The organism is Rufibacter roseus (genome assembly GCF_001647285.1).
GTDB lineage: Bacteria > Bacteroidota > Bacteroidia > Cytophagales > Hymenobacteraceae > Nibribacter > Nibribacter roseus.
On sequence record NZ_LRML01000003.1, the window covers coordinates 288,357 to 516,080 of the forward strand.

The window sequence follows — 227,724 nt, forward strand, 5'->3', positions numbered from 1 at the left end:
TACCTGCTATTGCCTCTGCACTTTCTGATGGGCCCGCTACACGGCGCTATCGTGAACTGGAGCGGCCACAAATACGGTTACCAAAACTTTGACAACAACGACAGGTCTAAAAATTCGCTGTTCTTCGACTTTTTAACCGGAGGCGAATTGTTCCAAAACAATCACCACAAGCTGCCTAACCGCGTGAATTTCGGGGTGAAGTGGTGGGAAGTAGACCCTACCTATCCTGTTATCTGGACATTGGATAAAATAGGCATTATTAAGCTGAAGAAAGCCAAAGTGCGCTCATAGCTTAAAATATCATATTTAGAAATAAAGAGAGGCGTTACACCAGAAGTAACGCCTCTCTTTATTTTTTACCGGCTATGGCTCTTAACAGTGCTTCCGCTGGGCCTAACCTGTACCGCCGTACCCACCATTGTGAAACAGCCCATTGCCCTGTTATAACAATTAAATATAGTACCAGCAGTTGCCAAGGGGCTAATTTTCCGTAAAGTCCAAATCCGTAGCCATACATGAGTAGGCTAAACAAAATATTCTGAGTGATATAATGTGTCAGAGTTAGCTGCCCTAACCATTTTAAAAACTTCAGAAGCCTCTTGAACAGAATAGGCAACAGAGAATAACAGGCTACAAAGCTGTAGAAATAAACGGCAAGCAAAACAGCTCTAGAACTTCCGGCTTCAGAAGAATTCCCCACTTGCCGCCATCCGGCCACTACAAACCATAAAGCTATGGCTACCGCTACTGCTAAATGAACGCTGAAAGCCTTGATAGTCTGATAAGTTACAGTCAACTTCTGGAGCAACTCTGCTTTTACCACAACATAACCCAATAACATGAAAGCAAAGATTCTGGCATAAAACAAAAGCGCCTGCCAAGAGGACAAACTTTGACCATATTCCCGCACCCTGACCTGAATTACATCCCAGAAACTTCCAGAGGTATAAACAACTGCCTCGGCCTCGCTTTGGCCGGCACCTAAAGGCCACCAGCTTTCGCCTACAAAACTGAAAAGAAGCAGCGCCGCACTACAGGCAATAAGACTCCAGGCGGGCATTGAGCGACAAAGCAACAAGAGCGCCCCCATAAGCGCGTATTGCATCAATACATCGCCTTGCCAGATGAACAGCACTTGCAGCAGGCCCAGCAGAAATAATCCGGCTAGCCTACGCACAAAATAAATGGTGCCGTATTTTGGCAAACTATAAGCGGCGGCCAAGCCGAAGACTAAAGAAAAGATGGGATAGAACTTACCTCTCACCAGCACCATGAGGCCCCAAATAAGCCAATGATTTAAACCGCCCGGGTATAGGGCTGCGTAATCAGCAAACGCAACGTTTGGGGTATGAATGGCAAAAATGTTTTCCACCGCAATTCCCAGAAGGGCAAAGCCCCGAAGCATGTCTATCTCCGGCAAACGGCTTTGGCTTATAGAAACCTGATTGGCAGATTGAAACAGTTCCATTACCTTCGTTAGCTAATTACGTGAGGCAAGTTACGGTAAATCTATGAGGCAGCACTTCCAAAAATATTTCCTCTGGTATGCATTTGCCGCACTTACCCTGTATGTCATCACGGTAGAAATGCGCCCCGGGCGGCTGTACTTTCTGCTCACCTACCTGCTTTTCCAAGACAGCCTCCTGAACCTGCTCCTGTACCTGACCTGCTTCGGGCTAAGTGTTATTGGCCTTCTGGCATTGCTGCTCAATAAAAATAAAGTGATTTTCTGGGCTACTGCAGGCCTGTTGGCACCCTGTCTGCTTATAAGCCTTACGTTCAGGTTTATCAGTGGCTATAATTTCATGTATTCAGATGCCGTTCTGGCCTGGAATAATTTAGCCTTAGCCGATGCCGTTTTCCCAAATTACGCCAAAGAAATAGCGCTGGCGACTGGCGCTACCCTTTTGCTGCTCGGCTGCCTTCTGCTCTTCCGGCGCAAGACGACATGGCGAACTTTCACCGCTTCCTCTGCTTTGTTTCCGTTGGCTGCCGTGGCGGCTTTTTCGCTAATAAAGTGGAGCTCCGGCGTGGTAGATGATTTCCCAGCCCTGTATCGTGTTCCTCTGGGCTTTGCGACTGCCATTTCAGACCGGGTTCCCCAGCCAGAGAGGGCACCGGCACCTATACTACCCACTGCCCAAGGCATTCCGCACCTGTTCCTGATTGTAGACGAAAGCATTACCGCCACAGAACTAACCCTGCACCAGCCAGAGCTACAAACCACCCCTTTTTTATTTTCGGTACGTGAACAGTTACATGACTTTGGAGTTGCCAGCTCTTTCACAAACCAAAGCGGAGGCTCCAATATTGCCCTAATGAGCGGCACCCGCTTGTCTGAAATACCAGATAACAGCTTTAAAACGTTCTCCCGCACCAACATTTTTCAGTTTGCCCAGAAAGCAGGCTATACTACTTATTATATAGATGCTCAGCAGGCTGGCCCTGTCTTACAGAACTTCATGTCACCCGAAGACCTGAAATACATAGACCAAGTAGAACGTCCCGCCGAAGGAAAACCCGATCTGCCCTACTACGAGCGCGACATGCTGGTAGCGCAGCGGCTGGCACAATTAGCCAAGGCTCCCGGCAAAGTGTTTGCCTACGTGGTGAAAGCCGGTGCCCACTGGCCCTACGCCCGTACCTATCCGCCAGATTCTGTTTTTTTTAGTCCTATTCTCTCGCCCAGAAGCATATATAAAGACAAGCAACGCACCCTCAACACCTACCACAACGCCCTCCGCTGGACGGTAGATGAGTTTTGGCGAAAGCTTATGTTGAACATCGCTCCAATAGACAGCACTGTCATCCTCTACACTTCAGACCACGGCCAAAACCTGAACCAGGCCGGCATTAGTCTCACCCACGCCTCAGTACACAACACTTCTCCTCAGGAAGCAGCGGTTCCCCTGTGGCTCTGGGATTCTGGCAATCTGGTGCAACTAGACGAAGTAAAAAAGCCTGGAAAATATAGCCACGCCCACATTTTCCCTACGCTATTACAGCTGCAAGGGTACTCTCCCATCTGGGTACGGCAACAGTATGGCTCATCCCTTTTAGAGACACCCTCCTCCAAAGCCCCTCAAAGAATTTTTCTGTCTGGTGACCTGTTTGGCCGAGGCCCGCATTCTGTGATTCCTTTTGAATGGAAAGACAAGGAGGAACAGTGCTTTTTTGAGCTGTTTTTAAAAAAAGAGGCTAAAATCAGGAGTATGAGGGAGGCAAGGCAGTGTCTGGTATATCCGGGTCCAACTGTCCGGCTATAGTTTCTCCTCTCATTTTTATATTCCCAAATTTTCTCATCTTCAAATCATTAGTGCATTCAAATAATTTGCAGTATCTTTGCACCCCAATGCCGGACGGGATCCGGCGCTTTAACAAATTTAGCTATGGCTGTTAAAATCAGACTGGCCCGCAGAGGCCGCAAAAAAGCTGCAATGTACGATATCGTAGTTGCAGATGCTCGTGCACCACGTGATGGTCGCTTCATCGAGAAATTGGGTACGTACAACCCATTAACCAACCCAGCTTCTATCAACTTCAACGAAGATAAAGCTCTGGATTGGGTACTAAAAGGCGCTCAGCCAACTGACACTGTGAAAGCTATGCTTTCTTACACCGGTGTTATGTTCAGAAAGCACCTGCAGATTGGTGTTTTGAAAGGCGCTATCACCCAAGAGCAGGCAGATGCCCGCTACGCTGAGTGGAAAGCTGCTAAAGAAGCTAAAATCACTGGTAAAGTAGAGAAATTAGGTTCAGACAAAGCTGCTAAGAGACAAGCTGCTCTTGATGCTGAAGCAAAAGTAAACGCTGCCCGTGCTGAAGCTATCCGTTTGAAAAACGCTCCAGCCCCAGAAGCTGCCGCTGAAGAAGCTCCTGCCGCTGAAGGCGAGGCTACTGAAGGTGCCGCTGATGCTCCAGCTGCTGACGCTACCGAAGAGACTCAATCTTAATATTACCGGCCATGACGTTAGACGCCTGCTTTCAGCTGGGGTACATTGTAAAGACGCATGGCACCAAAGGCCAGGTAGTCGCGTTTTTTGACGTTGACTTTCCGGAAGAGTACGATGAATTGGAATCAGTTTTCCTGTTGATAAACGGAAAGCTGGTTCCTTTTTTCATTGACGACCTTAACCCGCAGGACAAAGGCCGCAGCATCATCAAGTTTGAAGATGTAAAAACCGTGGCTGATGCCGAGAAGTTGAAAGGCGTTTCGCTTTACCTGCCCCTGAACCAGCTGCCCCAGTTAGAGGAAGACCAGTTTTACTTCCACGAAGTGATTGGCTATACCGTTATTGATGAGCAGTTGGGCGAGCTGGGCAAAGTAGAAACCTTCTATGATCTGCCTAACCAGGACCTGCTGGCCATGGAGTACCAAGGCCACGAAGTACTGATTCCGGTGCAGGATGAGATTATACTGCGCACTAACCGAGAGGAGAAAAAGCTATACGTAAGCTTGCCTGAAGGACTGCTGGAGGTGTATACTCAACCAAGTAACCGCAACGAGGAAGAACCGCCATTGGAGGGAGAAGAGGACGAAGATGAAGACAAGGTTTGACATTATCACTTGCCAGCCACACCTGCTCACCGGCCCCTTTGACCATTCTATCTTAAAGCGAGCCCAAGACAAAGGTTTGGTAGAAATTCATCTGCACGACCTGCGCCAATACGCCATCAACAAGCACGGCCAGATTGACGACTATGCTTTTGGCGGCGGCGCCGGAATGGTGCTTATGATTGAACCCATTGCCAAGTGTATTCGCGGACTTCAGGCGGAACGGCAGTATGACGCGGTCATTTACATGACCCCAGACGGCCAGACACTGAACCAGCCCATGGCCAATCGGTTGTCTTTGCTCCAAAACATCATCATACTGTGCGGGCATTATAAAGGCGTAGACCAGCGGGTACGTGATCTGTTTGTGACCCACGAAGTCAGCATTGGCGACTACGTATTGTCTGGTGGTGAACTAGCCGCAGCGGTGTTGGCAGATTCTATTATCCGGATTATTCCGGGCGTGTTGAACGACGAGAGCAGTGCCTTGTCAGACTCATTCCAGGACAATCTATTGGCGCCTCCGGTCTACTCCCGCCCCGCTGATTTTGAGGGTCATGCCGTGCCAGAAATTCTTCTGTCAGGGAATACACCCAAGGTAGAGGAGTGGCGGTTTGAGCAATCGGTGCAGCGAACTAAGGCCTTACGCCCTGATTTACTGACCGATAATAAAAATATTACTTCTTGATTTACATTTAAAAAAATAACGTCTATATTTGCAGTCCGAATTTTGCAGATAAAATAGACACTATACCATAGTCATGAGCGATTTAATTAACTTAATACAGCAGGAATATACTGAGAAGCGCGCGTCTATCCCTTCTTTCGCTGCTGGCGACACCGTTAACATTCACGTAAAAATCCGTGAAGGTAACAAAGAGCGTATTCAGCAGTTCCAGGGCGTGGTATTGCAACGCAGAAATTCTGGCACCAGTGAGACTTTCACTGTAAGAAAAGTGTCTAACCAAATTGGTACTGAGCGTATCTTCCCAGTTCTTTCTCCAAACATCGAGAAAATCGAGGTTATCCGCAGAGGTAAAGTAAGAAGAGCTCGTCTGTTCTACTTAAGAGGTCTTTCTGGTAAAGCAGCTCGTATCAAAGAGAAAAGAAATTTTACCGCATAAGGTATTTAGTTTTTCCATAGTTTTAGTTTAAAAAAAAGCCGGCCTCACCCCGGCTTTTTTTTATGCCCCTGTTTGATTGCTGATTGTTTGTTGTTGATTGTTTGAAAATATCTTGATGTTAGAGTCTAATCTCTGGCAACGACTTAAATAATAAGAACAGTTGAGAGCCAAGACAGGTGTGGATTTCATTTAGGCTACAGCTTTGGCGCAGACACTCGCAGGTTTGGTAGACACTGCGAGGGCATTGGAAGAAGCGATAAATCAATTCTTTAGAGACGCAACACTTTGTTTCTCCCACGCCAATCTGTTTTGGGCCTTCTTTCCTAAAAACAAGCCTAAAACAGAAAATTACCGCAGCCTCTGCTCTCTTTGCCAATTTCTGCGTAGACTTGCTTTAACATTGACGAATAGAACATGCAGAATAACCGCTGGAATTTAGAGGGCCGTTGCGCCCTGGTAACCGGAGGCACCAAAGGCATAGGCGCCGCCATAGCCGAAGAATTGCTCAACCTGGGCGCCGATGTACTGATTGTTGCCCGCAAAGAACTGGAAGTAAACCAAGCTGTGACTGAGTGGCGCGCGCGCGGACTGAATGCCTCGGGCATGGTAGCCGACGTAAGCCAACCCGCCGATAGACACAACCTCATACAGCTGATTGAAAACACTTGGGGCAAGCTGGACATTCTGGTGAACAACGTGGGCACCAACATCCGCAAGAAAATTGGCGAATATACTCCAGATGAATACAACTACCTGCTACAAACCAACCTCACCTCGGCCTTTGAGCTGTGCCGGCTGGCGCACCCGTTCCTGAAGAATTCTAAGCAAGGAAATGTGGTAAATGTGTCTTCGGTAGCCGGACTTGGTCATGTACGCACCGGTGCCATCTACGGTATGACCAAAGCAGCCATGGTGCAGCTTTCTAAGAATTTGGCTGCTGAATGGGCTTTGGACGGTATCAGGGTCAACTGCGTGGCACCTTGGTACATCCGCACTCCCCTGGCAGAACAAGTACTGCAAAACCAAGAATATGCTGACGCTGTTCTCAGCCGCACCCCTACCCGCACCATAGGAAACCCAGAAGACGTGGCCGGAGCCGTGGCTTTCCTTTGCATGCCCGCCGCTGCCTACATCACCGGACAATGCATTGCCGTTGACGGAGGCATGAGTATTAACTTGTTTGGGTAGTTCAATCTAATTCAAAGCAGCAGCGCCCCGCTTGTAGTAAGCGGGGCGCTGCTGCTTTAGGCCTGTTTTCAAGAAAAGAGGCTGGAAACGTGCTTCACTAAACCTAGTCCCTCTTAAGCTTATCTTGCAGACATACTTTCCTGTTGATACTTTCCTGCTAATGCTGCCTGATGATGCTGTCTGTTGATGCTGTTCGGGATTTACCAATCCCGAACCATTCTGTCGGGGATTTATAAATCCCCTTTCTAGCCTCTGCTGTAGCTGGAGGATTAGGAAATCCCCGACAGAGAACTTCCGAATTTACCAATCCCGAAGAGCGGTTAAACGAGGCGCTGCTGCTTTAAATCTGTTTTCAAGAAAAGAGGCTGGAAACGTATTTACCCGCACCTACGAGGTTAGCTTTTAAGTAGAGCCAACAATTTCTTCCCATGGAAAGCTAATCCTCCGTCACTGGCGGGGATGGGTAACACTTTTGCTACTTCAACAACTTCAACTACATCAAGTCCTTTAGCGCTTGATAATAATTCTCCAACCCTTGCTCATGGGTGTGAAGGAACAGGAACGGCTCTATCAGCTCCAACTCCATCAGTTGCAGTTCCCCGTTTACGTCTACGCCGTCTACGCGGGCATACAAACAGCCTTGGGCAAACTGATCAATATACTTTTGGGCTTGCGGCAACAGGTGCTCTGGTGCAGGCTGTGGATGGATGGTGCCACCAAAGAAATGTTGCACTCTAAAGTCTCCGGACTTTGCAGACTTTAAGACGGTGTGGCTGTAACGGCCGTTGAAAAACAGGAATGACCACTCCCCTTCTTCCTGCACCTGCGGCATGAACGGCTGCGCCAGGTAATCTTCAGAAATCAGCAGCTCCTGTAGCCGCGGCAGTACATTTTCTACCTCTTCCCGCTTTACAATAAAAGTGTTCTTGGCTCCGCCGCTTACGGTTGGTTTTATAATGATTTTATCTGTGCCGAAACGGGTAAAGATGTGCTCCAACTTGGCTTGCTGCCCCCGCTTCAGCAGCTCAGTAGGCACTACGGGCAATCCGGCTTTAGCCACGTCTAAAAGGTAATGCTTATCAGTGTTCCAGCGGATAGTTTTAAGAGGATTGAGCGTGCGCAGACCAAGCTCCTCTACCTTGTCTAACCACTCTCGGAATGCAGGGAACTTGTCGAAGTAATCCCAAGGTGATTTGAAAATAGCTAAATCGTACTGCTGCCAGTTCACCTCTGCATTGTCCCATACTTCTGGAGTAATGTCTACGCCTTTGGAGGCAAGAAAATCAAGAAGCTGTCCGTCTTCGCTTCCGCTTAATGAGCCATAACTCTGGATGGCGTCATAGGTAACTAATGCTAGTTTCAAGTTATGTAAAATTGATATTTTAAGTTGTGAATGTATTAGACCCACCCCCTCCGTGGAGGGGAGGGTTAGTGCGTTTTAGAGCTACTTTTCGGAAACCGGCCCTAAAACAGCTACTTCAGCGGGTTGTTCAGGTACTCTACCGCTAGTGTTGCTAAGGTCTTTACCCCTAGTTTCATTCCGCTTTCGTCAATGAAGAAGTCGGGAGTGTGGTGCGAGGGGGCGGTGGCGGGGTCTTGGCCTTTGGGCATGCCGCCCAGAAACAGGTAAAGCCCGGGCACCTTCTCCTGAAAATAGGCGAAGTCTTCGGCAATGGTTACAGGTTTGGTCAGTTTAACGGCGTTTACTCCGGCTACTCGCTGCAAAGAGGGCAACATGTGGGCAGTCAGGGCTTCGTGGTTGTATGTGACAGGCGTCATTTCTTGAATCTCTACCTCAGCCGTGGCACCGGCTCCGGTGGCAATGCTGGTGGCGGTCTGCTTTAAGCGCTCATGAATTTGTTTCTGCATTTGGGTATCTAAGGCCCTGATGGTGCCAATCATCTCCACTTGGCCCGGAACAATGTTCGCACGCACGCCTCCGTTGATAGCGCCTACGGTTACTATAGCAGGTGCGTTGGTTACATCTAACTGGCGACTCACAATGGTTTGCAGCGCCGTCACAATATGGGCCGAGGTCACAATAGGGTCTACGCTCATCCATGGGGTGCCGCCGTGGGCTTGTTGGCCTTTTACTGTGATTTTAAAGTTATCGGAGCTGGCCATCATGCCTAGAGGCCGGTAGGTGATGGTTCCTACTTCTACATCTGAGCGAATGTGTAATCCGAAAATGGCGTCTACTTTAGGGGAATTCAGCACGTCTTCCTGCACCATCAGTTTGGCCCCGCCTACCACTCCGGCCGGAGATCCTTCTTCAGCTGGCTGAAAAATAAACTTTACAGTGCCTTTCAGATCTTTTCTCATGGCGCTCAGCACCTCAGCCGCCCCCATGAGCATGGCAACGTGGGCATCGTGGCCGCAGGCGTGCATTACGCCCACTTGTTGGCCCTCAAAAGTGGTGGTTACTTTAGAGGCGAAGGGTAGATTATGGGAGTTATTCTCGGTCACAGGAAGAGCGTCCATATCAGCTCGCAGCGCTACCACTGGTCCTGGTTTTCCTCCTTTCAAAATACCCACCACACCGGTTCTGGCCACACCAGTTTTCACCTCCAGCCCCAATGATTTCAAGTGATTGGCAATTTTCTCGGCGGTCTTTACCTCCAGGTTCCCCAGCTCAGGGTTCTGGTGCAGGTCGCGGCGCCACTGAATAACCTTTGGTTCCACTTTTGTAGCCAATTGGTCAAGCTGCGCCTGCCATTTCACCAACTGAGCATGACCTACAGTAGGCTGAGCAAGAAGCGCACAAGCAAGCACACCGGTTAAAAGGATTTGTTTATATGATGGCATAGTAACACGTCTGTTTTCGGGCTTACTTACTAAAATCAGCCCGAAAACAAAGGTACGGCAAGTGAGCGGAAAAGGAATGGGTATCTGCTCCCTGATACTATAAGAAGCCTCTGTTTTTGACCAAATTTTGTAAAAACAGGTCGAAAACAGAGCTTCTTACAGCTAGATACCTTAATTACTACTTCCGCATTGGGTTGTTCAGATAATCAACCGCCAGGTAAGCCAAGGTGCGTACGCCCAGTTTCAGGCCGCTTTCATCTATAAAGAAGTCAGGCGTGTGGTGGGCAGGCACTTTAGAGGGATCTTGCCCTTTGGGCATGCCGCCTACGAACAGAAACACTCCCGGCACTTTCTCTTGGAAAAAGGCGAAATCTTCGGCACCGGTCACGGCTTTGGAAAGCACTACATTGGGTTTTCCGGCTACGCGTTCCAAGGTGGGCAGCATGTGAGCCGTGAGGGCTTCGTGGTTATAAGTCACGGGTGTGTTTTTGGTAATCTCTACCTCGGCGGTGGCTCCGGCGCTTTCGGCAATTAATGTGGCGGTGCGACGCAACTTTTCGTGCACCTGCCGCTGCATGGTTGTATCCAGGGTACGGATGGTGCCAATCATTTCTACTTCCTCCGGAATAATGTTTGAGCGTACGCCACCATGAATGGAACCTACTGTCACCACCGCCGCGTCTTTAGTCAACTCCAACTGCCGGCTCACAATGGTCTGTATGCTGTTTATAATCTGCGCCGACACCACAATAGGATCTACGCTGGCCCAAGGATATGCCCCGTGTGCCTGACGGCCCTTCACCCTTATCTTGAAATTATCAGAACTGGCCATGGTGCCCTGCGGGCGGTACTTCATAGTGCCTACTTCAGTGGCAGAGTTGATGTGTATACCGAAGATAGCATCTACATTAGGGTTACGAAGAACTCCCTCCTTTACCATTAGGTCAGCGCCTCCCTCTTCCCCGGCTGGGGCTCCTTCCTCGGCTGGCTGGAAAATAAATTTTACGGTGCCTTTTAATTCTTTGCGGTGCTGGGCCAGAATTTCCGCCGCGCCCATCAGCATGGCCACGTGGGTATCATGGCCGCAAGCATGCATCACGCCTACCTCCTGGTTGTTGTAGGTAGTCCGGACTTTGGAGGCAAAGGGCAAACTGTTCCGCTCCGTAACCGGCAGGGCATCCATATCCGCGCGCAACGCTACCACGGGTCCTGGCTGCCCACCCTTCAGAATACCCACTACTCCGGTTTTGGCCACGCCTGTCTGTACTTCTATGCCCAGACTTTTCAGGTGTTTGGCAATTTTCTCGGCGGTCTTTACTTCACGGTTGCTCAGTTCGGGGTTCTGGTGTATGTCACGGCGCCACTGAATGACTTTGGTTTCTATTTTATCGGCTTGCCGGTCAATGCGGGCATGTAAGTCAGAAGTTTGGGCTAGGGCGGTGTACGCAGAAGCCGACAGCAAAAGTACAGCGGCAAGTTTTCTGGTGAAGAGCATGTGTAGTTGTTCTTTAGATATAGTAAAGGGTGCAGGGTTTTATAGCGTTCTGTTTTGGGTTTCTTTTCTGAAAAATAAGCCCAAAACGCATCTAAAATAGCGGTTATACCCCACACTACATAATACAGATGAAGTGGCTAGCCTATATTAAGCCACGCCTGCAAGGAAAGTCAACTAAACCAGCTGAATCTTTTATATTCGAGCAAACAATAAACTCCATGAATAAAAGAATTTCACTCTGCATTTTATTCTTTATACCTGTTTCGGCCTTTTCACAGCAAAACTGGCAGCAGGAAGTAAACTACAAAATTGACGTGACGCTGAATGACGTAGACCACACCCTCAGCGCTACAGAAGAGATTGAATACATCAACAATTCGCCAGAGACACTTACCTTCTTGTACTTCCATCTGTGGCCAAATGCTTATAAAGACAGAAATACTGCTTTTGCCAAGCAACAACTGAGGAACAATGTCTCCCGCTTCCATTTTGCGCCGGAGCATGCCAGAGGATCTATTACTGGGTTAGATTTCAAGGTAAACGGACAACCTGTTAAATGGGAGTATGATGCCAAGAATCCAGACATAGCCAAACTGACCCTGAACCAACCGCTGGCGTCGGGGCAGCGCATTACCATCAGCACGCCTTTTAAAGTAAAATTACCCGACTCCTTCTCCAGATTAGGGCACGTGGGGCAGTCATACCAAATAACGCAATGGTACCCAAAGCCTGCGGTGTATGATCAAGATGGCTGGCACCCTATACCGTACCTGGACCAAGGCGAATTTTACTCAGAGTTCGGCTCTTTTGATGTGCGCATTACGCTACCGGCTAACTATACCGTGGGCGCCACTGGAGTTTTGCAAACAGCCAAAGAGATAGCCCGAATGGACAGTTTAGCCACTGCCACCGCCTCTATCACCAAGTTTGACAAGACTGATTTAGATTTTCCGCCTTCCGCTGCCCAAACAAAAACTCTGCACTACCGGCAAGACAAAATCCATGATTTCGCGTGGTTTGCGGACAAGCGTTTTCATGTGCTCAAAGGCGAAGTGATTCTGCCCCACTCCAAAAATGCCGTCACCACCTGGCTGTTATTCACCAACCGCCGGGCGGAAACCTGGATCACCAGTATGAAAGACATGAATGATGCGGTGTACTATTATTCCCAGTGGGTGGGTGACTACCCGTACGCACACGCCACGGCGGTAGACGGCGCGTTAAGTGCCGGTGCGGGCATGGAGTACCCCATGGTAACCGTCACTGACCCTGAGGCAATTATTCACGAAGTAGGCCATAACTGGTTCTACGGCATTTTAGGAAGCAACGAACGACAGCACCCTTGGCTAGACGAGGGCATTAACACCTATTATGAGACAAGGGTAAAAACTCAGCGCACCCAAAACGCAGGCATGTTGTCAAGTGCTTTTAAAAGCGAGCAACTAAGAAACTTTTTCGGCCTCGGGAACTTGCCCTCCACGGCAATAGACGCTCAAGTTTTCATGTCTGGGGCCAGCCGGGGTCTGGACCAACCGGTAACCGCTGCGTCAGAGCAATTCAGAAGCATGAATTATGGCACCGGTGTGTACGCCAAAACAGCTTTACTCTTTCATTACCTAGAGAATTACCTGGGCACCGCTCGTTTTGACAGCGCCATGCACCGTTATTACCAGCAGTGGAAGTTCCGGCACCCAGGCCCGCACGATTTACAGACCGCTCTGGAAAAATCTACCGGCGAGCCTTTAAACTGGTTTTTCCAGGACTTACTGGCTTCTACCAGCATTCCAGATGCCCACTTGGCAAATGTCACTAAAACTGAGAACGGGTTAACGGCAACGGTCACCCAAACCGGAAAACTTGCTTTGCCGGTGCAAGTAGCCACGCTAGATGCCGAAGGAAATATCCTTGAATCATACTGGACCAAACCTAACGAACGAAAGCAGACCGTAACTTTCAAAGAAACCGATGCCTTCGTTGATCGCGTGGTGGTAGATCCGCAGTATCTGTTCCCGGAGTTGGACCGCCGCGACAATCAGTATAACCTCCACAGTTTTCTGCCTAAAGTAGAGCCCCTGAAACTGCAGTTATTGGCGGGTATACCGCGCATTGACAAGCAGCAGCTCTTTTTCATGCCCACCATTGGCTACAATACTTATGATAAGTTTATGCTGGGCGGCGCCTTTTACAATCATTTGGTTACCGAGCATAAGTTGAATTACATTGTCATGCCCATGTACGCCTTCGGGAGCAAACGCCTCACTGGGTTGGCTGATGTTCATTTCAGGCTTCCGGCCCAAGGTTTTCTACGGAAAGTAGAGCTAGGTGTGCAGGGGCAACGGTTTTCAAACTACCAGATTATTAAACCAAGCCTTACGTTCTATAACAGACTGAAAAATTCGATAACCCCGTGGCAGCAACTGACATTGAGTTGGAGCGTTGTGAAAGAGGAGTTCATGCCGAACTTTCAGGCGCCGCAGATAGCTTACCAACTCAGTTCCAGCAATGCCATCAGTGGTTCTGAACTACGGCTTGATTTTACCACCTTCCGATATGATGTACCGTCCTACTCCTCCCCTTTTCCTGGACCTGACTCAAAGGAGGAAACTGGGCATGTCAGCCGGCTTAGGTTAGACCTCCATAATTGGTTTAAGTACAAAGCGAACAAGGAGATAAGGCTACGTACTTTTGTTGGGCTCATGTTCAAAAATGGCACCAATCATCCTTTCTACCTAGGCTTAGCCGGCAGCCCTGACTATCTGAAAGAGCACGTCTTTTTTAACCGCCAGGAGATGGCAACCTCTTTGGGTGGCCCGGCATCCATCAGGCAAACTGATAGAAAAGACGGTGGCTTCCGGAACCCAATAGCAATAGTTAGCCAAGATTGGCTGGCCGCCTTGAACCTGACCGCCGATGTGCCCGTGCTTCCCCTCACAGCTTACCTGGACCTTGGTCATGTGGGAGGAGAAACGAAAGAAGTTCTCTACGGCACTGGCTTCCAGCTTTCCTTCTTTAATAATATGCTGGAGATTTATCTTCCGGTGGCAGGCAGCAATTTTGAAGACACCTACCCCGGCAATTTCAAAAACTTCAGAGAAAGCATTCGGTACTCGCTTAACCTGAATCTCTGGAATCCTTACAAGTTGCTGGACAAAATGCAGTAGCAAAGGCTAATTCTGCGGTTAAAGAATTTTAAGTTGAAGAAGCACATGCAGAAGGATAGAGTTGAGTAATGCTCTGTTGAAAATCCCACTGTTTAGGGCTATTTTTCCGAAACTAGCCCCAAAACGCCCTCTGAGTTTAGAGCTGAAGCGCCTGTGGGTAAATCAATTTTCCTAAACACGCTGCTTTTCCTAACTTCGCTCCCTTACATTGAACCAAAAGCAAATACATGTTTCCTGCCATAAACCCCACTTCTACCCAAGCTTGGGAGAAACTTTTTCAGCATTACGCTGACATTGAAGCCAAACATTTAAAAGATCTTTTCCAGCAAGATCCGCAGCGGTTTGAGAAATTCTCTCTTACGTTTGAGAACATCTTGCTTGACTATTCTAAAAACAGAATAACCGAAGAAACCCGCTCCCTTCTGGTTTCCTTGGCCGAAGAGTGTGGCTTGAAAGATGCCATTGACGCTATGTTCAACGGGGAGAAGATCAACTTCACTGAAAACCGTTCTGTATTGCACGTAGCCCTGCGTAACCGCTCTAACACTCCGGTGCTGGTAGACGGCCAGGACGTAATGCCCGATGTAAACCGCGTGCTGGCGCAGGTAGAGCAGTTCTCTAACGCCGTCATCAACGGTGAATGGAAGGGCTACACCGGCAAAGCCATTAACACCATTGTGAACATTGGCATTGGCGGTTCTGACTTGGGCCCAGTAATGGTTACCGAGGCACTGAAGCCGTACAAAAAAGCGCACATAGAAACCTATTTTGTTTCTAACGTTGACGCTACGCACATTGCCGAGACGCTGAAGAAGATTGACCCAGAAACCACGCTGTTCATGATTGCCTCCAAAACGTTTACCACGCAGGAGACCATGACCAACGCGCACTCTGCCCGCAAGTGGTTCTTAGAGCAGGTGCAAGACGAGGCCCATATCAAAAAGCACTTCGTGGCGCTGTCTACCAACGCCCAGGCGGTGGCCGAGTTCGGAATTGATACGCAGAACATGTTCGAGTTCTGGGATTGGGTAGGCGGTCGTTACTCGTTGTGGTCGGCTATTGGTCTGTCTATTGCCTGCACCGTGGGCTATGACAACTTTAAGCAGTTGCTGGAGGGTGCCCACGCCATGGACAATCATTTTAAGTCGGCTCCTTTTGAAGAAAATGCACCCGTGTTGCTGGCTTTACTGGGCATTTGGTATAACAACTTCTTTGGCGCAGATTCACACGCGCTGTTGCCCTATGACCAGTACATGCACCGCTTTGCCGCGTATTTCCAGCAAGGCGACATGGAAAGCAATGGCAAATACGTAGACCGCAACGGTCAGCCGGTGAACTACCAGACCGGCCCTATCATTTGGGGAGAGCCCGGCACTAACGGACAGCACGCGTTCTACCAACTCATTCACCAGGGCACCAAACTAATCCCCTGCGATTTCCTGGCGCCTGCCAACAGCCACAATCCGCTGGGTGACCACCACCCGAAACTGATGGCCAACTTCTTTGCCCAAACGGAGGCTTTAATGAATGGCAAAAGTGAAGAGCAGGTCATTGACGAGATGCACCAATTGGGCTGCTCTGAAGAAGACATTCGTAATCTGAAAACTTACAAGGTTTTTGAAGGTAACCGCCCCACCAACTCTATCTTGTTCAAGCTGCTTGACCCTAGAACCTTGGGCAGCCTAATTGCCATGTACGAGCACAAAATCTTCGTGCAAGGCGTGATCTGGAACATCTACAGCTTCGACCAGTGGGGGGTGGAATTAGGCAAGCAACTAGCCAAGAAGATTCTGCCAGAGCTCACCTCAGCAGAAGATGTCAACAGCCACGACAGCTCTACCAACGGGTTGATCAACCAGTTTAAGGAGTTTAGGAAGTAAGGATTTGTTCGGCTTATCTGTAAAATATGACAGATAAGCCGAATAGACTTCTGTTTAGCTGGTAGTTAGGCGGCACTTTGTAATCATTGTTCATATTAACATTAAAATAGAGTACCAGAAACAATTTTATTAGAGCGGGTTATATCTCTTAGAAAATCATTTTACAATACTTACAGCATTAACTTAAACCTAAAATAAAGGAATTCGCATGGTAGAGTATAATAAAGCAATACTAGAAAAGGCGAACGAAGCTATTACTGAAGGTGACAATGAAGGATTTCTGTCTTTCTGCACCGACGACACAGATTGGACTTTTGTAGGTGACCAGACCCTACGAGGGAAGGAAGCTGTTCGACGGTACATGGCCACGGCGTACATAGAACCACCGAAGTTTATGGTTGAAAACTTAATCTCTGAAGGTGATTTTGTTACAGCCCTCGGCAAAATCAGATTAAAAGACAGTGACGGGAAAATGGCTGACTACTCATACTGTGACGTCTGGCGATTTCGCGACGGTAAGATGGCTGAATTAAAGGCTTTTGTTATCAAGACTGACTAAAAGTGCAAACCACCATCGTTACAATGATCATTGGGAGAAATCACCCCTAATAGTGACTAGCTACATATTAGAAAAGTAACGCCTAACAACACCTAAAAAGCACTAAAAACGCTTTTTAGCCAAGTACGTTTGCTGCAACAAAAAAAAGAACCCTTAAGCGAGAATGGAAAATATTGAATTAAGAAGAGTAGCGGTAAACGATCTAGACCAATTACAGAGAATCGGCAGACAGACATTTTCCGAAACATTTTCTTCTGGAAATAGCGAGGAGAATATGAAAAAGTATTTGGAAGAAGGGTTTTCAACAGAAAAGCTAGAAGCTGAATTGGCCAACAAGAACTCTGAGTTTTATTTTGCCCTTTTTGAGAATAAAGTAATTGGCTATTTGAAAGTCAATTTTGGACAATCTCAAACAGAAATAAAGGATGATAACACCCTTGAAATCGAACGGATTTATGTTTTAAAAGAATTCCACGGGAAAAAAGTCGGTCAAATACTTTATGAGAAGGCAATGGAAATATCCAAACACAAGGATGTGGATTATGTTTGGTTAGGGGTTTGGGAAGAAAACCCAAGAGCACTTCGATTTTATGAGAAAAATGGTTTCGTGGAATTTGATAGGCACATTTTTAAACTAGGAAATGACGAGCAGACGGACATAATGATGAAACTGCAATTAAAATAAAAATGGCAACAGCGGACATGTATAAGACAGATGAACTCTGGAGCGACGAAGCCTTTACGATGCGCCTAGCTGACTAGATTGGAGTCTTAGGTATTGGCACAGAATGCTATGGTCCAGTCAAAGGGGAAATAAATTTCCTACGTCAAAATCCTACGACAGTAGATTTTTCTGACTTTGACCATGTAGTTGAAGGAGACCTGGAAATAAGCTCGGGTAGCCTTTAAAATACAAGACTGCCCGAAAGGAGCAGTGGAGTTTGAAAAAGAACTCCCCCTTGGAAATTATAGAGTTAGAATTTACTCAATTAACTTGGGAAGTGTGGACGTAGATGAAGGTGATGATTACTACAGAATTGAGGTTTGGAGAGGACAACCACTAGGCAAAAAACTGTTAAAGGAGTATAAAAACCACTACCCAACCCACATAGGCACCTTTGTCAGCCAATTTTACTGTCCTGAAAACCACCTAGCATGTAGTACAACCTAACATCTACTTATGAAGAAACTCTACTTTCTTGCTGTCTTTATTTTGCTTTGCCTACAGGTAAGTGGCCAGACAACTGGTGTGCTGCAGGCAGACTCTGTAAAAGGCATTACCATCAGTAAACACATCTATGGTCATTTTGCTGAGCATTTGGGCCGGTGCATTTATGGTGGGTTTTACGTGGGCGAAGACAACACCAAAATATCGCATACCAACGGTATAAGAAATGACGTGGTGGCGGCATTGAAGAAATTGAAAATACCTAACCTACGGTGGCCCGGCGGCTGTTTTGCTGATACCTACCACTGGAAAGACGGCGTTGGCCCTAAAGAAAAGCGCCCCACCATTGTAAACACCTGGTGGGGAGGTGTAACAGAAAACAACAGCTTTGGCACCCATGATTTTCTAAACATGTGTGAGATGCTGGGCGCAGAGCCTTATTTGTCTGGCAATGTGGGCAGCGGCACGGTGCAGGAGCTTATTGATTGGGTGCAGTACGTCAACTTTGCCGGTAAGAGCCCCATGTCTGATTGGCGGCGCCAGAATGGGCGTGACCAGCCCTGGAACGTGAAATACTGGGGAATAGGCAATGAGGCCTGGGGCTGTGGCGGTAACATGACACCAGAGTATTACGCGAACCTTTACCGCCAGTACGCCACTTACATGACAGGCTTTGCCGATGCTAAGAACATGTTCCGGATTGCATCTGGCGCATCTTCTAATGATTATAATTGGACGGAGGTGCTCATGAAGAATATTCCGGCCAATCTGATTAGCGGTATGGCCTTACACCATTACTCTGTCATTGACTGGGACAAGAAAGGCCCTGCCGCCACGTTTACTGAACAACAATATTTCACTACCCTGCAGCGAGCCTGGCAAATGGAGGAACTGGTCACCAAACACTCCGCCATTATGGACAAATATGACCCCCAGAAGAATATTGCTTTGGTAGTGGATGAATGGGGTGGATGGTATGATGTGCAGCCCGGCACTAACCCTGGGTTTCTGTTCCAACAAAACACCATCAGAGATGCCATGATTGCCGGCATGACCCTTAACATCTTTAACAACCACGCTGAACGCGTGCGCATGGCAAATTTGGCACAGGCAATTAACGTGCTACAGGCAGTCATTTTAACCGATGAAGAAAAAATGATTTTGACCCCTACCTACCACGTCATGGAAATGTATAATGTGCACCAAGACGCTACTTTGATTCCCCTGAATCTCAAAACCACTGACTTCGTGCAGGGGCAGGAGAAACTGCCCGCCGTTACTGGTTCGGCCTCTAAAGATGCCTCTGGTCGTACCCATATCTCCTTCACCAACATTGATTCCCGCAAAAACCAAAAAGTCACGTTAGAACTAAAAGGCTCTAAATTATCTTCCGTAACGGGTCGTGTTTTGGCGTCTAAAGCTATTCAAGACCATAATACCTTTCAGGAGCCTGACAAAGTAAAGCCTGCCCCTTTCAAAGACGCAAAACTTAAAAAGAATACCTTAGAGGTTACTTTACCACCTGCCTCTGTAGTGGTGTTAGAGTTAAAATAAACTTACCCTTCCTCACATGAAAAATTCCGTGCTGTTCATCTGCCTGTTTTTGGCATTCTCCTCCTGCGCGCCGGACCCACAAACGGCTCAGGAGAAAATCAGAGTGAGTGGCGAAGGGAAAATCAGGGTAAAGCCCAACATGCTTACTCTGACCTTACAGGTGTCTTTCACGCAACCCAGAATGGCAGATGCCGTGCGGCTGACGCAGGAAACGGTAGATTCAGTCATAACTATTTTGGGGCAGTACGGCAATCTTGAAAAAGATTTGAAGACCAGCAGCATTTCAGCTGACAAGGAATACACTTACAACGGCAGAACAACTGTATTTGTAGGGTACCAAGCTGAGCAATCAATGGACTTTGTGCTGAATGATATTTCAAAATTCACAGAACTGACGGGCAGGTTACTGCAAACAAAAATCAACAGCATATCACAGCTTCAGTTCGGCCACACCCAAGCCGATAGCCTTTTTAGGGAAGCTGATTTACTGGCGTATGATGATGCTTATAAATCAGCGAGTAAGTTGAGCCAAAGAGCGAATGTCACCTTAGGCAGATTGCTTTTCTTATCCAACACTTCTGAAACCGGCGGCTCTAATCACTCATCACATGTAATGCGCCAAGAAATGAACACCTACGCCAAAGGAATGGGCGGTAACGGATTCAAGATTTCGCCGGAGGTGCTGGAATTTAAACGAACGGTGGTTTCTGAGTACGAGCTTAAGCCATAGCTCTGTGGCTACAACTACTTCTATAAACTTCCATTCAGGCACCAGATGTAGTTAAGTCAGGAAACCTTCACCGGGAAATCAGGTTAAGAAAAGAAACAAAGTCACCTTTTTATGAGAAACATCAAGAAAATACATACAGCAGAGTACCGCCCTATTGCCGATTTGATTACTTATTCTCCTCTGCCCACGCGCAGCCTGCAGATGATTGACCCGTTTCTGTTTTTGAACCACCACGGGCACCAGGTGTACAAGCCCAAAAACAACGGGTTACCTTTCGGGCCGCACCCGCACCGCGGCATGGAAACTGTTACCTTTATTCTGGAAGGCGACATCATGCACAAAGACAGCGGCGGACATGAAAGCGTGATTACGGCGGGCGGAGTGCAGTACATGACGGCTGGCCGCGGCTTAATACACGCCGAGGTTTCCTCAGATGATTTCAAGGCCACTGGCGGTCCGCTGGAGATTCTGCAGCTGTGGGTAAACTTACCGGCTAAGCTCAAAATGACCGAGCCGCGGTACGAAGGTCTACAGAAAGAAGACATTCCGTCTTTTACTATGGACGAAGACAAGGTAACTGTTAACTTAGTATCTGGCGAGTGGAACGGGCACAAAGGTGCTTTTGAAACTTCTTCGGAAATGGTGCTGAGCACAGTCTATTTTCAACCCGCAGGCAAGCTAACTGTTACCGTACCGGCCGAGCGAAACATCTTTTTCTACATCATCAAAGGTACACTCAAAGTCAACGGGCAGGAAGTGCCGTTCCGTAACCTGGTGGAATTTAACAACGAGGGCGAGGAACTAGAGATAACCGCCTCTGAAGACAGCATTCTTCTGTTCGGCCACGCCAAGCCATTTAATGAGCCAGTAGTGGCGCAGGGCCCGTTTGTCATGAACTCTGAAGCCGAAATTTACCAAGCCTACCAAGATTACCAGCAAGGCAAGTTCGGCTCTTGGACGCATTAAAAAAAACAATAACCGCCACCTGTTTTCGCCGCGTTTTCAGAAAAACAGGCTAAAAACAGCTAAACAGGAAGGCCTCGGATATATTTTATCCGGGGCCTTCCTGTTTATCAACCATTGTATTCTTCAATGCTTAATGATGCTTTTTACTCCAAAAATGGCGCCTGCAGGTGAGCTGAAATATGTGTAGCAACAGCGGACGCTTGCGCCATAAATATTTCCTTAGATAGGTATAGTGTACTATTTAGTAATATTAGTACATTAGCAGACAGCTTCTTACAAAAATTAATCCTCCCCCCATATGTCATAACCTATATTCTCAACAGCTATGAAGTTTAGATTCAAATTTCCGGAGTTAGTAGTGCTGCTACTTATCTTTTCTACAGTCGGCTTCACGGCAGGTTATCTGTTCACCATTGGTTTCAGCATCATAGAATATGAGCTGATCACGGAGAAAATGATTTTGTTTGCCTCTTTCGGAATACTGATTCCGCTGCTGTTTGGGTTGTTGATCATCAGCAAGGGAGCCTATTCTGTTTCCAGTTCTGACGCCAGCAAAAAAACCACCCGTAGACGGCGCATGCACAACGCCTAAATCAAAGTCCTCCCTTTTAGCTACAGCTCTAGATCAGGTGCTGTTTTAAGCTTCTTTTTCAGAAAACAGCTCTAAAACAGAAAGGCCCGGAACTTCACGCTCCGAGCCTTTCTGTCTTTAATTTAAAGAATCAGCTTAGTTTATTTTCTGCATTTTCGCCTTTACAATCTCCACGGCCTTGCGCATGTTCTCTACTTCCTGCTTGGCAGCTTCCTGCTGTTTTAGGTTGTTTTCTACGTCGCGGTTCAGTTGCTCCAACTCCTTGGCATTCGCTACCAATGCAGCTTCCAGCTCCTGCTTTTTCTGCTGGTTCTTCGCAATTTTATCTTGAATATCAGTAGCCTGCTTTACCACCCGCTCTGCCTCTGTTTGGCTGTTCTGCAATACCTTTTCAGCATCGGCTATTTGCTGCTGCACATCTTGAATATACACGCTGCGGGCAAATTGCTGCAGCATGGCTTCGCTCCGCTCCCATTCTTTGGTAGTGTTGGCTTTACTTAGGTAAGCATTTCCCATATCAAACGTCCACCACACCATGGTGCCTTCCTGCGTACCTTCCACCTTTGACATAATGCGCATCGGGTTTTTGGTGATAGTATCTATCTGCGCTTTTTCAACGGTGTACACGCCTTTCAAAGCCTGCGCTTTGGCAGTTGGTAGAATAGATGGTCCTTTCACACTCCCCCCAGATTTGTCTCTCAGGTAATTAGACCAGGCTTTCTCTACCAATTTACTGTCTAGCTGAATCAAAATGCGTTGCCCTTTGCGGGTAATTCCATTGATTTCTACCTCCGTTTCGTCTACTGTTGAGCGTTGCGCCCAACCAGTGGTGGCCATTCCCCAGAGCATTAAAAGCAGCGCGGCTGCCAATACATGCGTTCTTTTCCCTTTCATGTTCTACTATTCAAAAATTCAACATGAAATTAGACAAAAAAACAGAAAACCACGCAAGCCCTACCTTATTAAAATAAGCCGTCTGGTATAAATTCTGTTAATATAAAACTAATTTGCCGCCGAGCTTGTTTTTACCCCTATGAACGTAACTGTCTGCCGAAAAGAAAACTTTAACGCTGCGCACCGCCTCCACAACCCCAATTGGACCGATGAACAGAACCAAAATGTTTTCGGGCTGTGCAATAACCCCAACTACCATGGCCATAATTATGAGCTGGTGGTAAAGCTGACGGGGCCGGTTGACCCCGAGACAGGCTATGTCTATGACATGAAAAAGCTAAGTCTGCTGATAAAGGCAGAAATTTTAGATAAATTTGACCACCGAAACCTGAATCTGGACACCGAAGAGTTTAAGAACCTGAACCCCACTGCCGAAAACATTGCCGTGGTAATCTGGCAGCGCTTGCGACCCCACCTTGCCCCAAACCTTTCTTTGTCCGTTACTTTATTTGAAACCGATAGAAACTTTGTTGAATACCTTGGATAATAAAGAGCTGTTTCACGATGATCAGCTTCCGGAAGACGACCATATGGCCGGCTCTTTGGAAACCCCACTTCGGCCCGATGCCTTCGCGCTTTCTGATGAACAGAAAATTGACGGCATTGAAAAACACTTCCGCGAAATCATGCTTCTGCTGGGCCTTGACCTAGATGATGACAGCCTGAAAGGAACTCCGCGCCGCGTGGCCAAAATGTACGTGCAGGAGATTTTTGACGGCCTTAAGCCTGAGAATAAACCAGTTGCCCGTCTGTTTGAGAACCGCTACGGTTACCGCCAGATGCTGGTAGAGCGCAACATTACCCTTTACTCTAGCTGTGAGCACCATTTTGTGCCTATTATTGGCAAAGCCCACGTAGCCTACATTCCGGACGGACACGTGATTGGCCTTTCTAAGCTGAACCGCATTGTGCAGTATTACGGCCGCCGCCCTCAGGTGCAGGAGCGCCTTACCCGCCAAATTGCCCAGGAACTGCGTGATGTGCTGCATACCGAGAACGTGGCTGTACTGATTGAAGCTGACCACCTGTGCGTAATGAGCCGTGGCGTGAATGATGTGACCAGCAGCACCATTACTTCTGAATTTTCCGGCTTGTTCGAGCAAGATGCCTACCGTCTTGAATTCATGCAGGCCATTCGGCATAATCAATAGCCATGATGAAATTTTCAGGGGTAACCTACATTCCACTTTTCTCTTTTTCGTATACGTTACATTCCAGCCCTCTAACCAGAGGTATTGGCTCTGGCAGCCGCTGGAACAGACTGTAAAAACGGAACATGTCAGATAAGATACTGATTGCCGGCGGAACCGGTCTTTTGGGCACGCGCCTCTCTGAAATGCTGATTGACAGCGGCTACGAAGTAGCCCTCCTGAGTCGCACCCCAGACAAGTACGCCCGATACAAAACCTTTAAGTGGGATATTGCCGCTGGCCATATTGATGAAAATGCCATTCGGTACGCCGATTACATCATCAATCTGGCTGGCTCCAGCGTATCAGGAGATAAATGGACGGTTTCGCGCAAACGTGATATTCTGAACAGCCGCATTCAGAGCACCAACCTTCTCTGCAAATATCTGGAGAACACGCCTCACCACGTGAAGGGCTACCTTGCCTCTTCAGCAGTGGGTATTTACGGCAACTCCGGTGACAGGCTGATGATGGAAGAAAGCAGCTACGGCTCAGATTTTCTGGCTGAAGTCTGTAAGCAGTGGGAAAGTGCCTCCTGGCAGGTACATAACCAGAACATCCGCACTGTAATTTTCAGAATTGGCGTTGTGCTCAGCAACAAAGGTGGGGCTTTGCCCCAAATTGCTAAACCTATAAAGATGTTGGCCGGGTCTCCGCTGGGTTCTGGTAAGCAATTCATGTCCTGGATTCATATTGATGACATGTGCCGTTTGTTTATAAAGGCAATAGAAGACCGCCAGATGACTGGCGTGTATAATGCCGTGGCGCCCAACCCCGTCACGAACGAAGAGCTTACCCGCACCCTAGCCAAGGTCATGCACAAACCTATGGTTATGCCTAATGTCCCAACTTTTGGTTTAAAGCTGATGCTGGGCGAAATGAGTTCCATTGTATTAAACAGTTCCCGCGTTAGCGCCACTAAAATTTTGCAAACCGGCTTTACTTTTGAATACAATTACATTCAGGAGGCACTGGAAAGCTTATATAACAAAGACAGTTAGCCTGCGTCAACCTTTTTCTCTAAAAACAGAATGCCCCTTAGTTATCATTACTAAGGGGCATTCTGTTTTTAGGCTGTTTTTCAGAAAAGAGGCGTAAAACGCATATCAAAATCTAGATGAAATGCTATCGTTCAGTTCTTCCAGCATAGTGTCTATACTGGCAGAATCTGGCTCTACTTTACGTGGTAGCACTGTTACACAATGGTAAGGCTTTTTGATTTTAACGTTTGGTTTAGGGAACGGCCCAAGGGTGATCCCCAAATCAGGGTCTTTATACACCTTCTCCATAAATTTTCCAAAAATGGGCAACGCGGTTTTAGAGCCTTCACCAGTGGCAGAGGTCCGGAAGTGAATGCTTCTGTCTTCTCCACCTACCCATACGCCTGTCACTAAATCTTTGGTGACGCCCACGTACCAGCCGTCTGAGTGGTTAGAGGTGGTTCCGGTTTTACCGCCTATCTGGTTTCCTTTCTTCCAGAGGTCATACTCCCAAAGGGCTTGAGAAGTACCGCCGGGCTCTTCCATAGTGCCTTTGAGCATGTGCACCATCAAAAAGGCGGTTTCCTCACTGATCACCCGCTTCTGCTGTGGGTTGAACTGCTCAATAATATTACCGTTGCGGTCTTCTATGCGCATGACCAGCATGGGCTTGTTCAGAAAGCCATTATTCATGAAAGTGCTGTAGGCATTTACCATTTCATAAATACTTACATCAGAAGAACCTAAGCCAATAGACGGAACTGCCTCTATAGGGCTGGTGATGCCTAAGCGTTTGGCGAACTTCTGCACGGTATCCCAGCCAATGGACTCAGTCAACTGGGCCGTAACGGTGTTAATGGAGCGGCCCATGGCGTGGCGCAGGGTCATGTTTCGGCCTGAGATAGAGTAATCAGCGTTGTGCGGGCTCCACTCCATTGGCTTGCCATTTTCCACGTATTTAATGGTCACGCGCTTGTCCTGAATTTTATCACAGGGCGAATAACCGTTGTGAATGGCAGCGGCATACACAAATGGCTTAAAGGTTGAACCTGGCTGACGGCGGGCCTGCTTTACGTGATCATACTTAAAATTATCGTAGTCTATGCCGCCCACCCAAGCTTTAATGTGGCCTGTAAAGGGATCCATGGTCATCATGCCCGCGCGCAGGAACCGCTTGTAGTAGCGCAAAGAATCCATGGAACTCATGGTCATTTCCACAGGGCCTTTGTAAGAGAACACGGTCATCTTCTTCGGCTCATTCAGTGCTTTGTTAATGGCCGCAGTATCAGTACCATGCTGCCGCTTCAATGACTGATACACCTCAGTACGTTTGATGGCATTTTCAATAAAACCCGGAATCTCCCTGTCTTTGTCATCTACCCAAGGGTTGCGCCCTTTCCAATGCCCCTCAAAACGACGCTGAAGATTTTTCATGCGTTCCTGAAGAGCTTCTTCTGCTAATTGTTGCAGGCGGGAATCAATGGTAAGGTAGATCTTAAGACCATCAGAGTACATGTCCAGCTCTCGCTTCTCGGCCCAATTGCGCACAAATTCATTTACCGTTTGGCGGTAATATGCCGGAACCCCGTCCAGGTGGTGTTCCACGTGATATTTCAGGTCAATGGGCAACTGGCTCAGAGAATCTGCCTCAGAGGCAGAAATAACCTTGTTCCGCGCCATTTGCTGTAACACCACATTCCGGCGAACCAGTGCATTTTTAGGGTTGAAGCGTGGATTATACGTAGTGGGTGCCTTTAAAACACCTACCAACATAGCAGCCTCTTCAGCCTTAAGCTTAGCTGGTGTAGTACTAAAGAAAGTCTTGGCTGCCACTTTTATTCCGAAAGCGTTACTCCCAAAGTCTACGGTGTTCAGGTACATACCCAGAATTTCGTCTTTGGTATAGCGCTGCTCCAGCTTTATAGAGGTATTCCACTCTTTTGTTTTAGCTATGATAGTAGAGAGTACGGGTACATGCCCTAATACTCCCTTGGTATCTTTGGTACGAAGGCGGTACAGATTTTTGGCCAGCTGCTGAGTTAATGTAGAGGCGCCACGGGTATTTCCGCTCAAATTATCTTTAATGGCCGCCATTACCCCCACCGGGTCAATGCCCTGGTGTTCGTAAAAGCGTTCATCTTCGGTGGCCACCAATGCGTCTACCATTACCGGAGCAATGGAGTCAAAAGGAACGGGATCGCGGTTCTCACGGAAGTAACGCCCTACTAAAACACCATCAGCGGTGTAAATTTCAGAAGGCAGGTTATTGCGCGGGTTCTCCAGATCATCTAACCCTGGCGACTGGCCGAACAGGTAAAGCAGGTTGATATCTACGGCTACAAAATAAAACACCGTAAAAAGTAACCCGAAGCTGAAGACCATCCAAAGGGCACGAATCCACTTATTAAACTTGGTACGCTGCGTTTTTTTCTTCTTTTCTGGCATGCGGATAATTCACGGGTATTCACCCGTTCTCCAAAAACACACAAAGTTACTATAAAGTGCTAGCTTTAGAGAAGTTACTTACCTGTTTTAGCCTTGTTTTCTAAAAAACAGGGCTAAAACAGCAGAAAAGATGGCGCCAGACTAAGGTAAAATGTATAGTTATTTCTCTCTCAGCCCATTATATAACCACTAGAAAGAAGAGGCTAACCAAAATTTCCTGCTCTAACAGGCAAATTTATTCACAACTTATTGAGCAGGATTTACTACTTCAAAGGTGGTGGTACTGACTCCTACGGTTCCGTTTCGGGTAACGCCTTGTGTTACTATGATGTAGGTGCCCTGCAAATCTGATGTATAAAAGGAAGCCTGTCCGTGCCCATCTGTGTTAGTTGTGAGATCAGGCTCCCAATGTAGCAGGTGCCTGAAATCAGGCAGTGCACTCTGCTTCTGGCTTAACGTTTCATACACTGGAGAATAAAATTCTCTTTGTCGGTTTAGTCCCTCATAATCAAAAATGAACACGGTAGGGTCTAGCTGGTATTCACTTAAGTTTCCCTTGTAAGTGGTAATATTCATGATACCATCAAAGGCGAAAGATCCTAGGTAGTAGCGTTTAGTAATCAGGTCCAGCTTTTTTACTTGATCTGGGTTGTACGTCACCAACTTGTTGTTCTCAAACATAGGCACCCCGTCAAATAATACTAAAGGCTCATTTAAGAAGTAGGTTTGCCGGCGGTGGTCCATCATGTACAGGTGCGCATTTTTCTCACGACGCCGAACGATAACCTCGGGCACATATTCACGGAACACATCTTCTAAAGTTGGAAATTTAGTGTAATCAGCCAATATGTACTGTTTATCTGGTTTCCCGAAAAATACCTTACCCGAATTTATAGCACTTGCCATTGGCACTTCATACTGAGACCTAAAATGCTGCTGTACCTGTGTATGCAGGCTGTACTGCAGCAATGGCTCTTTCCAGCCCGTTGAGAAAACTAAATTGGGCAAACTTGAACTGGAAAATTCTTCTGAGAATGGATTCTGGATCAAAGCATTGTATACCGTGTCACCTTTTGAAATAGAACGCACTACAGCTTCTACCTGTCCGTAAAAAGGATTCAAATCAAACCTTACTGCTCCATCTTTGCCGCTTACGCCACCCGCAAACTGAAACGTGGTATCTGGCAGAGTAAGAAAGGTAACAATGCCACTTGCTGGTATATTTGATTTCTTGTGGGTTAGTTGTACTGTTACCGAAGGACCTTCAGTTTCTGGCAGATATCTGAACGCAAGTGTCTGGTTCTGCAATACATTCCTCCAGTTAAATCTTCTCCAGCCGTGGGTCAGCATTAAGTTATCCAAAGCTGTGTCTACTTCTGGCCCAGTGTTCTTCAGGTAATACCCGGCAGACTCTATTTCTCCCTTTAAATCTGAGGCCAACCATACGTAGCTAAGCATATCGGCCTGGTTCAACCCATGTAGTTGCATTGAATCTGCCAACAGCACCGCCAAAGACAGATTTGCCTGCTCTGGTTTATTTAGGTGATTTTGCGCAACTAAAGCAATATTCACTTTTTCACGGGTGGCAAACTGGGTCTTTGGAAGCTCTTGCAGCAGTTGCAACGTACCCTCTACCGGCTTTTTGAAGTACAGACGCTCACAAACGGGATGCCTGGCTTCATTGAAGACAGTAAAATGTGTAATGCCTTCCCCAAGTTTATTTTCATTGACAGTAAATACCACTTTGCCATTCTTTACTTCTCCCCGTACTGCCATTTTTGTTTGCTGACGGGTATGAGCAAACAGATAAACAGACTGCGGAATGGCTCCTGATACAACTGTAGTATGCACTGCTATCTGTAGCACACCTTCTCCTGCCTTAGAAAGCTGCATGCTATATCCAGCCTCCTCTATTTCAGGCAGCTCTATTACTATTGGCTTTCCAGAATACGGTCTTATAACGGCATTGTAACTTGTATTAGGCAAAGGTTTGAAGGTAAACTTACCAATGCCAAACTTTAGGGGCTGAAACCGTGCTACTGTGTCTTTATGTTGGTTTATTATAGCTCCTGAGAACGCTATACCTTTACCATCTGCCCCTACAGCTTTAAAAGCAACTGTATTCTGCAGGTCTCGCACCAAACTTCCGCCCTCTGGGAAAAACTGTACCTGCACTGCTTTTTTCTGGGTAACAGCAGGTACATTTTCCTGAACCAGCGTGTTGACAATGCTTACCTTCTTCTGGAAAAAGAACTCAGGTTCAAAGTTCTTCATCCAGTGGGTATAGGCTCTAAGCTGATATGTATCTGAGGTAACCGACTCTGGTATTTGCAATGAGCCTTTCCCCATTGCTTCCTCCATCAAAACTTTAGCCTGCAGTATCGGTTTCTGCTGGCGGTCTACCAGCTCCAGATACACCACCTTGCTAACCTCCAGCGGCTTATGGGTAGATCCCTCAAGACTGTATATCTTAAACCAAATAGTTTCTCCGGCCAGATAGAATTCTTTGTCTGTGTGCACAAACAATTTCTCCTGCAGCACCTTTGGCTGATAGGCTTGAAACTGATTCTGAACAAACTGCCCCGGCTCTGTTTGCCCCCATGCTATCATGGGCACAAACAAAAAAGCGAGGATAAGGCTAGACTTACCAAACCGCTTCTGGAGTTTTATATAAAATGCGTTCATGCTAATCTGATGTTAGTCTACTCCCAAAAACTTGGTTTCTCGCTGGAGCCCCGCAGTCTACAATCAACACAGTAGGCAGGTGCTCCTTTATATGAAACCAACACAGACACATTGTTTATTATCTCAAAATCAGCGGTAGTAGGAAGAATAGCACCATCACCAAAAATAGCTTCAAACACGTCTGGATCTAAGTCTGTTATAGTTTCTTCCTCACATCTATCTCCCCCCACAGCAGGTAATTCTTCTCTAGTGATAAAGATTCTACGGTTGTCAGTGGTATAGGCCCCTACATACCCCACTACTAATTTTTCAGGGTGGGTAACACCTTTTATATTTCCTACTATTTCAGAAGGTTGCGGATCAAAGAAAGAGCCCATGCCGGAAGAGTTTTTCTTCATTATCTCTAAAAACTGAAACTCTTCCTTACTTAAGGCGCGCTGTTTCACCAAAATGCTGTATTTGGTTCCTATTTTATCAGAAAGATGCCCTAAGGTAACCAAGGGAGCGCTGATAGTATCTTTTGAAAATTTGGCGCTGGACCCTATCAGTATATCTGTGAAAGAAGAAGACCTCCAACAATTTTTCATGGCATTGGTCTCCTGTTCATCTCTGAGAACCAATGTTCCATTTTCGTATTTGTAGATAGAATAAAACCTTGAAGTAATTTGCCAAGTCTCTTCATAGGTCCATTTATAGTAAGTGGTAGCATTCTGAGGATCGTGACTGCTCACATAAATTTTGATGCCGTCAGTATCCCATTTCCAAAATACCTTATCTATGGCTGGGGTTACTTTTACCGGAGTAAACTCAGAGGCATACTCTTCTCCGTTACCAGTTTTAATGCGGAGACGGTATTTCTGGTTTTGGGGCAAGGTTAGAGCCGCTGAAGTGTATACGCCGTTTCCAGTTTCAGACAGCGAGTAAGTCAGTTCATTCTCTCCTTCAATGCTAACTACGGCACCTGTTTCCTGCACATGGCTAACTGAGCCGGTAAGTTTGAATGTGCGCGACAAAATAATGGTAGTTACTGCCTCAGGGCCTGCATCTATGTAACCCTCTACTACTAACAAGCTGGACGCACCGCCTTCAATTACCGGCTCAAACGGATCACGGCAACCAGCCAAGGCAAATAACAGCCCTAACACCCAAAAATTGTTCTTCAATATTCTAGCCATTTTAGAACCTGATGTTAAAGTTTAAAAACGGAACAGCCGCCCCAAATACAGATAATTTGTAGCCCTTAATTTGACCGCCTTCAGTAGTAAAATACACGGAGTAAGGGTTCTTTCTACCTGTAAGGTTGTACACACCCAAGGTCCAGGAATTGTGGGTGAGCTGCTTTATTTTGTGGTTGCCCTCTAGATTGATAGATAAGTCGGCACGGAAGTAATCTGGTATGCGGTAGTCATTGCGGCCAGAGAAAAGTGTTTTTTGCGTGCCGCCATACATGAACCGGGCAACTGGTATAGTGACAGGTCTGCCAGTGCTATAGGTCACATTCATTGAAATACTGAACCTACGCGACAGCTGCTGGTTCCCTACAAAGGTGAAATCATGGGGTTTGTCATAGCTGGCAGGGTAATAATCTCCACCGTTTATGGTTTCACCAGCATTCGGGTCATCTTGCCGGAGAAGGATACGGGAATAGGTATAACTCATCCAGCCGTTGAATTTACCTTCTTTTTTACGCACCATCAGCTCTGCCCCATATGCTTTGCCTTGGGTGTTCAGTACATCGGTTTCTATGTGCGGGTTCATGACCAGCACAGCGGCACTTTTGTAATCTAAGTAGTTGGTGATTTTACGGTTATAAAACTCCGCCGACAGCTCAAGTTTATTCAGGAAAAGATTCTGGTACACACCCACCGACATTTGCTCGCTATGCTGTGGCCTGATGTTAGGATCACTAAGTTTCCAGATATCAGTGGGGGCTATTGCAGTAGTGTTAGACAACATATGGATGTACTGCCGCAGCGTGTTGTAACCTGCTTTTACCGATAAATTTTCTGTGATAGCAAACCGGGCTGACACACGGTACTCAGGCCCATGATACGTTTTAATAAAATCTCCCTTCTGGAAAGATCTTGTTTCTGTCTGGCTTTCTTCGGTACGAGGCTCCTCTGGCGCGTAATAGTTCACCTGATGCGGGCCCAAGTAATTGTAGATAGAGTACCGAATACCTGCATTAAGTGACAACCTGGGAGTAATGGCAAAGTTGTCTTCCAGAAAAATTGCGCTTTCAAGCGCCTGCTCCTCCTCTACCTTGGCGGGCGCTATCACAGATTCAGCTCCCAATGGCTCGTAAGAGCCGGGCTTCAGCTGGTAATAGATAGAGCTCACGCCAAAGCTAAGGGTGTGGTCTGACGACGGACGGTAGGTAAAATCCGTTTTTACATTACTTTGATCTAACTGAAAAGCCAGCCTATAAGCCGACATGGGATTCGCTTCAGAATAGTTGCTATACCTGTAATGATCATGCCCCACCACCATGGTTCCAGAAAGTTCTGGGGTAAAATCGTGCTGCCATTTCAATGACAAATTTCGGTTGCCATAGCTGAACAAGGTATCAGTGTTCAGGTTTGATTCATCATGGCTTAAATAACCGGTAAGGGTAAGAAAATTCTTATCGTTCACCTGGTGGTCCAGATTCAGGTTAATGTCATAAAAAGAGGCTTTTGCTCCCTTGAAATCAGAATCGTCTGGCAAGAGATTGAATAGCCAGTTAGAGTAGGTGGTACGTGCCCCAAACAAGAAAGAAGTCTTTCCCTTATTAATAGGCCCCTCCAGATGTATGCGGCTGGTAAGCAAACCGATTCCCGCAGACCCGGTAAACTTTTCTTTGTTACCCGTACGGGTGTTCACATTGAGTACAGAAGACAGCCTTCCACCATACTTAGCCGGAATACTGCTTTTGAAAAGCTCCACATCTTTAATGAGCTCAGGGTTGAACGCTGAGAAAAACCCGAAGAAATGCGAAGGGTTATAAACTGTGGCACCGTTGAAGAGTATCAGGTTTTGGTCAGTAGAACCGCCCCGTACGTTAAACCCGCCACTGGCTTCGCCCACTGATTTTACCCCTGGCAGCGTGAGCACCACCTTCAGTACATCGGCCTCCCCGAAAACGGTAGGCACTTGTTTGATGGTGTTAATCTCCAGCCGCTCCATTCCCATCTGCATTTTTTGCACATTAGAAGCAGCCTCAGCCTGTACTACCACTTCTTTCAGAGCTGTGTTCTGAGCAGGAGTTTCAATATTTAGCTTCCCGTCAGAATATAAGACCAGCTGTCTTCTGGCATCAGTTACCTCAATACTTTTCACCAGCATCTCATGTCTACCCCGGGGCAAGGTAATGGTATAAGCACCGTTTTGATCTGCTGTTACCCCGGTATTCAGTTCAGGAAAGAAAACAGAGGCTCCTGCTACTGGTTTGCCCGTGGTGGAATTATAAATAACCCCTGACAGCGTCACTCTTCCGGCACCAGGGGCAGTACGGCTGCCAATTTCATATATTTTGTTTTCCTGTGAGGCAACGGTGGCTTTTATGTCAGCTTTTGGGGTAGAAGAAAGGGGCTTTTTCTCTTGTGCCAGCTCCTTCTGTGGCTCTGTAGATGTATCTTGAAAAAGTGCTTTGGGCAAATCGGTCACCAGTGTTCCGCCTTTTAGCACAAACACGTTTTTTTGTGCATCAATGGCATAGGAAACCCCATAATTCTGCGAAAGACTATCTAGAACGGCTACTAATGGCTGCCCCTGAACAGGAACGGAAATGTTTACTCTTATACTATCTAGTTGCTCTTTACGGTAAAAGAAACGATACCCTGTTATTTGCTGTAGTTCATCTAGTACTTTAGGAAGTGGCGTGTTCTCAAACCCCTTGCTGATCGATTGGTACTCTCTTTCCTGGGCCTGCACAGGAGTCCTTACCACCACAAGTCCTAAAACCAGCAAGAAGACATAGATGGCCTTTTTCATAGCATTAAAGTTGTTCTGAGTAAAATTTTGCAACTTCAACCAAGGCATCTACTGGGTCTTTAGAGACTGACAGGTCAAGTCTGCCCATAAGTTCATTGACCTCTTTTTTCTTATCTGGGAAGACCTTTAATACATCTCGCTTATTCTTGATGAGGAAGATTTGTTCACCTTTTTGAATGTAAAACCGATTCCTTTCAGGGAAATAAGCCACTGATTTATCTTCTGGAATGATGCCATCAACTGTTTTCATGTACCGGCCCAACACCTTTATTTCATTTTTGGAGAACAGCAGATCATAGAACCCAGACTGGAAGCCAGTAGGAGTTGCGTAGGTTGGCTCCAGATATATGAATGTGTGCCCCAACAGCTGAAAGCTATCTACTTTTGCCTTTGTCAGGGCCAGACTGCTGGTTCTGTTTAAATGCTCAATCACCAATTCATCCTGCACCAGATCATACAGCAGCTTTATGTTTGAATATTTTATCCCGTCAAACTGCACCTCCCCCACACTCCAGGTACTGCTTTTAAAAAACGGGTGGCCCCGTTTTACATCGAACTTAAAACCCAAGTACTCATACCCATTGTAAAGCTTCTTTTTAGTAGGGCTGAGCTGGTTTAAGGCATGGTTAACCGCAGTGGCATAGAAAGCACTATCACCAGATACTTGCTGCCCCCAAGCCCTTACCCAGGTGCCGCTGCTGGCAAGAAGGTAGAATAAAAGCAGAAAAAAAGGACGATTCATGAGCAAAGGGGGAAGATATATTTTACAGTATACAGAAATATTGATTATCTATCTGATTATGAACAGAGTGGCTTTCATAAGGTGGGCTTCTTCTTCACTGAAAGGTAAAAAAGCTCTATGAATTATACTATAAACATAGAGCTTTTTATATTTTTTCTACCGTCAAATCTGTCTGTTTCTACTATTAAGAAACCTCCAGCACCTAATACCTAAAGCGCTTGCCTGTAAAGCAGGTACAGTATTTTAAGGTCACGGTCGGTCAAGGTGGCGTTTACTTCTTTCTGAATGTAGTGCAGTTTGAATGCTTTAATGGCTGCTTCCAGGTTTTTGACATCGTAGCCAATAATGCGAAGAGCGTCTTTTGGATTGAAAGAGGCTGGTATAATGTTTTCGGCAGGAATAGGGTCTTGCGCAAGTACCTCTAAGGTTAGCATGGGCGGAGCTACAGATACCGAATCAGATGAAACCGCGCTAGAGTCTTGGGCTGTTGCCGGTTTCAGCAGGTTTTTCTCCAGCACCAGTTGGTCTACCTTTCCCTCATCATACCACAAACCAAAGCCCGCCTCTGCCAGCTGCTTCCAGGGAAAAGTGGGGTTTGGGTCTACTTTGCGACTGGGAGCAATGTCTGAGTGGCCTATGAAATTAGCCGCCGGAATGCCGTAGTTCTTCTTGAGCAGAGCCAGCAATTGAATTAAACTTTCAATTTGAGCCTCCTGGAAAGGCTCGAACCCGTTGTTGTCTAACTCAATGCCAATGGATGTGGAATTTAAATCAGTGGTATTGCCCCATTTGGCGTTTCCGCCGTGCCATGCCCTGAGGTAATCACTGAGCATGTGGTAAACCTTGCCGTCGCGGCCTATGACATAGTGAGCGCTCACTTGTGTTTTGGGGGTGGTAAAAGTTTTTAGAGTTTGCTCTGTGGAATTCTGGGCTGTGTGGTGAATAACCACGTAGTTGGGCTTACGCAAATTGAAATTAGTGGAGCCTACCCAATAATCGCCCTGCAAGAGACTGTCTTCCCCAGCAATAATCACCGGAGTGGCTTTTATTTCTTTAGTAAGGGCTTTCACTTTTTTCTTGTACACCCTGTTGGTGGAGGCATACGGATTAGAAGTACAGGCAGAAAAAACGAGCAATAACGCCAGTAGCAGCAAAGAAGAAGTTTGGGAGATGTTCATTGTAATAAGCTGATAGAGGCTCAAAGATGCGTAATAATCTTTTCCCTGCTAAAAATAAGGCACTAAAATGGCCTTTGGCCAGCTGTTTTTGGCTTGTTTTCTGAAAATCAGGCTAAAAACAGATCTATTTGCTCCTAAACATCGCTTAAAAATGATAACTTAGGCAAACGTTTACCATTGCTTTTGATTTTTATGGAATCTTCACGCCTTCAGTTAGACCAGGAGCTACAGCCTATTCCGGCATTGTTACACTCCTACTCCTCAGGAGAACCATTCCATTCTTGCATTACCTGCGATTCAGCGCTGCTGGCCAACGGGAGCCAATATTTGGTGGAGAAAGCTATTCGCAACTACCCTGAGGCGGGCGTGCAGGATGTCATTTTTGAGTATGCCATGTGCCTTACTTGCGCCCAGCAGCTCCGCGAAGAATTGTCTGCTGATTCAAAAGTAAACATTGAAAACTATTTTGCTGAACATGTCAATTTAGAGGCACGCCGCAAAGCCTTGCTTTCGCTGCCTGACCCCATGAAACTGGACAATTGGCTATCGCACTGCCTGGTCACCGGAAAAGCACGGGAAGATTGCACCGAATACCAAATTTTTGGCCAGTGCTTCGGCCCTGATCTCCACTTCGGGTATATGCCATATATGCTTAGCGGAGAGGCTATGGATGAAATTCAGGAGCTCATCTCGCCCCACACCCGCGAAATTCTGGACGATTTTATGGATACTCACTTCGGACTTCCGCCGGAGCTAAGGGCACTGTTGCAGGACAGGCTGGTGCTGGTATAAAAATGTTATACTATTCTTTTGTTCTGTCATTTTGATAGGATCTTGTTGGCAAACTGAAAATCCTTTACTCACTGCTACTACAGCTTGCCACCAAGATCTTTCCAAGATGACAGGAGGTGTAGTTTAATTCTCAATTTACTCAGTAAGAACCTCATTGCTACAATGAAATATCTTATTTGGAGCATCTGCTCCCTCCTGCTGCTGACGGGCTTTATCTCCCCCACTCCAACTGACGCAGTGGACTATTTAAGCTTGCCTGGCCCGATTAAATTCAAAGATACTGAGTTTGCCTTAGCCTGGTCTTCTCACCCTAACGCTTCCTATTTTAAGCAAGAATATGTTCCGGCGGGGGAAACAGTGCAGGGTTTTAACCAAATGATTCTGGCCGAAGTGGTGGTTGGTGATTTTAGCGTGGAAGATGCCGTGCAGGCACAAATCAGAACCATTGCTGAGCGCAAGAAAACCGATGCCGTAGCCGATTACGAGGTGTTCGAAAACCCAAAAACCGGTGAGGTCATTCTAGACTTTCTTATGAGCGCCGGAAATGAATCTACTGTAAGTGTGGTAGAGTGGAACGCTTACAAGTACAGACCCTACCAAGACAAAGCCGGTCGCAGAGGTGTTGTTCTGTTTGGGTACAGCAGACGGGGCTATAACAAGAACGTAGAAGGCTTTTTATCATCATTGAAGTCGGTCAGAAGTGAATATTTAAAAGCACTAGGCAGCTACTCTATTCCTGACATCAGCATAAAAAATAAGTAATTCCTGCTCAGGTCAGCCAATCAATTAAGCGTAAAATCACCTGTACTAAACTTTTCAAACCATTCCACTCATGAAGTACTTCGCTCTTTTCCTGCTTTGCGCCGCTATTCAGTTTACTGCGCTGGCCCAGTCTAAAGCTAAAGCCACGGCTGCTTCAGCAGATGCCAAAGCCGTAGAAGCGGCGGTAGTAAAGTTTTTTGACGGTATGCGCGCCGGCGACAGCACCATGGCCAAATCAGTGTTGACGCCTAACGCGCGGCTGTTGAGTGTAGCTACCACTAAAGACGGGACTGCGGCCTTGCGTGAAACACCTATGCAGAAATTTGTGGAGATGATTGCCCAGCCTCACCCACAGGTGCTAGATGAAGTGATTTGGGACGTGAAAGTGCAAATTGATGGCAACTTAGCCACTCTCTGGTGCGAATATGCCTTTTATGTAGGCGACACCTTCAGCCATTGCGGGGTTGATGCCTTCCAACTGTACCGCAGCCCCGAAGGCTGGAAAATCTTCAGTATTGCCGATACCCGCCGAAAAGAAAACTGCGACCTTAAAGCCGCTCAGGCTGCCAAAGGAAAAACCAATCCTTAAGTTTAAAACATGTGTCTACGCCTGTTTCAGGCCAGTTCTTCAAAAAATAAGGCAAAAACCCCACGCCCTATCTTGTTCACTCAAGAGCAGGTAGGGTTTTGTATTTTGGGTTGTAAAGGGTAGTTTTAAATTTCACCATGCTGCTTATACCTTCCGTTCTGCTGAATTCTGACGGGGGAGTATACACCTAGCAGCAGATGCCCGTATATAGCAAAGGCCTTTGAGGGCTTATTCCCTCCTGTTTATTGGCAACTGATTTATTTTATTACATGACTACCTTTTTAGAAAGAGTTTACTACCACAACACCGTACTTGATTACTTCATTGCCATTGGCATTATTTTACTGGGGCTGCTCATTGCCAGATTATTTAAGCGGTTCTTCTTAAACCGTATTGCCACCTGGGTAAAAAACACCCGCACTAACATAGATGACTTTATTGTAGAGAATATTGACCGGTTTGTGCTGCCGGCAATTTACCTTTCTATTGTACATGCGGGAATCAATTACCTCACCTTATCAGAGAAAGTACAGGATGTTTTACGGGTAGCCACTACCGTGGTCATCACGTTTCTGTTCGTGCGCCTGGTTTCCTCTACTATTCTAATGCTATTGCGAACCTATGTGCGCAAACAAGAGCACGGTGAGGAGAAGGTGAAGCAGTTAGGTGGCCTAATGCTCATTATCAATGCCGTTATCTGGATATTGGGCTTGTTGTTCCTGTTCGACAACATGGGCTACAATGTCACTACCATTATCACCGGTTTAGGAATTGGCGGTATTGCTATTGCCCTGGCCGCTCAAAACATACTGGGTGACGTGTTCAACTACTTCGTCATTTTCTTTGACCGCCCCTTTGAAACCGGCGATTTCATTATTGTAGACGACAAGCTCGGAACTGTAGATTACATTGGCATTAAAACCACTCGGGTAAAAAGCCTTTCGGGCGAGCTGTTGGTTTTCTCTAACAGTGACCTCACCAACTCTCGCATACATAATTACAAACAGATGATGCGCCGTAGGGTGTTGTTCAACTTTGGGGTCATTTACCAGACACCGCTGGAGCAACTGAAGCTTATCCCCACAATAGTGGAAAACATCATCAAAGAACAACACCCAGTTATGTTTGACCGGGCACACTTCCAGAAATACGGTGACTCCAGCCTTGACTTTGAGGTGGTGTACAATGTCTTAGACTCTGACTACAACAAGTACATGGACATACAGCAGGCCATCAACTTCCGGATTTTTGAAGAGTTCCAAAAGCAGGGAATAGAATTTGCCTACCCAACCAGAACGTTATTCATGGTCAGCGACCAAACTCAGCCTGGCAACTCGGCTGCCTTACCCAATTAACATTTTAATCTGTCGTTTTAGGGCTATTTTCTCAAAATCAGCCCTAAAACGGCAGCTTGTAATTACTTCACCACGTTATTCTTTTTTTGACAGGCTTCCAGCCAGCTTAGTGCCTCCGTACGGCTGGTAAAAATCCCTACCTGCAACTCCTGCCCTATTTTACTTACTTTCATCACTTCTCCGGCTTCCTCGCCAAAAGAGTTTCTATGCGCCACATGTGCCAAGAATTTTAAACCGGCCTGCATAGCCCTAGGTAACCAGTCCTTTTCGAGCCAGGCAACAGCATCGGCCCAAGGACCAGTGAAAGTGGTGTTGTCGTTGAGTTTGTATAAGCAGTTGCTTTTCTCCAGAATCTCCAACCCAATGTCGCAGGCTTTTTTTAAATCCATCTGAGAGGCGTACCCATACCACAGCGTATCAATAATATCTAGATTTTGGTTGTATTCTACCTTGTAGAATGTTCTGCCGAATGAATTAGTGGCTTCTAGTTGCATTGGTGGTGGAAAACAGAAAAATGTTTAGCTTAGTAAGACAGAGTAACATATTTAGGCAAATCTTACTTGGCGGAAACTTGAACAAAATAATGAACTAATTGTTTTCGGACTCTGGTGAAATTACTCTTTATCTGAAAATCTGATCCTTTGCTTCTGCTTGAAGCTGAATTTGTGAAACAGCATTAAAACAGCGATGACTTTGGCTTTAGTTTTGAGGGGGAGGAAAAAAGAAAATGGATGCTACTCAAGAAATCAATCATTGCAGCAGGTTTCTTTCCTTGGTAATAATTATTTAACAGTATCACTCTATTCTGTCTCTTCTTAAGCGACTCCTTCTTTTTCTGAGTGATTCTATGGTAGCGGTCTCATTCAGTTTTTCTAGCTTTAGCTGATGTATTCATCCTTCTGTTGCTATGCCTCTGCCCATGAAACAACTATTAAGCTTTTCGCTCCTGCTCTATTTTTTTGTCAGCCATGCTATCAAGGCTCAAGACCTGCAGCAACCGTTCCGAGATTGCGGGCTACAGGGGAGCTTCACTTTGTATGACCTCAAAAACAACCGCTGGACATATTCTGACGCTGCCGATTCGAAACGCGCTTCTTTGCCTGCCTCTACCTTCAAAATACTAAATTCCCTTATTGCCTTAGAGGAGCAAACGGTGGCCAACGAGCATGAGGTTTTAAGGTGGGATGGCCAGAAACATGACATTGCCGCCTGGAATGCTGATACAGACATGGCACAGGCTTTCAAGAACTCCACCGTTTGGTTTTATGTGCGGCTAGCCGAGAAAATTGGCAAAGACCAGTACCGCGCTTACCTGAAGCGCAGCGGCTACGGCAACGGTAAATTAAACAAATCGCTGGGTGCCGATTTCTGGAACTACGGCGACTTTGCCGTCTCGCCCAAAGAACAAATAGAGTTCCTGAGAAAATTTCACGCCGAGCAGCTCCCCTTCTCCAAAGAAAACATCCGGAAGGTGAAGAAAATGATGGTGGAAGAGCAGATACCTGAATACACCCTTCGCGCCAAAACCGGCTGGACCATTTACGGCGGCACCGACAGCGGCTGGTGGGTAGGTTATGTTGAAACGAAAGACAACGTCTACTTTTTCGCTACCCGAGTGCATAAAGAGAGAAGCACCCAGAACGAAAACTTTGCCAGCTACCGCAAAACCATTACCAGAAATTTATTGCAACAGCTGGGTGTATTGCCGTTGTTGTAAAGCAGCAGTGCCTAACCCTTTTCTAATCAAGCCCTAACCTGTTTTCAGCCTATTTTTCATAAAACAGGCTGAAAACAGGTTTACTTTTAACTAAGAAGCGTACTTCATAAAAACAGCCGAGCCTGCACCAATTGGCACAGGCTCGGCTGCTTTATCTATCTTCTGTGTTTTAGCCCTGCTTTTCTGAAAACAGGGCTAAAACATGAATTGGTTTAAGACACCTGTGTTAACACTGGCCTTGCTCCCATCTGCTTTTTATTAGACTTCTTCTTCAGTTTATTCCACCAGATAAGGGTACCGGTAATGGGTAAGCTGGTGGCAATTAAACAAGCCAGGAAATACAGAATCTTAGAAAATGTCCCGAACACGTCGCCCAAATGCAGCGCCCTTACGGAAGAGGCTACTTTTTCATTGAACGGTTTATCAGAAAACTTCTCCACTTTCAGCACTTTACCGCTGTACTGGTCAATCTGCACTTTGTCAGCCGCTGATGGGGCAAAGAAACCAGCCTCCGTCTTTTGCACCACAATTGAACCGGTTGAGTCAGAGGGTAAGCTGATGCGGTAATTGCCTTGGTACGGAACGGCTTGGTCAGCAAGGTTGATCATAGAAGCCACGGTCATTGTTTGGCCGGTTGCTCCGGCAGGGTCAGACGGCAGAGGTTTCTCGCCGCGCTGCTTGAAGATTTTATCTCCTAACACGGCACTGGCTCCGTCGCGGTACCACTCAAAAGACCAGCACAAGCCCGTAAGCGACATCACTAGCAGGAAACCAAAAGAGTAAAAACCAAGGCTGTTGTGCAGGTCATGGTTAATGCGTTTCCAGTTGCCGCTGGTTTTTACCTTAAGCCCCTTCTTCCAGTTCTTCAATTTTTTAGGGAACCAGATCACCATACCCGAAAGTAAAATAAACACGAAGATAATGGTAGACACGCCCACAATAACTTTACCTGGATTAATAGTGCCTGGCTCTGCTTTCACCAACAGGAAGCGGTGCAACTGCTCAACGGTATGGAAGAACTCACTGGCTGCGCTTTCGGTGGTGCCGTTTATTTCACCGGTGTACTGGTTCACCAGATAAGTGGTTGGTCTTCCTCCGCCACCTGGCCCGCCAGGTCCGCCCTCTCCGGCTTGCTCTTTTTTGAGCATGAGGCGGTAAGGTTTTTCGGCATGGGCGGGAATTTGCAGGCCAGTTACTTTCCCTTTCTCTTGTCTCTCTAATTTGGTAATTAATTCATCTGCCGACAAGGCTGTGGCATTGGCCGGTACCTCCACCTGATACTTCTCTGGCTCCAGCGCCTCTTCAATTTCAGTGTGGAACGTGAAAATGGTGCCCGTAAGGCAGACCACAAACAAGACTAATCCACTGGCCAAACCTAGCCACAGGTGGATATCGTTGAACAATTTTCGCCAGGTGAACCCTTTCTTCATATGGTTAGCAACTTTAAGGTTTCTTTTTGCAGAAAAGCAGCCAACGCAATTACGCTGGCTGCATAGTTTTATTTTGTACTGGTGGTGCTTCTTTAGAAACGGTAAGTAACCATTCCGGAGAAGTTGCGGGGTTGGATTCTGTCTATAAAATTTGAACGATAAGCATCATAGCCCACTTTATCAAATAAGTTGTTCAGCATCACTCTCACGCCCCAATGCTGTTGGAACTCGTACCCAACTTGGGCATTGGCAATGGTGTAGGCTTTGTTAAACCAAGGTGCCGTGTTTGGGTCAATGTTGTGGTACTGCACGCCTTCTAAAGTCCAGTCGTTGTACGGCCGCGCACCCAGGTGATACACGCCCAACCCCAGGTTCAGCCCACGCAGCAGCCCTTCATTGAGGGAGTAGTTAGCCCAGGCATTGAACGTATGTTTAGGTGTATTATTCGGTGCCGAGCCGGTAACAAAAACAGTGTGCTCCTTGTATTGGGCATCAATATAGGCATAACCAGCCACAACCTCCAGATTCTCCAGCACACGTCCGGTCAACTCTACCTCTACCCCTTTGCGCTCGTCGTTACCGCCTTTAGTGTAATACCCCGCTGACACCACCGCACCAGATTCATCAACCCTGAATACCTCTAAGTTCATGTTGGTGTTGTTGATTTTGTAGAGCGTGAGGTTAAACCGCAGGCGGTCGTTCAGCCAGTCAGACTTAATGCCTACTTCCATCTGGTCTATGCGCTCAGCTCCCAAGGCGTTTCCGTTCACGTCTACCACCGAGGCACTTCTTGGGTTAGAGCTGTTGGTGTAAGACCCGAAAACATTCAGGCCTTCTTTCACCGTGAACATAACCCCAGCTAACGGATTCCAGTAGCTGGAACGTTGAATTTTTGATCCTTCCGGTGAATTGGTTTGGGTGGTGCTGTACCGTATTCCGCCGTACACTTTTGCCCAGGGGGTTACTTGAATTACATCTTGGAAGGTAAGGCCCAGGCGGGTGTCAAAAGAAGTAGTGCCGCCGGTTCTGGTAAAGTTTGGCGTGCCCTCAGGCAAGGTGTTGGAGATGTTGGTGTCAAATACATCAATTACATCAATAGCAATGGAGTTGAATACCGGTACTTCTAAATCAATGGTGCGATAGTCAAAACCAGCCTGGAAAGTATGCTTCAGAAAACCAGACTCTATATTAGCGCCCACTAAATCGGCTTGGAAAACGCTGCTTTTGTCAATGCGGGTGGTATTGTGAGAAATAGAACGGCGGTAGATGTTCACCTGGTCTACGTTAATTCCTTGACTGGCATCAGAACGTACTGCTGCTAAACTGGTCCGGATGCCGTCTGAGTCATAGTTAGAGCGGAAGTAAGCGGCACGCAGGTAAATTTGGTCTGTTAGATCACGCTTCACACGAGCCGCGAAGGTGGTGTGTTTTACCACGGCCAAATCAGAGTCAAACCCTAGGAAGCGGTTTACCGGAAGGTCATAAATCTGGTTTTCTTTGTTACCTACCGAGAGGTTAACGGTACCGGCATCAATGCTTTGGTTGTCGTTGTAGTAGTCCATTTCCAGCACTACTGAAGTTTTAGCATCGGGGCGCCAGGCTAATGACGGGTTGATGTAGAAAGATTCTTTTGACATGTGGTCACGGAATTTTCCGCCGGTTTGGTAAGAACCGTTTAATCTGAAAGCTACCGTATTCGCCTCGCCCAATACACCCTGCACATCAAAAGCCGGACGAATTAAGCCAAAGCTGCCCACTCGCAAAGAGGCTTGGCCGCGATCTTCAAACTTAGGGGTTTTAGTCACAATGTTCACCAACCCGCCTGGGCCGCCTAAATCGGTAGCTGCGCCCATGGTTACCGCCGATGCTCCTTTCAGCACCTGAATGCTTTCCACGCCTTCCATATCCGTTGAAAAGCCCTGACCCCGGAAATCGGTCATGACACGCACACCGTTTTTAAGGGTAGGAATTCCACGGAAACCACGTGAGGAAATACTTTCGCGCACACCACCGTAAGTAGCATAGGTGTACACCCCCGGCACGTTCCGCACTGCCTCCAACACCGTTAAAGCACCCTGCTTTTCAATTAAAACATCAGAAATAACTGAGATAGACTGTATCTGGTCGCGGGGTTTGAGGGGCAAGCGGGTAATGGCATCTAATTTCTCTGGCTGTTTCTCACGCTCACCGAACACTTCTACCTGATTTATTTGACTGCTGACCGGCTCTAGCACAAAAGAGAGCTCCAGGTCTTGGTTGCTGCTGATGCTTACTTTTTTGTCTATTGATTGATACCCAATCATAGAAACTCTCACCTGATAGACGCCCTGCTCTAAAGGTCTGATCCGGAAATGGCCAGATTCAGAGGTAGTGGTTCCATATGAAGTACCTACCAGCGCTACACTTGCATAGGCCAGCGGCTCACCGTTACCTAAGGTTACTTTACCACTAATAGAAGAAGTATGACGTTGCGCCCATACAAGCTGACTAAGCAAGAGCACTAGTGTGAACAGGGTAAATCTTTTATACATAGCTAAGCAGAAGAAATAAAGGGGATAGTTTGCCTTATTACTTTAGAGCCCGGTTCATGAACCAGCTCTTTATTTAGAAATCTTCTAAACAGCGGCAAAGTAAACCTCTATTTAGATTCAATCCAAATAAAAAATAATTCTTTCTTCAATTCTCCTACTGCCTGATTATATCTGCTCTTAATTCGCTTTTTTGCGCATTTAAGAAATATTCTGATACAACACTATGGATCCAAGAATTACCATTGTTACCCTTGGCGTAAATGATGTAGCGGCCGCTACGCAGTTTTATGAATCTGTTTTTGGCTGGGCAAGAACCTCTGCCAGTCAGGAAGGCATTACTTTCTTTCAGCTGAATGGCTTTCTATTGGCTTTGTTTAAAGAAGAGGAGTTAGCTAAAGACGCCCACGTTCCCGCTCAACGCGACGGGTTCAGAGGCGTAAGTTTGGCGCACAATCTCCGAAGCGAGCAGGAAGTAGATGGCTTGTTCAGAGATTTAGAAGCCAAAGGAGTGACCATTCTGAAAAAGCCAGAAAAAGTGTTCTGGGGAGGTTACAGCGGTTACTTTGCTGATATAGACAACCACCTCTGGGAAGTGGCTTACAATCCGTACCTGCCTTTAGACCAGGCAGGCAACGTGACAGGACAATAATAAAAATACGTTTCAGCCTGTTTTCTAAAAAACAGGCCTGAAACGTATTTTACGTGGAGTAGAATGAGGGCTGCTGTGGCAGATAGTTTCAATAAACTATCTTTTACAGTTGCCCCTGTTTCAGTTGGTCTATCATTTCATCTAAAACATCTTGGCTATAGCCAATGCGGCGGGCATAGTCTGCACACAGTTTATACTCACTTTCCTCTAATTCGCCGTCTTGCAGCATCATGAGCACCAGTGTCTGCAACTCTAAGGTTTTATGCAGGCCGTCTTCTGGAATAATAAAAGAGAGTACCGAAATGTTGTCGGCAATGGGTTGGGTTTCCTCTTCAGTAAGGCCTAGCTGGTCTCCTATGGTCACCAAAAAATTACTCTCTGACTCATCAAGGTAACCATCAGCCACGGCCACAAGTATTAGGTTCTGAAAAAATGCCAGCTTCTTCTGCTGGGTATTTAAAAGCTCTTCAAATGATTTATTTATTGCCATGGGTTTTGCATTCGTATGTAAGGACTATTGAATACTTGAATACGGCGGAAAAGTTGCCGGAGACAAACATCTGCGCTCCAGCTAAAATCCCCCTAGGGGAAATCTGTCTGTCATAGCCAAAAAATACCATTAAGTGCTTTACCTTTGAAAAATGAATGGCCTGTTTAGACATATCAGAATCTTTTGAGCCCTTTGGGGTCTGATGGCCCTCTATCTGTTCAATATAAGTATTGACAAATCAGACACCACCCTTGATCCTCTACCTGCGGAACTGGAAAATAATGACATAGAAAGCTTTGTTGAGCTTATTCTTGAAAACGTCTTGTGCCTGGAAGACATAATAGAAGAATACGACGACACCAAAACTGAAGAACATCTCAAGAAAAAGAGCAATAGAATAGACGTGTTCTACCCCTTTAAAGCTGAACCAGAATACATTACCAAATCTGAGCAAAACAGCCAGACAAATCTTCCATTCAAATTATACCAACTCACCAAAGGCTTTTCTAAGCTAGACATTCCCCCACCCAAAGTTTAATTTTGTTTTTCATAACCTTTTCCTCACAGATGGTTCTACGAAAGAGCCGCCTGCCCCCTCTTGCATTGCAAAAACAAATCAAAAATCAACATGAACATTAAGAGAATTTACATGCTATTGGCTGCCTTAGCCTATGCAAATTATAGCCTTGCCCAAACCGAAGACGCCCAAGCAGACAGCATCTACATACAAGAAGTACAAAAAGGCAGAGGGCCCAGTAAAGTTCTACATGCCGAACCTCTCTTTATTGACTTGATCAGAGATTTAGGGGCACGTAAAGGCGAAAAAGAATGGAACATTGGCATGGGCCTGACCGACAATTTACGGTTTGACAGCTATGAGGCACTGGTGGAATATGAATGGGCACCCATCAACCGGCTAGGCTTTGAAGTAGAGCTTCCGTTTACCTTTTATTCTCCTCTGCGGGGAACTTCAAAGGAAGAGGTACCCTCCAACAGGCTGGAAAGTATCAAATTGGCGACGCAATGGTCGTTCTTCGTCAATGAACGAATGGCCACGTCCATGGCTCTGGGCTACATAAATGAAATTGAGCTATCAGACTTCAGAAGCTTTGGTAATCCACTTATAAAGGGGAATGTCTACAACCCATTTTTTGTGATTGCTAAGCGCTGGGGCTATAACTTTCATTCACTTGTTTACACTGGGCCCAAGTTTGAACAGGACTTTGAGTCAAAACATGTGCATACCGTGTATAATATCAATACCAGCTTCCATTACATGATAACTGGTACAAGAAACTTTATTGGGGTAGAATTCAACAAAGCATTTGAAACGAATGATTTTGATATGACCATTAGGCCCCAAATGCGGTTAGGCATTGCAGAGGATCTGTTGGTAGGCATTGTAGCGGGTATACCCGTTCAAAGGGAAAACCAAAGGTTCAGTTCCTTTGTCAGGTTGATCTGGGAGCCTGGCCACAGAAAGGGCGGCCAAAAGCATTGATTCAGAATTAAATCTTAAAAAAAGATTTACCCTACTGCAATGGTATAGGCTGCCTCAAAGGTTTCTCCCTGCCCTATTGACTGCATTCCCTCTTTCTGGCTTAATTCTACCGGCTCGCCCACACTACCCGCCAAACCATACCACGGCTCAATGCAAAGGAACGGAGCACCCACACGTTTGGTCCAGATGCCCAGGTAAGGGAAGTTCTTGAATGTCATTTGCACGAAGTGCGGGTACTGGTCAGATTTAAGAGTGACGCGCTCAGACTTGAAGCCTTTAAAAACAATGGCATCTTTGGTGTAGTGCTCGTAACGGAGCGGCAGCAGGGCCATGTTGTCCAGCACGGGCTCGGTGAGGCCGTTGAAAAGGCCTTGTTCCTGATCCAGCAGGTGCCGCGCCAATATTTCGGGCTGTGAGAACTCCAGATAATAGTCTTCAAATCCTCCCCCAGGTGCCAAGGGCAAGTTGAATGCCGGGTGCGCACCTATGGAGAACAGCATCTCCCCTTCGCCGGTGTGTTTTACCTGCCACTTCACTTCAAGCGTCTGCTCGTGCAGGGTATACAATATGCGAAGCGAGAAATGGAACGGGTAATGCTGAAGCGTCTCCTCGTTCTGCGTCAGTTCATATACCAGCTGGTTTTGCGTTTGCTCCAGCAGTTCAAATTCCTGGTCTCGGGCAAAGCCGTGCTGGGGCAAGGAGTATGCCTGGCCTTGGTGCAGGTACTGGTTCTGGGGCAACTTGCCTACTATCGGGAATAAGACGGGGGCATGGCGGTTCCAGTACTCAGGGTCAGCCTGCCAAAGGTATTCGCGGTGGCCGTCTTTCTTGAAGAAGCTGCACAGTTCTGCCCCGTGACTTTTCACGCCTACGCGCACCAGTTCGTTCTCTAAATAAGCTGTTGCCATGTAGTCTGCTGTATTGAGGTGTTCTTGTGAATTACCGCTGCCGAAGTTTCTCCACGGCTTCAATAGCGTTCAGGAATCTGGTTTCCTGGGTTCCTGAAATCTCTACGAAGGGCACCTGCATCTGTTCCAGTTCTTTTCTGTAGAGGTTATAAAAGTAATCGCGCAGATGGGGGTGCTCCCGCTGAGGGTCTGGTTGCCAGGGTAGGTCTACGTTCAGGAGCAAGTACAAATCAACGTTTTGCCTGGCCAGTTGCTCCAGAATATAAGGGGCGCATACGCCGTACGCATGTTCTGACCACACTTTCATCACCAGCAGCTCCGTATCCAGAAAAAGCAAGCTGGGCGCACGTTGCATAGCCTCCTCCCAAGAAGCTAACTGCCCCCGCGCAATTGTTTCCAGATCCTGGGCCTCATAAGGCCGCCCTAGCTTTCCCAGATATTCGCGGGCATACTCTGGTACCCACGGCGCTCCATAATGCTGGGCCAGCTGGGCCGCTAAGGTAGACTTTCCGGTACTCTCAGGTCCGGTTATGGCTATTTTAAGCAAAATGAGTTGTCAGTTATGTTTTCGCCTGTTTTCTGAAAATCAGGCCGAAAATAAGAACTAAAATTGAAGGCAGGGAAATAGCCCTATACCTAACTAGGAAATATCAGCGAACAACTCAAACCAGAACTCTACTACTCAGCGGTTTTCTTCCGGAAATCTAGGTTGTAGTTAAGACCTACCTGCAAGGTGTGGTTGTCTTCAAACCAGATGCCGTTGCGTTGTGCTACGTGGTGGTGCAGATAACCAACTTCCAGGTTGGCGTCTTTGTGGAACCGAAAGCCTAAAGCGACATAAGCACGGTTCTGGTCAAAAATATTGTTCGTCACGTTCGGCCCGAAGTTCAGAAACACCTCGTCATACACGCCCAGGTAAAATTCTCTGTCTTCAATGCTGGGGCCCTGCAACGGTATGTTTACCCTGAATTGGTAACGGGCGCGGTTTAAATAAGTATAGTCTTGGGCTCCGGCGAATTTCAACCACCGCTGCTCTAATCTAAACCGGTGCTGCAAACCAAAAATGCCTTGCTGGTCTTTAAGTTGAAGTTGCTGGAAGATACGCTGCTCCGGAAAATCATCAGACGCAGGATTGTCGCCGTAAGGGTACGTGTGTACATACGCATAGCCCGCAGCCACCATGGCCCGGTCAGACAGGTTGTAGGTAAGCGCAAAACGGGGCATAATCTGCTGCTGCTCGGTAATAACCTTGTACTGCCGCACCTGCAACTCTGTGTGCAGACCTAGTTTGTCGGTGAGTTTATGGTTACCGAAATACATGTACCAGCCATTGTAATTGGTGTCATGTATGCGGTTGTTTTGGGCAGAGGCTGAAGAGAAAGCTAAGGCAAAAAGCAACAGAAAGGGCAGAAAGCGTTTATTCATCATTAGTTTGGTTTTAAAGGCAGATGCATCCATTTGATTGGTGACGCTACAAAAAAAGCCCATAAAACCGTACCATGCCAGAAGAAAAACCTGTTTTCACCCTCTTTTCTGGAAAACAGCCCAAAAACAGCCACCAACAACGCTAACCTCTAGCAGCTAGCTCCTGACCTTTCTTCATGCTTTTTTTCCAGTCTACATACCCCCACCAGGCCAAGCCCAGGTAGATAAAGTAAAGCCCCGCAGTAGGGTATAGTTCTTTGTATAAATAGATGGGCACATACACCGCATCTACTACAATCCAAACGAGCCAGTTCTCCAGTTTTTTCCGGCTCATGAGCCATTGGGCACCAAGGCTGACGGCGGTGGTGCCGGCATCCCAGAATGCCAAATCGGCATCGGTTTTGGTATGAAGAAAATACCCCAGCCCTACGGTAAACAGCGGCACCAGCACCGCCAGATACCCCCACTGCCGCTTAGTGGTCTGTGTGACCGGCCGCTCTACCCGCTGGTTGCCTTTGTGCAGCCACATGTACCAGCCATAGAAGTTCAGAATGGCAAACATGACCTGCAACCCCATATCGGCGTACAGCTTTGCTTCATAAAACACATAGATGTACAGCACCACGCTCACTAGCGCTACCGGAAAGGTCCAGATGTTTTGCCGCGCCGCCAGCGCTACGCACAGCAACCCAGTGATCACACCTACTACTTCAATAATAAAATCTTGGGTCCAGTAATCAGGAGAGAAAAAATCCATTGCGGTGCGTTTCAGGCGTTTCTTCCGGAAACCAAGCCAAAAACGGCTGATTAACCAGAAGGCACTTCTGCAAAAATAGGAGCAATTGGCCAGCCTATCTCCTTTAGCGCCATTATTTTGCTTTATCTTTGCGTCATGCTGCCAGAAATAACTCCCACCCAACTCAAACAACGCCTTGAGCAAGGCGAAGACCTTCAACTAATTGACGTGCGCGAGCCCGAGGAGTGGGAAATCTGCAATTTAGGCGGAACGCTTGTGCCCTTGGAAGAGTTGTCAAACCGCGTTGAAGAGTTTGATAAGCTCAAGACCTCGGTGCTTATTTGCCACCACGGCTTCAGAAGTGCGCAGGCATTGGCTTACTTGCAGCACCGGCACGGGTTCATGAACTTACTTAATTTAAAAGGAGGCGTTCATGCTTGGGCGCAGGAAGTGGACCCCACATTTCCAGTATATTAAGGTGTAGTAAAGTATACCATCCTTACCAAAGGAGCCACACAGCTACAGGAAGTTGAAGAATGGTGTTTTGGGGCTGTTTTCCTGAAATCTGCTTTAAAACAGAATTCCCCGCTCTAATATTATTTTTACTATTTGTTGACGCATATTCAACTTTTCCCCTAATTTTGCATGGCAAATACCTTTAACGCTATTTGCCATGCAATCCCACGCTCCTAATCTGTTGTTTGAGGCCCTGACCTACGACGACGTTCTTCTTTTGCCGGCTTATTCTGAAGTACTGCCGAAAGACACTAATACCTCCACCCAACTTACCCGCAACATTAGAGTGAACATTCCGCTGGTTTCGGCGGCCATGGACACCGTGACCGAGGCCGACATGGCTATTGCCATGGCACAGGAAGGCGGAATTGGCATCATCCATAAAAACATGAGCATTAAGCAGCAGGCCGAGCAGGTCCGCAAAGTGAAGCGCTCTGAAAGCGGTATGATTCTGGACCCTGTCACCCTGAATCAGAACGCCACTTTGGGTGAGGCTATCCAAATCATGAAAGAGCACAAGATTGGTGGTATTCCGGTGCTGGATGACACCAGGAAATTGGTGGGTATTATTACCAACCGTGACCTGCGTTTCGAGAAAAACTACTCGTTAAAAGTCTCGGAAGTGATGACCAAAGACCGTCTGGTGACTGCCCCCAAAGGCATTGAGCTAGACAAAGCAGAAGACATTCTGCAGGAATATAAAATAGAGAAGCTTCCGGTAGTAGACAGTGAAGGGCTGCTAGTTGGGCTTATTACCTACAAAGATATCCTGAAGAGAAAACACCGCCCCTACGCCTGCAAAGACGAGTTTGGCAGGTTGCGCGTTGGTGCTGCCGTAGGTGTGACACCTGATGTATTGGACCGTGTGGGTGCCCTGGTGGAAGCTGGCGTAGACGTCATTAGCGTAGACACTGCCCACGGCCACTCGAAAGGTGTAATGGAAGCGGTAAGAAGGATAAAAGACGCATTTCCGAACGTAGATTTAATGGCTGGCAACGTAGCCACCGCCGAAGGCGCCAGAGCCTTAGCCGATGCCGGAGCCGACGCTGTGAAAGTGGGCGTAGGCCCTGGCTCGATCTGTACCACCCGTATTATTGCCGGTATTGGCGTACCGCAGCTATCAGCGGTCATTGAAGCCGTGAAAGGCTTGGAAGGAACAGGCGTACCAGTCATAGCCGACGGTGGCATCAAGTTCTCCGGCGACATTGTGAAAGCCATTGCCGGCGGCGCCAGCACCATCATGATTGGTTCATTGCTGGCCGGTACCGAAGAAGCTCCCGGTGATATGCAGATCTACGAAGGCCGTAAGTTCAAAACCTACCGCGGCATGGGTTCTATTGAAGCCATGGGCGAAGGCTCTAAAGACCGCTACTTCCAGGATGCCGAAGATGACGTAAAGAAACTGGTGCCGGAAGGTATTGTGGGCCGTGTACCTTATAAAGGTCTGGCCGGCGAAGTGCTTTATCAATTAGTAGGCGGCCTGAAAGCTGGAATGGGTTACTGCGGAGCCCCAGACATTGAAGCTCTCAAAAAAGCCAAGATGGTGAAAATTACCGGAGCCGGCCTCCGTGAAAGCCATCCGCATGACGTGCAGATAACCAGAGAGGCTCCTAACTACAGCAGATAAGCCTCTCACCAGCAGTTTTAATTTGCAAAAACTACAATATATAAATGCTTTGCCTGAGTGTCTTAGGCAAAGCATTTTTGCTTCGGCGCCAGTGAAAATTCAGCCCGTCAAACTAAAAATTGCTGCATTTCTGGAACCTCCACCTTTTATTAGCGTTTTTGAATATAGTATTACGCTATTAATTTTAAGCCATGGTTGATCGGAACCAACTGCTTCTCATATGATTGGCAAAGGCTCATGTCACTGATAGGCATAATTACATTACTTTTTTTTAGTTACTTTTAAAGATTTCTCGTATTCACCCAAATCAAACACGTAAACCACACCAGCAGGCGCCATCCCAAATGCCCAAAAACAAAACATTCATGCGGTTGAGTTTTCTTACCGGAGCCGTAAGCTGGGTTTTGCTATTGGCGAATGTGCTGTTATTGGCCCGCCAGGCCCACGATGGTGAAACCAATATTGGAGAGCCGTACTTCAACAACCTGCTTTCTATTGTTTTCATTTTATCGGTTTTCATTTACCACCGCGCCAAAAGCCAAATCCAGAAAGGGTCTGATTTCACTACTCCACTCTGGGGGCTCTTCATAAAAGGAGGAATGGGAGCTTATGTCTGCCTTCTGCTTATAGTCGGTTATCCAAACATTAATTTCTACTGGGTCAACAGCCCTTACCTGCTAGATATTATCTATCAGGTCTTGTTTGGGTTTTTGGTGTATTTCCTAGGCAAGGCCTTCTACACCTGGCGCCAATTTATTCTGTACCAGAAAACGAAGGATTTACAGAGCCAATGGAAATGGTTTGAAATACTGATCTATCTGTCTCTGCTGGTTCCGCTACTCAATTTAGAGTACATGAACTACATCTTCCTCATTCTGGACTTGGGCCTGCTACTGGCATTCAGTCTTTATATGAGTGTACACCTGCATTGGGTGGCTTTTCTGAGCCTGGACCGGAAGTGGGCGAGTATTTTCTTGCTTACCGCTATTCTGGTCAGTGCTGTGCTCTTCGCCAATTTCCTGTTCAACTACTCTGACTCTCCTGAACTGATTGTAGATTACACAGACAATCCGTTCATTTTGCTTGCTCTGGCTTTTGTTGTCATCTACACCCTTACGTCATTGCTGGTAGCAATATTTAGCCTGCCCACCTCTAAAGTATTTGAGCAGAAGAACGCTGACTTAATGAGTTTTCAGCAGCTAAGCCAGACCATACAGCAGGGTAAAAGCGAGGAGGAAGTATATTCCATGTTGTTTGACAGTGCCATTAAAGCTTCTGGGGCAGACACAGCCTGGTTAGAAGTAGGCACCGAAACCCGTCTGGACTCTGACACCCACAATGAAAATGCTAGTGACCCCAAAGAAAGGGAGCTCATCAAGAAGATTGTGCACCTGGTGCATGAGCAGACAGACGCGGGCCAGGATGGCATTCTGGTACAAGACAATCTGCAGCTCATTCCAGATTTCAAAGAGCTGAACGTGCCATACAACTCACTACTTGTAATGCCGCTGACTTCTACCAAACGCAAATACGGCCACCTGTACCTGCTGCGCGAAGTAGAGAACGGTTTTGACCAAGATGCTGTGAATGTGGTGCAGTCATTTACAAACCAGACCGTACTCACCATTGAAAACCTCCACCTAATTCAGGAGTCGTTGCAAAACGAGCGGTATAAAGAAGAGCTGAAGATTGCCAGCTTGGTACAGGATCGCCTTATTCCTAAAACCTTCCCTACCGATACCTGGTTTGAGATCAGCACCTATTCAAAGGCTGCCAAAGAAGTGGGTGGCGACTTTTACGACTTTCTGCAGTTAAGTGAGTCACGCATTGCCATTATCATTGGCGACGTTTCAGGGAAAGGTATTTCAGCGGCCTTTCACATGGCGCAAATGAAAGGCATATTCCATGGCCTCATGCAGCAGGACTTACTACCCGATGAGTTTATGGTGCAGGCCAACAGCGCCCTGAGCCGCTGCTTGGAGCGTACCTCTTTTATTACTTCAGCACTTTATATCATAGACTATAAAATGCAGGGCGTTTCATTTGCCCGCGCCGGCCATTGCCACACGCTTTACTATAACTCTATGATGGAAGATACGTTTTACTTCCAGACCGAAGGATTAGGTCTGGGAATTATACGTGACCAGAGTTACGCAAAGCGTATTCACCGGCTACATTATGACTATAACCCTAATGATGTTATGGTAATTTATACCGATGGCATTGTAGAAGCCCGTGACGACGCCCAGAATGAATACGGGGAGGAGCGCCTGAAGTACATGCTTTCCCAAACCTATCATCTTGAGGCAGAAGACATAAAGAGCGCCATTATCAATGATGTAAATGACTTTACCAAAGATATTTTGCACGACGACCAAACCTTGTTGGTCATCAAGTTTAAACAGCCTCAACCTAACGTTTAGATGTTCCGTAAGTAAGGACGATGAAAATTAAACACACCATTTCCGATAATACCATCACCATCAGTTTAGATGGTGAATTGGATGCCAGTTCATCTGTTATGCTGGATGAAGAGCTTTCCAATCCTAGCATCATGATGTTCAGCAAGATTCTTGTTGATTGCAAGAATCTGAATTATATTTCTTCAGCCGGACTAGGCGTATTCATCTCGCACCTTCAACGTTTTGAAGATGCCCAGATCAAGCTCATATTCTTTAATATGCAGGAGAAAGTACGTAACGTATTTGAAATCCTGGGGCTTGACCTACTGATGACCATAGTCGGTTCGTATGAAGAAGCCGTGACCATAGCCAATGACTAACACACTAAGGGTCAGCTGTGACAGGAAAAACCTGAAAACGATCCGTCAGTTTGTGACGGATACTTTAGCTCCCGTGCCCTTAACTGAGATTACGCTCAACCAAATCATATTGGCGGTAGACGAAATATGCGCCAACATGATTATTCATGCCAACCAGGAAGACAGCAAACAGTTCCTGAACCTGACCATAAAATATGATGATCAGGTAATGGTGTTTGAACTGACAGACAATGGCAAGGCATTTGAGCAAGCCAACTACCGTGAGCCTAACATCAAAGAAAACATTAGGCAGGGTAAAAAAGGCGGTGTGGGCGTAGCATTGGTCAACCGCATTATGGATAAAGTAGAGTATAGCGTAAAAGGCTCTACCAATATTTGTGTGCTGCACAAATACATTAATTAACCTCCTATCATTTCTTTTTTAATCCGCTGCACAATAAAACCCGTTTTGAGGCTGTTTTCTCCAAAAGAGGCCCAAAACGGCAGCTGGTTATCAACACCTCTACCGTATATCAGCTTCTAATTTATCAGAAAAGCCATCTCTGCTACCGGCCTTGCGCAAAGGACGGTAGCAGATTTGTCTGATTTATAGGAATCTGTGCAGTCTCTTCACCAAATCTGTCCAAAAAAATGAGTAAAATTGCATAATGATAGGTAGAGACTACTGCCTCCCATTCTGTATTTTGCCAATCAATATGCGAGTAACATCCTTATGCCTGGGCCTCGGCGCCCTGCTTCTGTTCCAGTGTACTTCTCCAAAGAAGGCTTCAGAACCTGTTTTATTGACCATCGGCCCAGAGGCGGTTCCGGCTGCGGAGTTTGCCTATGTGTATGAAAAAAACAACGGCAACGCAGACAGCGCCTATTCCAGCGCCAGCGTAAAAGAGTACCTTGACTTGTACACCAACTTCAAGCTAAAGGTAGCAGAGGCAAAAAGCCGGGGGCTTGACACCACAGAGGCTTTCAAAAAAGAGTTGGGCGGCTATAAAGAACAACTGGCCCAGCCATACCTCACTGAGAAAAGCGTAACCGACCAACTGGTACGCGAGGCATACGAGCGCCTGAAAAAAGAAGTAAGCGCTTCTCATATTTTGGTTTCCGTAGACATGGAAGCTGACCCCAAAGACACCTTGGCGGCTTATCAGAAAGCCATGAATCTGCGGGAGCAAGCTGTGAACGGTACACCGTTTGAGCAACTCGCCGCTAAACACTCTGATGACCCTTCAGCGAGGGAGAACGATGGCCAGCTTGGCTATTTCACCGCTTTGCAAATGGTGTACCCATTTGAGAACGCCGCCTATAACACCCCAGTGGGGCAAATATCACAACCGATAAGAACCCGCTTTGGCTACCACCTGATCAAAGTAAACGATGTGCGCCCGGCCCAAGGCGAAATAAAAGTAGCCCACATCATGGTGCGCGCCCAGCAAGGTTTGCCAAAAGCAGACTCTTTGGTAGCCAAGAAAAAAATTGATGAAATTTATAAGCGTGTACAGCGCAATGAAAACTGGGACCAACTGGCATCGCAGTTTTCAGAAGATGCCGCTTCAGCTGACAACGGAGGCGAATTGCCTTGGTTTGGCACCGGCCGCATGATTCCTTCTTTTGAAGAAGCAGCCTTTGCCCTTGACAAACCAGGTGCCATTACAGAACCTATTCAAACAGCTTACGGCTGGCACATAATTAAGCTTTTAGAGCGGAAAGAGCTGCCTACTTATGAAGAGATGGAGACTTCATTGCGCAACCGTATTGCCAAAGATTCCCGCTCTGAGCTGAACAAAGCGGCTTTTATGCGCCGCATCAAGAAAGAAAATAATTTAGTAGAGATACCAGCTACGAAAGAAACGGTGCTAAAGCTAGCCGATTCTACCCTGCTGGCTGGTACCTGGAAGTTACAATTGCCGGCAGAGCCTAAAAATTTGGCCTCTGCCCCACTATTCACCATCAACTCAAAACCCTACACCGTCACCGATTTCGCCTCTTACGTAGAAAAAAACCAGCGCCGCAGACAGAACGTGTCACCTTCGCATGCCATGAACCTGCTGTACGACAAATATCTGGAGACAAGCCTTCTGGACTACGAGAAAGAGCACCTGGAAGAAAAACACCAGGACTACCGCATGCTGGTAAACGAGTACCATGACGGTATTCTGCTGTTCCAGCTGATGGAGGAAAAAGTTTGGGCCAAAGCTGTGGAAGACACGGTAGGCCTTCAAGCCTTCTTTGAGCAGAACCGAGATAAATATACCTGGGGCACACGCGCCAAAGCTACCATTCTGAGCGCCGCCACTCCTGAAATTCTGGCCCAGGCTCAGAAACTGATGCAGAACGGCCGCTACGAGTCTATCAGATACAAACAACCAGATATATCTTTTGAATTTGGCAACGACAAACTTTCACAGGCTGCTACCGGCCAATTAGATGTACTAGCCGCTGCCATGCAAGCAGACTCTACCCTTACGGTTGACCTTACCGGCTTTGTAGATACCCGTGAAGCCACTAACAGAGCTAATTCTTCACTGGCTTCCCGTAGGGCAAACGCGGTGAAGAACTATTTAACCCAGAAAGAGGTTCAGGAAGACAGAATAAATGTGACAGCTTCCGCTAACCGCACGGCGGCTGCCCGTAATGGCCGTAAAGTGACTTTGCAAGTTTTCTCTACTGACTTACAGACCCTGGCCGATCAGTTAAACCAAAATAGTCCGCTTGCCCTGCAGGTAACTTCCCGTAAGTTCCAGAGAGGTGAGAACAAGGCTTTAGACCAGGTAAACTGGCAGCCTGGCACCAACACGGTTACCCAAGACGGCCGCACCGTTTGGATTAACATTGAGCAGGTAGAAGCGCCTAAGCCAAAAGAATTATCAGAAACCCGTGGGGTAGTTATTTCAGACTACCAGAATTACCTGGAGCAGGAGTGGTTGAAAGAACTTCGTCAGAAGTACCCTGTTACTGTAAATCAGACAGAAGTAGAGCGCATCATTAAAAAGTAAGTTTCTTTTAGTGCCTCCGTTTGTCTAGTTTTGTTTGTTTACGACTTTACTTATTTGCCATAAAAGCGGGAGCTCCTTTGCTTTTGCTTTAAACAACAACATGAAAACCCGAATTACTTTTTCTTCTTTCCTGCAGAGCCTCTTTGCTTTTTGCCTGGTCTGCACGTTGGCTTTTAGCGCCAACGCCCAGCAAACCACGCTCATTGATAACATTGTGGCTAAGGTAGGAAACCATATAGTATTGCGCTCTGAGCTTGAGTTCCAGCACGCTAACGCAGTTAGGCAGGGCTTCACGTCCCCAACCATACGTTGCGAGGTATTACGCTCATTAGTACAAAACAAGCTTTTATTAGCCCGCGCCGAGATGGACTCTGTTATTGTAGATGAAAGCTTAGTGAGTGCAGAAGTAGACCGTCGTCTAAGCACTTTCGTTGCCCAGATAGGCAGCCCGGAGCGGCTGGAGGAGTACTTTAACAAGCCTATGGGCGAAATTAGAAGCGATGTCAGACGCAGCATTAAAGAGCAAATGACCTTGCAGAAAATGGAACGCGAAATCTCTGGCGAAATCAAAGTAACGCCTAAGGAAGTGAAGCGCTATTTCAACACCATTCCAAAAGACAGCTTGCCTTATTTTTCTACGGAAGTAGAAGTAGGCCAGATCGTGAAGATAGCAACCATTGGCGCTGCCCAAAAGAATGCCGCCCGGGAAAAATTAGAAGCAATAAGGCAGCGGATTTTAGCTGGTGAAGATTTCTCTGAGTTAGCCATTCAATTTTCTCAAGACCCGGGTTCAGGACCTGCAGGCGGGGAATTAGGTTTCCATAGCAAACGAGAACTGGTACCAGAATATGAGGCGGCGGCTCTAAAGCTTCAGCCAGGCGAGATTTCACCGGTCATAGAATCTATGTTCGGTTTTCACCTGATTCAGCTCATTGCCCGTCGTGGTGAGGAATACAACTCGCGCCACATTCTCATTAAACCAGAAACCGCGCAGGTAGACATGGAAGCTACTGCTCAGCAGTTAGACAGCATCCGTACGCTTATCTTGAATGATAGCCTTTCATTTGCCAAGGCCTCCAAAGATTTTTCTGATGACATGGCTACTAAAGGCAACGGCGGCATGATCACGTTACCGAACTCCCCTACCACTTATATTCCGGTAGATCAGTTAGATCCTTCTATCTTCTTTGTGGTAGACACGTTAGACATAGGCGGCATCAGCAAACCGCTGCCCTACCGTACAAACGACGGTAAAGAAGCCATGCGCATTCTGTACCTGAAGTCTAAAACACCGCCGCACCAGGCTAACCTGAAAGATGACTATCAGAAAATAGCCGCCGCCGCCTTAAACGAAAAAAGGTCAAAAGCCATTAGCGACTGGTTTGAGAAAAACAAAGACACCGTTTTTGTAGACGTGGTGCCAGAATTCGAAGCCTGTAGACTAGACGAAAATTAATCCCTCCTATGCCATTTGCCTCTGACAAAGAAGCCGCTGACGCGCTCCATCACGCCTACGGGCGTCTTACCGCTGAAATCTCCAACACCGTTATTGGGCAGGAGGAAGTTGTAAAACTGGTGCTCACCGCTGTTTTTTGTCAGGGGCACTGCCTTTTGGTTGGTGTACCGGGCTTGGCGAAAACTTTGTTGATTCAGACCATTTCTAATTCGCTGGATCTGTCTTTCAACCGGGTACAGTTCACGCCAGACTTGATGCCTTCTGACATACTAGGCTCAGAAACGCTTGACCAGAACCGCCAGTTTCAGTTTGTGAAAGGACCCGTCTTCGCCAATATAGTTTTGGCAGATGAGATTAACCGTACTCCGCCTAAAACGCAGGCGGCTCTTCTAGAGGCCATGCAGGAGTATTCTGTAACGGTTGCAGGCCATCACTACAAACTGCCTCGCCCCTTCTTCGTACTGGCCACGCAAAACCCCATAGAACAGGAAGGAACCTATCCGCTACCCGAAGCGCAGCTAGACCGTTTTATGTTCCACGTGGCTCTGTCTTACCCTAGCTATGAGGCGGAGCTTCAAATTGTTAAAAACACCACCGGCGACCGTAAGTACGAGCCTAAGGTGGTTCTAACTGCCGAGGAGATTGTAGCCTTCCAGCAACTGGTACGCCGGGTGCCTGTCACCGACAACGTGGTGGAATATGCCGTGAAGCTGGTACATAAAACCCGCCCAAACACCGATTTGGCAGGCGCGCAAACAAACCAGTACCTGGAGTGGGGTGCCGGACCAAGAGCTTCGCAGCATTTGATCATGGGCGCTAAGTGCAATGCCCTCATCCGCGGAAAATATTCACCTGACATTGAAGATGTGCAGGCAGTAGCGGTGCCTATTCTTCGCCACCGCTTGGTGCGCAACTTTAAAGCCGAAGCAGAGGGAATTACAGTAGAGCAAATTATAAAAGGCCTGTTGTAGTTTCTTTTTTTGGCCTGTTTTCATGAAAACAAGTCAAAAACAAGAGCCGTACAGTAGCAATCATACCCTATATGGTAATGCAAAAGAAGTGTACATTCAGTACTTTTGCCGAATAAATTTTAACCAAGCCCATGGAAGCAGCCGCTTTATTTGAACGCTTTGAGAATAATCTGGAAACCATTTTCCGCTACATTAAAAAAGGGTTAGACGTACGCACCACCCCGTATGAAATTTCTATGCCCCTGGAGGTGAACCTGCTTTGCGATGTTCTGAACCAGAAAGGTTTCAACTATAAAGTAGACAAAGCAGGCTTTGACGCCTTAGTGCAGTTCCATGATTTTTACGTACACGATAAGGAGAGAATATTAGATACCTTCCATCAGATTTTAGAAGACAAGCGGGCTTATATCAAAACTGCAGACGGCACCGTTCTTCTAAAAGAGCAGCTTATTCGCCGGCTGGAATATTTTAATGAAATTGCTCACTCCATGGAGGTTATTGCGCGCCTACAGCAGTTGGGCAGTCCGCTACAGTACAACTACCCTTTCCTGAATAATTAACAGGCCTCTTCACCTGAAGCAACAGGTATCCATTTTTATAAAATCCTGCACTGGGGGCTCACTTGAGCAACTGATGCAGGATTTCTTTTTACAGACTATCCTACCATTGCACTCCCCTGCATATTTTTTTCTACCTTATAGGGGATTCCTGTTTCTTCTTGGTCTAATTACCAGTAATGGCCATTATCTGTAATGGCTGCGGTATTTACTGTTTTCTGTTTTAGGCTTAAATTCTTAAAAACAGAGCTAAAACACAACTGATTTTAATCACTCCAACAATACACTACCCGCTTCTATTCTTACACGACCACCTGACATACCCTTCAAATGAATAGAATTCTATTAGCAGTGGCGCTCTCATTACTTTTCGTTCAAGTACAAGGGCAGCAGTTAGCACATGAGACCAACCAAACCAATAGCACCGATTATTACCGAAGCCAAACCCTTCACTCAGGCTTCAAACCGGTGACAGCTAAAAGAGACAGCACCCAAACCATTGAATGGGAAGAACCAGGCAAAGCTATACCTTACTTACTATTAAAAGCATCTGTAAACGCTTCAGCCTTCAGTTCAAATGATCATAAGGTGCCTTTGGCCCGGATAGAAGCAGAAGTTCCGGTGTTTAAAGAAGTGGTGCACGTGGGGCTGATTGCTATGCCAACGGCTATTCAGCACTCACAAGAGGATAGTGAGTTAAAGGTCTTTGGCGGCCTTTCGGCTGGTATTCACTTTCCGTTCAACAAAGTAATTGACCCTGAAGAAAGATTTTCTTTTAGCGGCATCAAACCGTTTATGAGAGGCTACGCAACCGTAAATACTGGAAACTCCGAAGAAAGCGAGAATCCGGACGCAGGCAGCAACTGGATATTTTATGCCGCCTATGACCTGGGCTTAGATTGGACACTGGTAAAGATAGGGGAATCGAGACTGGGGATTTCCGCGTTCAGCACTAACATGAAATTCTGGAACTTTGGTTTGGTGCTAAAACTGCAGTAATTGTTACGGTTGGTTGTAACCTAGAATGTGCACCTCTGTTTTCTGCCCCTGCTGCCAAGGTTTTCTAAACGTAACCCAGGCTCTCTGCACGCTTTCTTTAGGAGCTAAGGGAAACAAGGTTTCGGCTTTGTCTACTTCTTTTCCGTTTTGCAGCAAGGTCACCTCTACAGAAACGTTTTCAGCGGTTTGCTCCCCTTTGTTCACTAACTCAATCCGGTAGATATTACGTTGCAGTTTGTCTTTTTCTTGGGTAAGTTCTACCCTTAAATCAGGCGGGGTGTCTTGAAAAGTAAAGGCTTTATAGCTAAGGTAGCCCAATAACGAGAGGATCAACAGAACACTGAAGCCAAACACAATCCATTCTAACGGGTTCTTTTTCATATTATTCCCCTTTATATTCCTGATCTAATAGGAACCTACCGGCAGAAGCACCCAGTGAGGTGACAATACCCAGTACTACCGTAGCTTCAATACAGATTTGTAAACTGGCTCCTTCAAACCGGCCAAAGAACCACAGCGCCCCCGCCGATACACAGAACGCAGTGGCATAGGTAAGACTCAGGCCCCAGAGCACTTCCAACACTTTGGGCGCCTCTTCGGCCGGTGTTTCATAGGCGCCTCTGAACCCTATATAATATAAAACGCCACCACTCAGCAGCAGCGAACACAAAAACATAAAAAGCAATTGCAGGGGTGTGGCACCAGTAGCCAGTACCATTACCTCATCTGTGGGGGCTATGTTGGCACCAAAGAGCATACCGGCACAGGTAGCCAGCAAAATCATTTCAGCGGTAGAGGCTTGTCCCTCTTTCTGGTTCAGGAGCTTTTCTTTAGGAGGTGTATCTTCTTCGTCTTCATCGGCACTGGCGGCCCCAAGTTGGGCTGTACCCACTGATACCCCAATAGCCACTGGCATGGCCTCTACCAAGACCATGTACACTATGCGCTCTAAAGACATCTCCTGCACATTCAGGCGGCCTAACAGCATCAAGAACAGGAAAGACAACACTACTCCCAGCCCCATCTCCTCTATTGAGTCTACCAATACCTCACGCCAAGAGGCACTTGGCCTAAGGCCGGCATAGGTATTATAAGCTAGTAAAAGGCAGAAAGTCATGCCCATGTACAGGAGCAAGTGCCACGGGTTCACATCATAGCTGGTCCACCAAACTTCCATGGTGTACAGCATAGGAAGGCTGAACAGCAGCCCCCCTATAATGCCCCGCCCATACTCTTGTAATGAATGACTAATGCTTTTTACCCGCATAAACCGGCTCTGCTGTTTTTCTAATAGGCCAAGATATACAGGCCCTTACTGGTGCACCTTTTGCTTTTCTGGCATAGGTCAAGTAAAGCTGATACGGGTCAAATGCACTTGGTGTTCCTTAGCCGCGCTGTTATAACCCATTTGGTGTACTGAGTCTTCTTCATGAAGCAAGCGCCTACATTAGTTACCACTCATATTGTAGTACCTGCTTTTTGCCACGGCAGTACTACTTGTAACAATATTCTTTCCTCCCAAAGAATGAAGAGCAGCATCTAAATCAATAATAAATGGCGAAAGAAGTACCACATTGCGAAAGAGCCTCGTACAACCAATCAGACCAGCTTTTTATTCTTGTATGCTGACTCACTCGCTTACATACTCCCAAACAACTGCTTTTTCTACTTCCAGACTTTGGCTGCGGCCTTACGACCAAGAAATGGCACTGCCGTTCTGGCAGTTGATTCATACCAACAGAGATCGCCTGCAGGCTGACTTTCCGGACCGTACTTCCGCTGTTATTACTCTTAGAGACGCCGAAAAAAGAATAAGAACCCTTAGGTACCAATGGAACACAGGAGACATGTACAGCTTTGGGCTTTGGAGCAAGGAAACTGGTAACTATATAGGAGACATTACCCTGCGCAGAATGACTCCCGGAAAACCTTTCGGTGAGGTAGGTTATTATTTAAGTGCTGAGGCAGAAGGCTCAGGCTTTGCCACCGAAGCCCTAAAAGGTCTTGTTAAGTTTGCTTTCCAGGAACTGAGAATGGAGTCTGTGAAATTGCGCTGCGCCCAAGACAACATCAAAAGCCAGAAGGTAGCGGAACGCTGCGGCTTCACCCGTTCACAAACTCTTACCATTGCCATTTCTAAAAATGCCGAAAAAGAAGACCGTCCCATCTATACCTACTGTTTAAGGCACAACGACACTGCTGCCCGCTTTTTATGGAATTCGGTTTAAGCCTATTTTCTGAAAAACAGCTCTTAAAGGCGCGCCTTTAAGCCCTATGACTTCTGCCAGCGGATAAAGTAACCAGTATCAAAAAGCCGGCAGCCTTACCTTATTTTAGGTTTGGCCAAGAAGAAATCAGTGTTGAAGTTGAGGTAAAGGCTGTTAGAAAACTCCAGAGCAGGAAAGTCAAGGTCATAGTAAGGCTCAAAGCGCATGGTCAGCACCAGCCCCTCCATCAGCTCAATGTCATGCATGAAACGGAGAATGAGCAGTTCTCTGTTCTTTTGCCGGTAGTCAGGTGTTTTGAAGTTGGAAGAAACCGACGGAAACAGCTTTCCACCCAACTCGGCCATGTAGCTGTTGCCCCGCCAGTAGCTGAGCATCACGTTCTGGTATTTTGTATCTATGCCTGCATTCAGGTACAGCCCTGCCCCCTGTTCATAAGCAAACTGCTTCACGTTTGAGAAATCTTTGAAACCAACCACGTACGGCTGAAAGTGCAGCGCTTTCAACACCTTGCGGTTAAAATTTTTTCTGACCACCACACCTGCTGCCACGTTAGCTAAAGTCACCAGCGGTAATTGTGTATCGTCTATCTGACCTCCGCGGTGCTGGGCGGTGAACTGCAAGGGCAAGCCAATGTAGGTTTCCGTTTCTGGCTCGTTTTCTGAAAAAGCGAGGGAAACCGGAGTTTTGTACAGCACCACCTCAGAAGAAATACCGCCGGCTACTTCCTCTAAAAACGGGTCACGCCGCCTAATGTAACGCTGCCAGTCAATCCAGGCGTCCATTTTAAAAGAGGGCTTGTTCAGCAGCAGCTGCAGGCCATTCTCTAGCCGGTTTGTCATTACCCGTTCAAAATCATAAAGCGGCTCAATGTACCCGTGATTCAGGTGCCCTTCTAACGTTCCGAAGAGCAAGGCCAAGTCGCCTTCTTCGTACCGAATGGTAAAAGTGGGCTGCACCAAAGAATAGTCATTCGTTCCGAAATCTTTCTGCACCTGTACGCCGGCATCAATGCGTACCGTGGGCGAGGCGAAATACACCAACCTTGGGTTCAGGTGATACCCAAACAGTGTGTAGCCTTCGGCAATGTCGTTAAAGTACTCGTTGTTCTTCTGGTAGCCCAGTACGTTCAGGCCTACCTGCAGTTCGCCGGCCTGCTCTGGCTTTATAGGCAACCTGTTTTCAAATGCTTGATTATTGAGCTGAGCAAGAGAAGCATGATAAGTAAAAACGGCTCCGATAGCCAATAAAAGCCATTTCTTTAACATAACATCAGATTTACCACGCATGGGGCATGAACGAGCTGCACAAAAAGGGGCAGGCGAAGAGTTTTCAGTTATCAATCTCCTACGCACTAATTCGAAATATAGATAAAAGCCGGTATAAACGAAATACTAAATAAAAGCTGTCGCTCCTCCGGCTTTCTTCAATTACTCTTTTTAGACCTGTTTTCTGCAAATCAGGCCTAAAACAGCACCATTCTTCTTTGCTCAGCTTCTACTAAAATACCTGCCCCTGTCTGTAACTAAAGTGTTACAAGAGTTGTTACAAAAATACCAGAATGAACACCACCCATAAGTACCTGCTTTTGAAACCGCCCTAAGGCTGTTTGAATTTTACTAATTTTAATAGCAAATCGGTTAAAAAAATAACTAAAAAAAATAGTAAATATTGGCACAAATCCAGTACTTTGGGTGTTTCAATAATAAGCCTCCGGAATGGGTCTGAAAAGCAGCTGAAGCGCCGCGGCAAGCGTTTGCAGATTGACTCAGGAAGTTGTAATTTCATCAAAACTTAAGCTAAGAAAAACACAGACATGAGTGTAAACACCGAAAAATTAAAAGCGCTCCAACTCACCATCGACAAGCTGGACAAAGCCTATGGAAAAGGTACTGTCATGAAGCTGAGCGATAACCAGGTGGTGGACATTCCGGCAATTTCTACCGGTTCCCTTGGCCTGGACATCGCGTTGGGCATAGGCGGGCTTCCGCGTGGCCGTGTGGTGGAGATCTATGGACCAGAGTCTTCCGGTAAAACCACGCTCACCATGCATGCTATTGCCGAGGCTCAGAAAAAAGGCGGTATTGCCGCTTTCATTGACGCTGAGCACGCTTTTGATAAAGTATACGCCGAGAAATTGGGCATTGACACTGAGAACCTGTTAATCGCGCAGCCTGACAACGGCGAGCAGGCTCTGGAGATTGCCGACCACCTGATCAGCTCCGGTGCAATTGATATTATTGTAATTGACTCTGTAGCCGCCCTGGTGCCTAAAGGCGAATTGGAAGGCGACATGGGAGACAGCAAAATGGGCCTTCAGGCCCGTTTGATGAGCCAGGCCCTGCGTAAGCTTACTGGTACCATCAACAAAACCAACTGCTTGTGTATCTTCATTAACCAGTTGCGCGAGAAAATTGGCGTGATGTTCGGTAACCCCGAGACCACTACCGGTGGTAACGCCCTTAAATTCTACGCTTCGGTACGTTTAGATATCCGCCGTATTGGCCAGATCAAAGAAGGCCCGGATAGCATTACCGGTAACCGCACCAAAGTGAAAGTGGTGAAAAACAAAGTGGCGCCTCCGTTCAAAGTGGTGGAGTTTGACATTATGTACGGCGAGGGTATTTCTAAAGTAGGCGAGATTCTTGACCTTGGCGTTGAGCTGGGCGTGGTACAGAAATCAGGTTCATGGTTCTCTTACAACGGCGACCGTTTAGGGCAAGGCCGTGACGCTGTAAAACAGCTGTTACTAGACAACGAAGAACTAATGGTCGAGATTGAAACCAAAATCAGAGCTATTGTGAAAGGTGAGCCAGAAAAAGTGGCCGCTGCCTTAGAAGACAACGAGGCATAAGCAATATCAAGTTTAAAATATACCCTTGAAACGGCACCTTTTTAGGTGCGTTTCTGTTTATAAGGAGTTCGTAACTGAAAAAAATTAAATTTGCCTTTTGCCGCCCGGCCATAATTGGTACGACATTTGAATAAACAAAGGCAAACAGGAAAGAATTAGCGTATGCGTCATAAATATAAACTTCTGCTTTTCATCCCTTTGCTAGGAATTCTCTTGAGTGCTTTTGCCCTTAAAGAATCTATCCGCACCGTTAAAAATGACAGCTTTGCCCCTGGCGAAGTGTTGCAGTACAAAGTGCATTACGGTATCATCACGGCTGGCGAAGCAACCATTCAGGTTTCCAACAAACTTCAGAACGTCAACGGCCGCTCCTGCTATCAAACAACAGTGACAGGTAAATCAACGGGCTCTTTTGACTTTTTTCACCGCATCAGAGACACCTGGACGTCTTACATTGACACTGAAACCATGTTGCCGCAGCGCTTTTACCGCAACATTGAAGAAGGTTCTTACCGGCGTAAAGAAACAACAGACTTTGACCACGCCCGCAACATAGTAGTGGTGAACGATAGCCGTGACAAAGAGAAGAACCAAGTGTATAAGGTGCCCAACAACGTGCAAGACATGGTGAGCGGTTTCTACTACATGCGTACCTTAGACTTAGACAATTTCAAGCAAGGGCAAACCTTCAAGATTCAAGGTTTCTTAGGTGACGAGGTGTTTGACATGAGCATGACGTACCACGGCAAAGAAACAGTTGACACCAAAGCGGGCAAAATCAGGGCGCACCGCATTGTGCCTAAAATGCCTAAAAACAAGTTATTTGCTGGTGAAGACGCCATTTCTGTGTACTTCTCAGATGATGAGAACAAGATTCCTGTTCTCTTCAAGGCCGAAATGTTTGTAGGCTCCATAAAGATAGACATGTACAAATACAGCGGCCTTAAGCATAAGTTAAATATGGTGCGGTAATTGTTCAGTAAGTGGTTAGGTAATATTCTCCAACCACTTACTGAACCACTATGATAAAAAAATACCTCTTCGCCCTAGCCTTTGCAGTCTCTTTGTTAGGTTACGCCCAAACCGCTGCTGCCCAAAATAACGTTACCGCAGTTGTTTCTAATGCGAACAACGTTGAATTCAAAATTGAGAGACCTCTTTATAAGATCATGCTCTCTCAACACGGTTTAATTACGGGCTATATCATTAAAGCTACCGGAAAGGTTTCTTTTGACACAAGGGGCAGGTTAGAGCAAATAGGAAAAGTAAAGGTTTCTTATGACCTCCAGAACCGCTTGAGTGAAATAGGCAATGACCCCATCATGTACAATTTGGATGGGAAAGTGACTAGTATAGGCCGCACCCAGATCACCTATACCATTCATCATGATAAGATTGACACCATTCAAGATTAAGAGCTTGTCTTAAAGAAAAACATGAAATGCTGTGTGAGCTATTGGCTGACACAGCATTTCATGTTTTCGGCCTGCTTTCAGAAAACAAAGCTTAAAACAGCCGCCGGTTTATATGAAACAATAAATTAAGAAATTGTTACTAATTCACCCAAAGCACCTAAAAAATTCACAACCAACAACTATTCATTATATTTGTCTTGGAATTCAGAGACGCGCCACTGTTTTCACTACCGCGCGGTTTTAGCCTGATATTTCAATAAGACTAGCTTCAAACCAGACACCTTTTGAACTAACCGCATATCTATGCAAACTCCGGCTAAATACAAGATTTTAGTAGTAGACGATGATCCCGATATTACAGAGCTGCTACAGTACAACCTGGAGAAAGAAGGCTACGAAGTAGCCCACGCTGAAAATGGCCAGAAAGCTCTGGATATAGCGCGCAAGTTTAAACCAGATATCATACTGCTGGACGTGATGATGCCTGTAATGGATGGCATTACCGCCTGCCGCCACTTACGGGAAGACGCCAAGTTCAAAGACACCCATATCCTCTTCCTGACCGCCCGCTCTGAAGAGTTTTCTGAAGTAGCCGCTTTTGAGGCCGGTGCCGATGACTTTATTGTAAAGCCCATTAAACCCCGGGCCCTCATCAGCCGATTGGGTGCTTACGTGCGCCGCGACAACCACCAGCCAGAGCAGGCCCAAATGATAGAGATTGGTGAACTTAAAATTGACCGCACCAGCTTTATTGTGCACCGCGGCGACCAAAAGATTTCTTTACCCAAGAAAGAATTTGAATTGCTGGCGTTTCTGGCCACCACACCCAACAAAGTGTTCAGCCGTGATGAACTGCTGAATAACGTATGGGGCAACGATGTATTTGTGGTTTCCAGAACGGTAGACGTACACATTAGAAAAGTGCGGGAGAAAATAGGCGAAGACCAGATAAAGACCATTAAAGGCGTTGGCTACAAATTTAACACCGACTAAACCTACCCGTAAAGGCTTAAAGCTCAGCAGCAGAAGCATTGCCATTCTTATTTCTATATTGGTGGCCATTATCTTGGCCGCCACCCTTGCTGTTTACCCGCACCTGACCTTCCGAGCTAAGGTACTTACCCTTGGCTTGTCTTTTTCGCTCTGCTTCTTGCTGGTGTACTTTTCTTACGAGGCCCTGATTTTCAAAGAAATCAATAACATTTATGCGGGCCTGGAGAAGTTCAAACGCAAAGAATTCAAGCGTATGAGCAACAAGTTTCTGTTCCGGCCAGACCCGCTCCAGCGCATAAAGGATGAAATATACCAGTTAGCTGAACGTAACCAACGCGAGATTGAGGAGCTGAAGCAGTTGCAGGCCATGCGCCGAGAATTTTTGGCAGACGTTTCACACGAGTTAAAGACCCCTATTTTCGCGGCTCAAGGCTTTATTCATACCCTGCTAGACGGAGCCGTTGACGATGAGCGCGTGCGCGATAAATTCCTGCAAAAAGCCGCCAAAAGCTTAGATGGCCTTGATATGCTGGTGCAAGACCTAATCACCATTTCACAGCTGGAGAAAGGGGTAGTTCAGATGAAGAAAGCACCTTTTGAGTTGTTTGAACTAGGCAAAGAAGTAACGGAACAACTGGAAGGAAAAGCCGCCACCAGAAGCATTGCCATTCACCTCATGAATGCTCCTACTGAAAAGTTTATGGTTGAAGCAGACCGCGGACGAATAAAGCAGGTGCTCATAAACCTGATTGACAATGCCATTAAATATGGTTTAGAGGGCGGCAACATCTGGCTCTCTTTTCAAGAGGGCAAAAAGAAAACCCTAGTGGTGGTAAAAGACGATGGGCCGGGCATTCCAGAAGAGCATATAAATCGAATTTTTGAGCGTTTCTACCGTATAGACAAAAGCCGCACCAGAGATAGCGCCGGCGGCGGCTCTGGTTTGGGATTGGCTATCTCCAAGCATATTGTAGAGGCGCACAGTTCTGTTATTGCTGTAACCAGCGAGGTGGACAAAGGCACCACCCTGCGCTTTAAATTGCCTAGGGTAAAGGCTTAACTTCTTATTGAGAGGTATTTTCAGAAGAAGGGCGCAAAGCCAGCCGCTCTGCCAACCCAAAAATAAATGGTAACTTGCGTCTTTTCAGGAGTTGCTGTCGTTTTAGTACAGTTTTCGTAAAAGAAGGCCAAAAACAAAGCTTTTACAGCTCCACCACCAATCTGCCTTTATGAAGTTACCCGCTTTCCGCGACCTTATCATATTTGAAAACGATGATTATATTGTCGTAAACAAACCACCGTTTCTGGCCACGCTGGAAGACCGCTCTTTCAACGCGTCTAACTTACTGACTTTAGCACGTCAGTACCACCCAGACGCCCAAGCCTGCCACCGCCTGGACAAAGAAACCTCTGGCTGCCTGGCCATTGCTAAAAACCCCGAAGCCTACCGTCACTTATCTATGCAGTTTGAAAACCGGCAGGTAAACAAAATCTACCATGCCGTGGCCTGGGGTAGCCACGAGTTCAAAGACTTACTAGTTGACCGAGCCATTCAGCCCGGTTTGAAGGGAATTGCCAAACTAGCCTACAAAGGTAAACCTGCCCAAACCTACTTCACCACCCTTGAGAAGTTTGGCAGGCACACATTAGTAGAATGTAAGCCTATCACAGGCCGTATGCACCAAATACGCTTGCACCTGGCCTATCTGAAAGCATCTATTGTACAAGACGAAATGTACGGCGGCGAACCTTTATACCTCTCTAGCCTCAAACGTAAGTTCAACCTGGCCAAGAATACTGAGGAGCAGCCCGTGATCAAGCGCTTCGCCCTTCACTCCTATCAGCTAGGCTTTACTCTGCTGAACGAAGAGCCCGTTTTGGTAACCGCTGAATACCCCAAAGATTTTGATGTGCTGGTGAAGCTGCTTCGGAAGAACGGATAATCTTTCGTTATTAGTTGTTCGTTATTCGTTGCTCGAATTCTGTTTTATGCTTGATTTTCAAAAAAACAAGGCTAAATCAGATTCCAAATAACTAATAACGAACAACTAATAACAACCCTACCTCCTGCCCTTCAACTATTTCCCCTGAAAATCAGGGGAATAAATGCAGCGTGTGTTGCATACCAAAAAGAGGCTTTGTATCTTTGTGACCATTTTCAAGAAAAAGCATACATTTTTCACTCGTTAACCATTTACAATGGACCATTTAAGTTATAAGACGCTATCAGTTAATAAGGCGGCCGCAAACAAAGGCTGGGTAGTGATAGACGCCGGAGACTCAACCCTTGGCCGCGTGGCCTCTCAAATCGCGATGATCCTTCGCGGTAAAAACAAACCTTCTTTCACACCTAATGCTGACTGCGGCGATAACGTGATTGTGATCAACGCTGACAAAGTTAGAATGACTGGTAAGAAGTGGGACAAGAAGACCTTCGTAACACACACTGGTTACCCAGGTGGTCAGAACAGCATCACTCCGCGTGAGTTGAGAGCTAAATCTTCTACTTTGTTAGTAGAGCGTGCGGTGAGAGGTATGTTGCCTAAGAACCGTTTGGGCCGTGAGCAGTTCCGTAACCTGTTTGTGTATGAGGGTGCTGAGCATCCGCACGCAGCGCAACAGCCCGTTCAAGTAAAAATCACAAAATAATCTAGACATATTTAATGGAAGTTCTCAATACATCTGGTAGAAGAAAAACCTCGGTGGCGCGCATTTACATGACGTCAGGGCAAGGGAATATCACTATTAACGATAGAGATATTAAGGAATACTTCCCTAGTGAAGTATTGCAAACCATTGTTCAGCAGCCTTTGGCGCTGATTGATGCGGTTGGCAAATACGACATTAAGGCCAATATCAAAGGTGGCGGTGTTGCCGGTCAAGCAGAAGCTCTGCGTTTGGCTATCACCAAAGCGTTGGTAGAAGAAAATGCTGAAACCCGTCCGGCCCTTAAAAAAGAAGGATTCTTAACACGTGATCCACGTATGGTGGAGCGTAAGAAATTCGGTAAGCGCAAAGCTCGTCGTTCCTTCCAGTTCTCTAAACGTTAATATTTTATCAGCTGTAAAAATATCATGGCTAATACCACTTATAAAGAATTACTGGACGCCGGTGTACACTTTGGTCACCTTACCAGAAAATGGGATCCTAAAATGGCTCCGTACATTTTCATGGAGAAAAACGGCATCCATATCATTGACCTGAACAAAACTTTAGTTTCTCTGGAAGAGGCGACCAACGCTATTAAGCAAATCGCTAAATCCGGACGTAAGATTATGTTCGTGGCCACCAAGAAACAAGCGCAGGACATAGTGGCTGAAGAGGCAAGACGCCTGAAAATGCCTTATGTAACTGACCGTTGGTTAGGTGGTATGTTGACTAACTTCCAGACTGTTCGTAAGTCTTTGAAGAAAATGTCAACCATTGACAAAATGGTGAAAGACAACACGGCTTATGCCGCCATGGCAAAGCGTGAGCGTTTAATGCTTTCTCGTGAGCGTGAGAAATTAGAGCGTGTATTGGGCGGTATTGCTGACCTTTCTCGCCTACCAGCAGCTCTGTTTGTAGTAGACGTGAAGCGTGAGTCTATCGCTATCAAAGAAGCTCAGAAACTGAACTTGCCAGTATTTGCGATTGTAGATACCAACTCTAACCCAGAGCTGGTAGACTTCCCAATCCCGGCAAATGATGATGCTTCTAAGTCAATCGCTTTGATCACTTCTTTAGTTGGTAAAGCTATTGAAGAAGGTCTGTCTGAGCGTAAAGTTGACAAAGACGAGACTGAGAAGAAACGTGCCGAGGAAGAAGGCATCCAGGAGAAAATTGACGCTGAATAAGCTTCTCTCTTTTCAATAACACTGCAAAGGAAACTGAACATTAGGAAGCATAGCCACTGGTGTTCAGTTTCTTTTTAGATATTACGGTGAGGTTTCAGCCCCATCACTTATAAAATACTTTTTATCCGTACTTCTTAACAAAAGAAAAATGGCTATTACAGCACAAGACGTAAACAGACTTCGTCAGGAGACTGGCGCAGGTATGATGGACTGCAAAAAAGCGTTGACCGAAGCTAACGGCGACTTTGAAGCAGCCAAAGATATTCTTCGTAAACAAGGTCAGAAAATTGCCAGCAAGCGTGCTGACAACACTACTTCTGAAGGAGCAGTGTTAACCCAAGTAAACGCTGATGCAACTGTAGGTAAAGTAATTGCCCTTGCCTGCGAAACTGAGCCTGTTTCTAAAGTAGAAGATTTCAAAAACCTGGCGCAAGCCGTTTTAGACGCTGCCGTTTCTACAAACGCCGCTACTAAAGAAGAATTACTGGCTACGCCTCAGGCCGATGGCCGCTCACTGCAAGATCACATCACTGACCTGATGGGTAAAATTGGTGAGAAAATTGACGTAGTTTCTTATGAGACTGTAACTGCTGAAAGAGTAGTTGCTTACAACCACTCTAACGGTAAATTAGGTGTGTTGGTAGGTTTAACTAACACCGGTGGTAAAGAAGTAACTGAGGTTGGGAAAGACGTGGCTATGCAAATTGCCGCTATGCGCCCTATCGCTGTTGACAAAGACGGTGTAGATGCCGCTACTATTGAGCGTGAAATCGAAATCGGAAAAGAGCAAGCCCGTGCCGAAGGTAAACCAGAAGAAATGCTGGAGAAAATTGCCCAAGGTAAACTGAACAAGTTCTATAAAGAAAGCACCTTATTGAACCAGGAGTTCGTGAAAGACTCTTCTTTGACTATCGCTAAATTGTTGGATAACACCAACAAAGGCATGACCGTTACTGAATTCAAGCGTGTAGCTATCGGTTAATTCCGCTTGTACATTCTACAGAAAAGCCCTGCTGTTTTCACAGCAGGGCTTTTTGTTTGGGAAATTCGATAATAACTAATCAGAACCGTCTGTTGGATTGTTGGTAATAACACCAATAATGGCAGGATGAGATTTCTTGTTCTATGGCGCGGAAGTTACTTCCGTGACTAAATGAGCAGTGTATGCAAGTCACGGAAGTAACTTCCGCGCCATATAAATTAGCTGCTATCTATTTTTGGCTTATTTTTAGGAAAACAGACTAAAAATAGACTTGTCAAAACATCATTTTCAAATCAGCACATCTTCAAATTTCCAAATCAAAAGCACATTAATCAAGATCTGCCTGCCTTCGCACAAACTCCTGTCCTGCAGTATCTTCTTTGCGCACAAACGGACGGATAATTAGACGGGTACTGTTTTCATAGGTAAAGAACTTGTAGATCCAGTTGGCTAGAACTACTAATTTGTTTCGGAAGCCAATGAGGTAGTAAATATGCACAAAGAGCCATGCCATCCAGGCAATAAACCCGCTCAGGTGCATGTTCTTCGGCAAATCGGCAACGGCTCGGTTACGGCCAATAATAGCCAGTGAGCCTTTGTCAAAATATTCAAAAGGCTTCAGCGGCTGCCTCCGCACAATATTAACCAAGTTCTTAGCCAAGTGCTTGCCCTGCTGAATAGCGGGTTGTGCTACCCCAGGGTGTCCTTTTGGCCACTTCTCGGTTCTCATGAGAGCAATGTCTCCAATGGCAAAAATGTCTGGGAAGCCATTGACTTGATTGAAGGTATTCACTAAATAACGGCCGCGCTCGCTGGCTTCAGGTGGTAAACCAGATACGGTGGCGCCTGAAACACCGGCAGCCCAAATAAGGGTTTGTGAATATATTTGCTCACCGCCCTTAAAGGTAACCACCTTCCCGTCATATGATTCTACCAGCGTGTTCAGCTTCACAATAATGCCTACTTCTTCTAAGTACCGTCTCGTTTTCTCACTACTTTCTGGAGACATAGGAGGCAATACTCTATCCATGCCCTCTACCAGGTATATGTTCATTTTGCTGAAATCCATACCGGGGTAATCACCAGGCAAGACGTGACGTCGCATCTCGGCTAAAGCACCAGCCAATTCAACGCCTGTAGGCCCACCGCCCACAATTACAATGTTCAGCAAACTCTGGCGTACCTCAGGGTCTTTGATCATGTTAGCCTGCTCAAAAGACTGCAGCAGCTGACTCCGTAAGTTTAGGGCATCTGGCACCTGCTTGAGCGGGAATGAATATTTTTTGATTTGTTCATTGCCAAAGTAATTAGACTTAGTACCTGTGGCAATTACCAAAAAATCATAGCGCAAGTCGCCTACTAAGGTGGTCACTGTTTTCTCGGCCGGGTTAATACCTGTCACTTTTACCTGCCGGAAATGGAAGTCCTCATAGTCTTCATCAAACATCTTGCGCAGGGGCTCAGCAATGGCATCGGGCTCAAGACCGGCGGTAGCTACCTGGTACAGCAATGGCCAGAAACCGTGATAATTATTCCGGTCAAACATTACAATCTGGAACTCTTTGCCTGGCAAATTTTTAACCAGGTTGGCTCCGCCAAATCCGCCGCCAATTATGACAACGCGGGGTTTGGTAGTGTCAGGTATATTTAAGGTAAGTTGTTCTATGTGCAGCATAGCTCTATGAATAAGAATCTTTAAACCCGTCCATGTATAGGGCAATTGGGTAGTTCATTTCTGTCTTATACTGTTTTTCCTGTATATAGGATGTTCTTTATGCAGAGGATTCGCAACTGACAGAAGAAAGGCCGCCATAGAATATAGTCAGACTGGCCACTATTGCTACAAATGGCAACAGGAGCTGCTGCTTTAAAACAGTAGCGGAGGCAGTATTTTATAAATAAAGCTGCTCAAACAGAGTCAGACACTAAATTGGCTGCTCCTGTACTAGATTAGAAGAAGTGTGTTTACCAGAAATTTACTGGCATGGTGTAAACTGTTTTAGTGTTGTTTTTGCTAAAACACGCCTAAAACAGAACGAAGTAGAAAGGCTTTAGTTCTACCGATGAAAAGACTGCCCAACAAACTGAAGTACCTCTGGGAGGGCTGTGCGCCAATAAGACCAGGTGTGGCCGCCGTCTCTTACCCTGAACTCATGCGGAATCTGCCGGTCAATCATGGCGGCATGGAGGGCCATGTTGCCTTTTATCAGGAAGTCGTCATCGCCGCAGTCAATGTAGTAACGCACTTTCTTTAAGTTATCTAAGGGTGCAGTTTCTGTTAACTTCAGAATTGAATTTTTGTTCCAGTGCTCATTAAGCCGGTCTTGCCCGTTCAGGTTCTGGCCATAAATGCTCCCGAAATATCTATTGTAATTCTCAGTAGGCATGTTACGGAAGTGTTCATCTGTCCAGACAGCGGCGCTGAGCGGAGCGGCGGCGGCAAAAAGATCAGGGTGCTTCATGGCCATGAGCAAAGTACCATAACCGCCCATAGACAAACCGGCAATGGCGCGGTATTCTCTAGCCGTGCGGGTGCGGTACAGTTTATCAATGTGCGGAATAAATTCTTGCACGAAAAAATCTTCGTACCGTACCTTTCCGTCAGATGTATTCATATACCAAGTCACACCGGCATCGGGCATGACAATGATCATTGGCGGAATTTGCCCGCTCTGCATGAGCCGGTCAGCAATCAGGTGGGCTTCGCCGAACTGAGTCCAACCGGTTTCGTCGTCTGAGTAGCCGTGGAGTAAGTACAGCACCGGGTACTTTCTATTCGACTTATCATAATCAGAGGGCAGGTAAACAGAATACTCTACCTCGTTGCCTAACACTTTACTTTTGGTTTTGAGGCTTTCTTTTAAAATTCCCTGTTGAGAAAAAGACAACCCCGGAAGGAAAAGGAAGAACAGCAAGAGACACAGCGTCTGCTTTTTCATAAAGAAAGTGCGTTGATTAAGAAGAACAGTATAGCAAAGTATATACTAAAGCTGTTTGTTAATTGCTACAGAAGTAAACCGTGAATATGAATTAGAGAAAGCGCATCAAACTTCTACGCTCTGCCCTGCTTTTGGCTTTTTATCATCTCCATCACTGACTGCTCCAGCCATTGTACGGCATCCTGCTCGGTCATGAAGGCCTCGCGGCGAACATCGGGACAGGGCGCGGAAATAGCATGCAGCTTCTCCCCTTCTTTGAGGCGTTGCATTTGCCTGGGATTTAAAAGCCAGCCAATAACCAACTGGGGCGACACCTGCTGCAAAGCTTTGGGGTAGAATTCATCACACAGCCACTCACTCTCCTGTGGAGTTACCTCGCCTTTAGAACGACAATCTACTAACCAAGATACAGCAGAGTTTTCTTTGGCGAGGGCTAGAATAGCCAGACAATTTAGCTTGAACTCCGTGAACGTAACAGGCTGCTGCCACCTAATGATAGCAGTTTGCATGTCTGGCCGATAGGAAATTTTAATGTGCTTACTTAGTCCTATCTTCATAACAAGGGTCTTACGCGCTACTAGCTAGCGGGGGATTACACATGTACTAGTAGTTTTTTGTCTGTCTTGGTTTGAATTTAGACCTCCTGTTTTTTATAAACAAGTTTTCCACAAATTTTCTGTACTTATCACCAAAATAAAGTAGAAATACTGATTTGGGTTGTATTAATAATCGTGCCGTCTACGGGCTTGGTGCAAGTTGTTTCGCATAGTTAGAAAAAGCTCAATGCTCTGTTGAAGGAACTCTTCATCAAGCCATTTTTTCACTTCTTCGTCGCCCCCGGTTACATCCAGTTCATTTACTTTGTAGGTCTGCTCAAAGGGCCCGAGCTCCAGTTTTATCAAATACTTACCATTCCAGGCTAATAAGGTTATTTTAATTTCTGGGTGTGGAATATCGGCTACAACGCGCATACTTTTTCTTTTGGTTTTGTACGAAGGTACAAAGGTCTACGAAACCTAGCCCAAAGGTTAACTCCTTTAGCCACATCTTTTCCAGTCTAACTCCTCCCTCATTAGGAGGCATCTTTAATTATCCTAGGGCAAGGGACAGGCTAGCCGTTTATGGTCTAAACATCATCAGAAGAAAACAGAAACGGCGGCAAAAGGTGGAAACTCAGCTTTTGCCGCCGTTTATAGGCTGTTTTTTAAAAAAGAGGCCGAAAACGCTACAGTTCAATTCCCATTTGACGCATAAGCTGACTAGCATTAAAACTTTGACAAATGCCGGGAGTGAGCTTGTAATCGAAGAATAATTGGCCGTTCTCAAAATAACTGTTGAAGCTATAGTTCTCCACGGCTCCGGGTAGTTCCTCTTCCATATTTCCCAGTTCAAGGTCATGGGTAGAAACAAAGCCCGATGCCTGCCGCTGGTGCAGCTGTCTGATCAAGGCCATGGCCCCATGATGACGGTCATGAGAGTTGGTTCCTTTTAGTATTTCATCTAAGAAGAAGTACACGGGTTGTCCGGTAGCAGTAAGGTCTATTAAAATTTTCAATCGCTTTAGCTCAGCATAGAATGAGGAAGTATTTTCAGCCAAATTGTCTTCGGTGCGCATGCTGGTGTACACCTGTGCCGGAAACACCCTCAGCCGTTTGGCGCAGGCAGCCGCGCCGGTGAAAGCCAGCACCATGTTCAAGCCCACGGCCCGCAGAAAGGTACTCTTGCCCGACATGTTAGAGCCGGTAATCAGAATAGTGTGCCCTGCCCCACTGAAAGAAAGACTGTTGGCGGTTCGGGTAGAGCTAAAAATTAACGGATGACTCAACTCTTCTGACTCAAACTGGAACGGAGTCTGGGAAATCTCCGGGACCGCGTAATCTGGGTTGGCAAACTGAAAAGCAGCCAGACTAGCCAAGGCTTCAAACTCTGCAGCAGCATGCAACACCTGCCCAATGTTCTGCGACATGGTCTTTTTCCAGTGCTCCAGACGGTACATCCAAATGAAGTCCCACATGAACATGTGGTTCAAAATAAAATTGAGGTACGTGTTCAGCCTGGCAGATAAATACTGAATAATTGCCGCTAACTGGCGCACATGCTGCGAGGCTGGTTTCTGCCCTATCTTCAGTTTCTGCTGCAGCTCCTGCGCTTTGGCACTCCGGAACGTGCGGCCTTCAATATGTACCAGCATGTCTGTGTAGCTGCGCAGGGTCTCATACATGCCGGTGCTCTCCTCATAATACTCATCGCGCTCACGCTGGAATTTAAAGGCGATCAAAAACTGCACCAGCACCAGCACCACAAATGGGTAATGTGAGCCGTCGTTTGCCCAGTAAATGATAGAGGCAATGGTGAGCAAGGGCAACAGGAAAGTGGCCACCACTAGCCATCCTTTGCCTTTGAAGAAATTAGGGTTACGCAGCCAAAGCAGAAAGCCTTGGGGCAACTGCTGGGTTTTGCGGTGATGGTGCAATGCTCTTGCCTCTAACTCTTGCCGCCACTCCAAGTCAGGCACTAGCTCAGCCACCGCTTCCTGACGGGCAATTACTTCCTGGGCCGGAGCCAGGTTGTTTAGCCAGTTGGCCAGTTGCTGCTGCCCTAAGCGCGTAACGGCCCGGCTCAAAAGCTGGAAAATAGAGTTCTGCCCAAAAATGTCAAGGTCAGCGGAATAGTAATGGTTGGGCTGCTGAAATTCTGCCCCGGTAGGAAAATCAGATAACTCACCCCGCAGCCGCTCCTGTTCTTTACGGTTTATCAAACCCAGGTACAGCTGGTGCTTGCGCGCGTATTCTATTTTATTGTGCCAGTGAATTAGAGCGGCAAAAATGAAGTAACCACTTATAAGCAAAGCCAGACCGGCGCCAGCATGGTCAAAATAAAACAGAGCCACACAACCAATAACAGCTCCAATAAAAAACGTAAGCCTTAGCCAACCTACCCACTTATACTTGTGAGCTTGCTTTTCTTCGGCGGCGAAAAAGCGTTGCTGGCGTTCCGCAAACAAAGCTTCAGGAGATTGAGACATTTCTAAATGAGTAATGAACAATGATCAATGAACAATGAGTAGTGAGTAACGAAAAATGATTAATGAGTAATGGATAATGAGTATTCAACAATAAGCAGTGAATGTTCTATAATTAGAATGATAACCCCCTGCATTTATTGTTCATTTAGAATTTCTGTTCATTAATCATTACTCATTGTTCATTAAATAGTGGCAATACATTTTAACTCAATGGCGATGGGCGTGGGCAGGGCATTTACTTCTACTGTGGTGCGGCAGGGTTGGCAGTCTTTGAAATACTCCGCATACAACCGGTTGTAGGTCTGGAAATCTGCTTTCATGTTGGTCAGAAAAACTGTTACATCTACCAAATTCTCCCAACTTGAACCCGATTGCTCCAGAATGGTACGCACGTTCTTAAAGACAGAGTGGCATTGGGTTTCTATGTCGTAGCTTAAGATATTGCCTTCTGCATCTAGTGTTACACCTGGAATCTGCTTGGTGCCTTTTTCACGGGGCCCAACGCCAGACAGAAATAACAGATTTCCTACCTTACGGGCGTGTGGGTACAAGCCTACTGGCTCAGGAGCATCAGGAGCATGAACAAATTCAGATGACCGGTTTTCCATTGACAATTCTGTTTTTGAGCAGTTTTCGCTAAAATAAGCCAAAAACAGCCGGATAAAAAAAGAGCGGGCCTTCACAGACCCGCTCTCTTGCATTATTTAGCTTTCCCTTTTTTAGTTGAAGGCAACGCTGCCGTGTTTTGCGTTTACCACCACCACACCTTTAGGAGAGGTAGTCCCGTAGTTACCCTTGTAGCTGGCAGAGGTATTTCGTACCTCCTTAAAGTTAAGCTTCACTAAATCTGGGTTAGCTCTCAAACCAGTGCAATGCTCAGTGTTCACATCAAAATTGAAGGCGTTTTTGTCTGAAAAGTTCAGGTTAATTTGTGTGAATTCGCCGTTGATGTCAATGCGCTTGAAATTTTGCCCAACGCTGCCTATTTCAAATTTTGGCCCGTGGCGTAAGTCCAGTTTAGCAGACTCAGTGAGGTTGCCTAGTTTAAACACAGTAAAACTGCCTTTGCCTGACAACTGGTTCACACTTCCCATTTTAAACACTGGGTCATGCTGGCTTTCTACACTCAACGTCTCCACTTTGCCTATGGTAATCATGCTGTGGGCTGAGTTTAACACCAACTGATCGGCCTCGGTAATTTTAAAGGTAGAGTGCCTAATCCTTAAATCGGCGGCTTTCAAATATTCTACCGAATTGTCGCCACGGGCATGTTCCAGAACAATAGAATTCTGCTTGTTCGTAAGTCTACCAGCCATTATCCCCCCATGCTTTACTGTGATATCTGTTGTTCCTTCAAAATTGGGCAAATGCACATTCCCGAACCGGTGGCTGATGTGAAGCGGATTAATCTTGGGCATTTTAATGATGTAATTCACCTCAAAGCTCTTCATGGAGCTGCTTCTGATTTGCATAGGTTGCAAATTTGTCACAAAAGCTATGACATTCCCCCTTTCGCTTACCTCAACATCTATTCTGTCCATGATTTCCTGAGCTTTGGCATCTGTGGCGGCTCTGGTGACTATATTCACTTCTACAGCTATCTCGTTGCGAGCCCAGGTTTGCACAGTCACCTCCCCAAACTGGTTTTCTATACTGAGTTTATCGGTACTTTTCACTTTGAAGGTACGGGTCAAGTTCTTATGCTTTTCGGCAGCAAAAGGCTCTGGTTGCACAGCACCGTTGATCACAACAACGGCAGAACCAACCTTTGCAGCAACTGGAACGTCCTCAAAGTTTTCTAACGAGGCCAATGATTCTAAGCTTTCACTTGACACCTCTGAAAAAGGCACTGCAGCTAGTGAAGCCAATGACTCAAGCCCATCAATTTGTGGTATTTGTACCTGAACCTGAGTATTGCCTGTGGCTGTTTTTGTCCCACAATTTACCGAGGCACGTTGAGCCTTTACCCCAGTAAAACTAAGGCAAGCGGCCAGGAGAAGGAGTATGTTAGAGCGTCTTAACGGTTTCATTTGTATGCTGGGTTTGTACTTTCTGTTTTTGTATTTCTTCTAACACCTGAAGCTGCCGGTTCAAAATGGCAATGCGCATTTTCAGATTGTCACGCATGGCCTGTATCAACACTTCTTTGTTTGGTGTGGTGTACAGCTCTTTTTTCAGGGCGGCATAATCAGCATCTAACGCTGCAGCCTCCCGCTCCCACTCTTCTTCCATGCCTAGAGCCTTCAAGTCATATTCTTTTAACTGAGCTTCTTTCTGCTCAATAATGCTCACAAAGCTGGTTTCTATCTGCTGTAACTCAGGAGCTATCTTCTCTAGCGGCACAGGTTGGGCGGCGGCAATGGTTTCTGTAGGCGGCTGTGTAATGCCAATAGTACGGGCAGATAAAGCCACTACTATCAGCACCGCTACGGCGGCGGCGTATTTCCAGGCTGAGTTCCAGTTCAGGGAGAAGATTTTAGCTTCTTTTACTGGCTCCTGCTCTACAACAGGCGGCTCAGCCTGCATTTCGCCCACAATGTCTTGCCACAAGTCCGGTCTGGGCGAGAAAGAGTCAAACTCGTCTCGGTGGGCCTGTACAAAATCTTTTAGTTTATCACTCATCTTGGTATCGGATTTCGGTTTGGGTAGTTCTTGTTATGTTGTTGTCGTTGTTTCTGGTTTATTTGAGTAAGGCCTGCTCTTCCATTAAAGCCAATAACTTTTTGCGGGCCCTGCTGTACTGAGATTTAGAAGTTGCCTCACTTATGCTCAAAATGTCGGCAATCTCACCGTGGTCATAGCCTTCCAGCAGGTACAAGGTCAGCACTACTCGGTAACCGTCTGGCAGTAGCTGAATTGCCCGTTTGATGCTTTCCACTTTATAATCCATGTCTTCCTGATCATACTCAGGGCCCTCATCCACAAAGTCCTGGCTTTCTTCCATGGGTGTTACCTGCAGGCGCCGGCTGCGCACTTTGGTGATGGACTTGTTAATGACAATGCGCTTGAGCCAGGAGCCAAACGTCGAGTCGCCTTTAAAGGTGTGCAGTTCCCTGAACGCACTCAGGAAAGACTCCTGCAGTACATCTTCGGCCTCGGTATAGTCGTTCGTAATCCGCATGCTCACGTTGAACATAGATTTACTGTAGAGCTTGTACAGCTCATACTGCGCCTTTCGGTCACCCTCTTTACATCGGGCCACTACTTGCGCATTTACGTCGGTGTATTCCAGCGTCTCCAATCGGTTACTTGGTTTTGGCTTTCATAAAGTCTTTCTTCTGCAGCTACTCTGGAACAACACCAACCATTTCTTTGCGCCAACGGGCTTTCTTATGTTCCTGATTCTATACTAAAGACAACAGGAAATGGCTGGGGTTGCACGGGGTTCCTAAAATAAATTGGAAGGAATATCTACTAACCTGAAAGTAAATAATTTATGATTAAAAAAGTAGATTGTCTTAATCTAAATTTGGAGAGGTTCAGAGACTGAGGATTCTCTACAGAAATGCCTGCTATTTAAACGAGATAGCCGAGTTGCTTTAATGGAAGTGCTGCTGCATATACTCCGCCTTTTAAGGTATCGAGCGATAAGGAAAACCTTCTAGATTCAGAAAGACAATTAACAGTTTTCGATCTTATTTTTGGGAAAGGCTGAAACAAGAAATAGCGCCTGCTCGAACGGCCTTAATGTGCCATTTGAAACTACGAGTACCTATACCAGAGTTGTATAATCCGCGATTCTAAAATCAGCTATAAGACTTTTTGCGAGCTTTATAAGACCAGGTAATTCTAAAGCGAGCTACTTCTTCGCCTTGCTCGTTACGCCCCACACTAATGGTTTCAATGGTGCTACCGTTGCCCGTTGCCTGGGTCTGCTGGATAGCATTAGCAATTTTGTCTCCGTCTGAACAGGTAAAGGTGATTACGCCTACTGCTTTTTTGGTGAATTCTGCCTGCATGTTTACTACCAGCATAGACACCGATGGCTCCGCTTTGTGCAGGTACATCATGCTCATGACGCCACTTGCCAGTTCAGCGGCCATACCCAGACAGGCGAAGTAAATAGATTTGAAAGGATTTTTGGTAAGATAGGTGTAAGCTACAGTCACCTGCGCCTCTGTCTCGGTTATGCTCTTAATTCGGAGACCCGCCAAATACGCCATAGGCAGGTGCTTAAACAAGAACAGCTTCAGCTTGACTGGGTTGGAAACAATCTTCATGAAAGCAGCTGAAGCAGTAGAAATAGGCATATAGAATAAGTAAAGCGAACAGTAAGTGGCACAAATTAGATCTTCTAATCCACTACGCGCATTTTGATTCGGTAGGAATTACGTTTTATAAAGCAATTACGTTTTAGACGTATTTTCAGAAAATCAGCCGGAAAACAGAAAAGCCTCACTGGCTTTATAACCAGTGAGGCTTTTACATTATTTAAAACTACTTATAAGTCAAACTTGATACCTTGCGCCAACGGCAGCTCCCGCCCAAAGTTAATAGTATTGGTCTGGCGGCGCATGTAGAATTTCCAGGCATCGGAACCGGACTCACGCCCTCCGCCGGTGTCTTTCTCACCCCCGAAGGCTCCGCCAATCTCGGCCCCGGAAGTACCAATGTTTACGTTGGCAATACCGCAGTCAGAACCCCAGTGGCTCAGGAAAGTCTCGGTCTCCAGTAGGTTCGTAGAGAAGATAGAAGATGATAAACCTTGCATAACTCCGTTTTGTATTTCAATGGCATCTTCCACGGTACCACTGTATTTGATCAGGTACAAAATAGGCGCGAAGGTTTCTTCCTGCACCATGTGGTAGTGGTTTTCTGCCTCTACCAATGCCGGAGTAACGTAGGTACCGGTGGCATACTCCTCACCCTCCAGCACTTTTCCGCCGGTCAATAATTTGCCTCCTTCTTTCTGCACTTCGGCCAAAGCATTTTCAAAAGCTTTTACGGCGTCTTTGTCTATGAGCGGGCCTACCAGAATTCCGTCTTTCAATGGGTCACCTATGGGCAGGTTCGGATAAATTTTAAGCAGTTTGTCTCTTACCTCGTCGTAAATGCTGTCATGGATGATGAGGCGGCGGGTGGTGGTGCAGCGTTGCCCGGCAGTACCCACTGCTCCAAACACAATGGCGCGCATGGCCATTTCCAGATCGGCATTTTCAGTTAAAATGATGGCGTTGTTTCCGCCTAACTCTAGTAACGATTTACCTAAACGGGCACCCACCGCCTCGCCTACTTTCTTACCCATGCGGGTAGAGCCGGTAGCCGAAACAATAGGAACTCTTCTGTCATGCGCCATCAGGCTACCAATAGTGGCATCTCCTACTACTAAACAGAATACTCCCTCCGGCACGTTGTTTTCTTTCAGCACATCCTGAATAATGCGCTGGCAGGCTACCGCCGTTAAAGGCGTTTTCTCTGATGGCTTCCACACCACCACATCTCCGCACACGGCGGCCAGCATGGCGTTCCAGCTCCAAACGGCCACCGGAAAATTGAACGCAGAGATTACGCCCACTACGCCCAACGGATGGTATTGCTCATACATGCGATGCGTAGGACGCTCTGAGTGCATAGTGAAGCCGTGCAGTTGCCTTGACAAACCAACGGCAAAGTCGCAGATGTCAATCATTTCCTGTACTTCGCCTAAGCCTTCCTGCAGAATCTTGCCCATCTCATAGCTCACCAATTTACCGAGTGCCTCCTTGTTTTCACGCAGCTTCTGCCCTATCTGGCGCACTACTTCCCCACGCTTCGGCGACGGCCATTTGCGCCACTCTACAAAAGCTTTTTGGGCGGTAGAAATTACCTGATTGTAATTCTCTTCAGTGGCCATGTTCACCGAGGCAATTACTTTGCCGTTGGTGGGGGAATGAATGGCTTTGGTTTCTGCGTTATTTTCTCCGCCCCAGGTAAGACCGGTAGTATAGGCCGGATTTGACTCCTGAATACCCAGTTGAGCGAGCATGTCTTTAATAGCTTGTTGTTGCATATGTACTTTCTGATAGTTCTGAAATAAAACAAGGGGATTAATAATGCTAGTATAGGCCTTTCTGGTAACATATAGAAACAAAAAAGCTTCCGCCTTAGGGCAGAAGCTTTCCGAATGTCATTTTAAGGCTGTTTTTATAAAATAAGACAAAAACTAGCGACCAATGGCGTAGTAGGCTCTACGTCCGTCTGGATATACACCTTCAATCAAGAGACCACCACGGCGAGTACCTTTCAGGATTTTCTCTACGTCTTGCGGTGAATTAGTTGGGGTGCGGTCAATGCTGGTGATGATGAAGCCGTCTTTCATACCTGTTTCGGCAAAAGCACTGCTCTCTACACCAGAGATTCTCACGCCACCCGGTATATCTAAACGGTTCAGGTCTTGCTTGCTGGCGGCCTCAAACTTGGCTCCATCAATGGTCAACGCTTTGCTGGCATTGGCGTCACGCTTAATAATTTCAGTGCTTCCGTTGGCATTGCGCAGGGTAACATTAACTGTTTTGGTGTTTCCACCACGCATATACGCTACCTTCACTTTGTCACCAGGTCTGTAACGGGTTACCTGCTCTTGCAGCTGGGCACCGGTGCTTACTTTTACACCGTTTATTTCAGTGATCACGTCTCCGGCCTGAAGACCGGCAGCTTTTGCGGCACTTTCTTCAGAGAAGCCAGCCACAAACACACCGTTCAGAGTTTTCAGGCCTTTTTCTTTGGCCAGTTCAGCATCAACTTCCTGCATTTGCACCCCTAGCAAGGCACGCTGCACTTCACCATACTTGATTAGGTCATCTACTACCTTGCTCACAATGGAAGAAGGAACGGCAAATGAGTAGCCAGCAAAGGTACCAGTTTGAGAAGCAATAGCGGTGTTGATACCCACCAAGTCACCGTTTAGGTTTACCAAAGCACCACCGCTATTTCCAGGGTTAACGGCCGCATCGGTCTGAATAAAGGCTTCTACACTGTACGTTCCTGCTCCTTGCAAAATACCCACGTTACGTCCTTTGGCACTAACTATACCGGCGGTAACTGTTGAGTTCAGGTTAAAAGGATTCCCTACCGCCAACACCCACTCGCCTACGCGTACATTATCTGAGTTACCGTAGCGCAAAGCTGGCAGGTTATCCGCATTTATTTTCAGAAGGGCGATATCAGTATTTGGGTCGGCACCAACCAGCGTAGCTTCGAAAGTGCGTTTATCATCCAGAATCACCTGAATTTTGTCGGCGCGATCAATTACGTGGTTGTTGGTCACAATGTAACCGTTTGAAGCAATGATCACACCTGAACCGGAACCCATAGCAGGTCCTTGGCGGCGTTGATAACCTTCAAACTCGTCTCCGAAGAAATCACGGAAAAAAGGATGTATTTGACTAGGCGAAGACCGACGAGCCTGTACTTTATATTCAGTTGTAACGTGCACCACTGCTGGAGTTACCAGTTCGGCGGCAGTTACAAAGTTAAGTCCTTCTGGTACTACCACCTTAGAATCGCGCATGGCGCTGGTGTACCGTACGTTTGTGTTTGGCAACTGCTGGCCTGAGTTAGGTTGCTCATTTTCCAGCAACTTATAACTCCCTACGGCCACTCCCCCACCTACCATAGCGGAGAGCATCAAGCCCAACATTAACTGTTTTGTATTCATATTCGGGTCAGCTATATAGGTTAATAAATTGAACAGTATCTATTTGTATAGACCTCACTAGTCTACCCTTTGTTGTACGACAGAACGCTAAAATAGTAAAACTAGTACCTTTTAATCAACAAAGACTAAGCCAAAAAGGCGCATTGCTGCGCCTTTTTAACATTTTTTAACATTTGGTTACTTCACCGCAATCTGCCGCTTCATAACTTTTTCCTCTACCTTTGGCACGGAGATATGCAGCACACCATTCTCAAATTGGGCATCAATGGCGGCTCCGTCAACGTGCTCAGGCAATTGGAAGGAGCGTCTGAATTTACCGTACAGGTTCTCTACGCGGTGGTACTTTACCTCTTTGCGGTCTTGGCTCAATGTTCTCTCGCCGCTTACCGTCAGAACCCCATCCTGAAACTCTACGTTGATTTCTTCTTTTTTCAGGCCAGGTAACACTACCTCCAATTCATACCCTGCCTGCGTCTCCCACAAGTCAACCGCAGGGGTAAAACCTTGTACACGGCGGGCGTTCACAGAGTCATTGAAAAACCGGTCTAATACTTGGCTGAAAGTCTGTGCATTTCTGCCTTCTAATACCGGATGTTGTTTTACAGTTGTCATGGTTTTATGTCTTCTTTAGGTCCAAATCTTTTTCAGATATCTCTCCTATAGTAAATTTTGTACCAAGGCTATTTTAGAAGATATTTCGGAAATAATGTCAGCTCAAAAAGAACATATAATTACTTTTTAGGACTTTATGTCTGCTAAAATAGTATTTAAGAAGAAATGAAGTGACGATTGCGCTTGCTCAAAAGACCTAGCTGCGTATTCCAGACCTGCTAGTGTCTGCGCAAATATCGTCGTTCTGAATTCTGCCCCTCGAAGAAGGTAACTTCAGCAATGCGTGGACCTGCTAGTGTAAACATCCCCCTTCGCCCCCTTCAAAGGGGGAATCTGCTCTGACCATGCGGTAAATGAGATTTGAAAGGCTTCTGTTACAAGGTAAAACAAACTCCTGTTTTCGGCCTGAATTTGTAAAAGCAGGTCAAAAACAGGAGTAGGAGCTATGGAGATTAAATCTAGTTATTATTTATTAGCACCTGCAGCTCATTCACCGCCAGCCAAGCCATAAGACCACTACCAATTTCCAGGGCGGATTCATCTATGTTGAAGGTGGGGGTATGCACGCTGGAAGTAATTCCCTGCTGTTCATTGCGGGTGCCCAAGCGGTAAAAACAGGCAGGCGCATGTTGTGAGTAGTAAGCGAAATCTTCCGAAGCCATCCACATATCTAGCTCAACCACGTTGTCAGCTCCTAAGTAGGCTTCGGCGGCTTTACGGGCGCGTTCGGCAACAGCTACATCGTTTTTCAGGAAAGGATAGCCGTCCATGATGGTAAATTCACAGGAGCCGCCCATGCTCTCGCACAAGCCTTCGGCCAGCTTCTTCATTTTCTGTTTGGCATCGGCTCGCCAGACCTCATCCATGGTTCTGAAAGTACCTTCCAGCTTCACCTCCCCCGGAATAACATTGGTAGCTCCATCCGCAATCACTCTTCCGAATGACAATACAGAAGGAATCTTTGGGTTAGCTCTACGGCTTACAATCTGTTGCAACGCAACCAGCAAATGCGCTGTAATGATAACTGGGTCCACTAACTGCTCTGGCAATCCACCGTGCCCTCCTTTGCCTTTTACAGTCACATAAATTTCATCGGCTGAGGCCATGTACATTCCTGAACGAAAACCTACTTTACCTGCCTCCAGCATAGGAAACACGTGCTGCCCGAAAATACTTTGCGGCGCCGGGTTTTGCAGCACACCTTCTTTGATCATCAAGGACGCTCCGCCCGGAAACTTCTCCTCGCCCGGCTGGAAAATGAGTTTTACCGTTCCTTCAAACTGGTCGCGGAGCTGGTGCAGAATGCGGGCGGTGGTCAGCAATGAAGAACTATGCACGTCATGCCCGCAGGCATGCATTACGCCTTCATTCTGCGACTTATAAGCCACGTCGTTTTTCTCCAGAATGGGCAAGGCATCTAAATCGGCGCGCAGTGCGGTTGTAGCTTTCTCAGGGTTTTTACCCTTTATTAGCGCTACCACCCCGGTTTCCGTCATGCGCTGCGGTTCAAGCCCGTATTCCTGCAGCTTCTGGAACACAAAATCTGCGGTTTTGAATTCTTGGAAAGAAAGCTCTGGATTCTGATGCAAAAGGTGCCGGGTATCTATAGTATCAGAGGCATATTGGCTGGCAAGTTGTTGTATTTGATCAGAAAGTTGTTGCATGGCAAAGACGGTAGAACTATTATGTCACAAAGGTAGGGATAAAAATTTTTCCGCTGTTTTGGGTCTCTTTTTCTTAACACAAGCTTGAAACTGCGGAAAAGTTTATAAAAGAAAACGCCGTGTAGTTTCTAAAAGAGAAACTTACACGGCGTCCAAAGAAGTCTTACGTCTTGTGTCTTCTAAAAAACGTCTAAAAAATTACTTCGGAATATTAATGGTTTCCTGCACCAACATTGCTCTTGGCAACAAATCTTGAATCTTTGAGAGGGCGGCCTGAGCCTCTACCCGGGTAAAGAAATCACCAATTTTCAGTTGGTAAGTAGGCTGCTTGTATGTCAGGTAATCTTTTTCCTCGGGCAAACGCTGAATGATTGCGTTTCGCAAATCCATAGCGGCTTTACGTTCTATTCCGGTATAGGCCAGAATTCGGTAGCCAGAGGCGTAGCGGATGTTTTTCTGTACCTGCGCCACACTATCCATGAGTACGGTTACTTCATTACGGATGTGGCGGGTAGGAGCTACCGGGGCGGCAGCCGGAGCTGAGGCAGACGGCGCTGCCGGGAAAGTTGGCCGGTATTGCTCTATGTTAGTGAGTGTGGTAGCGGTACCACCTTTGGCGTTCACGTTTGTATCAGTAGAACCTGCCCCCGTGTTGCTGGAAGAAGTACTGCCACCGGCGGCACAACCCATTAGGGCCACGGCGCACAAAAGCGATAAAAATCTTGAGGTCATGTTTTCCAATGTCATAGCAACGATACGCCGGAAGATGTTCCAATCCGGTCGGCTCCGGCTTTCACCAACGCAAGGGCGGCTTCCTTGGTTTTGATTCCGCCCGATGCTTTTATTTTTATATGCTTTGATAAAGTAGCCCGCATGAGCAGAATATCTTCTACCTGTGCACCACCGGAGGCAAAACCAGTGGAAGTTTTCACATAATCAGCTTCCGCTTCTTCGCATATTTTGCAAGCCTGCACTATTTCCTCTGGGCTCAACAAAGCAGTTTCAATAATGACCTTCAGCACTGCATTTTTAAAGTGGCACAGCGTGCTCAGCTCCTGCAGTTCAGACAGCACCTCTTCGTGCTTGCCTGATTTGAATGCGGCAATATTCATGACCACATCTATCTCCGTAGCACCTTCAGTTAAGGCTTGATGCGCCTCAAAAAATTTCACCTTGGCTAACTGGTACCCCAGCGGAAAACCTACTACCGTGGCCACTTGAACCCCGGTATCTTGCAGAGCCGCCACTGCCTGCTTCACGAAACAAGGTGGCACGCAAACGGCCGCAAACCTATGGTGAACAGCTTCTTCACAAAGCTGTGCCACCATGGCTTGGGTTGTGTCTGGCTTGAGCACCGTATGATCTATGTACGGCGCCAAACTCTGCTCTGGTGCTATAGGCACGTTAGTCTTCAATGATCACGCAACGGTTGTTGAGCAAATCGTTTTCTACGTTCTTGAACTTCACGTCTTTTACTACGCGGCCGTCCATGTACTGCACACTCACCTTATCATTACGGCCAATGGTTTTCTCTACCCTTATGGGGGCCTGCTTTTGAACAGGCGCCTGTGGCATAGCCGGCATTGGCGGATGATTTTCTTCTAAGGTAGAGTGCACTTCTTCCTTCTGCACGTTCAGTTTAGGTGCTTTAGGTGCCGGAGCTTGGCGGGCTTCCTGCACGGGCTGCTCCTGCTGCACTGGTAAATCTGCCTTGAACAAGAACGATACTGTTTCTTCGTTCACCTTGGCAATCATACGCTTGAACAGCTGGAACGACTCAAACTTATAAATCAAGAGCGGGTCTTTCTGCTCGTATACCGCATTTTGAACGCTCTGCTTCAGGTCGTCCATTTCGCGGAGGTGCTGGGTCCAGGCTTGGTCAATGGTGGCCAGGGAAATGACTTTCTCCATGGTTTTGATCAACTCACGGCCACCGCTGTTTACTACTTTCTCCAGGTTGGCCACGGCCGTTATCTGGCGGCGACCGTCAGAGAATGGAACGGCTATGTTCTCAATCATAGGACCACGGTTGGCATAAATGTCTGCCATGATTGGGGCTGACTGCTGCATGATGCGCTCATTCTTCTCTTGATAGAAATCCAGCGCCTCATTGTACAGGCGGTCTATCAACGAATCTACTGGCTGACCAACCAAGTCTTCGGCAGTAATGCCAGTGTTAAACCCGAACACGCGGATGATGTGCAGCGTGAAGTCATCGTGGTTGCCGGTGGCTTTATAGGTCTGCACAATGTCAGTGGCGGTTTCGTCAATCATGAGCCAGATATCCAGCTCCAGACGCTCCCCGTATAGGGCGTTGCGGCGGCGTTTGTACACCACTTCACGCTGGGCGTTCATCACGTCGTCGTACTCCAGCAAGCGCTTACGGGTACCGAAGTTGTTTTCCTCCACCTTCTTCTGCGCACGCTCAATAGAGTTGGTGATCATGGAGTGCTGAATCACTTCGCCTTCCTCCAGACCCATGCGGTCCATCAAGCGGGCGATGCGGTCAGAACCGAACAGACGCATTAAGCTGTCTTCCAGTGACACGAAGAACTGCGATGAACCTGGGTCTCCCTGACGACCGGCACGACCACGCAGCTGGCGGTCAACGCGACGTGATTCGTGACGTTCGGTACCAATAATGGCCAATCCGCCCGCGGCTTTAGATTCCGGAGCCAGCTTAATATCTGTACCACGACCCGCCATGTTGGTAGCAATGGTCACGGCACCCGGTTTACCGGCTTCGGCCACAATCTCGGCCTCCCGCTGGTGATGCTTGGCATTCAGAACCTGGTGCGGAATTCCGCGCATTTTCAGCATACGGCTTACCAGTTCAGAAATTTCTACGGAAGTGGTACCTACCAGCACCGGACGACCTTGTTTAGTCAGTTCCTGAATTTCTTCAGCTACGGCGTTATATTTCTCACGGGTGGTTTTATATACCTTGTCGTGCTCGTCTTTGCGTTGGGCTACGCGGTTGGTTGGTATCACCACCACGTCCAACTTATAGATTTCCCAGAACTCACCGGCCTCTGTCTCAGCAGTACCGGTCATACCGGCCAGCTTGTGGTACATTCTGAAGTAGTTCTGTAGGGTTACCGTAGCATAGGTTTGGGTGGCATCTTCCACGCGCACGTTTTCCTTTGCCTCAATAGCTTGGTGCAAACCGTCTGAATACCGGCGGCCTTCCATCACACGACCCGTTTGCTCATCTACAATTTTCACCTTGCGGTCTTCGGTCACGATGTACTCCGTATCCTTCTCAAACAAGGTGTAAGCTTTGAGCAACTGGTTAATAGTGTGCACCCGCTGGGTTTTCTCCTGGTAATCCTGGATTAACCGTTCTTTCTGGTGCAGTTTCTCTTCTTCAGAAAGCCCGTTGTTGTTCTCTATGTTGGCAATTTCCGTCCCGATGTCTGGCAAAATGAACAAATTCGGGTCTTCGCCCTGGCCGGTAATCAGGTCAATACCTTTTTCGGTCAGTTCAATCTGGTTGTGTTTCTCGTCAATGGTGAAGTACAAAGGCTTGTCGGCCTCCGGCATTTGACGCGAGTGGTCTTGCAGGTAGAACGCCTCTGTCTTCAGCAAAATCTGGCGAACACCGGTCTCACTCAAGAACTTAATCAAAGGCTTGTTTTTTGGCAAACCACGGTAGGCACGGAACAAAGACAAACCGCCTTCTTTCTCGTTTCCTTCTTTAATCAGGCGCTTGGCCTCTACCAGGTAATTGCTCACCAATTTACGCTGCGCCTCTACCAGAGCAGATACTCTTGGCTTCAGGGTGTGGAATTCGTGCTCATCGCCACGTGGCACTGGGCCAGAAATAATCAACGGGGTACGGGCATCGTCAATCAATACAGAGTCCACCTCATCTACCATGGCGTAGTGGTGCTTGCGCTGCACCAACTCACCCGGCTCACGCGACATGTTGTCACGCAGGTAATCAAAGCCAAATTCATTGTTGGTACCGTAGGTGATATCCGCTAAATAAGCTTTGCGGCGGGCATCGGTATTAGGCTGGTGTTTGTCAATGCAGTCAATGGTGATGCCGTGGAACTCAAATAATGGCGCCATCCACTCAGAGTCACGCTTGGCCAGGTAATCGTTCACAGTTACTACGTGCACGCCACGTTTTGCCAAGGCGTTCAGGAAAGCCGGCAGCGTAGCCACCAACGTTTTACCTTCACCCGTGGCCATCTCGGCAATTTTACCTTGGTGCAATACAATACCACCAATCAGCTGCACATCATAATGCAGCATGTCCCAGGTTACTTCGGTACCGGCGGCATTCCATTTGTTCGCCCACACGGCTTTGTCGCCGTTTATCTGCACGTTTGACTTGCGCGAAGCAAATTCATGGTCAAGCTCAGTAGCGGTAACGGTCAATTGACCATTCTCTTTGAAGCGGCGGGCAGTTTCCTTTACAATGGCAAAGGCCTGCGGCAGCACTTCCATGAGTACTACTTCCAGATCTTTGTTACGATCCTTCTCTAGTTGATCTATCTCCAAAAAGATATCTTCCTTCTGGGTGATATCTAGTTCAGGCTCGTCTTCTATACGCTGGCGAAGCGCGGCAATTTTATCGTCAATGGGTTTCAGACGCTCGGCAATAACCGCTTGCACCTCTTGGGTACGGGCCCGAAGCTGGTCATCAGACAAGGCGGCCAATTTGGCAAACTCTTCGTTTATAAGGGCCACATAGGGCATTACCCCCTTAATATCCCGCTCCGATTTGGTACCGAAAATCTTGGCGACTGTCTTCCCAAAAAAATCAAACATATAAAGCTATTTAAGACGTACTTAATTCAATTTCAAAAATAAGCGGATTTTCCGACATTCTCTAGTTAGCTAAAACAATACCATGTTTGCATTAGTGCCCCGCGCCTGACGGGATGTCAGAAATAGCCTGATTTTGTTTGTACGAAGGCAAGGGAGAGGAGATGTTTCGGAGCTGATTTTTGGAAAAGAGGCCGAAAACAGAAAGGAATAGAAAAAAATGGGGGTATGTAGGATCAGAACCAACTAAGGTACTTAAGCTTTGAGGCAGGAGAAAAATCTAATCTCTAAAATTAAAATACCCCCTGTTTTGACCCTACTTTTTAAAAAGAAGGGCTAAAACAGGGGATCATGCTCTTCGTATATCTATGCATGCGCGGCCAATAGCTCATCATCTTCAGTAGTATCTACCAATGGTTCTGACGGTCTGAAAGCAAATTCAGTGGCTCTTAGATAGCGTAGAAGTGCGTCCTCCACTCTAGGTAAGTTGGCTCTTTTACCTGTAGCCAAGGCCGAATTGGCAGGCCTGAGGGCAGACAGGTCAAGCGACTCCTGTGAAACTGGCTGTAGCCAAGGGTGAGGTTCTAAACCAGCCACAGTGGCAGCCAGTTCGGCTAGTTGTGCCCATGAGTACGTACCGCTGTTGGCTATATGCCAAATGCCGCTCTCCTCATCCAGCAAAAGGTCAACTGTGGTTTGAACTAAGTCTGGCACGTAGGTGGGAGTGATATAAGTATCATCCGCAGCTTGAAAAAATTCTTTATGGGCTATGGTCTTCAAGGCTTGGTAAACAAAGTTATGCTCATCCCAAGGGCCGAAGAAAGCGCTGGTTCTTATGATCAAAGCCTTTGGCATGGCGGCCAAAACCTGTTCTTCGGCTAATGCTTTGCTGCTGCCATACACATTGAGCGGGTTGGGTTGATCTGTTTCATGATAGCCCCCTTTATTTTGCCCGTCAAATACTAAATCAGAAGAAAAAGTTACCAGCTGAATGCCTCTGGCACGGCAGTGCTTTGCCAAGTTAACGGGCCCCAGTGCGTTTTCACGATAGCAAGTTTCTGGCTCTAACTCGGCTTGGTCTACCCGCACATAACCAGCGGTGTTTACCACTGCCCAAGGTCCATATTTCTGCAAAGCTTTTTCTACCGAAGCCTCCTCCGTTATGTCCATTTCTTGCCGTGAGAGCAGTACGTATGGGATTCCACGCTCATCACAAATGCGGGCGAAGGCTTTACCTAGGGTACCAGTTGCACCTGTTATGAGCAGTGGCTCTATTTTTGTTTTTGGCAACGCCGCTTGGTCAGCGACACACCACTTCTCAGGTACTTCAGGCGGGGCCGGGAAAAGAGTGCGACAGGTTCGTTTCCACCAGCCGTCTATCTGCAACACGGGGTGGCGTGGCGCATTAGAGGACAAATCCTTCATCAGCTTGGCCACGGCGTTGGGTTCAGGCACTCCGGTTCGCACATCAAACACACCGGGTTCATAAAAGCCACGTTGCTCAGTTAAGAGAGTATTCCAGTCAAATGCCCCCAGCAGAGACCAAGCCGTTACCGCCAACACGTTTTTGCCCTGATTTTTCAAAAACAGGGCAGAATCCCACACTTCAGCTAACCAGCGCATCTGCTCTTCGCGGGTACAGCACAAGTGGGCTTCGGTAATAGCTATAGCACTATCAGGGTATCGTTCACAAGCTTGCGCCAGAATGTTCTGCACCCCCAGCGGCTGGGCATGCCCCACGCGTACGGTTTCTACATCGGCGTAGCGATGCCGGCCGTTACTGCCATGCGTGTGCAGGGGGTAATCAGTGATGTGTTCGTCTAAGTACCGCTCACTGGTGACGTAGTAGTTCACCCCTATCACCTCAGGTGGGCAGGGTACTTTTACCAAGTCTAACAGTTCTGCCTCCGGAATTCCTCCTGCCAATAAGTACTTCCAAAGCGGGTGCTGCGGGTTTACCTTACCGCATAGCAAATCCCAGGAGAGCCAGCGGCGGTGATTTTCGAAATCGGCTTGGTATTGTAAGGCAGGCGTGCTTTGGGTGTAGCCCAAGTCATCTGTCTGGACTAATTTAGCCTCAGGATTTATTTCCCTGATGGCCTGCATGGCATGTCTGGTGCCTTTGATCTGGTTCAGGAGGGCCTTCAGGAAAGAGGCATCGTCTTTGGCGTGCGGATACCAGAGACCGTAGAGGGCGCTGAACCGAGCAGTGGTTAGGGGTTCGTTAACGGGAGTGTAGTAATTCACCCACGGAAACTGTTGGGCCACAGCCCGCGCATAGGCGGCAAATTTCTGTGGGAAATCTTGATCTAGTAAGTTAGTGTACCGCGGGCCGCTGCCATGGTGCAGCAAACCTACAATAGGGTCTATATCTAACGCGCGGAGCTTGTTCAGGCGTTCGGTGGCCCAGCTCCAGTCTTGCTGTTCCGGATGATCCGGTGCTACGCTTTCCCATAGCACCGAATACCGTATTTTCTTGATGCCTAAATCTGCGAAGAGATCTAAGTCTGATAATCGGCTTTTATGTCCACTTTGGGCGAGCTGGTCAAAGTACTGGTCACCTACCCGGTTAATGGTACACTCCACACCGCCCCAAAGGTCAATGTTTACCATTCGTACTGATTTTGGTGGAACTTCCATTTAGCGCATCGCGCAGGCCTTTAGGCAACACATCAACTCCATCTACGGCCGGCACTTTCACTTTCTCTAGCTCGGTTAGCTTTTTGTGTAGGGTCAGCGCTTGGGCCACTACCTGGTCCATGTTGTAGTATTTGTAGGTTGCCAATCGGCCCACGAAATGCACGTTGGGTGTGGCTTCAGCCAGCTTCTTGTATTTGTTGTAAAGTTCCGCGTTCTCAGGCTTGGGCACCGGATAGTAAGGATCGCCTTCGGCACGTGGGAATTCATACACCAGGCTCGTTTTGGGGTGCTGCTGACCAGTCAGGTATTTAAACTCAGTCACGCGGGTATACAGCTGCTCATTGGGGTAGTTCACCACCGCCACCGGCTGAAATACTTCTTTGTTCACCGTTTCATGTTTGAACTCGAGTGAGCGGTACGGCAGCTTGCCATATTTAAAATCAAAGTACTCATCTACCGGACCCGTAAAAATCATTTCTTTGAACGGAATCACGTCCAGTATTTCATGGTAGTCGGTGTTGAGCATGATTTTGATGTTGGGGTGATCCAGCATCTTCTCAAACATCTTGGTGAAGCCGTGCAGCGGCATGGCTTGGTAGGTGTCGGTGAAGTAGCGGTCGTCGCGGTTGGTGCGAGTGGGCACACGTGAGGTCACTGATTTATCCAGCTCCGACGGGTCCATGCCCCACTGCTTACGGGTGTAGTTCTTGAAGAATTTCTCGTACAGCTCACGCCCTACTTTGCTCACTACCACATCCTCAGACGTTCTGATGGTGTCTACTTTCTCCGCCACCGACTCAAACCATTTGTCCAGCTCAAAAGAGGTAAGACTGAGGCCGTATAGTTTGTTGATGGTATCCAGGTTGATAGGCATGGGCACCTGCTGCCCGTCTACACTGGCCAGCACGCGGTGCTCGTAAGGGCGCCACTCAGTGAACTGCCCCAGATATTCGAACACATCTTTAGAGTTGGTATGGAAGATGTGCGGTCCGTATTTATGGACTAGAATGCCTTCTTCATTATAATGGTCATAGGCGTTACCGGCAATATGCGGGCGCTTGTCTATGATTAAAACTTTTTTGTTAGAAACCCGGGCAAGGCGCTCGGCTAACACACTGCCGGCAAAACCGGCCCCTACTATCAGGTAATCAAACATAAAAAGGGGAAATTAAAGATGTATATAATATCAAGCTGAAAAAGGCAGCGTGTTTTGAGCATGCTTTCTGAAAACACGCTCAAAATGCATTTCCACCTTCAGGCTGAAATGTTACTTTTTAGAATTGCTTTTCTTTTCTTCTGAAATGCATTGCATCAGGCGCACCATGTTTCTCCATGTCTTATCCCAGGAGATGGTGGTCAGAAAATCGTCGGTGCGGCGCATCCAGCCCAGGTCATCTTTTTGAATCAATGCTTTTTCAATGGCTTGCTCAAAGGCAGCGGCACCATCGGCAATGTGCACCAGATTTTGTTCGCCGTACGGGCGAACCACATCTCTGATAGAAGTAGACACCACTGGTTTTCCGGCGGCTAAGTATTCTGGGGTTTTGGTTGGGCTGATGTATTTGGTAGACTCATTGTGCGCGAACAGCAGCATGGCTACGTCCCAACCGGCTAAGTAAGCAGGGAGCTCGTTATATGTTTTACCGCCGAGGTAATGGATGTTTTTGTTTTTAGGCAGCACCTCTGGGTCAATCTTCACGACTGGTCCTATAATGACAAACTGCCACTCAGGCCGGGCCTCAGACACCTCGCGCAGCAATTCAATATCAAAACGCTCGTCAACCACCCCGAAGAAGCCCATGCGTGGGTGCGGAATATTGGCTTGGTCAGCGGGTTCTTCCTGTAGTTGGCGGGCTTGGGCAAAGTGTGCTTTGTCAATGCTGCTCGGGAAGGCATAGACTTCTTTGTGACGGTCTTTTTTGGCTTCGTACAGGCTTTGGCCACCGGTAAACACCACATCGGCCTTGGCCATCATTTCGGCTTCCAGCTCTACCAGTCTTGGCGGGGCAAACTTAAACGCCGACAGTTCATCCATGCAGTCGAACACGGTGAGGGCCGGGGTAAGGTGACGGCTGAATTCTAGTGCCATGGGCGTGTAATACCAAAGCACGTAATTCTTCAGCTTGCGCTCCTTTAAAAACTTATCGATCATGTTCCGCTGCTCTGCCTCAATTTCAGAAGGGGTAAGCCCATGTGGCAAGTGCGGAACAGCAATGGTCACGTTGCCTTCGCGGGTAGAAATAGCTAATTGCGGGGTGGCGCCGTCAAAGAAAAGAGGCTCTTCAAAGAAAAAAAGCGGCGTATGTTTGGCGAAACGCGACAACAAGTGTTGCGGACGTTGATACACGAAATCCCAGCGAAGGTGTGAAAGGCACACCAAAGCCGAAACCGAACTTAAATAATCCTCTAACGAAGGTTTTGAAATGGAAGGAGCTTTAGGTGCGGGAGCCGGGTTGGCAGAAACGTAGTTGGTGAAGATATTTACTTCTGGCTCAGAAACTGAGTAACTGCTACCCGCGCTTGGAGTGAAATCGGTGTCAAGGTCAAACATATACGATAGCTTAGGATAAGAATAGAATGGTATATCAAAAAAGTAAGAGAAATGGCTGGCATCTCTCTTACTGCTCCCGTGCATACGTATTACTGCTAAAAAAGCTACATAAACCTTTAAAATAGAGTATTTATTTAATTTTGAATAGGGCAAATCCGTAAAAATAACATCGGCTGTTGCCTTACCTTTTACTGCTCCTGATTAGTGTTATTTCTGTTGTAGAAGCTTCTGAAACTCCACTACGTCTTCCCAGCCACTGGCCGCCTGCAGCCACTCCTTTCGAATGCCTATTTGGGTAAAGCCCTGCTGCCGGAAAAGCCCCAAACTTTTGGCATTACTTTGCGCTACTGAGCAGTACAACTGGTGCAGGTGCAGCACCTGCCGGGCATATTCCACCAACAGCTGCAAGGCTTCTGCTGCTATTCCCTGCCCTCGGTACGGCTTGGCAACGGCAATACCCATGCCCGCCCGGCGGTGCAGCGGCTCAAAGTCAAACAAATCAATGGTGCCCACCACGGTTTCCTGCTTTTGCAGACACACCATCAGCCGCAGTTGACGGGCCGAGTAAATGTCAGCGGTGGCGTTGTCTAGGTACTGACGCAGCACATCTTTTGACAGCGGCGCCACCGCCATGCTCACCGGCCATAGCTCCGGCTCATTCTCAAAGAGGTAGAGAAAGTCCAGGTCCGTAGGCTCTGGGGCTCTTAGAAAAATGCGGTCGGTTTGCAGCACTTTATTAATTAAGAATTTAGAATTAGGAATTAAGAATGGATTCAGAATGTGCTTGGTATCAAAATAGGCATGTATATCTGTTTTTAGCTTGTTTTTATAAAATCAGGCCGAAAACAGAAGAAGGAACTATAAAGTAATTTCGCCCTTAAACACTTGTACGGCGGGACCGATGAGGAAGACGTTTTTAAAGCCGTTGCTTTCTTTCTCGAAACTCACCTGAAGCTCACCTCCAAGCACTTTTATCTTCACTGGGCTTTGGTAGCCAGCGCGGCTAGCGGCAAGGGCGCAGGCGGTTACGCCGGTACCACAGGAGAAAGTCTCGTCCTCCACGCCACGCTCATAAGTGCGCACTGAAAGCTGGTTCTCCGGTAGGTGCTCCACAAAATTGACGTTGGTACCCTCAGCTTTGAAGCGGTCTGAGTACCGGATGGCGCGGCCTTCGGCGAATACGTTAAGGTCTTGCAGCGCTTCCACCTGCTTCACATAGTGTGGTGAACCGGTGTTCATGAAAGAGGCATCGTCTAGGTCTTCAATGGCGTCTAGGTCTTTCATTTGCAGGTGCACCAATCTGTCTTTCAGGTAGGCTTTATGAGGTCCGTCAGAGGCAATGAAATAGGCCTCATTCTCTACCACGCCCAAATATTGCGCGAAAGCTACCAGACAGCGCCCCCCGTTTCCGCACATAGAACCCTCGCGTCCGTCGGAATTATAATAGACCATCTCAAAGTCATAGCCTTCTTTCAACTGCAGCAGCATCAGGCCATCTGCTCCAATGCCTCTGCGGCGGTCGCACAAGAAAGCCACCTGTTCTTGGGTAAGTTGCAGGCTGCCGTCTCTGTTGTCAAGCACCACAAAATCGTTGCCGGTGCCTTGGTATTTATAGAAAGTCATTTTGTTAATGTGGTAATGGAGACATAAGATTTAAGACGCAAGACACAAGACTATCCTGTAACTAAGTTTACGTTTTAGGCCTATTTTCAGGAAAACAGCTTAAAAACAGGCCTTGCAAAGTTTACCGCAGACTTCGGTTTCTTCCGTTAGCCGTAATTTCCTATCCTTGTTAACTGTTTACTAATTACTGTTCACTGATAACTGCCACAGGAACCGTACCTTTGCGGCAGAAACCTTTTACAAAGATATGTATTCTTTCCTGACCACTACCGCTTGGACCGATTACGAACTGATTGACTGCGGCAATTTTGAGAAGCTGGAGCGCTTCGGCGATTACGTGCTGGCCCGCCCCGAGCCGCAAGCCGCCTGGGACAAGCATTTGCCGGAACGCGAGTGGGAAAGATTAGCCCAAGCCACTTTTAAACGCGAGAAAGGCAACGCCGAAAAAGGCCAGTGGCAGCTCAAGAAAGGAATGGCCGAGCAGTGGTTTATCAATTATAAATACAACGATCTAAAGCTGCGGTTCCGGCTGGGGCTGTCTTCGTTTAAGCACGTGGGACTGTTTCCGGAGCAAGACCCCAACTGGCAGTTCATCTTTGACCGCACCCGCGCCCTTTCTGGCAAACCGAAGGTGCTGAACATGTTCGCCTATACCGGCGGCGCCTCGTTGGCCGCTAATGCCGGCGGAGCCGATGTCACCCACTTGGACAGCGTGAAGCAGGTTAATTTCTGGGCCCGCCAAAACATGGAAGCCAGCAACCTGGACAACATCCGTTGGTTAGTGGAAGACGCCATGAAGTACGCCCGCCGCGAGGTAAAACGCGGAAACAAATACCAAGGCATCATTCTAGATCCTCCCGCCTATGGCCGCGGCCCAGACGGTGAGAAATGGCAGCTGGAAGAGCAGATAAACGAGCTGATTAAACTCTGCGCCGAATTGCTGGACCCACAAGAAAATTTCTTCGTGATAAACCTGTACTCCCTCGGCTTCTCAGCACTTATTCTGGACAACCTTATTAGGGCTTCCTTCGGGGCAACGGTTAAAAACGAAGAACTAGGCGAATTATACCTGCAAGACCGAGCTCAGCGCAAACTCCCTTTGGGCACCTTCTTCCGGTTCAGCTCTAAATAATTGTTGATTGCTGGTTGTTGATTGTTATTTTTTAAAATCCGTTTTGCTGTTTCCTGGAAAACAGGGCAAAAACGGATTTACTTTTTATCAGAAAAACACCTGCTGGGCCAAAGAAAAGATTCTTTGCCTTATTTTGCTGTTCTAATGCTGCCGTTCTCCGTACAAGTGCGGTAAAACAGAGTGGCGCTACAGCAAATCTGCCATTCTTAGTTCCTAACTCTCAATACTTAATTAAACCTATGTTGCCTCGTTTAGCCCTCATTGACCTTGGTACTAATACATTTCACTTACTCATAGTGGAGGTGCCTGCTACCGGAGAGCCTGTTACTCTGTTCAAAACCAAAGTTGCAGTAAAGTTGGGGCAAGGCGGTATCAGCAAAGGTGAGATTACCCCAGAAGCACTCGCCCGAGGCCTCACCACATTAGCCGAGTTCAAAGAAATTATGGAACAGCACGGCGTGACAAGGGTAAAAGCCACCGCCACCAGCGCCATCCGGAATGCCAGCAACGGACCCGATGTGGTAGCTGCCATAAAGGAAAGAACCGGCATTGAGGTAGAAGTCATTTCCGGCTCACGCGAGGCCGAGCTTATCTTTAAAGGCGTTCAGCAAGCCTTGCAAGTAGGGCCAAAGCCGGCACTGGTGATGGACATAGGCGGTGGCAGCGTGGAATTCATCATTGGGTCAGACAAAGGCATTTTGTGGAAGAAGAGCTTTGAGATTGGTGCCCAGCGCCTGCTCGACAAATTCTTTCACCTGGACCCTATGGCTCCCGCCGATGTGAAAGCCCAGCGCCACTACCTGCAAGACCAGCTCCAGAAATTGACTGCCGCTGTTTTACAGCATCAGCCCGAGGTACTGATTGGTTCTTCTGGCACGTTTGACACACTGGTTGACATTGACCTTGCCAAACGCAACCTCTCCCGCGGAGAAGACGCTTCGCCTGAAATGGATCTACCAGTATCTTCTTTCCAGCAGATATATAAAGAAATTCTCCAAAAAAACCGTGCCGAGCGTTTAGCCATACCGGGTATGCTGGAAATGCGCGTGGATATGATTGTAGTTGCCTGCGTGCTGATTGATTGGGTGCTGGAGAAATACAACCTGGAGCAAATTAGAGTATCATCTTACGCGCTAAAGGAAGGAATGCTGGCGGAGTTGTTGCAAGAGTAGATTCTTGTTTAGTGCCTATCGTTTTTCACCTGCTTCTCGAAAAGCAGCGCCAAAATAGGAGTTTTAAATTCATAGTACCAAGAACAGGTTATCCCTGTGGGCGCCCCATCTAAAGGATTTTGCACACATTTCGTCCCCCTTTGAAGGTAGGGCCGTTAAGTTCTCCGCTGTTCGGGATTTGCAATCCCGAACTTAGGTATCCTGCGGATTTGCAATCCGCGGCTTTTCCGTTTTATGGCGCAGCAACGGGGATTACAAATCCCCTAGATACCCGCTTCCGGATTGCAAATCCGGAAGAGCAACCTCTTATAGTGAGAACTTAACAGCCCTACCCCCTTCAAAGGGGGACGAAATGCGTTAAATCAGAATGATTCCTTAGAGAAAAGATGAGAGTCTTGGAAGTAACTTCCGTGCCATAGAACTCTAGTATTGCGCTTCCACCTTATCGTCTTCATACCAACCACCATAAAGAAAGCCTCTCATATGAAATGAGAGGCTTTCTAGCATTTAACATTTACTGCAATTAAGTTAGCTTCTTGAATTTCTTCTCATAAGCTTTGCCCAGCTTTTTCAGGGCTTTGTCGCCGCCGGTGTAAGAGGCAGCCAATTGCTTATAGTTACCCTCTGGATTTGTGCGAACATCTCTGATAGCCAAGGTCTCTCCTACAAATTTCTGCAACTGGTTTAGGTTGTATTTCGCCAATTTCAAGTCAGACAGCCTTCTGATAAGGGCAATGGCTTCAGTGGCATCTCCGTTAGAAGCTTTGTGGCGGGCTACTTCTACCACAAAACTTTTGTTCGAGCTTTGCAACGCATACTCCTGCAAACTGGCATGACGTAAGCCAAAACCATGTACATCTCTTGCCTCAAAATGGCGACCAGCTTCTTGATACACTTTGATGGCATCGGCAAATTTAGACTGGTTCATCAGCGTAGCAACCTCCTGCAGTAGCTCCTGATAATGAGCAGGGGCGTCAATACGGTTCAACTCTAGATCTGCAGTGGCGAAGGAAATAGAGCAACCGGCGTTCCCTTTGGCGGAGGCAATGGCTTTGTCTAACTCAGCAGCAGCCTGGGCATAGTTCCCCTCAGAGCTATACTGCAAAGAGCGCTGGTAATGCTGATCATAGGTAGACTGGGCGTTGGCGCACTCCTGACTGAAAATAGCCGTACTTAATGCTCTGTATTTTACATCTAAATCGCGGTCGTTTACTAGGCTGTACTTCACCAGCAGGCTGTTTATCTGGGCAGCGGTGGTGCGGGCCTGGGCCAATTGGTTTAATGAGGCATACTGCTGACCGTCGGCTATGCGCTCCAACAGCACCGGCTTAGCCGCTTGCCTGATAAGATTATCCGCATCGGCTTGTTGGGTGAGCCCGTAATCCAGAGCCACTGATTTTGCCTTCTCAAAAGCAGCCAACGAGGCGCTGTATTGTCTGGCCTGCAGGGCCCTGCGGCCATCGGACATGTTGCTTTGGTACACCTGCTGCTGAACCTCACGCATCAGGTTTTGGGCGGCGGCATCAGAAGTAATGGCTGAGCGATTGTTGTTGGCATAACGTTGCGCCTCAGCGGCCAAGTTAGAGGCCTCAGATAATCGGTTCTGGCGCAGGGCCAGACGGGCATCTGCCAACATATTATTATAGATACCGCCTTTGGCTTCTGCAATGCCACTTTCCCAAAGCTCAGAACGGCAACGCAGGCTGGAAATGCTGCGGCAGTAGTCTCTGGCTTGCTCAAACTGCTGCAACGCCTGCTCATATTTTCCTTGGTTGTTCAGCTGTTCACCTTGGCGCACGTACTCGTTCTGCACATCTAGAGCCAATTGCTGGGCAAACCTATGCGTTTCCGGGTCTACCTGCATGCGGGTCAGTATGTCTTTGGTACGTTGGGCGGCCTCGGCTACATAACCTTCCCGTAAATCAAGGCGGGCCAACTGCAGGTGAGAAGGGGCAAACGCCGGATTAGCCTGTAAGGAACGGGCGAAGAAATCGCGGGCGGCCCGTGGATTTCCGTTTACAGCCAACTCCAGACCACGGCTGTAGAAGATTTCAGGCAGACGAGCCCAAGTCTGGTCTATAGCCACCCGACGCTCCCGCAGGCGGTTGTCTAATTCCTTCACTTTGTATCTCAACCGCGCAGGGTCATTTTCCTTTAAATTCAGCTCACGCTCCATACGGTTGTCTACTAATTGGTCAAGGGCGCGCTCCAATACAGCCAAACGGTCGGTGTGCAGTTGCAGGTTATCTACATCATTGGGGTTGATGTTCTGCAAATCACGGTGTAACAGGGCTAAGCGGTCTTCGGTCTCATAATAGCGCTTTACCAAGGCCACACGCTCTCGCACGGCGGTACGGTTGGCGTGGCTAAAGCCCAACTTCTGGTCTACCACTTTCAGCTTGTAACCGGTAAAGGACGAGGTGTCCGTAAAGGATGTCTGCGCCAACACGGTGTTTCCGTTCTGGCTGATGTTTTTGTTAGACACATCAAAGGTTTGCACCACTTTGTCTCCGGCACCCAGCAACTGAATTTTAGCCGAAACAGTGGTGGGCGTGAAAGCATCGGCTACATCAAACTGGCGGAACATGATTTTCTCGGGTACCCAGAACTTCTGCACGTTGGCCTCTACCTTTATCTGGCTACCGTCTTTTACAATCTTCAGGTGCTGCTCAAACTCAACGGGCATCAAGATTTTGCCGGAGCGGTTGGTGTTGTACCTCCCTATCTCCTCTGCCATTGCCCGAAAGTCAGCATTCTCGAAACTGGAAAGGGTAATCGTTTCCTTCTTTTTCTGGTCAAAAAGAACATTAGACTGCGCCACTGCAAATCTGCTCCCCATAAGCAGAAACAAGGCTAAAACCGAGATTAAGGGTGCTTTCATAATATTAACTTTTACTGATATTCAGCAAGTGGCAAAATCCGTTCCAGAAATTATTCTTGCTTTTACAAGTAGATGCCGCACAGGGGAATTTGGTTGTTTGGGCAGGGAAATTTCACCAAAATTTCACACTCTTGAAAGAAGTTAAAATAAAAGGCGCATTTTGGAGCTATTTTCTGGAAAACAGCCCCAAAACACGCCTTCAGTTAATATCTATTTTGCTTAAAGACCGCTTACCTGCCGGTTCTTCGGGTATTTCACCACGTACTTAAGGTGCCGTTTGGCGGTTTCATTAGGCTGTAGCTGAATTTGCCAGGTAACTTTGCCGGTGTCTTTGTCTAGCTTGCCGCCGTTGGTTTCAATGTCTTCCACGCTCACTTCACTGGTGGAGCTCACCGGAACCTGGTCTTCCAAGGTAATGGTAACGGGCTGTGCTTTGGTGTTTCGCAAGGTAATTTCAAACCCAAACTGCTCTTTGATATTACTGCCGAAAGTAGACTGCTTTTGGTAATCTTGCTGCCGCTCACGCTGTACTATCACGTTTTGGTCGCGGCCCAGGGAGATGGTGAGTGTGTCACCGGTTTCTTCAGGGTTGAGGAACGACTTACCCGTGAAAGTGCCGCCCAGAAACACATTGGCTACACCAGGAAGCAGCTTTAAAGCCTCCCAATTAGTTAAATGTGCTACCAAGAAAGCGGTGGGGTCAAGTTTTGGCACAGTGGTGTGGGCGTACGTAGTGGTGAGGTTGTGCTGCTGAATGTCAACGGTGTGCGGTTTCCCGTCTGAAGGAACACTGAACGGGATGCCTATTTTAAACTCAGCGGCCAGTGTGGTAGAAATGGCCTCAGTGTAATCTGCTGTGGTTTCAGAGACAGCATCTGCCCTTACTACACCAGCCACTCTTCCAACTAACACTTCATTTAGGTCCTGTTCCTCTTCATCTTTCTTCACCACCGGAGGAGTAAACTTAACTGTACTTCTGACTGGCGGGGGCGTAAGTGGGTACAGGTCTATGTAGTTTGTAGTCAAGTAAGGCTTTTCAGCGCCTTCAGCGGGATTGGTAGTGGCCAAAGTAAGTTGTACGTTGTTCCAGTCTACACCGGTGTTCTGGCGCACATTGGCTTTGTACTGAAGCTGCACCGGCCCTTGGTTACCCGATGCCCGAAGGTCATAAACTGGTTCCCATGCAGCATTATACACCAAATACGTTACCTCCAGCCCCACCTGCGCCTTGCCTGAGGCCTGCACCGCCACAATCACACGGTTATTGGCTTGTTGGTTTCGCCTGAACTGATTCACCTGATTATTAAACTGAATTTGCCGCCGGCGCAGAATTTCCAATTGAATGTCTATCAGCTGAATTTCCTTCCGGATGGCCAGCAGGCGGGTACGGTAATAATCGGCTACTTCTTTGAGACGGGCGGCGGTGGTACCTGCCTGAGAGCCACCTATATTCTGGTTGGCGTGCAGCAGTGCCTCTTCTTTCTGCAACACCTCCCGTTGGTCGTTTAGACTTCTAATTCGGCCATTGTAGCTCTGCACTGAGTCTTCTAGGCGCTGATGCTCTACCAGTTTCTCATTAGCCTGCAGAAAGTTCTGCTCATACCGCACCGAAAGCAGCGTTATGTTTCCGGTGGGGTTTACCTGCACGCTATTTTCGTCGAGCTGCGTGGGCATGCCCTCCAGCACTAATTCGGTCACACCTGACTCAACACTGGCTCGGCCCACGTTGGTAACCTGCGCCCGGTTCAGGAACACGGTTACCGCTTTTACCTGTGTGGGCAGCGGCACCTGTTTCTGGGCTGAAATCTGAAAAACAGGTCCAAAACAGGTAATGAGTAAAATAAAAGGAAGAAAAACATTTTTCATTTCGTGGCGATGGTTTTTTTAGAGCACATAAAAATTTTGGTTCATGCTCTTTGTAGATGCCGCACTTCCTTCATTTCCATAAACAGGTTGAAATTTTTACTCATTTACCTGATTTCTTTTTCAGGCGATGAGGAAGTTTGACAAGAACAGCATCTAAAGGATACCAATCCAAAGCTAACATTTCCGGTCGTATTTTCTTCGGTTTCCCTTACCTTTGGCCGTCCTGAATATTAGAATATGTACACGTACCAACGCCTCTTTGATTTCTCTAAGAAAATATTCCTGAGCATAGGCTGCCCCGAAGCAGACGCCCAAACCGCCACCGAAACCCTTCTCTCCGCTGATTTACGCGGCGTTGACTCGCACGGCGTGGCCCGGCTGATTGGCTATGTGCGCCTGTGGGAAGCTGGCCGAATCAATGCTACACCCAACATCAAAATAATACACGAGACCCCTAGCACGGCAACTGTAGACGGAGACGGCGGCCTTGGGTTGGTAGTGGCTCCCAAAGCCATGCAGATTGCGCTGGAGAAAGCCAGGAACGTAGGCAGCGGCTGGGTAAGCGTGAAAAACTCGAACCACTACGGTATTGCCGGTTACCACGCCATGAAAGCCTTGGAGCACGACATGATTGGGATGTCCATGACCAATGCCAGTCCGTTGGTGGCCCCTACTTTTTCTTTAGAGCGCTTGTTGGGCACCAACCCTATTGCCGTGGCCATTCCGGCTGGCGAGCAACCTCCCTTCGTGTCTGATTTGGCCACTACTACCGCCGCTAACGGTAAACTGGAAATGCTGCAGCGCAAAAACTTGGAGGCTCCCCAAGGCTGGATTCAGTCTTCTGACGGCAGTGCCTCTACCAACCCACATGAACTGAAAGACGGCGGAGCCCTGCTCCCGTTAGGCGGAGACACTGGCAGCCACAAAGGCTATGCGCTGGGTGCGGTGGTAGATATTTTCTCAGCAGTGCTATCAGGCGCTAATTACGGCCCCTGGGTACCGCCGTTCGTCAGCTTCCTGGCTCCTCCTGCCGACCCGGTGGGCGAAGGAATTGGTCATTTCTTCGGGGCTATGCGCGTAGACGCTTTCCGCCCTGCTACTGATTTCAAACAGCACATGGACAACTGGATCACCCGCTTCCGGAGTTCTAAAGCCAAAGAAGGCAAAGAAGTATTGATTCCCGGTGACCCGGAGCGATTGTTTACGGAGCAACGCCTGAAAGACGGAATTCCGTTGTTGCCGCCGGTGGTGAAAGATTTGGAGGGGTTGGGAGAAAAGTTTGGAGTGGAGTTGTAGTGACGTTTTCGCCTATTTTTGCAAAAATAGGCCGAAAACAGGCGGGAGAAGTTCTCTTCTTGCTCTGTTATTGAGTAATGGATAAGAGAAATTCCTTATATTTATTTCAATGCCAGCCGCTCCATCTATCTTTTCAGAACCACATGAGATTTCTCTTCCCCCTATTTGTCATCTTCCTCATTAGCCATCATCTCCAGTGCCAATCTCTGCCCTCTTTCCCATCCCATAAAATAGGAAATTGGAATTCATCGGAGCCAATAGTAAAAGGTGCAGTCAAGGTTAGCTATAAATATTTTAAGGCAGAAAACGGCTCATTATCTTATAGGCCCTTTAGCTCGATTGAAGAACATATATTTAAAGCTGGTAAACTCCAGAAGATAACTTTTAGGCACCCTCTCGGCGACTCTATAAGCGGCATCTATCATTTTGATAGAAAAGGAAGAATCAAAAGGCAAGAAAGGGTTAATAAGAACGCTTGGTGGCCAGTTATCAAGTATTTTTATGATGAACGAAGACGCATTTCCAAAGAAGTTTGTTACCAGGCATCATCTAAAATAGATGAACAGACGCTCATCTACTACAATGAAAATTATTTGCCTATAAAGAAAGAGGTATTAGATGAGAATCATCAACTAAAAAATTTCTGGATTTATGAATACAATTCACGCTGGGATTTAACAAAGGAGATTTTTATCAATACTTCTAATGGCGGAGGAATGACACTTGATGGAAGTATCACGGGAGGGGCTAGTAAATTCACTCCCTGGCCTAATGATACTACCGTGTACCAATTAGGCTATGACAACTTAAACAGGCTTATTGTAAAGAAGAAGTATTCCAATTCCAAACTCAAAGAAACGTTGTCTAACATTTTTTTTCAAGATTCTGTCGTAAGCACCCTAACAGAATTCAGCAGACTAGATGATAAGCCTCAAACCATTACTGTTACTACTGAAGTCGGTTCTAAGAAAGTTATTCGTAGAAACTTAATCGATTTAGACGGTAAGACAATAAGTAGCTGGACAAAATTCACCTATGAAAGTGGTAAGTTTAAGGAGTTTTCATCTTATTCTTTTGGTCGTATAAAACGAATCGCGAGTACAGCTATTCAATCTTTCACCTACGACCACAAGGGGAATTGGATAAAAAAACAAACCTTTGAAAACAACCAGATAACCGGAATTGTAGAAAGAGAAATAGAATACCAGAAGTCTTTTTTCAGGTAGCTTTTACACTTTAATTACTATTCGTCATTCCCCCTTTTCGACCTGTCTTTGAAAAAGCAGGCCGAAAATAGAAATCTACGCCCTTTGCATTTTTACTTAAGAATTCATGCTTTAGGAATAGCTTAACTTTTTGCTCACAATATAATTAACTAGAGCAAAAAGCAGGATAAAGAAAGTGAGTTCCCAAAGCCCCGGTATGGCAGAGGTACCTTCTTTGACAGACAACACATCATTTGAGAAACGATACACAATGTTGCCGGCCCAATGCGCGCCTACTGTGTACCACAGGTTCTTAGTATAAACTAATGGAATAGCCATCATGATGCCTAATACAAACAAATATATTAGAGCGGCTGGGCCATCATTCAGGGAGTAGACATGGTTTAGCACATACACCACTGCTGACAGTATAACAAGAGACCATTTCCCCATTCTCTTATGCAGGTGCCCGTAAAGATAGCCTCTGGTCAAAACGTCTTCCGCCAACGACGGCAAAAAGGTACCCACAGTGAAAATTAACGTTTGTATAGCTAAAGTGGAAAGTTCTGGCACTGCAGTCACTACTTCCATATTTAACCACAGCCGTACCGCAAAAGCCACTCCGTTCACCAATATTCCCAAGCCTAAGCCGTAGGCAAAAAACTTGATGAACGTACTGTTCATCCGCAGCCCCCATGCGCTGAGTCCTTTAAGACCCTGTAGCCGTGCTACTATGTATGCTACCGGAATAACGGCCAGCATCAACCCAAGAAACAAAGGGACGTGCTGGTGAAACCGCATGGCATATTCGGCGGCATGATAGGTTAAAGCAAGTGCCCCATACCCCGCTACCACAGACAGCCAGGAGCTTTTAACGGTAAATGAACGGATAGGTGCTGTTTGAAGCTGCGGCATAGAAAACTATTCCAGAAGTATTACTAGCTTTTGAAGTTACTGTAAATATAGATTATTTCTTATACTTAAAGAACTTCACTAAGCTTTGCTACTGAGTAAGACATCCTTTCAATCATTCTATATCAGTTACCCTTCTGAAACCGTAAACCAATAGGCAGGCTATTTCTTTGTACTTTTGCAGAGAGTGCACAAAATGCGCTCCATTAAAACTGACTATATGGCTAAAATTGCAATAAACTTAACCACCGCTTCCATTCAGCAGGAAGAAGTGATTGTAGGTATTGACTTGGGAACTACCAACAGCCTGGTAGCCTATATACACCCTGAAGACCGGAAACCCATTGCTATCAATGACCAAGGCTTAGGCACCATTGTCCCCTCAATAGTACACTTCTCCCAGAACGAAGAAGTGCTGGTAGGCAATGCAGCAAAGGATTACCTTATCACAGACCCCGCCAACACTATTTATTCTGTAAAACGCTTGCTGGGTAAGTCATACCAAGACCTAGGTGAGCACAAAGATTTCTTCGGCTATAAAATCATTGACGATAACTCTGAAGGCTTGGTGAAAATACGGGTGCAGGACAAGTTCTACTCCCCCATTGAACTGAGCGCTGAAATTCTTAAGGAGCTTCGTGCCCGCGCCGAGCACTCTTTGAAAACGCCGGTAAACCGTGCCGTTATTACCGTTCCCGCTTACTTCAATGACAGCCAACGCCAAGCTACCCGCGATGCCGGAAAACTAGCCGGGCTGGAAGTGCTCCGTATTGTGAACGAACCTACCGCAGCTGCTTTGGCTTACGGCATTGGCTTAGACCAAACCGAAGAGAAAACCATCGCTGTGTATGATTTGGGCGGTGGAACCTTTGATATTTCCATCCTTCGCATTCACCAGGGAATCTTCGAAGTACTTTCCACCAACGGCGACACTTATTTGGGCGGTGACGATTTTGACCGCGAAATCATTCAGCATTGGACGCTTGGCAATAAACTTTTAGCTGACTCTGCGGCCATAGACCCCAACCTTGGTCAGGCTTTACGCCTGAGAGCAGAAGAAGCAAAAAAAGCATTGAGCACCTCTGATAAATATTCTTCAGAACTCAACGGCATAGAGTTAACGCTGGACCGCCACACCTTTGAAACGCTTATCACGCCTATTGTAGACCGCACCATGGCCTCCTGCAAAATGGCTCTGAGTGATGCTGGTCTTAAAACTGAACAGATTGATACGGTGATTATGGTGGGTGGCTCCACCCGGGTGCCACTGGTACTGCAAGCCGTAGCTGACTTTTTTCAATGCCCAGTAAACAACACCTTGAATCCTGATGAAGTGGTTGCTCTGGGCGCCGCTATTCAGGCCGATGTGTTGTCTGGGAACCGGAAGGACATTCTGCTGCTGGACGTGACTCCGCTGACATTAGGTATTGAAACCATGGGCGGCTTAATGGATCCTATTATACCTCGTAATTCTAAAATACCCACCAAGGCAGGCCGCCAGTACACCACTTCTATTGACGGCCAGGTGAACATGAAGATTTCGGTGTACCAAGGCGAGCGTGATTTGGTGAAAGAGAACCGAAAACTGGCGGAATTCGATTTAAGAGGCATTCCGGCCATGCCTGCCGGTTTCCCGAAGGTAGACGTAAACTTCATCTTGAATGCCGACGGTATTTTGAAAGTAGAAGCCATTGAACTGCGTTCTGGGGTTCGGCAGGAAGTGGAAGTGAAACCTCAGTATGGCCTCACCGATGAGCAGGTAGAGCAGATGCTCATGGACTCCATTACCCACGCCCGTGAAGACGTGAGCACCCGCATGGTGATTGAAGCCCGCACCACCGCCGAGCAGATGATTTACCAAGTAGAGCGTTTTGTGGAGAAAAACGGAGAGCATTTAACTCCAGAAGAGATTGAGTTGACCCGCCAAAACGTGCAGAATTTAAAAGATGTACTAAGTTCCGGTGACAAAGACACCATACTGAAAGCTGTGGATGTGCTGGAAGAACAAACCAGTCCATTTGCGGAGCGTGTCATGCAGATATCTATCAAGAAAGCCATGACCGGTAAAAAGTTAAACTAAGCTGTTTTAGGGCTGTTTTCTCAAAAACAGCCCTAAAACAGAACTATAAAGCAGAAGGGGCGGCTCCGTTAAGAGCCGCCCTTCTGCTTTATAGTTAAAAGAATTTTATTTCTCGTCCTTCTCTACAATGATGTATAAATCTTCTGTAGGCTTTTTCATGAGGTACTTTTCACGCGCAAATTTCTCAAGTAGTTCTGGGTTGCTCAACAGTTCTTTGCGGTCTTTCTGTACCTCGGCAATCTTCTCCAGGTAATAATCACGCTCCTCTTCCAGCGCGCTTAGCTTGCGGCTGGTCTGAAACTGCGTGATAAAATCATTGGCATCAAAGAAGAACATCCACACCAAAAAGGCGAGGGTAATCAGAAAATAGAAGTTGCGGAAAAATTTAGGGACGCGTGCCAGCATAATCTCAAAAAAATGGCGGCAAGCCCGAGCTTGCCGCCATGAATTTACAAAGAATCCTGAAGGTAACGCAAAAGAATTTTCACTTTCCGCTAATTCTGTTTTAGGCATAGTTTTCTAAAACCAGTCCTAAAACGAAAGCTCACCTTCTGACTTCTTTTTTTCAATACTAGAACTTCTTGCCAGGGAAGTAGGCTACTTCGCCCAACTCTTCCTCAATACGGATTAGTTGGTTGTATTTAGCCATTCTGTCTGAACGTGAAGCTGAACCAGTTTTGATTTGACCGGTGTTTAAGGCCACTGCCAAGTCAGCAATGGTGTTATCTTCGGTCTCACCAGAACGGTGGCTCATGATGCTCTTATAACCGTTTATACGGCCTAAGTTGATAGCATCAATGGTCTCAGTTAAGGTACCAATCTGGTTTACCTTGATCAAAATAGCATTGGCAGTTTTCTGGTCAATACCTTGCTGCAGACGGTTTACGTTCGTCACGAACAAGTCATCACCCACTAACTGGGTTTTGCTGCCAATAGAATCTGTCAAAGATTTCCAGCCAGTCCAGTCGTCTTCATCCATACCATCTTCAATAGAAATGATTGGGTATTTGTTTGCCCACTCTGTCCAGAAGTTCACCATTTCAGAAGAAGTTAGCTTGTCTCCGGTAGACTTCTTGAAGTGATAGTGACCGGTAGAGGCATCGTAGAACTCAGAAGCGGCAGCATCCATGGCAATCATGAAGTCTTCACCTGGTCTGTAGCCTGCGGCCTCAATGGCTTGCAACACTATTTCAATAGCCTCTTGGTTAGATCCGATGTTAGGAGCAAATCCACCTTCGTCACCTACGTTCGTAGACATACCTTTTTTCTTCAGTACGTTTTTCAGGTGGTGGAATACTTCTGAACCCCAGCGTAACGCTTCAGAGAAAGTAGGAGCACCTACCGGCATCACCATGAACTCTTGAAAGTCAATAGAGTTATCAGCGTGGCTACCACCGTTCAAGATGTTCATCATGGGTACCGGCAAAGTGTTAGCATTCACGCCACCTACGTAACGGTACAATGACTGACCTGCTTCTTGAGCAGCCGCTTTAGCCGCAGCTAGAGAAACGCCTAAAATCGCGTTAGCTCCTAGTTTTGCTTTATTTGGAGTTCCATCTAGCTCTATCATGATTTTATCTAACAGGCTTTGCTCAAAAACTGAGAAACCTACCAGTTCATCGGCTATGATGGTATTTACATTCTGTACCGCTTGCAATACACCTTTGCCCATGTATTTGCTCTTGTCGTCGTCGCGCAACTCTACTGCTTCGTGTTTACCAGTAGAAGCACCTGATGGTACGGCGGCGCGGCCAATTGCTCCGCTTTGAGTAATAACATCTACCTCTACGGTAGGATTTCCGCGGGAGTCAAAAATCTGACGGGCTTTGATGTCTTCAATTAAGCTCATATAGTTCTATTTTAGGTGTTACTTATTTTTACTTTTTTCCAGCATCTCCACGAACAGGTCGAACAAATACTCAGAATCATGTGGCCCTGGAGAAGACTCAGGGTGGTATTGTACAGAGAAAGCAGGTTTATTTTTTACCCGAATTCCTTCTATTGTATTATCATTCAAGTTGATGTGTGTAACTTCAATGTTGGGGTTATTCTTCAATGCTTCCGCATCTACCGCAAACCCATGATTTTGGGAAGTTATCTCACTTTTGCCTGTGATCAAATTTTTTACTGGGTGGTTTAAGCCACGGTGACCATTGTGCATTTTATAGGTAGGTATTCCATTCGCTTGGGCCAAAATTTGGTGTCCCATGCAAATTCCGAACATTGGTCTTTCTACATTCAAAATGGCCTCAACGCTCTTAACCGCTTCTGTGGTTACAGCAGGGTCACCAGGACCATTGGAAATGAAATAGCCATCAGGCCCCCAAGCCTCCATCTCCTCAAATGAAGTCCCGTAAGGGTACACTCTGCACTCACAGCCTCTTTGGACTAAATTGTTTAAGATGTTCTTTTTTATCCCTAAATCAAGAACAGCTACTTTAAATTTCTTCTCGGTTGGCTGCAGTTCATACATTTGACCTGTAGTTACTTTAGAAGATAATTCTAAGCCCTTCATAGAAGGCACTTGGTTCAACTTATCTTTCAAAGTCTCTACATCTGTGGTCTCAGAAGAGATGATGGCGTTCATAGCACCTTTGTCACGTATATAACGCACTAAAGATCTGGTATCTATTTCGCAAATACCTACTATCCCTGCCTTTTCAAAATACTCCTGCAAAGAACCCTCGGCTGTATTGCGTGAAAAAAAGTGAGAAAACTCTTTACACACCAATCCCTTAATCTGAATGGCATCTGATTCTACCTCCTCAGGTTGTACACCATAATTTCCTACGTGTGAAACAGTGGTGATTACAATTTGCCCGTAGTACGATGGATCTGTAAAAATCTCTTGATAACCAGTCATTCCAGTATTGAAGCAAAGCTCACCACCGGTTGTACCAATTTTGCCAAGGCTTTTACCTTTAAAGAAAGTGCCGTCTTCCAGCACCAGTACTGCATCTGTTGTTGTTTGAAGCTTCATTTTATTTAGGTCTGTGGCAAAAATAAAAAAGGGATACGAGTAAACTCGTATCCCTTTTTATAAATTATTGAAAATTTGTTACTCATTAACTGGAGCATCAGCATTTCCTTCAGCTGCCGGAGTATCATTAGCTGGAGCGTTTGACTCACTTGATGCCTGAGCAGCGTCTTTTTTCTTACCTGAAGAACGACGTCTGGTTTTTGTTTTACCAGCACTGTCAGCACCTTTTGTAGATAGCATATCCTCGTTGTAGTCTACTAACTCAATGATACACATTTCAGCGTTATCACCTAAACGAGTACCAGTCTTTAAAATGCGGGTATATCCACCTGGACGACCAGCAATTTTAGCAGAAACGTTGTCATACAACTCTTTTACAGATTCTTTGTTCTGCAAGTAAGAGAATACTGTACGACGAGAGTGCGTAGTATCGCTTTTTGATTTAGTTAATAGAGGCTCAACATACTTACGAAGTGCTTTGGCCTTAGCTACTGTAGTAGATAAACGCTTGTGCAGGATAAGGGATGATGCCATGTTAGAAAGCAAAGCAGCTCTGTGAGAGGCTGTTCTTCCTAAGTGGTTAATTTTTTTACCGTGTCTCATTATTTTAATTGTGCACGTGCATACCGTCAGTCAACCTTTCGGGACCGGGAATTATGCCGTAAGATTACTAATCTTCTTCTAATTTATACTTAGAGATATCCATCCCAAAGGTAAGACCTTTTTCAGATACAAGATTCTCTAACTCAGTAAGAGATTTCTTACCAAAGTTACGGAATTTCATCATATCTGCCAGATCTAACTGTACAAGATCTCCTAAAGTTCTGATATCAGCAGCTTTTAAGCAGTTATAAGCACGTACTGAAAGATCCATGTCATGTAATGGAGTTTTCAGTACTTTTCTCATGTGCAGCATTTCTTCATCTACTGCTTCTTCCTCTTCAGGCTTCACAGTTTCAAAAGTCATGGTGTTATCAGAGAACAGCATAAAGTGCTGAATCAGAATGTTGGCAGCACCTTTCAAAGCATCTTCTGGATGGATAGAACCATCAGTAGAAATCTCTAACAAAAGACGCTCGTAGTCAGTTTTCTGCTCAACGCGGGTATTCTCAACGCTAAATTTCACGTTTTTTACAGGCGTGAAAATAGAGTCAATCGATATTTGACCAAAAACTTGATCAGCAGGTTTATTCTCTTCAGCAGGAACGTATCCTCTACCCTTCTGAATTGTCAATTCAATCTCGAAGCTAACTTCTGGATCTAAGTGACAGATTACTAAATCTGGGTTAAGAACTTGAAATGAGCTTGAGAACTTGTTAATATCTCCGGCGGTGAAAGTATCCTGTTTGCTAATGCTAACAGTAATTTTATCATCTACTAAATCACCAATTTTTTTAAAGCGAACCATTTTGAGGTTCAAAATAATCTCAGAGACATCTTCAACCACACCTTCAATGGTAGAGAACTCATGGAGAACACTAGGAATCCGGATACTTGAGATGGCGTACCCCTCCAATGAGGATAGAAGGATTCTTCTCAGCGCATTCCCAATGGTTACACCATAGCCCTTTTCTAGCGGCTTGAATTCAAATTGCCCCTGAAAGTCATCGGATTTCTCCATCACGACTTTTTCTGGCATTTGAAAGGCTAATATTGACATGATTGTTGGTTTAAGGTTGACACTTAAAATTTAGAACTCATTACTTAGAGTAAAGCTCGACAATCAGCTGCTCTTGGATTTTCTCAGGGATTTGATCACGCTGAGGAGCAGAGATGAACTTGCCAACCATTTGGTTTGCATCCCACTCTAACCAGGTAAACTGACGAGCATTACGGGAAGCTAAGCTTGTAGTAATGGCTTCTAATGATTTTGATTTCTCACGAACACTTACTACATCACCAGGACGCAGTGTGTAAGAAGGAATGTTCACCACATTACCATTTACTAAAACGTGTTTGTGAAGAACCAATTGACGTGCACCACGTCTTGTTGGAGCGATACCTAAACGATAAACGGTGTTATCTAATCTAGCTTCCAATAAAGCTAATAAGTTTTCACCAGTGATACCTTGCTTACGAGCTGCTTTGTCAAATAAATTAGCAAACTGTCTTTCTAATACACCATAGATGTATTTAGCCTTCTGCTTTTCCATTAACTGAATAGCATATTCAGACTGCTTCTTTCTACGACCGCGGCCGTGCATTCCAGGACCATAAGCCTTTTTAGCTAACGCTTTGCTTGGTCCGAAAATAGGTTCATTATATCTTCTAGAGATTTTACTCTTAGGGCCTGTATATCTTGCCATTTCTAATACTTAAAAATACCTTAAACTCTTCTGCGTTTGGGAGGACGGCAACCATTATGTGGTAATGGAGTTACATCTTTGATAGAAGTAATCTCTATACCTACATTTTGCATTGTCCGGATAGCTGACTCACGTCCAGCACCTGGGCCCTTAACAAACACTTCCGCTTTTCTCATACCTGCTTCATAGGCAACTTTACCGCAATCAGCGGCAGCCATCTGAGCGGCATAAGGAGTATTTTTCTTAGACCCTTTAAAACCCATTTTACCAGCAGACGCCCAAGAAATAACTTGGCCATTATTGTTGGTAACAGAGATGATGATATTATTGAAAGAAGCTTTGATGTGTACCTGACCTACAGGCTCAACCACCACTACACGCTTCTTGGCTTTGTCTTTTCTTTTCTGAGCCATTGTTACTTATTATTTAGATGCCTTCTTCTTGTTAGCAACAGTTTTACGCTTGCCTTTACGAGTTCTAGAGTTGTTTTTAGTTCTCTGACCTCTAACTGGTAAACCTTTTCTGTGACGTAGACCGCGGTAGCTACCAATGTCCATCAAACGCTTGATGTGCAATTGGACTTCGGAACGAAGAACACCTTCAACTTTGTGCTCAGAAGCGATTACATTACGGATTTCGCCAGCTTCATCTTCTGACCAATCCTTTACTTTTTTGTCAAGATCCACCCCAGCCTTAACTAAAATCGACTGTGACAACTTACGACCAATGCCGTAGATGTACGTCAAGGCAATTTCGCCTCTTTTGTTATCTGGAATATCAACTCCTGCTATTCTAGCCATGTTTTAATAATTAACCTTGTCTTTGTTTATAACGTGGATTCTTCTTGTTGATCACGTAAAGTTTTCCTTTACGTCTGATCACTTTGCAGTCTTCACTGCGCTTTTTTACTGACGCTTTAACTTTCATCTGTTTATTTGTATCTGTAAACTATTCTACCTTTACTAAGGTCGTAAGGAGACATTTCCAATTTTACTCTATCACCAGGAAGAATTTTGATGTAGTGCATCCGCATCTTTCCAGAAATATGAGCAATAACTTGATGGCCATTTTCTAACTCCACCCGGAACATAGCGTTCGAAAGGGCTTCAATGATGGTACCGTCTTGTTCGATAGAAGACTGTTTAGCCATGTATCAGTTCAGTGCTTTATCTATATAATCAAAAGTTGTCAAAATCTCTGCTTTCCCTTTTCGAACAACTACAGTATGTTCAAAATGAGCAGAAGGTTTTTTATCTCGAGTACGGATAGTCCAGCCATCTTCCTCTTGAACCACATGCCGTGAACCTAAATTTACCATCGGCTCAATAGCTAGTACAAGACCCTCCTGAAGTTTAAGCCCTTGCCCTCTTTTACCGTAGTTTGGTACTTCAGGACTTTCATGTAAGCTTTTGCCTACACCATGACCTACTAGTTCCCTTACTACACCATAACCATGCTTTTCAACATGATTTTGAATGGCAAAGCCTATATCTCCAATTCTAGATCCGGCAACAGCCCATTCTATACCTTTATACAAAGATTCTTTAGTCTTGATCAATAAATCAGTTACTAAAGGATCCACATTGCCAACAGCATGGGTATAGGCGCTATCACTGTGAAAACCTTTAAAAAAAACTCCACAGTCTATAGAAACAACATCTCCAGACCGCAGAGAGTAAGAACTAGGTATACCGTGTACAACAGCTGAATTTAAGCTAATACACAAACTATGCATAAAACCATTGTAACCTTTGAAAGAGGGAGCACCTCCATGATCACGTATGAATTCTTCAGCAACTTTATCTAGTTGCAAAGTACTGACACCTTCTTTAACAAACTTGGTGACCTCACCATGAGCCTGTCCTAAAATGTCAGCACCCTGCTTTATTAAATCTATTTCCTCTTCTGTTTTGTAAACAATCATTAATTATGAAGCAACTGCAACGTTTTTAGAACGACCTCTTAGCTTGCCAGACTTCATCATTCCATCATAATGACGCATCAACAAATAACTTTCAATTTGGTTCAAAGTATCCAATACAACACCAACCAAAATTATTAAGGAAGTACCTCCGAAGAATGCAGCAAACTCTCTAGTCACCCCAAATAAGATAGCTATAGAAGGAAGAATAGCAACAATAGCTAAAAATAGAGCGCCAGGAAAAGTAATACGAGTTAAAACTTCATCTATAAATTCTGAAGTAGCTAAACCAGGTTTAACACCAGGTATAAAACCTCCACTTCTTTTCAAATCATCAGAAATCTGATTTGGGTTTACACTTATTGCAGTATAAAAGAAGGTAAAGATAATGATGAGTATAGCAAAAGATAAGTTATACTGCCATGAAGTGAAGTCAGAGAAAACATTCCCTACCTCATTAGCTAAATCACTTTCATTTCTCCAGAAAGACGCAATCATACCAGGCAAGAACATCAACGACTGAGCGAAAATGATTGGCATTACTCCGGCAGCATTAACTTTAAGTGGAATAAATTGTCTCTGACCTGCTTGCAAAGATGAACTTCCGCCTACCTGCTTTGCATACTGCACTGGAATTCTTCTTACAGCCTGTGTTAGCATAACAACACTCATCACTACAAAAAACAGCACCATTAGCTCAATGATGAAAACTAATGCTCTATTCAACCCAAGTGCCATTGCCTCACCTATTAAGGCACCTGGTAGACGAGAAACTATACCAATCATGATTAGCATAGAAATACCATTACCAATACCTTTATCAGTAATCTTCTCTCCTAGCCACATACAGAACATTGTCCCGGCAGTCAAGATGATCATGGAAGAAATTGTAAATAATGGTCCTGCTACAGAAGGATCTATTGCTTCAGAATTGATAGTTGCTAAGAACCCAACAGACTGAGCCAGAGTAATTACAATAGTAAGTAAACGGGTATACTGGTTTATTTTCTTACGACCAGACTCTCCTTCTTTTTGTAGTTTCTGAAAATATGGTACAGCAATAGTTAGAAGCTGCAACACGATTGAAGCAGATATATAAGGCATGATACCTAACGCAAAAATGGATGCATTACTAAATGCACCCCCAAGGAAAGTATCCAGCAGACCTAATATGCCCTGTGAACTTGACTTCAATTGGTTAGGATCAATGCCAGGTAAAACGACAAATGATCCTAATCTGAAAATTGCGATGAATCCTAAAGTATTTAGGATTCTAACTCGCAAATCTTCAATCGCAAAAATATTCTTAATCGTATTAATCAGCTTCTTCATCTGTTACAAAGTCACAACCTTGCCGCCTGCTTTTTCAATTGCTTCAACTGCCGATTTTGAGAATGCATGAGCATGCACTTCTACAGCAGTTGTTAATTCACCTCTACCTAATACTTTGATGTTATCATTTTTAGAGGCTAAACCGTTCTGACGGAAAGTATCGAAATTGATAACAGTAGAACCTACTTTAGAAGATAGATTCTGTAAAACGTCTAAGTTGATGGCAGTAAATTCAACTCTGTTGATGTTCTTAAAACCAAATTTTGGTACACGGCGTACTAAAGGCATCTGACCACCTTCAAATCCGGCTTTAGAAGAATATCCTGAGCGTGATTTAGCTCCTTTATGTCCACGGGTAGAAGTACCACCTCTACCAGAACCAGTACCACGACCAATTCTCTTCCGGTTCTTTACAGAACCTTCAGCAGGTTTTAAATTGCTTAAGTTCATTTTAAACCTCCTTAATGGTTACTAAATGTTGTACTTTGTTAACCATTCCGGCTACTTGCGGAGTTAACTCTTTAGTGACAGTTTTATTGATCTTTCCAAGACCTAGAGCTTTCATAGTTCTCTTTTGTCTTTCAGGGCGGTCAATAATACTTTTTATCTGGGTTATTTCTACACTTGCCATAACTATCCGTTAAATACACGTTGTAAACTGATACCACGTTGCTGAGCAACTACCAACGGATCACGCATTTTAGAAAGTGCATCAAATGTAGCTTTCACCACATTGTGAGGATTAGAAGATCCTTTTGATTTAGCCAAAACATCTTTTATTCCTGCACTATCAAATACAGCACGCATCGCACCACCAGCTATTACACCCGTACCAGCTGCAGCTGGTTTGATTAACACAAATCCACCTGAGAATTTACCCTCCATAGGATGTGGAACAGTATGCTTAAACAAAGGCACGCGAACAAGATTTTTCTTTGCATCGTCTATACCTTTGGCTATAGCATCAGTTACTTCATTAGCTTTACCTAAACCGTAACCTACTACACCGTTTCCGTCACCAACTACTACAATAGCAGAAAAACTAAATCTTCTACCACCTTTTACTACTTTGGCAACTCTATTGATGGCTACAACGCGTTCTTTCAGTTCAATGTCACTGGCCTTAACGCTCTTAATATTTAATTTTGACATGCTCTTTAGAATTTAAGACCCGCTTCACGAGCGCCTTCTGCCAACGATTTTACACGACCATGGTATAAGTATCCACCTCTGTCGAAAACAACTTCAGTAATACCTTTCTCAAGGGCTTTAGCTGCTATATCACGCCCAACTAATGAAGATGATTCTACTTTATTTGTAGAACTTACTCCTTCAGTAGTTGCAGATGAAGAACTTGCCAATGTTACACCATTCACGTCATCAATCAGCTGAGCATATATAAATTTATTGCTTCTGAATACAGAAAGACGTGGACGCTGAGCTGTTCCGGACACCTTATTACGGATGCTCCTACGGATTCTCAGTCTTCTTTTTGCTTTATCGAATGCCATTTCTATAAATTATTTAGAAGCAGTTTTACCAGCTTTTCTTCTAACCACTTCACCCACGAATCTGATACCCTTACCTTTGTAAGGCTCAACTTTACGTAATGAGCGAATTTTGGCAGCAACCTGACCAATCAACTGCTTATCTATTCCTTCTAGAGTTATTACTGGAGCTTTTCCTTTTTCAGTTACTGCGTTCGCAGTGATTTCAGAAGGAAGAGCAACATAGATATTGTGAGAATATCCTAAAGCTAACTCTAAATTTTGTCCTTGAGTAGTGGCCTTGTATCCAACACCAACTAATTCAAGTGAAACTTTATATCCCGCACTTACACCTATTACCATATTGTTCAATATGGAGCGGTATAAACCATGCATGGCTTTATGTCTCTTTTGCTCGGTAGGACGAGATACAGTAAGTACTCCCTCCTCTACAGCTACTATGATATCAGTATCAACTTGAGAAGAAAGTGTTCCTTTAGGGCCTTTCACTGTAACCAAGTTGTCCTGGCTTACCGTCACCTCTACACCTTGTGGGAGTGTGATGGGCAGTTTTCCTATCCGTGACATTTCTACTTCAATTAATACACATAACACAACACTTCACCTCCAACGTTAAGGCCTTTAGCCTCTTTGTCAGTGATAACACCTTTAGAAGTAGAAAGGATGGCTACGCCATATCCATTCAATACTCTAGGCATTTCATCTAGGTGAACATACTTACGGAGTCCAGGCTTGCTGATTCTCTCAAGTTTCACGATAGCAGATTGCTTTGTGGCGGGATCATATTTCAGAGCAATTTTAATGGTGCCCTGAACAGAACTATCATCGAACTTGTAACTTTGAATATAACCTTTTTCGTAAAGAACCTTGGTTATTTCTTTTTTGATATTGCTAGCCGGAATTTCAACTACCCGGTGATGCGCTTTTATCGCATTCCGTAGTCTAGTTAAATAATCTGCTATCGGATCTGAATGCATTAGACTATATTTTTTAGATTCCGCTCTTTTTAAGGAGCCGCAAAGATACTAATGTTTTTCCTAACTACTATTATGGTAGGAGTAATAATTACCAACTAGCCTTCGTTACTCCAGGAATCTTACCTGCTGAGGCCATTTCTCTGAAAGTCACACGTGAAATACCGAACTTTCTCATGTATCCTCTTGGTCTTCCAGTCAATTTGCATCTGTTGTGTAAACGAACTGGAGAAGCATTCTTAGGCAGTTTGTCCAAACCTTCATAATCACCAGCAGCCTTTAAAGCGGCACGCTTCGCAGCGTACTTGGCAACTAGTTTTTGTCTTTTAAGCTCTCTCGCTTTGATCGATTCTTTAGCCATTTTCTTATTTCTTTAAATTAGCGAAAGGCAAACCAAAAGCTCTTAAAAGCTCTAGGCTTTCTTCATCTGTGGTAGCAGTAGTAACAAAAGTAATATCCATACCAGCAATAGCTTTGATTTTATCTATGCTTATTTCTGGAAAAATGATTTGCTCCTTAACGCCTAACGTATAGTTGCCGCGGCCATCAAAACCTTTGTCACTGATACCTTTAAAGTCTCTTACCCGAGGCAAGGCAACAGTTACCAAACGATCTAAAAACTCATACATTTTCTCACCTCTAAGAGTAACTCTAGCCCCGATAGGCATACCTTCTCTTAATTTGAAGTTTGAAATTGAATTTTTCGCTTTTGTTTGAACTGCTTTTTGACCAGCAATGATGGTTAGCTCTTCTACTCCAATATCAACCAGCTTTTTGTCAGCCACTGCATTACCAATACCTCTATTAATGCTGATCTTGGTAATTTTTGGTACTTGCATTATGCTCTTGTATTGAAATTTTTCTTTCAATGCAGGCACAATTTCTTTTGTATATTTATCTTTAAGTCTAGCTGCCATTTTAGATTAAGTTTCCGGTTTTCTTAGAGTAACGCTGAAGCTTTCCATCATCGTTCAGCTTCTTACCAGATCTAGTAGCTACGTTGGTTGCTGGCTCTACTAACATGACATTGCTGGCGTGTATAGGAGCTTCAACTTTAACGATTCCGCCGTTAGGATTCTTTGCACTTGGCTTTTGGTGCTTAGACACAAAGTTTACACCCTCTACTAAAACTTTCTGCTTTTCAACAAGCACAGAAGTTACTGTTCCGGTTTTACCTTTGTCATCACCAGCGATTACTTTTACAGTATCGCCTTTCTTTACATGAAGTTTATGCTTTGACATTTCTTTTTCTCTTCTCGTTTTTATAATACTTCCGGAGCCAAAGAAACAATTTTCATAAACTGTCTTTCACGTAACTCACGGGCTACAGGCCCAAAAATACGCGTACCACGTGGCTCATCGTTGTTGTTCAATAACACAGCTGCGTTATCATCAAAACGAATATAAGATCCATCTTTACGACGAACTTCTTTCTTGGTGCGAACAATTACTGCTTTAGTAACAGTTCCTTTTTTAACGTTGCCTGAAGAAAGAGCAGATTTTACGGTAACAACAATTTTATCACCAACTGAGGCATATTTCTTACCTGTACCTCCTAATACACGGATGCACAGAACCTCTTTTGCTCCGCTGTTATCAGCAACACTAAGTCTTGATTCTTGTTGTATCATCTTATTTCGCTCTTTCTACTATTTCTATTAAGCGCCAGCATTTGTTTTTGCTCAATGGTCTTATCTCCATGATGCGAACAGTATCACCGATACCACATTCGTTGTTTTCATCATGAGCCATGAACTTTTTAGACTTGGAAACAAATTTCCCATACATTGGGTGTTTCACTTTGCTTTCAACAAGAACGGTGATAGACTTATCCATCTTGTTGCTTACCACTCGTCCAGTTTTTTCTTTTCTTAGATTTCTCGTCTCCATGGATTTCTCTTATTAGCCATTGAGCTCTAGAGAACGAAGTTGAGTCTCTAGTCTGGCGATGGTTTTTCTTGTATGCTTAATTCTGCTAGGGTTTTCTAGAGGAGAAATAGCATGCGCGAACTTTAGGTTCTGCAAGTTATTTCTTTCGGTTGTCAATTGCTCTTTTACCTCTTGGAGGGATAGAGCTGTTATCTCAGCTTGCTTCATGGCTATTTCTCTACGTAATCTCTACGTACTACAAATTTTGTTCTTACAGGTAGCTTTTGAGCAGCCAGTCTTAAAGACTCTTGCGCCACTTCCAAAGACACACCATCTGATTCAAACATAATGGTGCCTGGTTTTACAACGGCTACCCAATATTCTGGAGAACCTTTACCTTTACCCATACGAACCTCTGCAGGTTTTTTGGTAATAGGTTTATCTGGGAAGATTCTAATCCACACTTGGCCTTCACGCTTCATTGCACGGGTCATGGCAATACGAGCTGCTTCAATTTGCCGACTGGTGATCCAAGAAGCTTCTAATGATTTAATGGCGAAAGAACCAAAGGAAATTGTACTTCCTCTATGCGCAAGACCGTGCACACGGCCCTTTTGCATCTTTCTATATTTCGTCCGTTTTGGCTGTAACATTTCTTAATTTACCTAAAGGTTGAACAACTACTTGCGCTTGCGCTTTTGAGCAGCGTCAGGGCGTTTGCGATCGTTACGACGATCACCTCTTTCACCTCTTTCATTACGCGAGCCAGAAGAAGGACCACCAGCCTGTTGGCCAGCATTAGGAGAAAGATCTCTTTTACCAAAAACTTCTCCTTTAAAGATCCACACTTTAATACCTAATTTACCATATACTGTCTGTGCTTCAGATAATGCATAGTCAATATCAGCTCTTAAAGTATGTAAAGGAGTACGTCCTTCTTTATAATGTTCAGTACGTGCCATTTCAGCACCACCTAAACGGCCGGATACCTGAATTTTGATACCTTCAGCACCTACTCTTATAGCAGAAGCAATTGCTTGCTTCATAGCTCTTCTAAAAGAGATTCTAGCTTGTAATTGCTGAGCAACTGATTCGCCTACCAATTTAGCATCTAATTCAGGACGCTTGATTTCGAAGATGTTGATTTGTACATCTTTGTTGGTAACCTTTTTCAGTTCTTCTTTAATTTTATCTACTTCCTGACCACCTTTACCGATAACAACACCTGGTCTTGCAGTATTGATGGTGATAGTGATTCTTTTAAGAGTTCTCTCGATAATAATTTTAGAGATACCTCCTTTAGGAATACGAGCTAAAATATATTTTCTGATTTTTTCGTCCTCGATCAGTTTATCAGCGAAATCCTTGCCTCCGAACCAATTAGAGTCCCAGCCTTTTACTATACCTAATCTAAGGCCTACTGGATTAACTTTTTGTCCCATTCTTACAGCTATTTGGATTCGTTAGATTTAGATGATTCAACTGTCTCAACTTCTTCTTTTGAATCAATCACAAGAGTTACATGGTTTGATCTTTTTCTGATTCTATGTCCTCTACCTTGTGGGGCAGGACGTAGTCTCTTCAGCATTTTGCCTTCATCTACTCTAATTTCTTTGATAAAAAGATTAGCGTCTTCGATACGGGCATCTTCATTGGCAGCTTGCCAGTTTGATAAAGCAGAAAGGATAAGCTTTTCTAACTTAGGTGCTCCGGAATTCGGCTGGAATTTCAATAATCCTAAAGCGCGAACAACGCTTTTGCCGCGAATCAAGTTCGCTACCAATCTCATTTTCCGTGGTGAGCTTGGTACGTTATTTAATTTAGCTACCGCTTCCATTATCTCTTACCTTTATCCTTTTTAGCAATATGGCCTCTAAAGTTTCTAGTAGGAGCAAACTCTCCCAACTTATGGCCTACCATATTTTCAGTCACGTACACAGGAATAAATTTATTTCCATTATGTACAGCAAATGTATGACCTACGAAATCTGGAGAAATCATAGAACGTCTTGACCAAGTTTTGATCACAGATTTCTTACCTGACTCTTCCATTGTTTGCACTTTTCTATCGAGCCTAAAGTCAATATAAGGCCCTTTTTTTAATGATCTTGCCATTACCTATTTTTTCCTTCTATTAACAATCAGGTTCTCAGAATATTTGTTTTTATTTCTGGTTTTCTGTCCTTTAGAGTACAGACCATTACGAGATCTTGGGTGACCTCCAGAAGATTTACCTTCACCACCACCCATTGGGTGATCAACAGGGTTCATGGCAACACCTCTTACTCTTGGTCTAATACCTTTCCATCTGCTACGTCCAGCTTTTCCAAGCTTCACGTTCATATGGTCTGCATTAGATACTGTTCCTACAGTGGCAAGGCAGTTAACCAACACCATTCTCATTTCACCTGAAGGCAATTTCAAAGTAGCATAACGACCTTCGCGGGCTACTAACTGCGCATAAGATCCAGCGCTTCTAGCTAAAACAGCTCCTTGGCCTGGTGCTAACTCTATGTTGTGTACAATTGTACCTAAAGGAATATCAGAAAGTGGCAAAGCATTACCTACTTCTGGAGCTACACCTGGACCTGATACTACTGTTGCATCCACAGCCAAGCCTGTTGGAGCAATTATGTAGCTCTTTTCTCCATCCGCGTAATACAACAGTGCTATACGCGCTGTTCTGTTCGGATCGTATTCAATCGCTTTAACAGTTGCAGGAACTCCATATTTCGTTCTTTTGAAATCGATAATACGGAATCTTTTTTTGTGACCACCACCAATGTAGCGCATGGTCATTCTTCCTGAATTGTTGCGTCCACCAGATTTTTTCTTGGATGCCAACAAAGATTTCTCAGGCTCGCTCTTCGTAATTTCAGTGAAGGCAGGCGCTATTCTAAATCTTTGACCTGGTGTTGTCGGTCTTAGTTTTTTTAATGCCATTCTAGTATGTGCTTATATACCGCTATAGAAATCGATTACTTCCCCTTCTTTCAAAGTGACAATCGCCTTCTTAGAGGATGCTGTACGTCCTGTTACAACACCAGATTTTGTGTTGCGAGACTTTAATTTTCCTTGGGTTCTCATAGTAGAGATTTTCTCTACTGTTACACCGTAACGTGACTGAATAGCCTTTTTAATTTCAATTTTATTGGCTTTTCTATCTACTTCAAAAGCATATTTTCCTACTTCATTAAGAGCAGTAAGCTTTTCAGTAAGCAAAGGTCTTTTAAGAATGCTCATTATTTCTTTGCGTAAATTTCTTCAAAAATAGAAAGAGATTCCTCTAAACAGATTACTCTGTCAGCATTCAACAAATCATAAGTTGTTAATGCCGCTGGAGTTGCCACCTTTACTTTAGGTAAGTTTCTGCTTGAAAGAACTACATTCTTGTCAGCTTCTTTGGTTACTACAAGAGTTTTGCGAGCAGAAACGTTCAAGCTATCTAGAACGGCCGCAAAAGAACTTGTTTTAGGAGTATCTATTACTAAGTTGTCTAGCAACACCAATCTATCTTCTTTGGCTAAAGTAGAAAGGGCTGACAATCTTGCTAAAGATTTTAATTTCTTATTTAACTTAAAGCTGTAGTTTCTTGGTCTTGGTCCAAATACGCGACCACCACCTACAAAAATTGGAGCTTTTAATGAACCAGCTCTTGCGCCACCAGTTCCCTTTTGGCGCTTGATCTTTTTAGTAGAACCTGCTACTTCATTGCGTTCCTTCGCTTTGTGTGTTCCCTGACGCTGATTGGCTAAATACTGCTTTACGTCAAGATACATTGCGTGCTCATTAGGTTCTACCCCGAACACCGACTCAGGAAGAGTTACTTTTCTTCCGGTATCTTGTCCTTTACTATTGAAAACTGATATGTCCATCTTATTTCTCAACTACAATAAATGAATTTTTAGCGCCAGGTATTGAACCGCTTACTACTAGTACATTTTGTTCTGCCAACACGCGTAAAACTCGTAAGTTTTCGATTTTCACACGCTCTCCACCTGTTCTACCTGCCATGCGCATACCTTTGAATACTCTTGAAGGCCAAGAGCAGGCACCAATTGAACCAGGGTGTCTTGCTCTGTTGTGCTGACCGTGCGTTTGACCACCAACACCAGCAAAATTATGGCGCTTAACAACTCCTTGAAAACCCTTACCTTTTGAGGTACCTACCACATCTACAAATTCTCCTTCATCGAAGATTGACACATTTACCTCAGCACCTAACGTGTAAGAAGCAACATCATCTTCTCTGAATTCTACCAGCTTCTTCTTTGCGGTAGTATTTGCTTTAGCAAAGTGACCAGCAAGCGCCTTGCTTGTTCTTTTTACTTTCTTCTCTCCGTACCCAAGCTGCACAGCGGTATAACCGTCTGTCTCCTGCGTTTTAACCTGAGTTACTACGCATGGTCCTGCTTGAATCAAAGTACAGGCCACGCTCTTCCCATCAGGAGTGAAGAGGCTTGTCATTCCGATTTTCTTACCGATAATTCCAGGCATTCTACTTTTTTATTTAAACAATTAACACTATATCCCACTCGGGATTATTTAGGGAGTGCAAAGTTCTATATTTAATTTTTATTTTACAAGCTATCCTAAATTATTTGTTCTCAGTTACTAATGTTCTTTCTGCTTATTACCTGCTTTTACTCACTTTTTATCTTTTTTACTTTCATTTCTTTATTGTATCCTCTGCACATCTACTTTTTTATATCACCCTTCATGTTTTTTTCTTACTCTATTTCTTTTCTTACTATTTTTTATATTAAATAATTCGCAATAGATTAAGTCATAGTAGTCTCTATTTAGATGGATTACCAACTCTTGCTATATCTTTTTCAATGTTTTTTTTTCACTATCACCTTTTCTGTTTTCCTTCCGCATAAAAAAAGGGAGAGGTTTCCCTCTCCCTTTTTTGTTCATTTGGTCTCTATCAAACTTTGATTTCGACGTCAACTCCACTTGGCAATTCAAGTTTCATCAATGCATCTACTGTTTTTGATGAAGTAGAATAGATATCTACTAATCTCTTGTAGGTGCAAAGCTGGAATTGCTCTCTCGCTTTTTTGTTCACGTGTGGTGAACGTAAAACGGTGAATATATCTTTTTCAGTTGGCAACGGAATGGGACCACTTACGATCGCACCAGTTGCTTTTACCGCTTTCACGATTTTCTCTGATGATTTATCTACCAGATTGTGATCGTAAGATTTCAGTTTGATTCTGATCTTTTGATTCATTCTATTTCAACTATTTCGCTGTTCCTTTAATTTTTGCGATAATCCCATCTGCCAAGTTCTGTGGTACCTGCTCATAATGTGAGAAAGTAAGAGAGGCAGTTGCTCTACCAGAAGTGATAGTCCGTAGATCTGTTACGTATCCGAAAAGTTCTGACAAAGGTACATCTGCTTTTACTACTGTAGATGTTCCTTTTGTATCCATACCTTTCATGATACCTCTTCTTCTGTTCAAGTCTCCTGTTACTGGACCAGTATATTCATCTGGAGTAACTACGTCAACTGCCATGATTGGCTCAAGTAACTTTGGAGCACATTGCTTTCCTGCTTCTTTGAACCCTTGACGAGCTGCTAATTCAAAGGATAATGAGTCAGAGTCTACATCGTGGAATGAACCGTGGAACAAACGCACTTTCATAGAGTCAACTGGGAAACCGGCTAAAATACCGTTCTTCATCGCCTCCTCAAACCCCTTTTGAATAGCTGGGATGAATTCTTTTGGAATCACACCACCAACAATAGCATTTTCAAATAGAAGGCCTTGCTTGTCATCATCACGTGGTCCAATGTTGAACACGATATCTGCAAACTTACCACGTCCACCTGACTGCTTCTTATACACCTCTCTGTGTTCAACAGTTTTGGTGATTGTTTCTTTATAAGCTACCTGTGGTGCACCCTGGTTCAGTTCTACCTTGAACTCACGCTTCATCCGGTCTATGATGATCTCCAAGTGAAGCTCACCCATACCTCTTAGGATAGTCTGACCAGTCTCCTCGTCCGTGTTGACCTGTAACGTTGGATCCTCTTCAATAAGTTTGGCTATCGCCATACCCATTTTATCAGAGTCTGCCTGAGTTTTAGGCTCTATTGCATATCCAATTACTGGCTCTGGGAAATCCATTGATTCCAGTACAATTTTTGCGTTCTGGTCGCAAAGTGTATCGCCTGTCTTGATATCTTTGAATCCTACTACCGCTCCAATATCACCAGCGCTCAGTCTTTCAATCTGATTCTGCTTATTTGCGTGCATCTGGAAGATGCGAGAGATACGCTCTTTGTTATTTGAGCGGGTATTGTATACGTAAGATCCTGACTCTAATACTCCAGAGTAAGCACGCACGAAACATAGACGGCCTACATATGGGTCTGTCGCAATTTTGAAAGCCAGACCTGAGAAAGGCTCAGATTCGCTAGGCTTACGCTTCACTTCTTCCCCAGTATCTGGGTTAGTACCAATGATGCTTTCCTTGTCCATTGGAGATGGGCAAAGTGCCATCACATAGTCAAGCATAGTTTGCACACCCTTGTTCTTGAATGAAGAACCGCAAAGCATTGGCACAATAGCCATATCAATGGTTGCTTTACGTAGAGCATTCAGAATCTCTTCTTCTGTAATAGAGTTTGGATCATCGAAGTATTTCTCCATCAATGACTCATCATACTCTGCTACCGCTTCTAAAAGCTTTTCTCTGTATTCTTCTGCCTCTTCAATCATATCGTCAGGAATTGGCACTTCGGTAAAGGTCATCCCTTTATCATGCTCATTCCATTCAATACCTCTGAAGTTTACTAAGTCAACAACGCCTCTGAAGTTATCTTCAGAGCCTATTGGCAACTGAAGTGCAACGGCGTTACTTCCTAGCATTTCTTTCACTTGTTTACACACTGCAAGAAAATCAGCGCCAGAACGGTCCATTTTATTAACGAAACCGATACGGGCTACTTTGTAATTATCTGCTAGTCTCCAGTTTGTCTCTGACTGCGGCTCAACACCGTCAACAGCGCTAAACAAGAACACTAAACCATCTAATACACGAAGAGAACGGTTTACTTCTACAGTGAAGTCAACGTGACCTGGTGTATCAATAATATTGATATGGTATTTGTCACCTCTGTACTCCCAGTTAACTGTTGTAGCAGCAGAAGTAATGGTAATACCTCTTTCCTGCTCCTGCTCCATCCAGTCCATGGTGGCAGCTCCATCGTGCACCTCTCCTATCTTGTGGCTAACGCCCGCATAGTAAAGAATACGCTCTGTAGTGGTTGTCTTACCGGCATCAATATGCGCAGCAATACCAATATTTCTTGTATATCTTAAATCTCTTGCCATTACTAGAATCTGAAATGTGAGAAAGCTTTATTGGCTTCTGCCATTCTGTGAGTATCATCTTTTTTCTTCACAGCTGCGCCTTCTCCTTTGGCAGCCGCAATGATTTCGCCTGCCAGTTTATCCATCATTGTTTTTTCACCTCTCTTGCGAGCATAGGTGATCATCCATTTAATTCCAAGAGAAATCTTTCTATCCGGACGCACTTCAGTAGGCACCTGGAAAGTTGCACCACCCACACGGCGGCTTTTCACCTCTACACCTGGCATGATATTGTTCAATGCTTTCTTCCAGGTCTCAAGACCGTTCTCCTTAGTTCTTTTTTCAACTAAGTCACAAGCATCGTAAAATATCTTGTAAGCCACACTCTTTTTACCGTCTACCATTAGGTAGTTTACGAAACGGGTAACTAGAGTTTCTTTGTATTTTGGATCAGGAAGAAGAATTCTCTTCTTTGGTTTCGCTTTTCTCATTGTCTTAACTCAATTATTTTTTCTTACCGCCTTTACCTGCAGCTGCTGCTGGTTGACCTGGCTTCGGACGCTTAGCTCCGTACTTAGAACGGGACTGCAGACGGCCATTAACTCCAGCTGTATCCAGAGCACCACGGATAATGTGATATCTTACACCTGGTAAGTCTTTCACACGACCACCTCTGATTAGCACAATAGAGTGCTCTTGCAGATTGTGGCCTTCACCCGGAATATAGGCATTGACTTCTTTGCCGTTTGTCAAACGCACACGAGCCACTTTTCTCATTGCAGAGTTTGGCTTTTTAGGTGTGGTTGTGTAAACGCGCGTGCACACGCCACGTCTTTGTGGGCATGAGTCAAGGGCTGGGGATTTAGACTTAGATGTTAGCTTCTCTCTTCCCTTTCTTACTAATTGTTGTATAGTAGGCATTTACTAACTTTTTAAACTGATTTCTCTCTTCAAAAAATGGTTTGCAAAGGTATAAAATAAGCTTTGCAAATTCAAAGTTTTAATTCATTAATTATTAATGGCTTATGCTTCACCAACAGTTCCTCCAAAATTCAGAGGAAAGCTAGGGGCCTCTTGCGTCTGCTTGATCACCCCAAAACTTTGCTCATACTTTTGGATGTTTTCCTCCAAAGCAGCCAAGAAACGTTTGGCATGCTCTGGAGTAATCACCACTCTTGATTTTACTTTTGCCTTTGGAATACCCGGCATGAGCCGAATAAAATCTATCACAAATTCGCTGTGGGAATGCGCAATCATAGCTAAGTTAGCATATTCTCCTTCCGCTATTTCCTCTGTCAGCTCTATATTGATCTGATTTTGTTGTTCTGCTCCGGTCATCTTATTTTTCTTGCAGTTCGCCTTGTTTGGCTCTGGTACTAGCTTGTCTGCTGGCAGTTAAGGCTTCATATTCATCCTTTGAACCAACAATCAATTTAGTGTACTCACGCAGACCTGTACCTGCTGGTATTAAGTGTCCTACAATTACGTTTTCTTTCAGACCAAGTAACTCATCTGCTTTTCCTTTGATAGCTGCTTCGCTCAACACCTTCGTAGTTTCCTGGAAGGAAGCTGCAGAGATAAAGCTCTGTGTACCCAATGAAGCTTGTGTAATACCTTGTAAGGTTGGTCTAGACACTGCTGGTTGAGCATCACGGACTGTTACTAAGCGTAAGTCACGGCGTTTCAAGCTGGAGTTTTCATCACGCAGACGACGAGCTGTCACAATCATACCTGGTTTCATGGTAGATGAGTCTCCTGCATCTTCCACTACTTTCATGTCAATGATCATGTCATTCTCTTCCATAAACGTTACTTTATCAACCGTCTGGTTTTCCAGGAAGCTGGTATCACCTGGGTCGATTACGTTTACTTTCTGCATCATCTGACGAACCACTACTTCAATGTGCTTGTCATTGATCTTCACCCCTTGCAGACGGTATACTTCCTGTATCTCGTTCACTAAGTATTCCTGCACAGCACCTGGACCCTGAATGTTCAGGATGTCATTTGGAGTAATGGCACCATCTGACAGTGGAACACCGGCACGTACGAAGTCATTATCTTGAACCAGGATGTGCTTGGATAGAGGCACCATGTACTTCTTCTTCACACCGTCTTTAGATTCAATGTAAATTTCACGGTTACCGCGCTTCACACCGCCATATGTCACTACACCGTCTATCTCACTCACTACCGCTGGGTTAGATGGGTTACGAGCTTCGAAAAGCTCAGTAACACGTGGAAGACCACCCGTGATGTCACGAGTCTTACCAATGGCACGTGGTATTTTAGCAATGATCTGACCCGCTTTGATACGCTGACCATCTTCCACTGTTAAGTGAGCTCCCACCGGAATGTTGTATCCTTTTGGCTCTCCATTGGTTGGGTTTACTACTATTGCAGGGTTCTTGGTCTTATCTTTGGTCTCTATGATTACTTTTTCACGGTGACCTGTTTGCTCATCTGACTCCTCACGGTATGTTACACCATCCAAGATTGAGTCGTATGCAATGGTACCATCAAACTCGGATAAGATGACCGCGTTGTATGGATCCCAGTTACACAATTCGTCTCCTTTGGCTATGGTCTGTCCTTCTTTCACAACAAGGAATGAACCGTAAGGAACGTGGTTGCTGATTAACAGCTTACCTGTTGTCGGCTCCACTATCTTCACCTCGCCTGAACGACCCATAACTACTTTTACAGGCTCGCCTTCAGCGTTGGTTGTTTCAATAGTACGAACATCTTCAAATTCTACCACACCGTTGAATTTAGCACGGATAGCTGCATCAACGGCAATGTTAGAAGCTGTACCACCCACGTGGAACGTACGAAGTGTCAACTGAGTACCTGGTTCACCAATTGACTGGGCTGCAATAACTCCTACTGCTTCACCTTTCTGCACCATTCGTCCAGATGAAAGGTTACGGCCGTAGCACTTGGCGCAGATACCACGCTTGGTTTCACAAGTAAGTACTGAACGGATTTCTACACTCTCAATAGCAGTGTTCTCAATGGCACGTGCCACTTCTTCCGTTATTTCACTTCCTGATTCCAGTATCAGATCTCCAGTCAGAGGATCGATGATGTCGTGAACATTTACACGACCCAGGATACGCTCAGACAGAGACTCAACGATATCTTCATTGTCTTTCAGTGCGCTCACTTCCAGACCACGCAGTGTACCGCAATCTTCTTCGTTTACTATAACGTCTTGAGAAACGTCTACTAAACGACGGGTAAGGTATCCCGCATCCGCTGTTTTCAAGGCTGTATCGGCTAGACCTTTACGAGCACCGTGGGTAGAGATAAAGTACTCAATTACATCCAGGCCTTCTTTGAAGTTAGAAAGAATTGGGTTTTCAATGATCTCCCCTACTGAACCCTGTAATGATTTCTGAGGCTTAGCCATCAGACCACGCATACCACCTAACTGACGGATCTGCTCTCTTGAACCACGGGCTCCTGAGTGCATCATCATGAAGATAGAGTTGAAACCTTGGTCGTCTTTCTCAAGACGGCTCATCAATGTTTCAGTGATCTGGTTGTTGATACGGGTCCAGATATCAATTACCTGGTTGTAACGCTCATTATCTGTGATAAGACCCATTGAGTAGTTTGCCCAAACAGCATCTACATCTTTTTTGGCCTGACCTACCAAGATATCTTTCTCTTTCGGAATTACGATGTCACCAAGTCCCATAGACAGGCCGCCTTTATAAGCAGACTGGAAACCTAGAGTTTTGATATCATCTAAGAACTGAGCAGTTCTCGCCATACCTGTTACTTTGAACACACGAGAGATAATCTGCTGTAGTTTCTTTTTAGAAAGAAGCTCGTCTACATAACCTACTTCTTCTGGTACGAATTGGTTGAACAGTACACGACCAGCAACCGTTTCTACCAATTTTGTTTCCAGTTCGCCTTTTTCATTCAGCACTTTCACGCGCACTTTGATGAACGCATGCTTAGACAAGCGACCTTCATTGATAGCAATGATAACCTCTTCTGCGCTGTAGAATGACATGCCTTCACCAGCAATTTTCTCATTCTCAGTTGAGCGCTTTCCTTTGGTCACGTAGTATAAGCCTAATACCATGTCCTGAGATGGTACCGCAATTGGGGCACCATTCGCAGGGTTCAGGATATTATGCGATGCCAACATCAACATAGAGGCTTCCAAGATAGCAGCAGGTCCTAGAGGAACGTGCACCGCCATCTGGTCACCGTCAAAGTCGGCGTTAAATGCTGTGGTTACCAACGGGTGTAACTGAATCGCTTTTCCTTCAATCAGTTTTGGCTGGAAGGCCTGAATACCTAATCTGTGGAGTGTAGGGGCACGGTTCAATAGAACTGGGTGTCCTTTCAGTACGTTTTCCAAAATATCCCATACCACCGGGTCTTTTCTATCTACGATCTTCTTCGCAGATTTCACCGTCTTCACGATACCGCGTTCAATAAGCTTGCGGATAATGAACGGTTTGAAAAGCTCAGCTGCCATGTTCTTAGGAAGGCCGCACTCATGCAGTTTCAGCTCTGGACCAACCACAATCACGGAACGACCAGAGTAGTCAACCCGCTTACCTAATAAGTTCTGACGGAAACGTCCTTGCTTACCTTTCAGCATATCAGAAAGTGACTTCAGGGCACGGTTTCCTTCTGCACGTACAGCGTTCACTTTACGTGAGTTGTCGAACAAAGAGTCTACCGCCTCTTGAAGCATACGCTTCTCGTTCCGTAGAATTACCTCTGGCGCTTTGATCTCTATCAAACGCTTCAGACGGTTGTTCCGGATGATCACGCGACGGTACAAGTCATTCAAGTCAGAAGTAGCAAAACGGCCACCATCCAAAGGAACTAACGGACGCAATTCTGGTGGAATTACTGGCACCATTCTGATTACCATCCACTCCGGCTTATTCTCAATTCTGGTTGAAGCGTCACGGAATGCTTCTACCACACGAAGACGCTTTAATGCCTCTGCTTTACGCTGCTGAGAAGTCTCATGTGCAGCTGAGTAGCGTAGGTCATATGAAAGGTCATCTAAGTTGATGCGCTCCAAAAGCATCTGTAGTGCTTCAGCTCCCATTCTCGCGATGAACTTGTTTGGATCATTATTGTCCAACATCTGGTTCTCACGAGGCAGCTTGTCGACCATGTCCAGATACTCATCTTCTGTCAGGAAGTCTAGCACGTTTACACCGTCTTCCCCTAAGATACCTGGTTGAATCACCACATACCGCTCATAATAGATAATCTGATCAAGCTTCTTTGTTGGTAAGCCCAGCAGATATCCAATTTTGTTTGGCAATGATTTGAAGTACCAGATATGTGCTACCGGTACAACTAATTCAATATGTCCCATGCGCTCACGGCGCACTTTTTTCTCAGTTACTTCTACCCCGCAACGGTCACAGATAATCCCTTTGTAACGGATTCTCTTGTATTTACCGCAGTGGCACTCCCAGTCCTTTACCGGTCCAAAAATCCGCTCGCAGAACAAACCGCCCATTTCAGGTTTATAGGTTCTGTAGTTAATGGTTTCCGGTTTAGTTACTTCACCGTTTGATCTTTCCAGAATTGATTCTGGAGAAGCCAAGCTGATCGTAACTTTAGAGAAGTCCTGGATTAATTTTTTATTTCTTGCTAACGCCATGTTATGTGTTGCTAGATATGTAAAATTCCTTTTTACTAAGCCGCTCTTCTAACGTGTAAGAGGGAGATTTCAGAAAGTGGCGTTTTTGGCCTCTTTTTCTGAAATCTCCTTCAAAACAGCTTTTTAGTCCAGCGTAATCTCCAAGGCTAAGCCTCTGAGTTCGTGAATCAACACGTTGAAAGACTCAGGGATATTCGGTTTCGGCAACACGTCACCTTTTACAATGGCTTCGTATGCTTTGGCACGACCAATCACGTCGTCAGACTTCACCGTCAGGATTTCCTGTAGTACGTTAGCGGCACCAAAGGCCTCCAACGCCCACACTTCCATCTCACCAAAACGCTGACCACCAAACTGGGCTTTACCACCCAACGGCTGCTGCGTAATAAGTGAGTATGGTCCGATAGAACGAGCGTGCATTTTATCGTCAACCAAGTGACCCAGTTTCAGCATATATATGACACCTACTGTTACTGGTTGGTCAAATCTATCACCTGACAGACCGTCGAATAAATATGAACGTCCGAATTTAGGCAAGCCTGCTTCGGTCAACTCTGCTGATACTTGCTCTTCTGTGGCACCGTCAAAGATTGGTGTAGCATATGTACGTCCTAATCTTAAGCCGGCCCAGCCAAGAACTGTTTCATAGATCTGACCGATGTTCATCCTTGAAGGTACCCCTAGTGGGTTCAACACGATGTCCATTGGTGTTCCGTCTTCCAGGAATGGCATGTCTTCTTCACGAACAATACGGGCTACCACCCCTTTGTTACCGTGACGGCCCGCCATCTTATCACCTACTTTCAGCTTACGCTTCTTAGCTATATAGACTTTAGCCAACTGAACAATACCTGCTGGTAATTCGTCACCAACTTCTAAAGTAAAGCGGTCGCGCTTGAAGCGGGCAGAGATCAAGTTGCGGCGCTTGGTGTAGTTCTTCACCAGTTCCAACAACATTTTGTTCGTCTGCTCATCAGCGGTCCAACCTTCCAGAATCAAGTCTTTGAACAAGTTCACCTCTTCCGGAACAGCGTAGTTGCTTTCGTCTTTGTAAGGGTTTTTGTCTGGGAAGAGGGCATCAGTGATATTCTTCTTACCGAACTTAGCACCTTTTGTCAGTATTTCATCTCCGAAACGGTGACGTACTCCCTGACTGGTTTTGCCATCAAGCAATTCAACCAGCTTCTCAATCATCACGTTTTTCACGGCTTTGAGTTCGCTGTTGTATTTTGCCTTCAGGTCTTCTACCTCTTTCTTAGCTTTCGCACGGAGGTTTTTATCTTTCTTAGGACGAGAGAATAATTTCGTCTCAATCACCACACCATTCAATGATGGCGGCGCTTTCAAGGAAGCATCCTTCACATCACCGGCTTTGTCACCAAAGATGGCACGTAAGAGTTTTTCTTCCGGAGTTGGATCTGTCTCTCCTTTAGGAGTGATTTTACCAATCAAGATATCACCTTCACGTACTTCAGCACCAATGCGGATGATACCATTCTCATCTAAGTTACGAACTGCTTCTTCGCTAACGTTTGGTATTTCGGAGGTTAATTCCTCTTCACCACGTTTTGTCTCACGAACTTCCAGTTCAAACTCTTCAATGTGAATAGAAGTAAAGATGTCATCTCTTACTACCTTTTCAGAGATTACAATCGCATCTTCAAAGTTATACCCTTGCCAAGGCATGAAGGCTACCTGTAGGTTTCTACCTAGGGCTAACTCTCCTTGGTTCGTGGCATATCCTTCGCACATAGGTTGGCCTTTGGTTACCCGCTGACCTTTCTTCACTATTGGAGTAAGGTTAATGCAAGTATCCTGGTTTGTACGACGGAACTTGATCAAATCATAGGTCACAAATTCAGCATCAAAGCTCACCAGTTTTTCCTCATCAGAGAGGTCATACCGAATGATGATCTTATCTGCATCAACAAAGTGTACTACTCCTTCACCTTCTGCACGTACTAAAGCTCTTGAGTCAAGCGCTGCTCTTGCCTCCAAACCTGTTCCTACAATAGGAGCTTCGGCTTTCAACAATGGCACTGCCTGACGCTGCATGTTTGATCCCATCAAGGCACGGTTCGCATCATCATGCTCCAAGAATGGAATCAATGAGGCAGCAACCGACACAATTTGGTTAGGTGCAACGTCCATATAGGTATAGCGCTCTGGCTCTACTACTGGGAAGTCACCCTCAAAACGGCCTTTTACTTTGTCATTTACAAAGTTTCCGTTTTCATCTATCACAGCGTTGGCTTGAGCGATGTGGTGCGTATCTTCTTCTTCAGCAGTCAGATATTTTACTCCAGAGGTCAACTCTACTTTACCCTCTACCACATTGCGGTAAGGGGTTTCAATAAAGCCCATGCTGTTTACGCGAGCGTGCACACACAGAGAAGAAATCAAACCAATGTTTGGTCCCTCTGGAGTTTCAATGGTACAAAGACGACCGTAGTGGGTATAGTGAACGTCACGAACCTCAAAACCTGCTCTTTCACGAGAAAGACCTCCTGGCCCTAATGCAGACACACGGCGTTTGTGTGTGATTTCTGCCAGCGGGTTCGTTTGGTCCATGAACTGAGAAAGCTGGTTTGTTCCGAAGAAAGAGTTGATTACAGAAGAAAGCGTACGCGCGTTGATCAAATCAACTGGCTTAAATTCTTCGTTGTCTCGCACGTTCATACGCTCCTTAATGGTTCTAGCCATACGGGCCAGACCTACACCAAACTGCGCATACAACTGCTCACCTACCGTTCTTACACGGCGGTTGCTCAAGTGGTCAATATCATCCACAACCGCCTTAGAGTTGATCAGACCGATCAGGTATTTTACAATCAGAACAATGTCCTCATTGGTTAACACCTTTGCATCCCAGTTATGCTCTAAGCCAAGCTTCTTATTGATACGGTAACGTCCTACATCACCTAAATCATAACGCTTGTCACTGAAGAACAATTTCTGGATAATATCACGGGCTGTTTCTACGTCTGGCGCCTCTGTATTTCTCAGTTGGCGATAGATTTGTTCTACCGCTTCTTGCTCTGAGTTTGAGTTATCTTTTTGTAACGTATTGTAGATAATGCTGAAGTCAGCAATATTTACATTCTCACGGTGCAGGATGATTGACTGTACCCCTGAATCAAGGATCAAGTCAACATCATCTTCTGTTACCTCAGAGTCACGCTCTAAAACAACTTCATTTCGGTCAATAGAAACTACTTCGCCAGTATCTTCATCTACGAAGTCTTCTGTCCAAGTTCTAAGAACTCTTGCAGCTAATCTTCTACCTACTATGTTCTTCAGGTTTTTCTTGTCAGCCTTTACTTCTTCTGACAACCCAAACAGGTCTAAGATATCTTTATCTGTTCCATACCCAATGGCACGCAACAAAGTAGTTACTGGAAACTTTTTCTTACGATCTATGTAAGCATACATGACGTTGTTAACGTCTGTTGCGAACTCAATCCAAGAACCTTTAAAAGGAATAATTCTGGCAGAATATAATTTGGTTCCGTTAGTGTGTTTGCTTTGCGCAAAGAACACTCCTGGTGAACGGTGTAGCTGAGAAACAATAACACGCTCGGCGCCATTGATTACAAATGATCCTTTCTCAGTCATATAGGGAATATTCCCCAAGAAAACCTCTTGCTCTATCGTTTCAAAGTCTTCATTATCGGTATCGTTACAGATAAGGCGGAGCTTTGCTTTTAACGGAACAGAGTAGGTCAAGCCACGGTCTATACACTCATCTACTGAGTATTTTGGTGGGTCAACGTGGTAATCTACGAATTCCAGAACGAAATTTTCTCTTGAATCAGAGATAGGAAAGTTCTCAGCAAACACTTTGAAAAGTCCTTCTTCTGTCCGGTTTTCGGCTGCAGTTTCCAACTGGAAAAAATCCTGGAAAGACTGCAATTGCACATCCAGAAAATCAGGGTAATCAATTACTGACTTAATGGAGGCAAAATTTATCCGCTCTGTCGATTTACGTGTAGCCAAAGTTGTCAGATTTTTACGTTAAAACTTTGTTATGCCTAAAGAAGTTCTTTTAGGCATTTTTATGCTAGAAAATCATTTCTAGGTACAAACAGGAAAAGACCTGACTAAAATGCCAGGTCTAACCCTTAGTGGTAATGGAAGGTGTGTGAGATTACTTAACCTCCACTTCAGCACCAGCCTCTTCCAATTGCTTCTTCAATGAATCTGCTTCATCCTTAGCAACACCTTCTTTCAATGGTTTTGGAGCACCATCAACTAGTTCTTTTGCTTCTTTAAGACCAAGACCAGTCAATTCTTTCACTAGCTTCACAACTGCTAGTTTAGAGGCACCAGCTGACTTAAGGACAACATCAAAAGATGTTTTTTCCTCAGCAGCAGCTCCGGCGTCACCACCGGCAGCACCAGCTACCATTACTGGAGCAGCAGCTGCTGGCTCAATACCATACTCATCCTTAAGAATTGTAGCAAGTTCATTAACTTCTTTTACAGTTAAGTTAACCAACTGCTCAGCGAATGCTTTCAAATCTGCCATTTTTATTAGTAATTAAAAGTTGTTTTAAAATTAAAATTATTGTTCTCTCTCTGATAATGTTTTAACCAAACCGGCCAATGTATTGCCACCGCTCTGAAGGGCAGAAATAACATTTTTGGCAGGTGATTGAAGAAGGCCGATGATTTCGCCCAGTAACTCTTCTTTAGACTTGATTTTGCTAAGTGCATCTAACTGCTCTTCTCCTACATAGATGCTGCTATCAATATAGGCACCTTTCAGGAGTGGCTTTTTGTTACCGCCCTTACGGAAGTCTAATAATAGTTTTGCTGGAGCGTTACCTGTAGTAGCTTCAAATAAAAGTCCTGAAGAACCTTTCAAAGCTACATCCAATGCTGAAGTATCAACATCTAAGGTATCTAAAGCTTTACGTATCAGAGTGTTTTTGTACACTTTATACTCAATGCCTCTATCAAAGCAAAGTCTTCTGAATTTATTGATAGTAGCTACTGTCAACTCAGAAGCATCTGTGATATAAACGAAGGAGTTTTGAGCTAATTTCTCACTCAGGTCACGTACAATGATTTCTTTCTCTTCCCGTGTCATCTATTAGTCTCGTTAAATTGAGTTTTTATCTACTGCCACACCAGGACTCATTGTGCTTGACAATGTGACGCTCTTAATATAAGTTCCTTTTGCAGAAGAAGGCTTCAAGCGGTTAAGAGTGGCAATCACTTCAGCCGCATTTTCAGCTAACTTGTCAGGACCGAAAGATACTTTTCCGATGCTAGTGTGAATGATACCAGTTTTATCAACTTTAAAGTCGATTTTACCCGCTTTCACTTCCTTCACTGCCTTGGCTACATCTGTAGTTACAGTACCTGCCTTAGGGTTTGGCATCAGGTTACGTGGACCTAAAATACGTCCCAGTCTACCTACTTTAGCCATTACCGCTGGCATTGTGATGATTACATCAATGTCAGTCCAGCCTTTTTCAATCTTCTGGATGTATTCGTCTAATCCTACATAGTCAGCGCCAGCAGCTTTTGCTTCTTCTTCTTTGTCAGGAGTACAAAGTACTAATACACGAACATCTTTACCTGTTCCGTGGGGAAGGGTAACTACCCCTCTTACCATTTGATCAGCCTTACGCGGGTCAACACCCAAGCGTACGTCAATGTCAACTGATGCATCAAACTTAGTGAAGGTGATTTCTTTCACCACACCTGCTGCATCTAACAAAGAGTACTCTTTTTTGGGATCGTACTTCGCTAAGACTGCTTTTCTGTTTTTAGAAATTCTAGCCATTTGCTTTTTAATTACTCACTCCAAGGAGCAGTTCCTTTAACTGTGATACCCATGCTACGAGCGGTACCTGCTACCAATCTCATGGCTGACTCAACTTTGAAAGCGTTTAAGTCAGGCATCTTGATTTCTGCGATTTCACGAATCTGATCCCAAGTAACTGAACCTACTTTGTTACGGTTCGGCTCTTTAGAACCATTTTTGATTTTCGCAGCATCCATCAACAACACCGGAGCCGGAGGAGTCTTAATTACAAAGTCAAATGACTTATCAGTGTAAATTGTAATCAAAACTGGGCATACTTGGCCGGCTTTATCCTGGGTTCTAGCATTGAATTGCTTACAGAACTCCATGATGTTCAAGCCTTTTGATCCAAGTGCAGGTCCTATCGGCGGTGCTGGATTAGCGGCGCCTCCCTTTACCTGAAGCTTCAGATAACCTTTTATTTCTTTTGCCATTATTAATTATTACTACTGTTCTTTTTCTACCTGCATGTAGTTCAGCTCTACCGGAGTATTCCGTCCGAAGATCTTCACCATTACATTTAATTTCCGACGCTCTTCAAATACTTCCTCTACAGTTCCAGAGAATCCATTGAAAGGCCCGTCCATCACTTTTACTGTCTCACCTACTATGAATGGCGTTTCCAGTGTTTCAACCTCTTCGGCAGTTTCATCTACTTTACCGAGGATCCTGTTCACCTCGCTCATTCTCAATGGAACAGGCTTGGTTGAGGTATTTCCAGAACCAGCTCCTAAAAAACCGATTACTCCTGGAGTACTGGTAATCAAGTGCTCCACTTCACCATTTGAGATATCAGCAAACACCAACACGTAGCCCGGAAAAAAGCTGCGTTCTCTCACGCGTTTTTTTCCGTTGCGCATTTCATATACTTTTTCTGACGGTATTAGCACCTGCGGCACCATTTCCGTAAGATTATGACGAGCTACTTCGTTTTCTAGATAAGATTTCGCTTTCTTCTCCTGACCCGAAACAGCCCGCACTACATACCATTTTAAGTCTGCCATGTCAGCCGCTGTTTTTTAGAACTGGTTGTAAAACCAAGTCAAGCCATTGTCGTAAACGTAGTCCATAGCACCCACAACTACAGCAAATACTACTGAGCCTACCAACACAAGAATTGAGCTCTTTTGAAGCTCAGGATACGTTGGCCAGGAGACCTTGTAGCGCATCTCCTCTACTGTATTGTTGAAAAATTTACTCAGCTTTTCCATTCTGATGCTAATTACTTCGTTTGCACGGGAGGTAGGACTCGAACCTACAACCAATGGTTTTGGAGACCACTACTCTACCAATTGAGCTACTCCCGTAAAAAAATGCACGCCATTGTTGAAATGGAGTGCAAATGTATTAACTCTTTTTAAAAAAAACAAATCCGCCCCACTACTTAAGCAGGGCGGATTCATATTTTTTTAATTAGTCAAGGATTTCAGTTACCTGACCGGCACCTACAGTTCTACCACCCTCACGGATAGCGAAACGTAGACCTTTCTCCATCGCTACTTTGTTGATCAACTCAACAGTGATAGTGATGTTATCACCAGGCATAACCATTTCAACTCCTTCTGGTAAAGAAATAACACCAGTTACGTCAGTAGTTCTTAAGTAGAACTGTGGACGGTAGTTGTTGAAGAATGGAGTGTGACGTCCACCTTCTTCTTTAGAAAGAACGTAAACCTCAGCTTTGAACTTCATGTGAGGAGTTACTGAACCTGGCTTACAGATAACCATACCACGACGGATATCAGTTTTCTCAATACCACGTAACAATAGACCTACGTTGTCACCAGCTTCACCTCTGTCAAGAATCTTACGGAACATCTCAACACCAGTTACTGTAGACTTAAGGCCTTCAGCACCCATACCTAAGATGTCAACTTGCTCACCAGAGTTGATGATACCACGCTCGATACGGCCAGTAGCTACTGTACCACGACCAGTGATTGAGAATACGTCCTCAACTGGCATCAAGAATGGAAGGTCAGTTAAACGAGCTGGAATTGGAATGTAGTTATCAACTGCATCCATCAATTCTTCAATGGTTTTCACCCATTTCTCATCGCCATTCAAGCCACCAAGAGCTGAACCTTGGATAACTGGAATGTTATCGCCGTCGAAATCATAGAAAGAAAGAAGCTCTCTGATTTCCATTTCAACAAGCTCTAACAATTCTGGATCGTCTACCATGTCCACTTTGTTCATGAACACAACAAGGGCAGGAACACCTACCTGACGAGCCAAAAGGATGTGCTCACGTGTTTGTGGCATTGGACCATCTGTAGCAGCAACCACTAAGATAGCACCGTCCATCTGAGCAGCACCAGTAACCATGTTCTTCACGTAGTCAGCGTGACCAGGGCAGTCAACGTGAGCATAGTGACGGTTCTCAGTAGCGTACTCAACGTGAGAAGTGTTGATTGTAATACCACGCTCTTTCTCCTCAGGAGCGTTATCGATAGAAGAGAAATCTCTTTTAGCGGCTAGACCTTTGTTCGCTAAAACCTGAGTAATAGCAGCAGTCAAGGTTGTTTTGCCGTGGTCAACGTGACCGATAGTACCGATGTTTACGTGCGGTTTGGAGCGATCAAAATTTTCTTTAGCCATTTTAGAAATTTATTTAGTTCTGTGTTGAAAAGAGTGTTAACTTATTTTGAAAACTCTTTGAGCCAACGATGGGAATTGAACCCACGACCCCTTCCTTACCAAGGAAGTACTCTACCCCTGAGCTACGTCGGCAAAATGAAATGATGCAGCTCGCGCTGCATCATCCTTTTTAAGAGCGGGAGACGAGGTTCGAACCCGCGACCTACAGCTTGGAAGGCTGTCGCTCTACCAACTGAGCTACTCCCGCTTGTTTACTTTGAAAACCAAGAACCTTTTATTGAGCAATCTGTAACCTTACCCTGATTCTTAGCTGTTGTTGGTGTGGGGAGAGAAGGATTCGAACCTTCGAAAGCTTACGCTAACGGAGTTACAGTCCGTCCCATTTGGCCACTCTGGAATCTCCCCATTCTTCTTTCAAAGAACCCCTTAAACGTTTTCCGTTACCGTTTTCGTTCTTAGGAGCTGCAAAATTAATGGCTTTTTCTTCCGTGTCAAATATTTCTTCAAAAATATTTTCCTTCACTGGTTTTGTCCCGCCACCCATTCTTGCAGTTGTTCGTCTTGTTCTAAGACATTTTGTAAGGCTTGTTTTCTTTCTTCGGTCTCGGCCATGTAGGTAAGCATCTGAAAGCCTGCTTGTTTAACTACGGGCATATTTTCTTGCTGCACAATTTTCACCAGAGCTTGCCAACCTCGCTCCTGCCCGTCTATGTCTTTTTTCAATAGAAATGCTCCCAAACTTTGTATAAAATAATAGAGGTCTGCTCCTCTTAATCGGCGGGCGTTTGCTAAATACCAATCATATACTTCGTTTTCCTGTGCGTCTGTCAGGCTTGCCGCCAGGGCATTTACTACATCTGCGTTTTTGTATGTCATGTAAGGTTTTATAGCCTGTACATCTTTACCAGATTTATTCCATGCAAAAATGGAAGCAGCTACCACCTGGTAAGAACTGTCACGCAGTCCTTTCCTGATTACCTCTTCCGGCAGCCCTGTTAAAGTACTTAAAGCATACATAGCCGTAGACCTAACGGTGCTGTTGGGATCTTGCACTGACATGGTTTCTACCCGCTGTTGCATTTGGGGCTGCTGCCAAAGTTCTAACCCTATTAATAACTCTAATGCGGTTGCTCTTATCTTCCAGAACGGATCTTGCATTGCCTGCTGCACTACTTGCGCTACCAGTGGCCCATTCTGTTCACGTAAATATTCCAGGGCTTCTGACTTTGCTGCGTAGCTTTTACCGTTCAAGAACTGAGCTGCCCATTCTTCCAGTGTTTTTTGATGATTAAAGTTGGCCAGCAAATTCTGCTCTGGATCTAGTACAACTGCCTGCGGAGCTGCGGCTGCTGCTATGTTGAAAGTGTGATTTGCCTTTGTTATTTCTACTTCCTTCTGCTGCCACTCTCCATTTTCTAAAAAAGATATTGTAAGCGGGAAAGCATAAACTGGGCTAAGGGTGGTATCCTGCACCTGTGAAACGCTGATCATCAAACTGCCTCCTGAAAACGAGTGCGTCACGTCTAGTACGGGGTGCCCCGGCTGTAGAAACCATTGGTCAAAAAAAGGCTTCAGGTCTTTACCCGTTACTTCTTCAAAAGACATACGTAGCTCATCTACTTCCACCGCCGTGTACTTATGTTGGGTGAGGTAATGGTTCAGTGACAGAAAGAAGGCTTCGTCTCCTACTAGCTTGCGGAGCATGTGCAGCACCCTCCCACCTTTTGCGTAGGAGTGACTGTCAAACATATCTTCTTTGTCTAAGTAACGGTACCTGATAAGAGGCTCTTGTTTTGTTCTAGCTTCATTCAAATACTGCTGCAGTGCTTCCTGGTGTACCAGCGCGGCCTCATCAGCACCGTATTTATGTTCCGCCCACAGGTATTCCGAATAATCAGCGAAAGATTCATTCAGAGGTAAGTTTGACCAAGATTCAGTTGTCACCAAGTCTCCGAACCACTGGTGAAATAGCTCATGGGCTATAATATGGTCCCAGTTCTTGTCTAACAGCTGACGGCGGTCTTGGTGCAGGCTTTCCATGAACGTAGAAGCGGTAGTGTTTTCCATGGCTCCTGACACAAAATTCCTTACCACCACCTGCGCGTATTTCTCCCAAGGGAACGGCACGCCCAGCTTCTGCGAGAAAAACTCCATCATTTCCGGGGTGCGCCCAAAAGTAGCCTTTGCCGTAGCAGCATATTCTGGCTCTACCCAATAGCTCACCTCAATATTCCGCCACTTGTCTTTGACTACGGCATACTCTCCAATAGCCATCATGGCCAAATAAGGAGCGTGTGACTTGGTCATGCGCCAGTGGTCTGTTCTAAAGCCGTTTTTCTGTTTTTGGCTCGAAACCAGCACTCCGTTAGAAAGGGTCTTGAAACGGTCTTCCACCGTGATATAAAAATCCTGCGTCATGCGCTCATTGGGACGATCAATGGTAGGAAACCAGGCAGAACTGGCCTCTGTTTCGCCCTGAGTCCAGATTTGTTGCGGCATGTCTTCTTCCGTTCCCAATGGATTGATAAAATAAAGCCCCTTATCGGCTACAATGGCATCGCTGCCTTTTACCTTCAGCTCGTTGGGTTTAGCCGTATAAGAAATGAACACGCGCAAGGTGTCTTTGCGGGTATAGCTTTTGCCCAACTGCAGCACCAACTGCTCTTGGTCATACTTGTAGGGCAGAGGACTTTCTGTTTTTCCGTTCAACAGAGTCACTTTATGAATTTCAAACCCTTTGGCATCTAACACTACACTGTCCTGCGGATAGAAATAGGGCTTTAGCGTAAGCGTAGCTTCGCCAAGCAGGTGCTGCTTCGCCCAGTCGAATTTTATGTTGAGTTTGGTATGCAGCAAATCCATCACTCTTTCTGCCGCCGGCCTATAAGGCCCATGACTGGTGAGTGGCCGTTGCGGCTCGGCTACAGTATCTGCCTCTACAACAACAGGTTCTACTGAAGCCACCGGGCCAGAAGGCTGTTTTACCGCACAACTGGCAATTAGGCCCCAACCGGCAAAAACCAAGAAGGCGCGGGAAAGGATGTGATTCATGCTAGGATTTATTAACTTTGAAAACTCAAGTTGTGAATTTACTTTCATAATTTCCGTACTCTATATCTTAAACGCTGCAGGATATGCTACAGGTAAAATCAGATACGCAAACGTGGCAAGTAGTTTTTGAGAAGAATCAAATCCTTCTGAACGACTCTCCTTTTACTTGGGATATCCTTCCGCTTAGCCCTATGTCCTTCCATATTATTAAAGACAGCAAATCTTATACAGCTGAACTGGTAGGTACTGAGCTGGACACTAAAACTTTTAAAATCAAAATTAATGGCCACGTGCATACCCTGCAGGTAAAAGACCGCATGGATTTACTGCTGGAGAGCTTGGGCATGGGTGAGGCGTTGGCTCAGAAGATAAATGATATAAAGGCTCCTATGCCAGGTCTGATTTTGGACATTAAGGTGGAGGTTGGCCAGGAGGTAAAGAAGGGCGACCCTATTCTTATTCTGGAAGCCATGAAGATGGAGAACATCATTAAATCTCCGGGCGACGGCGTAGTCACCAACATTAAGGTGAAGCTGAGGCAGAACGTAGAGAAAAACCAGGTACTGATTGTTTTTAATTAGCACGATGCCGTTTTAGGGCTGTTTTCTGAAAAACAGAGCTAAAACGGCTTTTTTATGAAACAAACCTACTACTATATATAAGTGAGCATGCAATACAAAAGAATTCTATTGAAGCTGAGCGGTGAGTCCCTGATGGGGGAGCAACAGTATGGCATTGATACCAACATGCTGGTGCAGTACGCCGAAGAAATAAAATCTGCCGTTGACCTTGGCGCGCAAGTGGCCGTGGTGATTGGAGGCGGAAATATTTTCAGGGGCGTACAGGCCGAATCTGTTGGGTTGGACCGCGTGCAGGGAGACTATATGGGAATGCTCGCTACAGTTATAAACAGCATGGCTCTGCAAAGTGCGCTGGAGAAAGTTGGTTTGTTTACCCGCTTACTTTCAGGCATTAACATTCAACAGGTGTGTGAGCCGTACATCCGCCGCCGGGCACTTCGCCACTTAGAGAAAGGCCGCGTGGTAATCTTCGGAGCCGGTATTGGCAGCCCCTACTTCACTACTGACTCAGCCGCTTCATTAAGAGCCATTGAAATTGAAGCTGACGTGGTGTTGAAAGGCACCAGAGTAGATGGCATTTATACCGCCGACCCAGAGAAAGACAGCTCCGCCACCAAGTACACAGACATCACGTTTGAGGAAGTTTTTGAGAAAGGCCTGAACGTAATGGACATGACCGCGTTTACCCTGTGCAAAGAAAACAATCTGCCAATAGTAGTGTTTGACATTAACAAGCGCGGCAACCTGGCCAAATTGATAAAAGGCGATAAGGTGGGCACCTTGGTAACCATGTAAGTTTACCAGAACTTAGTTACTTCCTGCTGCTGCTTTATAACTGGGGCAGCGCAAAAAAGTAGATTTTACAGAATAAAATCAGAAATTAGCACCGCCTTTTGGCTAACGCTGCGGCGGAATACTTTTTAGTCATCTTTCTAAAGAAGAAAACCCAATGACCGAAGAAATTAATTTTTACTTGAGCGAAGCCGAAGAGTCTATGCAGAAATCGGTGCAGCACACTAGCGTAGAGCTAACTAAAATCAGAGCCGGCAAAGCTTCACCAGCCATGGTAGAAGGCCTTAAAGTAGATTATTACGGCACCCCTACCCCAGTTTCACAGGTAGCCAACGTATCTGCCCCAGATGCACGCACTCTTATGATTAAGCCTTGGGAGAAAAACATGATCTCTGAGATTGGCAAAGCCATTAAAAACAGTGATCTGGGCCTGAACCCTATGCAAGAAGCAGATGGAATTCGTTTGAACATTCCGGCCCTTACTGAGGAGCGCCGCCGCGAACTGGTGAAACAAGCTAAAAACGAAACTGAGAACGGTAAAATCAGAGTGCGTAACATCCGAAAAGATGTGAATGATGCTCTGAGAAAGCTGCAGAAAGAAGGCACTTCTGAAGATGCGGTGAAAGACGCCGAAGGCAAAGTTCAGAAACTCACCGATGCCTATATTGTAAAGCTAGATGAGCTGCTCAGCAAAAAAGAAGCAGAAATCATGACTATTTAAAAGAAGCGTTTTCAGCCTTTTTTTCAAAAATCAGCTCATAAACAGAAAGCCCTGCTTTACTATCTAAAGCAGGGCTTTCTGTTTATATACGTTAACAATCTACTATTTAGCTTTCAGCAGCCAGTTTTCAGCATCTGCCACACTATCAAATACTTCTATGCCGCGCATATCATGCGTAAAGCGTAAAGACTTATCGGCGGAAAGGCGGCTAAACGCGCTTGGCGAGTACACCCACGCAAAATAATCCATTCCGGCTTGACGCATTCTCGGAAGCCAGTCTACTCCTACCCACTCGGCGGCGCTAGACCAAATACCCTCTACATTAGTATTGTCATTTAGCACCTTGCGGCACTCTCTCTCAGACAACTCGTCCAAAATACGCTCACACCCCTCCTGCACAGACTGCTTTGTCTGATAACCTGTCCAGTCTGCATAAATGCAATCAATAGTTTCAACATAAGTAATGGTGATGTGGGTATCTTGGTATAAAATCGTTTTACTCATTCTTTCTTTATTTCCTTCCCCTTATAGCAGAAGTATAGGCAAATTACGGCACCATTTTGAGCATAACAAGTATTTATCTGCACTTTTTAAATACTTTTAACAGCTTAACCTATTAAATACGAAGATAAAGGAGTAAAGTTTTTTTCATTCAACCTCCTAAAGTAAGAGTTCACCAAAACCACAGCGGGAGCATTAGCAGAATATAATACTAGACCAACACCTTTCTGCAAAAAAGGCGTGTTTTAGGCTTAGTTTTCAAAAACTAAGCCTAAAACACGCCAGTAAAAAATGCTTAGACGCCGCCTCAGCTACACTATTATAAATATAGCTTCTTTGCCTGTATATACTCTGCCACGGGCTCAGGCAAGAGGTAGCGGGTAGACTTTTCTTCTTTCAGAAGCCCCCTAATAAACGTAGCCGAAATGTCTAACAATGGCGCTGACACCACTTGTATCTTGGGGTGATTTTTTAGCCCTTCTGGTACTGGTGCGCTCCCCGGACGAGGGTACACCAACACTTCATGGTACTGCAGAATCTGCTCATAATTCTTCCATTTATGGAAGGTGGCCAGATTATCCTCGCCCATTATAAGCGAAAACTGATAGCTGGGGTACTGCTCCTGCAAATAGGTAAGCGTGTCTATAGTATAACTAGGCTTAGGCATCCGGAACTCTATGTCGGTCTCACCCAAATCTGGATTATCGGCAATAGCCAGGCGCACCATGTGCAGGCGGTCATACTCGTGCAGCAGGCTATTGCTGGGCTTGAACGGGTTCTGCGGACTCACTACCAGCCATACTGTATCTACGTTGGCATTGGTGGCCATGTAATTGGCCAGAATCAGGTGCCCTATATGTATAGGATTAAAGGAGCCGAACAGCAACCCTACCCGCATGGCTACGCTATAGTATCTTCTTGGGAAATAAAGTCGCGCACCAGTTTCTCGGCTTTGGCGAATGCATCCTCCAGGTTCTCGTTCACAATTACTTCGTCAAACTTATCTTCAAAGCTCAGCTCAAACTTAGCTTTGAAGATACGGCTGGAAATGCTGGATGCAGAATCGGTATTACGGGCCACCAGGCGCTTTGATAGTTCTTCAATAGAAGGAGGCTTTACAAACACAGCCAAGGCACGATCTTTGTAAAAATTTTTCACGCTCAAGCCGCCTTTTACATCTACATCTAGAATGGCGTGCTTGCCGGATGCCCAGATACGCTCTATTTCAGATTTTAGAGTTCCGTAAAAAGCGCCCTCATACACCTCTTCCCATTCCACAAACTCATCGTTGTCTATTTTCTCGCGAAACTCGTCTGGGGTGATGAAGTAATAATCTTTCCCGTTTACCTCGGTGCGGCCACGGCGGTCGCGGGTGCAGGCAGAGATAGAGAAACTTAATTCAGGGAGTATACTTACTAAATGGCGTACAATTGTAGTCTTGCCGGCTCCGGAGGGAGCCGAAAAAATAATAATTTTACCTTGCATCCTGCGTAGGGAAGCTTAGCCGGACTAAGCTGTTTGGTGGATCTTTGATTTGATGGTTTCTACCAAATTGGTAGGGGCACCAGGCCGCGGGAGAGACGCGTTTAGGAATTTCACGAACAGTTGCTGTTGGTCTATGCTTTCAAAGCAAGGAGAGCATTCATCAGCCTGCTCAGCCAGAAAGGCCTCTTCTTCTTGTGTGGCTTTGCCTTTTAGCCACTTTTCAAAGGTATCAACTACCTTTTCACAATCTGGTTCGTGGCTTTCTTCAGAAGAGACACCTCCCATTAATTCGTCTGTAACTTTTGTTGCCATTTTATTTCTAATTAGCTATTGTATCCCATTGACTTAGCATATTTCTCTAACTTCTCCTTCAGGAAGTGCCGCGCCCGGTGCAATCGGCTCCGTACCGTACCAATAGGAATGTCCAAGATTTTGGCCATCTCTTCATAGGTAAAACCCTCTAAATCGCAGAGGATAATCACGGTTCGGAAGTCAACCGGCAAAGAGTTCAACGCTCCGGCCACTTCATCTCCAATCAGGTCCTGCACGCTCTCCATGCGCAGGTCGGTGGTGCCGCCAGAGCTGTCTCCCTCAGCATCCACGTCTTCAGAATTATAGTAACCCTCTACCTCAGAGTAGTCTACTTTGGCAGGTTGTTTACTTTTTTTCCGGAAGTCGTTTATGAACGAGTTCTTTAGGATGCGGAACAGCCACGCCTTGGCATTAGTTCCGGGTTCGAAATAATCAAAGAAACGATATGCCTTTAAGTAGGTCTCCTGTACCAGGTCATTGGCATCATCTTCATCTAGGGTAAGTCTGAAGGCGAAGTTGTAGAGAGGCGAAATAACAGGCATCAGCTCCGCCTCAAAGCGGGCATCTTTTTCCTCTTTACTCATTGAATTGGCTCTCTGTTCGCTCATTTGACTTAATTTAGTACTTTTACAGCTATTAATAAAGGTACCTATACGCAAATATAGAAATTAAATATACATAGGTACATACGAATATTCAGGCAGATGTTTACGTTTAATAGCCGCAAGGTAAAATAGTTTATTTTTTACTATCATCTATTTTAGCTGTAACTTGCTGTTTTAAACTTATTTCCGCAATTTAGAATACAATAATTCCTCCGCCATAGTTTATGCAGAAAGTTAGTGCTGTTTTGATTACGTTGAATGCAGGGGATAGACTGGAGGCAACTTTAAATGCGCTTACTTGGTGCAATGAAATTGTAGTGGTTGATTCTGGCAGTACAGACAATACCATTGAAATTTGCGAACGCTTTAATTGCCGCATTTATCACAGAGATTTTGACCGGTACGGAAACCAGAAAAGATTCGCCGTTGAGTTAGCCAAAAACGACTGGGTACTTTCCGTTGACTCAGATGAGGTGGTGTCAGAAAAGTTGAAGAACGAAATTCAGCATGTTCTCCAGCAGAAAAAAGTGTCTCACGCTGGCTACTACGTAAGCATCCCGCTTATTTTCTTTGGTACCCGCATTAACTCTGAGGCCTCAAAAAAGTTCTTGCGCTTTTTCAATAAGCAATTTGGCAACTTTGATGATGCACTGGTACATGAAAAAGTACACCTTCATGGCACTATAGGAAAACTGAAAGGAGAAATGGTCCATTACAGCTACCGCGACATGGAAATGTTCTTCACTAAGTTTAACAAATACACCACGTTGGCGGCTGAGAACCTACGTCTGAAAAAGGCTTCTGTCGGTTTTGCCCATGTTATTTTAAAATGCCCCGCCACCTTCTTCAAAGTGTATTTTCTGAAAGGCTGTTTCTTGAATGGCATCCCAGGATTTCTGTGGGCATTCCTGTCTTCTATTTATCCGGTGATCAAATATGCCAAACTATGGGAGTTGAATCGGCAGCAACCACAAGTGGTAATTAAACCAATTCGGCAAGAAGTTTTGCTCGAAGAAAAGGAAGCGTGATCCTCCTTAAAAAAAGGAGATTTACATTTGCCAGCTAAGTTCAGGCTCTACACCTTTTGGTTAATTCACCCTAAGTTCCTGCAGTTCAACCCACCCATTGAAACATGACCTCTTCTTTACCTGCTCCCCCTCTTGTATCTGTGGTTATGTGCATTTACAATGGTGAACGTTTTCTAAAAGATCAAATAGATTCTATTCTGCAGCAGACCTACACCAATATTGAGCTGGTATGTGTAGATGATCAGTCAACTGACCGCAGTGTAGCAATTATTCAGGAGTATCAAAGACAAGACTCAAGGGTAAAGCTTTTTGAGAACGAACGCAATTTAGGCTTCAACAAAAACTTTGAACGAGGGTTTTCACTGTGTACAGGAGAGTTTATTGCCATCAGCGATCAAGATGATGTTTGGCATTCTCACAAAATAGAAGATTTAATCTTTTACATAGGGAATAGTCTGCTTGTCTACAGCAATTCTGAGTTGATTGATGAGGATGGCAAAAAACTTCATCAAAATCTGGAATCAAGTATAAAGCATGTGCATGACCCTTCTTACAAGGGTTTCTTGGAATATAATTTTGTCACCGGCCATACGTGTCTATTTAAAAGAGAGCTACTCCAGTATATTACTCCCATTCCTAAGAATGTACTTTATTATGATTGGTGGATTGGCTTTACTGCTGCATATGTTGGAAAGGTTTTTTATTTAGATAAAATACTTACCCAGTACAGGTTACATTCTAACTCAGTAATCCAGAAATTAAAGAGTTCACATACAGACAAAGAAACCGAAAAGGGAAAAAGATACGCCCAAGCACTCTCCTTTGCTGAGGCTGACTTTGTGAAACCTAAAGACAAAAAAGAAATACTTAACTTTTTAAGAATAAAGCTGAATGCATCTAAAGATCTATTTAGCTCTACAAACTGCTATGTGCATCTCTTAAAAAACCACCGGCAGTATTATCCTTGGTACAAGAAAAGCTTTATTAGTAAACTTAATTTTATTAGAAGGCAATGTAAGTAAATCTATCTCAAGCTAACGTGCCAACAACCTTACACCTGTACCCTACCAAACATTTTGAAAGGCCTCTACTTTGAACAGCTAAGTAGGTCTGATAATAAAATCAATCATATAAGTACTAATGCCTGCCAAACATCTTAAAACCTCACTTATCATATCTACTTATAATTGGCCAAACGCTCTTGAAGTTTGCCTTAAGAGCGTATTGAACCAAGAGAGGTTGCCGGACGAAGTGATTGTAGCAGATGATGGATCCAAAACGGAGACCCTTCAGCTTATTGAAAAGTATAAAAAGGATTTTCCTGTTCCTTTAAAACATGTGTGGCACGAAGACAATGGTTTTCGACTATCAACCATTCGTAACAAAGCTATTCTGGTAGCGGAATTCGAATACATAATTCAAATAGATGGAGACTTGATTCTTCACCCTTCCTTCATAAAGGACCACCTTCGATTAGCCACCCCACAAAGATTTGTTTCTGGCAGCAGGCTTTTGTTGCCCCCTGCTTATTCAGAAAAGATATTAGGTCAGAGAACAATACCTCCGTATTTAGATCTGTTAATGAACGGGAGCAGCCGCTTAAATGCCATCAGAGTCCCTACCCTTACCAAGTTACTGGCCCCTCATTACAAAAAGAGAAATAAGTTTTACGTTAAAGGGTGCAACATGGCATTCTGGCGGAAAGACCTTCTGGAAGTCAATGGCTATAATGAAAATATTACAGGATGGGGCAAGGAAGACAGTGAACTTGCAGTTAGGCTTATCAATAATGGAGTAAAGCGCCTATTCATTAAATTTGGGGGAATCTGTTATCATCTCTATCACAGAGAAGCTTCCAAAGCTAGGCATGATTTGAACGAAAACATTTTACAAAGCACTATTGACTCTGGTATCACAAGGTGTGACAAGGGCATAGACCAATATGAGGTTGAAAGTATAACCGTCCTTTAGGCCTCCTTCAACCAAGACAATATCAACCCAAGAGCTAAATAACTCTTATTGTAAATTAGAAGACCAGATTTCAAATTCTATTTGAGCTGGAATTGAGGTTTACTTTTAAGATATTATTTAACTCTAGTGTAATTCTTATACTCAAATGGTCTGTAGCCAATTACGTCTTCCACCCACTGCAGCACCTTTCTCCTAAAGCTAGTCTTCTTCTGTAAGTCTACTGGATCAAACGAAAACTTCCAGTTACTCCTTGCCACTCTTGGCTGAAAAACAGCAGGATGAGAACCAGTAAAATGCATCAACCTGTCGGCATTGCCATAATCAAACTCATCTGACTCAGGCATTTCTTTTTCTATCCACTCATCAGATTGATAGTGTTTATAGAAATTTCTGATTTTACTGTTCAACCCCTTAGGTGGCTTTACCCAGCCATAGTGGTGTATGTAAACATCAATAAGTTTGGCGTTGATCTTGCGGTCATTTATTCTAAAACCCTGAGCGTCTTTGTAGGAATGAACTCCTGGCAAATGTTTTAGTACCCTAATTTCACGTCTGTACCACCTTCTTGACACTGCGTAGTAATCATAAGAGCCATAAAAGTGCCTGTACTTAAATAAAAGTCCTTCTATCTGGGGGTCTTTTAAACACTCCTCCATCTCCTTTTTAATAGTATCTAAGTACTGCTCGTGCACACATTCATCTCCCTGAATGTAGAAAGCCCAGTCTACGTCGTCTGAAATGGCGGCATAGGCTTTGTCTGTTTCAAGCGCAAATACCTGTCCGCCTTCACGCAAAGAATCATCCCAAACAGTTTCAATGATCTTGATTTTTGGAGAATCTATAGACTGAAGCAGTTCCAGAGTAGTGTCTTCTGAATTACCGTGGGCAACAATAAACTCATCGCAAAGGGGCAAAATGGAGGTGATAGCCTCTACAATGGGATAATCGTTTTTTACCGCATTTCTGATAAAGGTAAAACCGGCAACTTTCATGCGCTATGAGATCTGATTAAATTCCTATAAAAATGAAAGATAAAGGTACTGCTTTCTTTTCTCCTGACAAGTTACGCACCATCCAGAAAGACATCTTCAAATTGTGAAAAGCACCAATATTTTCAGGTCTTGTGCTTTAGGGCTGTTTTTCAAAAACTATCCCTTAAACAGGAAGCTTAGTGAGCCTAAGAACTGCACTAATTTAACCTACAGTTTTGTCAGGTACTTACTGTGGCCGCTGGTGCTTCCAGCGCTTATGAGACCAAAGGTAATCTGCAGGATTCTGCTCAATCCACACCTCTAGTTTTCGGGCAAAGGCCTCGGTAAGCGGAAAGTGGTCAATATTCTCACCGTCCACAGGCGGCGGAAGCAGTTCCTGAAACTCCACTTCATAATAGCCACGGCCTACGTGCCGCATACCGGCAAAGAAAGTAGGATAGCCAAAAGAGGTTCTCATTTTCTCTGCCCCTACATAAAAGGGAGTATCCTGGTGAAGAAAGTTAGTCCAGAACTGGATAAGCTTGAAGGGCGGTACTTGGTCAGACAGCAACGTGAGAATACGGGTTTGTCCACGGTGGCGCAGCATGTGCCGCAGCGTTTCTTTCATGGGTACCAACGTAATGCCAAACCGGCTACGGAGGTGGTACATGAAAGCTTCAAAAAACGGGCTAGCCAATGGCTTGTATACTCCGTCTATTGGGTACGGGAACATGGCATTCCCCGCCGCTGACATAAATTCCCAGTTACCTAAATGAGCTCCCAAAGCCATTACGGGCTTTCCCTGTTCTAGATAGCTGTCTATGGTTTCACGGTTTTTCAGGGTTACCCGCTTCGCCAATTCTTCCGGTGTAAGCGAAACCAACTTCAAGGTTTCCACAATAATATCTGCCAGATTCCGGAAGAATTGTTTTTCTATGGCCCGGCGTTCAGATATAGTTTTGCCTGGAAAGGCACGCTCTAAATTCTGGCGCACTACCTTTTTTCGGTACCCCACCACCCTATATACCACCAGGTACAGGAAATCTGAGAAAACGTAAAGTACCGGAAACGGAAGTAATGAAATACCTTTCAGCAACCACCATAACGGCAGTTGAATTGGCCGCAGGTTAGGCCTTGACATATGGTGATGAGGTGGCTTTTTGATGTCTTTTGAAAATATAGGCCAAAAACGCTGTTATGCCTCAGGCCCCTGTGAAGATCTAGCCCCTAATTTACTCATTTCCCTCTTTTCAACCATGCATGCGGAGTAATTACCTTTTTTAAGCAAGCCACTACTCATAGGTTATCAAAAGATTTGAAAGAAGATAAGTTTTAACAGATACCCTAATTGTCGCCCCTTTTCCCTCAGTAGAAATATAATCAACACCGCTCTACCCTTACAAAAAAACGCCCGGCCTCTTTATAGAAGCCGGGCGTTTTTATATTCATTCCCAGAAAACAGGCCGGAAACAGAAATATTAGTAACGGTAGTATTCTGGTTTGAATGGGCCTTCCACCTCTACGCCAATGTAGGCAGCCTGCTCTGGAGAAAGCTCTTCCAATTCCACCCCAATTTTAGACAAGTGCAGACGTGCTACTTTCTCATCCAGGTGCTTAGGCAGAGTGTATACTTTGTTCTCGTAAGCCTCAGCATTCGTCCAAAGTTCAATCTGAGCCAAGGTCTGGTTAGAGAATGAGTTAGACATCACGAAAGACGGGTGGCCAGTGGCGCAACCTAAGTTCACCAATCTACCTTCGGCCAGAACGATGATGTCTTTGCCATCAATGGTGTACAGGTCAACCTGTGGCTTAACAGTATCTTTCGTGTGGCCGTAGTTTTCGTTCAGCCAAGCCATGTCAATCTCATTGTCGAAGTGACCGATGTTGCAGACAATAGCTTTGTCTTTCATGGCTTTGAAGTGCTCAGCCCGGATTATGTTAAAGTTACCAGTAGCGGTTACCACAATATCAGCCTCCGGAATAGCGTTCTCCATTCTCTTAACGGCAAAGCCGTCCATAGCAGCTTGCAGGGCGCAGATTGGGTCAATCTCCGTTACAATAACACGGGCACCGGCACCACGCAATGAAGCGGCAGAACCTTTTCCTACGTCACCATAGCCCGCCACAACAGCTACTTTACCAGCCATCATCACATCAGTGGCACGGCGGATAGCATCTACCAATGACTCTTTACAGCCGTATTTGTTGTCGAATTTAGATTTGGTTACCGAGTCGTTCACGTTGATAGCCGGCATTAACAAGGTGCCATTTTTCATACGCTCGTACAGACGGTGCACACCCGTGGTAGTCTCTTCAGACAGACCTTTGATGCCAGCGGCTAACTCAGGGTATTTATCAAACACCATGTTGGTCAGGTCACCACCGTCGTCCAGAATCATGTTCAATGGCTTGCGGTCTTCTCCGAAAAACAAAGTCTGCTCAATGCACCAGTCAAACTCCTCGGCGGTCATACCTTTCCAGGCATATACCGGAATACCGGCGGCGGCAATGGCAGCTGCGGCGTGGTCTTGGGTAGAGAAGATGTTGCAGGAAGACCAGGTTACCTCGGCACCAAGCGCTACCAATGTTTCAATCAAAACGGCAGTCTGGATAGTCATGTGCAAGCAACCGGCAATACGGGCTCCCGCCAAAGGCTGGCTGGCACCGTACTCTTCCCGAATGGCCATCAAGCCCGGCATTTCGGCCTCAGCCAATTTAATCTCTTTTCTTCCCCAATCGGCAAGGGAAATATCTTTTACTTTGTACTTCAAATACGTTTCTACCATTGTAGTTCAGCTTTTTATAGTAACCGCAAAGGTACGGAATAAGTTTATCATCATCAACGGACTAGCTGATGTACGTTATAGGCTTATTTTCTGAAAAACAGCCCCAAAACGAGGCTTATTTTTGGTTGTTGGTTAGCAAAGTCGGTTTTACATTTACTTTGGAAAAAGGAGGCTAGATGCAGTAATTCCTAATTCCTAATTCCTAATTCCTAATTCCTAATTCCTAATTAAAATAAATGCTCAGCCCAGCGGAACGCGATTTCATTGCCCAGCACCTTTCTTCCGACACCGCCCAGCTGGTACTGCAAGGCAAAAAGTGGCCTGAGCTGGATGTTCCTAAACTGGCGCAGCAAATACGGGCGAGGCAAAAAGCTAAAGGAAAACTTCCCCTGTGGGCGTCAAACCTAAACCTTGTTTTTCCGGCTAACCTGTCTGTGGAGCAAAGTTCCTCTGACATCACCGCCGCTTATAAAGCTAAGATAGTGCAGGGCCAGATACTGGCAGACTTGACTGGTGGTTTTGGGGTCGACTCTTTCTATTTTGCCCAAAGGTTTGACAAAGTGTTTTACGTGGAACATCAGGCTGAACTGGCGCAAACTGTCGCCTATAACTATGAGCAGCTAGAAGTAAAGAATATTGAGGTACACTCAACTAAGGCAGAAGATTTTCTGCAGGGCTTGACTGATCCCGTAGATGTCATTTACCTGGACCCCGCCCGCCGTGGGCAGAGCCAAGAGCGTGTGCACCTGCTGCAAGATTGCGAACCAGATGTATTGAACTTGCTGCCGCTGTTGCTTCAGAAAAGTAAGAAGGTGCTGCTTAAAACCGCTCCTATGCTAGATGTAGATTTAGCTTTGCAAGACCTTAGTCAGGTAGGGCAGGTGTGGGTAGTGGCGGTACAGAACGAAGTAAAAGAAGTGCTGTACCTGCTATCTTCTGAGGCTACAGACGCACCCACCATCACAGCCGTGAATCTGAGGCCAGATCAGCTGCCGCAGGAAATCAGCTTTACCAAAGCTCAGGAAGAAAAAGCCAATGCCACCTTTTCTGACCCGCAGCGCTTCCTGTACGAACCTAACACTGCCCTTCTGAAAGCGGGCGCTTATAAGTGGTTAAGCCAGGAATATGGGCTGCACAAGCTGCACCGCAACAGCCATCTGTATACCTCCACTGAGTTGTGCGAGGTATTTCCGGGCCGAATTTTCGAAATCACGGCAAAACCGAAAACCAGCGCCAAAGAATTACAGAAGCTCCTGCCACTCAAAAAAGCGAATATTACCGCCCGTAATTATCCATTATCGGTTGCGCAATTGCGCGATAAACTGAAGCTGAAGGAAGGCGGCTCTGACTATCTTTTTGCCACTACTGATATGCACAACAAGCCAATACTTCTGCTTTGCCAGAAAGTGTGATAGGTGGAATACCTGTTTTAGGCTTATTTTCAGGAAAACAGCCCCAAGACAACAAACTTTTGCTATCTCCTTTTAATCCATCCCCTTCCTCCAGATTACCATAAACCCCTCCGTTTCAGGCTCGTACTAAATAAAGAAAAGCGGCCAACACGGCCTATGTTGCACCTTAAATGTAGAGAGACGATGGAAAATCAGAATAAAAACCAGGAGCAGTACGGGTTCAGCAGTAACCCAGAGAAATCATTTGAAGCTGGCAAAAAAGGAGGAACGCCCGCTACTGAAGTAACAAACCAAGCCTCCGGCGGAACAGGTGGTAGCAGAAACAACGATAAAAGCTCCGGCTTAGGTGACACCTTCTCCAGAGCAGAACCTAACAAACCAGAACACGGACATAGCGAGTTAGATCGACCAATTTCTGATAAAGAACGCGGCGGCCGCAATGCTTAATGCCTATACCCTTCACAACAAGAGAGCCTGCCCAACTTTGGGCAGGCTCTCTTGTTGTGAAGGGTATTACTACTTTTCTAAATTAGTATTTCGGATTGGCCTTACTCACCCATTTGTTGTCCCTCAGACTAAAGCGCCGAGGTAAAAGGGCATCTGCACCGGCATAGGCAACTCCCACCCTAGGGCCAGCAACAATGCTTTCTTCCGGAATCTGTAGTTGGTGGTCTTCTAACCAAATATGAGGTCCGGCAAGAGGTAGCCCTGTGTGTGCAGTGTTAATACCCAATGCCTGGGTTAAGAGCCCAGGACCTGCGGTTAGCCGTGGTTCAACTTTGGTGAGGCTGCGCCTGAGCTTCATTTCTTCAACGCCCTCGGCAGGTTCAAGGGCTCTAATCAAAACCGCATCGGCGGCTCCTTCTACATTGGTCACTACATTGAATAGCGAGTAAATTCCGTAAATCAGATATACGTACGCTACACCCGGTGGGCCAAACATGACTTCGGTGCGCTTGGTACGGCGGCCCTGGCTTGAGTGGCTGGCCGCATCGTTGTGGCCAGAATATGCCTCCGTTTCCACAATCATGCCCCCTGCCACCACTCCGCTTATGTTACTAAAAAGGTATTTTCCCAGAAGCTCCAGCGCAATAGTCTCAACATGGGGCCTTGCATAAAACTCCTGAGGAATGGGCTGAAAGTGCGGGGGCTGATGATGTTGAAGCATTCCCGTTACTTCCGGATATATACCTCTGTGGGGCCATCGGCTGCCACGTTACTTAAGATAAGGGTATTATCCCCGCAAAACCAGAACTGGTAAGCCAACGGTGAAAGGCCTTCGTCTTGCAGAACATACTTTTGCCTTTCTCTCTGTTTCTGCCCGTTCAAAGTTTGCTCAAACTCGTTATTGTCGTAAAAGATCAATCCTCGGGGCGTACCGATCTGCTCACCAGTCAAAAACTCATCGGGCTGGTCAGCCATCATACGGTTCGGCTTTACACCCGCCAACTCCCACTCGCCTTTCAGCTGTTTCTGGGCACTGACAGAATCAATGGGAGTAAAATCACAGGGGGCAGCTACAACCGTATTATTCATGACACTGTCGTTGCCTTGGTTGTTTTCAGACGGAGTTTGGCAGGCGGAAAACGCCAGAACCAGCATTAAGCTTGAAAGTAATTTTGTTTTCATAGTTGGTAGAGTAGTAAGGTAATACATTTTAGGGCTGGTTTTGTTAAACCAGCCCCAAAACAGCTAACTACTTTTCAAAAAAGCAGGTAAATTAGATAGAGTGATGACGCTGCTATTTCTTACGTGCCAGCGGTTTTTGAATATTGAAGTACACTTGGGTATAGTTAAGCTTATTTGGCGATTTTACTGGTATCAGGTGGTACTTATTCTCTACCAGTTGGGGAGCCGACGCCTGGCGCAAGCCCACCATAGTCAAGAACATGTATTCATCACGGGGGGCAACCAACACCACGGCACTCTCCGGCGATTGACCAGTACCACTCGCTTTTATGGCTCCGGCAATGCCTTCTACTTTTGCCAGCCATTTGTCACTTTCCGCTTTGTTGCGCATCTCACCATAAGCCATCACCATCAGGTACATCACATCCAGGTTGAAGGGATCAGTCTGCAGAATTTTTTTCCCGGTGGTGATAATTTCAGGAAACCGCTCATAGAGCAGCATCTGGTTTAGGGCGTCAGCTTTATCATTGCCTTTGTAAGGATTATAGCCCGGCTGAAAAACCCAGCCATAATAGAGGTGCTTGTAGTCTTCTGAAGTAAGGCTGACATCATTTGCATGATACCGCTTAAGCAGGCTAGGATAATAATAGGCAGACTTAGAGGAGGCCACTGCCGTTTTAATAGCATCAAAGTTGATCTGTGATATTGTCTGGGCCTGCCCGTGAATCAGAAAAGCCAAGCAAAAGGTACTTAAAAGCAGAAATCGTTTCATTTAAAATCAAGAGAAAAGTAAGACGGCAAGCCTAATACAAATACAATGCTAAAACTCTTTCGGCTCCGAAAAAGTTACGCACCTTCTGCCCATCCCTTTACCTTCCTACTTTCTGATTCTTGCCTGTTTTCGAGAAAACAGCCCTAAAACAGCCTCGTTTTTCTTCTTCCTTCAAGGTTCTAAAAAAGAAAATAGATTACTGTTTCCAACGGGTTAAATTAATGCAGTCTGAAAAATTTAAACCGTCCGCTTCCACGGTTCACAGCTATTTGACTTTACAGGCTACACCAATCTGTTGACTTCCCGTCTTACTGGTAGCTGTTCTTTATTTTCTGGTTGTATTTCCGGAACAGTTCGTTTGCTATATCTACTGAATTTCCTATTGGCTTGTCTGGATAGGTTTCATTGCTGTTCACCCAATCCCATTCCCATGTCTTAATTTTTTCATCAAAAGCTCTCTGATTGATTTCCTGCCCCTTTTCCATCTGGGCGACAACATCAGTAAAGTACTGCTGCCAACGCGGTTTATAAAATCCATTTAGCAACCCCGCCCACTGCCGGTTAGCATAATCCATAAGGTTGCTGTTCTTATCACCCCAAAGGGTAATGAGGTTGCGGGCGTTTCTCTCATAAAGCCTTTTCTCTGCCTCAGTGGTACCCCAACTTTTAGCCGAGTTAAGCCATCTGCCCAATAACAAGTCTTCTTGGGTAGCCAACAATTTATCCATGTCTTCAATCAAGGTAATAAAATCAGTACTGTGCTGCCTGAATGCGGCTATATCTTTCTTTTTATACGCCTGCACAAACTGCTCCTGCACTTGAGTGGCATTATTACCTAAAACCTGCCGGGTTACATCTACCAGGTCATATTGAAAACCTTCGCTGTTTTTCAATTCTTCTGAGGCGGCTATCATTTTCTCCCATGCGGGTATTAAGGCTATGGGTTCATAGGCAAACCGAGTAATAACACGCTTGGTGTTCCTGTTAAAGGTTGGTCTTCCGGTAATAATAGACTCAGGCCCGCCGGAAGTAATACTGTCTGCATAGACGGTTCGCCTCAATATTTGCCAAGCTTGGTTAGCATGCTCATTTTCTTTTCCGTAGCGGCGTCTGGTGTAGCCACGGAGCCAGGTATCAAGATCAATGGAAGTAGTTCGCCAGGCATTCTCCATCATGAGGTCGTAGATCACCGAATTACTTTCTATACCTTCAGGGGTTAAGCCAATTCCTACCAAGTTACCTTTATCTGGATCTTGTAGGGTTTTAGAAGGCCAAGTGGCAATTCTGTCCATGAGGCCATACATACTAACGTTACCGCCAAAGTTGTGTAGCATGTTCCAGATCCAAGGCTTGACGTAGTACGATTTGGTGTTTTCCCACATTGGGCTGCGCTCGCTGTACAAATCCAGAATGACCATGTTCTCATGCGGAACCGCATTTAAAAGAGCTTGCACTTGGATAGGTTTCCAGAATTCAGGGGAGAAGTGGAACAGCCAGCCTTGCATAACCCATACCGCCTTGGGGTCTGCCGCCGCCATAGACTGGTACACTTTCTTACTGATGTTGCTTAGAAAAGTAGAATCGTTGGAGGGTGGGCGGTTTTCGTTGAAAGTGTCAGCCGAATAAAAATGATCAGTGCCAAATGTTTTGGTTTGCTCTTCAATGAATTTTCTGCCAATCTCCACAAACATCGGGTCGTCGGGGTCCAGCAGATATACAGGAGCCGCCATTTCGTCCCATTTTGTTTTTTTAAGTTTTTCCTCCGGAAACTTGTCTTTCAGCGCCGGCGGCACGTGCCAGGTGAAGGCGGGCAGGATGGGCGTCATGCCCAGCCCCCGCTCCCGCTCCAGGATCTGCTTCTGCAGGGCCTCGTGGCTCTCCATCCAGGACACGGGCAGCGGCCCTCCCCACGCGTCGAGGTTGCCCATCCAGAACCAGCTGAAGTAGGCCGGGCCGCTGAAGAAGCTCTCCAGGTCCTTGTCGGTGAGGCCCATGCCCTTGTACACCCGGCGGTGGATGGCGTTCTGCCCCGTCAGGGCCAGCGGCATGTTGATGCCGTTCATTGCCATCCAGTCTATCTCCCACTGCCAGCGCTCCCAGTCCCACCAGCTCATGGTGTAGTTGAAGGTGCAGTAGTTGAGGTAGTAGCGGTACTTGTAGGGGCTTACGTTCCTCACCTTCTGTGCCACCACCGGCATAGGGCTAGAAATATTGATGTTGCTGCCGTTCCAGGTGACGCTGCTGTGGGTGTAGTGCTTGAGGTAGTGGTTCAGGGCGCTGGCCACCGACACGCCGTTGTTCCCGCGCAGCACGACCTTGCCGCCCCTGCTCTCCACCTCGTACACGTCCTTGCCGTCTTCCTGCGGAATAAACTCTACCACGAAGGAAGACGCGTGCTGCGGCACAACCCGCTTGAGCAGGTCATACACGGGTTTTTTAGAAATTTTCTCCTGCAGCTCCAGGGCTTTATGGTCAACATGACTGGTGCTTTTCTGCACTGCGCAAGAGGAAACCAGCAAGGAGAAAAGCAACAGAAATAAAATTAAATGAAGTTTCATGATTGAATAAATGAATCAGAGCAAAAAATTCTTGCTACTCTATAAGGATTTAATTTTCGTATTTAACAATTTAATTTTCGTATTTAACATTAGAAGAACAGCTGCTTACAACCTGTCTGCTTAGCAATATCAACCAGAGACTCTATGCAATGCCTGCCCAGAATTTTCAGTTTACTTTCTCCCTCAGGGGCTGCACAATATAAGCTAAGCGTGCTCGTACCCACTAATATATTGATTTCTATTGTAAACACAGAGAACATATCTTTTTATCGAAGCTTTACTTACTACCAATCACGCGTATTCCTATATTACCTGTAAGGTAATAGGTCAGAGTATGTTCTCTCCAAGCAGCTTTTGAGTGTCATAAATCAGGAGAGCATTCAAAACTTTGTAGCAAGATTTTTACAAAAAACACTTGCAACTCTAAACAAAAGGTACAACCTGTTTCAGCAATGTTTTCCGGAAATCAGGCTAAAAACGCATAGGCAAACCTTTTTTACCTGTCCCTATAGCACTCCTGCCAAACTTAGCGTACCTTTGCGCCGCTAATGGTGACTGCCCCGGCCTTCTGCCGGTAACGTCTTAATAGGGAATCAGGTGAGAAACCTGAGCTGTTCCCGCAACTGTTATCTTCACAATATTCTGCCCACCACATGCCACTGTCTGCTTTGCCAGATGGGAAGGCCGGGCCGGAGAAGAGAGCCAGGAGACCTGCCATTGCACCACTTAACCTGGAGGCTTTCGGGAAAAAAGCAGCAAGGATGGTAGCCCCACCGTGGGTTGGCGTTTTCGTTTATTTCTTCCTTTGTAGTCTCCTCTGCTCTTTAAGCTGAGGAAATGGTACACCGTCTGGTTTGTTTTGTAATAGCTTTTGTTGCCGCTGAGTTAGCAGGCGCTCCGGGTATTTGTGCCCAGTCGTTACTGTCAGACAGTGTGCAACTGACGGAGGTGACCATTGCCGCCCGAAGATATGAGCACTTTTCCGCAGGTACCCGCACCCTACAAGTTGATTCACTACTGCTGCAACGGCAGCCTGGCCTTACCCTGGCCGATGTATTACAGCAGCGCACGCCTCTGTACCTGCGCAGCTACGGCAACGGCATGACCGCCACCGTAGCATTCAGAGGAACCGCCTCCAGCCATACCGCCGTGCTCTGGAACGGGTTCAACATTGCCTTGCCTACTTTGGGTATGTCAGACTTTGCGCTTCTCCCGCCACAGTTCTCTACCCAAGTAAGTTTGCAGCACGGCCCCAGTGGCGCCCTGCACGGCAGCGGAGCCGTGGGTGGAGCCGTTATTTTAGAAAACCCTGCTTCCTTTACTTATCGGCAACAAGTGCGGGTACAGCAGGAGGTTGGTAGCTTTGGCCATCACCGTACTGCCGCCAGCGGGAGCTACTCTAACAGGAGAATTTCCCTCTCCTCTTCGTTCAGCCGAACCAGTTCAGAAAATGATTTCCGGTTCCAGAACACAGCTGCCTTTGGCAAACCCTGGGAGCGGCAACAAAACGCCGCTTTCCGCCAGACAAGCTTTGCGCAGGACATTCATTATAAATTAAGCCCTGACCAGCAGGTGTCGGTGCGGGCTTGGTATGTGAACACGCACCGCCAGATTCAGCCTGCCATGGGCAGTGCCAACTCCAACGCCCGACAAGAAGACGAGAACCTACGCCTGATGGCTGAATGGGCTGGACGCGTGGCCGGTGGGCGCACCAGCGTTCGGGCAGCTTATTTCACCGACCGCCTCGACTATCAAGACAACAGCATACTTTCGCTGTCAAAAGTCAATACGCTGCAAAGTCAAGTAGAACACGAGCGGAATCTGCTGCCTCACCTGCTTCTGCAAGTAGGAACGGAGGGCCAGTTGTTCAGAGCCGATGTAGGCGGATATGGAGGCGAAGTAGAGGAGTACCGCTTCTCTGGCTACGCATGGCTGCGCTATGACCCCACCACTAAACTTCAACTAAGCCTAAATCTGCGGCAGGCGCTGGTGAACGGTTATAACCCGCCTATAACCCCAACGTTAGGCGCCAACTACTTGCTGTTGGAGGAGTCAAAAAGCAGCCTTACCGCAAAAGCAAACATCTCGCGCAGCTATAGAGTGCCTACCTTGAACGACCGTTTCTGGAGCCCCGGCGGAAACCCGAACCTACAACCTGAAAACGGCTGGGGCTATGAAGCAAGTTTACTACACCAGTACAAAAACAAGAAAGTAACAGGCACTACAGAAGCAACAGTATATGCGCTGCAGGTACACGACTGGATTCAATGGCAGCCTGCCTCCGGAGGTTACTCTGAGCCGGTTAATCTTAGCAAGGTAAAGGGCCATGGAGCTGAAATTGACAGTAAATGGCAATGGCAACCAGCTACCCAATGGACTCTACTTGGCGGTTTGGCTTACGCCTACACCATTTCAGAACAGAAACTGCCCAACGCTTGGGGCGAGCTACAAGAGCGGCAGCTGTTTTATGTACCAAAGCATAAGCTTGCCAGCTGGGTCGACTTCAGGTTCCGAGACTGGTTCTTGACCGCTGACGCCACCTTCACCGACCTCCGCTTTACCGATAACGACAACAACAATTGGCTACCAGCCTATACCTTGGTTAACACTGGGCTCGGGAAAACGTTTGACCTTCGCCGCGTTCAGGTGCAAGTTATGGCGCAAGTGCAGAATGCAACGAACACAGTCTATCAGACCATGGCCTACCGTGCCATGCCACCCCGCAATTTCCGGCTTTCATTGGCGGTGCTGTGGAACAGATTCAAATCTCAATAACAACCATAATACATTTTACATTTTTTTATTCAGTCTATGAAAACCACCCGTTTTAACCGCTATTTGCTGTACACCTTAGCCAGTGGCTCCCTTCTGTTCACCTCATGTAGTTCAGATGATGACAGTGGCCCTAAAGGAGCATATGAGCATGGCGTTTTTATTACCAACGAAGGTAGCTTTGGCACCCCTAATGGTGAAGTGAGCTACTATGACCCGAACACCAAAACGCTTGTACCTGAGCTATTCAAAGAAGTAAATGATCGCCCCTTAGGCGACGTGGTGCAGTCTATGACTATTGCCAATGACAAAGCTTACCTGGTAGCCAACAACAGCAACAAAGTGGAAGTAGTAAATGCCTACACTTTCGAAGAACTGGGTGTGATTGAAGACCTGCTTCTGCCCCGCTACATGGTAGCGTTGAACAGCCAAAAGGGCTATATTACCGAATGGGTAGATTATGGCGTTAACGGAAGAGTAGCCGTTGTGGACCTTAACTCAAACACGGTTCTTAAAACTATCGAGGTAGGTCAATTGCCAGAGCAACTGGTGCTGGTGAACAATAAATTGTACGTGGCAAACAGCAGCGGCAACACATTATCAGTTATTAACACAGCCACTGACCAGGTAGAAAGTACCATTGATGTTGGAGATAACCCTAACCAACTGGTGGTAGATGCCAGCAACAATATTTGGGTGCTGCGCGGTGGCTACGGCACTAGCGGCGCATTAATCAAAATCAATCCCGCCAACCAAAACCAAACTGTTTTTGCTTTACCAGGTTCTACTCAAGCGCCAGGCTTATTGGCTATTAATGGTGCCAGAAACCAAGTATATTATAGCTTTAACAAATCAGTGTACAGAGTTTCTACCACCGCAACCACTTTACCCACTGCACCTCTCTTCAACCGCACCGAATTATATGGTTTAGGAGTATCACCGCAGGAAGATTTAATTTATGCGGGAGTAGGCCCTTATGCCTCTAACGGCAGAGTAGTACGTTTCAAAACATCAGGTGAACGTATTGATTCCTTCCAGGTACGGATACTGCCAAACGGCTTCACGTTCAGATAAGCTGTTTTTGCCCTAGTTTTATAAGAACAGCCCTAAAACAGAAGAGGCCGCCCCTGTGGGCGGCCTCTTCTGTTTTAGGGCTGTTCTACTTTAATTCGTTGTTTTTTGGGGAACATTGGCGGCTCCACCTACGCCTGAACCCGCTCCTTCGCGGGCTTTTTTCTCCTGCCGGTCATAGATGTTTTCATAGGTAGAGTCATCAGACGGGTCGGCAGGCTGTTGCTGCATTTTGTCGTCGTTTCCGGTGGCGTTATGGTCAGTAGGGTCTTTGCTCTTGAACTCGCCCTCTTCTACATTCACGGCGCCTGCTTCTTCGCCTTTGCTGCAAGAGGAGGCACCCACTGCTAAGGCACCGCCCACCATCAGCGCGAAAGAAAGACGTTTAAAAGAAATAAATAGCTTTTCCATAGTTCTAGTTCGGTATTGGTTACTGGCGCAACAGGCTAGCCTGCTGCGCATAGCCTTAGTACGCGGGTAAAGGGCTAATAGTTAAGTCAACAGCCGCAGTTCTCCTTTTCAAATATTACGGTAGCACTATACGCAGAAGATTGCCCCTTCCCTAACCCACTGTTACCAGACACGTAAAGAGTAGTACTCTGGCCTAGAGTTTGTTTAAATTTTGGTTTTGCAGGCGAAAATTGGGAGCGGAAGGTTCTGGCGAAGCGTTTTTGGAGCAGCATAGCAACGCTATGGTGCGAGAAAAAGGCGAAGGCAGGTTCTTTCGATGCCAGTTTGCAGCGCAAAATACAAGTTTAAATAAGATCTGAACCGGACCAAATACCAGTACATGTTTTACATACTAAGATAAGGAGACCAAACTATGACAAAGGGAAAAGGCGACAATAGCCCAAAACAACATAGAGCCGAGCAAGACAGAAGCTGGCAAGATATACAAGACCAAAACGACCACCTGAACAACAGCAACAGGCACAACAACAATCCTCCGTACGATGGGTCACCGGAAACCAAATCAAGCCCGAACACCTCAGGTAGCGGGCAGCAGAAGTCGCAAAACGACAACAGCATGAGCACTGGTGCTGGCGTGAGCGGAAGACCGAACAATATCCACAACCACAACCCAGAAAAAGGCACTAACGCGCCTAATTTCACTGAGGGACCAGTACCCGGCGGCGCTGACAATACCCGCGGTGAAAATGTACCAAGATCCGAAGGTCACGGCGGCGGTGCCAAAAGAGCCATGCCGAACGATGGCCCTGACAGCCCACAAGGTTCAAACGCCAACTTAACCACCGCCACCCGTGGTGCTGACGGTTCTGACAAAGAAACCCGTAACAACCAATTCAACGCCAGCACCCAGAAAGCCCACAAAGGCGATGCTAGCTTGGCAGATGAACTGAAAGAAGCGAAAAAGAAGCAATAGGTTCTTTTTTGTAGTTATCCAGAAGACGAGCATTTTGGGCTTGTTTTCTTAAAAAGGCCCGAGAAACAGACTCGGGCCTTTTGCTTTTTATTCTTTCTTTAGAGCCTGTTAAATTTTGGCTTTCATGCTGCAAACGGCCATAGCAAGAACCTGCCTTCGCACTTTTATCGCCTTCGAAGCGCTGCTATGAGACTCAAAAACTGTTTTGGCAGAACCCTACTCTTGCCATTTTCGCTTATGAAACCAAAACTTAAACAGGCTCTTAGGCAAGAAAGTAGCTTTACCGTATCTTCGCACCTCCAGAAATGTTACGCTTATGCAGGAACAACAAAATGTGATCACCCCAGAGGTAGTGGCCCAAGGCCTTACCTATGACGGCTACCAGGCATTGGTGCGCGAGGCAGTAGCCCAAGGCAAAACCACTGGTCTGGAACAGTCTGATTTTCTGGCTCAGGTCACCAAAGATAATTTAGAGATAATGCAGCGCACCTACCAAACGCCGCTGCAGCAAGACCTGGTAGATTTGGTGCAAACAGTGACGCGCCCGCAGCTATGGCTGGTGCTAACTGAGGGCTGGTGTGGTGATGCCGCAGTGCATGTACCCGTTTTGGCCGCCATTGCCGAGCAATCTCCGAACATTGAGCTGCGTACCATACTGCGTTCAGAACAGCCTGCCGTTATGGAGGCGTACCTGACCAACGGGGGCAAGAGCATTCCTAAACTCATTGCGTTGAACGCTGAAACGCTGCAGCCACTGGGCTCTTGGGGGCCCAGGCCGCAGGTGCTGCAAGAGTATGTGCTAGAGCTGAAGCAGCAGAATTTACCCCTGCCTGAGTTCATCAAAAAAGCCTTGGGACACTCAGAAGAAAACAACGGACAGGCACTGCAAGAAGAGTTTCTGCACTTATTACCTCACTGGATTAGAGGCTGCATGGCGTAACATGGCAAAAACAGTAAAACGCCACCCCTTCCAGCGCGATTGGCGCCGCGACTTGATTATAGCTGGTTTGGTTAGCCTGGTGCTCGCCATGACGCTGCTGCTCTACACCTTCGGCCTGACCAGTGATTTTCTGCTACGGCTGCTCAATGCTTTCCTGATAATCTTTATCATGATTTCCGGCACCGTTTTTCTGATTATTCCGTCGGTGAATTGGGCGTTCGGGCGGTTCTCTAAACAGAAGGCACCAGCCAAGCCAGCGCCTAAAAGAAATTTGCCTAAGAAACGCCCTTAAACTAATTCTGACAGGGCCACGTTTAAACAATGTAGCTACACGTTTTTTGCCGTCTACTTGCAAGCCTCCAATATTCTGTATTCATTTGCCAGAGGTCTTATCAAGCCAGTATTTTCCAGAATTTAGATTCGCCTCTTATGGAACAACACCTGCACATTAAAAATATGGTTTGCCCCCGCTGCATTGCCACGGTTACTGAGGTCTTATCGCAACAGGGGCTAGAGGTAAAAGAGGTAAAGCTGGGCGAGGCACATGTACAAGGACAATCCATAGACGCCGAGCAGCTAAACAACGCCTTACAGGCACATGGTTTTGAGTTGCTGAAAGACAAAGACGAGCAACTAACCGACCAGATAAAGACTGCCCTTCTGGAGTACCAGCACCACCTGGAGGAAGAATACCAACCCATCACCACCTCGGTGTATCTTTCTGAGAAGTTACATGGCTCTTACCAGCACCTGAGCAAAGTGTTCTCGCAGCACACCGGCACCACCATAGAGAAATACCTGATTCGGCTGAAGATTGAGCGCGTGAAGGAACTGCTCTCTTATGGTGAACTTACCCTCAGCGAAATTGCGCACAAGCTCCAGTACAGCAGCGTACAACACCTTTCAAACCAGTTCAAGAAAGTGACCGGCGTTTCGGTAACCGACTTCAAAAAAGACCCACACGTAGAACGTCAGCCGCTGGACAACCTCACTTAGCCGCGAATTTTATACATCTGAACACATAATTTTATAACAACAGCAGAAGGAGCAGCCCGTAAAAACAATGGTATCTTACCCCTGTTGGTTCTTTTCTTTGCTACAAGCAAAGTAAATAGCGAGCAGCGAAGTAGGGTGTGAACACAAATTATGTTTCACTTTAAACCATTACTTATGCACAATTCACAAAATAACCGAGCTGTCATTGACGCCCTTATTAATTGTTACTTATCCTGCGAACATTGCGCCTCTGCCTGTTTAGAGGAAGACAATGTAAAAATGATGGCCGCCTGCATTAAGCTTGACCGCGACTGCGCCGATATCTGTAAACTTACCGCCACCTTTTTAGCCAGAGGCTCTGAGCATGGAAAGCACCTGCTGCAAGAATGCATTGAACTTTGCCAAAAGTGCGGTGACGAATGTGCCAAACATGAGGCAGATCACTGCAAGCAGTGCGCCGAAGCCTGCTACCGTTGCGTAGAAGCTTGCCGCTCATTAGCAACTGCTTAATATTATATATTCTATAAAAGGGAAGGCAGCCGGTTCACACCGGCTGCCTTCCCTTTTATGTGCTGCTTCTGAAAAAAGAGGGCTAAAACAGACTTTACTTAAAGCTCTCTATGACTTACATTACAATTTCAGCAAACTTTATACAAATCTTACTTTAAGGTATAAATTGCTACCCGTCACAAAAGCTTTCTTTGCGAAAGTAACCCAAACTCAGTCTCAGTTTCGCGTACAAAAAGGAAGTTGTTCATTAAAGTTCTTTTATGGGACACGGTCATTCACATTCGCACGGACATGCACACGGAGCACACGCCCACGGAATTCCGGCGTCTGGCAATGTGAGCAAAGCCTTTCTGCTAGGCATTGTCCTGAACATTGTGTTTGTGGTGGTGGAAGCTGCCGCCGGGTGGTGGTACAACTCACTGGCTCTTCTTACCGATGCCGGCCATAACTTCACCGATGTCATCAGTCTGGTGCTGGCGTTTATGGCTCTCAAACTGTCGCAGCGCAAACCCACCTCCCGCTTTACCTATGGCTATGGAAAGACTACCACGCTGGTTTCTTTACTCAACGCCGTGTTGTTGTTACTCGCCGTGGGAGCCATTGGTTGGGAAGCCATTGAACGTTTAGGCACCGCTCCTAGCCTCAACGGTACCGCCATCTCCGTGGTAGCCATCATTGGCATTGTCATTAACGCAGGTACTGCCCTGCTCTTCTTCAAGGATAAAGAACATGACATTAACGTGAAAGGCGCGTACCTGCACATGGTCGCCGATGCGCTGGTGAGTTTAGGAGTAGTGATAGCGGGTGTGGTCATGTACTACACCAATTGGTACTGGATTGATGCCGTTATGAGCCTTATCATCATGGTAGTGATTGTCTGGAGCACTTGGGGCTTATTGGTAGAGTCACTTCGGCTAACCTTAGATGCCGTTCCGCAGGGCACGGATTTACCGGCCATCAGAAAGTTTCTGGAAGACGTGCCGGGCGTGGCTCAGGTACATGACCTGCACATCTGGGCCATGAGTACCACTGAAACCTCCCTTACCGCCCATCTGGTAGTGGAAGATTCTTATGAAGATGCCCAACTGGTGGAAATGAGGGAAGAACTGAGTCACCACTTTGGTATTCAGCACGTCACCCTGCAAGTAGAACGCGGTGCCGATGGCCATGCCTGTGAACAGGCCGGAGTGTACCATTAAGATGATTTCAGCACTAGGTTTCTTCCCTCATTTCCCAAAAACAGCCTTAAAACGCTATACCCAAATGCATGGGCCGCGTATAGAATAGTTCACCAAAACTTCAAGCCTATGCGTACCGAATATAAACCGGCCATTGATGCGTTGCTGGCCTGTATTGCAGCCTGCGACCACTGTGCCACCGCCTGTTTGCAAGAAGAAGAAGTGAAAAAAATGGCGCGCTGCATTCACTTGGATTTAGATTGCGCCGATTATTGCCGGCTAACGGCTTCGTTTCTGTCTAAAGGTTCAGAGCATGCTAGGCTGGTGCTGCGCCAGTGCGTGGAGATCTGCGAGGCCTGCGCCATAGAATGTGAGCGCCACGCGCACGACCACTGCCAGGCCTGCGCCGAAGCCTGCCGCAAGTGCATTGAAGCCTGCCAAGACTTATTTCCGAAATCAGATCCCGTGGCCGAGCTTCTTTCTGCCGCCAACAATTCTGATATAGCTTAACCAGTTTAGCCTTATTTTCTGTAAAACAGGGCCAAAATAAGAACTAGCTCCCCCACCTGCTCAGCCTGATGGGGGAGCTAGTTTTTTGTGCCCTCCCTGAAAATCATACACGTCTTCTACAAAATTCTGTAACGGCTCCGTCTGACCGCCCTCTACTTTTGCGTATCCTATTTAGTTATAGCAAACACCGGAAAACAGAGCCCAGCATTGGAAACAGATAAACAGAATTTGTATGATGTGGTAGTGATTGGCGCTGGTCAGGCTGGCTTAGCCATGGGGTATTACCTGCACCTGCAGCGGAAAAATTTTCTCATGCTGGATGGTGCCAGCCAAGTGGGGCAATCATGGCGGGACCGGTATGATTCTTTACGGCTGTTCACCCCAGCCGAGTACTGCAACTTACCTGGTTGGCCGCTCCTAATGCCTAAAGGTCACTATCCTACCAAAGACCAAATTGCTGATTACCTGCAACAGTACGCCCAGCAGTTTCAGTTGCCAATACAGCTAGAGCAACGGGTAACTTCTTTTTACAAAGCCGAGGGTGCCTTTTATATAGCAACCTCCACCCACACTTTTCGAGCCAAACAAGTAGTAATAGCCGCGGGGCCTTTTCAGAAACCATACATTCCCAACTTTGTCACCACACCTGCTGACCATGTGGTGCAGCTGCATAGTGCATACTACCGTAATCCGGGGCAGCTTCCGGCGGGTAAAGTACTAGTGGTAGGGGCCGGTAATTCTGGGGCTCAGATAGCTGTGGAACTGGCTAAAACACATGAAGTGCACCTTTCGGTCAGGAAGAAGCCGCGCTTCTCCAGCTTAAGAATGCTGGGCAAAAGCGTGTTCTGGTGGGCCACTAAAACTGGCGCCATCTACGCCTCCCCCACTTCCCGCACCGGACGAAAAGTAATGAAGAAAACCGACATCGTTTACGGGAAAGAACTGCAGCAACTCCTCAAGAAAGGGCAAGTGCCGCTGCGGCCAGAAATCAGCGGGTTTGCGGGCGCCACAGTGCAGTTTTAAGGCGGCAGCCAAACGCAGTTCAGCAGTATTGTTTGGGCCACCGGCTTCACGCCAGATTACAGTTGGCTGCAAATTCCTGGTGCCCTATCTGCAGACGGAAATCCAGTACACCAGAACGGCATCAGTCCGGTAAATGGCTTGTTTTACTTAGGCCTCTCATGGCAAAGGAGCCGCAGTTCAGCCTTGTTGTTAGGCGCCGGAAGAGATGCTCAATATATAGCGCAGCGCCTTGAATAAAATTATGTAAAAGCGATATATAAAGCTGTAACGCCCTCGGCTCTTGCCCTACGTACCTTTGTAATAGAAATTGAAATCAAACTCCAACACCAATCATATGGCAACCTTAACAAAAGATAAACCAGCCATAAAAAACACTTTTCCGGTAGAGGGCATGACCTGTGCAGGCTGCGCTGTGAGTGTAGAAAGTATGCTGCAGTCACAGACCGGCGTACAAAGCGCCGCCGTGAATTTCGCTAACAAAACCGTGCTGGTAGAATACGCCCCAGGCACTGATCTATATAAACTGCAGCAGGCCCTGCAAAGCGTGGGCTATGACATTCTGCTTAAAAAAGAAGAAGCCACCCAAGAGGCGCAGGAAGCCAGAGAACAAGAAGCCTATGCACAAATAAAGACGAAAACTCTTTGGGCATGGCTGCTTTCTTTGCCCGTCTCAATCATAGGCATGTTTTTCCACGATTGGCAAAGGGGACAGTGGGCTATGCTGGTACTTACTTTGGCTGTAGTCTTCTGGTTTGGCCGAAACTTCTATGTAAACGCCTTTAAGCAAGCCCGCCACGGCAAAGCCAACATGGACACGCTCGTGGCATTGAGCACTGGCATAGCTTTTCTGTTCAGCGCCTTCAACACAATCTATCCTGAATTTTTTCTGAGCAGAGGCTTAGAGCCGCATGTGTATTATGAAGCTTCAGCCTTGATAATCGCTTTTATTTTATTGGGTAAACTTCTGGAAGAAAGGGCAAAATCCCGCACCAGTGGCGCCATAAAAAAGTTGATGGGCTTGCAGCCAAAATCTGTGAAAGCGCTTCGGAACGGGCAGGAAATGGAACTGCCTATTGAAGAAGTGCTGGTAGATGACATCCTGCTTATTAGGCCCGGGGAAAAAATTCCGGTAGACGGACGCGTGGTCACGGGCTCTTCTTTCTTGGATGAGAGCATGATCAGCGGCGAGCCGATTCCGGTGGAGAAAAAGGCAGGAGATCAGGTTTTTACCGGTACCATTAACCAGAAAGGGAGCTTGCAGATTGCAGCGGAGAAAGTAGGTTCTGAAACGCTGCTGGCCCAGATTATCAAAATGGTGCAAGAAGCGCAGGGCTCTAAAGCCCCCGTGCAGAAACTCACTGATAAAGTGGCCGGAATCTTCGTGCCGGTGGTGATAGTGATTTCTTTGGTCAGTTTCGCGACCTGGTACTTTGTGGGAGGTGAAAACAACTTCTCTCATGCCTTGATGGCTATGATTACGGTGCTGATTATTGCCTGCCCTTGTGCCCTGGGCCTGGCTACGCCTACCGCTATTATGGTGGGTGTGGGACGCGGAGCCGAGAACTGTATACTGATAAAAGACGCGGAAAGCTTAGAGACGGCGCATAAACTCACCGCTGTGGTGCTGGACAAAACCGGCACCATTACCAAAGGCAAACCTGAGGTAACCGAGCTGCAATGGAACCTGCCGCCAGAAGAGAAAGGATCTGTAGAAGCTGTTTTGCTGGCCATGGAAAACCAAAGTGAGCACCCACTGGCCGAAGCCGTGTCCATGCACCTGACCAAATTGGGCGTGAAGGCCGCTCAACTGGAGCAGTTTGAAAGTATTACCGGCCGCGGTGTGCAGGCGCAGTACAAAGGCCACTCCTTTTGGTTGGGTAACGAGAAGCTGATGCAGGAGAACAACCTCCGTTTTTCGGCTGATTTCGAAAAAACAGGGCAAAAACTGAAAGCTCAAGCCAAAACCGTAGTATATGCAGGAACGCAGGGGCAGGTGGTGGCGCTCATTGCCATAGCCGATGCCATCAAAGAATCATCAGCGCAAGCCATCAAAGACCTACAGCAGTTAGGCCTGAACGTGTATATGCTCACCGGCGACAATGCCCAAACCGCCGCTGCCGTTGCGCAGCAAGTAGGCCTGCAGCACTACAAGGCTGAGGTAATGCCTCAAGACAAAGCTGATTTCATTCAGGAGCTGCAGCGCCAGGGGCAAGTAGTAGGTATGGTGGGCGACGGAATCAATGACTCTCAGGCTCTGGCTCTGGCTGATGTAGGAATTGCCATGGGCCGAGGCACCGACATTGCCATGGACGTAGCCAAAATCACGCTCATGCATTCAGACTTGAAAGCCATTGCCAAGGCAATAAAACTGAGTAAAGCCACCGTGCGCACCATTCACCAGAACCTGTTCTGGGCCTTTATTTACAACGTGATTGGCATACCCGTAGCCGCCGGACTGCTCTACCCTATTTGGGGCTTTTTGTTAGACCCAATGTTTGCCGGTGCCGCCATGGCTTTAAGTTCCGTTTCAGTAGTCACCAACAGTTTACGGCTACGTTCGTTAAAATTGTAAGAATTGTTGGTTGATGATTGTTTATTGATGATTGTTTATTGTTTCTTTTCTGAAAGATGAAACAAAAACGGCCAAGAAAATCTAATTCCTAATTCCTAATTCCTAATTCCTAATTCCTAATTATAATGAGCACACTTAAATTTAAAACTAATATCAAATGCGGCGGCTGCATCAGCGCGGTTACCCCGACCCTAGACAATACTTCTGGCATTGAAAAATGGGGTGTAGACACTGCTAATCCAGATAAAATACTGACAGTAGAGGGTGATATCTCTGAAGAAAAGGTAGTAGAGGCCGTGAACAAAGCGGGCTATAACGCTACTCCGGTGAAAGAGTAATATGTCATCAACTGTAAATTTAAAAAAGGCTATCTGTACTTCGGGTAGCCTTTTTTGTTCCCTATCTTGTGCTTTCAAGCTACTTTTAGAAAAACAGTCCAGAAAAGCATTTGGTAAATACTATCCTTTACCTTCGGGCTAAATCAATAAAACAACCGCAGACCGCGTTCTCTTTAAAAATCACCCTACGGCATGGCGAAGTATTTACTGTTCGGCTTTATTTTCTTTATCGCTTTTACTTGCCACAGTCAAACCACAGATACTGCTTCAAACACTCTACCCACTTACCGCTACTTACTTCTGTCTAAAGCCGGTACAGTTAAGCGGTACAGAATTCAGATTGGCGAAACGATTACCTACCAATTAAAAGGTTCTAAAAGATGGCAGTCTGACCTTATTACTGACATAAGGGGAACATCTTTCTTTATACAGCACCTGGAAATTCCGCTGGCTAGGGTAGAAAGAGTTCAGCTCCAAAACCACACGGGTGGGCGTAAACTAGCTGCCTGGACTAAAGGGTTACTACAGGGAGCCGGAGGATTGTTTGTCTTAATTGGAGGGATTAATTTTTTCTATTATTCTGAAGACCGGAGCGACGGCCTCCAAACCATGGGAGCTGCCGCCGCCACTTATGCCCTGGGCAGCGGCATTGGCAGGTTCAGGAAAGGCAACTACAAAATAGGTGACACCTGGATGTTGAAAGTCATGGAGATGTATTAAGTTTTCTGCTTTTGGCCTACTTCCTGAAAAACAAGCCTAAACAGGAGTTATCATTTTATCTTTCAGCTATTATCCTTTCTGGTTCCCACTCGCCCAAGGCATCAGCTTCCAGAGCTCCATCAGCACCACCGCACCCAAGGCAAACCCAGCGGCAATTTTCCACTCCTCAAATCCGAAATCAGCGGGAATGGAGAAAATATCCCTGATGCCCGGCAACACCGTGAGGCCATAAAGTCCGAAGCAGAGCAGCACCGCCCCCAGCACGTATTTGTTTTGAAAGAAGCCAGCGCCAAAAGAGGTTTGCGTGTTAGAGCGGGCTGGGAAGGTTTGCAGAGTCCGGGCCAGAATCAAGGTAGTGAAAGCCATGGCCACGCTCATCTCCGGCGACTGCTGTAGCCCCAGCCATTGCGAGTATATCACGGCTGCGCCAATTATCAGTCCCCGCATCATCACGCTCCGTAAAGTGCCGCCGGCAAAAATTCCTTCGTTGATGTCTCGTGGTTTGCGGCGCATCACGTTGGGTTCAGCTTTTTCCATACCTAGGGCAATAGCGGGCAAAGAGTCGTTGAGCAGGTTGATAAACAGCAGCTGGATGGGCGTGAACGGATTAACCCAATTAAAGGCTAGCGCAAAAAGAATGGCGATGATGGCTCCTAGATTTCCGGCAAAAAGGTAGGCAATGGCTTTCTTGATGTTGTCAAAAACCGTGCGACCCACAGACACTGCACTCACAATGGAGACGAAGTTGTCGTCGGTGAGAATCATGGCGGAGGCGTCTTTGGCTACGTCGGTGCCGCTGCCCATGGCCACGCCAATGTCTGCTTGCTTTAGGGCGGGGGCATCATTCACGCCGTCGCCGGTCATGGCCGTGATTTTGCCTTTCTTCTGCCAAGCCCGCACAATCCTAATTTTATTTTCTGGCGAGACGCGGGCGTACACGGCAATATCCTCCAGCTGTCGGTCCAGCTCCTCATCTGACATAGCGTCCAATTCCTGACCAGTTACGGCAATGTCGTTTTCATCCATCAAACCTATTTCACGGCCAATTGCTTGTGCGGTGGTTTTGTGGTCGCCGGTAATCATGACGGTTCTGATGCCCGCTTTCTTTGAATCTTCAATAGACGCGTACACGGCCTCGCGCGGAGGGTCAATCATTGCCATCAGTCCCACCAGCACCAAATCGTTTTCATCTTCAAAAGTGACAGTAGACTTTGAGATAGGTTTATAGGCAAAAGCCAGCACCCTAAGGGCTCGGTCAGAAAAGCCTTCGTTCTGCTCATGCAGCTGCTCCTGCAACTCAGGCGTCAGGGGCTGTTCCTTGCCGTCTATGAAAATCCGGTTGCAGCGCGAGAACACTACGTCTGGCCCACCCTTGGTGAGCAGCAACTTCTGACCGTCAATGGTATGCACGGTAGACATGAGCTTCCGCTCCGAGTCAAAGGGCAGCTCGGCTTCACGTCTGAATTCCTGTTTTAGCTGGCCGTAAGGTTGGTTCTTTTGGTTGCTGAACGCGATGAGGGCAATTTCTGTGGGGTCACCCACTTCGGTACCGTCTTCATTTATTTGGGCATCGGTACAGAGCACGGCTATTTGCATGAGGCGGCGCTCCTCTTCTGACCACTGCGAGGGGTCATCGGGCAGTTCTTCAGCGGTTTTATTTGGCACGAAGTAATCTACCACGGTCATTTTGTTTTGGGTGAGCGTACCGGTTTTGTCGGTGCAGATGACGCTGGTAGAGCCCAACGTCTCTACTGCCGGAAGTTTACGGATGATGGCATTGCGCCGCGCCATTTTATTCGTACCCACGGCCAACACAATGGTGACAATAGAAGAAAGAGCCTCCGGAATAGCGGCCACGGCCACGGCCACGGCAAACATAAATGCTTTGAGCAAGGCGCTGGTCATGTCTGTCGTGTCTTCGCCAAACCAAACACGTCCCGCTTCTACGCCAAAAATGAGAATACACAGCGCCAGAATAACCCAGCCCAGCTTTTTGCTGAAGTCGGCGAGTTTTCGTTGGAGGGGAGTTTGTTTGGCCTCGGCAGAGGCGAGCAAGCCGGCAATTTTACCTATCTCGGTTTTTTCGGCAGTAGCGGTTACAATAAATGAACCTCTGCCATATACCACTAGCGCTCCGCTGTACACCATGTTTTTTCGATCGCCCAAGGGAGCATCTTCCGCAATTGTGTCAATGTGTTTCTCCACGGCTTCCGATTCGCCGGTCAGCATGCCTTCATCTACTCGCAGAGAACCCCTTTCTATCAGTCTACCGTCAGCCGAAACATAATCTCCCGCCTCCAGCACCACCACATCGCCTTTCACCAATTCTCGGGCAGCAATGGAATGCGTCACGCCGTCTCGCAGCACTTTGGCCGTGGGCGCCGACATCTGCCGAAGCGCATCCAAAGCACCCTCTGCTTTTTTGGTCTGCACCACACTTACAATGGCATTGAGCACCAGCACGGCAAAGATGATGACGGCTTCTATCACCTCGCCCAAGACCAACTGCACCGCCGCCGCCAGCAGCAGCACAATGACCATGGGGTCTTTGAACGTCTCCAGAATGAGCTTCCAGACCGAGTCTTTCTCCGCCTCTTTCAGTTCATTGTAGCCTTCAGCTTCTAGCCGCTGTTTCGCCTCTGCTTCTGAGAGACCTTTCGGAGAGGTGCTGAATTCCTGAAAAATTTCTTCTATCGGCCGCTGGTAAAATTCCATGTACTTCTGTTTGGCTTATGGTCTGTTAATTAGCGCCTCCCTCTTCTTCCCTTCCGCTGATGCTACAAAATGATAGTGTTTCTTCTTACGGATATAAACCGATGGTAAAGTAATTGGTTAAGAAAACGGTGCTGTTTTTACGCCGGTTTCGAAAAAATAGCTTTAAAACAGCGGTTACTCCAATAACCCTTTCATGCCGTCTTCGGCTCTGGAGGTAACAAATTCCACCACCCGGCACTCCACTAAATCTTGGTATACGAATGGGTCATTTTGCATGAGTTCCTCTATTTCCGCCCTGCTAGTAGCTTTGCAGATAATCAGTCCGCCGTCACGTGGAACCTTTCGGCCGGAGGCCAGGAAATGACCGGTGGTGTAATGCTTTTCTACAAAGGCCATGTGCTCGGCCATGAACGGTTCAATTTCAGAGAAAGGCGCTTTATAGGTGAGTTCAATCAGGAACATAGCGGTAGATGTTGTGCCTTGTAAAACTACAGGTTCTGTGCGTTTTCGAACTATTTTTCAAAAAACAACCCTAAAACAGAAATTCTTTGTTTTGAAAGCCTTATACATTGTTTTCAATGCCCTTCGCGAAAGCATCAATGAAAGCATGTTTCAGCACGTTGATAAAAGTTTTCCAGCCGTTGGTTTTCGGGTTGTTGATGTCGCCGGTAATGGGAATTCTGGTGGCAATCTGGTCGCGGGGCTGGTTTTCGGCGGCCTCGGTGAATATACCAATTACTGCTTCTTTCACGGCACTTAATACGCCACCCTCCTTCACGTCTTTCTTCACATCAAGCACTTTCACTTCCTCAAAGAAAGGTTTTATGTAGCCGTCTAGTTTCCCGTTTGTTAGCTTTAGCTCGCTGTACATGTCCAGCTTACCGCGCTCCACATCAAACTTGGCATAGGCTTTTATGAAGTTATTGATGCTGGTGAGATTGACTCCCGTGAGTTGAAAATTAGAGTCAAAATCTGGGATTTTCTTGAGTGCGTCTACCTGCATCTCGCCTTTGAGCGCGCCGCCGCCAATAGACTTACCAGTGACTGTTACTTTGGAAGGTAACTTATCACCTACTTCTTCTACGTTTGCCAAGTTCAACGCCACCAGTTCCATGTCATGAATGGGCAATTTCACATCTGGGGAAACGGTAAAATCAAGAAACGTCAGTTTGCCGCTGTGCACGGTGAAGCGGTTAATGGTAATCGGCATGAGGTCTTTGACAACATCTGTCCAATGGTTCAAGGTAGGGTCTTCAGAATTAGAGGAGCCGGCCAGTATGTTCATTTCAGGACTAGACATGATTACTTCGCCCACCAATCTTCCTTTAAACAAAGCTTTCCACTCAATAGATAAGTCAGTTACTGGTATGTTCAGGAAAGGGTACTTTTCGTTTCCTTTCTCTTCACGCAGCACAAGTCCCTCTATCTGATAAGCTCCACGAATAAGCGCAATGTCAACATCTTCCACATAGCCGGTGTAACCCGGAAGTTCCTCCAGGGTTTTGTTCACGTAACTCTTGACAACGTAAGGCAGCGCAATTCTGAAAGCCAGCAGCAGTACCACCACGGCTAGCGTTATTTTAATGGGTCTGGTGAGACGAATGGTCATATCAACTCGGTTTAGTTTAACCTTAGCGCTTGTCTGATACGAAAGCACCTTTACTACAGTTGAATATCGTTATTCGTTGTTGGTTATTTGTTATTCGATGCTTTCCTACCTGGCGCAAGCGTCCGCTTGTGTCCGCATGCATTTCTGTTCTGCTATGCGTGCGGACACAAGCGGACGCTTGCGCCATTATTTAGACGCTGCTCCAGCAGACATAAAAATCGAACTCAAACAAAAAGCCAGCTGTTTCGATTTCAGCAACCAGCTTTCGTTTTTGACCTGTTTTCAGAAAAACAGCTCCAAAACAACGTTACCTGACTCGCGACTCAGAACTCGCGACTCGAGACTCTTTTATAGTATCTTTGCTTAAAATTTAAATCCTTGGCTACCGCTCCTAAAATTCTGCTCATTACGCCGCCGCTCACGCAGCTCAACACGCCCTACCCCGCCACGGCCTACATCAAAGGCTTTTTGCGCGGACGCGGGTTTGACGTAACGCAGGCAGATTTTGGGCTGGAGCTGGTACTGCGGCTGTTCTCACGTAAAGGACTGCAGCAGGTGTTTCAGACAATTCTGGACGGAGCGTATGATTTGTCAGACAACAGCCAGCGTATGCTGCGCTTGCGCAAGTCTTATCTGGACACCATTGAGCCGGTTATCAAGTTCTTGCAGGGCCGCGACAGCACCTTGGCGCACCCAATTGCCATGGGTGCCTATTTACCCGAGGCCAGTCGCTTTCTGCAGTTGGCAGATTTGGAAGAAGCTTTCGGGACGATGGGCATTTCAGACAAAGCCCGTCACCTGGCTACGCTTTACTTAGAAGATTTAGCCGATTTAATAAAAGAGACCGTTTGCCCGCATTTCGGTTTTAGCCGCTACGCCGATAAACTGGCCATGAGCGCCACTTCGTTTGACCCGCTGGAGGAAGAACTGCAAACGAAGCCAAATCTGGTAGACCAAATGCTACTGGATATTCTGGACGAACGTCTGCAGGAGGCCCAACCCGATGTAGTTGGTTTCTCCGTTCCGTTTCCGGGTAACCTGTACGGTGCGCTGCGGCTGGCGCAGTTCATCAAGCAGAAGTACCCGCACATTAAAACGCTCATGGGCGGCGGCTACCCCAATACTGAATTAAGAACCCTACGCGAGCCGCGCATTTTCAAGTACATTGACTACATCACCTTAGATGATGGTGAGGGTCCGTGGTTAAAGCTACTGGAGCATTTTCAGGGGCAGCGTCACGTGGAACAGCTGCAGCGCACGTTCCTTTTCCTAAATGGAGAAGTACAATACATCAACGGCTCCGCCGATGCTGATATTCCGCACACTGAGGTGGGCACTCCAGACTACAGCGACTTGAAGATACACGAGTACCTGAGCGTGGTGGAGGTGCTGAACCCCATGCACCGCCTCTGGAGCGACGGCCGCTGGAACAAACTCACCGTAGCCCACGGCTGCTACTGGAAACGCTGCTCTTTCTGTGACATCACTTTAGATTACATATCCCGCTACGAAGCCGCTCCCGCCACTTTGCTGGTAGACCGTATTGAGCAGATTATTGCTCAAACGGGACAGACAGGTTTCCATTTTGTAGATGAAGCCGCTCCACCCTTGGCGTTGCGTGATTTGGCCATTGAACTGCTGCGCCGGGGCGTGAAGATTACGTGGTGGGGAAACATCCGTTTCGAAAAAACCTTCTCCGCTGATTTGTGCCGCCTGCTGGCTGCCAGTGGTTGTATTGCCGTATCGGGTGGATTGGAAGTGGCCTCTGATAGGCTGCTGGCGAAGATGGAGAAAGGCGTGAGCATTGCCCAGGTGGCACGGGTGACACGCGACTTCACGGCTGCCGGCATCATGGTGCACGCGTATTTAATGTACGGTTTCCCTACCCAGACCGCGCAAGAAACCATAGACTCTCTGGAGGTAGTGCGGCAGCTGTTCGAGCAAAACGTGATTCAGAGTGGCTACTGGCACCGCTTCTCAATGACCGCCCACAGTCCCGTTGGCAAGAACCCAGAAAAATATGGCGTTGTAAAAGTGGGTCCCGAGCCTGGTCTCTTTGCCGACAATGATTTGTGGCACGACGACCCTAAAGGCGCTGACCATGAACTTTACGGCGCTGGCCTAGCGAAAGCACTGTACAACTACATGCACGGCATAGGACTAGAGGAACCGCTTTCGTTCTGGTTTGAATTTAAGGTTCCGCGCGTGTCGCTACCTAAAAATATGATAGCCCAGGCGGTAGAAGCCATTGGCAAACCAGATTCTGAGAAGCAGAACCTGCGCGTGCTGTGGCTGGGAAATGCGCCTGAAATAGAAGTAGTGACCAAAACCAAAAAAGGTCGTACCTTCCAGAATGCCCTTCTCACGTTTGTGGAGAAAACCGAAGAATACGAAATCCGCACCTCGCCCGAGGTGGGCCAATGGCTGCACACTTGGCTTACCAGATTGTCAGAAGATTTAGGTACCAAGTTCCTGCTCAAGGATATGGCCACAGATTATCCAGAAGGACAGATGTTTACTTTTCAGGAGTTCCTGATTACAGATACTTGGCTGGAGCTGCGTGAGCGGGGACTGTTGATCGTCTAATTCTGTTTTTGACTTGTTTTCAGCAAAGTAAGCCGGAAACGACTTTTCTATTTAACATGGCTAACATGGCGCAAGCGTCCGCTTGTGTCCTCATGCATTCCTGTGTTGCTATGCGTGCGGACACAAGCAGGCGCTTGTGCCATAAAAGGTCATGTAACTTCTGCCTAGAAACACTCAAAAGATAAAAAAATTATATTCAATAAAATAGATATTCAACAATAGGGGAAACTAAAGGAGTGGCTGTCATAACTTTAGACTTTTTAAATTAATTTCAGATGTGGTGCAACCAATTGGCACTCCCTAGAATCTGTATACTAAATCCAATCTTACATTCAAGATTAAACCTTCATTTATGAAAAAGCTTTTCTCCTTTTTATTTCTTTTTATCCTTACGCTTTCCTTCACTAGTTCCGCTCAATATTCTAGATGGCAACCTATCACCTCCCCTCCGGTTACGGCTCAAGCCTTTGCTATCGGTAAGACCAACAATTATTTCTTCATGGCCAGTTATACCGAAGGCCTGTACCGCAGCACTAACCAAGGAGCAAGCTGGCAGAGAATCAATTTCGACCCACAAGAACACAGGTTTTATGCGGTAGAAGTTCGGTCAGACGGAGTGGTTTTTGCGGGAGGCATAGGAGTTGTTTTCAAGTCTACTGACCACGGCGCCAACTGGACCAAACACTCTATTGGCGCCAACTCTGCGGTTACGCATATTGCGTTCCGCAGCAACGGGCATGTACTTATTGGCACCCAGAATTTGATGCCAGATGCTTTGTCTTTACCACTTAAAGATGCTGGGGCTGGGGTTTTTCAGTCAACCGACAACGGTACTACCTGGAGCACTCTCAACACTGGCATAGAAAATACCAGCAAAGCGGTGGGTGCCTTGGTGGAAGGTCCTGGTAACCACTTATACTTAGCGCTCCATGGCCAAGATGACGCAGAAACCGGCGGCGTGTACGTTTGGAAGAGTGGGGAAAATGCCTGGCAGAAAAAACCTTTTGTATTCAGTTTTCCTACCTATACCAACACCATTGTGCCTACCGGCATTTTTGACATGGCTCTTGATGGCTTTGGAGGGCTTTACGTTACTGTTGAGGGGGTATCCGCTTTTTCTACCGGTGGAGCAAGAGTTTATATACAGGCCTTTCTTAAAACTACAGACGCCGGAACTACTTGGCAAGCCACTCACATTGTAGAAAACCCTACTACATATAACGTTGAGCCAGTACCTGAATCATTGTTTTTGGCGGGAACATCAAGTGCGTGGTCTGCCACCGTTTTAGCACATAAAAACAGTAATTTGGAGCAGGTTAGCGGATTGTACAACCTTACCGAAACCAACACCTGGAATTATAACCCTGAAGCGAACCTGATCAGCTATTTCCCGATGCTCTTCGCGGAAGACTCCGAAGGCAATGTGTATGCGTTGGAAGCCAACAATGCCAAGCTGTACAAAACCTCTACCCTTACCTCCACGCCCGATGAGGTTACATTTACCACATCTAACGTTTTCCCCAACCCGGCTACAGACCAAATGACAGCTGCATTTGAGCTTTCTAAGGCAGCAGACGTGCAGGTAACGGTTCTGGACATGGTAGGAAGGACTGTACGTGAAGTGGTCAAGGAGAAATTACCGCAGGGCACGCACCAGTTTTCCTGGCATACTGATTCCGCTCCGGCTGGAACGTATTTGGTTAAGTTTTTGGTAGATGGCAAGGCGAAGGTGCACAAAGTAGCGGTGGTGAGATAAAAGCTTAACCAAAACTGACTATCTGCTTTCACCTTTTGGCTGAAGCATCAAGTGGTCCTGTTTTTGGGGTGTTTTCACGAAACACAAAACAGGACCACTTAATTTATTTACGCACTTCCCGCTGCATGTATAAATCGCGCTGCACGTCTTGACCCAAGATAAACTCCAGTTCCCCCACTTCTCTGAAATCAAACTTCTGGTAGAATTTGATAGCTCGATCATTGTTTTCCCAGACCGTGAGCCACACCACGTCATGGCCTTTTTCATAGGCTCGGGCTATGCTCATGTGCATGAGTTGGTGACCCAGTCCGTGGCCCGTCCAGGCATTCAGCAGGTACAGTCGGCTAATCTGGAAGGGGCTTTTACCCGTTATTTCTGGTGGGGCTGGCGCGCTGCTCCACTTCACGTAACCTACGGCCTCTCCCCCGGCTTCTGCAATCAAGAATTCGGTATTGGGGTCAGCTAACTCCGCGGCTTGTATTTCGGGCGAATAAATGGTGGGGCGGAAGGCTTCCATGTCCTCGGGTTTATTATATCGCGCGAAAGCTTCCTCAAACGTGCGCCAGCCTAGGTCTGAGAGTAAGCGGGCATCTGAGGAGAGGGCGGGGCGAAAGGTGAAAGTGCTCAAATTTTATTGGATCAAATTAGATGTAAAGATACTTGGTAGAGGCCTCTATTGAGAAACTTTGTTTTTAAGCTAGTTTCTGAAAAACAGGCTAAAAAAGAGTATTTGGTTCAAATCTAACGTGCTCTGTACGCTCACAACAGTACAAAGACTGCTTCACCCAATTTAAATTGATTCTCTCTCCTTATTTGGGTAATATGCTTTCCCAAACGAGACTATAATTTCCACACATATGGCCTTTGAAAAAGATTGCCCCCACGCTTTGCCAGAGAGCAGCGACCACAAACCGCCGCACGAAGCCCGAAGAATGTTTCTGAAGCAGTCGTCTATTCTGACGGCCTTTGCCTTAACCCCGGGCGTAGCCGTAAAAGCCGCAGACCTGAAGTTCGAGGAAAAAGTGGCTGCTGCTTTTGAACAAGTGAAAGTGACGCTGGAAATCAACGGAAAGAAACACAAGCTTTCACTTGAGCCCCGCACTACTTTACTGGACTTGCTACGGGAAAGACTACAACTAACCGGCACCAAAAAAGGCTGTGACTACGGCCAATGCGGCGCCTGCACCGTGCACGTAGACGGGCAGCGGGTAAACTCCTGCCTCACGCTGGCCGTGATGCAAGACGGCAAAAAAGTCACCACCATTGAGGGTTTAGCCGATGGCGATAACCTGCACCCCATGCAAGAAGCTTTCATTAAGCACGACGGGTTCCAGTGTGGCTATTGCACCCCTGGTCAGATTATGAGCGCAGTAGCCTGCATAAGAGAGGGCCACGCTGATTCTGACGAGGAGATACGTGAATACATGAGCGGCAACATCTGCCGGTGCGGGGCTTACCCAAACATAGTGAACGCCATCAAGGAAGTTAAAAACGGAGGGCTGAAAGTATGAACCAGTTCCAATACGTTCGGCCTACCAAAAACAAGGCGGCCATTGACACAGTTACCAAAGACCCTAACGCCACATTCATAGCGGGCGGCACTAACCTACTGGACCTCATGAAACGTGGTGTAGTAATGCCAGAGAAGCTGGTAGATATCAACAAACTACCCCTCCGAAAGATCGAGAAAGAAAGCGGTGCGGTTCGCATTGGGGCGCTGGCCCTGAATGGTGTGGTGGCTGAGGACAAGCTGGTGCTGGAAAAGCATCCGCTGCTGGCGCAAGCTTTAGACGCCGGGGCTTCGGCTCAGCTCCGGAACATGGCCACCGTGGGCGGAAACATGATGCAGCGCACCCGCTGCCCGTATTTTTATGACACTGCCCTGCCCTGCAATAAACGGGAGCCCGGCACCGGCTGCAGCGCTATAGAGGGGTACAACCGCATGCACGCCATCTTCGGGTTCAGCGATAAATGTATTGCCACGCACCCGTCTGATATGGGTGTAGCGTTGGCCGCATTAGATGCTACCGTGTTAGTTTCTGGTCCCAAAGGCGACAGAAAAATTCCGTTTGTAGATTTTCACCGTCTGCCCGGCGACACACCCCAAATTGAAACGAACCTGCAGAAAGGGGAGCTCATTGTGGCGGTAGATGTTCCGGAGAACAACTTCGCCAAACATGCACATTACCTCAAGGTACGTGACCGCGCTTCCTATGCTTTTGCTTTGGTTTCCGTAGCGGCAGCGCTGGACATTGAGAACAACACCATTAAAGATGCTCGTTTGGCCATGGGTGGGGTGGCACATAAGCCTTGGCGGTTGACAGAGGCCGAGAAAGCGTTGGTGGGTAAACCAGTGTCAGAGCATACGTTCAGACAAGCAGCCGAAGTGGCCATGCGCGGAGCCAGAGCTTTTGAACACAACCAATATAAGCTTAAGCTGGCACCTAACTCTATTGTTCAAGCATTAAAAACTGCGGCCGGGCTCGCCTAATTTCAAAAAATATGAAAGATTATTTCTTCCAAGATACCATAGGAAAGCCGATGGACAGAGTAGACGGTAGGGTCAAAGTAACCGGCGCGGCCAAATATTCCGCTGAGATTGAACTGCCTAATATGGCGCACGGCGTGTTGGTGGGTAGCACCATCGCCAAGGGCCGCATCAAAAACATAGACACCAAGGCTGCCGAACGGGCACCGGGTGTTTTAGCCGTCCTCCACTACCAGAATGCACCAAAAGTGCCGGGTTACGTGCAGGCGGCGCACCCTACCGAGCCTAAACCAATTGGGCAACCGCACCGCGTTTTCTACGACGATAAAGTTTACTTCAACGACCAGCCTATAGCGCTGGTGTTAGCCGACACCTTGGAGCGCGCGCATTACGCCGCCAAGTTGGTAAAAGCCAGTTATGAAGAGGAAAAGCACACTACCAATTTCGCTAAGAATACAGACAAAGCTATTCTGCCTACCGCAGCCAAGCGGAACCCGCGCCACGGACTAAACGACTACGTGCGTGGCAAAGAAGATGCCTATAAAAACGAGCCACTGAAGATTGAAAGCGAATATGTTATTCCGTCGGAGATGCACAACCCGATGGAATTGCAGGCTATTGTGGCGCACTGGGAGGCCGATGACAAACTCACCGTCTATGATAAAACTCAAGCGGTAATTGGCACCCAGAACGCCTTTGCCCGCGAATGGAAGATTCCGGTGGAGAACGTGAAAGTAATTGCAACATACGTAGGCGGTGCTTTCGGGAACGGGCTGCACACTTGGCCACACGAAACAGCCGCCATTATCGGCGCAAAAAAACTAGGGCGCCCCGTGAAGTTGATGCTCACCCGCGAGCAAATGTTCACCATGGTAGGTTACCGTCCGCACGCCTGGCAGAAAGTAGGCATGAGCGCCACCCCAGACGGAAAGATTACCGCCATCACACACGAGGCCATTGGGCAGACTTCTTCTTACGAGGAATTCACGGAGAGCACGCTGCAGCAGACGCGCATGATGTACACCAGCCCCAACGTGACCACCCGTTACCGTATTCTTCCACTAGACATTAGCACTCCTATCTGGATGCGAGGCCCCGGCGAAGCGACGGGTGCATTTGCTCTGGAGTCTGCACTAGATGAAATGGCACACGTGCTTAAGATTGACCCACTGGAGTTCCGCCTGAAAAACTACACCGAGCGTGACCCTGAAAAGAACCTGCCCTGGTCCACTAAATTTCTGAAAGAAGCCATGCTAATGGGCGCAGAAAAGATTGGCTGGAGCAACCGCCCGATGCAGCCCGGCACCCTCCGCGACGGTGAGTGGCAAGTGGGCTACGGTATGGGCGTTGGAACCTTTGGCGCACACCGTGGCCGTGCTACCGTTAAAGCAACTTTGTACCCAGACGGCAAGGTAGTCATGCAATGCGCCACCACTGATATTGGTCCCGGCACTGGTACCGCCATGGTACAAATTGCCGCCGACAACCTTGGTGTTGCTCCTGAGCAAATTACGTTTGAGCTGGGGAGTTCGCTGTTTCCGCCCTCGCCCAGCCAAGGAGGTTCGGCTACCGTGGCCAGCGTGGGCTCTGCAGTACGGGCAGCCAGTATCGCGCTGAAGCAGAAACTAGCCTCCATGGCCACCGGAAACGCTGATTCTGGCTTCAGAGGTGCCAAGTTTGAAGACCTCACATTCCAGAACGGACAGGTTTCCCTAAATAATTCTCCGGGCACCAAACTAACATATAGTGATATTCTGAAGCAGCAGGGCCTGCCGGAGCTAGAAGTAACCGAAGAGTCTAAGCCGGGCGAGGAGCGGCAGAAGTATTCACTCTATTCTTACTCGGTACATTTTGCCGAGGTGAAAGTGCATCCGCTCACGGGGCAGGCACGGGTAACCAAAATGGTGTCCTGCGCCGATGCCGGCAAAATTGTGAATATGAAAACCGCCGGAAACCAGATGATTGGCGGTGCGGTGGGTGGCATAGGCATGGCCCTGACCGAGGGCGCCGTCATGGACGTCCGTTTCGGGCGGTACGTGACCAAAGACTTCGCTGAGTACCACGTACCTGTTCACGCCGACACGCCTCCCGTAGATGTCATTTTTGTGGACAAGCCTGACTTTATCAGCACACCAATGGGTACCAAAGGCATAGGAGAAATTGCCACCATTGGTGTAGCCCCAGCCATTGCCAATGCTATCTTCAACGCTACCGGCAAACGGGTAAGAGAACTTCCTATTACACCTGATAAGCTGATCTAATAGTGACCTAAACAGAGAAGCCGCTCCAGTACTGGAGCGGCTTCTCTGTTTGATATTTTTCTCCTTTTCTGGCGCAAGCGTCCGCTTGTGTCCAACTATACTAGATTAGGAATACCGCGGACACAAGCGGACGCTTGCGCCAGTGATTGTCTGTTTTTGGCCTACTTTTGAAAAAACAGGCTAGAAACAGACGCTGAAAGACTAATATCGGTAGCCGGGGAAATACTTTATATCCAACTCCATGTAGTCCTCGTCATGACCAGTTCCTGAAACAGTATCGCCGCCGTCATCCACAATACTCTTTACTTCAATAGTACCATAGATTAACCAAGAATCGCTGAATGGGTAGCGAACTTTGAAGGCATAGATATCGCCTACCTGTACATTAGTAGCACCAGGAGTAGCCGGACCATATTGCTCCATAGCCAAGGCAATCTGGTTGGGCTGGTACCAATTCTTTGCCGCATCGGGTACTTTCACAAAAAAAGCTTGACGGTTCCCTGCTACTTCCCCGGAAGAAAAGCCATGCTCAAAACGGTTGTCATACCAATCACGCAACGGCATTTTATTCGTCACCAAGGCCCAAGGCGAGGCAAATCTATCACTCACCAAGGTTTGCGGAGCTGCATTATTAATTGCAAAGTCAAGAATAACTAGAGAGTTACTTTTATCTCCCCAATAGTTGTAGAGCTTGGAATTCTGATAAACCTGTGGAGCCCCTATGGTGAATTTTATTTCGGGCACTTTCCCGGTAGCGGGGTCTTTGTAGAGAACGCCTTTAGCATCTTCGCCTTCAAAAGTCAAAATCACTTCCTGCCCAGGTTCACCTTCAACAATATATTCCAGCGCATATTCTGCTGTATGTATGCCACCAGAAACGTCAACACCTCCGTTGATGATTAAGGGAAACTCCCGCCCCCTGATGTTATCATACGCCCTGAAGTTTTGTATACCTTGGTTAGTAGTGTAGGTGAACAAGTACCTTAGCGTGTCGCCAGAGTATATTTTCAAATCACTGGTTCGGCTAGAAGGAATATAACCAGCATTAGAATATTTAGAGTAGAGGGCAACCGCTGAAAAAGAGGTAGAAGGCTCCGGTTGCAAATCATCATCGTTAGAGCAGGAGCCCATCAGAAAAGGGGCGGCTATGAGCCACAGGAGGTGTAATAACTTACGCATGGGTTTAGGTATAAAGAATAGGAGCTCTTGTTCATCAGTGTCACCTTTCTACTCTATCCCGCTGCTCTTCCAGATGAACTAAAACTTCTTTTACAAAGACCAAGCCAAAGCTATTCTCCCCTATTCAACTCCCATAAAAAAGCCCGCTGATTTAAGCTTGTTTTTCAGAAAACATGCCTAAAACAGCGGGCTTATATAAATGACAGGATTATTAGTCCCGTTTGTTCTTCAACATTTTACGCAGTTCCGCTAGTTCATCACGATACTTGGCAGCTTGCAGGAAGTCTAGCTCCTTGGCGGCGGCCTCCATTTGCTTCTCGGTTTTCTTGATGACTTTCTCCAGCTCGTCGCGCTTCATGTACTGCACCACCGGGTCAGCGGCAATGGCCAAAGCATTCTCATCCGGGCCGGCGTAAGCCTTTGGTTCCCGCTTATTTGAGTCTGCCACTGAGGTTTGACCCATGATGGCTTCTTTAGATTTGTACACGGTGCGTGGCGTGATTCCATGCTCGAGGTTGTATTCCATTTGAGTAGCCCTGCGGCGGTTAGTCTCGTCGATAGCCCGTTGCATGGAACCCGTGATGCGGTCAGCGTACATGAGTACTTTTCCGTTCTCGTTCCGGGCCGCGCGGCCAATGGTCTGAATCAACGAGCGCTGGTCACGCAGGAAGCCCTCCTTATCGGTATCTAGAATGGCTACCAAACTCACCTCTGGTAAGTCAAGTCCCTCACGGAGCAGGTTTACCCCAATGAGCACATCAATATCTCCCAGGCGAAGTTCCCGTAGAATCTCCACCCGCTCCAGAGATTTCACTTCTGAGTGAATGTACTTCACCTTGATATTTAGGCGCTCCATGTACTTACTCAACTCCTCTGCCATTCGCTTGGTGAGCGTGGTCACCAAAACACGGTCCCCGGCTTTGATTCGGTTGTCCACCTCGTCCAGCAAGTCGTCAATCTGGTTCTGGCTTGGCCTAATTTCAATCTCCGGATCAAGCAAACCAGTTGGCCGGATAATCTGCTCTACAATCACGCCCTCAGATTTCTGAATCTCATAGTCTCCGGGTGTAGCGCTCACGAAGATGACCTGGTGCATGAGGCTTTCAAATTCATTGAACGTAAGCGGGCGGTTGTCCATAGCCGCCGGCAAACGGAAGCCATATTCCACCAGTGCCGTTTTGCGGGAGCGGTCACCGCCCCACATGGCCCGCACCTGCGGCAACGTGGCGTGGCTCTCATCTATCACCATCAGGAAGTCATCTGGGAAATAGTCGAGCAAACAGAACGGCCGGGATCCCGGCTGCCGACGGTCAAAGTAGCGGGAGTAATTTTCAATACCTGAGCAGTAGCCCAGTTCCCGAATCATCTCCAAGTCAAACTCGGTGCGCTCTTTTATGCGCTTGGCTTCATTGTCACGCCCCTCTTTCAGGAAGTACTCGTGCTGGGCCACCATGTCAAACTGAATCTCGTTGATGGCTTGGTTCAAGGTGTCCTTGCCTGTCACGAAGAGGTTGGCTGGGTACAGCGTAATTCCTTCTTCATCGGCTATTTTTTTGCCAGATTGCGGGTCAATGCGCTGGATAGATTCAATTTCATCGCCCCAGAAGTAAATGCGGTAAGCAAAGTCAGCATAGGCCGGAAAAATGTCCACAGTATCGCCTTTCACCCTGAAGGTTCCACGTGTGAACTCTACTTCGGTGCGGCTATACAAGATAGACACAAACTGGTAAAGCAGATTATTCCGGCTTACCCGCATGCCAGGCGCCAACGGAATCACGTTCTTCCCGAACTCCTCGGGGTTACCGATACCGTAGATACAGCTTACCGATGCTACTACAATCACATCACGTCTTCCAGATAGCAAAGCAGAGGTACAGTGTAGCCGGAGCTTTTCAATCTCTTCGTTGATAGCCAAGTCTTTCTCAATGAACACATCAGAAGAAGCAATGTACGCTTCGGGTTGGTAGTAGTCGTAGTAGGAGATAAAATACTCTACTGCGTTGTCGGGGAAAAATTGTTTGAATTCGCCGTAAAGCTGGGCGGCCAGCGTTTTATTGTGGCAAAGTACCAGCGTAGGCTTCTGCACTTGCTGCACCACGTTGGCCACTGTAAAGGTTTTACCGGTACCGGTGGCTCCCAGTAGTACTTGGGCGTGCTCTCCGTTGTTCACACCCTCAACAAGTTGGGCAATGGCGCGGGGCTGATCGCCAGTAGGTTTGAATTCTGAGGTTAGTCTAAACTTCATGCGCGAAGATTTACAATCAAAGGTAACGTATTATAACATCTGCTGGCGCAATAGAGTTTAGCATTTGCTAAAGAAAGTAGCGTTTTTGGGCTGTTTTTCTGTAAATAAACGAAAAACGCCGCTTTTAATAAGCGGCGTTCAACTATTATATAAGGCTCTCGCCTTTAAAAAACTTTCACTTATAAGCTTACCCAGCCATCGCTTTCAGCCTGTATAGAAATCGCGCGTACTGTAGGCAAGAGAAGTAAGGGTGATGAAATAGAATAGGCACCAAATTACAACTAGGGTTCATTGGCAACGAACTATGGCATGTAAACCATTTGGTTTCTTAAAGTCTCTACTGCAAAAGGTTTCTGCTCATGCGCCTTTATAGAGAGTATTACCTGCCCTCTATCTTTCTCCGTAAGAACCATTTTAATTTCTTCCTTCATCCAAAGAGAAGCACCTCCTACATAAAGCGGAACGGAAAATAGCAACACCCAAGTTCTTAGCACCTTGGGGATAGTGTAAGTTTTATGCATTATAATTTCTTTTTGTAGAAAAAATCTGCGAAAGAATCAGCTAGAATTGGTTCTAACCGGTTGCTAAGGATTGAATTTGATGGGCTGGCTAAATATCGTTATAAGGTAAATATTTAGAATCAAATTTAAAATAAAAAGCAAAAAGACTTTTTAAATATTTTATACAACCTCACAAAACTGAAGATAGGCTGAATTGACAACGTCTAATGTACAAATATATTTTATTTATATATACGCCATTTGCTACCTATACTAAGTCCAAACTGAAAAGCATTGGGTTGACTTTCGCTTTCTTTCAGGAAAGGGGTAAGGGCATAGGTTACCTCTGGCGCCACCATAACACTAACTTTATCATTAAGCTCGTACCCTAACCCTACTGAAGTAACTGAAAAACACTGCCATGACCTGAAGGGAGAGTTTTCATTTCCAAACTCATAGTGCACTGTCTCCAGCTGATTATTTTGGGGCGTAATGCTGTTTTTCAGCAATAGATTCAAGTTAACTCCGCCAGAGGCATAGGCAAAGAACTTGCTCAAGTCATGCCTGTACCCAATCCGGACTGGCAACCCTACTTGCTGGTATCGGTACTGGGTGGTGTAGGTATCTGATTTAGAAACAGAAACAACATTGCCTGTTTGGTATTGAGCAACATTATTAAATATTGGTTCTGCTCTGAGCACTGCCAACCGGTTTGACATTTGGTCAGTACTGGTGCTGTTTATAACATAGGAATGAGTGGTGGTGGCCACATTTTCAGCGTATAGAAGGCCACTTTCAACATGCCACTTATCATTGATGCTGTAGCTTGCACCCAATCTGGCGCTGTAAGAATATGACGGACTATAGCTCTGGTTAAACTCACGCATTGCCTTTTGGTACTCTTGGTATACCTGAGGTTGGGCAGCAGACAGTTCAGTAAAGGAAGCCGGCGCCATACTTCCTTCATTTAGTTTTATGGGGGAATAAGCATATTGGGGAGCATACGCAAGCGAAAGGCTCCACTTAGAGACCTCAGCGACGGCAGGGCTTATTTCTTTTCTCTCTGCGGCTGTTTGGGCTAACAATTGATCAGGGCTGCTTTTCCGTAAGAGCAATGTACCCGGTTTTTCTTCTGCCGCAGAGTCTGCTTTTGTAACAACTCCACCTGAAAGTCCATTTAATGCCGTAACGCTACTTGCTGTAGCAGGATTTACTGGTGCTGCTACAGCCAATTCTGCTTCTAAGCCAGTAGATGATTTTGAGCCTGAGTTAGAATTTGAATCTATTTTTACCTGGGCTATTACTTCCTCTGTGGGTTCAAAGCCTGGCGCCGTTTCCTTCACTTGGCTACTACTTCCTTTCTTAACTTGGTCAACAGTGGCAATTGCTTTTTCCCCCCTCAGCACTTCTCTAGTGTTTTTAGCCTGTTTTTCAGAAAACGGACCTGAAACAGACGCTAATCCTTCGTCTACATAATCTGAAGAAACGCCACCGTTCGCCACAGATTTCTTTACTCTTTGATTTAGTTCCAGCTTATTGCTTTGCTCTTTAGATAAAGCTACTGTGCCTTCAGACACTAGGTCTAATCCATCATTACTGTTCCACAAGAAAGCCCCTGCAGATACCAGGAGCAACAAAATAGCCGCAGCGGCAGCCCTATACCAGAACACTTGGCCCCGGTACTTTTTCAGCTCCTGGTTTTCCAGCTCCCGATTCAGGTTTTCCCAAATCTTGCTAGAGGGTGTACTCTCCGCTCCTTCAAAGCCCTCTCTGAAAATATCTTCCAAAGAAGGATCGTGCTTTTCCTCAGCCGATAACTTTTTCATGATATTTACCTTTTAACCGCACCACCGCTTGCCGTAAGCTGGCTCTGGCACGGGAGTATTGTGACTTAGAAGTACTTTCTGTGATGTCTAACATCTCTCCAATCTCTTTGTGGGAATATCCTTCAATGGCATATAAATTGAACACCGCCTGATACCTTGGCGGTAATTCCCTCACCAACTGCAATAGCTCTTCATAGCCATACTTACTGTCTAAGCTCTCTTGCTCTGAGGCTTCGTCCCACTCATCTTCTTGGGCCGTGACAGAAAGATGTCCGTTGCTGCGCTGGTGCTTCAGGGCTGTGTTGATGACAATTCTTTTAATCCAGAATTCTATGGGGCACTCTCCTTTAAAATTTTTAATATACATGAAAACCTTCAGGAAAGCATCTTGCAGAATGTCTTCCGCCTCAAAATCGGTGCGGGCATACCGTTTACTCACCGCCAACATTTTACCGGCATACCGCTGGTAAAGCTGGTGCTGAGCTTCTCTTTTTCCGGCTACAGCCCCTTTTATCAGGTCTGCTTCGGATGACTTTTGTGGCGAGAGAATTTTCAACGGATGTAAAATATCGTCATCTAACAGTAAGAGCCCTCGGCAACGGCAAAGGTTGCATGACTAAATCTTTGCCTGCATTTTTTTTGCAAAAGAACTTCAACGCTTAAAGGTATAGACAAACTAACTTCACCTCTCCCCCTATACAATAGATACAAAAAAAGCTGCATTGCTCTAACAATGCAGCTTTCATGACATTAGACTGTGAACTCTGTTTTAGGCTTACTTTTCAAAAAATAAGCCTAAAACAGAGTTATTTATTCCATATCTGCCAAGCTACCTCGGCTTGCAGGCAAAGCATTTCATACCCATTTATAGTCTTTGCCCCCTGTTCTTTCCCCTTCTGCATAAACAATGTCTCAGCAGGGTTGTATACCAAATCATACAGGTAATGGTGCGACGAAAGCAAATGATACGGAATATTAGGTGCTTCCTCTACCTTAGGGTAAGTACCTACCGGCGATGCATTGACAATTAACGAAACAGAAGACATAAGGCTTTGCGTCAGCTCCTGGTACGTAAGTATGCCTTCCCTTTTTTCTCTGGAAACTACCTTGTAAGCAATATTGAGGTATTCTAAAGCAGCCATTACAGCTTTGGCTGCTCCCCCAGTACCCAATACCAACGCCTGTGATTGTGAGTAGCAAGGATAAAAGTTCTGGAGCGACTGCATGAAACCTTGGTAATCTGAATTGTGACCTACTAGCTTGCCATCAACAAACTTGATCACATTCACAGCCCCAATACGAGCAGCGGCCGGCTCTAATTCATCTAAAAACGGAATGATTGTTTCTTTATAAGGAATGGTAACATTTAACCCTCTTAGGTTAAGATTATTCTTTAACAACTGAGGAAACTCCTGAATACTGTCTAATTCAAAAAGCAGGTACTTGCTGTCTACTATGCCTTCAGCTCTAAACTTATCTGTGAAGTACTTTTGAGAAAATGAATGACTAAGTCTATACCCCACAAGTCCATAAACATTTTCCATAGCAACTTCAGAGAAACAAAAGGTTTTATGAATTAAGCTTCAGAAGTATTGTCTGAAGTAAAATAATCTAAAATATAAACTAGGGCAAACCCTACAACAGCTAAACCAACTCCGAACATTATGTACGGCTCTTGACCAGTGATCTCAAAATAATTCTGGGGCAGCACATTGCTCTGCACCAAAGGTTTCACCACTCCGTGCCGGTCTGTGTAGGTTTCAAGGGTTTCCTTCCATGGCCAGACCTTGTTTAAAGACCCTATCATAAAACCTGTCAATAATGCAACAGATACATTATAGTAATTCTTCAGCGCCCAGTTTAGCACATGCGAGAAGAGCAACAGCCCCGTAACACAGCCCGCGGCAAAGGTTAGCACTACAGCAATCTTCAGTTCTTTTACCGCATTAAGTATAAATTCATACTTAGCAAGTAACACCAACAAAAAGCTTCCGGAAACACCAGGCAAGATCATGGCGCAAATGGCAATGGCCCCGCAAAGAAAAATAAACCAATAGGTTTCTGGTGACTGGGTAGGTGTGGCTACCGTCACCAGATAGGCAACCACCGCCCCTATTACGCCGGCCAGTATGACTGGAAGAGACCAATTAGTAATCTGTTTACTTACCACCACCGCCGAGGCCACAATAAGTCCAAAGAAAAAGGCCCAAAGCAACTCTGGGTAATTCTCCAACAAGAACAGAATAACATTAGACAGCGAGGCAACAGAAAAAAGAATGCCTGCCACCAACACCACCAGAAAGCTGCCGTTGATGTGCTGCCAAAAGCCTTTTAAATTAAACTTGCTAAGTAATTTCAAAGCTTCCCCGTTCACTGAACGAATAGCCCCCAATAGCTCTTCATAAATGCCTGTGATAAAAGCAATGGTGCCACCAGATACACCAGGCACCACGTCTGCCGCCCCCATGGCCATTCCTTTTAAAAACAGCAGAAGATATTCCCTGAAAGTTCTTTTTTGCATGTACCTGAGGTGTTAGCCTTAAATTTCTTTAATAAAAAGTAATTGCCCAAAGGAACTAGTCCTGTGGGCAATTATATGTAAGAGGAAAATTTACTTCAAAAGATTTGTTTGCTCCTTATCCAAAAAGTCAGAGAAGGTATCGCCCCTTAAGCCTAGGCGGATAGTTTCCAGCGGTATAATTTCATTAGGTGCTATATTCCCAAGATTCACGTTGGCACCAAGTAATTTGATAAAGAAAACCTGTTGCCCTTTTTGAGGAGCTTCCCAAATAATCTTTTCAAACGGAATTTTGGTCAAAATCTCATCTACCAGACCGCTTCTCACTTCTCCGGTTGATCTGAACAACCCTACATTTCCGCCTTCCCGTGCTTCACCAATTACTTTCCAAGCGCCGGCATCTAACTCTGCCTGCATAAGGCTGATCCATTTGTACGGCGGAATAATTTTTTCAGCGTCTTTTGACCCAACCTCAGACAGCACCGTTACCTGATCAGACAATGCCCGAATGAATTCACACTTACGATCATGGTTGATTTCAATGGAACCGTCAGACACTTCAGCGTACTTTAACTGGTACTTATCAAGTAGCCGCCGGTAGTCTTCAAACATATCACGCACAATAAAGGCCTCAAACAAGGTACCTCCAAAGTAAACCGGAATACCAGCTGCCTCATATATGGATAGTTTTTTATCAAGGTTTGGCGTTACGAACGAGGTTGCCCAGCCAAGTTTAACGATATCAACGTATTCTCCGGCTACCTCCACAAAATTCTCGGTTTCTCTTAGGCTTAGGCCTTTGTCCATGGCCATAGTGAAACCGCTTTCTCTTGGTTTGGAAGTGCGCTCTGGCAACTGGGAAAGTTCGTAATTCATGTATTGGGGCTATTTACGGTACTGGTCTATCAAGCGGGCCAATGCTCGCTGTGACTCCAGCTCAGGAAAGAATTCAAATAGAAGCTTATGCTTATCGAAATTCAAAATTAAAGCATTTTCTAAATAATTGTATGCCTGCTTGTATTTTCCTGCCGCCAGACTATACGCACAAAGCCTATAATGTAATTCAGACTCATCGGGTTGCAGCTCTACTGCATTCATCAGCAAGTCTATAGCTCCCTCATAGTTACCCTGCTCATATAAGATAATTGACCAGTTCAACCATATATCTTTATTCTCTGGCGCTATAATACTAGCCTGCTCGTATGCTTCTACACTAGAAATAATATTACCCAATTGATACTCCGCCGCGGCTAAAGCCAACCAATAATCCGAGTTGTCTGAAAAAAAGGAGATCGCTTTTCGGTAATAATGCACAGCCTCCAGCCACTTGCCCTGCAGGTCTAGAATAATACCTATTCCAAACCATGCCTCGTCCATTTCGGGAGCTAGGTCTATGGCTTTTTGGTAATACCTATGCGCCAAGTCCCACTGAGACAATTTTTCATAGCACTCCCCAATGTTGCAGAGAATATCAGCATTAGGTTCATCTAAGGCAGCAGCAGCCTGAAAAGCTTCAATTGCCTTAGAGAACTCTCCCAAGTACACAAAGTTATTGGCTAAGTTTACATGAGCGGCGGCAAAATCTGGTTTAATCAAAGTTGCGTATTCGTACGCCCCAACAGCTTGCTCGTAGTTGCCTAAGCGGCTTTGAGATAGACCTAAAGTGAACCACGCCATTGACGAATACGGGTCTGCGTCCACGAATTCCTGAAAGAAGGATACTACTCCTTCGCCATCACCGGTTATTTCTAAACAATATAACAGCTCCTGCAAAGCAAGTTCATTCTGAATGTTCAGCCGAAGACTTTTTTTATAGTACTTCATGGCGGCTTTGAACTTGCCCCAACTTTGGTAAGACAATCCTATGTTGAAATAGATATCATCTTTTACTTCTGACTGTTCTAATGCCAGCTTGAAACAATTAATGGCTAAGGCGAAATCTCCTTTTTGGTTAAAGATGATTCCTTTGGTCAGGTTTACATCTTCATTGTCAGGTTCTAACTGAGCAACTTCCTCCACCAGAACCAGTGCTTCATCAAACGCCCCTAGCATGGCCAGCACTTGTGCCTTATCTATCAATAGTTGCGTAGAAAAAGGGTACTGCGCTATACCAGCATTACAGGCCACTAAAGCTTGACTGTAATTAAAGCTATTGGCATAATAGTCTATGATCGTCTCAAAGTCTGAGAGATCAAAAAAGAAGGTTGTATTTGTTTCCAGCATCTGTTCAAACCTGTTCACCAGGTCCATGTCTTCGCCGGAAAGCTCATCAAAATTATCGTCCATCTACAGTTAAATCTCTTCATGGCGCTTTTTACTGCGCCTCCATTCTTCTTACCACCAACTACAATAACTGATCTAGCTTACATCTGTGCAGAAAGGCTTTGACAAGACCATTCAATGGTTTCGTGCAACGGCCTGAACTCCATTCCAGTGGCTTCTCTCACTTTTAAGTTGGTATAAAAATGTCTTTCTTGGGCGATGCGTGCTGTTTCTTTTGTAATCAAAGGCCTTTTACCAGTTACTCTTCCTCTTACAGCTTCAGCTCGCCATAGAATTTCCGTCATCCAATTAGGTACTTTTAGTTTGGGAGACTTTTTCCCCCAAACATTCGCCACTTCTTCAAAAAAGTTTTGGTACGTTTCATGATGCCCATTTATTATAAAACGTTCACCAAAGTGGTTCCCCTTCATCAGCAATGCTATTCCTTCCACTACGTCTCGTACATCTACAAAATTAGAATAACCATGAACGTAAAAAAGTCTCTCATCAGCCACATATTTAAATAGCTGTGTACTGCTTCTGTTCCAGTCACCGGGGCCAAGCACAATAGAAGGATTCACAATCACTGCTTTTAATCCTTCCGCAACCCCTCTCCACACTTCCATTTCAGCAAAGTGCTTTGAAATAGCATAAGAAGATTTTTCTGCAACAGATTCCCACTTGGATGATTCATCAATCACCTCCTGCCCTTTCTTCCTACTGATGGCCGCAATTGAACTTATATGACACAGCTTCACCTCAGGATGCATTAAGCAAGCATTTACTATGTTCTCAGTACCCTCTACATTAATTTGTTGCAGCAGGTTTACATCCTGCGGTGCATAAGAGACAAAACCTGCGCAATGATATACTTCATCCACTTGGCTTACTATATCTCGTAGCAATACTGAATCTAAGATATCTCCTTCTACCCATTTCAAGAGAGGGTGCCTAACAGAAGAAGGTGTTTTTCTTAGCAATCCAACCACTTCAAACCCTTGCTGCAACAACCTCTGTAACAGAAAATGGCCTATAAGGCCACTACCACCGGTCAATAAAACTTTTTTCAAACTAAAGAATCAAAGCGTAGGATTAAGAAGAGGTAACTGTAAAGCCTGGTTTAGGAGAGGTTCAGCCAATGTACGCTCTAAAGCTCTGGTGTGTCTCATGGAATGTGTATCTGTACCTAAAAACTCTACTGCTTTCCTCTGAATTAAATGCTTAGCTACTTCTTGAGCCGTTTTAGAATAATACCCACTCAGAGAATTCGTGTTAAGTTGAAACAAAACTCCAAGTTCTCTCAAAGCCATCAAATTATCTAACCTCCCATAGAAGTAAGTATATCGTTCAGGGTGAGCCAAAACTACAGTATATCCAGCCGCTTGTAACCCGAAAATTGCCTGTTGTAAAAAAGCAGGCTCATTCATGTAAGACGTTTCAAGAAGTAAGTATCTTCTCTCGCCCCCGAACGTTAGCAGTTCCTGCCCTTCTTCTAGCTTTTCAACAAACCATTCGTCTAAATAGTATTCCGCTGCGCAAGAAAGCTCCACTTCAATTTCATGCTCAGTTGCCGCTGCCTGCAACAGATGTAGCTTTTCACGAATTGATTCGGGAGTGTTTTTATAAAAATCTCCCATGATATGCGGAGTCATGCATAATTTTCTGAACCCCAACCGCTGTAATTCTTTTAACAGCAGAAGTGAATCATCTAAATTGGCGGCTCCGTCATCTAAGCCCGGCAGCAAATGAGAATGCATGTCCACTTCTAGTGTAGCATACGAAGAAAGTGATTCTTCCTTCCTCCCAAAAAGCTGCCTAAGGCTATTCCACATACCTATCGTTTAAAAAACGATTTCATTCTACTGCTAAAAGTAGGCTTCACCTCTTCATCATAGTACCCGTAGCCGTAACCGTACCCATAGCCGTAGCCATACCCGTAGCCATAAGAGTACCCATACATGTTTATACCTTGCGTATCGTTCAGTATAGTGGCCATGTTAGTTAAATGGTTTGTCTTCACTACCTTGTCTATGCCTTTTAAGAATGCTTTCTTAGAATAATTAGCACGAACAATAAACAATGGAACATCAGCCTTCCTCATAATCAAAACACCGTCTGTCACCAACCCTATTGGTGGGCTATCTACAATGACTACATCATAGTGCTGATGTAACTCCTGCAAAACTTCGTCAAATTTTGGAGACATGATAAGTTCTGACGGATTTGGTGGCGTTGGGCCAGCGGAGACAAAATCGAGATTCGGTATAGAAGTCTGCTGCATAGATTCAGCAACAGTGTGTTTCTCAATCAAGATTGTACTCATCCCCTTGATATTATCACCATCTAATGCAAGGTGCACCTTAGGCTTACGCATATCTAGGTCTAGCAGCGCAACCTTTTGTCCAGATAAAGCAATAATTCCTCCTAAGTTAGCCGCCACAAAGGTCTTTCCTTCACCACTAATGGTAGAGGTAATTGAGATTATCCGCTTTTTCTTAGCTGAACTCAGAAAATCCAAATTAGTTCTTATTGACCTGATTGACTCACTTAATGCAGATTTGGGATTTTGATTAACAACCAGTTTGGAAACAGGCATTTTCTCTTTACTGTAAGAGGGCACCACTCCCAGTACTGGCACTGTTGTGTTTCTTTCTAACTCACGTAGATTGGTAACAGTATCATGCAAAAGATAACGCGTAGCTATCAAACCTACCCCTAGAAATAAACCCGCAGCTAATCCAACCGCATAAACTAATAGAGCATTGGGATAAACAGGATTAGATTCATTCGGCAAGCTAGCTGGAGACAGAATCTGAAAATCTGGGGTAGTACCGGCCATGGCAATACCATATTCTACCCGTCTATTTAGTATCTGATTGAAGAACCCTTCATATATACCTAAAATACGCTCTAATCTGGCTCTTTCAGTTTCTTGCGCAGGAGCCTGTAAAATTTTACCGGTCAACTCACCTTGATTCCGATTTAAATTTTCTAGCTGCGCCTGTATCAGGCTCTTATTAGCACTAATTATAGCATTTATTTTATTCTGCGCAAAGCTCAACTGCTCTTCAATTGCATTGTCAGCGGCAGTGTTCCCTCTACTTGTCATCTGCACCATGCGTTGACGGGCCTGCAGATTACTAAGTTCTGTCAACTGCTGAGAAAGCTGCGGGTCGGTCCCCTGTTGCCCCTGCAAACCTGCCGCCACCATAGCCAGATCTTCGTTATTCCGAATCTTTGCCTGTATACTATTTAAAAGAGATAACTGAAAGCGCAGCTCCATGCGCTCTTTCTCTAGCTCCTGAATTCTTGACAATGACTCCTGCAGAGTAGATTTAATATCATAAGACTTGTTTTGCCTTACAAAGTTTTCTAAATCATCTTCTACCTTCTGTAAACTATCTTCTGTTTCTTTTAATTGGCTGTTTAAGAAACTAAGCGTCTGTTTGCTGGCTTGGTTACTTCTCTCGAGTTTATGCTGAAGATAAACGGCATCAATATTTTTAACTATATCTCTTGCTTTGTACCTGTTGTGATCTTGAAAAGAGATTTGAATAGTTTTCGATTCTGGATTTAGAATTGCCGTAGTCAACCCAGCATCTATATAGCTTTTTAATCTTTGGTTACTGTGAACAATGAAATAATATGTTTCTCCTACATGATTACTGTTAAAGTCTGAGGAGGTGGAAACAACTAAACTATTATTGGCCAATGTAAATGGTCCCCCAACAGTCGCAACCAAATTCTCACCCTCTTCGCCAATCTTTACCTCAACTTTACTAGGGGAGCTAAACTTGACATATATTTTCTGATCATAAAGATCAAAAGTAGCCGTGTCATAAGAAACAGTGAAGGGGCTTTCTTTATACAATTCTGCATCTAGTACTCTTGCTTCTACAAAATAGCTGACCTCCAGAGGCATTGTTTCCTTCAGCCTTTCATATACAATATCAGACTTAATAAGATCAACCTCACCCTGCAACTTACCAATACCTGATTCCATTTTGAGTCCGTTGCTCTCTAGACCAAGTACTCCTGCTTCAGATTGTTCATCTAACTTTAAGGTAGATGAAGACTGATATACTTTCTTTGTATATCTAAGAAAGAGGTATGACCCAGTAAGCCCTAAAAGCACAAGAAGCACCACCCATGGAATGCTTCGTCTTACAACATGCAGCAGGGTGACAAAATCAATACTTGTTCCCCCGTCACCTTCTTCGTCTTCTACACTACCCAATCGATGATCTAGCTCATCCAAATCATTGGTGGTCTTTACACTCATGTATTTCTAGGACTAATTAACTATATCTTTAATGACAATATAGGAGGTGAGCACATTGGTAACAGCACCCAACACTAGTAAGGCATCCCTTAAAGACTCATTGAATACCCTTCTAAAAGGCTCTACATAAACCACATCATTGGGCATTACCCGCAAGTTGGCTTTTTGAACCCCTGCAATAGTAGACAAATCAATTACTTGCACAATTGGCATTGGGGAAGCAATGTCTCTAATCAATCTAATGTTGTGAGCCTTACCATTTGCAGGCATGCCACCTGCTAAAGCCAGTACCTCTACCACATTCATGCTTTCATTAGGCAAAGGAATCACGCTGCCGCCTGTAGCACCTAACACCACTACCCTCCTATTTATAACTTGGGTATAAACATAGGTGTCTCTATAATAAGTTTCAAACCTGCTCTGGAATAAACTATCGGCTTGGGCAACTGTAAGTCCCGCTACAGGTAAAAAACCTATCATGGGCACTTTTACTTCCCCGTTTGGAAAAACTAAATAATCCTGTCGCTCTTGCTGTTGCCCAATTTGTTGGTTCCCCATTCTCCCACCACCGCCACTGCTTTGCATCAGTTCCTGGCGCAGAAAGTTGTTAGGGTCTACCAGAATTTCACCTTTGTTCGTGTAAAACCTAATGCTCAGAACATCATTTGACTGAATTTTATAATTACGATTGGCTTCTGCTGCAGCGGCTCTAAGCAACTCAGTATTTACATCCCCATCCGTTTGAAACATAATGTCTTGCCTATATACATTACAGGCACTCAGCTGCATAAGCAGCAATAAAGGCAGCAACCGTAAGATTGATTTCAATAAAGATGTAAGCATTTATATTGGGGAATTTATATTGAAATGTATAAATATAGGGCAAGTACAATTCAACCACAAAGTACGGCAAAAGTATTGGCTACGCCAAACTCAGGTGCTGCTGCCCCTTTACTTACTTATAGAATTAAAGTTGCTTCAATTTCATCCTCGCCTTTTCACTCTGCGTTTCCTATAGAACATTTTTACAGATCATGAGTATAGCAACACATTTAACTAACAAGCGTTAGCTTTTATAATTTGTTAACCTTAAATTTAAACGCACTAACTACAAGAAATAAAACACATGAACTTATCCTACAACGAAAATCAGCAAATGATAGCAGAAATGGTCAGAGACTTTGGCGCTAAAACCATAAAACCTGACATGATGAAATGGGATGAAACACAGGAATTTCCTGTTCATGTATTTAAACAATTAGGAGAACTCGGTTTAATGGGTGTGCTGGTGCCACAGGAATATGGAGGTTCAGGGTTCGGCTATGTTGAATACGTAACAGCCATTGCTGAGTTAGCTAAAATAGATGGATCTATTGGCTTATCTATGGCAGCACACAATTCCTTATGCACTGGTCACATTTTACAGTCTGGCACAGAACAGCAAAAGAAAAAATGGCTTCCAAAATTAGCTTCTGCCGAATGGATTGGTGCTTGGGGATTAACGGAACCAAATACAGGCTCAGACGCGGGAAACATGCGTACGGTAGCTGTTAGAGACGGGGATCATTGGGTTTTGAACGGAGCTAAAAATTTTATCACCCATGGTAAGTCAAGCAACATTGCAGTGGTAATAGCAAGAACAGGCGGAGTAGGGGATTCTCACGGAATGACTGCTTTTGTAATAGAAAAACCAACTGAGGGCTTTTCAGCGGGTAGAAAGGAAGACAAGCTAGGCATGAGAGCCTCTGAGACTACTGAATTGATTTTTGAAGACTGCAGAGTACCACATGAAAACATATTAGGCGAAGTTGGTGAAGGCTTTATCCAGTCTATGAAAGTACTAGATGGAGGACGAATATCAATTGCCGCCCTTAGCTTAGGCATAGCACAGGGTGCGTATGAAGCCGCATTAGCATATTCTAAAGAACGTCAGCAATTCAATAAACCAATTTCACAGTTTCAAGGAATTGCGTTTAAATTAGCAGATATGGCCACTGAAATAGAGGCCGCGGGGCTGCTAACCTATAGAGCTGCCGCCATGAAAGACAGAGGAGAGAACGTGAACAAAGAATCAGCCATGGCTAAATTATACGCGTCTGAAGTATGCGTAAGAGCGGCGAATGAGGGGGTACAAATCTTTGGTGGCTATGGCTACACCAAAGATTACCCGGCAGAAAAATATTACCGAGACTCTAAGCTATGCACCATTGGCGAAGGAACCTCTGAGATACAGAAACTTGTCATTTCCAGAGCCGTATTAAAATAATTGAGGATTATCTATTGACTCTGAATTTATTAGTCAATATCTTTGCAATCCTTAAAAGACAAGAGCCTTAATTTTAAACCATAATATGATCATCATTAACGTAAAGGATAACGAGTCTGTAGACAAAGCCTTAAAGAGATTCAAGAAGAAATTTGAGAGAACTGGTGTGTTAAAGCAATTACGCGCCAGAACTTTCTTCCAGAAGCCTTCTGTAACCAAGAGAAAGCAAAAAGAAAGAGCTATCTATAAGCAACAATTGTTTGCTACTGATAACTACTAGACTTTATTCTTAGAACTTACGTTGTAATTCCATAAATTAGTACTTTGCCGCAGCAACTGGCAGATACTGATTTATGGAATTATTTTTTAAGTACCTACAGTACGAGAAGCGGTTCAGCCCCCACACCCTCCTCTCTTATCAAACCGATTTACAGCAGTTCCAGGAATACCTAAAAGAGGTGTATGAGCTGGAAAATGTAAACGAGGTAACCCATGATATAATTAGGTCATGGGTAGTAGCGCTGGTTCAAAAAGATTTGGACAGCCGCACCATTCACCGCAAGATAGCTTCTCTCAGATCTTACTTCCGCTTTCAGGTAAAGCAGGGAGTAGTTGAGACAAATCCCACCCTAAGAATTAAAGCGCCAAAATTGGCGAAAAAATTACCAGCCTTCATTCCTGAAGATGATTTTACCAAGCTGCTGGACAAAATAGAGTTCACTGATGACCTTAAGGGGCAGCGGGAAGTTGTGATTCTTGAGTTGCTCTATGGCACAGGCATGCGCTTGGCAGAACTAACCGGCATACAACTTTCAGATGTTAATCTAGCTGCTAAAACTTTAAAGGTTTTAGGTAAAGGAAACAAAGAGAGGATCTTACCCCTGAATGGCTCCTTACAACTTGCTCTTGCTAAATATATTCAGCTAAGAACCGCTGCTTTTCCCAATAACAATTCTACATTTCTGCTCGTTACAGACAAAGGGGCACCCCTCTATCCTAAGTTTGTTTACCGTGTGGTAAAGAAGTACATCAGTATGGTGTCTACCTCAGCTAAAAACAGCCCGCACGTACTCAGACACTCTTTTGCCACGCATTTGCTGAACCGTGGGGCAGATTTAGGGGCCATAAAAGACTTGCTTGGGCACGCCAGCTTGGCCGCCACTCAGGTATACACGCATAACTCTATTGAGAAACTGAAAGCTGTCTTTGAAAAAGCCCACCCAAAAGCTTAATTGTTTCACCTAAAGTAGTTAACTATGAAACTGCAAATTCAATCAGTGCACTTTACCGCCGACCAAAGCTTGTTAGATTTTATACAGAAGAAGCTAGACAAGCTAGACACCTTCTTTGACCGGATTATTGGCGGCGAGGTTATATTACGTGTTGAGAGACCTGAAACACATGACAATAAAATGGTGGATGTAAAAGTCTATGTACCTGGTGCCACCCTATTTTGCAAAGAGCAGGCAGGAACTTTTGAGGCAGCCATTGATAAAGCAGAAGCCGATATGAAAAAGCAGCTCATTCGGTACAAAGAGAAAATACTCAGCCACCACTAAGCTGAAAAAATATTAAACATAAAAAAAGAGCCCCGTTTTGGGGCTCTTTTCGTTAAAATAGGTCAAAAACGAGATTATAGATTGAAAGCAGACTTTATTTTATCAACGTAATCCAGCTTTTCCCAAGTAAATGTTTCAAACTCTCGCTCTTCTACTTTACCGTTTACTGTGTAAGAAACTTTCTTCACGCCAGCTTCTCTACCCATGTGGCCATAAGCCGCTGTCTCAGAGAAAATAGGGTTCTGCAGACCGAAACGCTTTATGATATCATATGGCCTCATTTCAAAGAGCTCATTCACTTTCTGGGCTATTTCACCATCTGTCATAATTTCTCCGTTGGCGCCTTTTACTTTGGTGGTGCCATAGGTGGTCACATACAAACCAACCGGCTCAGCTACACCAATGGCGTAAGCTACCTGAACCAACACTTGATCTGCGACACCTGCCGCAACCAAGTTTTTAGCGATGTGGCGTGCTGCATAAGCGGCCGAGCGGTCTACTTTAGAAGAATCTTTTCCTGAGAAAGCTCCTCCGCCGTGAGCACCTTTTCCACCGTAAGTGTCAACTATAATCTTACGGCCAGTTAAACCAGTATCTCCATGAGGTCCACCAATCACAAACTTACCGGTTGGGTTGATGTGGTAAGTAATATCATCAGAAAATAGATCTGCGGTGCGTTGTGGCAATTTGTTTTTTACCCTTGGCAACAGAACATTCAACACATCATCTTTGATCTTAGCCACCATCTTCTTTTCAGCGTCTTTAGATGCTTGGGCATCATTTGCGTCTGAAAGCTCAAACTCATCGTGCTGGGTAGAAATAACAATGGTGTCAATTGTTTCAGGCACGTGATTGTCTGAATAGCGAATGGTTACCTGCGACTTGGCATCAGGACGAAGGTAGGTCATTTCCTTACCCTCTTTACGGATTGCCGCTAATTCTTTCAGCAACAAGTGTGAGATTTCTAGCGCCAACGGCATGTAGCTGTCGGTTTCGTTCGTAGCATACCCGAACATCATGCCTTGGTCACCAGCCCCCTGGTCTTCCGGATTTTCCCGTTCAACTCCTTGGTTTATATCACCAGACTGCTCATGTATGGCAGAGATGATACCACAGGCTTCAGCATCAAATTTATACTCAGATTTAGTGTATCCAATCCGGCGGATTACCTCTCTGGCCACCTTCTGCACATCTACATAGGCTTCGGATTTCACTTCGCCGCTTAACACTACTAAACCGGTTGTTACCAACGTTTCACAGGCAACTTTAGACTGAGGGTCTTGCTTCAGGAATTCATCAAGCAGCGCATCAGAGATTTGATCAGCTACCTTGTCCGGATGTCCTTCCGAAACCGACTCAGATGTAAAAAGATAAGGCATTTATTCTAAGGTTATGTACAAACAGAAACACATGCGTAAAAGCATGCGATTTGCAAAATTACTCTAATTGATGAAGATGCAAAAAATTAAAGATCTCAAGGGGACAAAACTCTTACCGCCTGTAAGCAGTGTGTTTTGGTGCTATTTTCTTAAAAACAGCTCCAAAACAACCAGCTACTACATAAATATCCCTTCAACCCCAGCAAAAACCTTTTTATTGTCTGCCCCGTTTCAAAACCATCTCACAATAGTTAAATAGTACTACCTGAACCATGAAAAAATTCATATGTGCCTTAGTGCTTCCTTTCGCACTTATATCTCAATCGTTTGCGCAATCTGAATCTCCTTATAAAACCTCATTTAAAGTAGATGCGCCAATCACAGCTGCCGGAGTTGGCCTTAGTGGCCTAGGCTTATACCTGATGCAGCAGAAAGAGCCGTTTACCGAATCAGAGGCAATGGCCTTGAGAAAAGAAGATGTGAACAGCTTTGATCGTTTTTCGGCAGGCAACCACAGCGAAAGCGCCAAGAAAATAAGCGATGTAATGCTTTACAGCTCTTTAGCGGCACCTGCTCTACTGCTTTTTGATCCTGAAATAAGTAGCAACGCCGGACAGACTGCGGTTCTATATGTTGAAACCATGGCTATTACCGGCACACTCTTCACTATGGCGTCGGCGGCGTTTCCTCGTGCGCGCCCTTTAACATATAGCCCAGATGTGGAAATGAGAGAGAAAACTCGCTCCAACTCCCAAAATTCTTTCTATGCAGGACATACTGCCGCAGTGTCAACAGTTAGTTTTTTTACGGCAAAAATTTTCCATGACTACAACCCTGATTCACCAGCACGCCCGTTTGTTTGGGCTGGAGCTGCTTTAGTGCCCGCTGCAGTAGGCTACCTACGTTTAGAGGCCGGAAAACACTTTCTGAGTGACAATATAATTGGGTACGGAGTTGGTGCAGCCGTAGGAATATTGGTACCACAACTTCATAAGAAAACCAACAACAGTGGTATCTCTTTGTTCCCTAGTGTGATTCCGGTGGCAGGCAGAGCAGTAGACGGAATTAGTTTACAATACAAATTTAATTAAGCTGGTGAAGCAGAGTATTCTAAGAATTGCTAGCGTTTTCTTACTGTTACTTGGGCATTTTAATGCAAATGCTCAGGCCGCAGAACCTTTATATAAAACGGATTGGATAAGAGATGGAGCCATTACTGCAGCCGGTGTGGGTATGGCAGTTATTGGCTCTTCGCTGATCTTGAACAAAGAACCTCTTACGGAAGCAGATTTAATCAGTCTAGATAGAAGGCAGGTAAATTCTTTTGATCGTTTTTCAACTGGCTACTACAGCAAGAACGCGAAAGACTTAAGCGATATTCCTTTTTACACATCTTTTGCGCTACCTCTTATTTTCTTGGCAGATGACCAAGCGGTGCCACAGGCCCCACAGATTTATCTTCTCTATGCCGAAGCTATTTCCCTGACAGGTGGTTTGTATGCATTAACTGCTGGTCTGACCAATAGAAAGCGACCAAATGTGTATGGAACAGATGTGCCTACAGAAGAGAGGCTTCATAAATATGCCACTAACTCTTTTTTTGGAGGGCACACTGCCGCCACAGCTACCGCCACATTTTTTACAGCTAAAGTATTTAATGACCTACACCCTAACTCGTCTTGGAAACCTGTGGTTTGGGGAGCCGCTGCAGCCGTGCCCGCGGCAGTAGGCTACCTTAGACTAAAAGCGGGGAAACATTTCTTGAGTGATAATTTAATAGGTTACGCCGTGGGTGCCGGAATAGGAATTTTAGTACCAGAGCTACACAAAAAAAAATAGTAATATAGGCTGGCGCCTCACACCCACTACTCGCTTAATTGCTGGAGAATCTATACAAGGCGTGGCCCTAACAAAACGTTTTTAACCTGTTTTACAGAAAACAGCTCCAAAACAGAAAAGGTCAGGCTGTAATTGCCTGACCTTTTCTGTTTTAATAAATTACCTCAGCCACTCTGTATATCTAAAAAGAGACTATGAAGTTTAATCCGTTTACAACTTCGAATCTGCTATTCATAAAGGAATTCTGCAGCCACCGCTACTTCTTTAGGTTAGTCTCAAAAAGTTTGAGTATGCGTTTGTATTCATCTGTCCAACTAGACGGTTCTACAAAGCCGTGGTCTTCTACAGGATAAACAGCCAGTTCCCAATTGTCTTTGCCTAATTCTATCAATCTTTGAGAAAGCCTGACCACGTCTTGAAAATGAACATTGGTGTCCACCATTCCATGGCAAATCAACAGAGCGCCTTGTAGGCCTTCCGCAAAATAGATGGGTGAACTGCGCACGTAAGCCAAACTATCTTGCTGCGGCTCATTTAGTATATTAGATGTGTACCCGTGGTTATAATGAGCCCAATCTGTCACAGAACGTAAGGCTGCACCTGCCGCAAACACGTCAGGCTGGGTAAACATGGCCATCAGGGTGATAAAGCCACCATAAGACCCTCCGTAGATACCTATCTTCTTCGGGTCTACTCCATATTTCTCTACCAGCATCTTGGCTCCATCTACATGATCGCTCAAATCTTTGCCACCCATGTGCCGGTAAATCCCAGTTCTCCAGTCTCTTCCATAGCCAGCACTGCCTCTGTAATCTATATCTAAAACGGTATACCCTTTATCAACTAATAAATTATGGAACATGTACTCTCTAAAATAGCTGCTCCACCACTTATGGGCATTTTGCAAGTAACCAGCACCATGCACAAAGATCACGGCCGGACCATTGGCAGTGGGGTTCTCTGGTCTATACAAGCGTGCATGCACCTGTGCACCATCTTCTGCATTATAAGTGATCACCTCTGGATCTCTCCACGGATACTGCTTGAATTCGTCTGTTACCGAGTTTGTAATTTGTACAGCCTTTGCCCCTGGTTTATTCTCCATGAGGTATAGCTCCCATGGCTTGTTTGAATATGAATAACGGACAGCCAGCATTTTTTCATCTGGTGAAACAGTCACATCATGAGCTCCAGTCATTTTAGTGATTTGTTCCATTTTGCCACCATTCAAGGGCATACGGTAAAAATGCTGCTCGCCTGGGTGAACTTGGTTTGTAGTCAAATACCAGTACTTTTTGTCTTTTGAAAGCTGCACCTGTTGTACTTCAAACTGGCCACTGGTTAGAGCCTTTTTTTGACCACTGCTAACATTGATAGTATATATATGGGCATAACCACTTTCTTCAGACACAAACCATATCCGTTCATTATCAGGCATCCAACCTATTTGGCCGGGGCCGTATCCATTTACCCACGCTTCATCATGCTGCCGGTCTAAAGTTGTTATTTCCCCAGACCTAGGGTTAAAACTTAATATCCAGCGATCTTTATTGTCTGCAGAACGTGCCACTAACACAGCCTTGCTTCCATCTGGAGAATAATAAGGACCAAATGCAGCAACTTTTCTATTTTCTGAAGTAGCTTTTCCACTCTTTCCCTCAGAATTAGTATCCAAAAATTCAGGCGTGTCTTTTATTCCAGGCAGGTCTTTAAAAGATACTTGGTAGGTAGTATCAAGCTGAGTATCATACAGCCACATTTCATATGTAGCTTGCGGAGAACCAACCTTGGTACGTGTGGGTATCTCTTCAGTGTAACCAGATGATGTAACATAATTGGGTACCTGTGCAATTTTTGAATTAGCTGGTCTTAAAGCCAACCGGTACGTTATGTACCGTTGATCAGGGCTAAGCACCACGTTATCTACTGACTTGTCTTCAGTGTAAATTTCTTTAGGATTACTTTTTCCTATGGCTGCGCGTTGTGCTTGGCGGTTCTGATTTTGCTCTTCCCGCTTTTTTATAATCTGGAGCAATTCAAGTTGTTGCTCTTTTAAGAATTTTTCTTGTTGACTTTTAGTCTGGTCAGGAGAGCTAGGTTTTCTACCTCTTCTAAAATCGGTAAGCTGGTTAATTTCTCCGCTACTCATATCCCAGAGGTACAGATTATTATCTTTCAAAAAAGAAACCTTCTTCTCATCATGGGTGAAACCCGGTGAACTTTCACGCTCAACAGTGTTGGTGATTTGTTTAATGTGACCGCTTTTCACATCAACAAGAAACAAGTCCCCTCCCCTTTCATAAATGCGTAAAGTTTGGCTCTTATTATAGGTACCTCCAGGCGCGGCAAGACTTATCCGCTGATTGGCTGGTACCTTTGATATTTTCTTATTATTGATTAAGACCACGTACCGGGAATCTCCCTTGGCTTTTTCAGGATTCCATTGAAAATAAACTGATTTACTGTTGTCGTCCCAATAAATGTTGCTTGGTGAAGTCCCAATCCATTGGGCTGGGTCTTGCATGATCTTTTCAACCGTAAGAACAGGTTTTGTTTGTGCTAAACTTTGTTTCAAAGAACCCAAAGCAAAAATCAGCAACAGGAAGGATCTTGTAAAAAAATTCATGAATGTCTTAAAAGTCTTGTTTAGTAAGATTAAGGGAGGTACTGATATGTGAAATTAAAAAAGACTAGAAATATAATAACATCATATTGTTAGTAAAGCTGTTTTAGAAACTGTTTGCCAAAAGCAAACCTACATCTTAATGCTTAGCATTGTACTGACTACAAAAAACAATAGGCCGCACCTTTGGTGCGGCCTATTGTTAAAACATTTCATATAACTAATGCTTATAATTAAGCAATAGCCAACTTAATCATTCAAAACAGGATTGTTCAGAACTTCAGCCTGAGGAATATCAAAAGTCATTTCATCAGAATCCCAAGCAAAAGAGTTTCCAGCCTCAAACAAGTGATTAGAGCCTCTTTTAACCGTTCTCTTATTTCTTTTAAGGGAAAGGTAAGATTTACCTTCACCCCAAAGTTCAATACGGGTCTGCAGGTGTATCTCATCTTTCAGAGCTTGACCGCTCAGATCGTCTACATAAGCATAATCAGACGCCGAAGTAAATCTTTTTGCCAATAAAGTTTTAAGCATTTCTCTGGCTGGCCCATCTTGATTCAATCTTGCCTTGGCTTCTGCATTCAGCAAAATCATTTCTTCCAGACGCATGTATACATAGTCAGTTTCCATGAAACGCTGCTTACCAATTACCCTGTCTGGGTGAAAGAATTTGTTTCTTGGCTGCAAGTTTGTGGCATGAAACTGTCCTTTTCTGATATCACCTGGACGAATGGCGTCATAAAGGCTACGATCAATAGTCTTAGGGTCACCTGCCCATGCATAGCTGTAGGAGAAAACATCCACTTGACCCCACCAAGAGATCAGGTTAAGCCCATAATCTAATACTAGGTCCATTCCCCAAATCCAGCTAGGAGCAGCCACATTATTGAAGCCAGCAGTTGTACGGTTCGTGATTTGACCCGCTGCGTCAAATTGAGCAACTACTTCATTAGGGTTAAGCACACGGTAAGTAGAGGCAGAAATGATGTCATTCGTAAGAGTTACCACACGCTGTAAATCAGCCTGAGAACCACGAGCGGCTAATACATAAGCTAACAACCCTTTTGCAACATGCTGATCTACTTTGTTTTTAGTATCTCTTGTATATCCTTCAAGTGCAACAATAGCAGCCTCTAGGTCACTAACCATCAGATTGTATACTTCTGCTGAAGTACTTTTAGGCTGATTAGGCATTGAGGTTGAAGTATACACAGGTAAGATCTTCTCTGTACCATCTCCGTATCCCTTAGAGTAGAACTGCGCCAGGTAGAAATAAGCATAGGCGCGCATAGCTTTTGCCTGCCCCATCAGCTGCTTCGTATTAGTATCTGGTTGAACAGCATCATTTCCACCCAAAAGATCTATAAGAGTATTGGCAGAACGAATAACTCTATAGTAGTATCTCCAAGGGGTATAAGTTTGGTTAACTGTAAAGTCTTTCGTAACCTGATATCTAGCTATACCAGAATACCAGCCATAGGTAGTACCCGCCAATACCATATCAGAGGCAAGCATATCGGCGAAAATATCAAATCCTTTCTGCCCAAAGTCATCATGCCCGGTGGTACCCCCAGTACCGGGAGTATACATGGTTGAGTAAAGGCCAGAAACAAATGAGTTATACAAAGTAGGGTCCGTTTTGGCTGCTTCCCTTATTTGCTCAAGCGATAGTTGTTGGGTCGGCTTTTCCTCCAAGAAATCTTCTTGGCAACCGGAAGCAAAAACTGTAAGAACAGCTAATGCCACTGTATATAATTTCTTTTTCATTTTAATTAGATTTTAATTCTTAAACCAGCTGTAACAGTTGACAAAGGTGAGTAGCGGTATGTACTAGAACCACCAGTTTCAGCTGTAGATGGATTAAATCCTTGACGGGCACTATTCAACCACAAGTTATCACCAGATACCCAAACAGATAAACCTCCTACTTTAAATCTGCTAGTTAAGCTTGCAGGCACAGTATAACTTAACCGTACGTTGTTCAAAGCCAAGTAATTTGCTTTTGTCAAGAAGCGGGTAGAAACTGAACTTACGTTTGCATCTCTCTGGTTTGATAGGCGAGGTACCCCATTTCCTGGGTTCTCCTCACTCTGCCATCTGTCAAGAATATCTACGTGCCAGTTGTTGCTACCCACAACGCCACTGTGCATTAAGCTAGCGTAGGCACCATCATATGCATAGCCACCAAAGCTATAAAGCATTTGTACATTAAGATCAAAGCCTTTGTAACCGGCTGAAAGGTTTACACCACCTCTAACATCTGGAATTGGTGATTTCCCTACATATTTCTGAGTAGCCTCAGAGTATACTTTGGTTGTACCTACCATGATGTTTCCAGCTTCACCAGGATTCTTAGAAAGGTAATCAGTTAAGCTTTGAATTTGCTCACCTGTGTTAAAGGCACCATCTCCATTGGCATCAATGTAATGAACAGTCCAAGTGCTCTTTCCGTCTGTCGGATCAACACCAGAAAACTCTCTCATATAAAAATCAAAGATAGAGTGGCCTTTTGACCAGCCATAGCTGCCTTGCACATCTATTGCCTTAGGTTGACCTGTTGAAGCATCAAGCGGCATCTGTGTGATCTTATTAGTGAAGATCTCTCCGTTTACATTTAAATCAAGACGGAAATCTGAGGTTTTTAAAATATGGCCTGTTAAATCAAATTCAAAACCCTTGTTCTGCAATTTACCATCATTAGATACAATAAGAGCGTAGCCAATAGAAGGGCCAGGTCTTACCTGGAAAATCAGGTCTTCAGTATTCTTAACATAGTATTCAAATGAACCTGTTAAGAATTTGCCAATTTCAAACTCCACACCTGTCTGAAACATCTCAGAAGACTCCCAAGTCAAGTTAGGGTTACCCACACTGCTTTCAGAGAAGGCTGGTTGGTTACTTACGTTGTTAACGTTGTACAGATCGTAGCCTGAATAAGAACCTACACCTGCCTGGTCACCCATGATACCGTAGCTAGCCTTCAGTTTCAAGGAGCTTAACAAAGGAAGGCTTCTCATGAAATCTTCGTTAGATACTAACCAAGCTGCTCCTACTGATCCAAAAGTTCCCCATTTTTTGTTCAAGAATTTAGAAGAACCATCTCTTCTTAAAGTTGCTGACAAAAAGTAAGTCTTATCAAAGTCATAATTCAGTTGCCCGAAATAGCTTTCTAAGGTATTTCTGATCGTGTAAGAGTTTTGGGTTGGGTTCTTAACAATTGTATTGCTTAGTTCCAAAATGTTAGGATCTACTAATCTGTAGCCTGAAGCAAAGAATGTATTTTGCTCGTAATCAGTAGCTTCATGAGCAACTAAAGCTTCAAATCCATGTTGTCCAAAAGATTTTGAATAACGCAACAGGTTCAACAAGTTGTAGGAGAATCTGTCTGTTCTGGTTAAGCCCAGAGAACCCACTTGCCCAGCAGAAGAACCATAGAATTTATTGTTCAACCAACCATACTTATTGTGGAAGTATTGTACACCTATTCTGTTTTCAAAAGTTAGACCTTCAACAATTTTGAAATCTAAATTTGCGTTTCCGTTGATTTCATCACGATTGTCTCTTCTGGTATTATAGGTAGCATCAGCGATAGAGTTTGTTAATCCACCGAAGCCACGAGCAAAATCACCTTCAGCACCATAATCATACACAAAAGAACCAGGATAATAAGGGTCAGGAATCCGAGCTCCACTAGCATCTCTTTTAAATAGAGGATAAATAGATGGCATGTTATCAACAAACCAGAAAATACTTCCAGAGTCTTCTGTCTGTCCACCAGTATTGGTTTCAGATCTTGCGTAGTTGAAGTTGATACCACCAGTCAACCATGAAGTAACTTCTTGTCTTAAATTTAAACGAGCTGTTATACGCTCATAATCTGACTTGATAGAATAACCTTGGTCATCTAAATAGCCAAAAGAGGTATAATAGCTAGTTCTTCCTGAAGAACCTCCTAATTTAACGTTGTACTCTCTGCGAGCTGAATTCTGGAAGGCATAGTCTTCCCAGTTCTCCGGATCATATTTTCTTGTAACTCCTGGACGAACGGTTCTGGTGGCTGGATCAATCAATTCACCACCATTGGCCACATTCCACATGTTGTAACCTGTTCTTACACCACTTGCAGAAAACAAATTTGCGTTTGCGTAAGCAATACGCTCAGCATCTGTACCTGAGTTAGGATAATTGTAAAGACCTTCCCAACCTAACGCAATGTATTGTTCAGGAGATTTAATGGTTTCATAACGCGGCAATAAAGCCATGTTTGTACCAAAGTTAGCATCAGCTTCAATGAAAGACTTTCTACCTCTTCCAGATCTAGTAGTGATGAGCACCACACCGTTAGCACCTCTAGAACCATAAATAGAAGTTGCAGCGGCATCTTTTAATACAGTGGTAGACTCAACGTCAGCAGGATTGATGGAATTAAGACCTCCAGAGAAAGGAACCCCGTCAACTACGTACAATGGATCGCGGTTACCGTTCACAGAACCCAGACCTCTAATACGAATAGTAGCCACCGTACCAGGTTGTCCACTGGTGTTAATTACTCTTACCCCTGATACCTCACCAGCTAAGGCTTGAGACACGTTTGCTACATTCTTTCTATCCATCACTTCTCCGTCAACTACTTTTGCAGATCCCGTGAATGATTGTTTAGTTGTAGTACCGTACCCAACAACTACTACTTCCTGTAGTGCCTCGGCGTCAGTTCCTAATTTAACATTAACTGTAGTTTGGTTTCCTACAGCCACTTCTTGATTTACATATCCGATAAAGGAGAATACAAGGGTTCCGCCAGAGGACGGAACAGAGATTGAATAGCTACCATTAACATCCGTTGGTGATGCGGTGGTGGTACCCTTGAGTTGCACAGTGACGCCAGGCATTCCCTCTCCTGTTTGTGCGTCAGTCACTCGTCCTGTTACAGTTCTACTTTGTGCCCACGCTTGCGTAGCAAGCACGAACAACAAAGCAATACTGAAAAGTAAAGCTTTCTTCATGTGGTTTTGGTTGTTTGTTTGTAGAGATGATAAAGATTGTTAACCAAATTTAACAATCACTTCAACATTAACAAATATTTAACATAAAACTTTTGGATATAACAGAATAAAACTGAGGGAATTTCGTTGTGTCTGTTCTTGTAAATTTTTATATTCCTATATGAAATATAACTCAACCATCATAATTGGCCGTAATTCTTAAAATAATTTTAAATCCATTGTTTTGTTTAAAAGATTATTTAATTCTTCAACTGTTAATATTTTCTTAAAATTCTATATACTAAAAAAAGGAGAAGGCCATCCAGTACTGGATGGCCTTCTCCTTTTTTTA

214 protein-coding genes, 4 tRNA genes and 1 riboswitch (1 of these 219 cut by a window edge) are annotated in these 227,724 nt (G+C 45.8%); of the genes, 85 read left to right on the plus strand and 133 right to left on the minus strand.

What is annotated here, in order from left to right; all coding sequences use genetic code 11:
- On the plus strand, positions 1-291 hold the 3' portion of the coding sequence (locus A8O23_RS05215; protein ID WP_066617662.1) for an acyl-CoA desaturase. Its footprint begins 450 nt before the window's first position; the window shows 291 of its 741 coding nt (coding positions 451-741); its start codon lies beyond the left edge, outside the window; the stop codon is at positions 289-291.
- Between the two features lie 58 nt (positions 292-349).
- Here A8O23_RS05215 and A8O23_RS05220 read toward each other — a convergent pair whose 3' ends face one another.
- Positions 350-1,468, minus strand: a complete 1,119-nt coding sequence (locus A8O23_RS05220) for a DUF418 domain-containing protein (protein WP_066617669.1) — start codon at positions 1,466-1,468, stop codon at positions 350-352.
- A gap of 43 nt (positions 1,469-1,511) precedes the next feature.
- Between A8O23_RS05220 and A8O23_RS05225 the strand changes: the two genes are divergently transcribed.
- The 6 genes from A8O23_RS05225 (at position 1,512) to A8O23_RS05250 (ending at position 6,867) form a co-directional block, all read left to right on the plus strand.
- Entirely contained in the window at positions 1,512-3,266 is a 1,755-nt protein-coding gene (locus tag A8O23_RS05225) for a sulfatase-like hydrolase/transferase (protein WP_066617678.1), read from the plus strand.
- 123 nt (positions 3,267-3,389) lie between these two features.
- Positions 3,390-3,953 carry a 30S ribosomal protein S16 gene (locus A8O23_RS05230; protein ID WP_066617681.1) on the plus strand — a complete coding sequence of 188 codons (564 nt, stop codon included), beginning with the start codon at positions 3,390-3,392 and terminating at the stop codon, positions 3,951-3,953.
- A gap of 11 nt (positions 3,954-3,964) precedes the next feature.
- On the plus strand, positions 3,965-4,558 hold the full coding sequence (gene rimM / locus A8O23_RS05235) for a ribosome maturation factor RimM (RefSeq protein WP_066617684.1): 594 nt from the start codon (positions 3,965-3,967) through the stop codon (positions 4,556-4,558).
- Positions 4,542-5,243: a tRNA (guanosine(37)-N1)-methyltransferase TrmD gene (gene trmD / locus A8O23_RS05240; protein ID WP_066617686.1), complete on the plus strand. Its 702-nt coding sequence runs from the start codon at positions 4,542-4,544 to the stop codon at positions 5,241-5,243. The genes rimM and trmD overlap by 17 nt, the downstream gene beginning before the upstream one ends.
- Positions 5,244-5,316: 73 nt before the next feature.
- Positions 5,317-5,679, plus strand: a complete 363-nt coding sequence (gene rplS, locus A8O23_RS05245; protein ID WP_066617689.1) for a 50S ribosomal protein L19 — start codon at positions 5,317-5,319, stop codon at positions 5,677-5,679.
- A gap of 414 nt (positions 5,680-6,093) precedes the next feature.
- Positions 6,094-6,867, plus strand: coding sequence for an SDR family oxidoreductase (locus tag A8O23_RS05250; RefSeq protein WP_066617692.1), 774 nt, complete (start codon positions 6,094-6,096; stop codon positions 6,865-6,867).
- Between the two features lie 493 nt (positions 6,868-7,360).
- Here the strand turns inward: A8O23_RS05250 and A8O23_RS05255 are convergent, their stop codons facing one another.
- The 3 genes from A8O23_RS05255 to A8O23_RS05265 all read right to left on the minus strand — a co-directional run bounded on the left by A8O23_RS05255 (position 7,361) and on the right by A8O23_RS05265 (position 11,167).
- Positions 7,361-8,230 carry an ATP-grasp domain-containing protein gene (locus A8O23_RS05255; protein WP_066617694.1) on the minus strand — a complete coding sequence of 290 codons (870 nt, stop codon included), beginning with the start codon at positions 8,228-8,230 and terminating at the stop codon, positions 7,361-7,363.
- Between the two features lie 110 nt (positions 8,231-8,340).
- On the minus strand, positions 8,341-9,672 hold the full coding sequence (locus tag A8O23_RS05260) for an amidohydrolase (RefSeq protein WP_066617696.1): 1,332 nt from the start codon (positions 9,670-9,672) through the stop codon (positions 8,341-8,343).
- Positions 9,673-9,850: 178 nt separating this feature from the next.
- Positions 9,851-11,167 (minus strand): amidohydrolase, encoded by a 1,317-nt coding sequence (locus A8O23_RS05265; protein ID WP_066617698.1) that lies wholly within the window; start codon positions 11,165-11,167, stop codon positions 9,851-9,853.
- 218 nt (positions 11,168-11,385) lie between these two features.
- Here A8O23_RS05265 and A8O23_RS05270 point away from each other — a divergent pair, with 218 nt between their 5' ends.
- From A8O23_RS05270 to A8O23_RS05305, 9 genes are all read left to right on the plus strand, one after another.
- Positions 11,386-14,328, plus strand: a complete 2,943-nt coding sequence (locus A8O23_RS05270; RefSeq protein WP_153042082.1) for a M1 family metallopeptidase — start codon at positions 11,386-11,388, stop codon at positions 14,326-14,328.
- Between the two features lie 227 nt (positions 14,329-14,555).
- Positions 14,556-16,208, plus strand: coding sequence for a glucose-6-phosphate isomerase (gene pgi, locus A8O23_RS05275; RefSeq protein WP_066617704.1), 1,653 nt, complete (start codon positions 14,556-14,558; stop codon positions 16,206-16,208).
- A gap of 208 nt (positions 16,209-16,416) precedes the next feature.
- Positions 16,417-16,767, plus strand: coding sequence for a nuclear transport factor 2 family protein (locus A8O23_RS05280; RefSeq protein ID WP_066617706.1), 351 nt, complete (start codon positions 16,417-16,419; stop codon positions 16,765-16,767).
- A gap of 163 nt (positions 16,768-16,930) precedes the next feature.
- Positions 16,931-17,452, plus strand: a complete 522-nt coding sequence (locus tag A8O23_RS05285) for a GNAT family N-acetyltransferase (protein ID WP_066617708.1) — start codon at positions 16,931-16,933, stop codon at positions 17,450-17,452.
- A 249-nt stretch (positions 17,453-17,701) separates the two neighbouring features.
- Positions 17,702-17,938: a hypothetical protein gene (locus A8O23_RS21405; protein WP_153042083.1), complete on the plus strand. Its 237-nt coding sequence runs from the start codon at positions 17,702-17,704 to the stop codon at positions 17,936-17,938.
- A gap of 9 nt (positions 17,939-17,947) precedes the next feature.
- A complete protein-coding gene (locus A8O23_RS05290; protein WP_066617711.1) occupies positions 17,948-19,489 on the plus strand; it encodes an alpha-N-arabinofuranosidase in 1,542 nt (513 codons plus the stop codon).
- Between the two features lie 16 nt (positions 19,490-19,505).
- The gene (locus A8O23_RS05295; RefSeq protein ID WP_066617714.1) at positions 19,506-20,219 is read left to right on the plus strand and encodes an SIMPL domain-containing protein; all 714 of its coding nucleotides are present in this window, start codon (positions 19,506-19,508) and stop codon (positions 20,217-20,219) included.
- Between the two features lie 111 nt (positions 20,220-20,330).
- The gene (locus tag A8O23_RS05300) at positions 20,331-21,185 is read left to right on the plus strand and encodes a pirin family protein (RefSeq protein WP_066617715.1); all 855 of its coding nucleotides are present in this window, start codon (positions 20,331-20,333) and stop codon (positions 21,183-21,185) included.
- A 325-nt stretch (positions 21,186-21,510) separates the two neighbouring features.
- A complete protein-coding gene (locus A8O23_RS05305; protein ID WP_066617716.1) occupies positions 21,511-21,777 on the plus strand; it encodes a hypothetical protein in 267 nt (88 codons plus the stop codon).
- 135 nt (positions 21,778-21,912) lie between these two features.
- On the opposite strand, the gene A8O23_RS05310 is transcribed toward A8O23_RS05305, so the two are convergent.
- Positions 21,913-22,671 carry a hypothetical protein gene (locus A8O23_RS05310; protein ID WP_066617717.1) on the minus strand — a complete coding sequence of 253 codons (759 nt, stop codon included), beginning with the start codon at positions 22,669-22,671 and terminating at the stop codon, positions 21,913-21,915.
- 139 nt (positions 22,672-22,810) lie between these two features.
- On the opposite strand from A8O23_RS05310, the gene A8O23_RS05315 reads away from it, so the two are divergent.
- From A8O23_RS05315 to A8O23_RS05325, 3 genes are all read left to right on the plus strand, one after another.
- The gene (locus A8O23_RS05315) at positions 22,811-23,218 is read left to right on the plus strand and encodes a 6-pyruvoyl trahydropterin synthase family protein (protein WP_066617718.1); all 408 of its coding nucleotides are present in this window, start codon (positions 22,811-22,813) and stop codon (positions 23,216-23,218) included.
- Positions 23,211-23,882 carry a GTP cyclohydrolase I FolE gene (folE, locus tag A8O23_RS05320; protein WP_066618275.1) on the plus strand — a complete coding sequence of 224 codons (672 nt, stop codon included), beginning with the start codon at positions 23,211-23,213 and terminating at the stop codon, positions 23,880-23,882. The genes A8O23_RS05315 and folE overlap by 8 nt, the downstream gene beginning before the upstream one ends.
- Positions 23,883-24,007: 125 nt before the next feature.
- The gene (locus tag A8O23_RS05325) at positions 24,008-24,922 is read left to right on the plus strand and encodes a TIGR01777 family oxidoreductase (RefSeq protein ID WP_066617724.1); all 915 of its coding nucleotides are present in this window, start codon (positions 24,008-24,010) and stop codon (positions 24,920-24,922) included.
- Between the two features lie 105 nt (positions 24,923-25,027).
- On the opposite strand, the gene A8O23_RS05330 is transcribed toward A8O23_RS05325, so the two are convergent.
- The 6 genes from A8O23_RS05330 to A8O23_RS05355 form a co-directional block, all read right to left on the minus strand.
- Positions 25,028-27,346 (minus strand): penicillin-binding protein 1A, encoded by a 2,319-nt coding sequence (locus A8O23_RS05330; RefSeq protein ID WP_066617727.1) that lies wholly within the window; start codon positions 27,344-27,346, stop codon positions 25,028-25,030.
- A 246-nt stretch (positions 27,347-27,592) separates the two neighbouring features.
- Positions 27,593-30,031, minus strand: a complete 2,439-nt coding sequence (locus A8O23_RS05335) for a hypothetical protein (RefSeq protein WP_066617730.1) — start codon at positions 30,029-30,031, stop codon at positions 27,593-27,595.
- A gap of 17 nt (positions 30,032-30,048) precedes the next feature.
- Entirely contained in the window at positions 30,049-31,206 is a 1,158-nt protein-coding gene (locus tag A8O23_RS05340; RefSeq protein WP_066617733.1) for a DUF4249 domain-containing protein, read from the minus strand.
- A gap of 1 nt (position 31,207) precedes the next feature.
- Positions 31,208-34,003: a TonB-dependent receptor domain-containing protein gene (locus A8O23_RS05345; protein ID WP_066618280.1), complete on the minus strand. Its 2,796-nt coding sequence runs from the start codon at positions 34,001-34,003 to the stop codon at positions 31,208-31,210.
- Positions 34,004-34,007: 4 nt separating this feature from the next.
- Positions 34,008-34,745 carry a hypothetical protein gene (locus A8O23_RS05350; RefSeq protein WP_066617736.1) on the minus strand — a complete coding sequence of 246 codons (738 nt, stop codon included), beginning with the start codon at positions 34,743-34,745 and terminating at the stop codon, positions 34,008-34,010.
- 209 nt (positions 34,746-34,954) lie between these two features.
- Positions 34,955-35,923, minus strand: coding sequence for an N-acetylmuramoyl-L-alanine amidase (locus tag A8O23_RS05355; RefSeq protein ID WP_066617742.1), 969 nt, complete (start codon positions 35,921-35,923; stop codon positions 34,955-34,957).
- A 192-nt stretch (positions 35,924-36,115) separates the two neighbouring features.
- Between A8O23_RS05355 and A8O23_RS05360 the strand changes: the two genes are divergently transcribed.
- The 4 genes from A8O23_RS05360 to A8O23_RS05375 all read left to right on the plus strand — a co-directional run bounded on the left by A8O23_RS05360 (position 36,116) and on the right by A8O23_RS05375 (position 39,421).
- A complete protein-coding gene (locus A8O23_RS05360) occupies positions 36,116-36,715 on the plus strand; it encodes a hypothetical protein (RefSeq protein ID WP_066617745.1) in 600 nt (199 codons plus the stop codon).
- Between the two features lie 162 nt (positions 36,716-36,877).
- A complete protein-coding gene (locus tag A8O23_RS05365; protein WP_066617748.1) occupies positions 36,878-37,477 on the plus strand; it encodes a hypothetical protein in 600 nt (199 codons plus the stop codon).
- 70 nt (positions 37,478-37,547) lie between these two features.
- Entirely contained in the window at positions 37,548-38,066 is a 519-nt protein-coding gene (locus tag A8O23_RS05370) for a nuclear transport factor 2 family protein (RefSeq protein ID WP_066617750.1), read from the plus strand.
- Between the two features lie 269 nt (positions 38,067-38,335).
- Complete coding sequence (locus A8O23_RS05375; protein WP_066617752.1) at positions 38,336-39,421, plus strand: mechanosensitive ion channel family protein; 1,086 nt, start codon at positions 38,336-38,338, stop codon at positions 39,419-39,421.
- Positions 39,422-39,483: 62 nt separating this feature from the next.
- Here the strand turns inward: A8O23_RS05375 and A8O23_RS05380 are convergent, their stop codons facing one another.
- A complete protein-coding gene (locus A8O23_RS05380) occupies positions 39,484-39,915 on the minus strand; it encodes a hypothetical protein (protein WP_066617755.1) in 432 nt (143 codons plus the stop codon).
- A gap of 425 nt (positions 39,916-40,340) precedes the next feature.
- Between A8O23_RS05380 and A8O23_RS05385 the strand changes: the two genes are divergently transcribed.
- Entirely contained in the window at positions 40,341-41,138 is a 798-nt protein-coding gene (locus A8O23_RS05385; RefSeq protein WP_066618283.1) for a penicillin-binding transpeptidase domain-containing protein, read from the plus strand.
- Positions 41,139-41,350: 212 nt separating this feature from the next.
- On the opposite strand, the gene A8O23_RS05390 is transcribed toward A8O23_RS05385, so the two are convergent.
- Together A8O23_RS05390 and A8O23_RS05395 are read right to left on the minus strand one after the other, a co-directional pair.
- Entirely contained in the window at positions 41,351-42,568 is a 1,218-nt protein-coding gene (locus A8O23_RS05390) for a PepSY-associated TM helix domain-containing protein (protein ID WP_066617757.1), read from the minus strand.
- 92 nt (positions 42,569-42,660) lie between these two features.
- Positions 42,661-45,099, minus strand: a complete 2,439-nt coding sequence (locus A8O23_RS05395; RefSeq protein ID WP_066617758.1) for a TonB-dependent receptor — start codon at positions 45,097-45,099, stop codon at positions 42,661-42,663.
- Between the two features lie 223 nt (positions 45,100-45,322).
- Between A8O23_RS05395 and A8O23_RS05400 the strand changes: the two genes are divergently transcribed.
- Positions 45,323-45,748, plus strand: coding sequence for a VOC family protein (locus A8O23_RS05400; protein WP_066617759.1), 426 nt, complete (start codon positions 45,323-45,325; stop codon positions 45,746-45,748).
- A gap of 103 nt (positions 45,749-45,851) precedes the next feature.
- Here the strand turns inward: A8O23_RS05400 and A8O23_RS05405 are convergent, their stop codons facing one another.
- The gene (locus A8O23_RS05405) at positions 45,852-46,238 is read right to left on the minus strand and encodes a TerB family tellurite resistance protein (protein WP_066617761.1); all 387 of its coding nucleotides are present in this window, start codon (positions 46,236-46,238) and stop codon (positions 45,852-45,854) included.
- Between the two features lie 202 nt (positions 46,239-46,440).
- On the opposite strand from A8O23_RS05405, the gene A8O23_RS05410 reads away from it, so the two are divergent.
- Both A8O23_RS05410 and A8O23_RS05415 read left to right on the plus strand, forming a co-directional pair.
- Complete coding sequence (locus A8O23_RS05410) at positions 46,441-46,776, plus strand: hypothetical protein (protein WP_066617765.1); 336 nt, start codon at positions 46,441-46,443, stop codon at positions 46,774-46,776.
- A gap of 90 nt (positions 46,777-46,866) precedes the next feature.
- Positions 46,867-47,739 (plus strand): HAEPLYID family protein, encoded by an 873-nt coding sequence (locus tag A8O23_RS05415; protein ID WP_066617770.1) that lies wholly within the window; start codon positions 46,867-46,869, stop codon positions 47,737-47,739.
- 26 nt (positions 47,740-47,765) lie between these two features.
- Here A8O23_RS05415 and A8O23_RS05420 read toward each other — a convergent pair whose 3' ends face one another.
- The 4 genes from A8O23_RS05420 to pnuC all read right to left on the minus strand — a co-directional run bounded on the left by A8O23_RS05420 (position 47,766) and on the right by pnuC (position 50,829).
- A complete protein-coding gene (locus A8O23_RS05420; RefSeq protein ID WP_066617772.1) occupies positions 47,766-48,647 on the minus strand; it encodes an aldose 1-epimerase family protein in 882 nt (293 codons plus the stop codon).
- Positions 48,648-48,678: 31 nt separating this feature from the next.
- A complete protein-coding gene (locus tag A8O23_RS05425) occupies positions 48,679-49,194 on the minus strand; it encodes an AAA family ATPase (protein ID WP_082882921.1) in 516 nt (171 codons plus the stop codon).
- Between the two features lie 131 nt (positions 49,195-49,325).
- Complete coding sequence (locus tag A8O23_RS05430) at positions 49,326-50,075, minus strand: DUF2490 domain-containing protein (protein WP_161486697.1); 750 nt, start codon at positions 50,073-50,075, stop codon at positions 49,326-49,328.
- A 139-nt stretch (positions 50,076-50,214) separates the two neighbouring features.
- The gene (pnuC, locus tag A8O23_RS05435; protein WP_066618287.1) at positions 50,215-50,829 is read right to left on the minus strand and encodes a nicotinamide riboside transporter PnuC; all 615 of its coding nucleotides are present in this window, start codon (positions 50,827-50,829) and stop codon (positions 50,215-50,217) included.
- A gap of 135 nt (positions 50,830-50,964) precedes the next feature.
- Here pnuC and A8O23_RS05440 point away from each other — a divergent pair, with 135 nt between their 5' ends.
- From A8O23_RS05440 to A8O23_RS05485, 10 genes are all read left to right on the plus strand, one after another.
- On the plus strand, positions 50,965-51,285 hold the full coding sequence (locus A8O23_RS05440; RefSeq protein WP_153042084.1) for a rhodanese-like domain-containing protein: 321 nt from the start codon (positions 50,965-50,967) through the stop codon (positions 51,283-51,285).
- Positions 51,286-51,481: 196 nt separating this feature from the next.
- Positions 51,482-52,951, plus strand: coding sequence for an IMP dehydrogenase (gene guaB, locus A8O23_RS05445; protein ID WP_066617778.1), 1,470 nt, complete (start codon positions 51,482-51,484; stop codon positions 52,949-52,951).
- A 365-nt stretch (positions 52,952-53,316) separates the two neighbouring features.
- Positions 53,317-55,374: a GAF domain-containing SpoIIE family protein phosphatase gene (locus tag A8O23_RS05450; protein WP_239693348.1), complete on the plus strand. Its 2,058-nt coding sequence runs from the start codon at positions 53,317-53,319 to the stop codon at positions 55,372-55,374.
- 20 nt (positions 55,375-55,394) lie between these two features.
- Positions 55,395-55,733: an STAS domain-containing protein gene (locus tag A8O23_RS05455; RefSeq protein ID WP_066617784.1), complete on the plus strand. Its 339-nt coding sequence runs from the start codon at positions 55,395-55,397 to the stop codon at positions 55,731-55,733.
- A complete protein-coding gene (locus tag A8O23_RS05460; RefSeq protein WP_066617787.1) occupies positions 55,726-56,136 on the plus strand; it encodes an ATP-binding protein in 411 nt (136 codons plus the stop codon). Before A8O23_RS05455 ends, A8O23_RS05460 begins: the two co-directional genes overlap by 8 nt.
- Positions 56,137-56,428: 292 nt before the next feature.
- The gene (locus tag A8O23_RS05465; RefSeq protein ID WP_066617789.1) at positions 56,429-58,723 is read left to right on the plus strand and encodes a peptidylprolyl isomerase; all 2,295 of its coding nucleotides are present in this window, start codon (positions 56,429-56,431) and stop codon (positions 58,721-58,723) included.
- A 100-nt stretch (positions 58,724-58,823) separates the two neighbouring features.
- Positions 58,824-60,179 (plus strand): peptidylprolyl isomerase, encoded by a 1,356-nt coding sequence (locus A8O23_RS05470; protein WP_066617792.1) that lies wholly within the window; start codon positions 58,824-58,826, stop codon positions 60,177-60,179.
- 8 nt (positions 60,180-60,187) lie between these two features.
- Complete coding sequence (locus tag A8O23_RS05475) at positions 60,188-61,150, plus strand: AAA family ATPase (protein WP_066617794.1); 963 nt, start codon at positions 60,188-60,190, stop codon at positions 61,148-61,150.
- A 131-nt stretch (positions 61,151-61,281) separates the two neighbouring features.
- Positions 61,282-61,710: a hypothetical protein gene (locus tag A8O23_RS05480; protein WP_066617796.1), complete on the plus strand. Its 429-nt coding sequence runs from the start codon at positions 61,282-61,284 to the stop codon at positions 61,708-61,710.
- A 327-nt stretch (positions 61,711-62,037) separates the two neighbouring features.
- Positions 62,038-62,706 (plus strand): hypothetical protein, encoded by a 669-nt coding sequence (locus A8O23_RS05485; protein ID WP_066617799.1) that lies wholly within the window; start codon positions 62,038-62,040, stop codon positions 62,704-62,706.
- A 3-nt stretch (positions 62,707-62,709) separates the two neighbouring features.
- On the opposite strand, the gene A8O23_RS05490 is transcribed toward A8O23_RS05485, so the two are convergent.
- Both A8O23_RS05490 and A8O23_RS05495 read right to left on the minus strand, forming a co-directional pair.
- Positions 62,710-63,087, minus strand: a complete 378-nt coding sequence (locus tag A8O23_RS05490; RefSeq protein ID WP_066617802.1) for a hypothetical protein — start codon at positions 63,085-63,087, stop codon at positions 62,710-62,712.
- A gap of 1 nt (position 63,088) precedes the next feature.
- On the minus strand, positions 63,089-63,973 hold the full coding sequence (locus A8O23_RS05495) for a TIGR02587 family membrane protein (protein WP_066617805.1): 885 nt from the start codon (positions 63,971-63,973) through the stop codon (positions 63,089-63,091).
- A 355-nt stretch (positions 63,974-64,328) separates the two neighbouring features.
- On the opposite strand from A8O23_RS05495, the gene A8O23_RS05500 reads away from it, so the two are divergent.
- Positions 64,329-64,934 (plus strand): GNAT family N-acetyltransferase, encoded by a 606-nt coding sequence (locus A8O23_RS05500; protein WP_066617807.1) that lies wholly within the window; start codon positions 64,329-64,331, stop codon positions 64,932-64,934.
- Between the two features lie 95 nt (positions 64,935-65,029).
- Here A8O23_RS05500 and A8O23_RS05505 read toward each other — a convergent pair whose 3' ends face one another.
- Positions 65,030-66,220, minus strand: a complete 1,191-nt coding sequence (locus tag A8O23_RS05505; RefSeq protein WP_239693349.1) for a hypothetical protein — start codon at positions 66,218-66,220, stop codon at positions 65,030-65,032.
- Between the two features lie 527 nt (positions 66,221-66,747).
- Here A8O23_RS05505 and recA point away from each other — a divergent pair.
- The 10 genes from recA to tsf all read left to right on the plus strand — a co-directional run bounded on the left by recA (position 66,748) and on the right by tsf (position 75,011).
- Complete coding sequence (gene recA, locus A8O23_RS05510; protein ID WP_066617809.1) at positions 66,748-67,785, plus strand: recombinase RecA; 1,038 nt, start codon at positions 66,748-66,750, stop codon at positions 67,783-67,785.
- 162 nt (positions 67,786-67,947) lie between these two features.
- Positions 67,948-68,757 (plus strand): DUF3108 domain-containing protein, encoded by an 810-nt coding sequence (locus A8O23_RS05515; protein WP_066617816.1) that lies wholly within the window; start codon positions 67,948-67,950, stop codon positions 68,755-68,757.
- A gap of 50 nt (positions 68,758-68,807) precedes the next feature.
- Positions 68,808-69,200, plus strand: coding sequence for a hypothetical protein (locus A8O23_RS05520; RefSeq protein ID WP_066617819.1), 393 nt, complete (start codon positions 68,808-68,810; stop codon positions 69,198-69,200).
- Between the two features lie 303 nt (positions 69,201-69,503).
- Positions 69,504-70,193, plus strand: coding sequence for a response regulator transcription factor (locus A8O23_RS05525; protein ID WP_066617830.1), 690 nt, complete (start codon positions 69,504-69,506; stop codon positions 70,191-70,193).
- Positions 70,168-71,253 carry a sensor histidine kinase gene (locus A8O23_RS05530; protein ID WP_066617832.1) on the plus strand — a complete coding sequence of 362 codons (1,086 nt, stop codon included), beginning with the start codon at positions 70,168-70,170 and terminating at the stop codon, positions 71,251-71,253. Before A8O23_RS05525 ends, A8O23_RS05530 begins: the two co-directional genes overlap by 26 nt.
- 169 nt (positions 71,254-71,422) lie before the next feature.
- A complete protein-coding gene (locus A8O23_RS05535; RefSeq protein WP_066617839.1) occupies positions 71,423-72,136 on the plus strand; it encodes an RluA family pseudouridine synthase in 714 nt (237 codons plus the stop codon).
- Between the two features lie 256 nt (positions 72,137-72,392).
- Positions 72,393-72,842, plus strand: coding sequence for a 50S ribosomal protein L13 (rplM, locus tag A8O23_RS05540; RefSeq protein WP_066617842.1), 450 nt, complete (start codon positions 72,393-72,395; stop codon positions 72,840-72,842).
- Between the two features lie 14 nt (positions 72,843-72,856).
- The gene (rpsI, locus tag A8O23_RS05545) at positions 72,857-73,243 is read left to right on the plus strand and encodes a 30S ribosomal protein S9 (RefSeq protein WP_066617845.1); all 387 of its coding nucleotides are present in this window, start codon (positions 72,857-72,859) and stop codon (positions 73,241-73,243) included.
- A gap of 24 nt (positions 73,244-73,267) precedes the next feature.
- Entirely contained in the window at positions 73,268-74,029 is a 762-nt protein-coding gene (gene rpsB, locus A8O23_RS05550) for a 30S ribosomal protein S2 (RefSeq protein WP_066617847.1), read from the plus strand.
- A 148-nt stretch (positions 74,030-74,177) separates the two neighbouring features.
- Positions 74,178-75,011 (plus strand): translation elongation factor Ts, encoded by an 834-nt coding sequence (gene tsf / locus A8O23_RS05555; protein ID WP_066617850.1) that lies wholly within the window; start codon positions 74,178-74,180, stop codon positions 75,009-75,011.
- A 328-nt stretch (positions 75,012-75,339) separates the two neighbouring features.
- Here the strand turns inward: tsf and A8O23_RS05560 are convergent, their stop codons facing one another.
- From A8O23_RS05560 to dapF, 22 genes are all read right to left on the minus strand, one after another.
- On the minus strand, positions 75,340-76,686 hold the full coding sequence (locus A8O23_RS05560) for an NAD(P)/FAD-dependent oxidoreductase (RefSeq protein WP_066617858.1): 1,347 nt from the start codon (positions 76,684-76,686) through the stop codon (positions 75,340-75,342).
- 382 nt (positions 76,687-77,068) lie between these two features.
- The gene (locus A8O23_RS05565; RefSeq protein ID WP_066617859.1) at positions 77,069-77,950 is read right to left on the minus strand and encodes an alpha/beta hydrolase; all 882 of its coding nucleotides are present in this window, start codon (positions 77,948-77,950) and stop codon (positions 77,069-77,071) included.
- A 113-nt stretch (positions 77,951-78,063) separates the two neighbouring features.
- The gene (locus A8O23_RS05570; RefSeq protein WP_066617860.1) at positions 78,064-78,507 is read right to left on the minus strand and encodes a hypothetical protein; all 444 of its coding nucleotides are present in this window, start codon (positions 78,505-78,507) and stop codon (positions 78,064-78,066) included.
- Positions 78,508-78,672: 165 nt separating this feature from the next.
- Positions 78,673-78,921 carry a hypothetical protein gene (locus A8O23_RS05575; RefSeq protein ID WP_066617861.1) on the minus strand — a complete coding sequence of 83 codons (249 nt, stop codon included), beginning with the start codon at positions 78,919-78,921 and terminating at the stop codon, positions 78,673-78,675.
- Between the two features lie 254 nt (positions 78,922-79,175).
- Complete coding sequence (locus tag A8O23_RS05580) at positions 79,176-80,975, minus strand: MutS-related protein (protein WP_066618292.1); 1,800 nt, start codon at positions 80,973-80,975, stop codon at positions 79,176-79,178.
- Between the two features lie 182 nt (positions 80,976-81,157).
- Complete coding sequence (locus tag A8O23_RS05585) at positions 81,158-81,583, minus strand: RidA family protein (RefSeq protein ID WP_066618293.1); 426 nt, start codon at positions 81,581-81,583, stop codon at positions 81,158-81,160.
- 111 nt (positions 81,584-81,694) lie between these two features.
- Complete coding sequence (locus A8O23_RS05590; RefSeq protein ID WP_153042085.1) at positions 81,695-83,005, minus strand: hypothetical protein; 1,311 nt, start codon at positions 83,003-83,005, stop codon at positions 81,695-81,697.
- Complete coding sequence (locus tag A8O23_RS05595; RefSeq protein WP_066617866.1) at positions 82,983-83,597, minus strand: hypothetical protein; 615 nt, start codon at positions 83,595-83,597, stop codon at positions 82,983-82,985. The genes A8O23_RS05590 and A8O23_RS05595 overlap by 23 nt, the downstream gene beginning before the upstream one ends.
- Positions 83,598-83,655: 58 nt before the next feature.
- Entirely contained in the window at positions 83,656-84,216 is a 561-nt protein-coding gene (locus A8O23_RS05600; protein WP_066617868.1) for an RNA polymerase sigma factor, read from the minus strand.
- 505 nt (positions 84,217-84,721) lie between these two features.
- Entirely contained in the window at positions 84,722-85,195 is a 474-nt protein-coding gene (locus A8O23_RS05605) for a DUF4442 domain-containing protein (RefSeq protein ID WP_066618295.1), read from the minus strand.
- 221 nt (positions 85,196-85,416) lie between these two features.
- Positions 85,417-86,964 carry an L-piperidine-6-carboxylate dehydrogenase gene (gene amaB / locus A8O23_RS05610; RefSeq protein WP_066618297.1) on the minus strand — a complete coding sequence of 516 codons (1,548 nt, stop codon included), beginning with the start codon at positions 86,962-86,964 and terminating at the stop codon, positions 85,417-85,419.
- Positions 86,965-87,117: 153 nt separating this feature from the next.
- Complete coding sequence (locus A8O23_RS05615) at positions 87,118-88,611, minus strand: Do family serine endopeptidase (RefSeq protein WP_066617873.1); 1,494 nt, start codon at positions 88,609-88,611, stop codon at positions 87,118-87,120.
- Between the two features lie 177 nt (positions 88,612-88,788).
- The gene (locus A8O23_RS05620; protein ID WP_066617876.1) at positions 88,789-89,223 is read right to left on the minus strand and encodes an Hsp20/alpha crystallin family protein; all 435 of its coding nucleotides are present in this window, start codon (positions 89,221-89,223) and stop codon (positions 88,789-88,791) included.
- A 458-nt stretch (positions 89,224-89,681) separates the two neighbouring features.
- The gene (locus tag A8O23_RS05625; protein WP_066617879.1) at positions 89,682-90,887 is read right to left on the minus strand and encodes a M20 metallopeptidase family protein; all 1,206 of its coding nucleotides are present in this window, start codon (positions 90,885-90,887) and stop codon (positions 89,682-89,684) included.
- 198 nt (positions 90,888-91,085) lie between these two features.
- Positions 91,086-91,619, minus strand: a complete 534-nt coding sequence (locus A8O23_RS05630; protein WP_066618299.1) for a hypothetical protein — start codon at positions 91,617-91,619, stop codon at positions 91,086-91,088.
- 11 nt (positions 91,620-91,630) lie between these two features.
- Complete coding sequence (gene deoC, locus A8O23_RS05635; RefSeq protein WP_239693350.1) at positions 91,631-92,302, minus strand: deoxyribose-phosphate aldolase; 672 nt, start codon at positions 92,300-92,302, stop codon at positions 91,631-91,633.
- Entirely contained in the window at positions 92,292-95,666 is a 3,375-nt protein-coding gene (gene secA / locus A8O23_RS05640; protein WP_066617881.1) for a preprotein translocase subunit SecA, read from the minus strand. Before secA ends, deoC begins: the two co-directional genes overlap by 11 nt.
- 363 nt (positions 95,667-96,029) lie before the next feature.
- A complete protein-coding gene (gene rfbD, locus A8O23_RS05645; protein WP_074988325.1) occupies positions 96,030-98,303 on the minus strand; it encodes a dTDP-4-dehydrorhamnose reductase in 2,274 nt (757 codons plus the stop codon).
- On the minus strand, positions 98,263-99,459 hold the full coding sequence (gene glf, locus A8O23_RS21730; RefSeq protein ID WP_066617885.1) for a UDP-galactopyranose mutase: 1,197 nt from the start codon (positions 99,457-99,459) through the stop codon (positions 98,263-98,265). The genes rfbD and glf overlap by 41 nt, the downstream gene beginning before the upstream one ends.
- 111 nt (positions 99,460-99,570) lie before the next feature.
- Positions 99,571-100,854: a glycosyltransferase family 1 protein gene (locus A8O23_RS21735; protein WP_066617888.1), complete on the minus strand. Its 1,284-nt coding sequence runs from the start codon at positions 100,852-100,854 to the stop codon at positions 99,571-99,573.
- A 207-nt stretch (positions 100,855-101,061) separates the two neighbouring features.
- Entirely contained in the window at positions 101,062-101,586 is a 525-nt protein-coding gene (locus tag A8O23_RS05660; protein WP_066617890.1) for a GNAT family N-acetyltransferase, read from the minus strand.
- Between the two features lie 126 nt (positions 101,587-101,712).
- The gene (dapF, locus tag A8O23_RS05665; protein WP_066617892.1) at positions 101,713-102,477 is read right to left on the minus strand and encodes a diaminopimelate epimerase; all 765 of its coding nucleotides are present in this window, start codon (positions 102,475-102,477) and stop codon (positions 101,713-101,715) included.
- A gap of 247 nt (positions 102,478-102,724) precedes the next feature.
- On the opposite strand from dapF, the gene A8O23_RS05670 reads away from it, so the two are divergent.
- Positions 102,725-103,609: a class I SAM-dependent methyltransferase gene (locus A8O23_RS05670; RefSeq protein WP_066617900.1), complete on the plus strand. Its 885-nt coding sequence runs from the start codon at positions 102,725-102,727 to the stop codon at positions 103,607-103,609.
- Between the two features lie 239 nt (positions 103,610-103,848).
- Entirely contained in the window at positions 103,849-104,781 is a 933-nt protein-coding gene (locus A8O23_RS05675) for a Ppx/GppA phosphatase family protein (protein WP_066617902.1), read from the plus strand.
- Positions 104,782-105,304: 523 nt separating this feature from the next.
- Here A8O23_RS05675 and A8O23_RS05680 read toward each other — a convergent pair.
- Both A8O23_RS05680 and A8O23_RS05685 read right to left on the minus strand, forming a co-directional pair.
- The gene (locus A8O23_RS05680; RefSeq protein WP_066617904.1) at positions 105,305-107,662 is read right to left on the minus strand and encodes a tetratricopeptide repeat protein; all 2,358 of its coding nucleotides are present in this window, start codon (positions 107,660-107,662) and stop codon (positions 105,305-105,307) included.
- A 219-nt stretch (positions 107,663-107,881) separates the two neighbouring features.
- Positions 107,882-109,528 (minus strand): DUF4139 domain-containing protein, encoded by a 1,647-nt coding sequence (locus A8O23_RS05685; RefSeq protein WP_066617906.1) that lies wholly within the window; start codon positions 109,526-109,528, stop codon positions 107,882-107,884.
- A 237-nt stretch (positions 109,529-109,765) separates the two neighbouring features.
- On the opposite strand from A8O23_RS05685, the gene A8O23_RS05690 reads away from it, so the two are divergent.
- Together A8O23_RS05690 and A8O23_RS05695 are read left to right on the plus strand one after the other, a co-directional pair.
- A complete protein-coding gene (locus A8O23_RS05690) occupies positions 109,766-110,824 on the plus strand; it encodes an Ldh family oxidoreductase (protein WP_066617908.1) in 1,059 nt (352 codons plus the stop codon).
- A 143-nt stretch (positions 110,825-110,967) separates the two neighbouring features.
- On the plus strand, positions 110,968-112,050 hold the full coding sequence (locus A8O23_RS05695; protein WP_066617910.1) for a hypothetical protein: 1,083 nt from the start codon (positions 110,968-110,970) through the stop codon (positions 112,048-112,050).
- Between the two features lie 111 nt (positions 112,051-112,161).
- Here the strand turns inward: A8O23_RS05695 and A8O23_RS05700 are convergent, their stop codons facing one another.
- Positions 112,162-112,944 carry a CPBP family intramembrane glutamic endopeptidase gene (locus A8O23_RS05700; RefSeq protein WP_066617912.1) on the minus strand — a complete coding sequence of 261 codons (783 nt, stop codon included), beginning with the start codon at positions 112,942-112,944 and terminating at the stop codon, positions 112,162-112,164.
- 217 nt (positions 112,945-113,161) lie between these two features.
- On the opposite strand from A8O23_RS05700, the gene hscA reads away from it, so the two are divergent.
- A complete protein-coding gene (hscA, locus tag A8O23_RS05705) occupies positions 113,162-115,021 on the plus strand; it encodes a Fe-S protein assembly chaperone HscA (protein WP_066618303.1) in 1,860 nt (619 codons plus the stop codon).
- Positions 115,022-115,126: 105 nt separating this feature from the next.
- Here hscA and A8O23_RS05710 read toward each other — a convergent pair whose 3' ends face one another.
- From A8O23_RS05710 to A8O23_RS05955, 52 genes are all read right to left on the minus strand, one after another.
- Positions 115,127-115,426: an FtsB family cell division protein gene (locus A8O23_RS05710; protein ID WP_066618306.1), complete on the minus strand. Its 300-nt coding sequence runs from the start codon at positions 115,424-115,426 to the stop codon at positions 115,127-115,129.
- 166 nt (positions 115,427-115,592) lie between these two features.
- Positions 115,593-116,870 carry a phosphopyruvate hydratase gene (gene eno, locus A8O23_RS05715; RefSeq protein ID WP_066617914.1) on the minus strand — a complete coding sequence of 426 codons (1,278 nt, stop codon included), beginning with the start codon at positions 116,868-116,870 and terminating at the stop codon, positions 115,593-115,595.
- 18 nt (positions 116,871-116,888) lie between these two features.
- Positions 116,889-118,001 carry a glutamine-hydrolyzing carbamoyl-phosphate synthase small subunit gene (gene carA / locus A8O23_RS05720; RefSeq protein ID WP_066617922.1) on the minus strand — a complete coding sequence of 371 codons (1,113 nt, stop codon included), beginning with the start codon at positions 117,999-118,001 and terminating at the stop codon, positions 116,889-116,891.
- A 78-nt stretch (positions 118,002-118,079) separates the two neighbouring features.
- Positions 118,080-118,604 carry a 50S ribosomal protein L17 gene (gene rplQ / locus A8O23_RS05725; protein ID WP_066617933.1) on the minus strand — a complete coding sequence of 175 codons (525 nt, stop codon included), beginning with the start codon at positions 118,602-118,604 and terminating at the stop codon, positions 118,080-118,082.
- Positions 118,605-118,671: 67 nt separating this feature from the next.
- Positions 118,672-119,661 (minus strand): DNA-directed RNA polymerase subunit alpha, encoded by a 990-nt coding sequence (locus tag A8O23_RS05730; protein WP_066617941.1) that lies wholly within the window; start codon positions 119,659-119,661, stop codon positions 118,672-118,674.
- A 40-nt stretch (positions 119,662-119,701) separates the two neighbouring features.
- Positions 119,702-120,307: a 30S ribosomal protein S4 gene (gene rpsD, locus A8O23_RS05735; RefSeq protein WP_066617944.1), complete on the minus strand. Its 606-nt coding sequence runs from the start codon at positions 120,305-120,307 to the stop codon at positions 119,702-119,704.
- A 20-nt stretch (positions 120,308-120,327) separates the two neighbouring features.
- Complete coding sequence (gene rpsK, locus A8O23_RS05740) at positions 120,328-120,720, minus strand: 30S ribosomal protein S11 (RefSeq protein WP_066617946.1); 393 nt, start codon at positions 120,718-120,720, stop codon at positions 120,328-120,330.
- 9 nt (positions 120,721-120,729) lie between these two features.
- A complete protein-coding gene (gene rpsM, locus A8O23_RS05745; RefSeq protein ID WP_066617949.1) occupies positions 120,730-121,107 on the minus strand; it encodes a 30S ribosomal protein S13 in 378 nt (125 codons plus the stop codon).
- A gap of 10 nt (positions 121,108-121,117) precedes the next feature.
- Entirely contained in the window at positions 121,118-121,234 is a 117-nt protein-coding gene (ykgO, locus tag A8O23_RS21200; RefSeq protein WP_071885446.1) for a type B 50S ribosomal protein L36, read from the minus strand.
- Positions 121,235-121,238: 4 nt separating this feature from the next.
- Positions 121,239-121,457 (minus strand): translation initiation factor IF-1, encoded by a 219-nt coding sequence (gene infA / locus A8O23_RS05750; protein WP_048919321.1) that lies wholly within the window; start codon positions 121,455-121,457, stop codon positions 121,239-121,241.
- A gap of 3 nt (positions 121,458-121,460) precedes the next feature.
- On the minus strand, positions 121,461-122,231 hold the full coding sequence (gene map, locus A8O23_RS05755; RefSeq protein WP_066617952.1) for a type I methionyl aminopeptidase: 771 nt from the start codon (positions 122,229-122,231) through the stop codon (positions 121,461-121,463).
- 3 nt (positions 122,232-122,234) lie between these two features.
- A complete protein-coding gene (gene secY / locus A8O23_RS05760) occupies positions 122,235-123,560 on the minus strand; it encodes a preprotein translocase subunit SecY (protein WP_066617960.1) in 1,326 nt (441 codons plus the stop codon).
- 3 nt (positions 123,561-123,563) lie between these two features.
- The gene (gene rplO / locus A8O23_RS05765; protein ID WP_066617963.1) at positions 123,564-124,010 is read right to left on the minus strand and encodes a 50S ribosomal protein L15; all 447 of its coding nucleotides are present in this window, start codon (positions 124,008-124,010) and stop codon (positions 123,564-123,566) included.
- 1 nt (position 124,011) lies between these two features.
- The gene (gene rpmD / locus A8O23_RS05770) at positions 124,012-124,191 is read right to left on the minus strand and encodes a 50S ribosomal protein L30 (RefSeq protein WP_066617966.1); all 180 of its coding nucleotides are present in this window, start codon (positions 124,189-124,191) and stop codon (positions 124,012-124,014) included.
- A gap of 2 nt (positions 124,192-124,193) precedes the next feature.
- The gene (rpsE, locus tag A8O23_RS05775; protein ID WP_066617969.1) at positions 124,194-124,712 is read right to left on the minus strand and encodes a 30S ribosomal protein S5; all 519 of its coding nucleotides are present in this window, start codon (positions 124,710-124,712) and stop codon (positions 124,194-124,196) included.
- Positions 124,713-124,717: 5 nt separating this feature from the next.
- Positions 124,718-125,071, minus strand: coding sequence for a 50S ribosomal protein L18 (gene rplR, locus A8O23_RS05780; RefSeq protein ID WP_066617970.1), 354 nt, complete (start codon positions 125,069-125,071; stop codon positions 124,718-124,720).
- 9 nt (positions 125,072-125,080) lie between these two features.
- Positions 125,081-125,635 (minus strand): 50S ribosomal protein L6, encoded by a 555-nt coding sequence (gene rplF / locus A8O23_RS05785; RefSeq protein WP_066617971.1) that lies wholly within the window; start codon positions 125,633-125,635, stop codon positions 125,081-125,083.
- A gap of 11 nt (positions 125,636-125,646) precedes the next feature.
- Positions 125,647-126,045, minus strand: a complete 399-nt coding sequence (rpsH, locus tag A8O23_RS05790; protein WP_066617974.1) for a 30S ribosomal protein S8 — start codon at positions 126,043-126,045, stop codon at positions 125,647-125,649.
- Positions 126,046-126,133: 88 nt separating this feature from the next.
- Positions 126,134-126,403, minus strand: coding sequence for a 30S ribosomal protein S14 (gene rpsN / locus A8O23_RS05795; protein ID WP_066617977.1), 270 nt, complete (start codon positions 126,401-126,403; stop codon positions 126,134-126,136).
- A 4-nt stretch (positions 126,404-126,407) separates the two neighbouring features.
- Positions 126,408-126,959 carry a 50S ribosomal protein L5 gene (gene rplE, locus A8O23_RS05800; protein ID WP_066617980.1) on the minus strand — a complete coding sequence of 184 codons (552 nt, stop codon included), beginning with the start codon at positions 126,957-126,959 and terminating at the stop codon, positions 126,408-126,410.
- A gap of 1 nt (position 126,960) precedes the next feature.
- A complete protein-coding gene (rplX, locus tag A8O23_RS05805) occupies positions 126,961-127,284 on the minus strand; it encodes a 50S ribosomal protein L24 (protein WP_066617983.1) in 324 nt (107 codons plus the stop codon).
- A gap of 20 nt (positions 127,285-127,304) precedes the next feature.
- Complete coding sequence (gene rplN, locus A8O23_RS05810) at positions 127,305-127,673, minus strand: 50S ribosomal protein L14 (RefSeq protein WP_066617986.1); 369 nt, start codon at positions 127,671-127,673, stop codon at positions 127,305-127,307.
- 1 nt (position 127,674) lies between these two features.
- Complete coding sequence (gene rpsQ / locus A8O23_RS05815) at positions 127,675-127,932, minus strand: 30S ribosomal protein S17 (protein ID WP_066617991.1); 258 nt, start codon at positions 127,930-127,932, stop codon at positions 127,675-127,677.
- Between the two features lie 12 nt (positions 127,933-127,944).
- On the minus strand, positions 127,945-128,139 hold the full coding sequence (gene rpmC, locus A8O23_RS05820) for a 50S ribosomal protein L29 (protein ID WP_066617993.1): 195 nt from the start codon (positions 128,137-128,139) through the stop codon (positions 127,945-127,947).
- Positions 128,140-128,141: 2 nt separating this feature from the next.
- The gene (gene rplP, locus A8O23_RS05825) at positions 128,142-128,564 is read right to left on the minus strand and encodes a 50S ribosomal protein L16 (protein ID WP_066617994.1); all 423 of its coding nucleotides are present in this window, start codon (positions 128,562-128,564) and stop codon (positions 128,142-128,144) included.
- Between the two features lie 27 nt (positions 128,565-128,591).
- Positions 128,592-129,353 (minus strand): 30S ribosomal protein S3, encoded by a 762-nt coding sequence (gene rpsC, locus A8O23_RS05830; RefSeq protein WP_066617997.1) that lies wholly within the window; start codon positions 129,351-129,353, stop codon positions 128,592-128,594.
- A gap of 8 nt (positions 129,354-129,361) precedes the next feature.
- Entirely contained in the window at positions 129,362-129,748 is a 387-nt protein-coding gene (gene rplV / locus A8O23_RS05835; protein WP_066618000.1) for a 50S ribosomal protein L22, read from the minus strand.
- Complete coding sequence (gene rpsS / locus A8O23_RS05840) at positions 129,748-130,026, minus strand: 30S ribosomal protein S19 (RefSeq protein WP_066618002.1); 279 nt, start codon at positions 130,024-130,026, stop codon at positions 129,748-129,750. Before rpsS ends, rplV begins: the two co-directional genes overlap by 1 nt.
- A gap of 3 nt (positions 130,027-130,029) precedes the next feature.
- Positions 130,030-130,854 (minus strand): 50S ribosomal protein L2, encoded by an 825-nt coding sequence (gene rplB, locus A8O23_RS05845; RefSeq protein WP_066618005.1) that lies wholly within the window; start codon positions 130,852-130,854, stop codon positions 130,030-130,032.
- A 12-nt stretch (positions 130,855-130,866) separates the two neighbouring features.
- Positions 130,867-131,154, minus strand: coding sequence for a 50S ribosomal protein L23 (rplW, locus tag A8O23_RS05850; RefSeq protein ID WP_048919301.1), 288 nt, complete (start codon positions 131,152-131,154; stop codon positions 130,867-130,869).
- Entirely contained in the window at positions 131,154-131,786 is a 633-nt protein-coding gene (gene rplD, locus A8O23_RS05855) for a 50S ribosomal protein L4 (RefSeq protein WP_066618008.1), read from the minus strand. The genes rplW and rplD overlap by 1 nt, the downstream gene beginning before the upstream one ends.
- 1 nt (position 131,787) lies before the next feature.
- A complete protein-coding gene (rplC, locus tag A8O23_RS05860; protein WP_066618010.1) occupies positions 131,788-132,408 on the minus strand; it encodes a 50S ribosomal protein L3 in 621 nt (206 codons plus the stop codon).
- A gap of 433 nt (positions 132,409-132,841) precedes the next feature.
- Positions 132,842-133,147, minus strand: coding sequence for a 30S ribosomal protein S10 (gene rpsJ / locus A8O23_RS05865; RefSeq protein WP_048919298.1), 306 nt, complete (start codon positions 133,145-133,147; stop codon positions 132,842-132,844).
- Between the two features lie 10 nt (positions 133,148-133,157).
- Positions 133,158-135,257: an elongation factor G gene (fusA, locus tag A8O23_RS05870; protein ID WP_066618012.1), complete on the minus strand. Its 2,100-nt coding sequence runs from the start codon at positions 135,255-135,257 to the stop codon at positions 133,158-133,160.
- A gap of 2 nt (positions 135,258-135,259) precedes the next feature.
- Entirely contained in the window at positions 135,260-135,727 is a 468-nt protein-coding gene (gene rpsG / locus A8O23_RS05875) for a 30S ribosomal protein S7 (RefSeq protein ID WP_066618015.1), read from the minus strand.
- A gap of 13 nt (positions 135,728-135,740) precedes the next feature.
- Positions 135,741-136,157, minus strand: coding sequence for a 30S ribosomal protein S12 (rpsL, locus tag A8O23_RS05880; RefSeq protein ID WP_066508603.1), 417 nt, complete (start codon positions 136,155-136,157; stop codon positions 135,741-135,743).
- 102 nt (positions 136,158-136,259) lie between these two features.
- A complete protein-coding gene (locus A8O23_RS05885; protein WP_066618021.1) occupies positions 136,260-136,574 on the minus strand; it encodes a DUF3467 domain-containing protein in 315 nt (104 codons plus the stop codon).
- 1 nt (position 136,575) lies between these two features.
- Complete coding sequence (rpoC, locus tag A8O23_RS05890; RefSeq protein ID WP_066618024.1) at positions 136,576-140,892, minus strand: DNA-directed RNA polymerase subunit beta'; 4,317 nt, start codon at positions 140,890-140,892, stop codon at positions 136,576-136,578.
- A gap of 123 nt (positions 140,893-141,015) precedes the next feature.
- The gene (gene rpoB, locus A8O23_RS05895) at positions 141,016-144,888 is read right to left on the minus strand and encodes a DNA-directed RNA polymerase subunit beta (RefSeq protein WP_066618027.1); all 3,873 of its coding nucleotides are present in this window, start codon (positions 144,886-144,888) and stop codon (positions 141,016-141,018) included.
- A 151-nt stretch (positions 144,889-145,039) separates the two neighbouring features.
- On the minus strand, positions 145,040-145,420 hold the full coding sequence (rplL, locus tag A8O23_RS05900) for a 50S ribosomal protein L7/L12 (RefSeq protein ID WP_066618030.1): 381 nt from the start codon (positions 145,418-145,420) through the stop codon (positions 145,040-145,042).
- A 36-nt stretch (positions 145,421-145,456) separates the two neighbouring features.
- Positions 145,457-145,984 carry a 50S ribosomal protein L10 gene (gene rplJ / locus A8O23_RS05905; RefSeq protein WP_066618032.1) on the minus strand — a complete coding sequence of 176 codons (528 nt, stop codon included), beginning with the start codon at positions 145,982-145,984 and terminating at the stop codon, positions 145,457-145,459.
- Between the two features lie 12 nt (positions 145,985-145,996).
- A complete protein-coding gene (gene rplA, locus A8O23_RS05910; protein ID WP_066618034.1) occupies positions 145,997-146,686 on the minus strand; it encodes a 50S ribosomal protein L1 in 690 nt (229 codons plus the stop codon).
- A gap of 11 nt (positions 146,687-146,697) precedes the next feature.
- Positions 146,698-147,141 carry a 50S ribosomal protein L11 gene (rplK, locus tag A8O23_RS05915; RefSeq protein WP_066618039.1) on the minus strand — a complete coding sequence of 148 codons (444 nt, stop codon included), beginning with the start codon at positions 147,139-147,141 and terminating at the stop codon, positions 146,698-146,700.
- A 12-nt stretch (positions 147,142-147,153) separates the two neighbouring features.
- Positions 147,154-147,711: a transcription termination/antitermination protein NusG gene (gene nusG / locus A8O23_RS05920; protein ID WP_066618041.1), complete on the minus strand. Its 558-nt coding sequence runs from the start codon at positions 147,709-147,711 to the stop codon at positions 147,154-147,156.
- Positions 147,712-147,726: 15 nt separating this feature from the next.
- Positions 147,727-147,918 carry a preprotein translocase subunit SecE gene (gene secE, locus A8O23_RS05925; protein WP_066618043.1) on the minus strand — a complete coding sequence of 64 codons (192 nt, stop codon included), beginning with the start codon at positions 147,916-147,918 and terminating at the stop codon, positions 147,727-147,729.
- Between the two features lie 23 nt (positions 147,919-147,941).
- Positions 147,942-148,014 (minus strand) — tRNA-Trp (locus A8O23_RS05930).
- A gap of 106 nt (positions 148,015-148,120) precedes the next feature.
- Positions 148,121-149,308, minus strand: coding sequence for an elongation factor Tu (gene tuf, locus A8O23_RS05935; protein ID WP_066618045.1), 1,188 nt, complete (start codon positions 149,306-149,308; stop codon positions 148,121-148,123).
- A 60-nt stretch (positions 149,309-149,368) separates the two neighbouring features.
- Positions 149,369-149,440: transfer RNA gene (locus tag A8O23_RS05940), tRNA-Thr, on the minus strand.
- A gap of 42 nt (positions 149,441-149,482) precedes the next feature.
- Positions 149,483-149,555 (minus strand) — tRNA-Gly (locus A8O23_RS05945).
- A 75-nt stretch (positions 149,556-149,630) separates the two neighbouring features.
- Positions 149,631-149,713 (minus strand) — tRNA-Tyr (locus A8O23_RS05950).
- Positions 149,676-149,831: a hypothetical protein gene (locus A8O23_RS21560; protein WP_161486698.1), complete on the minus strand. Its 156-nt coding sequence runs from the start codon at positions 149,829-149,831 to the stop codon at positions 149,676-149,678. Before A8O23_RS21560 ends, A8O23_RS05950 begins: the two co-directional genes overlap by 38 nt.
- Positions 149,828-152,359 carry a M1 family metallopeptidase gene (locus A8O23_RS05955; RefSeq protein WP_066618309.1) on the minus strand — a complete coding sequence of 844 codons (2,532 nt, stop codon included), beginning with the start codon at positions 152,357-152,359 and terminating at the stop codon, positions 149,828-149,830. The genes A8O23_RS21560 and A8O23_RS05955 overlap by 4 nt, the downstream gene beginning before the upstream one ends.
- 83 nt (positions 152,360-152,442) lie before the next feature.
- Between A8O23_RS05955 and A8O23_RS05960 the strand changes: the two genes are divergently transcribed.
- The 3 genes from A8O23_RS05960 to frr all read left to right on the plus strand — a co-directional run bounded on the left by A8O23_RS05960 (position 152,443) and on the right by frr (position 154,453).
- The gene (locus tag A8O23_RS05960; RefSeq protein ID WP_066618047.1) at positions 152,443-152,940 is read left to right on the plus strand and encodes an acetyl-CoA carboxylase biotin carboxyl carrier protein subunit; all 498 of its coding nucleotides are present in this window, start codon (positions 152,443-152,445) and stop codon (positions 152,938-152,940) included.
- A gap of 87 nt (positions 152,941-153,027) precedes the next feature.
- Complete coding sequence (pyrH, locus tag A8O23_RS05965) at positions 153,028-153,735, plus strand: UMP kinase (RefSeq protein WP_066618049.1); 708 nt, start codon at positions 153,028-153,030, stop codon at positions 153,733-153,735.
- 154 nt (positions 153,736-153,889) lie between these two features.
- Positions 153,890-154,453, plus strand: coding sequence for a ribosome recycling factor (frr, locus tag A8O23_RS05970; protein ID WP_066618058.1), 564 nt, complete (start codon positions 153,890-153,892; stop codon positions 154,451-154,453).
- A 102-nt stretch (positions 154,454-154,555) separates the two neighbouring features.
- Here frr and A8O23_RS05975 read toward each other — a convergent pair whose 3' ends face one another.
- From A8O23_RS05975 to A8O23_RS05995, 5 genes are all read right to left on the minus strand, one after another.
- Complete coding sequence (locus A8O23_RS05975; protein ID WP_066618061.1) at positions 154,556-154,957, minus strand: hypothetical protein; 402 nt, start codon at positions 154,955-154,957, stop codon at positions 154,556-154,558.
- A gap of 316 nt (positions 154,958-155,273) precedes the next feature.
- The gene (gene nadD, locus A8O23_RS05980; protein ID WP_066618063.1) at positions 155,274-155,852 is read right to left on the minus strand and encodes a nicotinate (nicotinamide) nucleotide adenylyltransferase; all 579 of its coding nucleotides are present in this window, start codon (positions 155,850-155,852) and stop codon (positions 155,274-155,276) included.
- A 2-nt stretch (positions 155,853-155,854) separates the two neighbouring features.
- Positions 155,855-156,439, minus strand: coding sequence for a guanylate kinase (gmk, locus tag A8O23_RS05985; protein WP_066618066.1), 585 nt, complete (start codon positions 156,437-156,439; stop codon positions 155,855-155,857).
- A gap of 24 nt (positions 156,440-156,463) precedes the next feature.
- A complete protein-coding gene (locus tag A8O23_RS05990; RefSeq protein ID WP_153042087.1) occupies positions 156,464-156,751 on the minus strand; it encodes a hypothetical protein in 288 nt (95 codons plus the stop codon).
- An 11-nt stretch (positions 156,752-156,762) separates the two neighbouring features.
- The gene (locus tag A8O23_RS05995; protein WP_066618070.1) at positions 156,763-157,359 is read right to left on the minus strand and encodes a sigma-70 family RNA polymerase sigma factor; all 597 of its coding nucleotides are present in this window, start codon (positions 157,357-157,359) and stop codon (positions 156,763-156,765) included.
- Positions 157,360-157,580: 221 nt separating this feature from the next.
- Here A8O23_RS05995 and A8O23_RS06000 point away from each other — a divergent pair, with 221 nt between their 5' ends.
- From A8O23_RS06000 to A8O23_RS06010, 3 genes are all read left to right on the plus strand, one after another.
- Positions 157,581-158,384, plus strand: a complete 804-nt coding sequence (locus A8O23_RS06000; protein ID WP_066618072.1) for a glycosyltransferase family 2 protein — start codon at positions 157,581-157,583, stop codon at positions 158,382-158,384.
- A 104-nt stretch (positions 158,385-158,488) separates the two neighbouring features.
- Positions 158,489-159,406 carry a glycosyltransferase family 2 protein gene (locus A8O23_RS06005; RefSeq protein ID WP_082882924.1) on the plus strand — a complete coding sequence of 306 codons (918 nt, stop codon included), beginning with the start codon at positions 158,489-158,491 and terminating at the stop codon, positions 159,404-159,406.
- 118 nt (positions 159,407-159,524) lie between these two features.
- Complete coding sequence (locus A8O23_RS06010) at positions 159,525-160,355, plus strand: glycosyltransferase family 2 protein (protein ID WP_066618074.1); 831 nt, start codon at positions 159,525-159,527, stop codon at positions 160,353-160,355.
- A 113-nt stretch (positions 160,356-160,468) separates the two neighbouring features.
- Here the strand turns inward: A8O23_RS06010 and A8O23_RS06015 are convergent, their stop codons facing one another.
- From A8O23_RS06015 to ahcY, 3 genes are all read right to left on the minus strand, one after another.
- Positions 160,469-161,347 (minus strand): glycosyltransferase family protein, encoded by an 879-nt coding sequence (locus A8O23_RS06015; RefSeq protein ID WP_066618078.1) that lies wholly within the window; start codon positions 161,345-161,347, stop codon positions 160,469-160,471.
- Positions 161,348-161,573: 226 nt separating this feature from the next.
- The gene (locus A8O23_RS06020; RefSeq protein WP_066618079.1) at positions 161,574-162,467 is read right to left on the minus strand and encodes a lysophospholipid acyltransferase family protein; all 894 of its coding nucleotides are present in this window, start codon (positions 162,465-162,467) and stop codon (positions 161,574-161,576) included.
- 337 nt (positions 162,468-162,804) lie between these two features.
- Positions 162,805-164,112, minus strand: coding sequence for an adenosylhomocysteinase (gene ahcY, locus A8O23_RS06025; RefSeq protein ID WP_066618082.1), 1,308 nt, complete (start codon positions 164,110-164,112; stop codon positions 162,805-162,807).
- A 236-nt stretch (positions 164,113-164,348) separates the two neighbouring features.
- Here ahcY and A8O23_RS06030 point away from each other — a divergent pair, with 236 nt between their 5' ends.
- On the plus strand, positions 164,349-165,524 hold the full coding sequence (locus tag A8O23_RS06030; protein WP_066618084.1) for a THUMP-like domain-containing protein: 1,176 nt from the start codon (positions 164,349-164,351) through the stop codon (positions 165,522-165,524).
- A gap of 183 nt (positions 165,525-165,707) precedes the next feature.
- Positions 165,708-165,971, plus strand: a complete 264-nt coding sequence (locus A8O23_RS06035; RefSeq protein WP_066618091.1) for a hypothetical protein — start codon at positions 165,708-165,710, stop codon at positions 165,969-165,971.
- An 82-nt stretch (positions 165,972-166,053) separates the two neighbouring features.
- Here A8O23_RS06035 and A8O23_RS06040 read toward each other — a convergent pair whose 3' ends face one another.
- The 4 genes from A8O23_RS06040 to A8O23_RS06055 all read right to left on the minus strand — a co-directional run bounded on the left by A8O23_RS06040 (position 166,054) and on the right by A8O23_RS06055 (position 170,483).
- Positions 166,054-166,692, minus strand: coding sequence for a DNA-3-methyladenine glycosylase (locus A8O23_RS06040; protein WP_066618098.1), 639 nt, complete (start codon positions 166,690-166,692; stop codon positions 166,054-166,056).
- 5 nt (positions 166,693-166,697) lie between these two features.
- Positions 166,698-167,153 carry a hypothetical protein gene (locus A8O23_RS06045; RefSeq protein WP_153042088.1) on the minus strand — a complete coding sequence of 152 codons (456 nt, stop codon included), beginning with the start codon at positions 167,151-167,153 and terminating at the stop codon, positions 166,698-166,700.
- Between the two features lie 112 nt (positions 167,154-167,265).
- Entirely contained in the window at positions 167,266-167,892 is a 627-nt protein-coding gene (locus A8O23_RS06050; RefSeq protein ID WP_161486699.1) for a DUF4919 domain-containing protein, read from the minus strand.
- A 341-nt stretch (positions 167,893-168,233) separates the two neighbouring features.
- Complete coding sequence (locus tag A8O23_RS06055) at positions 168,234-170,483, minus strand: alpha-N-acetylglucosaminidase (RefSeq protein WP_082882925.1); 2,250 nt, start codon at positions 170,481-170,483, stop codon at positions 168,234-168,236.
- 532 nt (positions 170,484-171,015) lie between these two features.
- Positions 171,016-171,216, plus strand: a riboswitch (cobalamin riboswitch).
- A gap of 104 nt (positions 171,217-171,320) precedes the next feature.
- Here A8O23_RS06055 and A8O23_RS06060 point away from each other — a divergent pair.
- Together A8O23_RS06060 and A8O23_RS06065 are read left to right on the plus strand one after the other, a co-directional pair.
- Positions 171,321-173,258: a TonB-dependent receptor plug domain-containing protein gene (locus A8O23_RS06060; RefSeq protein WP_066618119.1), complete on the plus strand. Its 1,938-nt coding sequence runs from the start codon at positions 171,321-171,323 to the stop codon at positions 173,256-173,258.
- 36 nt (positions 173,259-173,294) lie between these two features.
- Positions 173,295-174,329 carry a YncE family protein gene (locus A8O23_RS06065; RefSeq protein ID WP_066618121.1) on the plus strand — a complete coding sequence of 345 codons (1,035 nt, stop codon included), beginning with the start codon at positions 173,295-173,297 and terminating at the stop codon, positions 174,327-174,329.
- A gap of 90 nt (positions 174,330-174,419) precedes the next feature.
- On the opposite strand, the gene A8O23_RS06070 is transcribed toward A8O23_RS06065, so the two are convergent.
- Positions 174,420-174,737, minus strand: a complete 318-nt coding sequence (locus A8O23_RS06070; protein ID WP_066618123.1) for a hypothetical protein — start codon at positions 174,735-174,737, stop codon at positions 174,420-174,422.
- Between the two features lie 412 nt (positions 174,738-175,149).
- Between A8O23_RS06070 and A8O23_RS06075 the strand changes: the two genes are divergently transcribed.
- The 11 genes from A8O23_RS06075 (at position 175,150) to A8O23_RS06125 (ending at position 184,497) form a co-directional block, all read left to right on the plus strand.
- Complete coding sequence (locus tag A8O23_RS06075) at positions 175,150-175,710, plus strand: hypothetical protein (RefSeq protein ID WP_066618126.1); 561 nt, start codon at positions 175,150-175,152, stop codon at positions 175,708-175,710.
- Positions 175,711-176,026: 316 nt separating this feature from the next.
- Positions 176,027-176,650 (plus strand): thioredoxin family protein, encoded by a 624-nt coding sequence (locus tag A8O23_RS06080; protein ID WP_066618128.1) that lies wholly within the window; start codon positions 176,027-176,029, stop codon positions 176,648-176,650.
- Between the two features lies 1 nt (position 176,651).
- Positions 176,652-176,942: a hypothetical protein gene (locus A8O23_RS06085; protein WP_066618130.1), complete on the plus strand. Its 291-nt coding sequence runs from the start codon at positions 176,652-176,654 to the stop codon at positions 176,940-176,942.
- 137 nt (positions 176,943-177,079) lie between these two features.
- Positions 177,080-177,646: an AraC family transcriptional regulator gene (locus A8O23_RS06090; RefSeq protein ID WP_066618132.1), complete on the plus strand. Its 567-nt coding sequence runs from the start codon at positions 177,080-177,082 to the stop codon at positions 177,644-177,646.
- Between the two features lie 174 nt (positions 177,647-177,820).
- Complete coding sequence (locus A8O23_RS06095; protein WP_066618134.1) at positions 177,821-178,156, plus strand: four-helix bundle copper-binding protein; 336 nt, start codon at positions 177,821-177,823, stop codon at positions 178,154-178,156.
- 260 nt (positions 178,157-178,416) lie between these two features.
- The gene (locus A8O23_RS06100) at positions 178,417-179,355 is read left to right on the plus strand and encodes a cation diffusion facilitator family transporter (protein ID WP_066618136.1); all 939 of its coding nucleotides are present in this window, start codon (positions 178,417-178,419) and stop codon (positions 179,353-179,355) included.
- Between the two features lie 108 nt (positions 179,356-179,463).
- On the plus strand, positions 179,464-179,844 hold the full coding sequence (locus tag A8O23_RS06105; RefSeq protein ID WP_066618138.1) for a four-helix bundle copper-binding protein: 381 nt from the start codon (positions 179,464-179,466) through the stop codon (positions 179,842-179,844).
- 207 nt (positions 179,845-180,051) lie between these two features.
- Positions 180,052-180,867, plus strand: coding sequence for a flavin-containing monooxygenase (locus A8O23_RS06110; protein ID WP_082882926.1), 816 nt, complete (start codon positions 180,052-180,054; stop codon positions 180,865-180,867).
- Positions 180,868-181,201: 334 nt separating this feature from the next.
- The gene (locus A8O23_RS06115) at positions 181,202-183,439 is read left to right on the plus strand and encodes a heavy metal translocating P-type ATPase (RefSeq protein ID WP_066618313.1); all 2,238 of its coding nucleotides are present in this window, start codon (positions 181,202-181,204) and stop codon (positions 183,437-183,439) included.
- 125 nt (positions 183,440-183,564) lie between these two features.
- Positions 183,565-183,777 carry a heavy-metal-associated domain-containing protein gene (locus tag A8O23_RS06120; RefSeq protein WP_066618141.1) on the plus strand — a complete coding sequence of 71 codons (213 nt, stop codon included), beginning with the start codon at positions 183,565-183,567 and terminating at the stop codon, positions 183,775-183,777.
- 192 nt (positions 183,778-183,969) lie between these two features.
- Positions 183,970-184,497: a hypothetical protein gene (locus A8O23_RS06125; protein WP_066618142.1), complete on the plus strand. Its 528-nt coding sequence runs from the start codon at positions 183,970-183,972 to the stop codon at positions 184,495-184,497.
- Between the two features lie 69 nt (positions 184,498-184,566).
- Here the strand turns inward: A8O23_RS06125 and A8O23_RS06130 are convergent, their stop codons facing one another.
- The 3 genes from A8O23_RS06130 to A8O23_RS06140 form a co-directional block, all read right to left on the minus strand.
- Entirely contained in the window at positions 184,567-187,212 is a 2,646-nt protein-coding gene (locus tag A8O23_RS06130; RefSeq protein WP_066618144.1) for a cation-translocating P-type ATPase, read from the minus strand.
- Between the two features lie 174 nt (positions 187,213-187,386).
- Positions 187,387-187,674, minus strand: coding sequence for a YciI family protein (locus tag A8O23_RS06135; protein ID WP_066618146.1), 288 nt, complete (start codon positions 187,672-187,674; stop codon positions 187,387-187,389).
- 100 nt (positions 187,675-187,774) lie between these two features.
- Positions 187,775-188,821 (minus strand): DUF748 domain-containing protein, encoded by a 1,047-nt coding sequence (locus tag A8O23_RS06140; RefSeq protein ID WP_066618149.1) that lies wholly within the window; start codon positions 188,819-188,821, stop codon positions 187,775-187,777.
- Between the two features lie 378 nt (positions 188,822-189,199).
- Here A8O23_RS06140 and A8O23_RS06145 point away from each other — a divergent pair, with 378 nt between their 5' ends.
- Both A8O23_RS06145 and A8O23_RS06150 read left to right on the plus strand, forming a co-directional pair.
- A complete protein-coding gene (locus A8O23_RS06145) occupies positions 189,200-191,407 on the plus strand; it encodes a B12-binding domain-containing radical SAM protein (RefSeq protein ID WP_066618151.1) in 2,208 nt (735 codons plus the stop codon).
- 352 nt (positions 191,408-191,759) lie between these two features.
- Positions 191,760-193,163 (plus strand): VPS10 domain-containing protein, encoded by a 1,404-nt coding sequence (locus A8O23_RS06150; RefSeq protein WP_066618152.1) that lies wholly within the window; start codon positions 191,760-191,762, stop codon positions 193,161-193,163.
- Between the two features lie 103 nt (positions 193,164-193,266).
- Here A8O23_RS06150 and A8O23_RS06155 read toward each other — a convergent pair whose 3' ends face one another.
- Positions 193,267-193,791: a GNAT family N-acetyltransferase gene (locus A8O23_RS06155; RefSeq protein WP_066618154.1), complete on the minus strand. Its 525-nt coding sequence runs from the start codon at positions 193,789-193,791 to the stop codon at positions 193,267-193,269.
- Positions 193,792-194,095: 304 nt separating this feature from the next.
- On the opposite strand from A8O23_RS06155, the gene A8O23_RS06160 reads away from it, so the two are divergent.
- From A8O23_RS06160 to A8O23_RS06170, 3 genes are read left to right on the plus strand one after another with little or no spacing between them, the layout of a single operon-like run.
- Positions 194,096-194,674 carry a (2Fe-2S)-binding protein gene (locus tag A8O23_RS06160; RefSeq protein ID WP_204377679.1) on the plus strand — a complete coding sequence of 193 codons (579 nt, stop codon included), beginning with the start codon at positions 194,096-194,098 and terminating at the stop codon, positions 194,672-194,674.
- A complete protein-coding gene (locus A8O23_RS06165; RefSeq protein ID WP_066618157.1) occupies positions 194,671-195,654 on the plus strand; it encodes an FAD binding domain-containing protein in 984 nt (327 codons plus the stop codon). The genes A8O23_RS06160 and A8O23_RS06165 overlap by 4 nt, the downstream gene beginning before the upstream one ends.
- A gap of 11 nt (positions 195,655-195,665) precedes the next feature.
- A complete protein-coding gene (locus tag A8O23_RS06170) occupies positions 195,666-197,912 on the plus strand; it encodes a xanthine dehydrogenase family protein molybdopterin-binding subunit (protein ID WP_066618159.1) in 2,247 nt (748 codons plus the stop codon).
- Positions 197,913-198,113: 201 nt separating this feature from the next.
- On the opposite strand, the gene A8O23_RS06175 is transcribed toward A8O23_RS06170, so the two are convergent.
- From A8O23_RS06175 to A8O23_RS06235, 13 genes are all read right to left on the minus strand, one after another.
- On the minus strand, positions 198,114-199,091 hold the full coding sequence (locus A8O23_RS06175; RefSeq protein WP_153042089.1) for a hypothetical protein: 978 nt from the start codon (positions 199,089-199,091) through the stop codon (positions 198,114-198,116).
- Positions 199,092-199,302: 211 nt separating this feature from the next.
- Positions 199,303-201,336 (minus strand): excinuclease ABC subunit UvrB, encoded by a 2,034-nt coding sequence (gene uvrB, locus A8O23_RS06180; protein ID WP_066618165.1) that lies wholly within the window; start codon positions 201,334-201,336, stop codon positions 199,303-199,305.
- Between the two features lie 302 nt (positions 201,337-201,638).
- Positions 201,639-201,857, minus strand: a complete 219-nt coding sequence (locus tag A8O23_RS06185) for a hypothetical protein (RefSeq protein WP_066618173.1) — start codon at positions 201,855-201,857, stop codon at positions 201,639-201,641.
- Between the two features lie 221 nt (positions 201,858-202,078).
- A complete protein-coding gene (locus A8O23_RS06190; RefSeq protein ID WP_066618175.1) occupies positions 202,079-203,662 on the minus strand; it encodes an outer membrane beta-barrel protein in 1,584 nt (527 codons plus the stop codon).
- Complete coding sequence (locus A8O23_RS06195) at positions 203,643-204,218, minus strand: RNA polymerase sigma factor (RefSeq protein WP_066618176.1); 576 nt, start codon at positions 204,216-204,218, stop codon at positions 203,643-203,645. Before A8O23_RS06195 ends, A8O23_RS06190 begins: the two co-directional genes overlap by 20 nt.
- 250 nt (positions 204,219-204,468) lie before the next feature.
- Positions 204,469-205,206, minus strand: a complete 738-nt coding sequence (locus A8O23_RS06200; protein WP_066618177.1) for a shikimate dehydrogenase family protein — start codon at positions 205,204-205,206, stop codon at positions 204,469-204,471.
- 32 nt (positions 205,207-205,238) lie between these two features.
- Positions 205,239-206,183: a DUF368 domain-containing protein gene (locus A8O23_RS06205; protein WP_066618179.1), complete on the minus strand. Its 945-nt coding sequence runs from the start codon at positions 206,181-206,183 to the stop codon at positions 205,239-205,241.
- 90 nt (positions 206,184-206,273) lie between these two features.
- Positions 206,274-207,056 (minus strand): phosphosulfolactate synthase, encoded by a 783-nt coding sequence (locus A8O23_RS06210; protein WP_066618185.1) that lies wholly within the window; start codon positions 207,054-207,056, stop codon positions 206,274-206,276.
- A 9-nt stretch (positions 207,057-207,065) separates the two neighbouring features.
- Complete coding sequence (locus A8O23_RS06215; RefSeq protein WP_066618187.1) at positions 207,066-208,466, minus strand: tetratricopeptide repeat protein; 1,401 nt, start codon at positions 208,464-208,466, stop codon at positions 207,066-207,068.
- 77 nt (positions 208,467-208,543) lie between these two features.
- The gene (locus A8O23_RS06220; protein ID WP_066618189.1) at positions 208,544-209,512 is read right to left on the minus strand and encodes an NAD-dependent epimerase/dehydratase family protein; all 969 of its coding nucleotides are present in this window, start codon (positions 209,510-209,512) and stop codon (positions 208,544-208,546) included.
- Between the two features lie 9 nt (positions 209,513-209,521).
- Positions 209,522-210,274 carry a tyrosine-protein phosphatase gene (locus A8O23_RS06225; RefSeq protein ID WP_066618193.1) on the minus strand — a complete coding sequence of 251 codons (753 nt, stop codon included), beginning with the start codon at positions 210,272-210,274 and terminating at the stop codon, positions 209,522-209,524.
- Between the two features lie 2 nt (positions 210,275-210,276).
- Positions 210,277-212,724, minus strand: a complete 2,448-nt coding sequence (locus tag A8O23_RS06230; RefSeq protein ID WP_066618196.1) for a GumC family protein — start codon at positions 212,722-212,724, stop codon at positions 210,277-210,279.
- A gap of 12 nt (positions 212,725-212,736) precedes the next feature.
- On the minus strand, positions 212,737-213,474 hold the full coding sequence (locus A8O23_RS06235) for a polysaccharide biosynthesis/export family protein (protein WP_239693351.1): 738 nt from the start codon (positions 213,472-213,474) through the stop codon (positions 212,737-212,739).
- A gap of 376 nt (positions 213,475-213,850) precedes the next feature.
- On the opposite strand from A8O23_RS06235, the gene A8O23_RS06240 reads away from it, so the two are divergent.
- The 4 genes from A8O23_RS06240 (at position 213,851) to hpf (ending at position 216,549) form a co-directional block, all read left to right on the plus strand.
- Positions 213,851-214,990 (plus strand): acyl-CoA dehydrogenase, encoded by a 1,140-nt coding sequence (locus A8O23_RS06240; protein ID WP_066618199.1) that lies wholly within the window; start codon positions 213,851-213,853, stop codon positions 214,988-214,990.
- A gap of 85 nt (positions 214,991-215,075) precedes the next feature.
- Positions 215,076-215,270: a 30S ribosomal protein S21 gene (rpsU, locus tag A8O23_RS06245; protein WP_066618217.1), complete on the plus strand. Its 195-nt coding sequence runs from the start codon at positions 215,076-215,078 to the stop codon at positions 215,268-215,270.
- Positions 215,271-215,343: 73 nt separating this feature from the next.
- Entirely contained in the window at positions 215,344-216,222 is an 879-nt protein-coding gene (locus A8O23_RS06250) for a tyrosine-type recombinase/integrase (RefSeq protein WP_066618223.1), read from the plus strand.
- Positions 216,223-216,246: 24 nt separating this feature from the next.
- Positions 216,247-216,549: a ribosome hibernation-promoting factor, HPF/YfiA family gene (gene hpf / locus A8O23_RS06255; protein WP_066618224.1), complete on the plus strand. Its 303-nt coding sequence runs from the start codon at positions 216,247-216,249 to the stop codon at positions 216,547-216,549.
- Between the two features lie 74 nt (positions 216,550-216,623).
- Here the strand turns inward: hpf and metK are convergent, their stop codons facing one another.
- Entirely contained in the window at positions 216,624-217,928 is a 1,305-nt protein-coding gene (metK, locus tag A8O23_RS06260; RefSeq protein ID WP_066618236.1) for a methionine adenosyltransferase, read from the minus strand.
- A gap of 272 nt (positions 217,929-218,200) precedes the next feature.
- On the opposite strand from metK, the gene A8O23_RS06265 reads away from it, so the two are divergent.
- The gene (locus tag A8O23_RS06265) at positions 218,201-219,019 is read left to right on the plus strand and encodes a phosphatase PAP2 family protein (protein ID WP_066618237.1); all 819 of its coding nucleotides are present in this window, start codon (positions 218,201-218,203) and stop codon (positions 219,017-219,019) included.
- Positions 219,020-219,023: 4 nt separating this feature from the next.
- Entirely contained in the window at positions 219,024-219,767 is a 744-nt protein-coding gene (locus A8O23_RS06270; RefSeq protein WP_074988327.1) for a phosphatase PAP2 family protein, read from the plus strand.
- A gap of 256 nt (positions 219,768-220,023) precedes the next feature.
- Here A8O23_RS06270 and A8O23_RS06275 read toward each other — a convergent pair whose 3' ends face one another.
- From A8O23_RS06275 to A8O23_RS06285, 3 genes are all read right to left on the minus strand, one after another.
- Positions 220,024-222,393 (minus strand): S9 family peptidase, encoded by a 2,370-nt coding sequence (locus A8O23_RS06275; protein ID WP_066618239.1) that lies wholly within the window; start codon positions 222,391-222,393, stop codon positions 220,024-220,026.
- Positions 222,394-222,639: 246 nt separating this feature from the next.
- Entirely contained in the window at positions 222,640-224,157 is a 1,518-nt protein-coding gene (locus tag A8O23_RS06280; protein ID WP_066618241.1) for a RagB/SusD family nutrient uptake outer membrane protein, read from the minus strand.
- A 5-nt stretch (positions 224,158-224,162) separates the two neighbouring features.
- Positions 224,163-227,393 (minus strand): SusC/RagA family TonB-linked outer membrane protein, encoded by a 3,231-nt coding sequence (locus tag A8O23_RS06285; protein ID WP_066618243.1) that lies wholly within the window; start codon positions 227,391-227,393, stop codon positions 224,163-224,165.
- Positions 227,394-227,724: the final 331 nt, after the last annotated feature.

What these genes read in the sequence shown, in the direction of transcription:
- A8O23_RS05220 (WP_066617669.1), bottom strand. Translation starts at nt 1,468, where the DNA reads ATGGAACTGTTTCAATCTGCCAATCAGGTTTCTATAAGCCAAAGCCGT.
- A8O23_RS05225 (WP_066617678.1), top strand. Translation starts at nt 1,512, where the DNA reads ATGAGGCAGCACTTCCAAAAATATTTCCTCTGGTATGCATTTGCCGCA.
- A8O23_RS05230 (WP_066617681.1), top strand. Translation starts at nt 3,390, where the DNA reads ATGGCTGTTAAAATCAGACTGGCCCGCAGAGGCCGCAAAAAAGCTGCA.
- rimM (WP_066617684.1), top strand. Translation starts at nt 3,965, where the DNA reads ATGACGTTAGACGCCTGCTTTCAGCTGGGGTACATTGTAAAGACGCAT.
- trmD (WP_066617686.1), top strand. Translation starts at nt 4,542, where the DNA reads ATGAAGACAAGGTTTGACATTATCACTTGCCAGCCACACCTGCTCACC.
- rplS (WP_066617689.1), top strand. Translation starts at nt 5,317, where the DNA reads ATGAGCGATTTAATTAACTTAATACAGCAGGAATATACTGAGAAGCGC.
- A8O23_RS05250 (WP_066617692.1), top strand. Translation starts at nt 6,094, where the DNA reads ATGCAGAATAACCGCTGGAATTTAGAGGGCCGTTGCGCCCTGGTAACC.
- A8O23_RS05260 (WP_066617696.1), bottom strand. Translation starts at nt 9,672, where the DNA reads ATGCCATCATATAAACAAATCCTTTTAACCGGTGTGCTTGCTTGTGCG.
- A8O23_RS05265 (WP_066617698.1), bottom strand. Translation starts at nt 11,167, where the DNA reads ATGCTCTTCACCAGAAAACTTGCCGCTGTACTTTTGCTGTCGGCTTCT.
- A8O23_RS05270 (WP_153042082.1), top strand. Translation starts at nt 11,386, where the DNA reads ATGAATAAAAGAATTTCACTCTGCATTTTATTCTTTATACCTGTTTCG.
- pgi (WP_066617704.1), top strand. Translation starts at nt 14,556, where the DNA reads ATGTTTCCTGCCATAAACCCCACTTCTACCCAAGCTTGGGAGAAACTT.
- A8O23_RS05280 (WP_066617706.1), top strand. Translation starts at nt 16,417, where the DNA reads ATGGTAGAGTATAATAAAGCAATACTAGAAAAGGCGAACGAAGCTATT.
- A8O23_RS05285 (WP_066617708.1), top strand. Translation starts at nt 16,931, where the DNA reads ATGGAAAATATTGAATTAAGAAGAGTAGCGGTAAACGATCTAGACCAA.
- A8O23_RS05290 (WP_066617711.1), top strand. Translation starts at nt 17,948, where the DNA reads ATGAAGAAACTCTACTTTCTTGCTGTCTTTATTTTGCTTTGCCTACAG.
- A8O23_RS05295 (WP_066617714.1), top strand. Translation starts at nt 19,506, where the DNA reads ATGAAAAATTCCGTGCTGTTCATCTGCCTGTTTTTGGCATTCTCCTCC.
- A8O23_RS05300 (WP_066617715.1), top strand. Translation starts at nt 20,331, where the DNA reads ATGAGAAACATCAAGAAAATACATACAGCAGAGTACCGCCCTATTGCC.
- A8O23_RS05305 (WP_066617716.1), top strand. Translation starts at nt 21,511, where the DNA reads ATGAAGTTTAGATTCAAATTTCCGGAGTTAGTAGTGCTGCTACTTATC.
- A8O23_RS05310 (WP_066617717.1), bottom strand. Translation starts at nt 22,671, where the DNA reads ATGAAAGGGAAAAGAACGCATGTATTGGCAGCCGCGCTGCTTTTAATG.
- A8O23_RS05315 (WP_066617718.1), top strand. Translation starts at nt 22,811, where the DNA reads ATGAACGTAACTGTCTGCCGAAAAGAAAACTTTAACGCTGCGCACCGC.
- A8O23_RS05325 (WP_066617724.1), top strand. Translation starts at nt 24,008, where the DNA reads ATGTCAGATAAGATACTGATTGCCGGCGGAACCGGTCTTTTGGGCACG.
- A8O23_RS05330 (WP_066617727.1), bottom strand. Translation starts at nt 27,346, where the DNA reads ATGCCAGAAAAGAAGAAAAAAACGCAGCGTACCAAGTTTAATAAGTGG.
- A8O23_RS05335 (WP_066617730.1), bottom strand. Translation starts at nt 30,031, where the DNA reads ATGAACGCATTTTATATAAAACTCCAGAAGCGGTTTGGTAAGTCTAGC.
- A8O23_RS05340 (WP_066617733.1), bottom strand. Translation starts at nt 31,206, where the DNA reads ATGGCTAGAATATTGAAGAACAATTTTTGGGTGTTAGGGCTGTTATTT.
- A8O23_RS05345 (WP_066618280.1), bottom strand. Translation starts at nt 34,003, where the DNA reads ATGAAAAAGGCCATCTATGTCTTCTTGCTGGTTTTAGGACTTGTGGTG.
- A8O23_RS05350 (WP_066617736.1), bottom strand. Translation starts at nt 34,745, where the DNA reads ATGAATCGTCCTTTTTTTCTGCTTTTATTCTACCTTCTTGCCAGCAGC.
- A8O23_RS05355 (WP_066617742.1), bottom strand. Translation starts at nt 35,923, where the DNA reads ATGAACATCTCCCAAACTTCTTCTTTGCTGCTACTGGCGTTATTGCTC.
- A8O23_RS05360 (WP_066617745.1), top strand. Translation starts at nt 36,116, where the DNA reads ATGGAATCTTCACGCCTTCAGTTAGACCAGGAGCTACAGCCTATTCCG.
- A8O23_RS05365 (WP_066617748.1), top strand. Translation starts at nt 36,878, where the DNA reads ATGAAATATCTTATTTGGAGCATCTGCTCCCTCCTGCTGCTGACGGGC.
- A8O23_RS05370 (WP_066617750.1), top strand. Translation starts at nt 37,548, where the DNA reads ATGAAGTACTTCGCTCTTTTCCTGCTTTGCGCCGCTATTCAGTTTACT.
- A8O23_RS05375 (WP_066617752.1), top strand. Translation starts at nt 38,336, where the DNA reads ATGACTACCTTTTTAGAAAGAGTTTACTACCACAACACCGTACTTGAT.
- A8O23_RS05380 (WP_066617755.1), bottom strand. Translation starts at nt 39,915, where the DNA reads ATGCAACTAGAAGCCACTAATTCATTCGGCAGAACATTCTACAAGGTA.
- A8O23_RS05385 (WP_066618283.1), top strand. Translation starts at nt 40,341, where the DNA reads ATGAAACAACTATTAAGCTTTTCGCTCCTGCTCTATTTTTTTGTCAGC.
- A8O23_RS05390 (WP_066617757.1), bottom strand. Translation starts at nt 42,568, where the DNA reads ATGAAGAAAGGGTTCACCTGGCGAAAATTGTTCAACGATATCCACCTG.
- A8O23_RS05395 (WP_066617758.1), bottom strand. Translation starts at nt 45,099, where the DNA reads ATGTATAAAAGATTTACCCTGTTCACACTAGTGCTCTTGCTTAGTCAG.
- A8O23_RS05400 (WP_066617759.1), top strand. Translation starts at nt 45,323, where the DNA reads ATGGATCCAAGAATTACCATTGTTACCCTTGGCGTAAATGATGTAGCG.
- A8O23_RS05405 (WP_066617761.1), bottom strand. Translation starts at nt 46,238, where the DNA reads ATGGCAATAAATAAATCATTTGAAGAGCTTTTAAATACCCAGCAGAAG.
- A8O23_RS05410 (WP_066617765.1), top strand. Translation starts at nt 46,441, where the DNA reads ATGGCCCTCTATCTGTTCAATATAAGTATTGACAAATCAGACACCACC.
- A8O23_RS05415 (WP_066617770.1), top strand. Translation starts at nt 46,867, where the DNA reads ATGAACATTAAGAGAATTTACATGCTATTGGCTGCCTTAGCCTATGCA.
- A8O23_RS05420 (WP_066617772.1), bottom strand. Translation starts at nt 48,647, where the DNA reads ATGGCAACAGCTTATTTAGAGAACGAACTGGTGCGCGTAGGCGTGAAA.
- A8O23_RS05430 (WP_161486697.1), bottom strand. Translation starts at nt 50,075, where the DNA reads ATGATGAATAAACGCTTTCTGCCCTTTCTGTTGCTTTTTGCCTTAGCT.
- pnuC (WP_066618287.1), bottom strand. Translation starts at nt 50,829, where the DNA reads ATGGATTTTTTCTCTCCTGATTACTGGACCCAAGATTTTATTATTGAA.
- A8O23_RS05440 (WP_153042084.1), top strand. Translation starts at nt 50,965, where the DNA reads ATGCTGCCAGAAATAACTCCCACCCAACTCAAACAACGCCTTGAGCAA.
- guaB (WP_066617778.1), top strand. Translation starts at nt 51,482, where the DNA reads ATGCAATCCCACGCTCCTAATCTGTTGTTTGAGGCCCTGACCTACGAC.
- A8O23_RS05450 (WP_239693348.1), top strand. Translation starts at nt 53,317, where the DNA reads ATGCGGTTGAGTTTTCTTACCGGAGCCGTAAGCTGGGTTTTGCTATTG.
- A8O23_RS05455 (WP_066617784.1), top strand. Translation starts at nt 55,395, where the DNA reads ATGAAAATTAAACACACCATTTCCGATAATACCATCACCATCAGTTTA.
- A8O23_RS05460 (WP_066617787.1), top strand. Translation starts at nt 55,726, where the DNA reads ATGACTAACACACTAAGGGTCAGCTGTGACAGGAAAAACCTGAAAACG.
- A8O23_RS05465 (WP_066617789.1), top strand. Translation starts at nt 56,429, where the DNA reads ATGCGAGTAACATCCTTATGCCTGGGCCTCGGCGCCCTGCTTCTGTTC.
- A8O23_RS05470 (WP_066617792.1), top strand. Translation starts at nt 58,824, where the DNA reads ATGAAAACCCGAATTACTTTTTCTTCTTTCCTGCAGAGCCTCTTTGCT.
- A8O23_RS05475 (WP_066617794.1), top strand. Translation starts at nt 60,188, where the DNA reads ATGCCATTTGCCTCTGACAAAGAAGCCGCTGACGCGCTCCATCACGCC.
- A8O23_RS05480 (WP_066617796.1), top strand. Translation starts at nt 61,282, where the DNA reads ATGGAAGCAGCCGCTTTATTTGAACGCTTTGAGAATAATCTGGAAACC.
- A8O23_RS05485 (WP_066617799.1), top strand. Translation starts at nt 62,038, where the DNA reads ATGAATAGAATTCTATTAGCAGTGGCGCTCTCATTACTTTTCGTTCAA.
- A8O23_RS05490 (WP_066617802.1), bottom strand. Translation starts at nt 63,087, where the DNA reads ATGAAAAAGAACCCGTTAGAATGGATTGTGTTTGGCTTCAGTGTTCTG.
- A8O23_RS05495 (WP_066617805.1), bottom strand. Translation starts at nt 63,973, where the DNA reads ATGCGGGTAAAAAGCATTAGTCATTCATTACAAGAGTATGGGCGGGGC.
- A8O23_RS05500 (WP_066617807.1), top strand. Translation starts at nt 64,329, where the DNA reads ATGCTGACTCACTCGCTTACATACTCCCAAACAACTGCTTTTTCTACT.
- A8O23_RS05505 (WP_239693349.1), bottom strand. Translation starts at nt 66,220, where the DNA reads ATGCGTGGTAAATCTGATGTTATGTTAAAGAAATGGCTTTTATTGGCT.
- recA (WP_066617809.1), top strand. Translation starts at nt 66,748, where the DNA reads ATGAGTGTAAACACCGAAAAATTAAAAGCGCTCCAACTCACCATCGAC.
- A8O23_RS05515 (WP_066617816.1), top strand. Translation starts at nt 67,948, where the DNA reads ATGCGTCATAAATATAAACTTCTGCTTTTCATCCCTTTGCTAGGAATT.
- A8O23_RS05520 (WP_066617819.1), top strand. Translation starts at nt 68,808, where the DNA reads ATGATAAAAAAATACCTCTTCGCCCTAGCCTTTGCAGTCTCTTTGTTA.
- A8O23_RS05525 (WP_066617830.1), top strand. Translation starts at nt 69,504, where the DNA reads ATGCAAACTCCGGCTAAATACAAGATTTTAGTAGTAGACGATGATCCC.
- A8O23_RS05535 (WP_066617839.1), top strand. Translation starts at nt 71,423, where the DNA reads ATGAAGTTACCCGCTTTCCGCGACCTTATCATATTTGAAAACGATGAT.
- rplM (WP_066617842.1), top strand. Translation starts at nt 72,393, where the DNA reads ATGGACCATTTAAGTTATAAGACGCTATCAGTTAATAAGGCGGCCGCA.
- rpsI (WP_066617845.1), top strand. Translation starts at nt 72,857, where the DNA reads ATGGAAGTTCTCAATACATCTGGTAGAAGAAAAACCTCGGTGGCGCGC.
- rpsB (WP_066617847.1), top strand. Translation starts at nt 73,268, where the DNA reads ATGGCTAATACCACTTATAAAGAATTACTGGACGCCGGTGTACACTTT.
- tsf (WP_066617850.1), top strand. Translation starts at nt 74,178, where the DNA reads ATGGCTATTACAGCACAAGACGTAAACAGACTTCGTCAGGAGACTGGC.
- A8O23_RS05560 (WP_066617858.1), bottom strand. Translation starts at nt 76,686, where the DNA reads ATGCTGCACATAGAACAACTTACCTTAAATATACCTGACACTACCAAA.
- A8O23_RS05565 (WP_066617859.1), bottom strand. Translation starts at nt 77,950, where the DNA reads ATGAAAAAGCAGACGCTGTGTCTCTTGCTGTTCTTCCTTTTCCTTCCG.
- A8O23_RS05570 (WP_066617860.1), bottom strand. Translation starts at nt 78,507, where the DNA reads ATGAAGATAGGACTAAGTAAGCACATTAAAATTTCCTATCGGCCAGAC.
- A8O23_RS05575 (WP_066617861.1), bottom strand. Translation starts at nt 78,921, where the DNA reads ATGCGCGTTGTAGCCGATATTCCACACCCAGAAATTAAAATAACCTTA.
- A8O23_RS05580 (WP_066618292.1), bottom strand. Translation starts at nt 80,975, where the DNA reads ATGTCTCAATCTCCTGAAGCTTTGTTTGCGGAACGCCAGCAACGCTTT.
- A8O23_RS05585 (WP_066618293.1), bottom strand. Translation starts at nt 81,583, where the DNA reads ATGGAAAACCGGTCATCTGAATTTGTTCATGCTCCTGATGCTCCTGAG.
- A8O23_RS05590 (WP_153042085.1), bottom strand. Translation starts at nt 83,005, where the DNA reads ATGAAACCGTTAAGACGCTCTAACATACTCCTTCTCCTGGCCGCTTGC.
- A8O23_RS05595 (WP_066617866.1), bottom strand. Translation starts at nt 83,597, where the DNA reads ATGAGTGATAAACTAAAAGATTTTGTACAGGCCCACCGAGACGAGTTT.
- A8O23_RS05605 (WP_066618295.1), bottom strand. Translation starts at nt 85,195, where the DNA reads ATGAAGATTGTTTCCAACCCAGTCAAGCTGAAGCTGTTCTTGTTTAAG.
- amaB (WP_066618297.1), bottom strand. Translation starts at nt 86,964, where the DNA reads ATGCAACAACAAGCTATTAAAGACATGCTCGCTCAACTGGGTATTCAG.
- A8O23_RS05615 (WP_066617873.1), bottom strand. Translation starts at nt 88,611, where the DNA reads ATGAATACAAAACAGTTAATGTTGGGCTTGATGCTCTCCGCTATGGTA.
- A8O23_RS05620 (WP_066617876.1), bottom strand. Translation starts at nt 89,223, where the DNA reads ATGACAACTGTAAAACAACATCCGGTATTAGAAGGCAGAAATGCACAG.
- A8O23_RS05625 (WP_066617879.1), bottom strand. Translation starts at nt 90,887, where the DNA reads ATGCAACAACTTTCTGATCAAATACAACAACTTGCCAGCCAATATGCC.
- A8O23_RS05630 (WP_066618299.1), bottom strand. Translation starts at nt 91,619, where the DNA reads ATGACCTCAAGATTTTTATCGCTTTTGTGCGCCGTGGCCCTAATGGGT.
- secA (WP_066617881.1), bottom strand. Translation starts at nt 95,666, where the DNA reads ATGTTTGATTTTTTTGGGAAGACAGTCGCCAAGATTTTCGGTACCAAA.
- rfbD (WP_074988325.1), bottom strand. Translation starts at nt 98,303, where the DNA reads ATGGAAGTTCCACCAAAATCAGTACGAATGGTAAACATTGACCTTTGG.
- glf (WP_066617885.1), bottom strand. Translation starts at nt 99,459, where the DNA reads ATGTTTGATTACCTGATAGTAGGGGCCGGTTTTGCCGGCAGTGTGTTA.
- A8O23_RS21735 (WP_066617888.1), bottom strand. Translation starts at nt 100,854, where the DNA reads ATGTTTGACCTTGACACCGATTTCACTCCAAGCGCGGGTAGCAGTTAC.
- dapF (WP_066617892.1), bottom strand. Translation starts at nt 102,477, where the DNA reads ATGACTTTCTATAAATACCAAGGCACCGGCAACGATTTTGTGGTGCTT.
- A8O23_RS05670 (WP_066617900.1), top strand. Translation starts at nt 102,725, where the DNA reads ATGTATTCTTTCCTGACCACTACCGCTTGGACCGATTACGAACTGATT.
- A8O23_RS05675 (WP_066617902.1), top strand. Translation starts at nt 103,849, where the DNA reads ATGTTGCCTCGTTTAGCCCTCATTGACCTTGGTACTAATACATTTCAC.
- A8O23_RS05680 (WP_066617904.1), bottom strand. Translation starts at nt 107,662, where the DNA reads ATGAAAGCACCCTTAATCTCGGTTTTAGCCTTGTTTCTGCTTATGGGG.
- A8O23_RS05685 (WP_066617906.1), bottom strand. Translation starts at nt 109,528, where the DNA reads ATGAAAAATGTTTTTCTTCCTTTTATTTTACTCATTACCTGTTTTGGA.
- A8O23_RS05690 (WP_066617908.1), top strand. Translation starts at nt 109,766, where the DNA reads ATGTACACGTACCAACGCCTCTTTGATTTCTCTAAGAAAATATTCCTG.
- A8O23_RS05695 (WP_066617910.1), top strand. Translation starts at nt 110,968, where the DNA reads ATGAGATTTCTCTTCCCCCTATTTGTCATCTTCCTCATTAGCCATCAT.
- A8O23_RS05700 (WP_066617912.1), bottom strand. Translation starts at nt 112,944, where the DNA reads ATGCCGCAGCTTCAAACAGCACCTATCCGTTCATTTACCGTTAAAAGC.
- hscA (WP_066618303.1), top strand. Translation starts at nt 113,162, where the DNA reads ATGGCTAAAATTGCAATAAACTTAACCACCGCTTCCATTCAGCAGGAA.
- A8O23_RS05710 (WP_066618306.1), bottom strand. Translation starts at nt 115,426, where the DNA reads ATGCTGGCACGCGTCCCTAAATTTTTCCGCAACTTCTATTTTCTGATT.
- eno (WP_066617914.1), bottom strand. Translation starts at nt 116,870, where the DNA reads ATGAGCTTAATTGAAGACATCAAAGCCCGTCAGATTTTTGACTCCCGC.
- carA (WP_066617922.1), bottom strand. Translation starts at nt 118,001, where the DNA reads ATGAAGCTTCAAACAACAACAGATGCAGTACTGGTGCTGGAAGACGGC.
- rplQ (WP_066617933.1), bottom strand. Translation starts at nt 118,604, where the DNA reads ATGAGACACGGTAAAAAAATTAACCACTTAGGAAGAACAGCCTCTCAC.
- A8O23_RS05730 (WP_066617941.1), bottom strand. Translation starts at nt 119,661, where the DNA reads ATGTCAATATTAGCCTTTCAAATGCCAGAAAAAGTCGTGATGGAGAAA.
- rpsD (WP_066617944.1), bottom strand. Translation starts at nt 120,307, where the DNA reads ATGGCAAGATATACAGGCCCTAAGAGTAAAATCTCTAGAAGATATAAT.
- rpsK (WP_066617946.1), bottom strand. Translation starts at nt 120,720, where the DNA reads ATGGCTCAGAAAAGAAAAGACAAAGCCAAGAAGCGTGTAGTGGTGGTT.
- rpsM (WP_066617949.1), bottom strand. Translation starts at nt 121,107, where the DNA reads ATGGCTAGAATAGCAGGAGTTGATATTCCAGATAACAAAAGAGGCGAA.
- ykgO (WP_071885446.1), bottom strand. Translation starts at nt 121,234, where the DNA reads ATGAAAGTTAAAGCGTCAGTAAAAAAGCGCAGTGAAGACTGCAAAGTG.
- infA (WP_048919321.1), bottom strand. Translation starts at nt 121,457, where the DNA reads ATGGCTAAACAGTCTTCTATCGAACAAGACGGTACCATCATTGAAGCC.
- map (WP_066617952.1), bottom strand. Translation starts at nt 122,231, where the DNA reads ATGATTGTTTACAAAACAGAAGAGGAAATAGATTTAATAAAGCAGGGT.
- secY (WP_066617960.1), bottom strand. Translation starts at nt 123,560, where the DNA reads ATGAAGAAGCTGATTAATACGATTAAGAATATTTTTGCGATTGAAGAT.
- rplO (WP_066617963.1), bottom strand. Translation starts at nt 124,010, where the DNA reads ATGAACTTAAGCAATTTAAAACCTGCTGAAGGTTCTGTAAAGAACCGG.
- rpmD (WP_066617966.1), bottom strand. Translation starts at nt 124,191, where the DNA reads ATGGCAAGTGTAGAAATAACCCAGATAAAAAGTATTATTGACCGCCCT.
- rpsE (WP_066617969.1), bottom strand. Translation starts at nt 124,712, where the DNA reads ATGTCAAAATTAAATATTAAGAGCGTTAAGGCCAGTGACATTGAACTG.
- rplR (WP_066617970.1), bottom strand. Translation starts at nt 125,071, where the DNA reads ATGGCATTCGATAAAGCAAAAAGAAGACTGAGAATCCGTAGGAGCATC.
- rplF (WP_066617971.1), bottom strand. Translation starts at nt 125,635, where the DNA reads ATGTCACGGATAGGAAAACTGCCCATCACACTCCCACAAGGTGTAGAG.
- rpsH (WP_066617974.1), bottom strand. Translation starts at nt 126,045, where the DNA reads ATGCATTCAGATCCGATAGCAGATTATTTAACTAGACTACGGAATGCG.
- rpsN (WP_066617977.1), bottom strand. Translation starts at nt 126,403, where the DNA reads ATGGCTAAAGAATCGATCAAAGCGAGAGAGCTTAAAAGACAAAAACTA.
- rplE (WP_066617980.1), bottom strand. Translation starts at nt 126,959, where the DNA reads ATGGCAGCTAGACTTAAAGATAAATATACAAAAGAAATTGTGCCTGCA.
- rplX (WP_066617983.1), bottom strand. Translation starts at nt 127,284, where the DNA reads ATGTCAAAGCATAAACTTCATGTAAAGAAAGGCGATACTGTAAAAGTA.
- rplN (WP_066617986.1), bottom strand. Translation starts at nt 127,673, where the DNA reads ATGATACAACAAGAATCAAGACTTAGTGTTGCTGATAACAGCGGAGCA.
- rpsQ (WP_066617991.1), bottom strand. Translation starts at nt 127,932, where the DNA reads ATGGAGACGAGAAATCTAAGAAAAGAAAAAACTGGACGAGTGGTAAGC.
- rpmC (WP_066617993.1), bottom strand. Translation starts at nt 128,139, where the DNA reads ATGAAGCAAGCTGAGATAACAGCTCTATCCCTCCAAGAGGTAAAAGAG.
- rplP (WP_066617994.1), bottom strand. Translation starts at nt 128,564, where the DNA reads ATGTTACAGCCAAAACGGACGAAATATAGAAAGATGCAAAAGGGCCGT.
- rpsC (WP_066617997.1), bottom strand. Translation starts at nt 129,353, where the DNA reads ATGGGACAAAAAGTTAATCCAGTAGGCCTTAGATTAGGTATAGTAAAA.
- rplV (WP_066618000.1), bottom strand. Translation starts at nt 129,748, where the DNA reads ATGGAAGCGGTAGCTAAATTAAATAACGTACCAAGCTCACCACGGAAA.
- rpsS (WP_066618002.1), bottom strand. Translation starts at nt 130,026, where the DNA reads ATGGCAAGATCATTAAAAAAAGGGCCTTATATTGACTTTAGGCTCGAT.
- rplB (WP_066618005.1), bottom strand. Translation starts at nt 130,854, where the DNA reads ATGGCATTAAAAAAACTAAGACCGACAACACCAGGTCAAAGATTTAGA.
- rplW (WP_048919301.1), bottom strand. Translation starts at nt 131,154, where the DNA reads ATGAGCATTCTTAAAAGACCTTTGCTTACTGAAAAGCTTACTGCTCTT.
- rplD (WP_066618008.1), bottom strand. Translation starts at nt 131,786, where the DNA reads ATGGACATATCAGTTTTCAATAGTAAAGGACAAGATACCGGAAGAAAA.
- rplC (WP_066618010.1), bottom strand. Translation starts at nt 132,408, where the DNA reads ATGCCTGGAATTATCGGTAAGAAAATCGGAATGACAAGCCTCTTCACT.
- rpsJ (WP_048919298.1), bottom strand. Translation starts at nt 133,147, where the DNA reads ATGAATCAAAAGATCAGAATCAAACTGAAATCTTACGATCACAATCTG.
- fusA (WP_066618012.1), bottom strand. Translation starts at nt 135,257, where the DNA reads ATGGCAAGAGATTTAAGATATACAAGAAATATTGGTATTGCTGCGCAT.
- rpsG (WP_066618015.1), bottom strand. Translation starts at nt 135,727, where the DNA reads ATGAGAAAAGCGAAACCAAAGAAGAGAATTCTTCTTCCTGATCCAAAA.
- rpsL (WP_066508603.1), bottom strand. Translation starts at nt 136,157, where the DNA reads ATGCCTACTATACAACAATTAGTAAGAAAGGGAAGAGAGAAGCTAACA.
- A8O23_RS05885 (WP_066618021.1), bottom strand. Translation starts at nt 136,574, where the DNA reads ATGACCGGAGCAGAACAACAAAATCAGATCAATATAGAGCTGACAGAG.
- rpoC (WP_066618024.1), bottom strand. Translation starts at nt 140,892, where the DNA reads ATGGCGTTAGCAAGAAATAAAAAATTAATCCAGGACTTCTCTAAAGTT.
- rplL (WP_066618030.1), bottom strand. Translation starts at nt 145,420, where the DNA reads ATGGCAGATTTGAAAGCATTCGCTGAGCAGTTGGTTAACTTAACTGTA.
- rplJ (WP_066618032.1), bottom strand. Translation starts at nt 145,984, where the DNA reads ATGACACGGGAAGAGAAAGAAATCATTGTACGTGACCTGAGTGAGAAA.
- rplA (WP_066618034.1), bottom strand. Translation starts at nt 146,686, where the DNA reads ATGGCTAGAATTTCTAAAAACAGAAAAGCAGTCTTAGCGAAGTACGAT.
- rplK (WP_066618039.1), bottom strand. Translation starts at nt 147,141, where the DNA reads ATGGCAAAAGAAATAAAAGGTTATCTGAAGCTTCAGGTAAAGGGAGGC.
- nusG (WP_066618041.1), bottom strand. Translation starts at nt 147,711, where the DNA reads ATGGCAGACTTAAAATGGTATGTAGTGCGGGCTGTTTCGGGTCAGGAG.
- secE (WP_066618043.1), bottom strand. Translation starts at nt 147,918, where the DNA reads ATGGAAAAGCTGAGTAAATTTTTCAACAATACAGTAGAGGAGATGCGC.
- tuf (WP_066618045.1), bottom strand. Translation starts at nt 149,308, where the DNA reads ATGGCTAAAGAAAATTTTGATCGCTCCAAACCGCACGTAAACATCGGT.
- A8O23_RS05955 (WP_066618309.1), bottom strand. Translation starts at nt 152,359, where the DNA reads ATGAATCACATCCTTTCCCGCGCCTTCTTGGTTTTTGCCGGTTGGGGC.
- A8O23_RS05960 (WP_066618047.1), top strand. Translation starts at nt 152,443, where the DNA reads ATGCTACAGGTAAAATCAGATACGCAAACGTGGCAAGTAGTTTTTGAG.
- pyrH (WP_066618049.1), top strand. Translation starts at nt 153,028, where the DNA reads ATGCAATACAAAAGAATTCTATTGAAGCTGAGCGGTGAGTCCCTGATG.
- frr (WP_066618058.1), top strand. Translation starts at nt 153,890, where the DNA reads ATGACCGAAGAAATTAATTTTTACTTGAGCGAAGCCGAAGAGTCTATG.
- A8O23_RS05975 (WP_066618061.1), bottom strand. Translation starts at nt 154,957, where the DNA reads ATGAGTAAAACGATTTTATACCAAGATACCCACATCACCATTACTTAT.
- nadD (WP_066618063.1), bottom strand. Translation starts at nt 155,852, where the DNA reads ATGCGGGTAGGGTTGCTGTTCGGCTCCTTTAATCCTATACATATAGGG.
- gmk (WP_066618066.1), bottom strand. Translation starts at nt 156,439, where the DNA reads ATGCAAGGTAAAATTATTATTTTTTCGGCTCCCTCCGGAGCCGGCAAG.
- A8O23_RS05990 (WP_153042087.1), bottom strand. Translation starts at nt 156,751, where the DNA reads ATGGCAACAAAAGTTACAGACGAATTAATGGGAGGTGTCTCTTCTGAA.
- A8O23_RS05995 (WP_066618070.1), bottom strand. Translation starts at nt 157,359, where the DNA reads ATGAGCGAACAGAGAGCCAATTCAATGAGTAAAGAGGAAAAAGATGCC.
- A8O23_RS06000 (WP_066618072.1), top strand. Translation starts at nt 157,581, where the DNA reads ATGCAGAAAGTTAGTGCTGTTTTGATTACGTTGAATGCAGGGGATAGA.
- A8O23_RS06005 (WP_082882924.1), top strand. Translation starts at nt 158,489, where the DNA reads ATGACCTCTTCTTTACCTGCTCCCCCTCTTGTATCTGTGGTTATGTGC.
- A8O23_RS06010 (WP_066618074.1), top strand. Translation starts at nt 159,525, where the DNA reads ATGCCTGCCAAACATCTTAAAACCTCACTTATCATATCTACTTATAAT.
- A8O23_RS06015 (WP_066618078.1), bottom strand. Translation starts at nt 161,347, where the DNA reads ATGAAAGTTGCCGGTTTTACCTTTATCAGAAATGCGGTAAAAAACGAT.
- A8O23_RS06020 (WP_066618079.1), bottom strand. Translation starts at nt 162,467, where the DNA reads ATGTCAAGGCCTAACCTGCGGCCAATTCAACTGCCGTTATGGTGGTTG.
- ahcY (WP_066618082.1), bottom strand. Translation starts at nt 164,112, where the DNA reads ATGGTAGAAACGTATTTGAAGTACAAAGTAAAAGATATTTCCCTTGCC.
- A8O23_RS06030 (WP_066618084.1), top strand. Translation starts at nt 164,349, where the DNA reads ATGCTCAGCCCAGCGGAACGCGATTTCATTGCCCAGCACCTTTCTTCC.
- A8O23_RS06035 (WP_066618091.1), top strand. Translation starts at nt 165,708, where the DNA reads ATGGAAAATCAGAATAAAAACCAGGAGCAGTACGGGTTCAGCAGTAAC.
- A8O23_RS06040 (WP_066618098.1), bottom strand. Translation starts at nt 166,692, where the DNA reads ATGCTTCAACATCATCAGCCCCCGCACTTTCAGCCCATTCCTCAGGAG.
- A8O23_RS06045 (WP_153042088.1), bottom strand. Translation starts at nt 167,153, where the DNA reads ATGAAAACAAAATTACTTTCAAGCTTAATGCTGGTTCTGGCGTTTTCC.
- A8O23_RS06055 (WP_082882925.1), bottom strand. Translation starts at nt 170,483, where the DNA reads ATGAAACTTCATTTAATTTTATTTCTGTTGCTTTTCTCCTTGCTGGTT.
- A8O23_RS06060 (WP_066618119.1), top strand. Translation starts at nt 171,321, where the DNA reads ATGGTACACCGTCTGGTTTGTTTTGTAATAGCTTTTGTTGCCGCTGAG.
- A8O23_RS06065 (WP_066618121.1), top strand. Translation starts at nt 173,295, where the DNA reads ATGAAAACCACCCGTTTTAACCGCTATTTGCTGTACACCTTAGCCAGT.
- A8O23_RS06070 (WP_066618123.1), bottom strand. Translation starts at nt 174,737, where the DNA reads ATGGAAAAGCTATTTATTTCTTTTAAACGTCTTTCTTTCGCGCTGATG.
- A8O23_RS06075 (WP_066618126.1), top strand. Translation starts at nt 175,150, where the DNA reads ATGACAAAGGGAAAAGGCGACAATAGCCCAAAACAACATAGAGCCGAG.
- A8O23_RS06080 (WP_066618128.1), top strand. Translation starts at nt 176,027, where the DNA reads ATGCAGGAACAACAAAATGTGATCACCCCAGAGGTAGTGGCCCAAGGC.
- A8O23_RS06085 (WP_066618130.1), top strand. Translation starts at nt 176,652, where the DNA reads ATGGCAAAAACAGTAAAACGCCACCCCTTCCAGCGCGATTGGCGCCGC.
- A8O23_RS06090 (WP_066618132.1), top strand. Translation starts at nt 177,080, where the DNA reads ATGGAACAACACCTGCACATTAAAAATATGGTTTGCCCCCGCTGCATT.
- A8O23_RS06095 (WP_066618134.1), top strand. Translation starts at nt 177,821, where the DNA reads ATGCACAATTCACAAAATAACCGAGCTGTCATTGACGCCCTTATTAAT.
- A8O23_RS06100 (WP_066618136.1), top strand. Translation starts at nt 178,417, where the DNA reads ATGGGACACGGTCATTCACATTCGCACGGACATGCACACGGAGCACAC.
- A8O23_RS06105 (WP_066618138.1), top strand. Translation starts at nt 179,464, where the DNA reads ATGCGTACCGAATATAAACCGGCCATTGATGCGTTGCTGGCCTGTATT.
- A8O23_RS06115 (WP_066618313.1), top strand. Translation starts at nt 181,202, where the DNA reads ATGGCAACCTTAACAAAAGATAAACCAGCCATAAAAAACACTTTTCCG.
- A8O23_RS06120 (WP_066618141.1), top strand. Translation starts at nt 183,565, where the DNA reads ATGAGCACACTTAAATTTAAAACTAATATCAAATGCGGCGGCTGCATC.
- A8O23_RS06125 (WP_066618142.1), top strand. Translation starts at nt 183,970, where the DNA reads ATGGCGAAGTATTTACTGTTCGGCTTTATTTTCTTTATCGCTTTTACT.
- A8O23_RS06130 (WP_066618144.1), bottom strand. Translation starts at nt 187,212, where the DNA reads ATGGAATTTTACCAGCGGCCGATAGAAGAAATTTTTCAGGAATTCAGC.
- A8O23_RS06135 (WP_066618146.1), bottom strand. Translation starts at nt 187,674, where the DNA reads ATGTTCCTGATTGAACTCACCTATAAAGCGCCTTTCTCTGAAATTGAA.
- A8O23_RS06140 (WP_066618149.1), bottom strand. Translation starts at nt 188,821, where the DNA reads ATGACCATTCGTCTCACCAGACCCATTAAAATAACGCTAGCCGTGGTG.
- A8O23_RS06150 (WP_066618152.1), top strand. Translation starts at nt 191,760, where the DNA reads ATGAAAAAGCTTTTCTCCTTTTTATTTCTTTTTATCCTTACGCTTTCC.
- A8O23_RS06160 (WP_204377679.1), top strand. Translation starts at nt 194,096, where the DNA reads ATGTTTCTGAAGCAGTCGTCTATTCTGACGGCCTTTGCCTTAACCCCG.
- A8O23_RS06165 (WP_066618157.1), top strand. Translation starts at nt 194,671, where the DNA reads ATGAACCAGTTCCAATACGTTCGGCCTACCAAAAACAAGGCGGCCATT.
- A8O23_RS06170 (WP_066618159.1), top strand. Translation starts at nt 195,666, where the DNA reads ATGAAAGATTATTTCTTCCAAGATACCATAGGAAAGCCGATGGACAGA.
- A8O23_RS06175 (WP_153042089.1), bottom strand. Translation starts at nt 199,091, where the DNA reads ATGCGTAAGTTATTACACCTCCTGTGGCTCATAGCCGCCCCTTTTCTG.
- uvrB (WP_066618165.1), bottom strand. Translation starts at nt 201,336, where the DNA reads ATGAAGTTTAGACTAACCTCAGAATTCAAACCTACTGGCGATCAGCCC.
- A8O23_RS06185 (WP_066618173.1), bottom strand. Translation starts at nt 201,857, where the DNA reads ATGCATAAAACTTACACTATCCCCAAGGTGCTAAGAACTTGGGTGTTG.
- A8O23_RS06190 (WP_066618175.1), bottom strand. Translation starts at nt 203,662, where the DNA reads ATGAAAAAGTTATCGGCTGAGGAAAAGCACGATCCTTCTTTGGAAGAT.
- A8O23_RS06200 (WP_066618177.1), bottom strand. Translation starts at nt 205,206, where the DNA reads ATGGAAAATGTTTATGGACTTGTGGGGTATAGACTTAGTCATTCATTT.
- A8O23_RS06205 (WP_066618179.1), bottom strand. Translation starts at nt 206,183, where the DNA reads ATGCAAAAAAGAACTTTCAGGGAATATCTTCTGCTGTTTTTAAAAGGA.
- A8O23_RS06210 (WP_066618185.1), bottom strand. Translation starts at nt 207,056, where the DNA reads ATGAATTACGAACTTTCCCAGTTGCCAGAGCGCACTTCCAAACCAAGA.
- A8O23_RS06215 (WP_066618187.1), bottom strand. Translation starts at nt 208,466, where the DNA reads ATGGACGATAATTTTGATGAGCTTTCCGGCGAAGACATGGACCTGGTG.
- A8O23_RS06225 (WP_066618193.1), bottom strand. Translation starts at nt 210,274, where the DNA reads ATGTGGAATAGCCTTAGGCAGCTTTTTGGGAGGAAGGAAGAATCACTT.
- A8O23_RS06230 (WP_066618196.1), bottom strand. Translation starts at nt 212,724, where the DNA reads ATGAGTGTAAAGACCACCAATGATTTGGATGAGCTAGATCATCGATTG.
- A8O23_RS06235 (WP_239693351.1), bottom strand. Translation starts at nt 213,474, where the DNA reads ATGTTTCAAACGGATGGGGATGTAAATACTGAGTTGCTTAGAGCCGCT.
- A8O23_RS06240 (WP_066618199.1), top strand. Translation starts at nt 213,851, where the DNA reads ATGAACTTATCCTACAACGAAAATCAGCAAATGATAGCAGAAATGGTC.
- rpsU (WP_066618217.1), top strand. Translation starts at nt 215,076, where the DNA reads ATGATCATCATTAACGTAAAGGATAACGAGTCTGTAGACAAAGCCTTA.
- A8O23_RS06250 (WP_066618223.1), top strand. Translation starts at nt 215,344, where the DNA reads ATGGAATTATTTTTTAAGTACCTACAGTACGAGAAGCGGTTCAGCCCC.
- hpf (WP_066618224.1), top strand. Translation starts at nt 216,247, where the DNA reads ATGAAACTGCAAATTCAATCAGTGCACTTTACCGCCGACCAAAGCTTG.
- metK (WP_066618236.1), bottom strand. Translation starts at nt 217,928, where the DNA reads ATGCCTTATCTTTTTACATCTGAGTCGGTTTCGGAAGGACATCCGGAC.
- A8O23_RS06265 (WP_066618237.1), top strand. Translation starts at nt 218,201, where the DNA reads ATGAAAAAATTCATATGTGCCTTAGTGCTTCCTTTCGCACTTATATCT.
- A8O23_RS06275 (WP_066618239.1), bottom strand. Translation starts at nt 222,393, where the DNA reads ATGAATTTTTTTACAAGATCCTTCCTGTTGCTGATTTTTGCTTTGGGT.
- A8O23_RS06280 (WP_066618241.1), bottom strand. Translation starts at nt 224,157, where the DNA reads ATGAAAAAGAAATTATATACAGTGGCATTAGCTGTTCTTACAGTTTTT.
- A8O23_RS06285 (WP_066618243.1), bottom strand. Translation starts at nt 227,393, where the DNA reads ATGAAGAAAGCTTTACTTTTCAGTATTGCTTTGTTGTTCGTGCTTGCT.